Genomic DNA, 174747 nt, shown 5'->3' with positions numbered 1-174747 from the left:
AGCCAACCGGCCTCTACGGCACCGGCCTCGCCGCCGACGAAGGACTCTGGCAACGCGCAGGCTGGGCCGGACACTCATGACACACCCGAACGCATCCACACGTTTTGGCCAATAACCCGCGATCTCGCGCGGAAACGGAAAAAGCCCCGCTTCCGCGGGGCTCCGAACGCTGGGGTACCTGGACTCGAACCAAGAACAAAGGTACCAGAAACCTCCGTGTTGCCAATTACACCATACCCCAATGGCCGCGCGCCGAAGCTCTGCGAACCAAGAGTCGAGCATAGCAACTCACGGCCTCGAGCGCGAATCCCGGCCCGCCGCATCCGGCCTGCCGAGCCCTTGGGGTCAGTCGCCGACGGACTGCCCCGACACATCGACCGAGTAGCTCACGACGCACAGGCCCTCGCCCGAGCAGCTGACGGCTCCGCTGATGGGGACGCCCATGAGCCCCGCGGCGCCGATCTCCCACGAGATGGGCTCGCCCTGCCGCACGGACTCCGCCGTGCGCGTCGTGAACGCGTCGATGTCGGCCTGGTCGACGTCCCACCCGAAGGCGTCCGAGCCGACCTCGATCGCGTTCATCGCATTCGGGAACTCCGCCCAGCCGACGGGTGCGCGCTGCATGTCGATGCGCGTGACGGTGCCGCGCTCGGTCGTCGCGGTGACGGACGACATCATCTCGGAGAAGTAGCCCTGGCCGTTGAGCCCGCCGCCCTCACCGACGTACATCGTCGTGTCGAGGAAGCCGTAGCCCGGTGCGATGACCGCTTGCGCGTCGTCGGCCATCGAGAGGTCGGCCGCGTCGATCGGACGATCGCTGAGGTTGAGCGTCACGACCTGGTACTGCACGGCGTAGGAGGTGCCCGCCTCGCCGAACTGGGTCGTGTTGTTCGCCGAGACCTCCTCGGGCAGCGCCTCGCGCGGCTGGCCGAGGCCGTTCGCGAGCAGGTGCTGCGTGAAGAGGAAGAGGGCGGCGATGAGGCCGATGCCGATCACGGGCAGCACCCACGAGAGGATGCGCTTGCGGCGCGCCTTCCGCTCGGGCGGCGAGAGCTTCGTCGACGACGAGGGTCGTTCCTCGGTGATCGTCATGGCGTGGCCTCCTTCGCGGCGGTGGCCGCGTGCTCATCAGGGTACAACCGGGGGCCTCGACTCGATACGGCCCTCCGCTTCGCTCGAGTCCCGCTAGAGCTCGCGCGCGATGAGGTCGCGGTTGATGACCGACGCGGCGATCGTGCCGGCGCCCGCGGCGACCGAGAGCTGGCGGAAGCCCGGCGTGACGTCGCCCGCCGCGTAGACGCCCTCGAGCGACGCGCGCTGCGCGCGGTCGACGACGACGAGGCCGTCCTCATCCGTCTCAAGGCCGAGCGGCTCGGCGAACTCGAGCTGCGGGTGCCACCACGGCCGCACGAAGCCGCCGGTGCGGGCGCTGCGCCGGCCGTCCTCGAGCACGATCTGGCGCATGCCGTCGCGATCGCCCTCGATCGCGACGATGGGCGTGCGCTCGAGGGCGACCCCGTGCGCGGCGAGCCTCGCCTCGCCCGCCTCGCTCACCGCATCCGACCCGTTCGTGAACACCGCGAGGTCGTCGGTGTGGCGGCGGATGACCATCGCGCGGTCGACGAGGTCGGGCGTCTCGCCGATGAGGGCGAGCGCCTGGCCGCGCTTGTCGTAGGCGTCGCAGTCCATGCACGAGTGCAGGCTCGTGCCGTACCAGGGGCGCACGTGCTGCGACGCGGGCAGCGTCTCGGACAGCCCCGTCGCGATGAGCACGGCCGACGCCCGCGTCTCGCTCTCGGCGCTCGCGCCGCGCTGCTCGGCCTGCACGGCGAAGCCGCCGTCGACGCGCGCGACCTGCCGCACCGTCGTGCGCTCGAACGACACCGTCGGGTAGCGCAGCACCTCCTCGCGACCCATGCCGCGCAGCTCGAGCGGCGAGATGCCGTCGCGCGTGATGAAGCCGTGCGACTGCAGCGTCGCGGCGTGCCGCGGCCGGTTGGAGTCGAGCAGCGCGACCGAGCGCTGCGCGCGCGCGAGGTTGAGCGTCGCGGCGAGCCCCGCGGGGCCCGCGCCGATGACGACGACGTCGACGTCGGGCTGCATCACGCGCTCGCGGCGAGCCGCTCGATGCGCCGCAGCGTCGACTCGCGGCCGAGCAGCTCGATCGACTCGAACAGCGGCGGCGAGATGCGACGGCCCGTGACGGCGACGCGCAGCGGCGTGAAGGCGAAGCGCGGCTTGATGCCGAGCCCGTCGATGAGCACCTCGCGGAGGACCGCCTCGATCGACGCGGTGTCGAACGACTCGAGCTCGGCGAGCGCGCGGCGCGAGGCCTCGAGCACGGCGAGCGCGTCGTCGCCGAGGCTCGCGACCGCGTCGGCGTCGTGGCGGATGTCCTCGTCGTCGAGGAAGAGGAAGCCGAGCATGTCCTCGGCCTGGCCGATGAGCTGCATGCGCTCCTGCACGAGCGGCGCGGCCTTCGCGAGCAGGGCGCGCTCCTCGTCGCTCGGGGCGCCGTCGAAGACGCGGCCGAGGTAGGGCTCCAGGCGCGCGGCGAAGTCGTCGGCCGCGAGCATGCGCACGTGGTCGCCGTTGATCGACTCGGCCTTCTTCGGGTCGAAGCGCGAGGGGTTGGGGTTGACGTCGGCGACGTCGAACGCGGCGATGAGCTCGTCGCGCGAGAACACGTCGCGGTCGGGGGCGATCGACCAGCCGAGCAGGGCGAGGTAGTTCAGCAGCCCCTCTGGGATGAAGCCCGCCTCGCGCAGCAGGAAGAGGTTCGACTGCGGGTCGCGCTTCGAGAGCTTCTTGTTGCCCTCGCCCATGACGTACGGGAGGTGGCCGAAGCGCGGGATCGCGGTCGCGAGGCCGATGTCGGCGAGCGCGCGGTAGAGCGCGATCTGGCGCGGCGTCGACGAGAGGAGGTCCTCGCCGCGGAGGACGTGCGTGACGCCCATGAGCGCGTCGTCGACGGGATTGACGAACGTGTAGAGCGGCGCGCCGTTCGGCCGCACGACGACGAAGTCCGAGAAGGAGCCGGCCGGGAAGGTGATCTCGCCGCGCACGAGGTCGTCGAACGAGAGGTCCTCGTCGGGCACGCGCAGCCGCAGGCTCGGCTGCCGCCCCTCGGCGCGGAGCGCTGCGCGCTCGGCGTCGGAGAGGTCGCGCTCGAAGTTGTCGTAGCCCTGGCGCGGGTCGCGGCCGCGCTCGACGTTGCGCGCCTCGATCTCCTCAGGCGTCGCGAACGACTCGTAGAGGTGCCCGGCGGCCGTGAGCCGCTCGATGAGCTCGGCGTAGATCTCGCCGCGCTGCGACTGCCGGTAGGGCTCGTGCGGGCCGCCGGTCTCGACACCCTCGTCCCAGTCGATGCCGAGCCAGCGCATCGCCTCGAGCAGCTGCTCGTACGACTCCTGGCTGTCGCGCGCCGTGTCGGTGTCCTCGATGCGGAACACCATCTTCCCGCCGTGGTGGCGCGCGTACGCCCAGTTGAACAGCGCGGTGCGGATGAGTCCGACGTGCGGCGTACCCGTGGGCGAAGGGCAGAAGCGGACGACGACGTCGCCGCCCGTGGCGGTCGAGAAGGGGACGCTCATGATGCCTTCCATCCTAGGCGTGGGAGGATCGATCGATGCCCCGCTCCCGCCCGGACGCCCCTGCCGCGGCCGACCCCGTCGGCGAGCTCGTCGACCGCCTCGAGCGAGCCGTGGTCGCGTCGCCGCGCCGGCGCGCGGAGATCGCGCGCGAGGTCGAAGGCGATCTGCGGGAGGCGGTCGCGGCTCGCGTCGCCGGCGGCTCGGCCGCGCCGGTCGCAGCGGCCGCCGTCGTCGCCGAGTTCGGCGACCCGCGTGCGATCGCGGCCGAGCTCTCGCGCGAGCTGCTCGCGGGGCACGGGCGCCGATTCTCACCGCTCGCCGCGCTCGGTGCCATCGTGCTGCTCGTGGCGTGGTTCGCGGGCATGACGTCGCTCGCGGCGGTGCCGGGCTTCGGCGTGCCCCTCGAGGCAGGGTGGATGCTGCAGGTCTCGCGGGCGCTCGACGTCGCGGGACCGTTCGTGGCGGCTGCCGCGCTCGCCGGCTGGTTCGCGCTGCGCCGCGCCGACTCGCTCGCGGCGCTCGTCGCGGTCGCGGGGCTGCAGCTCGGCTTCACGGTCGCGCTCGTCGCCGGTGCGATCGCGATGGTCGGCGCCGCCGCGGTGCCGCCCGCGGGCATGGGCGTGCTCGTCGCGCTCGTCGCGGTCACGCTGCTCGTCGGCAGCGCGATCGCGGCCGCCGCAGCGGCGCTGCTCGTGCGGTGGGGCGCCGTCAGGCTCGCGCCGCGCCGAGCACTCGCGAGATGACGCTCGAGGTCGCGGCCCAGTCGCTGCGCTCCTCGGCGAGCGCGCGCGAGCCCGCGGGCGTCAGCCGGTAGACGCGCTTCGAGCGGCCGCTCGACGCCCACTCCCCCTCGATGAGCCCGCGGCCCTCGAGCCGCTTGAGCGCCGGGTAGACGGTGCCGCTCGGGAAGTCGAGCGCGCCGCCGGAGCGCTCGCGGATGCGCTCGATCGCGCCGTAGCCGTGCACGGGCCCGTCGGCGAGCACCGACAGCAGCATCGCGTCGACGTGGCCGCGAAGGGCATCAGGGGAAGCCATGCGGGCAGTCTAACCGTGGCCTGCCTGCATATGGAGACAGCCTGCAGCCGGTCAGCCGGTGACGGCCTGCGCGACCACGGGGTTCCGCAGCGTGCCGACGCCCGGCACCTCGACCTCGACCGTCTCGCCCGCGCGCAGCGGCCCGACGCCCTCCGGCGTGCCCATGAGGACGACGTCACCGGGCAGCAGCGTCATCGACGCGGTGATCCACTCGAGCACCGTCGGCGCGTCGAAGATCCAGTCGCTCGAGACGCCGTCCTGGCGGACGTCGCCGTCGACGCGCGTGATGAGCCGCAGCGCGTCGTAGTCGGGCTCCGTCTCGATCGCGGGACCGAGCGGGCAGAAGGTGTCGAAGCCCTTCGCGCGCGCCCACTGCTGCTCCCGCCGCTGCAGGTCGCGCGCCGTGACGTCGTTCGCGACCGTGACGCCGAAGACGGCGTGCATCGCGTTCGCGCGCGTGAGCCGGCGCGCGACCCTGCCGATCACGAGCGCGATCTCGCCCTCGAAGTGGACGTCGGTCGACTCGGGCGGCAGCACGATCGCGTCGTTCGGCCCGATGACGGACGTGTTCGGCTTGAGGAACACGAGCGGCTCGCTCGGCACCTCGTTGCCGAGCTCCGCGGCGTGCTTCGCGTAGTTGCGGCCCACCGCGACGACCTTCGAGCGCGGGATGACGGGCGCGAGCAGCCGCGCGTCGGCGAGCGGCACGCGCTCCCCCGTCGTGTCGAAGCCGGCGACGATCGGGTCGCCGACGAGCACGACGAGCGCGTCGTCGTCGACGACGCCGTAGCCGATGCGCTCCCCGTGCGCGAAGCGGGCGACGCGCATCAGCGGGCCTCGACCATCTGCACCATCCAGCCGTGCGGATCCTCCGCGCGGCCGTACTGGATGTCGGTGAGCTGCTTGCGCAGGGCGAGCGCGACGGGGCCCGCGGGCGCATCCGGGTCGCCGATCGTCTCGGTCGGGCTCTTGAGCGCCGCGATCGGCGTGAGCACCGCCGCGGTGCCGCACGCGAAGGCCTCGGTGATCGAGCCGTCGGCGATGCCCTCGCGCCACTCCGAGAGCGTCACGGCGCGGCGCTCGACGGCGTGGCCGGCGTCGGCGGCGAGCTGCAGCAGCGAGTTGCGCGTGATGCCGTCGAGGATCGAGTCGGACTCGGGCGTCACGAGCGTGCCGTCGGCCTTCACGAGCACGACGTTCATGCCGCCGAGCTCCTCGAGGTCGCTGCCGGACTCGTCGAGGAACAGCACTTGCGCGCAGCCGTGCTCGGCCGCCTGCTGCGTCGGCAGCAGGCTCGCGGCGTAGTTGCCGCCGCACTTCGCCGCCCCCGTGCCGCCCTTGCCGGCGCGGTTGTACTCGGTCGAGAGCCAGATCGAGACGGGCTTCACGCCGCTCGCGAAGTACGGGCCCGCGGGGCTCGCGATGACCATGAAGCGCACCGTCTGCGCGGCGCGCACGCCGAGGAACACCTCGTTCGCGATCATGAAGGGCCGCAGGTAGAGCGAGTTCTCGCCGCCCGCGGGCACCCACGCCTCGTCGACCTCGACGAGCCGGCGGACGGCCTCGACGAAGAGCTCGACGGGCAGCTCGGGCAGCGCGAGCCGCGCGGCGGAGCGCTGCATGCGCTTCGCGTTCTCCTCCGGGCGGAACGCCCACACCGAGCCGTCGGCGCGGCGGTAGGCCTTCATCCCCTCGAAGATCTCCTGGCCGTAGTGCAGCACGGCCGAGGCCGGGTCGATCTGCAGCGGCCCGTAGGGCTCGACGCGCGCGTCGCTCCAGCCGCCCTCGAGCGTCCAGTCGATCGAGACCATGTGGTCGGTGAAGTGGCGGCCGAAGCCGGGCTCGGCGAGCACCGCCTCGCGGGCCTCGGCGGAGGCGGGGCTGGGGTTGCGCGTGAGGGCGAACTCGAGGGTCATGCGTGCTCCTTCGCGGTGGCGCGGCCGGCCTCGGCTCGCGCGCGGATGCGGTCGGCGATCGCGTCGCCGACCTCGCTCGTGGTGCGGCGAGTGCCGTCGCGCTCGTCGATGTCGGCGTCGACGGCGTCCCGGATGCGTCGGGCCGCGTCGGGCAGGCCCGAGTGCTCGAGCAGCAGGCCGGCCGAGAGGATCGCTGCGGTGGGGTCGGCGATCCCGCGCCCCGCGATGTCGGGCGCCGAGCCGTGCACGGGCTCGAACATGCTCGGGAACGTGCCGGCCGGGTTGAGGTTGCCCGAGGCGGCGAGGCCGATCCCGCCGCCGACCGCGCCCGCGAGGTCGGTGAGGATGTCGCCGAACAGGTTGTCGGTGACGATGACGTCGAAGCGGCTCGGGTCGTCGACGAGGAAGATCGTGGCGGCGTCGACGTGGAGGTAGTCGACCGACACCTCGGGGTGCTCGAGCGCGACCTCGTCGACGATGCGCTGCCAGAGCGCGCCGGCGTGCACGAGCACGTTCTTCTTGTGCACGAGCGTGAGGTGCCTGCGGCGCTGCTCGGCGAGCTCGAACGCGAAGCGCACCACGCGCTCGACCCCGAACGCGGTGTTGACGCTCGTCTCGTTCGCGATCTCGTGCGCCGTGCCGACGCGGAGCGCGCCGCCGTTGCCGACGTAGGGCCCCTCGGTGCCCTCGCGGACGACGACGAAGTCGATGTCGCCCGGCTCGCGCAAGGGGCTGCCGATCTTCGGGTGCAGCCGGGTCGGGCGGAGGTTGACGTGGTGGTCGAAGGCGAAGCGCAGCCGCAGCAGCAGGCCGCGCTCGATGATGCCGCCCGCGAGCCGCGGGTCGGCCGGGTCGCCGCCGACCGCGCCGAGCAGGATCGCGTCGTGCTGGGCGAGCGACGCGAGCGTCGCGTCGTCGAGCACCTCGCCGGTCTCGAGGTAGTGCGCCGCCCCGAGGTCGTACTCGGTCTCGACGAGCTCGACCCCGTCGAGCGCGGCGCGCATCGCCTTCCGCGCCTCGAGCGTGACCTCCCGCCCGATGCCGTCTCCTCCGATGACCGCGAGCCGCAGCTGCTGCACAGTTCCTCCCAGGCGCACGCGAGGTGCGCGTCGACCGGCTCCGCACCCGCGCGGAATCGTGCCACCAGCCTACTGTCGGGCCCGGATCCCCCACGACGCTCGCAGGTTCGGCGGATACATTCCGCGCAGGCGCGCTGGTCCCGGGGCGCCCGGACGAATGGAGAGCACCTTGAGCATCGGCTTCGGCATCTTCCTCATGGCCGTCGGCGCGATCGTCGCGTGGGCGGTGCCCGGTCTGTGGCAGCTGGAGGGCGCCAACTGGACCCTCATCGGCTACATCCTGCTGGGCGCAGGCGCCCTCGTGACGCTGTTCGGCATCATCATGGCGGCGCGCTCGGGCCGCTCGAGCCAGGTCTCGCGCTCGCGCGTCGACCCCGACACCGGCATGCGCGTCGAGCGCACCGAGCGCCGCGACGACGTCATCTGAGCCGCCGAGCGCCGACCGGGGCGCGGTTCGCACCGCGCCCCGGCGCGCTCGCGCGGCGGCATCCGCCAGCATGGAGCCGACCGGGCGAGGGCTCGGAAGACGGCGTGCCGCACGCCCAGGATGTCGTCCGCGCGGCCGCCATCGCCGACTACGGCGTGCTCGACGAAGCCTCCGGCGCCGACCTGCGTGGGCTGACGGAGCTCGCCGCCGCGCTCGTGGGCGTGCCGAACGCCGTCATCGACATCATCGACGACCGGCAGCAGCACCAGATCGCCGCGGTCGGCTTCGAGGCGGCCGTGTGCTCGCGCGAGGACTCGATGTGCAGCCGAGTCTTCGAGGGCCCGGACCAGACGATCGTCGCCGACGCGAGCGCGGACGCGCGGTTCGCGCAGGACCCCTTCGTCACGGGTGAGATCGCGGACGTGCGCTTCTACGCATCCAGCCCCCTCCGCACCCCGGGCGGCCTGCCGATCGGGAGCCTGTGCGTCTTCGACGTCGAGGCGCGCGAGCTCGGCGAGGATGGCGCGCGGAGTCGGCGGCCGAGCGCATGGCGTCGCTCGTCGAGGACCTGCTCGACTTCGCCCGCATCGGCGGCAGCGCCCGGCGGCGGCCCGTCGCGCTCGGCGACCTGATGCACGCCGCGGTCGCCGACCTCGACGCGCAGATCGCCGCGGCGGGCGCGACCGTCGACGTCGACGAGCTGCCGGTCGTGCAGGGCGGCGCGACGCTGCTCGGTGCCCTCGCCCAGAACCTGCTCGCGAACGCGGTGACGTTCGCCTCCGCCGACGGCGCGCGGCCGCGCGTCGAGGTGCGGGCAGAGCGCATCTCGGGCGGCTGGCGCGTCACGGTCGACGGCGATGGCCCCGGCGTGCCGGTCGAGGAGCGGGAGCGCGTGTTCGGGCTCATGCAGCGAGCGCGGCGACCGGGCCGACGTCGAGGCGAGTGTCGACGGGCTCGGCAGCGGGCTCTCGACGTGCCGTCGCATCGTGCAGGCGCACGGCGGCCGCATCGGCATCGAGGACTCCGCGTTCGGCGGCGCGAGCGTCTGGGTGCTGCTGCCCGCGGGCGACTGACGGGCCGGCGCCGCAGCCGCCTCAAGCGCGCTCGGCGACCTCGGCGATGCGCTCGGCGAGCGCGCGCGGCTCCGACCACATCGGCCAGTGGCCCGTCGGGAGGTCGACGAGCTCGAGCGCGCGGTGCTCGAGCACGCCGGCGAGGAACGGCACGCCCTGCTCGGCGTATGAGCGGTAGTCGGCCGCGGAGAACGCGGCGCAGATGATCGTGGCGGGCACGTCGAGCCGGCGGTCGTCGCGCAGCGCGGCCGCGTCGCGCACGGCGCCCGCGGGCTCGGGCACGGCGCGCTCGCGGAACTCGTCGAGCTGCTCGTCCGAGAGCCCCTGCATCGAACCCTGCTCGAGCTCATCCTCCCACGCTGCCTCGAGCGGCATCTCGTCGCCCTCGAACGACGCGTCCATCGCGTGGCCGTCGACGACCGGCGCGGTGTCGACCCACACCGAGCGGGCGATGCGGTCGACGTTGCGGTCGATCGCGACGGTCGCGGGCGACGCGGCGCCGCTGTGGGCGACGAGCACGACGGGCTCCTCCCCCGCGATGATCGCCGCCTCGATCGCGGCGACGTGGTCGTCGAGTCGCACGCTCCCGCGATCGGCGCGATCGGGCTCGAGTCCCGGCAGGGTCAGCGCGGTGACGTCGTGGCCGCGCTCGCGCAGCAGCGCGGCGACCTCGTCCCACGCCCAGGCGCCCAGCCAGAAGCCGGGGACGAGCACGATGCGGGCGCGCGCGGCGCCTCCGGTGGTGTCCATGGCGAGACGCTAGCCCGGCCGGCCCACTCGCGCCAGGCGCGCGAGCGGCAGCTCAGTGCTCGGGGTGCCGCAGGGTGCGGAAGGCCACGACCATCGCGACGAGCATGAGGCCGGCCCCGAGGGCGCTCGTGGCGACCACGCCGTGGTCGAACGCCGTCCTCGCGGCCTGGATCACCGCATCCGCCGCCTCGCCCGCGCGCGGAGCCGCCGCGATCGCGCCGCCGAGCGTCTCGCGCGCTGCCGCGGCGACGCCCGCGTCGATGCCCGCCGGGAGCGCGAGGGTCGAGCGGTAGACCGCCGTGACGAGGCCGCCGAGCAGCGTCGTGCCGAGCACCGCGCCGAACTCGTACGCCGTCTCGGAGAGGGCGGATGCGGCACCCGCCTTCGCGGGTGGGACGGCGCTGAGCACGAGGTCGTTCGAGACCGTCTCAGCGGCGCCGATGCCGATGCCGAGCAGCGCGAAGGCGCCGACGATGCCGGCGATGCTGACGTCCTCGCCGAGCACCGCGAGGATGCCGTAGGCGGTGGCGGAGCCGCCGAGCGCGACGACGACCGCGATGCCCGGGTCGAGCGCGCGGACGACGCGCACGACACCGAGCCCGGAGACGATCATCGCGACGACGCCCGGCACGAGCACGAGCGCGGCATCGAGCACCGGGAGCCCCTCGACGAGCTGCAGGTGCTGGGTGACGAAGAAGAGGAAGCCCGTGAGCGCGACGACGCTCAGCAGGTTGACGACGAGCGCGCCGCTGAACTGCGGCACGCGGAAGAGCGCGACGTCGAGCATCGGGTTCGCGCGCCGGCGCATGCGGCGCACGAAGAGCCAGCCCGCGAGCGCCGCGACGGCGACGAGCGCGATGCCCACCGGGTCGAGGCCCGCGACCGCGAGCTCCTTCACGCCCGCCGCGAGGCCGCCGAGCGCGAGCATCGACAGGGCGATGCCGAGCGGGTCGATCGGGCCCGGCGCGGGATCGCGCGACTCGGTGATGAGCAGCGGCGCGAGCACGAGCAGCGGCAGCAGGAACGGCACGGCCATGAGGAAGATCGAGCCCCACGCGAAGTGCGCGAGCAGCAGCCCGCCGACGACCGGCCCGGCGGCGGCGCCGACCGAGAACGCGGTCGCCCACACCGCGACCGCGAGGCGGCGCTGGCCGCGATCGAGGAACGTCGTGCGCAGCAGCGCGAGCGTCGCGGGCATGAGGGTCGCGCCGAACAGACCCAGCGCGGCGCGAGCGGCGATGAGCAGCTCGGCCGTCGGCGCGAACGCCGCGAGCACCGAGACGATCGCGAAGCCCGTCGCGCCGATCAGCAGCAGGCGCCGGCGGCCGACGCGGTCGCCGAGGTTGCCCATCGCCACGAGCAGGGTCGCGAGCACGAGCGAGTAGGCGTCGACGATCCACAGCTGCTGCGCGGCGGTCGGCTGCAGCGCCACCGCAATCTCGGGGAGCGCGAACGAGAGCGCGGTCGTGTCGATCGAGATGAGCAGCACCGGGAGCATGAGCACCGCGAGCGCGCCCCACTCGCGCGCTCCGGCTCGGGTGGGCGCGGCGATGGCGGAGGCAGTCGATCGGGTCACCGGATCACTGTACCGTCCGGACGGTTTGCTGGCAAGGTATGGTGTGGTCGTGAGCAAGGCAACCGACACTCGCGACCGCATCCTCGACGCGTTCGAGCAGCTCGTGATCGAGCGCGGCGAGCGCGCCGGCACCCTCGCCGCGACGGCCGAGGCCGCCGGCGTCTCGAAGGGCGGGCTGCTCTACCACTTCGGGTCGAAGGCCGCGCTCGTCGCGGGGCTCGCCGAGCGCCTCGACCGCTTCGGCGAGGCGGAGGAGGTGCGGCTCGGCGCGCTCGACGACGCGGTCGCCGTCTTCCTCCGAGAGTCGGTGATCGCCGACCAGCCCGTCGACCGCACGCTGCTCGCGCTGCTGCAGCTCGGCCAGCTCGAGGAGCACGCCGCCGCCCGCGACGCCCTCACGCGGCTCGACGACCACTACCTCGCGGCGCTCGAGGCGAGCATCGGCGACCGCGACCTCGCGCTCGTCATCGTGCGCTTGAGCGACGGCATCTACCTCCGCTCGGCGCTCGGCGGCAGCGAGTCGATCCCCGCCGACTCGGTCGACCGGGTGATCGCGCGGCTCGACGGGCTCATCCGCGGCGCGTGAGCGGCTCGCTCAGAGCTCGCGGATCTCGATCTGCCGGATCGTCGTCGCCTGGATCGTCGCGCCGAGCTGCTCGACGAGCGCGTCGGGCGCGGCCTGGTCGATCGTGATGATCGAGAGGGCCTCGCCGCCCGCGCGCGTGCGGGCGATCTGCATGCCGGCGATGTTGATGCTCGCCTCGCCGAACGCCGAGCCGTAGGCCGCGACGATGCCGGGCCGGTCCTCGTACTCCATCACGACGAAGTGGTCGGCCATCGGCACCTCGACCGACTGGCCGTTGACGCCGACGATCTTCTCGACCTGCTTCGGGCCCGTGAGGGTGCCCTCGACGCTCACCCGGCGGCCGTCGCTGCGCGCGACGATCACCTCGACGACGTTGCGGTACTCGTCGCTGCGCTCGTCGGACGTGAGCTCGCTCGTCACGCCACGCGACTCGGCGATGACGGGCGCGTTCACGAACGTCACCTGCTCGCTCACGATCGACGAGAAGAAGCCCTTGAGCGCCGCGAGCCGCAGCACCTTGACGTCGTAGGCGGCGAGCTCGCCGTGCACCGCGACGTCGACCGCCTCGACGGGACCGGCGGCGAGGCCGGCCGCGAACTGCCCGAGCCGCTCGGCGAGCGCGATGCCGGGTCGCACGTACTCGTCGATGACGCCGCCGGCGACGTTCACCGCATCCGGCACGAGGTCGCCCGAGAGCGCGAGCCGCACCGAGCGCGCGACGGCGATGCCGGCCTTCTCCTGCGCCTCGTCGGTGGATGCGCCGAGGTGCGGCGTGACCTGGATGTTCGGCGCGCTCGTGAGGGCGTCGTCGGTCGGCGGCTCGGTGACGAAGACGTCGATGCCCGCGCCGGCGATCGTGCCGCTGCGGAGCGCCTCGGCGAGCGCCGCCTCGTCGATGATGCCGCCGCGGGAGGCGTTCACGATGCGGAGCGTCGGCTTCGCGAGCGCGAGCTCGGCCGCGCCGATGAGGCCGACGGTCTCGGGCGTGCGCGGGATGTGGATCGTGATGAAGTCGCTCTCGGCCATGAGCTCCTCGAGCGAGCGGAGCTCGACGCCGAGCTGCGCGGCGCGCGCCGGGCTCACGAACGGGTCGTAGGCGACGAGCTTCGTGCCGAAGGCCGCGAGCCGCTCGGCGACGAGCACGCCGATGCGGCCGAGGCCGACGATGCCGACGGTCTTCTCGTAGAGCTCGACGCCCGTGAACGCCGACCGCTTCCACTCGCCTCGCTTGAGGGACGCATCCGCCGCCGGGATGTGGCGCGCGAGGCCGAGGAGGTGCGCGATCGCGAGCTCGGCGGCCGAGACGATGTTGGAGGTCGGCGCGTTGACGACCATGACGCCCGCCTTCGTCGCGGCGGGGATCTCGACGTTGTCGAGGCCGACGCCGGCACGGGCGACGACCTTGAGGCGCGGCGCGTGCGAGAGCGCTTCGGCGTCGATGCGCGTCGCGCTGCGCACGAGCACGGCGGATGCGTCGGCGAGGGCTGCGAAGAGCGCGTCGCGGTCGGTGCCGTCGACGTGGCGCACGTCGAAGTCGGGCCCGAGGGCGTCGACGGTGGCGGCCGAGAGCTCCTCGGCGATCAGGACGACGGGCTTGGTCATGCTGGGCTCCTTGCACGGATGGAGGGTTCGCGATCGCGGACAGCACCTCGTCGTGCCGAGCACAGCCTACTGAGGGGCGGGTGCCGCGCCGAGCGCGCCGCTCCGAGCCGGCGGCCGCGCCCTGCGCGAGCGGTCACTTCCGCGTGTGAGCGGTCACTTCCGCGTGTGAGCGGTCACTTCCACGAGTGAGCGGGGCTCGGACTTGACCGGTCACGCGCCGAGATGACCGGTCACGCGCCGAGTTGACCGCTCGCGCGCGGAGTTGACCGCTCAGCGCGGTGCGGCGCAGCGGACGCGGTTCGAGAGGCACCACTCACCTGCAGGAGGCGCCACTCGGCCGCGGCGGCCGGCCGGGGCGGGCGGGATCGCGGCGCGGGGTGCGGGATGATGGAGGCGATGGACGCCTTCGCTCTCGCGCAGCTCGTGCTGCGCATCATCCTCGCCCTGGTCTTCGTCGGCATGGGCATCACCCACTTCGTGCCGCGCGTGCGCCGGGCGATGCAGGCGATGATCCCCGCTGGCCTCGCTGGCCCCGACCGGCGCTGGGCGCCCGCGCTCGTCGCGGTCTCCGGGGTCGCCGAGATCGTCGGCGGCGCGGCGCTGCTCGCTCCGTGGTGGGGCGTGCGCTTCGCGGCCGGCATCGCGCTCATCGCGCTGCTCATCGCGGTGTTCCCCGCGAACGTGCAGGCCGCGCGCGAGCCCGAGCGCTTCGGCGCCGCCGCGGTGCCGATCGCGCCGCGCGCGATCGGGCAGGTCGTGCTCGGCGTGCTCGTGCTCGTGTCGGTGATCTGAGCGAGCCGAGCCTGCTCAGCCGCCGAGCGCGGCGACCGCGATCTGGCGCGCGAGCTGCTCGGCGAGCAGGCTCGCCTGCGCGCTCACCGCGAGCGCGACGAGCATGATGCCCGCCTTCGCGACCAGCCGCATCCGCCGCCCGATCCAGAGCGCGAGGGCGAACAGCACGACGGGCAGCGCGACGCTCGCCACGAGCAGCCACCACGGGGTCGACGCCTCGATGCCGGCGCTCGCATAGAGGAGCGGCAGCTGCTGCAGGTTCGTGACCGCCTCGACCGTGTCGTAGCCGAACGCGAGCGCGAACAGCAGGGCGACGATCCACGCGTCGCCGGGCCGCTCCTCGTGGGGCTGCCGGGCGCTCACGCGAGCACCCCCGCGACGAGCGGCCACGGCGCGGTGATGACGAGGCCGGCGAGCCACCACGGCGCGCGGCGGGCGAGCGGCGCGAGCCGGTCGACGCACCACCACCACAGCAGCGGCGCGATGAGGGCGAGCAGCTCACCGAGCTGGTACATCACGAGGCCGAGCAGGCTCGGCTGCTGCACGGGGTTCGCGACGACGATCACGATCCAGCCGGCGGTCGCGGCGAGCGCGAGCACGAGGGCGATCCACCCGAGCGGGCCGCGGTGTCGCGCCTCGCGGACGACGGGGGCGGATGCGCGGGGTCGCGCGCCGTCGTCGTCGGCGGAGGACTCGAGGTCGAGGTCTTCGTCACCGTCCCAGCGGAGGGCGTCGTCGTCGCGGCTCATCCCTCCCAGCCTATCGGGGCGCCGCGACGCGCCCGCGGGGCGGAGTCACGGCGCGAGGTCGAGCAGGCTCGCGCCGATGCGACCGACGCCGGAGTCCTGGTTCGAGAGCACGATCGCTGCCGTGCCGTGCATGACGTCCACGAGCAGCACGCTCGAGAAGCTCCCCGTCCTGCCGTCGTGTGACAGGACGCGCGCGTCAGGGTCCTCGTCGATGCGCCAGAAGTAGCCGATCGCCACGCCTCCGCCGATGTCGATCGCGTCGATCTGGGCGGCACTGCCGGTGAGCTCGCCGTCGATGACCGCCTCGCCGAAGCGGATGAGGTCCTCGAGGGTCGCGTGGAGTCCGCCCACCGGCGCATAGGCGCCGAGCGATGTCGGCTCCACCGCGACGCCGGCGCGATCGAACCCGCCCGCGTGCGCGGTCGAGACATCCGCATCGTCGAGCGGGAGCGACGCGCCATCGAGGCCGAGCGGCTCGAGCAGGCGATCGGCGAGGAGCGTCGGGTAGTCGACGCCCGCGGCCGCGGCGAGCGCCTGCCCGAGGAGGGCAGCACCGATGTTGCTGTAGAGGTAGCCCGGCTCCGACTGGATCTCGAGGCCGCGCGCATGCGCGAGGAGGTCGTCGAGCGTCGCGTCGATCCCATCGCCACCCGCCTCGATGTCGGCCATCGCCGCGTCGACGATGGCCGGATCGGTCGGGAAGCGCGGCAGTCCCCCGGTGTGCGCTGCGAGCGCGCGGAGGCTCACGGCCCCGACGGGAGCGTCGCCGATCTCGAGGTGGTCGCCGAGCGCGTCGCCGAGCCGCACCTCGCCGCGCTCGACCGCCTCGGCGAGCAGCTCGCCCGTGAACACCTTCGTGATCGACCCGACCTCGAACACGGTCGACGCATCCGCGCGGATGTACGCCGTGCGCACGCCGCTCGCGTCGATGAGCGCGGCGGCGGCACGCTCCGTCGGGCCGGCGAACGAGCGCCGGACGAGCTCGAGGAGCTCCTCGTCGCCGAGCTCGGTCGAGTCGCTGGCCGACGGAGTCGCAGCAGCGGGGCGCTCCGACGGCTCGGCACTCGTGCCGCTGCATCCGCCGACGGCGACGATCGCGACGATGGCGAGACTCGCGATCGAGGTGAAGGGCGCTGGCTCGACGGCCACCCTCCAAGCGTAGGAGCCGATGCGCGCGCCGTCACTCCCCCATCGCGCGGGCGCCGCCTCACGTCGCCAGGTCGCTGAGCCACGTGATCGAGGCGCCGTGCGGGCCGACGGCGGCGATCGGCTCGGCGTCGCGGCGCAGCACGAAGTCGCCCGCTCCCGCCCACGGCGCGGGCGGGCCGATCTCGAGCGAGGCGCCCTCGTTCGCGACCCACGTGACCTGCAGGTCCGCCATCAGGTCGGCGAAGGATGCGCGCTCGAACGCCGAGACGTAGGCGAGCACCGCGGAGTGCCAGACGACGACCGTCGGGGCGTGCCGGCCGGCCTCCTCGACGATCGCGCGCGTGTCGACCGTGAGGTCGCCGCGCCGCACGTCCGCCGGCTCCCGCCGCGCGATCGCGAGCGCGGTGCGCAGCCGGTCGACGCGCGCCCCGTCGAGCCCGCCCGACGCATCCGGCCACACGAGCGCCTCGAGCCACGCCCTCGTCGCCGGATCGGCCGGGTCGAGCGGCTGCAGGTCGATGCCGCCGCGCCACGCGACGACGGGCGGCCTCGCGGGCAGCGGCGTCGAGGGCGACGCGTCGGTCTCGAGCAGCGGCAGCGCGGCATCGCCGACGTACCGGCCGGCACCGAAGCGGTAGCGCCAGCGATCGGGGTAGAGGCACAGCCCCGCCGACGCGCCGACCTCGACGAGCGCGATCGGCCCCTCGAGGTGCGCGATCGCGGGCAGCAGCGTCGCCATGCGCCTCGCCTCGTTCGTCTGCGTCAAGCGGGCGAGCATCGTCGATCGGATGCGCTCCCACGCCCCGGCGATCATCTCGCGCGCGTCGCTCCACGGCACGAGCGGGACGCCCTCGAAGCGCGCGGCGGCGAAGAGCAGGTTGGGCTGGCGCTTGATGGGCTCGAGCTGCGCGAGCGCCGCGCACAGCGGCTCGTCGTCGGCCACGCCGCGCGCCCACTCGGCGTAGAGGGGCGAGCGGCCGTCCGCCTCGACCGCCGCCCAGCGGCGGTACGACGCGGCCACGGATCCCGGCTGGGTGACGTCGTCCACGGCGACCACCTTGCCACGGCCGCCGCGACCGCTCAGCCGGCGACGGGCTCGCTCGCTCGCGGGGCGCGGCGGAGCGAGCGCAGCGGGCAGTCCGCGGGGCCCTCGAGGCGCGAGCCGTCGGGCGCGAAGCGCGAGCCGTGCGCGACGCAGTCCCAGCTGCGATCCTGCGTGTTCCAGGCGACGAGGGCGCCCACGTGCGGACAGTGGGCGGAGACCCGCCGGGTCTCGCCGTCGACGGTCGACGTCGCGACGAGCCGGAGACCCTCGCGGCCGAGCTCGCCCTCGCCCTCCGCGGGCGTGCTCGCGGGCTGCAGGGCCGACGCCGTCGCGCGCGCATCGGCGGCGACGACCGCGCCGAAGGCGCCCGCGGCCTTGCCGAGCGCGGCGACCGTCGTGCCGCGCCGGCGGAGCGTGCGGGCCCAGTCGGGCTCCTCGCCCGCGATGCGGCCCGCGAGGGCGATCGCGCTCATGGCGCCGCTCGACATGCCCCACTTGTCGAAGCCGGTCGCGAGCAGCACGCGGCCGCGCGAGCCGGGGCGCGCGCCGATCCACGGCAGCAGGTCGGGCGTCGCGTAGTCCTGCGCGCTCCACACGTGCGTGCGCTCGGCGTCGGGCCAGTGCGACCGCACCCAGGCGTCGAGCTCGGCGACGAGCCGCCGCGGGTCGGCGTGCCTCCCGACGGCGTGGCCGGGGCCACCGGCGACGAGCACGTCGCCGCCGGGTCCGGCGGCGGTACGGATGGAGCGGCTCGGCGAGTCGACGCTGATGGCCATGGGCTCGGGCAGCGGCGCGGCCGTGCGGTACGCGGCGGCGTAGGAGCGGCTCGCGGTGAGCAGCGCCGAGGTGGCGCGCGCCGGCACCGGCGAGCCGGTCGCGAGCACCGCGGTGCCTGCGCGCCAGGATCCGACGTCGGTCTCGAGCTCGACGCCGCGGCCGACGGCGCGCACCGAGCGCACCTGGGCGCGCACGATCTGCCCGCCATGCGCGCGCAGCTCCGCGGCGAGCGCCGAGAGCATCGCGACGGGCTGCACCTGCGCCTGCTCGACGAGCTGGATGGCGCCGGCCACGCGGAACGGCAGCGCCTCGGCGCCGCTCGACTCGACCGGGATGCCGAGCCCGCGCGCGGCCTCGACCTCGCGCTCGAGCGACGCGACGCCCTCTGGCGTGAAGGCGAACGAGATCGCGGTGCGCTCCTCGGCGGGCGCGCCGCGGGCGGCGAGCAGGCTGCCCAGCCGCAGCTGCCCCGCGAGCGAGCCCTCGACGAAGGCCTCGACCGCCTCGCGCCGAGCGAGCCCGAGCGCGCGGTGCAGCCGGTCGCCCTGCAGGAGGCTCACCTTCGCGGTCGTGTTGCCGGTCGCGACCGCGCCGACGGCCTCGCGCGCCTCGAGCACGACGACCCGCGCGCCCCGGCCCGCGAGCAGCGCCGCGGTCATGAGCCCCGTGATGCCGGCGCCCACGACGGCGACGTCGGCGTCGCGCCGCCCCGCCTCGTCGAAGCCGATCGAGGGCGTGGTGTCGAGCCAGAGCGAAGCCATGGCGCTCACTCAAGCGCCCGCGCCTGGGTGCCCGCAGTGAGCGGCCGGAAGGCTGCGCTCAACCTGCCCGGCTCGCCCGCTGCGCCGCCTTCGCGGCCTCCTTCGCCGTGTCGCGCGCCTTCCGGAGCGTCTGCTCGCGACGCTCGAGCTCACGCAGGCGCTGCTGCGTCTGCTTGCGCAGCGCGATGCCCGCACGCAGCTCGGCCTCGGCGCGCTCAAGCGCAGCGGCGGCATCCGCCGGCGGATCCGGGGGCGCGACCTCGCGACCCTCGCCTCGCTCGAACGTCGCCGCCACGCCCTCGAGCCAGATGGCGAGGCCGAGGGCGAGGTCGTCCTGGGCCGGATCCACCGGGATCGGCATGCCCTCGGGCACCTCGAACAGGTATGTGCCGCTCGCGACGAGCGGCGCGAGGTCAGGGAAGCGACCGGGCGTCGCGGCCTCGCGCACCACGGCGCGCGTGCCCTCCCCGAGCGCGTTCGCGGGGTCGAGCACCTCTCGCATGACGGCCGCGTGCCCGCGCACGAACGTCGACAGCGAGGTCAGGAGCATGAGCCGCTCCTCCGGCGTCGCCGGCAGGCTGCGCATCGCGCGCAGCGCCGCGTCTGCCACCCGCATCTGCTCGGGCATGAGGAGCGCCTCCGTCGACACGGGGATGTCGAGGGCCCACGGATGCGCGCGGTAGACGTCGAGGAGCCAGCGGCACCACTGCTCGAGACCGGCGCGCCAGTCCTCGTCGTCGACCGCGACGACGTCGCGCGCGATCGCGTCGATCATGAGCACGTGCAGGTCGTCCTTCGAGGCGACGTAGCGGTACATCGCCATCGTGGTGTAGCCGAAGGCCTGCGCGACGCGCTGCATCGTGACGGCCGCGAGCCCCTCGGCGTCGGCGATGCTGATCGCGACCTCGACGATGCGCTCGAGGCTCAGCTCGCGCTTCGGCCCGCGTTGCGGGAGCTCCTCCGCGCCCCACGCGAGCGCCACCACTCGCGCCACGTCATCCGCCACGCCGCTCCCTCCGACGACTCGAGGCTAGCGCGGCGACTGCGTGCGTGGCACACTGCGTGTCACGCATACTGTTTATTTAATACACAGAAGGGGATGCGATGGGTGCAGTCATCGAGGTCGAGGGCCTCACGAAGTCCTACGGGAGGAATCCGGTGCTGCGCGCCGTGGACCTCCGCGTCGACGGCGGCGTCGTCGCGCTGCTCGGCGCGAACGGCGCTGGCAAGTCGACGCTGCTGTCGATCCTCACGACGCTCGAGCGCGCCGACGGCGGGGTCGCCCGAGTGCTCGGCATCGACGTCGCCCGGCATCCTTCGCTCGTGCGGCGACGCATCCGCGTCACGAGCCAGGCCGCGTCGATCGACGACCTGCTCACGGGTCGCGAGAACCTCGTCATGCTCGCGCGACTGCTGGGCCTGCCCTCCCGAGCGGCTCGGGCTCGCGCGTGCGAGCTGCTCGAGCGCCTCGACCTCGAGGACGCCGCCGACCGGCGCGTCGGCCGCTACTCGGGCGGCATGCGCCGACGGCTCGACCTCGCCGCATCGCTCGTCGACCGGCCCGAGGTGCTCTTCCTCGACGAGCCGACGACGGGCCTCGACCCCGTGAGCCGCGCCCGGCTGTGGGACGACGTCCGGGCGCTCGCGGCCGAAGGCACGACCGTGCTGCTCACGACGCAGATGCTCGACGAGGCCGAGGCGCTCGCCGATCGGATCGCGGTGCTGCGCGACGGCCGGATCTTCGCGGAGGGGACCGCGCGGGAGCTCGCGGCGCGCGTCGGCGGGGTGACCGTGGTGCTCGTCGATGCGGCTGGCCGCGTCGTGCGCGCGCTCGAGACGGATTCGAGCGCCGGATCGCTCGGCAGCGCCCTCGCGGCGCTCGCGCCAGCGGAGCACGGGCTGCGGGTCGAGCTGCGCTCGCCGACCCTCGACGACGCCTTCGCGGCGATCGTCCGGCGCGAGGAGGCGGCGGCGTGAGCGCCGTGGCGCTCGAGCGCCGAGCCGGCGCCGCTCCCCTCGCCGCGGCGAGCGTCTTCGTCGGCCGGAGCCTCCGGCACAGCCTCCGCGACGGCGAGGGCCTCGTGATGGCGATCGCGCTCCCGGTACTCGTCATGCTCATGTTCACGCTCATCTTCGGCGGCGCGATCGAGACCGACGGCTCCTACATCGACTACGTCGTGCCGGGCATCGTGCTGCTGTGCTCGGGCTTCGGCGCCGCCTCGGTCGCGGTCTCGGTGAGCCGCGACATGACGGCCGGCGCGATGCGCCGCTTCCGCAGCCTGCCGATCGTCGCCGCGACCGCGCTCGCGGGGCACGTCGTCGCGAGCCTGCTGCGCAACCTCGTCGCGACCGGCGTCGTGATCGGCGTCGCGCTCGCGATCGGGTTCCGCCCCTCGGCGAGCGCGATCGAGTGGCTCATCGCCTTCGCGCTCGTGTCGCTCTGGATCCTCGCGATCACGACGCTCTTCGCGTTCGTGGGCCTCGTCTCGGGCAGCCCCGAGGCGGCGAACGGCTACGGCTTCGGGCTGCTGTTCCTGCCCTACCTCTCGAGCGCGTTCGTGCCTGTCTCGACGATGCCCGAGTGGCTGCAGCCCGTCGCGACGCACCAGCCGATCACGCCGCTCACCGAGTCGCTGCGTGCGCTCCTCATGGGCGGCGATCCGGGCGCTCAGCCGCTCTCGGCGCTCGCGTGGTGCGTCGGGATCGTGCTGGCCGGTGCGCTGCTGATCGCGTGGCGCTTCCCCCGCACCGCGGCGCGCTGAGCCCAGGACGCGAGGAGGGGACCCCGCTGGGGGTCCCCTCCTCGGATCAGGCGTGGGTCAGCGGGCTGCCGAGCCGTCCGTGTAGTCGGCGTCGGGCTGCTCCCAGGCGAAGAGCGCACGCAGCTTCTTGCCGGTCTCCTCGATCGGGTGGCCCTGCTGCTGCTCGCGCAGCTGCTTGAACTCCGGTGCGCCCGCGTCCTGGTCCTCGATGAAGCGCTTCGCGAACGCGCCCGACTGGATGTCGGCGAGCACGGCCTGCATGTTCTGCTTCACGTCGGGGCTGATGACGCGGGGGCCCGAGACGTAGTCGCCGTACTCGGCGGTGTCGGAGATCGACCAGCGCTGCTTCGCGATGCCGCCCTCCCACATGAGGTCGACGATGAGCTTGAGCTCGTGGAGCACCTCGAAGTAGGCGATCTCGGGCTGGTAGCCGGCCTCGATGAGCGTCTCGAAGCCGTACTGCACCAGCTGCGAGGTGCCGCCGCACAGCACGGCCTGCTCGCCGAACAGGTCGGTCTCGGTCTCCTCCGTGAAGGTCGTCGTGATGCCGCCGGCGCGGAGGCCGCCGATCGCCTTCGCGTACGACCACGCCGTCTGCCACGCCGAACCCGACGCATCCTTCTCGACGGCGACGATCACGGGCACGCCGCGGCCGGCCTGGAACTCGCGGCGCACGGTGTGGCCCGGGCCCTTCGGCGCGACGAGCACGACGTCGACGCCCTCGGGCGCCTCGATGTAGCCGAAGCGGATGTTGAAGCCGTGGCTGAACAGGAGCGTCTTGCCCTCGCCCATGTGCTGCGCGACCTCGTCGCTGTAGATGTGGCGCTGGTGCTGGTCGGGAGCGAGCAGCACGACGACGTCGGCCCACTCGGCGACCTCGGCGGGCGTGCCGACCTCGAAGCCCTGCTCGGTCGCCTTCTGGCGGCTCTTCGACTCCGGCTGGAGGCCGACGCGCACCTCGACGCCCGAGTCGCGCAGGTTCTGCGCATGCGCGTGGCCCTGCGAGCCGTAGCCGATGATGGCGACCTTCTTGCCCTGGATGATGCCGAGGTCGGCACCGTCGTCATAGATGACCTCAGTCATGCTGTCTCCTTCGTCTGGTTCTGGGGGTCAGGAGCTCTGCTTGAGCGCGCGCTCGCTGATGGACTTGCTGCCGCGGCCGATCGCCAGCAGGCCCGACTGTGCGATCTCCTTGATGCCGTAGGGCTCGAGGAGCCGCAGCAGCGCCTGGCACTTCGGCGAGTCGCCCGTGACCTCGATCACGAGCGCGTCGGTCGTGACATCGACGACTCGCGCGCGGAACAGCGTCGCGGCCTCGAGGATCTGCGACCTCGTCGAGTTGTCGACCCGCACCTTGATGAGCATGTGCTCGCGCTGCACCGACTGGGCGGGCTCGAGCTCGACGATCTTCACGACGTTGATGAGCTTGTTGAGCTGCTTCGTGACCTGCTCGAGCGGCAGGTCCTCGACGTCGACGACCACGGTGATGCGGGACAGACCCGGCACCTCCGTCTTGCCGACCGCGAGCGACTCGATGTTGAAGCCGCGGCGGGCGAAGAGGCCCGCGACGCGGGTCAGGAGGCCCGGCTTGTCCTCCACGAGGAGCGACAGGACGTGCGTGCTCATCACTCCTCCTCCCACACCGGGCTGTGCTCCTTGGCGTACTGCACGAAGGAGTTCGAGACGCCCTGCGGCACCATCGGCCACACCATCGCGTCCTTCGAGACGATGAAGTCGATCACGACCGGGCGGTCGTTCGTCTCGAGCGCGAGCTTGATGGCAGGATCGATCTCCTCCGGCTTCGTCACGCGGATCGCGAGGCAGCCGTATGCCTCGCCGAGCTTGATGAAGTCGGGGATCATCTTCGCGTCGTCGCCGGTCTCGAGGTCGGTGAACGAGTGCCGGCCCTCGTAGAAGAGGCTCTGCCACTGCCGCACCATGCCGAGCGACGAGTTGTTGATGATCGCGACCTTGATCGGGATGTCGTTGAGCGTGCAGGTCGCGAGCTCCTGATTGGTCATCTGGAAGCATCCGTCGCCGTCGATCGCCCAGACGACGCGCTCGGGCTCGGCGACCTTCGCGCCCATCGCGGCAGGCACGGCGTAGCCCATCGTGCCGGCACCGCCGGAGTTGAGCCACGCGTTCGGCCGCTCGTACTCGATGAACTGCGCCGCCCACATCTGGTGCTGGCCGACGCCCGACGCGTAGATCGCCTCGGGGCCGGTGAGCTGGCCGATGCGCTGGATGACGTGCTGCGGCGACAGCTTGCCGTCGCTCGGCTCGGGGAAGCCGAGCGGGAAGCGCTCCTGCAGTCCATGCAGCCGCTCCCACCAGTCGGTGAGGTCGGGCCGCTCGCTCGCGACGAGCTCCTGGAACGCGATCGAGAGGTCGCTCAGCACCTCGCGCACGTCGCCGACGATCGGCACGTCCGCTGGGCGGATCTTCGAGATCTCCGCCGGGTCGACGTCGACGTGGATGACCTTCGCGTTCGGCGCGAACTCGGCGACCTTGCCCGTCACCCGGTCGTCGAAGCGGGCGCCGAGCGCGACGATGAGGTCGCACTCCTGGAACGCGAGCACCGCGGGCACCGTGCCGTGCATCCCGGGCATGCCGAGCTGCTGCGGGTGCGAGTCGGGGAACGCGCCGCGCGCCATGAGCGTCGTCACGACGGGTGCACCGGTCGACTCCGCGAACTCGAGCAGCTCGGCCGACGCCTTCGCGCGGATGACGCCGCCGCCGACGTAGAGCAGCGGTCGCTCGGAGCTCGCGAGCAGCTGCGCCGCGGCGGTGATCTGCTTGCCGTGCGCCTTGACGACCGGGCGGTAGCCGGGCAGGTCGACGCGGTCGGGCCACACGAACGGCGCCGAGTCCTGCTGCGCGTCCTTCGTGATGTCGACGAGCACGGGACCGGGGCGACCGGTGGATGCGATGTGGAACGCCGCGCGCAGCGCGCCCGGCACGTCCTCGGGGCGCGTCACCTGGAAGGTGTGCTTCGTGATGGGCATCACGATGCCGGTGATGTCGGCCTCCTGGAACGCATCCGTGCCGATCAGGTGGCTGAAGACCTGCCCGGTGATCGCGACCATCGGGACCGAGTCCATGTAGGCGTCGGCGAGCGCGGTGACGAGGTTCGTGGCACCGGGGCCGCTCGTCGCGAGGCACACGCCGACCCGGCCGGTCGCGGCCGCGTAGCCCTCGGCGGCGTGGCCGCCGCCCTGCTCGTGGCGCACGAGGATGTGGCGGATCGCCGACTGCTGCATGAGCTCGTCGTAGAAGGGGATGATCGCGCCGCCGGGGATGCCGAAGACGTCGGTGACGCCGAGCAGCTCGAGCGACTTGAGGACGGCTCCCGAGCCGGTGAGGGTCGGGGGCTCGGCGCTGCGCGGCGGGGCAGGCCTTGCGGTGATGGGCATTGCTCTCCTGTGCTGCTGACGGTCGAGATGCGTCAGCCCGTGACGGCGCCGCGAGCGGCGGACTGCACGAGACGGGCGTACTTGGCGAGGACTCCGCGCGTGTAGCGCGGGGGCAGCGGCTCCCAGCCCTCACGCCGGGAGGCGAGCTCTGCCTCGTCGACGATCAGGTCAAGCGAGCGAGCGGCGATGTCGACCCTGATGCGGTCTCCGTCGCGCACGAAGGCGATCGGACCGGAGTCGACCGCCTCAGGGGCGATGTGGCCGATGCACAGGCCGGTTGTGCCGCCTGAGAATCTGCCGTCCGTCAACAGTAGTACATCGCGGCCGAGCCCCGCGCCCTTGATGGCGGCGGTGATCGCGAGCATCTCGCGCATCCCCGGCCCGCCCTTCGGCCCCTCGTAGCGGATGACGACCACGTCTCCCGCTCGGATCTCGCCGTTGGTGAGGGCGTCCATCGCGGCCCGCTCCCGGTCGAACACGCGCGCGGGGCCCTCGAAGACCTCCGCGTCGAAGCCGGCCGTCTTGACGACCGCGCCGTCGGGCGCGAGCGTGCCGTCGAGCACCGTGAGGCCGCCGGTCGCGTGGATGGGGTCCTCGAGCGCGCGCACGACCGTCCCGTCGAGCGGCGCGGGGGCGAGCTCCGCGAGGTTCTCCGCGAGCGTCCGGCCGGTGACGGTGAGCACGTCGCCGTGCAGGAGGCCCGCGTCGAGGAGCGCCTGCATGACGACCGGCATGCCGCCGACGCGGTCGAAGTCCTGCGCGACGTAGGCGCCGAAGGGCTTGACGTCCGCGAGGTGCGGCGAGCGGGCGCCGATGCGGCGGAAGTCCTCGAGGTCGAGCTCGACCTCCGCCTCGTGCGCGATCGCGAGCAGGTGCAGGACGGCGTTCGTCGAGCCGCCGAGCACCATCGCGACGGTGATGGCGTTCTCGAACGCCTCCTTCGTGAGGATGTCGCGGGCGGTGATGCCGCGGCGCAGCAGCTCGACGACGGCCTCGCCCGAGCGGCGCGCGTAGTAGTCGCGGCGGCGGTCGGCCGAGAGCGGCGTCGACGAGCCGGGCAGGCTCATGCCGAGCGCCTCGGCGATGCACGCCATGGTGTTGGCGGTGTACATGCCGCCGCACGCGCCCTCGCCGGGCGCGAAGCCGCACTCGATGCGGTGCAGGTCCTCGGCGGACATCTTGCCCGCCTTGAAGGCGCCGACCGCCTCGAAGGAGTCGATGATCGTGAGCGACTCGGGCACGGTGCCGTCCGAGAGCTTCACGAAGCCGGGCGCGATCGAGCCCGCGTAGACGAACACGCTCGCGAGGTCGAGCCGTGCGGCCGCCATGAGCATGCCGGGCAGCGACTTGTCGCAGCCCGCGAGCAGCACGGTGCCGTCGAGCCGCTCTGCCATCACGACCGTCTCGACGCTGTCGGCGATGACCTCGCGGCTCACGAGCGAGAAGTGCATGCCCTCGTGGCCCATCGAGATGCCGTCGGAGACCGAGACGGTGCCGAACTGCAGCGGGTAGCCGCCGCCGGCGTGCACGCCCTCCTTCGACGAGCGCGCGAGGCGGTCGAGCGAGAGGTTGCACGGCGTGATCTCGTTCCACGAGCTCGCGATGCCGATCTGGGGCTTCTCCCAGTCGCCGTCGCCCATGCCGACGGCCCGCAGCATCCCTCGGCTCGTCGTGGCCTCCACGCCGTCCGTGACGGCGCGCGAGCGCGGCTTGATGTCGATCTCAGGCATGGCCCGATCCTACGCCGCGGGGGATGTCAGATCCGCGCCGCGGAGCGTCGAGTGCCGCTCCTGGACCGCGGCACTCACCCGGAGGGTCTACCGTCGTGTGCATGATCAAGGTCGGGCTGAGCACGATCTCCGTCTTCCCGAAGGGCGTCGAGGAGGGCTTCCGCCTCTCGGCCGAAGCAGGCTACGACGGCGTCGAGGTGATGGTGACGACCGACGCGAAGACGCGCAGCCCCGAGCGCCTGCTCGAGCTCTCGGCGCAGTACGAGCAGCCGATCATGGCGATCCACGCGCCCGTCGTGCTGCTGACGACGTTCGTGTGGGGCCGCGACCCGTTCGTGAAGCTCGACCGCTCTGCCGAGCTCGCCGTCGCGGTCGGCGCGCCGGCGGTCGTCGTGCACCCGCCCTTCCGCTGGCAGGGCAAGTACGCGCGCACCTTCGAGGATGCCGTGCGGCAGACCGAGCGGAAGCACGGCGTCGAGGTCGCGGTCGAGAACATGTTCCCGTGGGCGGCCGGCGGCATCGACCGGCAGGCGTACCTGCCAGGCATCGATCCGAGCGAGATGGACGTCGACCACGCGACGCTCGACTTCTCGCACTGCGCGCTCGCCAAGCGCGACTCGATGGAGCTCGCCCTCGACCTCGGCGATCGGCTGCGGCACGTGCACCTCACCGACGGCGTCGCCGCCGAGGGCGGGCGCATCTTCGACGAGCACCTGCTGCCGGGCCGGGGCAACGAGCCGGTCGCGGAGGTGCTGCGCATGCTCGCCGAGCGGCGCTGGACCGGCCAGGTCGTCGCCGAGATCAAGACCCGCTACGCGCGGAACGAGCGCGAGCGGCTCGCGATGCTGACCGAGACGCTCGAGTTCGCGCGCGAGCACCTGGGGCTGGGTGAGGCGGCGCAGGATGCGGCGCGCGCCGCCGACCGGTAAGCATCGACACCAGGATCGATCGTTCGATCCACGGCGGCGCCTCTCTCCCTCGCCCTGCAGCGCCGCCGTCGGGCTGGCATCCGCGGCGCCGAGCCGCAGCGCTGCGCAGAACGCGACGATGTGCTCACGCGCTCGCGGGCGCCAGGCTATCGAACGCCTTGATGCGCTCCGTCGTGTCCCGCCTGCGCATCGACCGCACGGCGAGCAGCGAGGCGAGCAGCACGATCGCGGCGAAGAGCACGAGCATCCCGATGGCGCCGCCCGACCAGCCGGAGCCCGCCGCGGCAGCGACGAGCGCGTCGACGGCGTGGGTCATCGGCAGCGCCGGAGCGATCGACGCGAACGCGGAGCCGAGCACGTCGCGCGGCAGCACGCCGCCCGCGGCGACGGCCTGCAGCGCGAGCAGCACGAGCGAGACGATCGCCCCGACCGGCCCGAGCCACGCGGTGAGCGCGAGGTTCGCGAGCGCCGCGACCGCGCCGAAGAGCAGCGAGACCGTGAGCGTGATGGGCAGCGCAGACCAGGCCACGCCGCCGATCGCGTGCAGCACGAGCGCGGCGAGCACCGCTTGCAGGGCGATGATCCACGCGGAGCGCACGAGCAGCGCGGTGAGCACGCGGCCGTCGGTCTCGGCCGACGCGGCGACCCGGCGGGCGGAGCGCGCCATGACGAGCACGAGCGCGAGCGCCCCGAGCCACAGGCCGACCGGCACGGCGAGCGAGCCGATGCGCGCCTCCCCGCTCGGCAGCGCGCGGCGCTCCTCGAGGTCGAAGCCGACGGGGTTCGTCGCGACGTCGGCGAGGTCGTCGAGCTCGCCCTCGCTCAGCTGCGGGAGCGCGTCGACGCCCTGCCGGAGCCCGTCGCCGAGCTCACGGGCGCCGTCGCCGAGCTCGCCCGCGCCGGACGCTGCGGAGCGCGCCCCGTCGGCGAGCTGGCCGACGCCGGAGCCGAGATCGCCGAGCCCGGCCGCGAGCTCGTCGGCGCCGCCGGCGAGCTGCGAGGCGCCCGAGACCGACGCGCCGAAGCCGCCGTCGAGCTGCGAGAGCCCGCTCGCGAGCTGCGAGGCGCCGGATCGGAGCGCCGGCGACCCGGCAGAGGCCTGTGCGGCGCCGTCGGCGAGCTGCGCGGCGCCGTCGCGGAGCGGCGCTCCGCCCGCGACGAGCCGGTCGGCCGCGGTGTCGAGCGCGGAGAGGTCGGCCGTCGCCGCGAGCAGTCCCGCGGTGAGGTCGCCGCTGATGTCCTGCTGCGAGAGCTGCCCGAGCGCGCCCGCGAGCTGCTGCGCTTGCGCGAGCGCGGCGGGGTCGGTCGCCGGATCGGCTCGCAGCGCGGCGAGGAGCGATGCGGCGAGCGCGGCCTGGCCGTCGAGCGCGTCCTCGAGATCGCCGATGCCGCCCGCCTCCGCGGCGCCGCCGAGACCCGCGCGCAGCTCGTCACCCGCTTGCTGCACGCCGCGGGCGAAGCGCTCGGTGCCATCGGTGTAGGCGTCGACGCCGCCTGCGAGCGAGCTCGCGCCGCCGGCGAGCGCGTCGACGCCGTCGGTGTAGGCGCCGAGGACGTCGCGCAGCTGCGCCGCGCCGCCGGAGAGCTGCCCGATCCCGGCGTCGGCGCCGCCGAGCCCCGTCGCGAGCTGTCCCGCACCCTCGGCGAGCTGGTCGGCACCGTCCTGCGCGGATCCCGCGCCGGCGCCGAGCTGGTCGAGGCCGTCGGCGAGGTCGCCGAGCCCCGACTCGAGCTCCCCGCCGCCGGAGCCGAGCGCATCCGCCCCGTCCGCCGCGGTGCCGAGCTGCTCGCCGAGCGTGCCGAGGCCGCTGTAGAGCCCCGAGATGAAGCCGGTCGTGACGACGTCGCCGAAGGTGGCGACGATCGACTCCCCCGTCTCGGTCGCGAGGCTCGACGCGAGTCCGCTCGAGGCGGCGTCGGTGACGATCTCGATGCCGGCCTGCCGCGGGTCGTCGCCCTGCAGGCTCAGCACCCGCTCCGAGAAGTCGTCGGGGATCGTGACGACGGCGCGCACCGCGCCCTCCGCGAGCGCCTCCTCGGCGTCCTCCGCGTTCAGGATGCGGAACGCGAACCCGTCGTCCTCGTCGCCGACGAGGTCGGTGACGACCTGCCGGCCGGCGAACATGACCGACTCGGTGCCGTCCTCGGCGGTCGTCGCGAGCATGCGGTCGCTGTTGACGACCGCGGCGGGCACGTCGCGGTCGCCGTCGAGCGCCGGGCCGATCGACCAGGCCGCGAGCGCCGCGACGGCGAACGGGGTGACGGCGGCCGTCGTGAGGGCGACGGCCTTCTTGAGCGAGCTGGTCATCGGTCTGCTCCCGTGGTCGCGAGCGCCTCGGTGCGCGGGTCGGTCGGCGCTGCGCCGGCATCTGCGGCGGACGCGGCGGATGCGGCTTCGGCCGCGAGGCGGTCCTCCTCGGCCGCGTCGGCGGGCTGGGCGTCGACCGCTGCGCGGCCGTGCGCCTCGGGCGCCGCCTCGCTCGAGACGATCGTGGCGTCGGGGCCCGCGAGGCGAGCCGCGAGGCGCGCGGCGCCCGTCGGTGCGCCCGCCGCGGCGTCGATCCAGATGAGGCTCGGGCCGCGCAGGGTCGCGGTCGCGAGCAGCACGGCGGCCCGCTCGAGGGGCGCGAGGCGCGAGAGCGGTGCGGCGGCGTCGATCGGGGCGCCGAGCGCCTCGGCGGCGCGGGCGACGAGCGCTTCCGCGCGGTGGTCGAGCACGGGGCCGGGCGCGAAGGGGCTCCGGAGCGCGAGCGCGGCGCGCGCCGCCTGGTGCGCCGACTCGACGTGGCCGTCGAGATCGACGATCGCGACGCGGCGCCGGAGGGTCGCGACGTCGCCCGGCAGCGCGGCGCCGCCGAGCTGCGCGCGGCCGGCCGCGTCGACGTCGCCGACGAGGGCGTGTGCGAGCCGCTGGCGGTCGGCGAAGCTGCCACCGAGGCGCACGACGGCGCCGCGAGGCGCCGTGAGCGTCCACGACGCGTAGCCCGGCTGCCGCCAGTCCACCTCGGGACGGAAGCGCTCGAGCGCGAGGTGGCCTCCCGCATCCGCCACCCACGCGAGCGCGTCGCGGTGCCGGCCGAGGGTCTCGCCCTCGACGTCCATCTCGGGCATCGCGCGGTCGAGCCAGCGCGGCAGCCACCACGCCCGCTCCCCCATGAGCGTCATGAGGGCGGGGATGAGCGTCATGCGCACGAGGAAGGCGTCGACGGCGACGCCGACGGCGAGGCCGAGCGCGATCGCCTTGATCATCGCCATGCCCTCGGGCACGAACGCGAAGAAGACGAAGAACATGATGAGCGCGGCGGCGGTGACGACGCGTGCGTTCGCCGCGAAGCCGTGGCGGACGGCGCTCACGGCGCCGTGGCCGTGGGCGTGCGCCTCGCGCATGCCGGAGACGAGGAACATCTGGTAGTCCATCGCGAGGCCGAAGAGCACGGCCATGAGCAGCACAGGCATGAACGAGAGGATCGGGCCCGGCTCAGCGTGCAGCAGCTCGATGCCCCAGCCCCACTGCATGACCGCGACGACGACGCCGAAGGCGGCGAGCACCGAGCCGATGAAGCCGAGCGCGGCGGTGACCGGCACGAGGATCGAGCGGAACACGAGCATGAGCAGCACGATCGCGAGCGAGACGACGACGATGCCGAAGGGCAGCAGCGCGTCCTGCAGGCGCTGGGAGACGTCGATCTGCACCGCGGTCGCGCCCGTGACGGCGATCGCGGTGCCGTGCTCCTCCTCGAGCGCCGGGGCGGCGTCGCGGATCGCGCGCACGACGTCGGCCGTCGCGGGGTCGGCGGGGCCGGTCTCGGCGATCACCTGCACGATCGCGGTGTCGACCGTCTCGTCGGGGAAGGCGCTGCCGATGCGCTCGACGCCGGGGATCTCGGCGAGGTCGTCGGCGAGCGCCTCGAGCACGGGCAGCACGTCGGTGATCTGCGTGATGTCAGCCATCACGACGAGCGGGCCCGTGACGCCTTCGCCGAAGCCCTCCTGCAGGGTGTCGTAGGCGATGCGCTGCGTCGAGCCCTGCGCCTCACGGCCGTTGTCGGGGAGCGCGAGCTCGAGGCTCGCGGCGGGGATCGCGGCGACCCCCATGACGGCGAGCACGCCGACGACCGCGACCCACGGGCGCTTGGTGATGCCCGTGACCCAGCGCATGCCGAGCGTCCGGCGCTCGTCGACATCGCGCTCGGCGAGCCGCGCGGCGCGGCTGCCGGGCTTCGGCCGCAAGCGCTCGCCGAGGAGCGCCATGATCGCGGGCAGGAGCGTGACCGCGGCCGCGACGGCGATGATGACCGAGATCGCGGCACCGATGCCCATGATCGAGAGGAAGGGGATGCCGACGATGAGCAGGCCCGCGAGCGCGACGACGACCGTGAGGCCCGCGAAGAGCACGGCGGTGCCGGCCGTGCCGACCGCGAGCGAGCCCGACTCGATCACGCCCATGCCGCGGGCGAGCTGCGAGCGGTGCTTCGAGAGGATGAAGAGCGCGTAGTCGATGCCGACGGCGAGGCCGATCATGAGCGCCATGAGCGGCGCGGAGTTCGAGACCGTCACGAGCGCCGACGCGCCCAGCACCCCGCCCATCGTGATCGCGACGCCGACGATCGCGGTGATGAGCGGCAGCCCCGCGGTCAGGAGCGACCAGAAGGTGACGAACAGCACGATGCCGGCGAAGAGCACGCCGACGCCCTCGACCCAGGAGATGGGCACGTTCGAGGCCTGGAAGACCTGGCCGCCGAACTCGACGGTCAGTCCCGTCGCGCGCGGCGCATCCGCCGTCGCGACGAGCTCGTCGAGGCCCGCGAGGGTGCCGCTCGTCTCGCGCGGCTCGAACTGCACCTGCGCGTAGGCGATGCGGCCGTCGTCGGAGATCTGGTCGGCAGCGAACTCGTCCCACGGGGTGACCGCGGCCGCGATGCCGTCGATCGCGGTGATCTCGTCGACCTGCCGCTCGATCGCGTCGCGGTGCTGCTCGATCGAGTCGCCCTCGGGCGCCTCGTAGACGACCTGCACCGCGGCGCCCGCGACCTGCGGGAAGACGCTGCCCAGGCGGTCAAGCGCCTCCTGGGACTCGGTGCCGGGGATGTCGAACGACTCCTGCATGTCGGGGCCGAGTGCGAAGGCGCCGCCGAGCGCGGCGGCGACGGCGAGCAGCCATGCGGCGATGACGAGGCGGGCGCGACGCATCGATCCGGCGCCGATGCGGGAGAGCCAGGTGGCCATCAGCAGGTCCCCTCGAGGGACTGGGGCTGCGCGAGGCACAGCTCGAGCAGCGTGTCGATGAAGATCTCGCGCATCTCGGCGGGGTCGACGTACTCGCGCTCGTCGTCGAGCGCGTCGCCGAGGATGAAGGCGACGCCCGCGAGGCCGATCGAGACGCGCGTGAGCACGCGGGCGCTCGGCGCCTCCTGGACGAGGGTGCTCGCGATCGCGTCGACGAGCGCGTTCGCGCGGCCGATGACCGGCACGTCGCGGAGCGCGCCGCGCTGGGTGACGAAGACCGAGACGGCGGCGCTGTGGGCCATGAGCACGTCGACGAAGCCGGTCGCGAGCGCCGGGACCGCCTCGAGCTTGTCGGGGCCGGCCTGCGGGAGCGCGGCGACGAGCGCCGACATCGCGTCGATCGCAGGCTGCATCGCGGCCTCGAGGAGCGCTTCCTTCGACTCGAAGTGGTAGAGCACGGACGACTTGGACGTGCCCACGTCGTCGGCGATCTGCTGGATCGAGCTGCCGAGGTACCCGGTGCGGGCGAAGCGCTCGAGCGCCGCCTGCAGGATCGTGTCGCGAGTGGTCACGATCGACCATCGTACTGACCGATCGGTCAGAGTTCGACCGATCGGTCAGCCGCATCGCCCGGCCGGTGCCTCGACCCGGTCAGAACGGCAGCGGTGGAGCGTTCGGGCCGCCCTGCGCGGTCGATTCGAGCGACGGCCCGTACCACTCGCGGAGCGCGGCGGGATCGGGCTCGGGCCAGGTCGTCGGGTCGTCCCAGCGGCCGAGGCGATCGAGTGCCGCGCGCTGATCGGCACGCCGCTGCGCGCGAGTGCGCTTCGGCGGCCTCGGCCGCGACCGGGGCATGTCGGTGAAGACCGGCCCGACCGGTTCCGGCAGGTCGTCGATCACCTGCCCCAGCGGCGAGGTCCAGCGCAGCACTCCGCCGGGAAGCTGCTCGACGGCCCAGCGCGAGTCGTGCTTGAGGCAATGATCCCGGCGGCAGATGTGGGCGAGGTTCGACAGGCTCGTCCCGCCGCCTTCCGACCACGGCTTCGTGTGGTCGAGGTCGGCGAGGCGCGCCGGGCGGTCGCAACCGGGCGCGCGACAGCGCAGGTCGCGGCCGAGGAGCGCGTGCCGCTGCGCTGCGCTCGGCGTATACGAGTCGACCGTGACCGCGACGCCGGTGACCGGGTGCGTGAACAGCCGCAGCCACGTGGGCGCCTCCCCCGCCAGCCGCCTGGCGGTGTCGAGATCGACGATCACCTTCCCGTCGAGCATCGCCGGGAAGTCGTGCCCGGCCGCTTCGGCCTCGGCGGCAGTGCCGTCGAAGCAGAGCGCATCCGCGGGCATCACGATCATCGGCTTGACCTGGATGCCGGAGGCGCCGTGAAGGTCCTCCGGCACCACCCCGCCGAGCAGCAGCTCCTCGAGCGCATCCGCGCGGAACTGGTCGATCGTGCGCGGATCGTCCTTCGACCTGGCTCGGGCGGCCTGCGTCAGCCGGTCCATTGCGGCGTGCGCCTTCACCGTCGACATGAGGGCGTAGAAGTGCACCATCCCGTCGCCCGCATCGCTCACCTCGACCCTCCGCCGCTGCCTCGCGGTCTCGTGCCGGATCTGCAGCGGCGTCGTGAGCGCGTCGTTGACGAGCTGCTTCGCGCGCGAGCGCAGCCGGCTCACGCTCGAGCGCTCCGCCGCGTCGACGAGCACCGCCACGACGCGCTCGCGATCAGCGGCCGTGAGCTGCTCGTCCTCGCGCAGCGGCCGCGTCTCGGCCTCGATCACCCGCAGGTGGCTCGTCGTGATCCGCCCCTCCGCCGCTGCCTCGTGCGCCGCGGGCAGGGTCGTCACGATCGCCCACGCGTCGCTCATGCGCCGCTCGACGGTCGTCGAAGCGAGCCCGACCTCGACCGCCGCGAACGACGCGAGCTCGCGCAGCATCGCGCCGGTGTCGCCGGGCTGGTCGATCATCCGCTGCAGGTGCTCGGCCATGAGCGCCCGCCGCTCACCTTCGATGCGCGAGGTCTCAGCCTCGAGCGCCGCGAACCGCTCCACGAACTCCGCATCGAGCCGCAGCCGCCGCCCGGCCGCCGACTCCGGCGGGCTCGGCAGCGGCGGGATCGGCGCGCCGCGCTCCGCCGCGGCCGTCACCTGCTCCTCGGACATCGCGACCACCTGCGCCGACAGCTCGAGCCAGAACGCGTCGAGCTCCGCATCCGCCGCGATCTCTGCAGCCGAGCGCGGTTCGAGCCACGGCGCGTCCAGCGCTCCCGCCCCCTCGCCCGGTCCCGTCGTCATGCCCCGATTCTCCTCGGCACCACCCACACGCGCGCGGCGCGGACCGGCACTTGTGGAGAGCGTTCGCGAGCGCGCTCCAGGCATCCGTGCACGCTCGCGCGCTAGGTTTGCTCGGACGAGGAGGCGGCATGCGCAAGTACCTGTTCAACCCGGGCGTCGTGACATCGGTCGCGAGCGGCATCGGCATCGCGAAGGCGACCCAGAAGGGCCCGCGCGACTGGCGGCTCGCCCTGCTGTGGGTCAGCTGGGGCATCGGCGTCGCGCTCGCGATCGGCGCCGTGAACCAGCGCGACGAGGGCACGCGGCAGCAGGAGCTCGAGCGCGAGCTCGAGAAGGCCGCCAAGAAGCGCCGCTGACCCGATGGCGGCGTCTCCGGCCGATGCGCGCGTCGTGGTCATCGGCGACGCGCTCGTCGACGCGATCGACGGCGCCTCGCACCCCGGCGGTGCCGCGCTCAACGTCGCGATCGGCCTGACCCGGCTCGGCGTGCCCGCGCGGCTCATCGCGATGGTGGGCGACGACGAACCCGGCCGAGTGCTGCGCGAGCACTGCGGGCGCCACGGCGTCGAGCTCGTCGCGACACCCGCGCCGCTCGGCACCGCTGTCGCGACCGCCGTGCGCGACGGCGACACGATGCGCTACGAGTTCAACGCCGCGGGCGTCGAGCGCTTCGTCGACCTCGAGGGGCTCGAACCGCTGCTCGCAGAGGCTCCGCTCGTCGTCGTCTCCTGCCTCGCCCTCGAGCACGAGCGGCAGGTCGCGCCGCTCCTCGCGCTCGATCGCTCCGCCGAGCGGCTCCTCATCGACCCGAACGCCCGCCCCGCCTACCTGCGCGAGACCGGCGCGGTCGCGCGCTTCGCGCAGGGCCTCGACGCCCTCGCCGCCTGCGCGCTGCTCGTGAAGCTCTCCGACGAGGACGCCGAGCTCGTCTACGGCGAGGACGCCGACGAGACCGCCTCGCGGCTCGTCGCGGCCGGCGCCCGGGCGGTCGCCGTCACGCGCGGTCCCGGCGGCGCGACGATCCTCACCGCCGACGGCGCGGTCGACGCGGCGGTGCCCGCGCTTGCGGCGCCCATCGTCGACACGATCGGGGCCGGTGACAGCGTGCTCGCGTCACTCACCGCATCCGTCGTCTCCGGCGCCCGCGGCTGGGCCGGCCCGCTCGAGCGCGCGATGGCCGTCGCGGCCGCCACGACGCGCTCCGCTGGAGGGCTGCTGCAGCTGCCGGGCTGACGGGTGCGGCACGGGAGCGCGCCTAGCATGGGGCAATGGCTCTCAAGTCGCTCGACCAGTCGTCGAAGCTCAAGCACGTGCTCTACGAGATCCGCGGCCCGGTGGCCGCCGAGGCGGCGCGGCTCGAGGCGGAGGGCCACCGGATCCTGAAGCTCAACATCGGCAACCCCGCGCCGTTCGGGTTCGAGACGCCCGACACGATCGTGCAGGACATGATCGCCAACCTGCACGCCGCGCAGGGCTACTCCGACTCGAAGGGCGTGCTGCCCGCCCGCCGCGCGGTCGTCGCGCGCTACGAGGACGTGCCGGGCTTCCCGCAGCTCACGGTCGACGACGTCTACCTCGGCAACGGCGTCTCGGAGCTCATCACGATGACGATGCAGGCGCTGCTCGACGCGGGCGACGAGGTGCTGATCCCGGCGCCCGACTACCCGCTCTGGACGGCGATGACGTCGCTCGGCGGCGGCACGCCGATCCACTACCTGACGGATGAGTCGGCGGGCTGGGCGCCGGACCTCGCCGACGTCGAGGCCAAGATCACCCCGCGCACGAAGGCGATCGTCGTCATCAACCCGAACAACCCGACGGGCGCCGTGTACTCGCGCGAGGTGCTGCAGGGCATCGTCGACCTCGCGCGGCGGCACTCGCTGCTCATCCTCGCCGACGAGATCTACGACCGGATCCTCTACGACGACGCCGAGCACGTCTCGATCGCGACGCTCGCACCAGACCTGCTGACGCTCACCTACAACGGCCTGTCGAAGACGTACCGCGCGGCAGGCTTCCGTGCCGCGTGGCTCGCGATCACCGGGCCGAAGGACCATGCGCAGGGCTTCCTCGAGGGGCTCACGCTGCTCGCCTCGACGCGGCTGTGCCCGAACGTGCCGGCGCAGTACGGCATCCAGGTCGCGCTCGGCGGCCACCAGTCGATCGAGGACCTCATCCTGCCCGGCGGGCGTCTGCTCGAGCAGCGCGACGCTGCCGTGCAGGGGCTCAACGCGATCCCCGGCGTGAGCGTCGTGAACCCGAAGGGCGCGCTCTACGCCTTCCCACGGCTCGATCCCGAGGTGCACGAGATCCACGACGACGCGCGGCTCGCGCTCGACCTGCTGCGGCAGGAGAAGATCCTCGTCACGCATGGCACGGGCTTCAACTGGCCCGCGCCCGACCACTTCCGGATCGTGACGCTGCCGTGGAAGCGCGACCTCGTCACCGCGGTCGAGCGGATCGGCAACTTCCTGGCGTCGTACCGGCAGTAGCCGGGCCACGGCCGGACCAGCGCCGACCGCGCATGGGCGGCTAGCCCTGGCCGGGCCCGCCGAACGCCTCGCCCGGCGCGGGGGTCGGGCACACGGTCGACTCGCCGAACGCGCCGACCTCAGCGCGGACGGCGACGCCGTCGGTCGCCCTCGCGACCGTGAAGGCGATGCCCTCGAGCGATCCCGCCGTCGGCACGTTCCCAACCGTCGCGCCGTCGACGCTCCCGTCCTCGGCCTGCGTGATCCGCACCGGCACGATGAGGTCGGCGGTCGGATGCTGCGTGAGCCAGTTCGCGGTCTCGATGACGCCCATGTCGGGAATCGTCCAGTACCCAGTCGCGAGGCCCATCGGCTCACACCACCAGCCTTGGGACGAGCCCTCGAGCACGATCGCGCCGTCCGGCATCGTCGGCGAGCTCACCGCGCTCGGAGGCAGCACTGCGGCCGCGAGCCACGCATCGGCGCGCTGCTGCGCGGAGGCACCGGCCGCAGGGGCCGCCGACGCCTCCGACGACACGTTGACCGGCGCAGCGCTCGCGTCGGGGCTCGGCGTCGATGGCGCGGAACCGACCGAACCCACGCCATCCGTGGCGCAGCCCGAGAGCCCGGCGGTCAGCATCAACGATCCGAGCAGGAGCAGGCGGCGCTGGCGCATAGGGCCACCATAGCCGCGGCTCGATCGGATGCAGGTCGCGACAGAAGAGCAGAGCCCCTGACCGGTGATCGCTCACCAGCCAGGGGCTCTTCGTCTCGTACACCCCCCGGGACTCGAACCCGGAACCAATTGATTAAGAGTCAACTGCTCTGCCAATTGAGCTAGAGGTGCATGGTCTCTCGACCGAGGAACAACGATAGCACAGCCGCCGGGCCCCCTCCACCGGGCCGCCCTGCCCGGGCCCGGCCGACGCATCCGCTCTGCTTGGATGGAGGGGATGACCCACCTCCAGCCCGGCATGCCCGCACCCGACTTCACCCTCCCCGACCAGGACGGCTCGAGCGTCTCGCTCGCCGACCTCCGCGGCCGGAAGGTGATCGTCTACTTCTACCCCGAGGCGCTCACCGTCGCGTGCAAGCAGCAGGCGTGCGACTTCCGCGACGCGCTGCCCGACCTCGGCGAGCACGGCTACGCCGTCGTCGGCATCTCGAAGGACCCCGTAGAGAAGCTCGCGAGGGCGCGCGACAAGGACGACATCACCTTCCCGCTGCTGAGCGACGAGAGCCTCGACGTGCACCGCGCGTGGGGCACGTTCGGCGAGAAGAACAGCTACGGCCGCATCGCCCTGGGCGTGCGCCGCTCGACCTTCGTGCTCGACGAGCAGGGCGTCATCACGCACGCCTTCTACAACACGAAGGCGAAGGGCCACCTCGACATGCTCGACAAGCGGCTCGCCTTCCGCGGCTGAGCCGGCCGGCTCACTCCTCCCGGCGCAGCCAGCCGGTGACGCTCGCGCGCAGCGCGGGGATGAAGATCGCGGCCGAGAGGCCGGCGAGGATGAGCGCGAGCCACACCGGGCCCTCGCCGCCGTCGAACGTGCCGAGGGCGACGCCGAGCTGCAGCACCGACCACACGACGGCGGCCGAGCGCGACCACGCACGGCCGTCGAGCATCGCCTTGCCGGCGAGCGCGAGGAAGAGCGCCGCACCCGCTGCGAGCACCGCGAGGAAGAGGCCGCCGGCGATGTGCTCGGCGGCGCTCCCGAGCGCTCCGAACGCCAGCCAGACGGCCAGAGCGATCATGCCGAGGCCCTCGACGAGCAGCAGCAGACCGACGGTCGTCGCGGTCTTCGGGCGCACCCTCGCGTCATCGCTCACAGCAGAAAACCCTTGCCTCTCCGGAGTGCCTGTGGAAGCATGGAACGTCGGGCGGCAGTGCTGCAGCGCCCAAAGACTTCTGCGCTGCGGCTGTTCCGCGAGCGCGCTCTCCCCCTCCAATGTACAAGGAGCACATGTATGGACTGGCGTGATGACGCTGCCTGCCTGACGGTAGACCCCGAGCTGTTCTTCCCGGTGGGCAACACCGGCCCGGCTCTCGAGCAGATCGAGAAGGCCAAGGCCGTGTGCGCGACGTGCCCGGTGACCGAGATGTGCCTGCAGTACGCGCTCGAGACGAGCCAGGACTCCGGTGTGTGGGGCGGCCTCTCCGAGGACGAGCGCCGCGCCCTCAAGCGCCGCGCCGCGCGCGCCCGTCGCGCCGGCTGACGCAGCAGCAACGTCGAGAGCGGGGTCGCCTGAGGGCGGCCCCGCTTCTTCGTGGGCGGATGCGTCGGGCTCAGTCCTCGTCGTGCTCGCGGATGTAGGCGAGCGGCACCCGCACCGTGACCTCGGTGCCCTCGACCGCGCGAGCTCCCCAGTCGATCGTCCCCGAGAGCTCGCCGGTGACGAGCGTCTTCACGATCTGCGTGCCGAGCCCCGAGCCGACGCGGCCCGCGGGCAGCCCCACGCCGTTGTCGCAGACCTGCACGGTGAGCCAGCCGTCCGCGCGTCGCGCGGTGATCCGCACGAGCCCGTCCTGCTTGCCCGCGAGCCCGTGCTCGACCGCGTTGGTCACGAGCTCGGTGAGCGCGAGCGCGAGCGGCGTCGCGTAGCCGCTCGGCAGCACGCCGAACGACCCGATGCGCTCCGTGCGCACCCGCGCCGAGTGCAGCGACGCCAGCTCGCTCGTCAGCTTCATCGCGCGGTCGAAGACCGCGTCGAAGTCGACCGATTGGCTGAGCCCCTCCGAGAGCGTGTCGTGCACGACCGCGATCGACGAGACCCGGCGCTCTGCGTCCTGCAGCGAGGTGCGCGCCTCCTCGCTCTTCGTGCGCCGCGACTGGATGCGCAGCAGTGCCGCGACGGTCTGCAGGTTGTTCTTCACCCGGTGGTGGATCTCGCGGATCGTCGCATCCTTGGTGATGAGCGTCTGCTCCTGCACGCGCAGGTCGGTGACGTCGCGCACGAGCACGATCGCCCCGAGGCGCTGGGAACCGGTGCGCAGCGGCACGGCGCGGAGCGAGAGCGTCACGTGGCGCGTCTCGATGTCGGTGCGCCACGGCGCACGGCCGGTGACGACGAGCGGCAGCGCCTCCTCGACCTCGTGGGAGTCGTCGAGCAGGTCGGTCGTGATCTCGGCTAGCGACTCGCCCTCGAGCTCGCCGTCGAAGCCGAGCCGCGTGAACGCCGAGAGCGCGTTCGGGCTCGCGAACGTGACGACGCCCGCCTGGTCGAGCCGCATGAGACCGTCGGATGCGCGCACGGCACCGCGCCGAGGCTCGGTGGGTGCGGCCTGGTCGGGGAAGTCGGCGCTCGCGATCATGCGGAAGAGCTCGTCGGCGCACTCCTTGAAGGTGCGCTCGAGCCGACCGGCGCTGCGCGTGTCGGCGTAGTTCGAGTGCCGCGTGATGACGGCGAGCGGTCGCTCGACCACTCGGGTCGACGGCTCGACCTCGCGCCGCCGCACGGGGATGGCGCGCACCTTCGCGTCGCCCTCGGCGCTCCACACGGGCGAGTCGCCCGTGAGCGCGACGCCCTCCTCGAACGCGCGCGACACCTGCTCGCGCCACGCATTGCGCACCGGCTGCCCCACGATGTCGCGGTAGAAGAGCGTCGCGGCGCCGGCCGGGCGCGCGTGCTGCGCGGCGATGAAGCCGTCGTCGTCGCCGGTCGGCAGCCACAGGACGATGTCGCCGATCGCGAGATCGGCGAGCAGCTGGAAGTCGGAGACGAGCCGGTGCAGCCAGCGCAGATCGTCGTCGCTGACGGTCCCGTACCGCTGGGCGATCGACGTGAGGCTCGTCACCCGATCAGCGTAGCGCGGCCCTCCACGCACGCCGCGGCCGCTCGGCGGCGCGCAGCGATGCCCGGCTCGGCTGCACCTCGAGCGGCTGCAGTGCGAGCGCCAGCTCCTGGACGCGTCGCCGCAGCCGGGAGCGGCCCGCGACGTCGACGAGCGGGCGCCCCTCGAGCAGCGCCGCGTCGGCGGCGCGGCCGTCGAAGGGCCAGCACGCCGCGGGGCTGACCTGCGCGAGCCGCCGCAGCGTCTCCTGCACCGCCCGCTCGGGCGCGACGCCGATCGCCGACGGGCGCACCTTGTTGACGACCACGCGGAGGCGCGCGCTCGGCACGATCGCCCGCAGCTCGGGCAGCGCTCGCACGAGCCGAGCGATCCCGACCGCATCACCGCCTGCGACGACCACGACCTCGTCGGCGGCTTCGAGCGCGGCGAGCGTCGCCGCGTGCCGCCGCGGCGCGAACATGTCGCTCGAGATCTCCTCATCCTGCTCGAGGCTCGAGGCGACGTCGACGACGGTCGCGTCGACCCAATCGCGACAGCGCTCGAGCACCTCCGCGACGCGATCGGCACCGAGCTCGGGCCAGCGGCTCGCGCGCCCGATGCCGGTGAGCACCCGCAGCACGCCACCCATCGTGGGCACCTGCTGGGCGATGCGGTCGAGCTCGTCGACGGTGAGGCTGCCCGCGCGGGCGAGCCGGGCAGCCGCCGCGAAGCCGGGCGACTCGTCGAGCAGCCCGAGCGCGGGCGCGATCGAGGCGCTCGTCGTGTCGGCGTCGACGAGCGCGGTCCTGCGGCCGAGCAGCGCGAGCTCGGCCGCGAGCGCGATCGCCGCGGTCGAGCGGCCCGGCGCGCCGGCCGGGCCCCAGACGGTGATGACCCTGCCGCGCGACCGGGATCGCGCGGGCTGCGCGCCGGCCGACGGCGTCGCGGCCGCCTCGATCGCCGCGAACCCGTCGGCCCAGCCGACGGCGTCGATCCCGAGCGTGTGCGCCCTGGCTCGCTCCGCGGCGTCGTCGGCGAGCGCGATGAGCCGGAGGCCCCGCACGTCGCACGCCTCGACGAGCGCGCGGCTCACGTGGTGCTCATCGGCGACGACGAGCACGAGGTCGATCGGGGGCTCGGCATCGGCCGGCCTGGCGGCGAGTCGATCGACGAGGTCGGCGGCGGTCGCGGCGCGGATCTCCACGCGATGGCCGTGCCGCGCGGCCTCGCGCACGATCGCGTCCTCCCGCTCGAGCGGCGCCGAGACGGCGAGGACGCTCACGGCGCCGCCTCGACCGGCTGCGCGAGCGGCACGACGCTCAGCGCGTGCTCGTCGGCGATCGCCTCGAGCAGCGGCGCTGTCGCATCGCTCGGCACGAGCAGCTCGAGCTGCGCCGCGGCCGACGCGAGGATGCCGTCGTCCTCGACGAGGCCGACGACGATCGCCTCGTCGACGAGCACTGCCGGCGCGTCGAAGCCGTCGTCGGACGGCGCCGCCGTCCACACGTCGACGAGCGCGCCCGCGCGCACCGCCGTCGGGAGCGCGCCGTCGACCTCGATCACGACGGCCGATCGCGACACTGCCCCGGCCTCGCCCACCGCGCGCACGGGCAGCACCTCCCCCTCGCCCACCGTCGAGGCGACGAGCATGCCGATCGGCTCGACGCTCGAGTCGAGGTAGAGCTCGTGCGACTGCGGCAGCCGCACGTCGACCGGCTCGACATCGCCGGCCGCGATCGTGTCGCCGGGCAGGAGCGTGCGCGTCGCCGCCCACGCGCGATCGCTGCTCGAGGACTGCTGCACCACGAGCCAGACGCCTGCGAGCGAGGCGAGCACGAGGGCGACGCCGATCACGAGCCTCGGATCCAGCCACGCGCGGCGAGCGGACACGGCGTCCTCCCCTCTCGGATCGCTCGAGCGTCGCAGAGCCGCGCAGGACTTCGCTGAAGTTCTCCACAGGCTCGGGGCGCTCCCGCCGCGACTGGCTCACAATGGGGCCATGTCGATCCCACCGCGGCGATTCCTCGCCGTCGCAGACGTCGCCGAGGTGCTCGGCACGTCGCCGACCGCGGTCGTCGAGCTGCTCGAGGCCGGCGACCTCGTCGGGGTGCGCGTGCGCGGCGCGTGGCGCATCGCCGACGACGAGGTGCAGGCGTGGATCGACCGGGAGCTCGAGCTCGAGCGCCGCCGCGGCCTGTGGCGGCAGGCGCAGTCGGCGAGCGTCGCCGACCTCTTCGGGCAGCACTAGCCGGGCTCAGGGCAGCCGCACCCAGTCGAAGGCCGAGAACGGCACGAGCCGCCACGCGCGCACGCTCGAGCGACGCGGCCGCTCCCCCGGCTCGTGGACCGCGAGGTCGAGGTGATCGCGCCCGACGCGGTCGATCGTGCCCGCGAGCGGGGCGCTGCCCTCGAGGATGACGGTCGCGCGGCGGCGGGCGAGGTCGCGCAGGGCGAAGCCGAAGCTCAGCCGCGCCTGCAGGTCGCCGGGCTCGCGGACGGCGCGAGCGGACGCGACCGCGCCGTCGTGATCGAGCTCGACGCCGACGATCGCGTGCAGCGGCACGATCGCGCCGCTCTCGGCCGGCGCGCCCTCGAGCACGATGCCGTTGAGCCAGTCGCGGCCGAGCGCCATCCGCCGCAGCCGCAGCCTCCCGCCGGCCCGGAGCGCGAGGTCGAGCGTGCGCGGAGCGGCGGCGATGCGGTCGCGCAGCTCGAGCCGGCCGATGCGGAAGCGCTCCTCCTCGGCCTCGAGGTCGCGCCGCTCGGCGCCCAGCTCGGCCTCGAGCTGGCTCTCGAGATCGTCGAAGAGGTCCTCGAACCGCACGCGGGCGAATCTAACCGCCGTCGCGCGAGGCGCGCCCGGCGTTCTCCACAGGGCAGAACTCCCCATCACGCGCGGAACGCCCTTACGGCTATCTTCACCCCACGACGGTGCCTGCTCGGACCGCCGCTGGGGGACGGCGGATGCGAGGGGGCGGCGCGTGGAGACCCACAGGAGGCGGATGACCTCGGTCGACGCCGAGGAGTTCTTCGACTTCCAGCCGTGCTCGTCGGCCGAGCTGCCCGATCCGGTGCCGCTGCTCGAGAACCTCACGGCATGCGTCGTCGAGATCCTGCTCGGGGTGCGCGACGTGCAGCAGATCGCGCGCTGGGTGACCGAGGCGACCTACGACCAGCTGACCCAGCGGGCGCTCGCCGCACGCCGCCGTCGCGGCCGCCAGCTGAGCCGCACGGTGCCCGGCTTCGAGGTCAGCAGCGTGCGGGCGTGCCATCCGGCCGACGGCGTGGTCGAGGGCGCCGCGGTCGTGCGGTCGGCCGGGCGCACGCGCGCTGTCGCGATCCGGCTCGAGGGGCTCGACGGCAAGTGGCGCGCGACGTCCGTGAACGTCCTGTGATGCAGTTCAGGCACCGGTGCGGCCGGAGTCCGCCTGCGCTTGGCCGGCGTCGGCGGCGCGGTCCTGCTCAGGATCGCTCCTACCCTCGTCGAGCGCGTCCGCGCCCTCCGCAGCGTCGGCGGCTTCGGCATCGCGCGCCGCGAGCTCCGCCTCGATGCGCTCCTTCGCCTCGGCGCGGTTGTTGATGCGGCGCACGCGGCGGTTGAAGTCGAACATGAGCAGGATGATGACCAGGCCGACGAGCGCGGTCGCGGTGAAGCCGATCCAGCCCGGCGTGACCTGGTTGGGGTCGAAGCCGAGCTCGTCGGGCGTGCGCAGCAGCATCAGTCCTCCTCGACGCCCGCGAACAGGTCGTCCTCATCGTCCGCCGCGGCGACGCGCGACCGCACCAGCTCGTAGTCGTCGGTCGGCCACGTCGAGCGCAGCAGCTCGTTGGGCCAGAAGAAGAAGCGCGACTCGGGGTCGACCTGGCTCGCATGCGCCCGCAGCGCCGTGTCGCGCGCCTCGAAGTGGTCGCCCACGTGCACGCGGGTCGTCATCGTGGCGGGGCGCTCCGCGAGCCGCGCGGCCCACTCGCGCACGAACGGCAGCCGCTCGTCGTCGGGGGTCGCCCCCTCGAGCGCGGCGAGCAGCGCCTGCAGGCGCACGCCCGTCATCGAGCGGTCGAAGTAGACCTTCTGCACCTCCCACGGCTCGCCGAGCTCCGGCAGCCCGGCGGCCGCGTGCTCGACGGCCCACATCGTCACCTCGTGGCAGCGGATGTGGTCCGGGTGGGGGTAGCCGCCGGTCTCGTCATAGGTCACGACGACCTGCGGCTTCAGGCGGCGGATGAGCCGCACGAGCGGGCGGCCGGAGATCTCGACCGGGATGGTCGCGAACGAGAGCGCGCGCAGCGGCTCGCCCTCGTCGGGCAGCCCGGAGTCGACGTAGCCGAGCCAGACGTGATCGATGCCGAGCGCGTCCTGGGCCGCGCGCATCTCGAGCCGGCGGAGACCCGCCATGTCGCGGGCCGCGCGAGCGCGGTCCTCGAAGCGCTCGTTGAGCACGCTCCCGCTCTCACCGCCCGTGCAGGAGACGACCGTGACCTCGGCGCCCTCCGCGGCATATCGGGCGAGCGTGGCCGCGCCCTTGCTCGACTCGTCGTCAGGGTGCGCGTGCACCGCGAGCAGCCGTCGCACGGCCTCTCCCTTCCCCACAGCCCCGCAGCGCCGATCGGCGCGGCGAGTAGGCTGGATCCACCGTCCATCCTCCCACGACAGGCCCCGATGACCCATCTCGAAGCCCGGTACGGGCGCACGCGCGCCTGGTCGCGTCGCGAGCGGCTGCTCGGCATCGTCGCGGGGCTCGCGGTGCTGCTCACCGCGACGCTCTGGGTGTGGTGGGTGGGCACCGATCCCTCCCGCACGACCATCCAGTCGCGCGACATCGGCTTCGAGATCGTCGACGACTCGACCATCGAGGTGATCTTCGAGGTGACGGTCGAGCCGGGCACGCCGGTCACGTGCGCCCTCGAGGCGCTCAACAGCTCCTACACGATCGTGGGGTGGCGCGAGGCCGACCTCCCGGCCGTCGATGCCCGCACCTCCGCCCACGTGCTCGAGGTGCGCACGACCGAGCGACCGACCACAGGATTGGTCTCGGAGTGCTGGCTGTCATAGAGTGAGTGACGGACCGGCCCACTCGGGGCCGGTTCTGTGCATATCAGGAGACGACATGAACGGCACCACGGAGACCTGGCTCTCGCAGGAGGCGTACGACCGCCTGCAGGCTGAGCTCGAGCACCTCCAGGGCCCCGTGCGCGCCGAGATCGCCAAGCGCATCGAAGAGGCTCGCGACGAGGGCGATCTCAAGGAGAACGGCGGCTACCACGCTGCCAAGGACGACCAGGCGCAGGTCGAGGCCCGCATCGCGCAGGTCGTGCAGCTGCTGCGCACCGCCAAGGTCGGCAAGGCGCCCGAGGCCGACGGCGTCGTCGAGCCCGGCACCGTCGTGACCGCGACGATCGCGGGCGACGAGGCCACGTTCCTCGTCGGCAACCGCGAGATCGCCGAGGCCGGCGACGACCTCGACGTCTACAGCGAGGCGAGCCCCCTCGGCCGCGCGATCATCGGCAAGCGCATCGGCGAGACCGCGAGCTACGAGACGCCCACGGGCGCGACCATCGAGGTCGAGATCAAGGACGTCCAGACGTACCGCGGCTAGGCCCGCACCCGCTCGAGCAGAGAGGCGCAGTCCCCGCGGGGCTGCGCCTCTCTCGCATCCGGGTTGCGGCTCAGAGCACCTGCGGCTCGTAGCCCGCGCGCCGCAGCGCCTCGAGCACGCGCTCGGCGTGCTCCGGCCCGCGCGTCGTGACGGAGATGTCGATCGAGACGTCGCTGATCGAGGTCCAGGCGTTGTGCTGCGAGTGGAGCACCTCGACGACGTTCGCCTGCTCGTCGGAGACGATCTGCGCGATGATCGCGAGCTGGCCGGGTCGGTCGGGCAGCGCGATGCGCACCTTGAGGTAGCGCTGCGATGCCGCGAGCCCGCGCGAGATGACGCGCTCCATGAACAGCGGATCGATGTTGCCGCCCGAGAGCACCGCGACCGTCGGACCGTCGGATGCCACGAGCCCCGTCATGATCGCGGCCGTCGCGACCGCTCCCGACGGCTCGACGACGAGCTTCGCCCGCTCGAGCAGCATGATCATCGCGCGCGCGATGTCGTCGTCGGTCACGGTGACGACCTCGTCGACCGCGTCCCGGATCATCGCGAACGGCAGCGCGCCGGGCCTGGCGACCGCGATGCCGTCGGCGATCGTCGGGAGCGCGTCGATCGTGGTCGGCTCCCCCGCCGCGAGCGACGGCACGTAGCTCGCGGCTCGCTCGGCCTGCACGCCGACGATGCGCACCGAGCGGCCCTCCACGGCCGCGCGGAGCCGGATGGCGGATGCCACGCCGGCCGCGAGCCCGCCGCCGCCGATCGGCACGACGACCGTGGACGCATCCGGCACCTGGTCGAGGATCTCGAGGCCGACGGTGCCCTGCCCCTCGATGACGTCGCGGTGGTCGTAGGGCGGCACGAACGTCGCACCGGTGCGCTCGACGTGCTCGAGCGCCGCGGTGAGCGCGCTCTGGAAGTCGAGGCCGCGCAGCTCGACCGCCGCGCCGTAGTCGCGCGTCGCCTGCAGCTTGGGAAGGGCGACCCCGACGGGCATGAAGATCGTCGCGGGCATGCCGAGCGCGGTCGCGGCGAACGCGACGCCCTGCGCGTGGTTGCCCGCAGAAGCAGCGACGACGCCGAGCTCGCGCGCCTCCGGGGGCAGCTTCGCGAGCATGTTGTAGGCGCCGCGGATCTTGTAGGCGCCGGTGCGCTGCAGGTTCTCGCACTTGAGGAAGACCTCGGCGCCGTGCATGCCGCTCAGGTAGCGCGAGCGCTCCATCGGTGTCTCCTGCGCGATGCCGACGAGGCGCTCCCGGGCCGCCTCGAAGTCGGCAAGCGCGAGCGCCGGCTCAGCGCTGCACATCGACGACGTCCTCCAGGGTCGGGCGAGGGTTCGTGCGCCACGAGCCCGAGGCGATCGTGGCGATGAACACGTTGAGGAACGCGACGACCGGCACCGCGAAGAAGGCGCCCGGGATGCCCGCGATCGTCGAGCCCGCGGCCACCGCGAGCACGACGGCGAGCGGGTGCACCTTGACGGCCGTGCCCATCACGATGGGCTGCAGCACGTTGCCCTCGATCTGCTGCACGAGGAGCACGATGCCGAGCATGATGACCGCCGGCCAGATGCCGAAGGAGATGAGCACGACGAGCACGGCGATCGCGCCCGTGACGACCGCGCCGATGATCGGGATGAACGAGCCGAGGAAGACGAGGATCGCGATCGGCAGGACGAGCGGCATGCCGTCGAAGAAGAGGCCGAGGATCCAGGCGCCGAGACCGATGCCGACCGCGTCGATGAACGCGACGAGCACCTGCACGCGCACGAAGTTGCCGAGCGTCACCCAGCCGGCGTGGCCGGCGCCGTCGGTCGCGGGACGCGCGGCGCGGGGCAGCACGCCGATGATCCAGCGCCAGATCGGCCGCCCGTCCTTGAGCGTGAAGATGAGCGCGAAGATCGTCAGCACGGCGCCGGCGAGCACCTGCCCGACCGTGGAGCCGACCGAGAGCGCTTGCGAGACGATCGACGAGACGTCGTCGCGCAGCGTGCCGAGGATGTTGGTGCCGAAGTCGGCGAGGTCCTGCTGCGTGATGCCGAACGGGAGCGAGAGCAACCAGTCCTGCGTGTCGGCCCAGAAGTCGACAGCCTTCTCCTGCAGCTCCGGGTACTCGCCGCGGATCTGCGACACCGCGAGCCAGCCGAGCCCGACGACCGCGACGAGCAGGCCCACGATCGTGACCGCGACCGCGAGCCCGCGGGGCCAGCGGGCGCGATGCAGCCGGTCGACGATCGGCATGAGCGCGGTCGTCAGGAGCGCCGCGATCACGAGCGGGATCACGACGATGCGGAAGATCACGACGAGCCACAGCACGATCGCCGTCGCGGCCGCGATCGCGACGATGCGCCACGCCCAGCTGCCGGCGATCCGCATCCCGTTCGGCACGCCGAGCGGAGCCGGGGTCACGATCGGCTGGGGCTGCGCCTCGCGCGGGCGTCCGAAGATCATTGGTCGATCCTACGGTCGGGGAGCCTCACGCGACCGGCATGCGTCGGCGGCGCTTGCTAGGTTGCCTCGCATGACGCGACCGACGAGGATCTCCGCGGCGCAGGCGCGACGCATCGCGATCGCTGCGAGCGGCCTCGACGGCGCGATGCCCGGGGAGCGCGGCCGCGTCGGCCCGCGCACGCTCGATCGCGCGATCGCGCGGCTCGGGCTGCTGCAGCTCGACTCGGTCAACGTCTTCGAGCGCAGTCACTACCTGCCGCTGCTCGCGCGCCTGGGCCCCTACGAGCGCTCGGCGCTCGACCGCCTGCTCCACCACGACCACGGGCGCTCGCTCGGCGCCTACACCGAGTACGTCGCGCACGAGGCGGCGGTCGTCCCCGTCGCCGACTGGCCGCTCTGGGCGTGGAAGCGGCGGGAGTCGATGCGCGGCAGCACCGAGCGGTGGGCGGCCGAGCACGCGACCCTCATCGACGACGTGCGCGCCGAGTTCGCCGAGCGCGGCCCCATGCGCCCGAGCGACATGGAGCACCCGGCGCACGAGCGGCTGCCCGGCGGGTGGTGGAACAAGTCGGATGCGTACTGGGCGACCGCGATCCTGTTCCGTCGGGGAGACCTCGTCACCGTCGGCCGCTCTCGCTTCGAGCGCCGGTACGCCGTCGCCGAAGCGGTGCTGCCGGAGGCGGCTCGCGTCGAGCTCGACGCGGTCGACGCCCACCGCACCCTCGTCCGCCGCGCCGCGATCGCGCTCGGCATCGCGACCGTCGACGACCTCGCCGACTACCACCGGCTGCCGATCGCCGACACGAAGGTCGCCATCGCGGCGCTCGTCGACGCGGGCGAGCTCGAGCCCGTCGAGGTCGAGGGCTGGGGCCGCCCCGCATACCGGAGCGCCGGCGCGCGGAATCCGAGGGCCGTGCGCGCGACCGCGCTCCTGTCGCCCTTCGACCCGCTCGTCTGGCACCGACCTCGCGCCGAGCGGCTCTTCGACTTCGCCTACCGCATCTCGATCTACACGCCCGCGGCGCAGCGGGAGCACGGCTACTACGTGCTGCCCGTGCTCGTCGACGAGCACCTCGTCGGCCGCGTCGACCTCAAGAGCGACCGCCGCGCGGGCGTGCTGCGCGTGCAGCACGCGCACGTCGAGCCGGCGCACGCGGAGCGGGCGGGCGAGCTCGCCGAGCGGATCGCGCCGGTGCTGCGGGAGGCGGCGCGGTGGCAGGGGCTCGAGCGGGTGGAGGTCGCGGGGGCCGGGACGTGGGCGCGGGAGGTGGCGGGGGCGGCGAGCGGGGCTGTGTGATCGAGCGGCGGGGCTTCGGTACGCGCGCCTGCGGCGCGCTACTCAGCCTTGACGACTTCGGGCTCGACGCCGCTGCGCGGCATTGAGCGCTCCGTCGTCAAAACTGGATCCTCGGCGGTTCAGCGACCGCTCCGGACTGGTCGACCTCGAAGAAGTCGCGACGCCCGCCCGCGGAGCCCGCGAAGAGCGACGTCGGGAACCGGCGGGCCTTCGCGTTGAGCTCGCGCGCGCCCGTGTTGTAGTCGCGCCGCCTGGCCTGCGCGTCGTCGTCGAGCGCCGCGAGCGCCGTCCGCGCGTCCGCCGCCGACGACCCGACCGGCTGCGATGCGGCCGCCTGCACGAGCGGGCGCAGCGACCGCTGCAGCTCCGCCTCCGCCGCGGCCTTCTCCCCCGGGCTGGTCGCGCGCTCGAGCGCCGCGAACGCATCCGTCACCTGAGCCCGCTGCGGTTCGCTCGCCACCTCGAGCAGCGGCGCGGCCACCGAGCGCCGGCGCTCGAGCGTCTCGGCGAGCGCCGTCCAGCGCTCGTCGACGCTCGCGCCGAGCCGCCGCATCGAGACAGACGCCGAGACGATCCAGACGATCGCGATGACGGCGACGACGACGACGGCGCCGACGACGATCCAGGTGATGAGCTGGGGATCCATGCGATCCACCTTAAGCGGGTCAGTCGCCGAGCACGCGTCGCGTCCAGGCGCTCGAGAAGAGCCGCTCGGGGTCGAGCTCGTCGCGCGCGGCGAGGAACGCGGCGAAGCCCGGCACTCGCTCCGCGAGCTGCGCGGCGCGCAGCGAGTGCAGCTTGCCCCAGTGCGGGCGCCCGTCGTGCGCGAGCAGGATGGGCTCGACGAGCTCGAACAGCGGGCGCGGATCCTCGCGCCACCAGCGGTGCGCGGCGATGTAGCCCGTGGCCCTGCCGTTCGCCGTCGACAGGTGCGCGTCGTCGGCCGCCATCGCGCGCAGCTCGAAGGGGAAGGTCGGCACGAGGTCGACGCGGCGCAGCGCCCGATCGATCTCGCGCAGCGCCTCGGGCACCGCCTCGACCGGCAGCCCGTACTCGAGCTCGCGGAAGCGCACGCGGCGGGGCGCGCTGAACACGTCGTGGCTCGGCTCGACGAAGCGCCCGCGCGGCATGAGCCGCGCGGCGAGGTCGTTGAGCGCCGGCGCGGTGCGCGGCACGGCGTGACCGATCGAGAGGAGCGCGCGGTGGCCGTAGTCGGTCAGCACGCGCTCGTCGAGGAAGCGGGCGAACGACGGGCGCGGCGAGAGCGGGCCCGCGACGCGCGTGTTCGACTTCGTCGCCGCGAGCCGCGTCGCCGCGAACCAGAAGAGCTCGAAGTGGTCGGTGCGCTCGTTGAGGCTCATCCACTCGTCGAGCACGACGTCGAGCCGCACGGTCGACTCGATCGCCTCGAGCGCGAAGGCCGGCACGGCCTGCACCGTCACGTCGACGAGCACGCCGAGCACGCCGAGGCCGAGTCGCACGGCCGGCAGCAGCTCGGGGCGCTCCACTTCGCTCACGCGCAGCAGCTCGCCGTCGGCCGTCACGAGCGTCGCGGCGACGACGGATGCGCCGATCGAGCGGTGCCGCAACCCCGTGCCGTGCGTGCCGGTCGAGATCGCGCCCGCGATCGTCTGCGCGTCGATGTCGCCGAGGCTGTCCATCGCGAGGCCGTGCTCGTCGAGGATGACCGAGAGCTCGCGCACGGTCGTGCCCGCGAGCACGGTCGCGCGGCGCGCCTCGACGTCGACCGACACGGGGCCGCGGAGCCCGTCGATGCGGAGCTGGGCGTCGTCAGGGCGGGCGACGGCGGAGAAGGAGTGGCCGCTGCCGACCGGCCGGACCGTGCCGCCGCGCTCGCGCACCCGCTCGAGCGATCGACGCACGTCGTCGACGCGATCGGCGACGTGCACCTCGCTCGGCTCAGCGCGCTGCGAGCGGCCCCAGTTCCTCCACGTCACGCACGGCCTCCCAGCTCAGAGCAGCTTCCTGCCCTCGCCACGATACGTGGGGACGCTGGCGATGACCTCCGCGCCCGAGACGACGTGCAGCTCGTCGGTGCGCTCGCACAGCTCGCCCGCCTTCGCGTGCCGCATCCAGACCCGGTCCCCGATCGCGAGCCCGTCGGCAGCGCGGCCGCGCACCGGCGTGTGGATCTCCCCCACGCCCTCCTCGCGGTCGAGGCGCAGCCCCTCCGGCCACGTCGCGATGGGCTCCTTGTCGTGCCCCGCCGGGCCCGAGGCGACCCAGCCGCCGCCGAGGAGCGTCACCCATCCCGGCCCAGGCCGCCGCACGACCGGGAGCGCGAAGGCGAGCGCCGGGGCGACGGAGAAGGCGCGATAGCCGTCGAAGAGGTGCGCCCCGAAGAGCCCGCTGCCGGCGGCGATCTCGGTCACCGCCTCCTCTCGAGCGGTCGTGTCGATCGATCCCGTGCCGCCGCCGTTGACGAACTCGAGCTCCGCGATCTCGCGCACGGCGGCGACCGCCGCGCCGCGGCGCTCGAGCAGCTCGCGCGCCGAGAGCCGTTGCATGAGGCGGAGCGCAGCGGGCGGCACGAGCCCCCGCGGCACGGTGTTCTGCACGCCCGAGATCTGCGCCTCGTACGCCATGATCCCGACGAGCCGGAAGCCGGGCCGATCGACGACCTCGCGAGCGAGGGCGAGCAGCTGGGCGGGTGTGCGCTGCGGTGACCGGCGCACACCGGCGTAGATCGGCCCGAGGTGCAGCGACGCATCGAGCTCGATCGAGACACGCACGTCCGGATGGCCCGGGACGACGCGGTCGATGAGGTCGAGGTGGTCGACGCTGTCGACCATGAGCGTGACGCGCTCGAGCGCTCGCTCGTCGCGGACGAGCGAGCGGAGTCCGCCGCGATCGGTCGTCGGGTAGCCGACGACCACGTCGTCGACCGTCTCCGCGAGCCAGAGCGCCTCCGGCAGCGTCCCCGTCAGCACGCCGCGCCACCCCGGCGTCGCGAGCACCGCCTCGATCACCGGCCGGCTGCGCACCGACTTCGTGGCGACGCGCAAGGGCGTGCCGCCGGCGCGCCGGACCATGTCGCTCGCGTTCCGCGCGAGGGCGTCGAGCGAGACGGCCGCGAGGGGGCCGTCGAGGTGCTCGGTGGCCGCGTCCATGCGCAGCCAGTGGCCCTCGGAGCCCCAGGGGCGGGCGTCCGAGAGCCGGAGGGTGCTCATCGCTCGTCGCCGACGGCCGCGGCGAGCATCGGCACGACGCCGTCGATCCAGCGCAGCGCCGCCGCCGAGTCTCGAGTGCGGAGCCACGCGTACGTGAGTCCGTCCGTGGCATGCAGGACGAGGCTCGCGGCATCCCTCGTCGGCATCGCGGGCGCCGTGACGCCGAGCTGGCCGCGCACGTGCTCGAGGAGCTCGCTGACTGCCGCGAGGTAGTGCTCCTGCACCTTGCCGGGCAGGTGCGCGAGCGAGGGCGTCCGGCTGCAGTACGCCATGATCTCCATGATCGCGAGCTCGTACTCGGGATGCTCGAGGAACCGCTCGAACCAGCGCTGGAACGAGGCGCGCACGACGTCCTCGACGGTCGAGCCCTCCGGGAGCGCGGCGCCGGTGCCGGGCACCTCCGCGAGGTAGGCGTAGGCCTCGCCGATCATCTCGTCGCGCGAGGCGAAGACGTAGTGGAAGGTCGCGAGCGGCACGCCCGCCTCGGCGACGATCGCGCGCACGGTCGCCCCGTGCATCCCCTCGCGAGCGATGACGCGCAACCCCGCCTCGACGAGGTCCTGGCGGCGGACGCTGGCCGGCTTGCGGGTCACTCGCGCTCCGATCTCGGCCGTCCTGGACAGGCGTCCGAGATGCAGTGTACGACAGCGCCGCGCCCCGTGGGGCGCGGCGCTGCGGCTGGTTCAGACGATCAGGCGTCGACCTTGGGCTTCGGCCGGGAGGCGAAGGTCTCGAAGGCCTCGCGCGGCCGCTCGCGCTGCGAGATCTCGGCGATGTCGCGGCCGAGCAGGAAGCCGCCGATCCAGTCGCCGAAGACGCGCAGCTTGCGCTCCCACATCGGCATCGCGAGGCCGTGGTAGCCGCGGTGCGCGAGCCACGCGAGCGGTCCCTTGATGGCGATCTTGCCCTTCTGGAACACGCCGTTCCAGAGGCCGAGGCCCGCGACGGCGCCCTCGTTGTCGTGGATGTACTCGCGAGGGGCGTCGCCGCGGAGCACCGCGGCGATGTTCTTCGCGAGGAGCTTCGCCTGGCGCACGGCGTGCTGCGCGTTGGGCACGCAGAAGCCGCCGGGGCCCGGGGTCTTGGAGATGTCGGGCACGGCAGAGACGTCGCCGGCCGTCCACGCATCCGGGACGACCACGCCGTCGCGCGCGACCTGCAGGGTCGGGAGCGCGGTGATGCGGCCGCGGTCGTCGAGCGGCAGGTCGGTCGTGCGCACGACGGGGTTCGCCATGACGCCCGCGGTCCAGATGATGAGGTCGGAGCCGAAGCGCTCGCCGGTCGAGAGCTCGACGACGCCCTCGAGCGCGCTCTGCAGCTGGGTGTCGAGGTGCACGTCGACGCCCCGCTTGCGGAGGTCGTCGACGACCCAGAGCGCGGTCTTCTCGGAGACCTCGGGCATGATGCGGCCCATCGCCTCGACGAGGTGGAACTTGACGTCCTCGAACGCGATCTCGCGGAAGCGCGAGAGCAGGTGGGTGGCGAGGTCGCGGAGCTCGGCGATCGTCTCGATGCCGGCGAAGCCGCCGCCGACCACGACGGTCGTGAGCAGGCGGTCGCGCTCGGGGCCCGCGGGCAGCTGCGCAGCCTTCGCGAAGTTCGAGATCAGGCGGTCGCGCACCGCGACGGCCTCCTCGATCGTCTTCATGCCGATCGCCTCGTCGGCGACGCCCGGGATGGGGAACGTGCGCGAGACGGAGCCGGCGGTCATGACGAGCACGTCGTACTGGATCGTCGACGCCTCCCCGACCTCGGGCTGGATCGTGGCGACCTTGTGCGCGTGGTCGACGCCCGTGACCTTCGCCTGCACGACGCGCGTGCGGCTGAGGTGGCGGCGCAGCGGCACGATCGCGTGGCGCGGCTCGATCGAGCCCGCGGCGACCTCCGGCAGGAACGGCAGGTACTGCATGTAGGGCAGCGGGTCGACGATCGTGATCTCAGCCTCGGACTCGCCCAGCAGTCGCTCGAGCCCCCGAGCGGTGTACAGGCCGGCGTAGCCGCCTCCGACGATCAGGATCTTGTTCACGGACACACACTTCTTCCCGGTATCAGATGAGGGGTCACGTCATCCTACCGCCCCCTGAGAATCCGCTATCCCTCCGCGGTGCCTCGAGCGTCGGGCGCGCATGCGCACACCTCGGGCGACCAGTCGGCGAGCTCGAGGGTGAGGTCGCCGATGGGATTGACGCCAGGGCCGGCGACGAGCGAGTGCGCGAGCACGGCGTGGAGGCACTTCACGCGCGTCGGCATGCCGCCGGCGCTGACGCCGGCGATCTCGTCGACGACGCCGTGCGCCTCGCGGTCGGCGAGGTATGCGAGGTGCGCGGCGGCGTAGCCCTCGGCGAGCACCGGCTCTGCGAGGCGCTCCTGCAGCCGCGCCATCGTGCCGTCGGCCTCGAGCCGCGAGGCGGCAGCGGTCGCCGCGGGGTGCGTCAAGTAGTAGAAGGTCGGGAAGGGCGAGCCGTCGGGCAGGCGCGGGCTCGTCACGACGACCGTCGGCGCCCCGCACGCGCAGCGCGCGCCGATGCCGAGCACCCCGCGCATCGTGCGGCCGAGCTGCGCCGCCATGATCTCGAGGTCCCGCTCGCTCGCGGGATCGATCGCGGGGAGCGACGCGGTCACTGCGGCTCACCGATCTCGGCGGGCTCGCCGAAGCTCGACGGGCCGGCCGTCGTGAGCCCGGCGATGAGGAACGACGATGCCGCCGCGGCCGCCCAGTCGTCCTCGGGCTCCTCGAGCGTCGCGGAGGGCACCTCGGCGGATGCCGTCTCGAGCGTCGTGCGGTCGTCGAGCACGACGAAGCTCGTCTCGCCCGGGTAGACGAAGAACAGCCGGTCCCTCGCTTGCGCCTCGATGTAGGCCGGGTCGTCCCAGCGCGCTTGCTGCTGCTCGAGCGACTCGACGTTCGCCTGCTGGGCGGCGACCTGCTCCTCGAGCGCGGCGATGTCGCGGCGCTGCTCGATCAGCAGGCCGACGGAGGGCGCGAGCACGACGAAGCCCGCGACCACGAGGCCGACGACCACGAGCAGCAGCCACGAGACGCGCAGCTGCGGGGCGGGACGGGCGGAGGGCACCCGCCGAGGATATCGGTGGGTGCCCTCTGCCGCGGTCAGGCCCGCGGCCGGTCGAGCTGCGTCAGCCCTCGAAGCGCGGGTAGGCGCCGGCGCCGGCGTACTCCGCCGCCTCGCCGAGCTCCTCCTCGATGCGCAGCAGCTGGTTGTACTTCGCGACGCGCTCGCTGCGAGCGGGCGCGCCGGTCTTGATCTGGCCGGCGTTGACGGCGACGGCGATGTCGGCGATCGTCGTGTCCTCCGTCTCGCCCGAGCGGTGCGAGAGCACCGAGCCGTAGCCCGCCTGCGTCGCGATGCGGATCGCGTCGAGCGTCTCGGAGAGCGTGCCGATCTGGTTGACCTTCACGAGCAGCGCGTTGGCGGCGCCGCGCTCGATGCCGTCGATGAGCCGCTCGGGGTTCGTCACGAAGAGGTCGTCGCCGACGAGCTGCACGCGGTCGTCGAGGCGCTCGGTGATGGCGGTCCAGCCCTCCCAGTCCTCCTCGTTCATCGGGTCCTCGATCGTGACGAGCGGGTAGGCGTCGACGAGCTCGGCGAAGTAGTCGGCCATGTCGGACGACGAGCGGTCCTGGCCCTCGAAGCGGTAGACGCCGTTGTCGAAGAACTCCGAGGCGGCGACGTCGAGGCCGAGCGCGATGTCGGTGCCGGGGGTGAAGCCGGCCTTCTCGATCGCCTGCACGAGCAGGTCGAGCGCCGTGCGGTTGCTCGGCAGGTCGGGGGCGAAGCCGCCCTCGTCGCCGAGGCCCGTCGAGAGGCCCTGCTCCTTGAGGATGCCCTTGAGCACGTGGTACGTCTCGGTGCCCCAGCGGAGCCCCTCGCGGAACGTCTCGGCGCCGATCGGCAGGATCATGAACTCCTGGATGTCGACGCCCGTGTCGGCGTGGGCGCCGCCGTTGATGACGTTCATCATCGGCACGGGCAGCAGGAACGCGTTCGGGCCGCCGAGGTAGCGGAACAGCGGCAGGCCGGCGGAGTCGGCGGCGGCCTTCGCCACCGCGAGCGAGACGCCGAGGATCGCGTTGGCGCCGAGGTTCTTCTTGTTGCCCGAGCCGTCGAGCTCGATGAGCGTCGTGTCGATGATGCGCTGGTCGTCGGCCGAGAGGCCCTCGATCGCGTCGGCGATCTCCTCGTTCACCGCGTCGACCGCCTGCTCGACGCCCTTGCCCGCGTAGCGGGCGGCGTCGCCGTCGCGCAGCTCGAAGGCCTCGAACGCGCCGGTGGACGCGCCGCTCGGCACGGCCGCTCGCCCGACGGTGCCGTCGGAGAGCAGCACCTCGACCTCGACGGTCGGGTTGCCACGGGAGTCGAGGATCTCGCGAGCCTGCAGGGTGTCGATGAGTGCCACGGGTGCTCCTTGGTGTCGGTGTCGGCGCGTCGAGGTCGGCCGCCCCCGAGCCTACTCAGCCGAGGGGCCCGCTGGGCCGATGGGCTTGATCTCGAGGGTCGCCGCCGAGTCGCCCGACCGCACGAAGGCGAACCGGTCGGCGCCGGATGCGGCGAGCTGGGTGAGCAGGCCGGTCACGTTCTTGGGGCGCCGCTGCATGCGCACCGTCTCCCCCGCCGCGACGAGGTCGCGCTTGATCGCGATCGCGGCGGCGGGCTCGACCTGCTTGTCGACGAGCAGCGCGAGCGCGGCGCGGCTGGCGCCGCCGGGCAGCTCGACGAGGTCGACGAGCCGCTCGAAGCCGAGCGAGATGCCGACGGCCGGCATCGACTGGCCGAGGAAGCGGCCGATCATGCCGTCGTAGCGGCCGCCGCCGCCGATCGAGAACGGCAGCTCGGGGTGCGCGACCTCGAAGATCGGTCCCGTGTAGTAGCCCATGCCGCGCACGAGCGTCGGGTCGAACTCGAGCCGGATGCCGACGCTCGCGTCGAGCAGGGAGCGCACGTCGTCGAGCACGGCGCCGTCGAAGCCGTCGGGCAGCTCGCCGGCGCGGATCGCCCCGAGCGTCGCCATGAGCCGCTCGCCGTCGATGCCGCGCTCCGCGAGCTCGGCGGTCACGCCGTCGGTGCCGATCTTGTCGAGCTTGTCGACCGTGATGAGCGCGCCCTCGCGGAGCGACTCGGCGACACCCGCGTGCTCGAGCGCGGCCGAGAGGATGCGCCGGTCGTTGATGCGCACGAACGCGTCGGGGATGCCCAGCCGGGTGAGCGCATCCGCCGTCGCCGCGAGCAGCTCGAGCTCGGCCGTCACGCCCGGCTCGCCGGCGATGTCGATGTCGCACTGCATGAACTGGCGGTACCGGCCGCGCTGCGGCCGCTCGGCGCGCCACACGGGGGCGATCTGGATCGCGCGGAAGACGGGCGGCAGCGCCGCGCGGTTCGTCGCGATGAAGCGCGCGAGCGGCACCGTGAGGTCGAAGCGCAGCCCGAGGTCGGCGAGCTCGAGCGGTGCGCTCGCGCCGCGCAGGTCGTCGACGCCGAGGCCGCGGCGCATGATCGCGAACGCGAGCTTCTCGTTGTCGCCGCCGAGTCCGGCGTGGAGCCGCTCGGCGTCCTCGACGACGGGCGTCTCGATCTCCTCGAAGCCGTGGTCCTCGTAGGCGTCCCGGATGACGCGCAGCACGCGCTCGCGGCGGCGCTTCTCGACGGGCAGGAAGTCGCGCATGCCGCGCGGCGGGTGCACCTGGGTTGCCATGCCGCCATTCTCCCGCACCGGGAGCGCGCCCTCGCGCGGCAGCGCATCCGCGGGTGGCACGATGACGGCGTGCGACGACCCCGACCCCTCACCGACCGCGCCGTGCCCGTCGTGGCGTGGCGCATCCTCATCCTGCTCACGGCGGTGTTCGCCGAGGCGTGGAACATCAAGAACATGCTGCAGTCGGGCGAGCCGCCCACCGAGCACTTCGCCTACTTCACGGTGCAGTCGAACATCTTCGTCATCGCGCTCATGGCGTGGATGCTGCTCGTGCCGAGCGAGCGGAGGCCGCGGTGGTTCGACCACGTGCGCGGCGCGATCACGGCGTACATCGTGCTCACCGGGCTCGTCTACGCGGTGCTGCTCGCGGAGCCCGACGAGGTGTGGGCGTGGTCGATCGAGTTCACGAACGCCGCGCAGCACCGCTTCATCCCGTGGATGGTCGGGCTCGACTGGCTGCTCGTGCCGACCGCGCGGCGCATCTCGCTCGGCGCGGCGGCGTGGTGGATGGCGTACCCGGTGGGGTACCTCGTCGCGGCGTGGCTGCGCGGCGGGCTCGTCGACGGCTGGTTCCCGTACCCCTTCCTCGACCCCTCGGAGCACGGTGGCTGGGCCGGCCTCGTCTGGCCGACCGGGCAGGTGCTGCTCGCCTTCATCGTCGGGATCTTCGCCGTCGCGGCGATCGGGCGGCTGCGCTACCGCGAGTCGGGCAGCCCCGCGCCGCCCGCCGCCGGGCCCGCCTCGGCGAGCCTCGCCTCGAGCCCGTCGAGCACGAGCTCGAGCCCGTAGGAGAACTCGTCGCCGTAGTCGTACGAGCGGCCGACGATCGCGTGCTCGATGAGCGCGGTCATGCGCGGGTACGCGTCCGCCGGCAGCGCGAGCTCGATCGCGAGGTCGTCGACGCCGCCGCCCGGCTCGAAGGGGAGGCTCTGCTCGGTGAGGACGAAGCCGTAGACGTAGGCGTCGAGCACCGAGAACGCGTGCGCGGCGAGCCGCACCGGGAAGCCGCCCCGGTGCAGGCACTCGAGCACCGATTCCAGGTGGCCGAGCAGGGCCGCTCCCGGGGAGCGGCGTGACTCGACGAGCGTCGGCCCCCACGCGTGGTCGCGCATCACGGCGCGCAGCGAGTGGCAGCGGGCGCGGATCCCCTCGCGCCACGGCACGTCGGCGGACGGCCGCTCGACCTGCACCATGAGCCAGTCGCCGAGCGCGTCGAGCAGCGCGCGCTTGCTCGCGATGTGGTGGTAGAGCGACATCGCCTCGACGCCGAGCTCTCGGCCCACGCTGCGCATGCTGACGCCGGCGAGCCCGGCACGGTCGGCGACCGCGACGGCCGCCTCCACGACGCGCTCGCGCGAGAGTCCCTTCGCCGTGCTCGCCATGTGCTCCCCCCTTGCGTGCTTACGGGTGTAAGGATACGCTCTCGCCACACAGGCTTACAGGCGTAAGGAGAACCGGATGCGTGCAGTCGTCGTCGAGCGGTACGGACCGCCGAGCGTCGCTCGAGTCGTCGAGGTCGCCGATCCGGTCGCTCGCGCCGGAGAGGTCGTGGTGCGCGTCGCCGCGGCTGCGGTGACGTCGGGCGATGCTCGCATGCGCGCCGCTCGCTTCCCGCGCGGCTTCGCCCTCCCCGCTCGGCTCGGGATCGGCATCCGCCGCCCGCGTCGGCCCGTGCTCGGGGTGGCCCTCTCGGGCACCGTCGCGTCGATCGGGGCGGGCGTCACGGGCCTCGCGGTCGGGGACGAGGTCGCCGGCATGACCGGCGCGCGTCTCGGCGCGCACGCGGAGCTCGTCGCCGTGCGCGTCGAGCGCCTCGTGCGCAAGCCCGCGGGCGTGACGCACGACGAGGCCGCCGCCGTGCTCTTCGGCGGCTGCACCGCGCTCCACTACCTCGAGGACGTCGTGCCGGTGCGGGCCGGGCGATCGGTGCTCGTGCTCGGCGCCTCCGGCGCTGTGGGCTCGAGCGCGGTGCAGCTCGCCAGGATGGCCGGCGCCCGGGTGACGGGCGTGACGAGCGGTCGGAACGCCGAGCTCGTGCGCCGGCTCGGCGCCGAGCGGGTCATCGACTACACCGTGACCCCGGTGGCGCAGATCAGCGGACCCTTCGACGTCGTCGTCGACACCGTCGGCGCGGTCTCGACCCCGGCCGGCCGAGCGCTGCTCTCCGACGACGGCTCGCTCGTCCTCGTGCTCGCCTCGCTGTGGCAGGTCATCACCGCCCGCGGCCGGGTCAAGGCGGGCGTCTCGGGCTCGCGCCCCGAGCACATGGCGCGGCTGCTCGCGCTCGTGGCGAGCGGCGAGCTCCACCCCGTGATCCAGGAGTCGATGCCGCTCGACGAGATCGCCCGCGCCTACGCGATCGTCGACTCCGGCCGGAAGGTCGGCAACGTCGTGGTCCGCCCCTAGCTCCCTGCCGAGAGCTCGATCGCAGAGTTCCGGCACTCTGCGGATCCGAGCCCGCGAGATCGCACAGTTCCGGCACTCTGCGCATCCGGTGCGTGCGGATCGCAGAGTGCCGGAACTCTGCTCGGGGTCAGGCGCGGCGGCGGAAGGCGGCGAAGGCCGCGAGCGCCGCTGCCGCGAGCGCCACGACGAGCGCGGCGATCGCGATCGGCATCGCGGCGCTCGACGCATCGTCCGCCGACGCGGCCGTCGCCTCGGTGCCGGCGTGCTCGCCGCCGGCATCGGCGTCGTGCTCGGCCTCCGCGCCCTCGGCGGCCCCGCCGTGCGCGTGCTCAGCCGCGCCGCCGATCGTGACGATGGGCGCCGGGGTGTCAGACGACTGGTCGGCGTCGGTCCACGCCGACTCCCCCACCTCGCACAGCTGCCGCGTCGGGAAGGCGAGCACCGTCCCGTCCTCGGCGTCGTCGGGCAGCGTCGCGCTCAGCTCGAGCGTGTCGCGCACCCCGTCGGGCAGCGGCTCGTCGGCCGTGAAGACGACGGCGCGGAGGCCGTCCGCGGTGTCGATCGCGACGTCCCAGCCGGGGTTCGCGATGAGGCTGACCGCCGCGATCTCAGCCGGCACGTCGATCTCGACGGCCGTCGTGGGCGAGCCGTCGCAGCCGTGGCCGATCGCGAAGGCGATGTTGGCGCGCGCGCCGGGCTCGGTGCTCGTCGGCTCGGCGTGCACGTGCGCGCTCGCCGCGATGGGAGCGGCGAGCACGAGGGCGGCCGCGATCGCGGTGCCCGTCAGCGTGGGCAGGGGTCGGATGCGCCGCTCGGCTCGGATGCGTCGGCGGGCTCGGTCGGTGGACGTGGACATGGGTGCTCCTTGCTGCGCGCGCGGGGCGCGCTCGACTGCGGGCGGCCGCGGGTGCGGTCGCCGGGGTCGCGCGCCGTCGGGCGCGCGACGGGATCGCGCGCCTCGCGGCGCGCGGAGGGGTCGCGTCAGGCGGTCGCGAGCGGCGGCCCGCGCCGCTCGAGCGAGCCGCGGAGCACGTCGAGCGCGCGGCGGCTCGCGCGGCGCTCGGTCGAGATGGATGCGGTCGGCCGCGGCCGCGGGACCGTCCACGCGAGCACCGCGAGCGCGACGCGCAGCGAGACGGCCTCGAGCAGGGCGTCGACGAGCCGCGGCGCGAGGCGCAGCAGCCCGAGCGACAGCGCACCGGCGACGACGTGCGCGAGCGGCATCGCGGCGTGCTCGTGCGGGACGGCACCCGCGAGGCTCGCACCGTGCGGGTGAGCCGCGTGCGCCGCTGCGGCGAGGGGCGCGCTCGCCTCGGGCAGGGCGTAGAGCACGTGCTGCAGCAGCTGCGCGGCGGCGACGGCGAGCGCTTGCCTCGGCAGCGTCGCGGCGAGGCCGCGCGCGCCGAGGACGGGCGCGAGCACGACGAGCGTCAGCACTCCGGCGGTCCCGAGCAGCAGCGCGTCGGGCGGCGAGCCGCCGCCGAGCGCGTGGGCGCTGCCCGTGAGCGCGGTCGTGACGACCGTGACGACGAGCGCCGCGAGGATCGCGCGACGGCGCCGCTCGAGGCGCTCGTCTCGCGGGGCGGGGGTCACGCCCCATCATCCCGCATCGGCGCCGTGCCTCCGGGCGTCAGCCCTCCGCGGCGCGCAGCCGCTGCTCGAGCTCGCGCGTCGCGGTGCGCAGCGCCCGCTCGGCATCGAGCCCGCGCTCGGCCGCGCCGCGCGCGAGCGCGAGGAGCGCACGACCGAGCTCCTCCTCGCTCTCGGGCGCCGACGCATCCGCCGTCTCCACGGGAAGCGCGAGCCCGGCCCTGCCCGCGCGGCGGATCACCTTCTCGGCCCGCGCGAGCGCCGGGAGGCTCGCGGGGATGCCGTCGAGCGCGCTGCCGCGCTCGAGCTTCTCGGCGCGCTTGATGGCGTCCCAGTTGGCGACGACGTCGCCGATTCCGTCGACCGCGACATCGGCGAAGACGTGCGGGTGGCGGCGGCGCAGCTTCTCGGTGAGCACCCGTGCGACGCCGTCGAGGTCGAAGCGGCCCTCGGCGCGCGCGATGTCGGCGTGGAAGACGACCTGCAGCAGCACGTCGCCGAGCTCCTCGCGGAGGTGCTCGTCGTCGCCCGCCTCGATCGCCTCGACGAGCTCGTGCGCCTCCTCGATCGCGTAGGGCGCGAGCGAGGCGTGCGTCTGCTCGCCGTCCCACGGGCAGCCGCCCGGGCCGCGCAAGCGCGCCATGACGGCGACGAGCTCGTCGAGCGCGCTCATGCGGATGCCGTGCCGTCGTCGGCGGGCGGGCTCGACGGCTCCTTCGGCGGCGGGAAGATCGCCGTCAGGAGCGCATCGACCCACGCGATGAGCTCGGCGTCGGGCAGCGGCTCGGCCTGCGTGCCGGCGAGCCGGCCGCCGCCCGCGGTCGGGATCGGCACGACGAGCGAGACCGCCTGCGCGTTGAGCTTCGCCCCCGGGTACATGCGGCGCAGCCGCAGCTGCGTCGACTCCGCGAGCTCGGCGGGCGAGACGCGCAGGTTCGGTCCGACGGTGATGACCTCCGAGAGCTTCGCGCGCTGCGCCTTGCGCCGCAGCCGCGCGATCGCGATGAGCGACGTGACCTGCGCGGGCGGCTCGCCGTAGCGGTCGCGCAGCTCGTCGAGCACCTGGTCGATCGCGCCGTCGTCGCGCGCCGAGGCCGCGGCAGAGATCTTCTGGTACGCCTCGAGCCGCAGCCGCTCGGAGTCGACGTAGTCCTCGGGGATCACGGCGTCGACGGGCAGCTCGAGCCGCAGCTCGCGCGGGCCCTCGTCCTCCTCGCCGCGGAAGACCGCGACGGCCTCCCCCACCATCCGCAGGTAGAGGTCGAAGCCGACGCCCGCGATGTGCCCCGACTGCTCGCCGCCGAGCAGGTTGCCCGCGCCGCGGATCTCGAGGTCCTTCATCGCGACCTGCATGCCCGCGCCGAGCTCGTTGTGCACCGCGATCGTCTCGAGCCGGTCGTGCGCCGTCTCGGAGAGGGGCTTGTCGGCGTCGTAGAGGAAGTAGGCGTAGGCGCGCTCACGGCCGCGGCCGACGCGCCCGCGCAGCTGGTGCAGCTGGCTGAGGCCGTAGCGCTCGGCGCGATCGACGATGAGCGTGTTCGCGTTCGGGATGTCGAGCCCCGTCTCGACGATCGTGGTGGAGACGAGCACGTCGTACTCCTTCTCCCAGAAGTCGACGATGACGCGCTCGAGCTGCGACTCGGCCATCTTGCCGTGGGCGACGCCGATGCGCGCCTCGGGCACGAGCTCCGCGAGCTGCGCCGCGACACGGTTGATCGTCGAGACGCGGTTGTGCACGAAGAAGACCTGGCCCTCGCGCAGCAGCTCGCGGCGGATCGCCGCGGCGACCTGCTGCTCGTTGTAGGCGCCGACGAAGGTCAGCACGGGGTGGCGCGCCTCGGGCGGCGTCGCGAGCGTCGACATCTCGCGGATGCCCGTGACCGCCATCTCGAGCGTGCGCGGGATGGGCGTCGCCGACATCGCGAGCACGTCGACGTTGGCCTTGAGCGCCTTGAGCTTCTCCTTGTGCTCGACGCCGAAGCGCTGCTCCTCGTCGATGATGACGAGCCCGAGCTCCTTGAAGTGCACGGACTCCCCGAGGATGCGGTGGGTGCCGATGACGACGTCGACGGTGCCGTCGGCGATGCCCTTCATCGTCTCGCGCACCTCCTTGTCGGTCTGGAAGCGGCTGAGCGCGCGCACCTGCACCGGGAAGCCGGCGAACCGGGCGGCGAAGGTCTCGAAGTGCTGCCGCACGAGCAGCGTCGTCGGCACGAGCACGGCGACCTGCGTGCCGTCCTGCACGGCCTTGAACGCGGCGCGCACGGCGACCTCGGTCTTGCCGTAGCCGACGTCGCCCGAGAGCAGCCGGTCCATCGGCACGGGCCGCTCCATGTCGCGCTTGACCTCCTCGATCGTCGTGAGCTGATCGGGCGTCTCGGCATAGGGGAAGGCGTCCTCGAGCTCGCGCTGCCACGGGGAGTCGGGGCCGAACGCGCGGCCCTTCGATGCCATGCGCTTCGAGTAGAGCTGCACGAGCTCGACCGCGATGTCGCGCACGGCCCGCCGCGCCTTCGACTTCGCCTGCTGCCAGTCGCTGCCGCCCATCTTCGACAGCTGCGGCGCCTCGCCGCCGACGTAGCGGTTCAGCTGGTCGAGCTGGTCGGTCGGCACCGAGAGCCGGTCGCCCGGCTGGCCGCGCTTCGACGGCGCGTACTCGATCACGAGGTACTCGCGCGTCGTCCTCACCGGGTTCCGCCCGCCGCTCGAGACGGTGCGCTGCGTGAGCTCGACGAAGCGCCCGACGCCGTGCGTCTCGTGCACGACGTAGTCGCCGGCCTTGAGCTGCAGCGGGTCGACGACCGAGCGCCGACGGCCGGCGAGCTTGTGCGGCTGGCGGCTGTCGACGCCGACCGCGCGGCCGAAGAACTCGGCCTCGCTCACGAGCTCGACGCGCTCCTCGGGCAGCGAGAAGCCGTGCTCGATCGCGGCCCGCGTGACGTGCACGATGCCCGGCTCGAGCTCGGCCGGCAGCGCCTCGACCTCGCGTGCGGCGACGCCGTGCTCGCCGAGCACCTGCACGGCGCGCTCGACCATGCCGTGGCCGGCCGCGGTGACGACGACGCGCCAGCCCTCGCGCGTGCGCTCGCGGAGGTGCTCGACCGCGCCGTCGGCGCGGCCGGCGAAGCTCGGCACCGCTTGTGCGCCGATGGCGTCGACCGACTCGTCGGCCTGCAGGGTCGAGAGCGTCCACCACGGGCCGTCGACCGCGTCATGCAGCTCGTCGAGGCTCAGGAAGCCGCTGCTGAGGTCGACGGGCGCCTCGCCGCCGGCGGTCGCGGCGCTCCACGCGGCCTGCAGGAACTCCTGGTTGGTCTCGTTGAGGCTCGCGACGCGATCCCGGATGCGCTCGGGCCCGAGCACGACGACGCCCGCGTCGGGCAGGTAGTGGGTGATGGGCACGAGCCGCGGCAGCAGCGCGGGCGCGAGCGACTCCATGCCCTCGACCGGGATGCCCTCCGCGATCTTCTCGAGCATCTGCTGGATGCCGGGGAACTCGGGGGCGAGCTCGCGCGCCCGTGCGCGCACCGCATCCGTCAGCAGCAGCTCGCGGCTCGGGGGCAGCACGACCCGCTCGAGCGGCGTCGGGTCGCTGCGCTGGTCGGCGACGTGGAACCAGCGCATCTGCTCGACCTCGTCGCCGAAGAGCTCGATGCGCACGGGGTGGTCGGCGGCGGGGCTGAAGACGTCGACGATGCCGCCGCGCACGGCGAACTCGCCGCGGCGGGTGACCATGTCGACGCGCAGGTAGGCGAGGTCGACGAGCCGGCGCGAGAGCTCGGCGAGGTCGACGCCGCGAGCGCCCGCGACGAGCTCGACCGGCTCGATGTCGAGCAGGTTGTCGGCGACCGGCTGCAGCGCGGCGCGCACCGAGGCGATGACGATGGTCGGCGTCGCGGGGTCGCGCTCGGCGACCGCGCGGAGCGCTGCGCCGCGCTGGCCGACCGTCTCGACCGAGGGGCTCAGCCGCTCGTGCGGGAGCGTCTCCCACGCGGGGAGCGTGAGCACCTGCGCGCTCGGCAGCCACGCCTCGAGGTCGTCGCGCACGGCATCGGCCTCGCGCCGGGTCGCCGTGACGACGAGCAGCGGGCGGGAGGCGCCGCTCGCGAGCGAGGCGACGACCGGTGCGCGCATCGACTCGATGCCGCTGAGCGCTCCACCCCGTCGGGCCTCGACGGCCGGGGCGAGCGCACCGCGCTCGAGCAGCTCGAGGAGGGGCTCGAGGCTCACTGGCCCACCCTCACTGGCCCACCCTCACTGGCCCACCGTCACTGGCTCGCTGTCACTGGCTCATCACGACGGCGCCCGCGCCGTCGAAGACCTGCAGGGAGTAGCCGCCCTCGGCCTGCGCGGGCGGCATGACGCCGACGAAGACGGGCGGCGCGTCCTCGGGGACGTTCTCGCCGCGGGCGAGCTCGATCTCCTGGCCGTACCACGTCATGACGGCGCGCTCGGCGCCCACGGGCGCGATGACGAGCGCGCCCTTCGCCGTCTCCGGGCCCGCGACGCACAGCAGCGGCCCCGTACCGAGGCACGACGCGAGGAAGCGCCCGTCGGGGTCCTCGAGGATGAGGTCGGTCAGGCCCGACTCGGGCGAGCGGTCCCACCACAGCAGCGATCCGTCGGGGCTGCGCGCGGAGAGCGTGTAGCCGTGCGGGCCCTGCACCTGCTCCTCGCCGCTGTCGCCGCTCGCGCAGCCGGTGAGCGCGACGGACGCCGCGACGACGATGGTCGCGAGCATGGCGGTTCGGCGCACTGGCAGGGTCCCTTCGGATCGGCATCCCATGCTAGCGGCGGGTCGCCGAGCGTCAGGACGAGTGACCGAGGCCCGAGACGGGCCTCGGCGCTGGCGTCGCGGCGAAGGCCCGAAAGGGCCTTCGCTCCCAGCTTCAGCGCGCATGGATGCGCTGCTGCGCCGCGAGGAAGCCCTCGGCGATGATGCGCTCGACCGCGTCCGCGCCGAGCTGGACGAGCAGATCGGCCTCCGCCTGCTCCGCCTTCGCGAACGGCTTGAGCACGTAGTCGGCCGGGTCCTGGCGACCGGGCGGCCGGCCGATGCCGAGCCGCACGCGCAGCACGTCGCCGCCGCGCGCGGCGATGATGTCGCGCATGCCGTTGTGGCCGCCGTGGCCGCCGCCCTGCTTGAGCCGGATCTCGCCGAGCGGCAGGTCGAGCTCGTCATGCAGCACGATGACGTGCTCGGGGTCGACCCCGTACCAGTCCATCAGCTGCGCGACCGGTCCGCCGGAGCGGTTCATGAAGGTGGTCGGGAACGCCGTGACGACCTTCGGCCCGCCGACGACGCGCGACTCGGCGACGAGCGCGGCGGCGCGGCCGTGCCGCTTGGGCGTGGCGCCCGCTCGCCGCTCGACCTCGGCGAGCGCCATCTGCCCGATGTTGTGGCGCGTGCGCGCGTAGTCGGGCCCGGGATTCCCGAGCCCGACCACGAGCCACGACTCCGTCACGGCGCGCGCGCGGGAGACTACGCGTCCGTCTGCTGCGAGGCCTCGCCGCTCGGCACGACGTCGCCCTCGGCGGACTCGTCGTCGAGCGTCGGCGCGGCCGGCACCATGATGCCGACGACGAGGGTGTCGGGCTCGGTGACGAGCGTCGCGCCAGCGGGCAGCTGGATGTCGCCGGCGAGCACGTGCGCGCCCTCGTCGAGGCCCTCGATCGAGACGACGATCGAGTCGGGGATGCTGAGCGCGTCGACCTCGACCGAGATCGCGGTCTCCTCGAGGTTGTTGATGGTGCCGGGGGCCGACTCGCCCTCGAGGTGCACGGGCACGTCGACGATGACCTTCTCGCCGCGCTTGACGATCAGGAGGTCGAGGTGCTCGATGGCGTCGCGGCCCTGCAGCACGGGGTTGCGCTGCACGTCCTTCACGAGCGCGAGCTGCGACTCGCCCTCGACCTGGAGGTCGAGGATGGCGTTCGAGCGGCGCACGAGCAGGAAGACCTGGTGGGCGTCGAGCGTGAGGTGCTTGGGCTCGGTGCCGTGGCCGTACAGGACCGCGGGGACCTTGCCTGCGGCGCGGATCTTGCGGGCCGCGCCCTTGCCGAAGGACGTGCGGGGCTCGGTCTCGAGCTTGTTGTCGCTCATGGAGGTGCTCCTTGGTGGGCCGCAGCCCGTCGTAGGTCGACTCGAACGCGCCAAGCGTGAGGACTGTGCCTGCTGCTGCCACCGCGTCGATCACGGATGCGTCCGCATCCCTCGCCGAAGTTCAGCCTCCGAGCCTAGCGCATCCGCCGGGCGCCGACCGGATCGGCCGACGCCCGCGCTCCCGGATCACCCGAAGGCGCCCGCGATGAGGTAGATCGCGAAGCTCAGGACGAAGCCGACGATCGCCATGAGGCCCTGCGCGACCGTCCAGGTCTTGAGGGTCGTCTTGACGTCGAGGCCGAAGAACTTGCTCACGAGCCAGAAGCCCGAGTCGTTCACGTGGCTGAAGCCGACGGAGCCCGCGGCGGTCGCGAGCACGATCGCGGCGACCTCGACGGGGTTGAAGCCGCCGTCGACGACGACGCCCGCCATGAGCGACGCGGCCGTCGTGAGCGCGACGGTCGCCGAGCCCTGCGCGATGCGCACGATGAGCGAGATCAGGAAGGCGGCGACGATGACCGGCATGCCGATCGAGTTGAGCGAGTCGGCGATCGCATCGCCGATGCCCGTGACGCGCAGCACGCCGCCGAACATGCCGCCCGCGCCCGTGACGAGCACGACCGAGGCGATCGGGCCGAGCGCGCTGTCGGCGACCTTCTCGACGAGCGTGCCGGCCTTGCCCATCCCCCAGCCGAGCAGCCACATCGACACGAGCACGGTGATGAGCAGCGCGACCGGGGTCTCGCCGAGGGTGCGCAGGAGGGCGACGACGGGCTCGGCCTTGAACGCATCCGGGTCGTCGGTCGTGGCGGCGTACATGTTGAGCCCGGTGTTGAGCAGGATGAGGAAGAGCGGCAGCACGAGCAGGAAGACGATCTTGCCGAACCCGGGGTTCGACTCCATCGCCTCGTGCTCCTCCTGCGTGCCGTCGAGGATCGGCGGCACGCCGACGTCGTAGCGGCGGCCGACCCAGCCGCCGAAGAGCACGCCCACGAGGTACCAGACGGGGAGCGCGACGACGAGGCCGAGGATGAGCACGAGGCCGACGTCGGCGCCGAGGATCGCGGATGCCGACACGGGACCCGGGTGCGGCGGCACGAAGATGTGCATGGAGCTGAAGGCGAGCGCGGCGGGGAACGCGACGGTGAGGAGCGATCCGCCGAGCCGGCGGGAGACGGCGTAGATGATCGGCATCATCACGACGAGGCCCGCGTCGAAGAAGATCGGGAAGCCCATCAGCAGGCTCGCGACACCGACGGCCATGGCCGCGCGCCGCTCGCCGAACCAGCCGATGAGCTTGTCGGTGAGCACCCTCGCGCCGCCGGAGGTCTCGATCATGCGGCCGAGCATCGCGCCGAGCGCGACGAGCAGCATGACGCTGCCGAGCGTCGGGTTGAAGCCGAACGACAGCGCCGGCATGAGCCGGTCGAAGGGGATGCCGGCGGCGAACGCCGTGAGCAGGCTCGTGATCATCAGGGCGAGGAAGGCGTGGATCTTGAACGCCATGATGAGGACGAGCAGCAGCGCGATGGACGCGGCCGCGAGCAGCAGCAGGCCTCCCATGCCGAGGTCCCAGTTGAGGACGAGGTCGTCCATCGTGCGTCTCCTTCGTGTGCTGTGCGGTGGGTGGATGCCGGCGGTCAGCGCCCGGGCAGGTGGATCGTGCCGGTGATCGTGGTCTCGGGGCCGGGCTCGACGGTGCGGCCGGCCGCTCGGCCGATCAGGATGCGCGTGACCTCGTCGACGATCGCCGCGGGGGTCTGGTCGATCGAGATGGCGATGCCGTGCTCCCACTCGGCGAGCGGCTCGAGCGTCTCGATCTGGCTGTCGAGCAGCGTCGAGGGCATGTACTCGTGGTCGCGGTGCGCGATGCGGTCGGCGAGCAGGCCCTTGTCGCCCTCGAGGTGCACGAAGACGAGCTGCGGGTCGCTCGCGCGCAGCAGCTCGCGGTACCAGCGCTTGAGCGCCGAGCACGCGACGATCGTGATGCGTCCCTCGGCGCGCCCCGTCGCGATCGCGTCGCCGATCGCCTTGAGCCACGGCACGCGATCCTCGTCGGTCAGCGGCGTGCCGCCGGCCATCTTCTGCTTGTTCGCCGCCGGGTGCAGGTCGTCCCCGTCGATGAACTGGATGTTGAGGCGGTCGGCGAGCGCTTGCCCGATCGTCGTCTTGCCCGAGCCCTGCACGCCCATGATGACCATGGACGGGTATCGCGTCTCGCTCATGCATCCACTCCCTCGTGCTCGCCGAACGTCAGCAGCACCTTCGAGGATACGGATGCGTCGCGCGCGAGCTCGAGCGCGTCGAGGCCGCGCTCGATCGGCAGCTCGTGGCTGATGATCGGTGCCGCGTCGAGCGAGCCGTCGGCGAGCGCCTCGAGGACCTCGTCGATCTCGTCGTTGAAGCGGAAGGACCCGACGAGCGTGAGCTCGCGCGTGATGGCGCTCGCCATCGGCACGGCGATGTCGCCCGCGCGCTGGAGCCCGAGCATGACGACGGTGCCGCCGCGACGGGCGCCGCTGATGGCGGCGGCGAGCCCCGGCACGGTGCCGGAGGACTCGATGACGACGTCGGCGTGGAGGACGGCGATGCCGTCGGCGTCGCGCGCGTCCATCGCGCGCGCGCCGAGCCGCTCGGCGAGCGCGCGCGGGTGCTCGTGCAGGTCGGTCGCGACGACCTCGGCCGCGCCGTGGTGCCGCGCGACCGCGATCGCGAGCGCGCCGATCGGGCCGGTGCCGATCACGAGCACGCGCTTCCCCGCGACGTCGCCGGCCTGGCCGAGGCCGTGCCACGCGACGGCCGCGGGCTCGGCGAGCGCGGCGAGCCGGAGGTCGAGGCCGCCCGGGAGCGGGCGGAGCATGCGAGCCGGCAGCGCGACGCGGCGCGCGAAGGCGCCCGCCGTGTGGGGCATGCGCGCGGCCGAGCCGAGGTACGTGCCGGCGGGGCTCAGGTTCGGCCGATCGGCCGGGAACGGCGCGGAGCCGTCGTCGATCGGCGTCGCCGGGTGCACGGCGACGCGCGTGCCCGCGGCCGGGCCGGTGCCGTCGGCGGCCTGCTCGAGCACGGTGCCGACGATCTCGTGGCCGAGCAGCATCGGCTCGCGCAGGATCGACTGCCCTGCTGCGCCATGCAGCCAGTAGTGGAGGTCGGAGCCGCAGATGCCGCCGAAGGCGATCTCGACGACCGCCTCGTCGGCCGCGGGCGCCGGCTCCGGCAGCGCGTCGACGCGCACGTCCTCCTTCGCGTGGGCCACGAGGCCGAGGTTGTCCGTCTTCCGGTCGTCGCTCATCCGCTTGCTCCTCTCACGCCCCGGTCACACGACGGCGGTCATGCCGCCGTCGACGAAGATCGTCTGCCCGTTCACGAAGGCGCTCGCGTCGCTCGAGAGGAACACGAGGGTGCCGACGAGGTCCTCGACCCGGCCCCAGCGGCCCGCCGGGGTGCGCCCCGCGACCCACGCGGAGAACTCCGGGTCGTCGACGAGCGGCTGCGTCAGCTCGGTCGCGAAGTAGCCGGGGGCGAGCGCGTTGACGCCGATGCCGTGCGGCGCGAGGTCGGCGCACAGGCCCTTCGTGAGCATGACGATCGCACCCTTCGTCGCGCTGTACGGCGCGATCGACGGGCGCGCGAGCTGCGACTGCACGCTGCCGATCGAGACGATGCGGCCCGAGCCGCGCTCGACCATGCCGCGCGCGACGCGACGCGAGAGCAGGAACGCGCTCGTGAGGTTCGTCGCCACGAGGTCGTGCCAGTCCTCGTCGGTGAACTCCGCGATCGGGTTGCGCCGCTGGATGCCGGCGTTGTTGACGAGGATGTCCGGGGTGCCGAGCCGCGCCTCGACGTCGGCGATCCCGGCGTCGACCGCAGCCGCATCCGTCACGTCGAAGAGCGCGACGTGCGTCTCGCGGCCGGTCGACTCGGCGATCTCGGCGGCGGCGCGCTCGGCCTTCGCGGCGTCTCGACCGTGCACGACGACCGTCGCTCCCGCCTCGGCGAGGCCCTGCGCGAGCGCGCGGCCGATGCCCTGGCTCGAGCCCGTGACGAGCGCGGTGCGGCCGGCGAGGTCGAACAGCGGGGTGCCGGTGCGGGGCTCGGGCATCAGTAGAACTCCTTCGTGCTCATGACGTTCTCGAGCGGCTCGCCGTCGAGCAGGCGCGTCGCGTTGCGGGCGAAGAGCTCGGCGATGCGGCGCGGCTCCTGCACCGAGAGCGCCGCGGTGTGGGGGCTCAGCAGCACGCTCGGGTGCTCCCACAGCCGCGACTGCGCGGGGAGCGGCTCGACGGCCGTGACGTCGAGGGCCGCGAAGCCCACCCGGCCCGCGTCGAGGGCGTCGAGCAGCGCATCCTCGTCGACGACCGTGCCGCGGCCGACGTTGACGAAGACGGTGTCGTCGCGGAGCGCGCCGAAGACGTCGGCGCCGAGGAGCCCGGTCGTGCGCTCGGTGCCGGGCAGCGTCGACACGATCGCGTCGGCGTGCGCGGCCGCCTCGACGAGCTCGTCGATCGGCACGAGCCGGTCGACGTGCGCGACGGGCTCGCCCGAGCGGGTCGTGCCCCACACGGTCGCGCCGAGCGCCGCGAAGCGCTCGGCGACGACCTTGCCGATGCCGCCGAGCCCGACGACGAGCACCGTCATCTCGCTCACGTGGCGCATGAGGCGCCGGCCGTCGCCCCACGTGCGGGCGGCCTGGTCGGCCTCGAGCCGCCGCAGCCCCTTCGCCCCGGCGAGCACGCCGAAGAGCGCCCACTCGGCGAGCGTCGACGCGTGCATGCCGGCGCTCGTCGTGACGACGACGCGCTCGAGCTCCTGCTCGGTGAGCTGCGCGGCCCGCACCTGGCCGCCGCCGCCCGCGGCGGTCGTGTGCACCCAGCGCAGCCGCTCGTTCGCGCGCACGGTGCGGGCGAGCGCGGCGGGTGAGACGTCCGGGAGGCCGAAGAGCGCATCCGCCTCGTCGAGCATCGCCTCGAACCTCGACTGCTGCTCGGGCGTGCGCTGCCAGTCGGGGTCGCCCTCCCAGTCGCCCTGCCAGCGCCACGGGCGCGTGAGCGCAGGGTCGCGCACCAGCTCGACCCGCGGCTCGAGCTCGCGGATGCGATCAGCGGATGCGTCGTCGAGGCTGACCGCGACGGCGACCTTCAGGGTGTGCTCGGGCATGGCGACTCCTTCTCGGTTCAGGCTAGTGATGGGGCGCGCTCAGCGCAGGGGCGTCTCGAGCCGCAGGTCGCCGACGACGACCGTCGCCGTCTGGCCTGGATGCGCCGCGTGGTTCGAGAGCGGGGCGCCGGCCATCACGACGTCGCCCGGACCGAGTCGCACCCAGCGCGCGACGTACGCGAGCGACTCGCGCACCGGCACGGGCATCGCGCTCGCGCTCGAGTCGCGCACGCGCTCGCCGTCGAGCTCGAGCGCGAGCGGGAGGTGGTCGATCGAGGCGTCGGTGTCGATCCAGGGGCCGAGCGGGGTCGATCCGTCGCCGCCCTTCGACTCGAAGTTGCGCTCGTCGAGCTCGACGCGATCGGGGTAGGAGATGTCGTCGACGGCCGTCACCCCGAGCACGAACTCGTGCGCGTTCCGCTCGTCGAGCAGGGGCGAGGCCGGATCGCCCGTGTCTGCGCCGATCACGATGGCGATCTCGGCCTCGACGACGAGCCGGCCCGCGTCGCGCCGGACGCGCACGGGCTCGCCGTGCGCGACGACGGAGCGCGGGCTCTTGAGCCACGCCTGCACGGGCAGCGGGCGATCGGTCGAGCCGCGGTTCTGGGCGATGCCGACGAGCACCGTCGGCACTGCAGGCGGCAGGAGCCGCGCCTCGGCGCTCGGGATCGGCGCGCCGATGTCCGCCGGGAGCCGGCCCTCGCCGCGCGCCAGGTACGGATCCTCGATCGGCACCCAGGCGACGACCGCGGCCGCAACGCCGTCGGCGCGCACATGGAGCACGGCGTCGCCGACGGCGACCCTCGCGATGCGCATCAGGCGCGCTGCGTCGCGGCCTCGAGGTCGGCGGCGCTGCGCGACTCGTCCTCGGAGATGCGCACCGCGTCGTCGAGCCGCAGCAGGTCTCGGCCGCGCGTCTCGGGCACGAGGAACGTCGAGGCGGTCGTGATGAGGGCGAGCGTCGCCATGTAGATGCCCGGCAGCAGCCAGTCGCCGCCGGAGACCGCGAGCAGGTAGGCGCCGAGCACACCGGCGAGTCCGCCCGCGAGCACCGCCGAGATCTCGCGCGCCATCGCGACGCCGAGGTAGCGGTGGCGGTTGCCGAACAGCTCGGGCAGCATCGCGCACTGCGGGCCGAGCATGGTGTTGACGGCGATGCCGACGCCGAGCGCGATGACGACCACGACGGTCACCGGGTCGCCGAGCGAGAGCAGCCACCACGCCGGGAAGGCGTAGACGAGCATGAAGACGGCGCCCGCGCGGTAGATGATGCGGCGACCGAAGCGGTCGGAGAGGTGACCGGTGAGCGGCAGCACGAAGATCGCGATGAGCGCGCCGAGCGTGACGCCCCAGGCCGCGACGCCGCGGTCGACGGGGTTGGCGAGGAAGCTGCCGGCGACGAACGCGAGCGCGAGCGTCTGGAACATGTAGGAGCCGCCGTTCTCCGCCATGCGCAGGCCGACGCCGACGGTGACGCCCGGCAGTCCCTTCGTGAAGATCTCGCGGATCGGGCGCTGCGAGATCTGGTCGTGCTTCTCGAGCTCGACGAACGTCGGCGTCTCGCGCAGCCGCAGGCGGATGAAGAGCGCGACGAGGATGAGCACGAACGAGGCGAGGAACGGGATGCGCCACGCCCAGCCGAAGAAGACCTCGTCGGGCAGCAGCGACATGAGCGAGAACACGAGGCCCGCGAGCAGCGTGCCGAGCTGGATGCCGATGAACGGCAGGGCCGAGAAGAAGCCGCGCCGCCGGACGGGCGCGTACTCGGCCATGAGCACGGTCGCGCCCGCTTGTTCGGCGCCGGCGCCGAAGCCCTGCGCGAGCCGCAGGACGGTGAGCAGGATCGGCGCCCAGATGCCGATCTGGTCGTAGGTCGGGAGGGCGCCGATGAGCGTCGTCGCGCCGCCCATGAGCCCGATCGTGACGACGAGCACCCACTTGCGGCCGAGGCGGTCGCCGAGCGTGCCGAAGAAGAGGCCGCCGAGCGGGCGCGCGAGGAAGCCCACGCCGAAGGAGGCGAGCGAGGCGACGACGGCGAACTCCGGCGGCAGGTTCGAGAAGAACAGCTGCCCGAAGATGAGCGCCGAGAAGAGGCCGTAGAGCGCGAAGTCGAAGTACTCGAGCGCGCTGCCGACGCTCGAGGCGAGCGTCGCCCTGCGCAGGTTCGCCGCGTACTCGGGGTCGTCGGTGTGCGCGGGGTGCTGCGGGGTGGTGTCGGACACGGTCCATCTCCTTCGACAGTCGTGCAAGTGCGTCGTTGCTTCCGGCGACTGTACCAGCCGAGTGAACGCCGTTCAACCGTTTGAACAGCAACGAGGGGCGGTCAGGACCCGGGGCCGCGGAGCGGGTTGGTGAGCACCGCGACCGCCGCGAGGAGGCCCTCGCCGACCGCGTCGATCCGCTCGTCATCGGCGAGCTCCGCGGGCAGCGCGGCCCCCATCGCGAGCGGCGGGTCGGCGGGCGCCCACGGCTCGAGCGCGACGGCGACCCCCGTGATGCCCCCGAACGAGCCGCCGCGGTCGATGGCGTAGCCGCGCTCGCGCACCTCGCGCAGCTGCGGCAGCAGCTCGTCGACGGTCGTGATGCTGCCGGGCGTCAGGCGCGGGAACGGCTCCGTCGGCGTGAGCAGCGCACGCACCGCGTCGTCGTCGAGCTCGGCGAGGAGCGCGACCCCGGTGGCGCTGAGCGCCGCGGGCAGCTTCGAGCCGAGCGGCGTGCCGAGCCGGTAGGGCGAGCGGCCCTCGTGGCGCGCGAGGTAGAGCGCGTCGGTGCCGTCGAGCATCGCGATCTGCACGACCTCGCGGTGCAGCACGGGCGAGGCCGCCACGACGCGGTAGAACTCGCGCACCTGGTTGAACTGCTGCGCGAACGCGCCGCCGAGCTCGGCGGTGCGGCGCCCGAGCCGGTAGCCGCCCGCCTCCCGCTCGAGCATGCCGCCGTCCTCGAGCGCGGCGCACAGGTTCGCGGTCGACGACTTCGCGATGCCGAGCGCGCGCGCGATGTCGCTCAGCGTCATCGGCGCGCCGTCGGCGTCGGCGAGAACGGTCAGGATGCGGAGGGCGCGCGAGACCGCGGGCGCCGGGTCGCGATCGCGCTCGGTCGGGACGTCGGGCTGGGGCATGGCTTCCGCTCCTTCGCGGTCGAGTCGTCGCCGCCACCCTACGGCCGTGCCAGAGGATTGGACATCGTTCGCCAAGCTGGTCAGCGCAGTCGCTCGCCCGTAGCCTCGAGCCATGGAGACGGCAGCCACCCCCTCGCCGCGGGACGAGACCCTCGGCGTCATCGGCATCGGCGCGATGGGCGAGCCCATGGTGCGACGACTGCTGGCCGCGGGCCGCAGCACCGTCGTCTCGAGCCGGTCGCCGCGCCCCGCGCTCGTCGAGGCGGGCGCCGCGTGGGCAGCGAGCCCGCGCGAGCTCGCGGAGCGGGCGGCGACGGTGCTGTCGATGCTGCCGGACCTGCCCGAGCTCGACGCGGCGCTCGCGGGCCCCGACGGCCTGCTCGCGGGGCTCGGCGACGACCGCGAGCTGCTCGTGCTCGTCGGCTCGACCTCGTCGCCCACGGGCGTGCGCGAGATCGCCGCCCGGCTCGCGGCGGCAACGGGCGGCAGGGCCCGGGTCGTGGACTCCCCCGTCTCGGGCGGCGTCGACGGCGCGGAGGCCGGCTCGCTCTCGATCATGCTCGGCGGCGAGCCCGCAGACGCCGCGCGCGCCGCGGCGATGCTCGCGCCATGCGGGCGGGCCGTGCACCTCGGGCCGCTCGGCGCCGGCGAGGTGGCGAAGGCGTGCAACCAGCTCGTCGTCGCCGCGACGATCAGCGCGCTCGGCGAGGCGACGGTGCTGGCCGAGCGCTCCGGCCTCGACCTCGACGCGCTGTGGGAGCTGCTCGGCGGTGGCTACGCCGGCTCGAACCTGCTCGAGAGCCGTCGCGACCGGCTCGTGCGCGGCGACGACTCGCCCTCCGGCATCGCGCGCTACCTCGTCAAGGACCTCGGGTTCGCGGCCGATGTCGCGGAGGCGACCGGCACGAACCCGGCGCTGCTGCCGGCGCTCCGCGCCTTCTTCGACGAGATCGTCGAGCGCGGACACGGCGACCGCGATATGTCGGTCGCCCGCCGCGTGATCGCGGAGCGCTGAGGGCGCTATCCGCGCAGGCGCGGCCCGAGCTCGTCGGCGAAGAACGCGAGGAAGGCGTCGGGGTCCGGCCCGCCGTCCATGAGCGCGATGTGGTCGAAGCCCGCCTCGCGGTAGGGCTCGATCACCTCGAGGTGCCGCTCGACGTCGGGCCCGCACGCGAAGGCCTCCTCCATCGCGTCGACGTCGATCGCGGCGTTCGCGGCGGCCCGCGCGATGATCGCCGGGTGGTGCGGATCGACGGAAGACGTCCTCGGCGAAGAGCTTGTACCCGATCTGCATGCGCGGCACGGCAGCCCCGCAGGCCGGGAGCGGCCCGGGCCGCGCCGCTCACCCGCGCGGGATCCGCCACTCGCGTGCCTCGCGCATCCGCCCCTCGCTAGCCTGGCCATACCCCGAGCCTCCAGGAGGACCTGCTGTGACCACCGCCAACATCGCCGTCGTCGGCCTCGCCGTGATGGGCTCGAACCTCGCCCGCAACCTCGCCTCGCGCGAGGGCAACACGGTCGCGGTCTACAACCGCACGACGTCGAAGACCGACGACCTCATCGCGGCGCACCCCGAGGCCGGCTTCGTGAAGGCGGCGACGATGGAGGAGCTCGCCGCCTCGCTCCAGCGGCCGCGCACCGCGATCGTGATGGTGAAGGCGGGACGGGCGACCGACGCGGTCATCGACGAGCTCGTGCGGGTCTTCGAGCCGGGCGACATCATCGTCGACGGCGGCAACGCGCTGTTCACCGACACGATCCGCCGTGAGGCCGCGGTGCGCGCGACGGGCATCCACTTCGTCGGCTGCGGCATCTCCGGCGGCGAGGAGGGCGCCCTCAACGGTCCGTCGCTCATGCCCGGCGGCACGGTCGAGTCGTACGAGACGCTCGGCCCGATCCTGCGCTCGATCGCGGCGGTCGCCGACGGCGAGCCGTGCGTGACGCACATCGGGGCCGACGGCGCGGGCCACTTCGTCAAGATGGTGCACAACGGCATCGAGTACGCCGACATGCAGCTCATCGCCGAGGCCTACGACCTCATCCGCCGCGGCACGGGCAAGAGCCCGGCCGAGATCGCCGACGTCTTCGACGAGTGGAACCGGGGCGAGCTCGAGTCGTACCTCATCGAGATCACGGCGGAGGTGCTGCGCCAGGTCGACGCCGCGACGGGGCAGCCGCTCGTCGACGTCATCCTCGACGCGGCCGGCGCGAAGGGCACTGGCGCCTGGACCGTGCAGACGGCGCTCGACCTCGGCGTGCCGGTCTCGGGCATCGCCGAGGCGGTCTTCGCGCGCTCGCTCTCGTCGCGGCTCGACCAGCGGGCGGCGGCGCGCGACCTGCCGGGGCCCTCGGGCTCGTGGCAGGTCGACGATGCGGATGCGTTCATCGAGGACGTGCGCCAGGCCCTGTTCGCGTCGAAGATCGTCGCCTACTCGCAGGGCTTCGACGAGATCGTCGCGGCCGCCGAGCAGTACGGCTGGGACATCCGGAAGGGCGAGGTCGCCCGCATCTGGCGCGCGGGCTGCATCATCCGCGCGCGCTTCCTGAACGACATCACCGACGCGTACGCCGCCGACCCCGCGCTGCCGGCGCTCATCGTCGCGCCCTACTTCCGCGACGCGATCGCCCGCACCCAGGAGGCGTGGCGACGCGTGGTCGTCGCGGCCGCGCAGGCCGGCATCCCCTCCCCCGCGTTCTCGTCGAGCCTCGCCTACTACGACGGCCTGCGCGCCGAGCGGCTCCCCGCAGCGCTCGTGCAGGGGCAGCGCGACTTCTTCGGCGCGCACACCTACCGCCGCGTCGACCGCGAGGGCACCTTCCACACGCAGTGGTCGGGCGACCGCACGGAGATCGCCGCGGTCGACACGCACTGACGCGGCGCCCCGCCGCAGAGTGCCGGAACTCTGCGCTTTCGAAGACTCTGAAGCGCAGAGTGCCGACACTCTGCGCGGCGGACGCGCGCGCCGCGACGACGGCTGTGGAGAGCGGCGGCGGCAGCAGGCAGGACGCTGGCACGATCCGCGCGTGGATCGATCCTTGCCGCCCGGCCTCGACGCGCGGGGCTTCCTCGTGGCAGACGCGGTGCGCGCGGGCATGACGCCCGCGCGGCTCAGGAGCGCGCGGCTCGCGGTGCCGCACTTCGGGGTGCGCTCGATCGCGCAGCCGGAGTCGCTGCTCGAGCGAGCCGCCGCCTTCGCCCCGCTGCTGCAGCCGTGGCAGAGCATCGGAGGTGTCGTGGCGCTCGCCGTGCTCGGGCTGCCGGTGCCCTGGCGCCTGCGGGGCTCGCTCGGCGTCGACGTCGTCGCCCCGAAAGGCCGAGGCACGCCCGATCGGCCCGGCGTCCGGGTGCGCCGCGTCTCGGACGCCACGCTCGACGCATGGGAGATCGAGGGCGTGCGGGTCGTCGCACCGCCGCTCGCCTGGGCGCTGCTCGCGGCGACGTGCATCGAGCGCGAGCTCGTCGTGCTCGGTGATGCGATCGTCTCTGACGCGGAGCACTACCCGGATCGCCGGGTGCCCGGCCCGCTCGCGACCCTCGACGAGCTGCGCGCGACCGTCGGTCGGTGGACGGGTCGGCCGGGCGCCGCCCGCCTGCGTGCGGCGCTGCCGCGCATTCGGCTCGGCGTCGAGTCGCCCCGCGAGAGCGACATGCGGCTCTTCATCGTCGATGCGGGGATGCCCGAACCCGAGGTGCAGGCGAGCGTCCACGATCCCGAGACCGGCCGGCTCCTCGGCAGGGCCGACCTGATGCATCGGGACGCTCGCGTCGTCGAGGAGTACGAGGGCAAGGGGCACCGCTCGAAGGAGCAGTGGGAGCGCGACATCCAGAAGTACCGTGACTTCGAGCGCATCGGCCTGCATGTCATCCGGGCGACGAACCGCGACTTCGTGCCGAGCCCGGACGCCTGGCTGAGAGACCTCGCCGCGGTCCTCCGCGACCGCACCGCCTGATTCGCCGGAGCAGCAGAGTTCCGGCACTCTGCGCTCTCGCGGCCTCAGAGCAGCAGAGTTCCGGCACTCTGCGGCGAGCGGTCAGCGGCGGTGGAGGAGGGCGCGGGCCGCGAGGCCGAGCGCGAGCCACACTGCGGCCGCGACGACGCCCGGCCACGGCAGGGTGACGACGAGCAGGGCGCACAGCGCGAGGCCGGCGGCCGGCACCCAGCGCGGCAGCCACCAGCGCACCCGCCGCCCGGTCGCATCCGCCGTCCGGCCGCGGATCGCGCTCACGTGCGCGATCGCGTAGTACGTCAGCACGCACGTCGACGAGAACGCCACGAGCTGCGCGACCGGCAGCAGCAGCACCCCGGCGATCGCGGCCGCGGCCGTCACCGCCTCGGCGACGACCGGTGCCCTCGAGCGCGCCGACACGAACGACAGCGGGCCGGGCAGCTCGCGGTCGCGCGCCATCGCGAGGCCCGTGCGCGAGAGCCCGGCGAGGATGCTCGCCAGGCTCCCGACGCTCGCGAGCGCCGCCGCGCCGAGCAGGGCGACGTGCAGCCATCCCGCGCCGACGAGGTCGGCCACGGGCGCGGCCGACGCGCGGAGCGCATCCGCGAGCCTCGTCGTCGTCGCCCACGCGACGAGGCCGTAGAGCACGAGCACGATCGCGAGCCCCGCGCCGATCGCGCGCGGCAGCGTGCGCTCCGGTTGGCGCACCTCCTCGCCGAGCGTCGCCATGCGCGCGTAGCCCGCGAAGGCGAAGAAGAGCACGCCCGCGGCGGTGAGCACGCCGAGCGGCCCCTCCGGCGCGCCCTCGACGCGGTTGGCGGCCACGGGCGCGAGTGTCTCGAGGCCGGCGGCGGATGCGGTCGGCAGGCCGAGCGCGGACCACACGAGCGCGGCGGCCACGAGGGCGAGCACGATCGCGACGATCGCCGTCGTGACGCGCGCGGTCGAGCGGATGCCCGCCATGTTGACGAGCGCGAGCACCGCGATGAGACCGGCCGCGAGCCACGGCGCCTGCTCGGGCCAGAGGTGCCGGGCCGCGATGAGCGCGATCGCGCCCGCGGAGGCGGTCTTGCCGGTGAGGAACATCCAGCCGGCGGCGAAGCCGACCGCGGGCGACACCTCGGCGCGGCCGTAGGCGTAGGCGCCGCCCGACACGGGGTGCCGCATCGCGAGCTGCGCGGTCGACATCGCGTTGAGCGTCGCGACCGCCCCCGCGAGCAGCAGCGCGACCCACAGCCAGCTGCCCGCGAGCTGCGACGCGGGCGCCCAGACGAAGAAGAGCCCGGCGCCGATCATCGACCCGAGGCCGATCGCGATCGCGCCCGGGACGCCGATGCGCCGCTCGAGGGTGCTCACGACGCGACCGTAGCCCGGCTCGGTGAACGCGGGGTGCCGGTGCCGCATGGCACCTAGTTCGAGCGCGCGAGCTCGACGAGCACCTCGGCGTGCCCCGTGTGCGGGAACATGTCGAAGACGCGCCCGCGCACGGGGCGGAAGCCGGGCATCGCCGCGAGGTCGCGCGCGAGCGAAGCCGGGTTGCAGCTCGAGTAGAGCACGCGGTCGACGGCGGATGCGTCCAGTCGCGCAGCGAGATCCCCGATGCCCCTGCGCGGCGGGTTCACCACGACGACCTCGGGCGCCCGGGCGCCCTCGAGGTCGACCGCGGTCGCGTCGCCGACCGCGAACGACGCATCCGCCCCGAGCTCTGCGGCGCTCTCGCGCGCCGCGTCGATCGCCTCGGCCGTCACCTCGACGCCCGAGACCCGGCGGCCGGGGCGGGCGGCGTGGAGCGCGAAGCCGCCGACGCCGCAGTAGAGGTCGAGCAGGCTCGCGGGATCCGCCTCGTCGATCCAGGCGGTCGCCTCGCGATAGAGCGCAGCCGCGACGGCGGTGTTCGTCTGGAAGAAGCTGCGCGGCCGCAGCCGGAGCCCGATGCCGTTCACGCGCATCGGCAGCACGCCCACGCCCGCGAGCAGCAGCTCCTCCTCGCCCTCGAGCACCGCCTTGTGCTCGGGCTGCAGGTTGACCGAGAGCGATGCGATCGGCAGCGCGTCGAGCGCATCGAGGTGCTTGCGGAGGCGCGGGAGCGACTCCGTCGATCGCAGGACGAGCCGCACGGCGAGCTCGCCGTCGGGCGACGCGGTGACGATGAGCAGCTTGAGCTCGCCGCGCCGGCTCGGCACGTCGTAGGGCGTGAGCCGAGCCTCGCGCACGAGCCGCTCGAGCACGGGCATCGCCGCGACGATCGGCTCCTCGTGCAGCGGGCACGCCTGCAGGTCGATGCCCGAGCCGTCGGTCGCGAGGATGCCGATCGTCGGTTCCTCGACGGTGCCGGCGACCGCCATCTTGGCCTTGTTCCGGAACCCGCCGACGGCGCTGGCGCGCGGCGCATCCCATGCCATGTCCGGGAGCGACGCCGCGACCGCCGCCTGCTTCTCGGCGAGCTGCCGCTCGTAGGGCGTCGGCAGCAGCGTGCAGGAGTGGCACCGGTCGGTGTCGAAGTAGGCGCAGTCGAGCGCGATCGACTTGCCCAGCTGCATCCCGCCAGCCTATGCCGAGGGGGCGCCGTCGCCGACGGCGCTCCGGCGTCAGTTGTGCCCGCGCTCGAGCGGTGCGGGTCCGCCGGCGTCCTCGATCTGCTCGGCGAGGAACGCGCCGAGGATCTCGCCCCGCAGCTGGTCGATGCTCGCGCGGAGCCGCTTGAGGTCGGTCTTCGAGGCTCCGCCGCTCAGCATCTTCACCGCGTGCTCGAGGCGGGTGAGCGATGCCGCCCAGGTCTTGGCGCGGACGCGCTCGGGGCCGTCGTCGGCGCTGTCGCGCAAGTACTCGACCTGCTCGCGCATCGACTCGAGCGTCTTCCGCATCGCCTCGGGGCTCTGGGCATCCGAGCGTCGGAGCTTGCTGACCTGCTCCTGGATGCGGTCGGCGACGTCGGGGTTCCGCTGCAGCCACGCGAGCGCGAGCGGGCCGTACCGCACCGCGTTCCCGCCGATGAACTTGAGCGCGGGACCGAGCCATGTCGCCATCAGGACCTCCGTGCGGCAGACCCTACCGGGCGCGCCTCAGAGGATCGTGCCGCCGGCGTTGAGCGCGATGTCGCGCACGGCATCCGCGCTGCGGTCGGCGCGCTCGGAGGGCGTCGGCGGAGCGGGTCGCGGGTCGCGCAGCAGCACGGCCTGGATGCGCGCGCGACGAGTGCGCAGACGCGCGGCGCCGATCGCGCCGAGCAGCCATCCGACCGCGACGGACGCGAGCCCGGGGAGGGCGAGCGCCGTGACCTGCTGGATGTCTGCGACCTCCTCGGCCGACTCGGCCGCCCCGATGAAGGTCGGCGCCCAACCGTAGGACGCGATGAGCCAGCCGACGACCCCGAGCACCATCGCGACGCGCTCGAGCGGGGCGGCGTCGAGCAGCACGGCGTCGACGTGCTCGAGGCGCACGCGATCGCCGCGCTCGAGCGCGCGCACGGTGCGGCCGTCGCGCGCCCCTGTCCAGACGAGCAGCCCGGCCTGGATGAGCAGCACGACTGCAAGGGCGGCACCCATGACCGTCGCGCCGGTGAGCAGGAGCCCGTCGATCGCCTGCTCCCCGCGCTCGTCCCACGAGACCGGATCGGCCCAGCGGCCGGGCTGGCGCATGGAGATGCCGGCGACGAAGATCATCCCGCCGACGCCCGTCAGGCCGCTCGCGAGGTTGAGGATGCGGTGGCGGCGCTGCTCGTGCGCGCGCGGCACGGGCAGCGCCGCGCGTCCCCACCGCGCCGAGAGCGCCTCGTAGCGAGCCGACCACCGCCGTCGCGCGGGCCCCGTGCGACGGTGCTGCTTGACGAGCGCGATGCCGCCGGCGAGCAGCACCGAGCCGACGGTCGGCACGAGCACGCGCGCCCCGAGCGCCTCCCGGTCGTCGGTCGCGAGCAGGAGCCCGATCGGGAGCAGGATGGCGCCGACGATGATCGCGGCCGTCCCGGCGCCCATGAAGGCGCCGTGCGGACCGGCGTGCAGACCCGCGCGCTCGACCGCGGGCGGCGTCGCACCCCGCGGGAGGCGAGCGACGTCGCGCGCGAGCAGGATCCGTGCGACGCCCCGTCGGAGCGGCTCGCCGATCACCCCGATCAGCACGAGGATCCCGAGGCTCGCGAGCGCGCCCCGGGCCACGAGGTCGACACCGCGGTCGGGCGCGAGCTCCTCGACGAGGATCGCCACGACGATCGTGATGACCAGGAGGATCGCCGCTGCGACCCCGGCGGCGAGCGTGACGGCCGCCGCGCCGGCCCCGATCGCCCGCGCGAGGCCGATCGGGCTCGGGGTGACCGGCTCGCGCGGCGCGGCGCCGGGCCCGTCATCGGTCGGCTGACCGCCTCCGGCGCGGTGCCAGGTCACGATCGCGCGACCGTCAGGCGGCGCCGTCGAACAGGCTCGTGACCGAGCCGTCCTCGAAGACCTCGGTGATCGCGCGCGCGAGCAGCGGCGCGATCGACAGCACGCGCAGCTTGTCGAACTGCTGGTCGTCGCGCAGCGGCAGCGTGTCGGTGACGACGACCTCGTCGATGAAGTCGGAGTTCAGGATGTGCGGCGCCGGCTCCGAGAAGATCGCGTGCGTCGCCGCGACGACGACGTTCGTGGCCCCGTTGGCCTTGAGCGCCTCCGCCGCCTTCACGATCGTGCGGCCGGTGTCGATCATGTCGTCGACGAGCAGGCACGTGCGGCCCTCGACCGTGCCGACGATCTCGTGCACCGACACCTGATTGGGCACGAGCGGGTCGCGGCGCTTGTGGATGATCGCGAGCGGCGCGCCGAGCTTGTCGCTCCACACGTCGGCGACGCGCACGCGGCCCATGTCGGGCGAGACGACCGTGAGGTTGTCGGAGGCGATCGTGTCCTGGAAGTGCTTGAGCAGCACCGGCATCGCGAACAGGTGGTCGAAGGGCCCGTCGAAGAAGCCCTGGATCTGCGACGCGTGGATGTCGATCGACATGATGCGGTCGGCGCCGGCGGTCTTGAAGAGGTCGGCGATGAGGCGCGCCGAGATCGGCTCGCGGCCGCGGCCCTTCTTGTCCTGCCGCGAGTAGGGGTAGTACGGCATGACCACGGTGATGCGCTTCGCGCTCGCGCGCTTGAGCGCATCCACCATGATGAGCTGCTCCATGAGCCACTCGTTCACGGGGCGGCCGTACGACTGCAGGATGAACGCGTCGGAGCCGCGCACCGAGCCCGTGTAGCGGGCGTAGATCTCGCCGTTCGCGAAGGTGCGGCTGTCGACCTCCATGAGGTCGGTGCCGATCTCCGCAGCCACCGCCCGCGCGAGCGCCGGGTGCGACCTGCCGGTCGCGAGCACGAGGTGCTTGCGGTTCTTCGCGACGATCGATCCCACTCGGGTGCCTCCTAGGCGTTCGGTGCTTGCGTGCCCGCCGCTGCTGCCGCGTCGGCTGCCTTCGTGCCCGGCCTGTTCGACTCGACCCAGCCCGACATGGTGCGCTGCGGTGCGACCGAGATCGCCAGCGCGCCCGGCTCGACGTCCTTGCGGACGATCGTGCCGGCTCCAGTGTAGGCGCCGTCGCCGATCGTCACCGGGGCGACGAAGACGTTGTCGCTCCCCGTGCGCACGTGCGAGCCGACCGTCGTGCGGTGCTTCTCGACCCCGTCGTAGTTCGCGGTGATCGTGCCCGCACCGATGTTCGAGCCCTCGCCGATCGTCGCGTCGCCGATGTACGACAGGTGCGGCACCTTGCTGCCCGCGCCGAGCTGCGTGTTCTTCGTCTCGACGAAGGTGCCGATCTTGCCGTCCTCGCCGACGACCGAGTTCGGGCGGAGGTAGGCCCACGGGCCGATGGATGCGCGCGCACCGATGACCGAGAGGGTCGCGTCCGTGCGCTTCACGACCGCGTCCTCCCCCACCTCGGTGTCGACGAGCGTCGTGTCGGGGCCGATCGTCGCTCCCGCGGCGATCGCGGTCGCGCCGTGCAGCTGCGTGCCGGGCAGGATCGTGACGTCCTCGGCGAGCGTGACGTCGACGTCGATCCAGGTCGAGGCGGGGTCGACGATCGTGACACCGCCCCGCTGCCAGCGGCGGATGATGCGGTCGTTGAGCACGTGCGCGGCGGTGGCGAGCTGCACGCGGTCGTTGACGCCCCAGATCGCCCACTCGTCGGGCGCTGGCACCGCCTGGATGCGGCCGCCGGTCGCCTGGATGCGCACGGCCGCGTCGGTGAGGTACATCTCGCCTTGCGCGTTCGCGCGGTCGATCGTGCGGAGCGCCTGGCGGAGCGCGGTCGCGTCGAAGACGTAGATGCCGCCGTTCACCTCGTCGATGGCGCGCTCGGCGTCGCTCGCGTCCTTCTGCTCGACGATGCGGACGAAGGCGCCCGCCTCGTCGCGGACGATGCGGCCGAGTCCGCTCGGGTCGCGCAAGTGGGCCGAGAGCAGGGTCAGCTGGTTGCCCTCCCGCTCGTGCCGCTCGATGAGGGCGCGGAGCGTGTCGGCGTCGATGAGCGGCACGTCGCCCGAGAGCACGACGACGTGCCCGTCGAAGTCGGCGAGCGCGTCGAGGCCCTGCTCGACGGCACGGCCCGTGCCGGGCACCTCGTCCTGGTCGGCGATGACGACGTGCGGCGCGAACTCGAGCACCGCCTCCGCCATCCGGTCTCGCTCGTGGCGCACGACGGCGACGATGCGGTCGGGGTGCAGCTCGCCCGCGGCGCTCAGCACATGGGCGATGAGCGGCTTGCCCGCGAGCGGGTGGAGCGGCTTCGGCGTGCGGCTCTTCATGCGCGTGCCGGCGCCAGCGGCGAGCACGATGACGGCGATCGAGGGCACAGCGGTCTCCCATCGTTGGCGGTGGTCGTCCGCTCAGGCTATCGGCCGCCAGTACCCTGGATCGTGCCTTCCGCCATGGTGTAACGGCAGCACAGCGGCCTTTGGAGCCGTTTGTCCAGGTTCGAATCCTGGTGGCGGAGCAGACGACCCGGTGGGTCGTCTGCGACGCCACCAGTCGCGAGCGTCAGCGAGCGAGGGCGGAGCGCACGGCGAACCGCCGCGCGCAGCGCGAACAGCGTGTCGAAGCCCGTCGCCTCCGCCGTGCGAGACTGACCCCATGACCGAGCTCCGCGGCGACGACGTCGATCGCATCATCGAGCAGTGGATGCGCGTGCGGCCTGACGCGGACGTCACCCCGCTCGACGTGCTGAGCCGCATGACCCGCATCTCTCGCCAGCTCGCGCGCATCCGCGCAGAGGCGTTCCAGCTCGCCGGCCTCGAGCCGTGGGAGTGGGATGTGCTCGCGGCGCTCCGCCGCGCCGACGGGCCGCTGAGCCCGAAGGACCTCATCGCGCAGACGATGGTGACGAGCGGCACGATGACGAACCGCATCGACAACCTCGTCGCATCCGGCCTCGTCGAGCGCGTCGAGAGCGCGAGCGATCGGCGCGTGCGGCTCGTCACGCTCACCGACGAGGGCATCGACCGGGTCGACGTCGCGCTCGACGCCCTGCTCGACGCCGAGCGTCGGCTGCTGCGCGGCATCCCCGCCGACGATCAGGCACGGCTCGCGGAGCTGCTGCGAGTGCTCTCCGACGCGATGGTCTGATCTGGTCTCGACACGCCGGCTGCGCCGGCTACTCGACCGACGGGAGGTCGGAGCCTCAGTAGCGGTAGTGCTCGGGCTTGAACGGGCCCTCGACCGGGACGCCGATGTAGGCGGCCTGCTCGGGGCGGAGGGTCGTGAGCTTCGCGCCGAGCGCCTCGAGGTGGAGCCTCGCGACCTCCTCGTCGAGCACCTTCGGCAGCCGGTGCACGCCGAGCTCGTACGACTTCGTCGCGAGCTCGATCTGCGCGAGCACCTGGTTCGAGAACGAGTTCGACATCACGAACGACGGGTGGCCGGTCGCGTTGCCGAGGTTCATGAGGCGCCCCTCGGAGAGCACGAGGATCGAGCGGCCCGACGGCATGCGCCACTCGTGCACCTGCGGCTTGATCTCGATGCGCTCGGCGCCGGAGCGCTCGAGGGCCGCGATGTCGATCTCGTTGTCGAAGTGCCCGACGTTCGCGACGATCGCGAGGTGCTTCATGCCCTGCAGGTGCTCGAGCGTGATGACGTGCTCGTTGCCGGTCGTCGTGACCCAGATGTCGGCCTCGGAGAGCGCGTCCTCGACCCGAGCGACGCGGAAGCCGTCCATCGCGGCCTGCAGCGCGCAGATCGGGTCGACCTCGCTCACGATGACGCGCGCCCCCTGACCGCGGAGCGCCTCTGCGGCGCCCTTGCCGACGTCGCCGTAGCCGACCACGAACGCGGTCTTGCCGCCGATGAGCACATCGGTCGCGCGGTTGAGGCCGTCGGGCAGCGAGTGCCGGATGCCGTACCGGTTGTCGAACTTCGACTTCGTCACCGAGTCGTTGACGTTGATCGCCGGGAAGAGCAGCCGGCCCTCGGCGAAGAGCTGCTCGAGGCGGTGGACGCCGGTCGTGGTCTCCTCCGTCACGCCCTGCAGCTGCTCGGCGATGCGCGTCCAGCGCTGCGGGTCCTCGGCGAGAGTGCGGCCGATGAGCGCGTCGAAGACGCGCAGCTCGTCCGAGGCGCCCTCGGGCGTGACGGGCGCAGCGCCCGCGACCTCGGCATCGCGTCCCCGATGCACGAGCATCGTGGCGTCGCCGCCGTCGTCGAGGATGAGCGTCGGCCCCTCCTCGAAGTCGAAGATGCGGTTGGTGCAGTCCCAGTACTCCTCGAGCGTCTCGCCCTTCCAGGCGAACACCGGCACGCCCGCGGGCGCATCGGGGGTGCCCGAGCCGACGACGATGGCCGCAGCGGCCTCGTCCTGGGTCGAGAAGATGTTGCAGCTCGCCCAGCGCACCTCGGCGCCGAGCGCGACGAGCGTCTCGATGAGCACCGCCGTCTGCACCGTCATGTGGAGGCTGCCGGCGATGCGCTGGCCGGCGAGCGGCTGGGCGTCGGCGTAGCGGCGGCGCAGCTCCATGAGCCCGGGCATCTCGTGCTCGGCGAGGCGGATCTGGTGGCGGCCGGCCTCGGCGAGGCCGAGGTCGCGCACCCGGTGCTCGATCGTGCCGTGCTCGAGGGTGCGGGATGCGGTGTCGGTCATGGGGACCATCCTCCCACGCGGGCCGGACGGTAGACTCGAGCCTCATGCCCAGCGCGATCCGTGGTCGAGACGGCTCGCTCGCGACCCCCGCGCTCGTGCAGCCCGGGGCCGGTCGCGAGCCGTGGCCCGATCTCGCCCGCGGCGTGACGGTGCTGCTCGTGGTCGCGATGCACCTGATGTACCTGCACCTCGTGCCACACCTGTGGGGCACCGCCGCGACCTCGCTGCACCAGCGAGCCATCGACTGGACGACGCCGCTGCGGATGCCGCTCTTCTTCGTCATCTCCGGCTACCTCTCGGCACGCATGCTCACGCGCTCGTGGCGCTCCGGCTTCTCGGGCCGCATCGCCCCGCGCGTGTACCTCTACGTCGTGTGGCTCGCGGTGACCACGATCTCGCTATGGGGGCTGCGCGGATGGAGCGCGGACTGGGATCCGCTCGGCTACTTCCTGCCCGAGCTGCTCTACCCCTCCGGCGTGCTGTGGTACCTATGGGCGCTGCCGGTCTACTTCGCCGTCGCGCGGGCGACGCGCGCTCTGCCCGTGTGGCTCGTCATCGCGCTCGCGGCGGCGGCGAGCATCGGCGTGGAGATCGCGGGCGACACCGCCTTCCTGCTCGAGCTCGTCGACTTCGCCGGTTGGGTCTCGATCGTCTCCGGCTTCCTGCCCTTCGTCGTGGGCGCTCGCCTGCCCGACGCGATCCGCGCACTCGCGCGGTCGGGTCGGGCGTGGCAGACGGCCAGAGTCGTCGCGCTCGCGATCGCCGCTGTGGCCGTGCGGCGGGAGTCACCGGTGCCGATCGTCACAGAGCTGCTCGTGAGCGCCGTCTGCGTCGGCGCCGCGCTCATGGTCATGTCGCATGTCGCGCACTGGCGCATGTGGCGGCCGATCCGCTACATCGGGCGCAACACGCTCACGATCTTCGCGCTCCACCCGCTGCTCATCATCGCCCTGAACAAGCTCTTCTCGGACCACCCGGCGATCCCGGCCGCCATCCGCGACCAGCACGCCCTCGCGGTGCTGCTGCCCACCGCCGAGCTGCTGCTGATCGTCGGCTTCTCGCTGCTCTTCGAACGGCTGCTCCGGCGCGTCGGACTGCGGCACCTCTTCGAGATGCCGCGCTTCCGGGCGCAGCGCCGCCGCGTGCGCGGCCGCCTCGAGGCGCGTCAGAGCGAGCGCACGAACTCGTCGAGCATCTCCAGCTGATCGCGCGGCTCGAAGCCGGTCGACTCGAGCCTCGCGAGGCTCAGCGTGCTCTGCAGCGGCCGGGGCGCGATGCCCTCCTTGCCGGCGTAGTACTCCTCGGTCGAGACCGGGGTGACTCTGGATGCGTCATGGCCGGTGCGCTCGAAGACGCGCGCGGCGATGTCGGCCCACGAGGCGGGCTCCCCGCCGTTCGAGACGTTGTAGGTGCCGAACGGCGCGCGGCTCGACAGCAGGTGGTCGATCGCACGGGCGAGCTCGGAGGCGAACGTGAGCCGCCCCACCTGGTCGCCGACGACCGACGGGTCGACGCCGCGCTCGGCGAGCGAGGCCATCGTGGCGATGAAGTTCTTGCCCTCGCCGACGACCCACGACGTGCGGAGGATGTAGTGGCGCGGGGCGACCGACACCGCGAGGTCGCCCGCGGCCTTCGACTGCCCGTAGACGCCGAGCGGCGCCAGCCGCTCCCCCTCGTCGTGCTCGGGCGCCGTGCCGTCGAAGACGTAGTCGCTCGAGACGTGCACGAGCGTGAGGCGGTGCTCGGCCGCGATCGCGGCGAGGCGGGCGGGACCGCTCGCGTTCGCCGCCCACGCGTCGCGGCGGCCCTCGTCGGTCTCGGCGTCGTCGACGGCGGTGTGGGCGGCTGCATTCACGACGAAGTCGTAGTGCGCCCAGGGGACGGCGTCGAGCGTCGACGGATCGGCGAGGTCGACGGTGTCGCGCCCGACGTAGTCGACGTCGGCGCGGTTCGCCCACTGCTGCCGCAAGGCGCGGCCGAGCTGGCCGCTCGCGCCCAGTACGAGGGTGCGCCGCGGGGGCATCGGCGCGACCTCGTCGAGCATGGGGTGCGCGCGATCCTTGTCGCTCAGCTCCGCCCGCTCGAGCGGAATGGGCCAGTCGATCGCGGCGGTCGGGTCGGCGAGGTTGAGGAACGTGTATTCGTCCTGCGCGTCGGCCGACCAGTGCTCGTTCACGAGGTAGGTGTAGGCCGTGTCGACCTCGAGCGCCTGGAACGCGTTGCCCACGCCGCGCGGCACGAAGACCGCGATCGACGGGTCGATCTCGATCGTGAAGGTCGCGCCGAACGACTCGCCCTCGCGCAGGTCGACCCACGCGCCGAACACTCGGCCGGAGGCGACCGAGATGTACTTGTCCCACGGCTCGGCGTGGATGCCGCGCGTGACGCCGGGCGCGGCGTTGAACGAGATGTTGTTCTGCACCGGCCCGAAGTCGGGGAGGCCGAGCGCGAGCATCTTCTCGCGCTGCCAGTTCTCCTTGAACCAGCCGCGGTTGTCCCCGTGGACGGGCAGGTCGACGACGAGGAAGCCCGGGATGGGCGTCTCGCGGATCTGCAGCTGCTTGCCGGTCGCGACGTCAGCCATCGTCAGTGGCCCACCGCGGCGTACTTCGCCTCCGCGGCGGCCTTCTGCGGTCGCCACCACGACTCGTGCTCGCGGTACCACTCGATCGTCGCGGCGAGGCCGGCCTCGAAGTCGGTGTACGCCGGTTCCCAGCCGAGCTCCTCGCGCAGCTTCGTCGCGTCGATCGCGTACCGCAGGTCGTGGCCCGCGCGGTCCTTCACGTGGTCGAACGCATCCGCCTCCTGGCCCATGAGGCGGAGGATCGCCTGCACGACCTCGAGGTTGTTGCGCTCGCCGTCGGCGCCGATGAGGTAGGTCTCGCCGATGCGGCCGCGCTCGAGGATGCGCAGCACCGCGCTCGAGTGGTCGTCGGCGTGGATCCAGTCGCGCACGTTCTCGCCCGCGCCGTAGAGGCGCGGCCGCACGCCGTCGATGACGTTCGTGATCTGGCGCGGGATGAACTTCTCGACGTGCTGGCGCGGGCCGTAGTTGTTCGAGCAGTTCGAGATCGTCGCCTCGAGCCCGAACGAGCGCACCCACGCGCGCACGAGCAGGTCGGAGCCGGCCTTCGTCGACGAGTAGGGGCTCGAGGGGTTGTAGGGCGTCTCGGGCGTGAACTTCGCGGGGTCGTCGAGCTCGAGGTCGCCGTAGACCTCGTCGGTCGAGATGTGGTGGAAGCGCGTGCCGTGCTCGCGGGCCGCCTCGAGCAGCGTGAACGTGCCGATGAGGTTGGTCTGCACGAACGGCGACGGGTCGGAGAGCGAGTTGTCGTTGTGCGACTCGGCCGCGAAGTGCACGACCGCGTCGGTCTCGGCGACGAGCGGGTCGACGGCCTCCGGGTCGGCGATGTCGCCGACCACGAGCTGCACGCGGTCCTCCGGGAGTCCCTCGAGCGTCGCCGGGTCACCCGCGTAGGTGAGCTTGTCGAGCACGACGACGTCGTGGTCGCTGTTCGCGACGACGTGGTGCACGAAGTTCGAGCCGATGAAGCCGGCGCCGCCGGTCACGAGGAGCTTGCTCATGGGCTCCAGCGTACTGTCCGTCGGCGGGAGGCTCGGCCCGAGCGGGCCTCAGGCGCGGATGAGCGCGAGCACCTCGTCGCGGATCGCGACCATGTCGGCCTCGGTCTCGGCCTCGGCGTTGAGCCGCAGGAGCGGCTCGGTGTTCGACGGCCGCACCGAGAACCACCACGCGCCATCGGGTGCCGTGATGGTGAGCCCGTCGAGCTCGTCGAGGTCGCCGCGACCGGCGAACGCCTCGACGATGCGCGTGTAGGCGGCCGGCACGTCGGCGACGGTCGAGTTGATCTCGCCGGAGGCCGCGTAGGGCGAGTAGCGCGCGGCCAGCGCGGACATCGGCTCGTCGTGCGCGCCGAGCGTCGCGAGCACGTGCATCGCGGCGAGCATGCCGTTGTCGGCGCCCCAGAAGTCGCGGAAGTAGTAGTGCGCGGAGTGCTCGCCGCCGAAGACCGCGCCGGTCTCGGCCATCCGGTCCTTGATGAGCGAGTGCCCGACGCGCGTGCGCACGGGCGTCGCACCCGCGGCGGCGATCACCTCGGGCACGACGCGGCTCGTGATGAGGTTGTGGATGACGACGACGTCCTCCTCGCCCTCCGCCCGCACGCGCGCGATCTCGCGCTCCGCGACGATCGCGGCGACCGCGGACGGGGAGACCGCTCCCCCGCGCTCGTCGATGACGAAGCAGCGGTCGGCGTCGCCGTCGAACGCGAGGCCGAGGTCTGCGCCGTGCTCGAGCACCGCGGCCTGCAGGTCGACGAGGTTCTTCGGGTCGAGCGGGTTCGCCTCGTGATTGGGGAAGGTGCCGTCGAGCTCGAAGTACATCGGCACGACCTCGATCGGCAGCGCGCCGAGCCCCGCGGCCTCGCCGAGCACCGCAGGCACGGTGAGCCCGCCCATGCCGTTGGCGGCATCCACCACGACCTTGAGCGGCCGGATGCGCGAGAGGTCGACGAGCGAGCGGAGGTGGGCGGCGTAGTCCGTGAGGATGTCGCGCTCGCTGCGCGAGCCGCGGCGAGCGGCTGCCGGGATGCCGTGCTCGAGGTAGCGCTGGGCGCCGTCGTGGATCGCCGCGAGGCCGGTGTCGAGGCTCACGCCGCGCGCGCCGGCGCGCGAGAACTTGATGCCGTTGTAGGCGGCGGGATTGTGGGATGCCGTGAACATCATCGCGGGCGCGTCGAGGCTGCCGGAGGCGAAGTAGGAGCCGTCGGTCGAGCACAGCCCGAGGGAGACGACGTCGGCGCCGCGCGCCATCGCGCCCTCGGCGGCGGCCGCGGCGAGCGCGGGCGAGGAGGGGCGCATGTCGTGGCCGATCGCGATGGGCGCGTCGGTGCCGACCTCGTCGGCGAAGGCGGCGCCGAGGGCGCGCACGACCTCCTCGGTCAGCTGGCCGTCGACGAGGCCGCGCACGTCGTACGCCTTGACGATCTCGGACAGCGCCATGGTTCTCCTTCGTTCGTGGATGCGCGGGCTACCAGGCCGCGCGGCCCGGCTCGTGCCGGGCGACCTGCCACCCGGCGGGGCCGGTCGCGCGCTCGGCGTGGGGCTCGCACAGGTCGTAGCTGCCCTCGATCGCGCCCCGCCGGCTCGCGGGCTGGAGCGGGCCGACGACGAGCAGCTGCGCGCCGTAGTCGACGGTGACGGTGCGGTCGGCGTACCGGCGGCAGCCGGGCCTCGAGCACATCCGTTCGTCCATCCGCCTCAGCGTAGTGCCGCCGCTCGGCGACGTAGGATGGCGGCATGCCCGCGCGCCAGCATTCTCGCGGCTCCCGCCACGGTCGTGAGGCGCGGTCGTCGCTCGCCGGGCCGGTGCTGCCGTTCCTGTCGTCGCGCGAGACGCGCTTCGAGGACATCGCCGCCGATGCCGCCGACTACGTGCAGGCGCTGTGGCCCGCAGAGCTCGGCGACGTGCGCTTCCAGTGGGCCGACATGCCGCCGCGAGCGCTCGCCGAGCGCGTCGACGAGGTGCCGGAGTGGGCGGTCGATCCGTCGCGCCGCACGATCACGGTCTACCGGCTGCCGCTCCAGCGGCTGCCGCGCGTGCACATCGACGACGAGTGGCACCGGCAGATCGCGATCGAGGCCGCGGTCTTCCGGGCCGCCGCGGAGCTCATCGGCCGCGACCCGTGGGAGGTCGCGCCGGATCGCTGGCGCCAGCATTGAGCCCGCAGCGCGCAATGCGGCGAAGCCGCGTTGAGCGCGGAGGGCTCAAGGTCGAGTAGGCGGCCGCAGGCCGCCGTGTCGAGACCCTTGCGCAGCGCGCAATGCGGCGAAGCCGCGTTGAGCGCGGAGGGCTCAAGGTCGAGCAGCCGGCCGCAGGCCGCCGTACCGAGACCCTTCCGGCGCTCAGTGCACGACGGTGACGCCTCCCGCCGTCGGCCCCTGCGGGCTCGCCGTGAAGCCCGCGACCCGACTGCCGTCGCGGTACCCCACGCTCACGACGAGCGCCTCGCCCGCCACGACGACGGAGCCCGGCTCGACCGGCTGCCGGTGGACGCCGAGCGCGCCCAGCTCGACCGCTCGCCCATCGACGGTGATCTCCTGCGGCTCCTCCGACGCGCTCACGACGTGGAGCGTCGCGCCGGGACCGGGCGGCACCGCGATCGCCGCGCTGCCCGAGCGGGGCTGCCCGCCCGCGACCCAGTCGAAGTCGTTCCCGTCCGCCGCGATCGCGACCTGCCGCGCGCCGGCGACGATCGGGCTGTCGGCCGAGACGCGGATGGTGGTGATGCCAGCTGGGATCTCCTCGAGCGGGAAGTCGGTGACCCGGCCTGCTTCGAGCTCGCCCTCGGACTCGATGACCGACCCGTCCTCCGCCTCGAACACGACCCGCACCTGTCCGCCCTCGAGCGAGAGCAGGCGCAGCGTCGGGACGGCGTCGTCGAAGCCCGACTGGGTCTCGATGCCCGTCGCCTCGGTCACGGCGACGCCGGGGAGCAGCGCGGTCGTGAGCGCCGAGACGGGATCGACCGTCTCGAAGCCGCCGCGCTCGAGCCCGCGAGTCGTCGACTGCTGCAGGTGCGCGGAGACGGGCGCGCCCGTCGAGACGACGTGCACGACGACGTCGCCGACGCCCGGGGCGATCGCGGCGAGGTCGAGCACGACTTGCGAGGCGGGCAGCACGCTGATGCCGGTGGAGCCGACGGACTCGACCGGGCCCTCGGGGCCGTGGACCGTCACGTCGACGCTCGCGCTCACTTGGGATGCGTTGGCGATCGTGAGCGTGGACTGCCTGCCCGTGCGGGTCGAGCCGCCGACGAGCCACTGGTCGAGCCGCGTCTCGCCGCACTCGCTCACCGCGAGGCCGCGCACGTCGTCGACGTCGACGGGGAGCGACTGCGCGGCCGAGAGCGTCGTCGCCTCGCCGCGCTGGGCGATCGCGGTGCCGCCCGAGGCACCGTCGAGGCTCGGCACCGGGAGCCGCTGCTCCGAGATCTCGCCACCGAGGCTGCCGATCGCGACCTCCGGCTCGGCGATCGCCGAGAGCGCGAGCGCGTCGCTTCCGTCGCTCGTGCCGATGCGCAGCGCCGGTCCCGCGCACACGCGCGACTGGAGCGGCGACGAGGGCTGCACGAGCGTGACGGGAGCCTCGGTCGCCTCGAGGGGCTCGGGCGGCAGCGCTCGCGCGCCGAGCACCGCGCCGGTCATGAGCAGCGCCGCGCCGAGCCCCGCCGCGGCCCTGCCACCCCAGCGCAGCACGTCGCGGCGCTCGACGCGACGGATCCGGTCGGCCGCGTCGTTCGCGGCGGCCTCCCGGTCGGTGAGCGCGACGTCGGTCGCGATGTCGCCGGCCGCGGCCGGCGCGCCGGCCTCGACCGCGAGCTCCTCGGGCGAGGGCGCGCGATGGCGCGGCTCCTCCTCGTCGCCGATGGGCGAGTCGTCGTCGAACTCCTGCGAGTCGTCGATCGCGCCGGGCCCGTCGCGGTCGCTCACTGCCATGCCCCCGTTCCCTCGAGCCGCTTCGTCCGCACGCGCGCACCGCGCCGCAGCGACGGCAGCGCGGCGACGATCGCGCCCGCGATCGCCGCGAGCTGGGCGGCGAGCAGCCAGCCTGCCCATGTGGGCACCGGCGCCGGCGTCGATGCCGGCGCCTCCGTGCGCTGCCAGAGCAGGCCTGCCCCCGTCTCGCCGATCGCCTGCAGGTCGCCGCGGGCGTCGAGCGAGCGCTGGGCGCGGTCGTGCAGCCCCGCCGCTCCCTCGCGCTCCTGCTCGATGAGCACGAAGCGGATCGCGTGCTCGTCGAGCAGCGCCGACACGTCGACGTCGGCGCCGGAGGCGAGGTCGACTGCCGCTTGTGCGAGCTCCGCCTCGACCTCGTCGGCGCGCTCGCGCGTGCGCTCGGCGGTCGAGACCCGGTCGAGCGTCTCGCCCGGCCCGCGCTCGACGTGCACCCGCAGGACGTCCTCCGCGAGCGGGCGCAGCACGAGCGTGCCGACGCCCGGATCCTCGGCGGCCGCCGCGCCGACGAACGCGGGCATGCGGCGCTCGGGTGCCGGCACGACCGTCGCCGGCGCGAGGAACGAGCTCGCCACGACGGGCAGCGCGGCGGCGACGGCCGCGAGCGCGACGATGCCGCCCGGCACGGTGCCGACGCGGTCGTCGACGTCGACCGCGATCGCGGCGAGCACGACGAGGGCGAGCAGCATGAGCGACGCGCCGGGACCTGCCCACACCGCGACGCTCTCGCCCTCGAGCGTCGCGACCGCGAGCCGGGAGGAGAGCACGGCGGTGCCGTAGCCCGCGAGGAGCAGCACCGCGGCCGGCCACGCGCGCGCCGGCCGCAGCACGACGCCCGCGAGCGCCGCGAGCGCGAGCGGCGCGAGCAGGACGAGCGCGATCCAGCCGGCGTCGACGCCGGGAGCGAGGCCCGAGACGGCCGTCTCGAGCCTCGCGAGCGTGCCGTCCGGGGCGGCGAGCGCCGCCTCGACCGCCGTCGGCGGCTCGCTCCGGAACGGCACGCCGGGGTCGGCGAGCGCCGCGAGCGGGACGCCGGCCCGCCAGCGCTCTATGACGATCGGGGCGATGAGCGCGACCGCGGGCAGCGCCGCGACGAGCGGTCGCAGCGGCGAGCGCCAGCCGGTCGACGCGGCGAGCACGACGAGCAGCAGCAGCGCCGGCGCGAGCACCGGCGCGCTCGCGACGACGAGCGCGAGCGGGATGGCGGCGGCGCCAGCGGCGCGCCACGAGCGGTGTGCGCGCAGCATCCCGGTGACGGCGAGCGGCAGCGCGAGGTGGGCGACGACCGCGCCGAGCCTGCCCTCGGTGATGGCGAGCAGGAGCGTCGGCGAGAGCGCCCACACGGCGGCGGCGACCGCGGGCGCCCAGCGCGAGAGCGTCAGCCGGCGCGCGGCGAAGAAGCCGACGACCGAGGCGATCGCCGGGGCGAGCAGCAGCAGGAGGACGATGGCGGTCGACGGGCGCCACGGGGTCAGCGAGCCGAGCAGCGCGAGCACGAGCGCGAACGGGTCGGCCGCGCCCTGGACGGCGCCGAGCCCATCGCGCTGCCCGCCGAGCGCGCTCCCCCAGAGCTCGCCGAGCGAGCTCGAGAGCGGCAGGAGCGCCCCGCCGGTCGCGGCACCCGCGGTCACGAGCTGCGGCGAGAGCACGATGCCGACGACGACGGCGAGCGCGGTGACCCAGAGCCCCGCACCCTCGACGAAGCCGACGCGCTCGTCGGGCACCGCGCGCATCCGCTCGGGATCGCCGACCGCCCGCCGCTGGAGGCGCATCGCGCGCCAGGGCACGCGCAGCCCGCGCAGCGCGCTCCAGCGCTCGGTGCGCGACCGCGCGATGCGGCGCCGCGCCCGGGCGACGGGCGCGATCGAGACGAGCGCCGCGAGCGTCGCGCGCCACTCCGAGAGCACCGCGGCGGGCCGCTTCGCGAGCAGGTGGCCGATCGTGCGCAGCACCGCGAGCGGCAGGAGCAGCAGCCAGTGCACGACGAGCGCGAGCGGGTTCGCGTAGGCGAGCCTCCGGTGCAGCTGTGCGCGCCGCGCCGTGCCGACGCGCTGCGCGTCGCTCACCGCGCGCGCCGCGAAGTGCTCGGGGCCGCCCGCGCGCCGCACGCGCGCCCGCGGCTCGAGCGCGACGCGATGGCCGGCGAGCCGCGCGCGCACGCCGAGGTCGAGCCCCGCATCGATCGAGCGGAGCACCGGGTCGAACCCGCCGAGCGCGTCGAAGACGTCGCGCCGCACGAGCATGCCGGTCTCGGCGACGCCGAGCGTGTCGGAGTCGTCGTCGCGCTGCCCTTGGTCGAGCTCGCCCTCCCGCAGCAGCAGGCTCCGGCCGAAGCGCGTCATCGACTCGCCGAACTCGGCGAAGCGGTCCGGGGCGTCGGCGCGCATGACCTTCGGCCCGACGAGCGCGACGCTCTCGTGCACCTCGACGTGGCTCAGGAGCGCGTGCAGCGCCCGCGGATGCGGCGCCGCGTCGTGCGCGAGCAGCCACAGCCAGTCGCCGTCCTCCGCGGGCGGGAGGGCCCCGACGCCGCGCGCGACGAGCTGCCCGAAGGGCAGCCTCGGTGCGATGACGACGCTGCTCGCGCTCGAAGCCTCGAGCAGCCGCCGCGAGGCGTCCTTCGATCCGCCGTCGACGGCGATGAGGGCGTCGGGCGCGACGCGCTGCGCCGCGATCGCATCGAGGGTCGCCGGCAGGTACTCGGCGCCATTGCTGGTCGCGAGCACGACGAAGACCCTCGGATGCACCCGGCAAGGCTAGGCGCGCGGCTCCCCGTGCCGACGGGTTGGGGTCGGTGTGCCGCGCGATCGGTCAGCCGATGGTGCTGATCGCGATCGTCTTCGGCGCGCGCGGCACGATCTCGCGCCGACGTCGCCCGATCGTGAGGATGAGGAGCAGGATCATGCCGTACTCGAGCCACGGGCGGGATTCCGCGAGGCCCTGCACGAAGAACGCGACCCACAGCAGCAGCGGCGCCGCGTTCATCGCGTACTCCTCGGGGCGCGAGCGGTACATCGCACCGAGGCAGTTGACCATCGCGCGCCACTGCATCGCCGCCCACACGATGACGCCGACGATGCCGAGCTGCAGGAAGACGTCGAGCCACACGTTGTGCGCCTGCAGGTAGGCGACGTCGCCCACGCGACCCAGCACGTCGAACGGCGGCACCCACGGCTGCCAGTAGCCGAGGTAGCCGACGCCGACGACGGGGCTCGAGAGGGCGAGGTCGACGACGCGCCCCCAGATGTCGAAGCGGCCGGTGAGGTCGGCGTCGCGGTTGAGGAAGTCGGCGACGTGCGCCCAGTTCGCGATGATGAGCCCGAGCGCGACGAGCCCTGCCGCGATGACGATCGCGAAGATCCGGTAGAACACGGCGCCCCGCCAGCGCACCCACGCGGCGATGAGGCCGCCGATGATCGCGACCGCGAGGAGCGCGAACGTCACGGTCGCGCTGCGCGCGAGCACGAGCACGAGCGTCGGCAGCAGCACCCAGACGGGCCACCGCCGATCGAGGCGGGCGATCGCCCGGCAGACCGCCACGATGAGCGCGACGAGCGCGACCATCGCGAGCAGGTTGGCGTTCCCCATGAGGCCTTGGATGCGCTCGCCCCGCAGCAGCAGGCCGCCCGACCACGCGAACTCGAGCGTCGTGCCCGGCGGGTAGTCGGACCAGAGCGGGAAGAGCGGCCCGCGCAGGACGACGGCGACGAACAGCTCGAACAGGAGCGACCCGATGAGCAGCCCCTGGAGGCTCCAGTGGAAGACCGCGAGGATGAGCCGGTACGGGAGCGCGGCGATGAAGATGGCGCTCGCGACCATGCCGATGAGCCCGATCGAGCCGAGCAGGCTCGCCCCGGGCGAGATCGCCCAGCTCGCCGAGACGACGGCGAGCACCGTGAACATCGCGATCGACCTCGGCAGCCGCGAGAGCCGCACGCGCAGCAGCACGAGCTCGACGATGACCCAGCCGATCGTCGCGACGATGATGGCGCCCCAAGCTGGGTACCCGATGAGGTTCCGCACCGCGTCGCCTGCCGCCACGTGCACCACCACCCAGGTGGCGAGGACGGCGCGGCGGCGCTGGTGGAGCACCGACCCATCGTGCCATGCGGGGCTCGCGCGCTCGCCCGCGATGGCGTGCTCCAGGGCGATCAGGCGAGCTTGCGGAGCTTCCGGCGCTCGCGCTCGGAGAGCCCGCCCCAGATGCCGAAGCGCTCGTCGTTCTCGAGCGCGTACTCGAGGCACTCGGCGCGCACCTCGCACGACTCGCAGATGCGCTTCGCGTCGCGCGTCGAGCCGCCCTTCTCCGGGAAGAACGCCTCCGGGTCGGTCTCGGCGCACAGGGCGTCGGCCTGCCACGCGAGCGCGCTGTCGACCTCGGCGCGACGCACTCCGGGCACGCCCAGCTCGACGGGATCGACGAACCAGTCGGTCGGGATCGGACGGTGCAGCGCACCGTTCGTGATCGAGTGCTGTCGGTGCGTCGGCGCGTCGTTGCGCTGCTGTCCCTCTCGCATGGCGTCCCCCGGTTCTGCGGCCCCCGGCCGGGCCCGCTGAGGACAATTACATCGGTGTAGTTCGCACCGCGTCAAGTCGGCGATCATAGGCGTGGCGTGTCGCCGAGAGCCCTCGCGCCGCGGCGTGTCGCCGTGCTAGGAGCGCCGCGGCAGCGCCTGGCGCACTCGCCGCGCGGCCCGCACGAGGCCGTGCTGCTCGAAGCGGTCGAGCTGCGCCCGCACGGCGGCGAGCTCGACGCGGACGCGATCGAGCTCCTCCGCCTGCGCGCGGGCGAGGGCTTGCGCCGCGACGCTCTCCTCCGCTCGACGCCGCGCCTCCTCGTCGCGCTCCGCAGTGATCTCGTCCCGAGCGCGCTCGAGGCCGTCGGCGTGCATCCGGAGGCCCGTGAGCTCCCGGTAGAGCGGCTCCTCCGCGTCGCGGATCGCACGGGCGAGCGCGCGCTTCGCCTCGACCTCCTCGTCGGAGAGCACGCCGTCGGCGGCGTCGTCGAGGCTCGTGCGCAGCAGCTCGGGCCGCACCGCCGAGTCGACGCGGCGGTCGAGCCGCTCGACGAGGCCGTCGTCGACGACGAAGCCGCCCGCCGCGAGCTCGGCTCCCGTGGGGCTGCGCAGCGCGAGGAAGTCGTCGAGCACCCCCGCCTGCAGCCGCCGCCAGTCGCGCATGCCGTGGTGACGCGGCGAGGGGCGCAAGCTCGGGCTCGACTCGTAGCCGCGGCCCATGTTCTCGGTCTTCCGCTCGAGCTGCGCGATCGATCGCCACGGCAAGTGCAGCACCTCGAGCGCGAGCGCCTCGGGCACCTCGCCCCGCTGCTCGATCGAGGTGAAGTGATTGCCCTGCGCGACCTCGACGTCGGGCGAGCCGACGTGGATCGCGTTCGGGGTCGGGTGCGCGAGCACCCCCGCGGCGAGCAGCTGCTCGTCCGAGCGCTCGTCGCGGTAGCGCAGCCGCCGGATGCCGCTGCCCCGGCGCGCCATGGGCCCCACGAGGTTCACGACCGGCACGTCGAAGGCGCCGAGCTCTCGCGGCATGCGCTCGAACGCCTCGCGGAGCGACAGCGACGCGTCGCGCGCGACGAGGAACTCGTCGGCGTCGCCGTTGACGACCCAGTCGGCGCCGAACTGCGTGTGCGCGAGCCGCGCCATCCGGGTGACGACCTCGCCCTGCTGCTTGCGGTGCTCGGGGTCGTCGAAGACCGTCACGGGCGCGACCGCCTCGTACTCGCGCAGGATCTCGCGCGTGCCGTCGACGGATGCGTTGTCGGTGACGAGGATGCGGTCGACGCCCTCGGCGAGGTGGTGCTCGAGCGTCGCGGCAATGATGTCTGCCTCGTCGCGCACCATCATCGTCAGCACCAGGGTCATGCGGCGATCCTAGGGGTGGGCTCGGCCGCGCCCGAGAGCGCCGCCCACGCGTCGTCGCCCTCGAGCTCGAGGTCGCCCGCCACCGAGACGAACGCGGCCTCGCCGCGCGCGAGCTCGAGCCGCTCACCGCCCGCGGCGATCGAGAGCGGCGCGACCGCGAGCACGATCGCCTGCGCCGCGGACGCGCGGTGCCGGCCGTGCACGTGCCGCAGCTCGAACGGCGCGGCGGGCTGCCAGCCGGTCGCGCCAGGCAGCTCGACGCGAGCGAGCCGCGGGTCGTCGAGCGGGGTGAAGTCGAGGATGCGCAGCAGCTCGTCGCGATCGACGTGCTTCGGGGTCAGGCCGCCGCGCAGCACGTTGTCGCTCGGCCCCATGAGCTCGATGCCGAGGCCCTCGAGGTAGGCGTGCAGGTTGCCCGCGGCGAGGAAGAGCGCCTCCCCGGGCTCGAGCGAGAGGCGGTGCAGCAGCAGCGCGATCGCGATCGCGGGATCCCCGGGCGAGGCGTCCTCGAGCCGACGCACCGTGTCGCGCTCGGGCTCGAGGGCCGCGGGCAGCCGCTCCGCAGCCGCGACGATCGCCCGCACGACCGAGCGCGGCTCGTCGCCGCCGGCGAGCATCCACCCCACCGCGTCCTCGAGCGATGCCCGCACGCGGTCGGCGAACGGCGCGACCCGCTCGTCGATCGCGGTGAGCGCGTCGAGCACCGGCAGCGAGCGCTCGAGCGGGCGGAACCCGCTGAGCGCCTCGAAGCGCGTCACCGCCACGAGGAGCTCGGGCTTCGCGTGCGGGTCGCGGTAGGTGCGCATCGGGGCGTCGCGGGCGAGCCCCGCCGCGTCCTCGCGCGCGAAGCCCTCAGCGGCCTGCGCCGCGTCGGGATGCGCCTGGAGCGAGAGCGGCGACGCCGCGGCGAGCACCTTCAAGAGCATGCCGGGCTGCGGAGCGCCCGCGTCGTCGAGCACCTCGTCGAGCGGCCGGCCGTCGACGCGCGAGGGGCAGCCGGGGTGCGCGCCGAGCCACAGCTCCGCTTGCGGCCGCCCCGTCGTCGGCGTGCCCAGGTAGTCGGGGATCGCCGACGCGCTGCCCCACGCGTAGTCGCGGGGCTCGTTGGTGATGCGCACAAGCACGGGGGCGGCTCCTTCGGGCACAGTTGGGTCGAGGCTACCAACGGCCGACCGGACGGCCGCCGCTCGCCTAGCGTGCGGAGCGACCGCTGATCCTGACGGGAGCACCATGACCTTCACGCCGCTCGAGAGCGACTTCTACGGCTTCGCCAACGACCTCACCGACGCCGAGCAGGCCTCCCTCGCCGAGATCCGCGAGTTCATGGAGACGCGCGTGCGGCCCGAGATCGACGAGCACTGGCACGCCGACGCGTTCCCGATGCACCTCATCCCCGGCATCGCCGCGCTCGGCGTGATCGGCCCCGCGTGGGCCGAATCGGCGCGGTTCGAGAACTCCGCCGTCTACCGCGGCTGGATCGCGCTCGAGATGAGCCGCGTCGACGCATCCGTCTCGACCTTCGCCGCCGTGCAGAACGGCCTCGTCGCCGGCTCGATCGGCGTCGCCGGATCCCCCGAGCAGCGCGCCGAGTGGCTCCCGCGGCTCGCCGACTGCTCGGTCATCGGCGCGTTCGGGCTCACCGAGCCGCTCTCCGGGTCGGATGCGTCGAAGGGCCTCGCGACGACCGCGCGCCGGGAGGGCGACGAGTGGGTGCTCGACGGCGAGAAGCGATGGATCGGCAACGCGACGCACGCCGATGTCGTCGTCGTCTGGGCACGCGACGTCGCCGACGGCGAGGTGAAGGGCTTCATCGTGCCCACGTCGAGCGAGGGCTACTCGGTCTCGAAGATCGAGCGGAAGATCGCACTGCGCATGGTGCAGAACGGCCACATCGTGCTCGACGGCGTGCGCGTGCCGGAGTCGATGCGGCTGCAGGGCGCCGCGAGCTTCCGCGACACCGCGCGCGTGCTGCGCCTCACGCGCGCCGAGGTCGCGTGGAGCGCCGTCGGGGTCATGATCGGCGCCTACGAGGCGGCGGTGCGCTACACGACCGAGCGCACGCAGTTCGGCAAGCCGATCGCCGCGCACCAGCTCGTGCAGGATCTGCTCGCGAAGTCGCTCGGGCACATCACCGCGTCGATCGCGCTGTGCGTGCAGGTCTCGCGCATGCTCGACGAGGGCAGGCAGGGCGACGCGCACTCGGCGCTCGCGAAGGCCTTCACGACGGCACGGATGCGCGAGGTCGTCGCGTGGTGCCGCGAGGTGTGCGGCGGCAACGGCATCGTCACCGACTACGACGTCGCCCGCTTCTTCGTCGACGCCGAGGCGATCTACACCTACGAGGGCACGGCGCAGATGAACTCGCTCATCGTCGGGAAGGCGATCACCGGAGCGTCGGCGTTCGCCTGACCGCCTCAGCGCTCGAGCGCAGCTGGCCGAAGCGCCGGCCGATCCCCCACGCGGTCGTGCGCACGAGCGCCTCGGCGATGATGCCGCTCGACATCTTCGAGCGGCCGAGCTCGCGCTCGCGGAAGGTGATCGGCACCTCCTCGATGCGCGCGCCGAGGTCGGCCGCGCGCCGTGTCATGTCGATCTGGAAGCAGTAGCCCTGGCTCGAGATCTCGCACGCGAGCATCTCGCGCAGCAGCTCGGCGCGGTAGACGCGGTAGCCCGCGGTCATGTCGGCGACGTCGATGCCGAGCGCGAGCTGCGCGTAGCGCGTGCCGGCGCGGCTGATGAGCTGCCGGTGGACGGGCCAGTCGACGATCCTGCCGCCGGGCACCCAGCGCGAGCCGATCACGAGGTCGGCGCGCTCGGCGGCCGCGAGCATCGCGGGCAGGGCGTCCGCGGGATGCGAGCCGTCCGCATCCATCTCGACGACGAGGTCGAAGCCCTCGTCGATCGCGAGCCGCATGCCCGCGAGGTACGCGGCGCCGAGCCCCTGCTTGCTCGAGCGGTGCAGCACGCGCACCCGCGCGTCAGCGGTCGCCATCGCATCCGCCACGTCGCCCGTGCCGTCTGGGCTGCCGTCGTCGATGACGAGCAGCGTGACGTCGGGGACGGCCGCGAGCAGCCGACCGGCCGTGACCGGCAGCGCTTCGCGCTCGTCGTACGTCGGCATGAGCACGATGGTTCTCGGCATGGATCTCCGTCCAGTGGCAGGAAGCCGATCGTAGTGGGCGCGGATGGGCGGTTCCTGCCCCCGCGCCGCGGCGCTCAGCGCTCCTCGACGCCCGTCGAGCTCGGTGCCGGCGGCCGTGCCTCAGCGATCGCGAGCTCTCTCGTGAGCTCCGAGATCTGCCGGTCGACCCTGCGCAGGTGTGCCGAGGTCGAGAGTCCGTAGCCGATGAAGACGATGATGAGGCCGTACAGCAGCAGGTCGGCGCCGCGGCCGACGCCGACGGCGTTCGCGACCGCGTTCGCGAGCGACGGGAAGATCACGGCGATGATGCCGACGACGAGCGCCGCGAGCATCGTGAGCCGCCGGATCGCGAGTCCGCGCGCGCCCTTCGTCGGCAGCACCAGGATGATCGCGGGCACCGCGAGCCCGATGATGAGGATGATCTGGATGACGATCTTGCCGGTGTCCATGCTCCCGCCCTACTTGAAGATGAGCTCGCTGAGGATGTTCACCGAGTTCCAGAGGGACTGGCCCTTCGAGCGCGAGTAGTCGGTGTAGATGACGTGCACGGGCTCCTCGGCGTAGCGCAGCTCGAGCTCGCCGAGCTGGTCGACGATCTCGGAGGCGTGCGCCATGCGGTTCTGGGTGATGCGGATGCGTCCGGCCGCGTCGCGCGTCATCGCACGGAGGCCGTTGTGGGCGTCGGTGAGCCGCACGCCGCTCGTGAGGCGCTGGAAGATCACCGCAGCCCGGAGGACGACCCGCTTGGCGAGCCCCGGCTTCGTGCGCCCGTCGAGGAACCGCGAGCCGATCACGATGTCGAGCGGCTCGACCCGCAGCCGCTCGACCATGCGCAGCGCATCCTCCGTGCGGTGCTGGCCGTCGGCGTCGAAGGTCACGATCCAGCGCGCGCCGGGGTCCTGGAGCGCGTAGCGGATGCCCGTCTGCAGCGCGGCGCCCTGCCCGAGGTTGATGGCGTGCTGCACGACGTGCGCCCCGCCCGCCCGCGCCTCGTCGGCGGAGCCGTCGGACGAGCCGTCGTCGACGCACACGACGTTGGGGAACGTCCGGCGCGTGTGCTCGATCACCTCGCGGATGACGGGCGCCTCGTTGTACAGCGGGACGACGAGCCACGTGCCGCGAGCGATCTCGGGGGTCGCGAGCGGCGCACCGTCGAAGTCGCCTCCTGCTGCCACCCGGGCAGTCTACCGGCGGACGGGCGGCGAGCGCCGCGCCGCTCCGGCGCGGTCGCGACGTAGGCTGGCACGCATGGGACCGCGCCTCGCCTCCGCTCGCTCGCGCGGCGCCGACCGCGCATGACGACCGCCGCGAGGTCCGGCCTCTCGGGCGTCGCGGGCGCGACGGTGTTCTCGGCCGCGTCCGGCTACCTCGTCCTCTTCATCGCGGCCAGGAGCCTCGGCGCGGAGCGGTACGACGTCTTCGCCGTCTACTGGTCGGCCTTCTTCGCGCTCACCGGCATCGTCAACGGCCTCATGCACGAGTCGACCCGCGCCGTGCACGCGGCGCTCGGATCCGGGCGGCCGGGCGGCGCGCGACCCGCGATCGTCGCGACGGTCGTCGGCGCCGCCGTCGCGCTCGCCGTGCTCCTCTCGGCTCCCGCGTGGGCAGAGCGGCTCGTGCCGGAGCACACCGGCATCGGCGTCGGCCTGCTCGCGGCCGCGATCGCGAGCTTCACGCTCCAGGCCGCGCTGAGCGGCGCGCTCTCCGGCGCCGGGCGATGGGGGCTCTACGGATCGCTCCTCACGATCGACGCCGCGCTCCGGCTCGTCGTCGCGCTCGCCGCGGCGCTGCTCGGCCTGCCCGAGATCGGCCTGCTCGTCGCGACGGTGTGCGGATCGATCACATGGCTGCTGCTCGTCGCCCTCTCCCCAGCGTGCCGCGACGCGCTGCGCCTGCGCGCCGACGTAGCGCTCCGCCCCTTCCTCGCGCGGGTGCTCCAGGCGATGGTCGCGGCGTCGGCGACCGCGGCGCTCGTCGTCGGCTTCCCGGTGCTGCTCAAGGCGACCGCGGCGGCCGAGGATCCCCAGGTGCTCGGGGGGCTCATCCTCGCGGTCACGCTCACGCGCGCGCCGCTGCTGGTGCCGCTGACCTCCTTCCAGAACGCGATCGTCGTGTACTTCGCCGACCGGCGCGAGGCCCGGTCGCGCGCGCTCGCGCTCCCCATCGCCGCGGTGCTCGGCATCGCGGTGGTCGGGGCTGCCGCCGCCTGGCTCGTCGGCCCGCCGATCCTCGCGTTCATGGGCGAGGGCTTCGACGTGCCCGGCGTGCACCTCGCCGGCCTCACGCTCGCCTCCGGCACCACCGCGGCGCTATTCCTCTCGGGCGCGGCGGCCCTCGCGCACGACCGCCACGGCGCGTACGTGCTCGGCTGGTGGGCGGCCACGATCGCGACGCTCGCCCTGCTCCTGCTGCCGCTCGACCTCTCGACGCGCACGATCGTCGCCCTGCTGACCGGACCGCTCGTCGGGATAGGCTGGCACGCCGTGGCGATCGCGCGCACGGGGAAGGCTCGCTGAATGGACGACTGGCGCACCTCCGTCCTCATGACGGTGTACCACCGCGTGGAGCCCGACCACTTCGAGCGAGCACTCGAGAGCATGTTCTCCCAGTCGCTCCCGCCCGACGAGATCATCGTCGTCGAGGACGGGCCGCTCGGCGCGGGGCTCCTCGACGTGCTCGCCGGGTTCGAGGGCCGCGGCATCCCGCTCGTGCGCGTCGCGCTGCCCGAGAACCGGGGTTCGGCGATCGCGTCCCAAGCGGGGCTCGAGGTCGCCCGCCACCCGTGGATCGTGCGGATGGACGCCGACGACATCTCGCTGCCGCACCGGCTCGAGACGCAGATGGGCGAGCTGCGCCGCGGCGGCTGCGACGTGATCGGCTCCGCGATGAGCGAGTTCGACGGCGAGGAGGACCGGCTCGTGGGCACGCGCACGCTGCCGCTCGAGCACGACGCGATCGCCCGCTACGCGAGGATCAACAGCCCGGTGAACAATCCGAGCGCCGTCATCCGTCGAGCGCACCTCGAGGCCGTGGGCGGCTACCGCCACGTGCCGCTCATGGAGGACTACGACGTCTACGCGCGGCTGCTCGCGCACGGCTCGGTCTTCCGGAACCTCGCGGAGCCGCTCGTGCTGTTCCGCGCAGGCGAGGCGATGTTCAACCGCCGCGCAGCCCGCGGCATGCTCGCCGCGGAGCGCGCGATGCAGCGCAACCTCGTCGACTACGGCCTCGTCTCGCGCCCCAGGTCGTGGTTCAACCTCGGGGCCCGCTCGGTCTTCCGAGCGCTGCCTCGACAGGCGCTGCGTCGCACGTACCGCGTGCTCTTCTACCGCTCGCGCGACGCTCGCTGAGCGGCCGCCGTCGACGCGGCAGGCGGCCCGAGAGGGCGCTGGATAGACTCGCACGGTGACGGAACCGACGAACGAGACCTCGTCCGAGCGCAACCAGATCGTCGAGCTGCAGCAGGAGCTCGCGCGCGCTCGGCGGGAGCTGCAGGACGCCGAGCAGCTCGCCGCGAGGCCCGACCCGTGGGACCCGAAGGTGTGGGTCGGCCGCGCGCGGCGCATCGGCGGCATGGGGCGGCGGTTCGCCGCGCGCACGATCCGTCGGCGGGCCTCGCCGAAGGTGATCGAGGCTTCGCCCTCGACCGCGCCGTCGTCGTTCGACTCGTGGCAGCGGCGGATGCAGGGCTCGCGCTTCGTCGGCTTCCCCTCGTACTGGCGCTACTCGCGGCGCGGACCGGCCGAGCCCGCGCCCATCGCGGTGGTGCTGCACTGCCACTTCATCGACCTGCTCGACGACCTCGTGCAGAGCCTCGCCGCGATCGGCGAGCCGTTCGACCTCTACGTCACGAACTCCTCCGGCGAGGCGATCGCCGCGGACCGCCTCGTCGTCGAGGGCGCGCAGCACGTCGAGGTGCTCACGGTCGAGAACCACGGCCGCGACATCTGGCCGCTCGTGCAGGTCGTCAACGCCGGCATCCTCGACCCCTACGACGTCGTGCTCAAGGTCCACACCAAGAAGAGCGCGTGGCGCGAGGAGCACCCCGAGCTCGCCGGCGACGGCGCGGCGTGGCGCTCGAGCCTCACGAGCGCGCTGCTCGGCTCGGCCGAGAACGTCGGCGAGATCCTCGGCGCGATGCGGGCCGATCGCGACATCGCGGCGGTCACGGCCGACGGCAGCGTGGTGGGGACCGAGCACTGGGGCGGCGACCTCGACCTCGTCCGCGGCATCTACCGGCGGCTCTCGATGCCCCTCGACCCCGATTCGCTCCGCTTCCCCGCCGGCTCGATGTACTGGATCCGCGGCTTCGTGCTGCAGGGCCTGCGCGCGTTCCGCTTCGACCGCGAGGACTTCGAGCCCGAGGCCGGCCAGATCGACGGCACGTGCGCGCACGCGATCGAGCGGATGATCGGGCTGCTGAGCACCGAGGCGGGGATGCGGGTGCTGGAGCGCCGCGACGTGCCGCGCGGCGCCGCGCCCGTCGAAGGGCCCGCGGCGCGCATCGTGCCCTTCTACCTCCCGCAGTTCCACCGCGTCGCCGAGAACGACCGCTGGTGGGGCAAGGGCTTCACCGAGTGGTACAACGTCGTCAAGGCCGAGCCGATCTACCCGGGCCACGTCGTGCCGCTGCGGCCGACCGAGCTCGGCTACTACTCCCTCGAGCTCGACTCGGTGCGCGAGGAGCAGCGCGACCTCGCGCGCTCGCACGGCATCGAGGCCTTCATGTACTACTACTACTGGTTCGCGGGGCACAAGCTGCTCGAGCGGCCCATCGAGGCGCTGCTCGCGAGCGACCTCGATCAGCCCTTCTGCATCATGTGGGCGAACGAGAACTGGACGCGCACGTGGGACGGCGGCAATGCCGACGTGCTCATCGCGCAGGAGTACGACTCCGTGCCCGCCGAGCGGTTCATCGACGACGTCATGCCGCTGCTGCGGGACCCCCGCTACCTCCGCGCCGGCGGCGCCGTCGTGCTCGCCGTCTACAAGCTCGCGCAGCTCCCCGACCCCGCCGCGACCGTCCGCCACTGGCGCGCGCGCTGCCGCGAGGAGGGCGTCGGCGAGCTGCTGCTGCTGCAGGTCGACGTCGGCGAGGCGATGGGCGGGCTCGAGCGCGCCGGCGCCGCCGGCGTCGTCGACGGCTCGCTCGGCTTCGCCCCCCACAACTTCCCGTGGATGCTCTCCGAGGTCGCCGCCGCGCCGAAGGACGAGCGCTTCACCGGCAACATGATGAGCTATCGCGGCACCGCGGACGCGGCGATCGAGGCGCTGCCCAGCACGCCCGCCGGGCACCACCCCGGCATGATGGTGACGTTCGACAACACCGCCCGCCGCCAGTGGAACCCGGACGTCTTCACCGGTTCGAACCCCTACACGTTCCGCCGCTGGCTCGCGGCGTGCGTCGACGCTGTCGCCGATCGGCCCGCCGACGAGCGACTCGTGTTCGTCAACGCGTGGAACGAGTGGGCGGAGTCGGCCGTGCTCGAGCCGACGGAGCAGTTCGGCCGCAGCTACCTGCTGGCGATCCGATCGGTGAACGGCGGCTGACGTGCGGCTCGACAGCCCGCGCCGCGCGCTCGTCTTCGCGTTCCACGACGTCGACGGCATCGTCGACGACGCCTACCTGGCCTACGTGGGCGCGCTCGTCGCGGTGGCCGGCCGCTCGATCGTGGTCGTCAACGGCGAGCTCGGCGACGAGGGCCGCGCGCGGCTCGAGGCGCTCGGCACGACCGTCCTGCAGCGCTCGAACGAGGGCTACGACATCTGGGCGTTCAAGACCGGCATCGACGCGCTCGGCGAGCACCTCGGCGAGGTCGACGAGCTGCTCGTCGCCAACTCCTCCGTCTTCGGGCCGGTGAGCTCGCTCTCCGACGCGCTCGCGACGATGGATGCCCGGGACGTCGACTTCTGGGGGATGACGCGCCACGCCCCGATCGGCGGCGCCTCGAGCGGCCGTGGCCGCGCGCCGCGTGCCGAGCGCGCCCACGTCCAGTCCTACTTCACCGCCTTCCGCAGCTCGGTGCTCCGCTCCGAGGCGTTCCGCGCCTACTGGCGCGACCTCCCACCCATCCGCGACTACGCCGACGCGGTGCAGGCGCACGAGATGGTCATGACGGGCTACTTCGAAGACGCAGGCTTCTCGTGGGACACGCTCGTCGACACGCGCGACCTCGAGCCGTTCGCCGAGAACCCGCTCATCGCGATGGCCCCGACGCTGCTCGACCGCGGCTGCCCCGTCTTCAAGCGGCGGCTGCTCTACGTCGGCGCCGGCGGACTGCTGGCCCACACCTCCGGATCCGTCACGAAGCAGCTGTGGCAGCGGCTCCGCGAGGTGCCCGGCGTCGACATCGACGCGCTCGAGCGCCACGCCGCGCGCACGATGCGCTCGGCCGACCTCGATCTCGCGCTGCAGGACTTCGTCTCGATCGACACCGGTCCCGCCGACCCCCCGTCGACCGTCGCGGCCGTCGTGCTGCCCGGCCCGCTCGCGCAGCAGCAGGCGGCGGGCATGGTCGCCGCGGGGGTGCGCACGGTGCTGCTCGCGCGCGACGGCGACGCGCTGCCGAGCGTCGAGGGCGCCGAGGTCGTGCGCACCGGCAGCCGAGCACCCCGGCTCGCGCTGCCTCGCGTCGACGCCGAGCTGCTGTACGTGCTGCCCTCGATCGACGCGCCCCGCCACGAGGCGGATGCCCGCATCGCCTTCGAACACACCAGGCAGGCGCTCGGCTGGGATCGCGAGGAGCTCGGCCGCGTCGCGCGGGCGTTCCGCGAGTCGGCGCTGCTCGGCATGGTGCTCGCCCCGCCCTCCCCTGCCCGCAACTTCTACGGCGGCATCGGCGGCGCCAAGCCCGAGCGGCGGCTCGCGGAGCTCGAGGCGGCGTGCGCCGCGCTCGGCGTGGACGCGCGCGCGCTCGCGGATGCCGTGCCGGGTGCCGGCCTCTGGATCCGGCGTGCGGCAGCCGAGCAGTGGGTCGCGGCGGTCGAGGCGATCCCCGCCGCGGAGCGCGAGCGCGCCGAGCGACGCCTGGAGCCGCACGACTGGCTCGCGATCATGACGGCGGTGCTCCCGAGGCTCGGCTGGCGCGTGCGCCGCGGCATCTCGCGCGACCTCGCCGAGACGCTCGCCGCCGTCTCCGGCGCTGCCTACGCCGGCATCAATCGCGCCGCGGGCGCCGTGGACGGCGAGGGGCTCGAGGCCACGCTCGCTCGCGTCGACCAGCGCGCGATCACCGCGACGGTGTTCTTCGACGTCGGCCCGGGCTTCGCGCACGCGACGTCGAGGTCGTTCGAGCGCCGCTCCGGCGGCGCGCTCGAGGTGCGGGTCCGTGTCCCCGAGGATGCGCTCGGCGTGCGCTTCGACCCGCTCGAGGGCGCCGGCGCGCTCGTCGAGGGCCTCGCCATCGAGCCGGCCGAGCTGCGCATCGTGCCGCTGAACGGCACCCGATCGCGCGGCGTCGACCTCTTCGCGAGCCACGACCCCGCCTACGTGATCTCCGGGCCGGCCGCCGGGCGGGAGATCGTCATCCGCGCCGAGCGGGTCGAGCGGATCACGGTCGACGCATCCGCCCTCGAGCTCATCGAGCGCCGCTACGGCGCCGGCGGGCCCGTCGCGCGGGCGCGGCACCTCGCGATGCGCGCGGGTTCGAAGGCGGTCAGGCGGCTGCGCCGCCGCGGCTGAGCCTCAGCTCCAGGAGAGGCCGATCAGCACCGCCGAGAGCGCGACGACCGCCCATCCGATCGCGCGGCTGCGAGCGAGCAGCATGCCGGCGCTCACGAGCAGGAAGGGCAGCAGCGCGGCGCCGTAGCGCAGCGGCGGCTCGAAGTAGCTGCCGTCGAGCACCCACGTCATGAGCATGAGCACCGGGATCATGAGCACGGCGAGCGCACCGGTGCCGATCGCCCAGCTGCGCGCCGTGCTCGCGCCCTTGGGGGTCGGCTGCCGGGAGAGCCCGATGACGCCGGCGACGATGCCCGCGCACGCGAGCGCCGTGGCGACCGCGACCGCGATCTCCATGGACGCCTGTGCCTCGACCGGCTGCACGGCGCCGACGTTGAGCAACACGTTGTCGAGCAGGCGGATGATGCTGTCGGGCGGCAGGTGCTCGGAGCCGACGCCCAGGTTCGCACCCGGCCCGACGGCCGTCGCCGAACGGATGCGCCCCCAGACGAGCTGCGCGGCGAGCGCGACGACCGCCGCGACCGCGGCCGGCAGCACGGCACCGCGCCACGCGCTCGCCTCTCGCCATCGGCCCTGCGTGACGAGCGCGTGGACGACGACGATGAGGAGCGCGGCGCCGAGCGCCCCGATCGCCTGCGGCTTCGCGAGCACGCCGAGGAGCCCGACCGGCACGAGCCACCACGCGCTCGAGGCGCCGGTGATCACGCGCGCGGTCAGCAGGGCGAGCGCGGCACCGGCGGTGATCGCCGCGGCGTCCGTCGAGATGAAGGCGAACGACGACTGCGCGACGGGCGTCGTCATGCCGAGGAGCACGAGCCCCGCGGCGGGGACGAGGCCGACGCGGAAGCGGCGCAGCGCCAGGAACGTCATCGACGCCGCCGCGGCGAGCCACAGGCCGCCCACCATCCGGCCCGCGTCGAGCAGGCCCATCCCGAACCACGTGAGCGGCTGCGCGAGCACCCGGGTGATCGCGAAGTAGACGGGGGTGTAGAGGTCGGCGCCCGTGAGCCCGTGGTACGGGAAGAGGGCGTCGTCCTCGACGTCGCCGATCCCGCATCCGTCGCCGTACGAGCCGTAGGAGGCGACACCGCGGCACTCGAGTTCGGCACGTGCGAACTCGCCCACCTCCTCGCCCGTGCGGACGAACCCCTGCGACGAGACCTTCGTCAGGTAGTCGAAGTAGACGTACTCGTCGTAGGGGCTGAAGGGCGCCTGCCGCTGCACCGACGTCGCGACGAGCGCGATCGCGAGCACGACGATGCCTGCGAGCACCCAGCGGACGGCCCGGCGGACCCGCTCGCCCGGGTCCGCCGCGACCTCCGTCGTCATCGGGTGACGACCGGGCAGCCGAGCAGGACGCTCGATCCCGCTCCCTCGTTCACCGCCCACGCGCACACCCGGTGCGAGCCGGGCGGCACGGTCGTGGTGAGCGAACCGAGCCCGCGCTGCGCGCCGTAGAGGGGGTAGACCCGCGCGACGTCTGGGCGGGATGCGGTCGCCCGCTCCTGGGCGACGAGCTCGCCACCGAGGTAGAGGTTGATGAGCGGCGACGCGGCCGTGTCGGGGTCGATGGCCCAGCCGTTGAGCTGGAGCGCTCCGGTCGCGGCATCGACGCTCGCCGAGTCGATCCTGCCGAAGGGCGAGCCGGTGATGTTGGCGGTCTTGCAGCCCAACAGCTTCGGGTCGCCGGCACCGACGTTGAGCGCCCAGAGGCAGATGCTGTTCACGCCCGGCGCGAGCGTCACCTGGGCCGACTGCAGGCCGCGCTGCGCGCCGTACGCCGGGTAGTGGCGAGCGACATCGGGCCGGCTGCCGTTCGCGACGTACTCCGAGCGCACTGCGCCGTTCACGTACATGCGCACGGTCACCGGTGCTGTCGAGTCGGGGTCGATCGCCCAGCCGTTCACCGTGAGCGCGCCGGTCGCCCGGTCGACCACGAGCGAGTCGATGTTGCCGAACGGCGAGCCGGAGGGCGTCTCGACGACGCGGCAGCCGAGCTGCACGTCGTTGCCGGAGCGCACGTTTAGCGCGCGGACGCACACGGTGTTCGAGCCGCCGCCGACGCTCGCGGTCATCGCGTAGCCGTGGTTGTTGCCGTAGCCGGGGAAGGCGCGGCCGACGTCGGGCCGGCTCTGGTCGGCGCGCGCGGTCGCGACCACTCGGCCGTTGACGAGCATCTGCACGTCGATCGACGCGGCGGTGTCAGGGTCGAGCGCCCAGCCGGAGACACCCACGGAGCCGGGGCCGGCCGACGTCCCGTCGAGCTGGCCGCGCGGCGGACCCGACGCGTTCGAGACCTCGCGGCAGCCGAGCATGGGGTTGTCGCCCATGGGCACCGCGATCGCGTAGACGCACACCTCGCTCGTGCCGACCGGGATCGGCAGCTGGAAGGCGAAACCGTGCCGGTCGCCGTAGTCGCGGTAGACACGGCCGACGTCCGGCCTCGACGTGTTCGCAGTGAAGGCCCCGGCGTAGCGGCCGTCGAGGTAGGCGTGCACGTTGATCGACGCGGTGGTGTCTGGGTCGAGGGCCCAGCCGCTGATGTTCGCGGTGCGACCCGACGCGGACGCGTGGTCGATGCGCCCGACGGGCGGGCCCGACGGCGGCGCGACGGTGCGGCAGCCGATCCACTGGTCCTTGCCGGCGCCGACGTTGAGCGCCGCGATGCACATCTCGACCGGCACGCCGCGCATGGCGAACTCGATCGAGAAGCCGTGGTTGCTGCCGGCGCCCGCGAGCGCCTGGCCGGCGGCCGCGTTGGGCTGATCAGCGCGGTAGGTGCGCTGCCACACGCCGTTGAGGTACAGGTTGACGGAGATCGCCTGCGCGGGCGACGAGGGGTCGATCGCGAAGCCCTGGGCGATCGCGCGCGCGGGTGTGGTGGAGACCGACTGGATGCTGCCGAAGGGATCGACGCCGTTGCTCGAGCGCGGGTCGCCGAACCAGTCGGTCCAGATGCGCCAGAAGTTGCGGTTGCCGTAGGCCGAGCAGGCATCGCCCGTGCCGTAGAGGTTCGCGAGCGCCGCAGCGTTCGGCTGGTACGGCGTGTAGTTGTAGAGGCCCGCCGTCGCCTGGTTGCGGATGAGCACGGGGCTCGAGCCGCACGCGGCGTTGGGGTGGTACAGGACGTTGTTGACGCGACCGGCGATGTGGTTGTAGTTCTGCGGGAAGGTCTTGTAGACCTGGAACTGCCGGGCCGCGTAGTAGACCTGGTAGAAGAAGCCGCCGAAGCTGCTGTCGCACGGCGCGGTGTCCGGGCACGCGAAGCCCGTCGCCTTCGCGTAGCGCGTCGCGTTCGGCGAGCGGTGCGTGACGAGCGACTGCTCCTTCTCGAGCAGCACGAGCAGCACGCGCGGGTTGACGCCGCACGCCGCGCCGACGCGGGCGATGATGCTCGCGGACGACTCGTTCGCCACCCCGTTCATCGCCGTGCAGTAGCGGTTGGCCGGCATCGAGGGCGTCGCCTGCTTGTAGTCGACGAGGCACGTGTAGCCGCTCACGCACTGCGGGCGTCGCTCCTCGAGGAACCGCTGCACGGCGCCGGCATCCATCGAGCCGCCCGCGTAGAAGTTCTCGTCGCTGATGAGCTCACCGGGGTCGAAGTCCGACGCGCTCGCCGCCTCGGCGGCCGGCGGAGCCGACACGAGGCCCGAGACGAGCACCCCCAGGACCGCGACGGAAGCCACGAGGGCCCGGCTCCAACTCCGCTTCTTCACGCGACAACCCCTCAACAGTTCCGTGACAGCACCGCTGGCAAGTCTACAAGCGCGCTATGCCGGAGCCGAGAGCCCCGTCGGAGCGTCGCCGGACGGACGGAGGCGATCGATGCGGCGACGGTAAGATGGGTCGTTCTGATCCGCTCCCCAGGAAGGTCTCCATGACCGACATCGCGCGCGATCGCGCGGCACGGCTGGCCGCTGAGCCCTGGATCGACGCCGGCGTCTCCGGGCGCGGCCTGCAGGGCTTCATCACGACCATCCGGGAGCTCTGGCGCTACCGGGAGCTCTTCGGCCGACTCACGAAGCGAGAGCTGAAGGCGAGGTACAAGGACTCCCGGCTGGGGTTCGTCTGGAGCCTCGTGCGGCCACTCACGATGCTCTTCGTCTACGCCCTCGTGGTGGGCGAGTTCCTCGGAGCCGCGCGCACCATCGACGACTTCGGCATCTACATCTTCGCGGGCCTCGCGATCTACACACTCTTCTCCGAGACGGTCGGCGCCGGCACGAGCTCGATCGTGACCAACTCGGGCCTCATCAAGAAGGTGTACCTGCCGCGCGAGATCTTCCCGCTCGCGACGATCGGTCCGGCGCTCTTCACGCTCGGCATCCAGCTCGCCATCCTCATCGTCGCCTCAGCCGTCGTGGGGAGCCTCGAGATGGGGCCCCATCTCCTCTACGCCGTGCTGTCGATCGTGCTCATCGTGGTGCTGAGCGCAGCGCTCGCGCTCGTGCTCGCCGCGACGAACGTCTACCTCCGCGACGTCTCGTACCTCGTCGACGTCGCGCTCGTGCTGCTCATGTGGGGCTCGCCGATCCTCTACTCGATCGCGATGGTGCGCGATCGGCTCGCCGGCGGCGCCTTCGAGTGGCTCACGCAGCTCTACATCAACAACCCGCTCACGCTCGCCGTGCTCGGGTTCCAGGAGGCCTTCTGGCAAGCGGGCGCGAGCGCCGACTTCGTGCCGCACCTGTGGGTCAACATGCTCATCGCGACCGGCGTGAGCGCGGTGCTCGTCATCGTCGCCCAGCGCGTCTTCGCCCGACTGCAGGGCGACTTCGCCCAGGAGCTGTGATGGAAGCCGTCCCCATCGTCCAAGTCGAGCACGTCTCGAAGCACTTCACCGTCCGCAAGGACAAGAGCCTCAAGGAGCGCGTCGTCAACGCAGCGCTCGGCAAGCGGCACGCCGAAACGTTCGAGGCCCTGCACGACATCTCGCTCGACATCCACTCCGGCAATACCGTCGGGCTCATCGGGCCCAACGGCTCGGGGAAGTCGACGCTGCTGAAGACGATCGGCGGCATCATCCAGCCGAGCAGCGGCCGGGTCGTGCGCCGCGGTCGCATGGCGGCGCTGCTCGAGCTCGGCGCGGGCTTCCACCCCGACCTCTCGGGCCGCGAGAACGTCTACCTCAACGCCTCGATCCTCGGGCTCACCGAGCGCCAGATCGACAAGTACTTCGACGCGATCGTCGACTTCTCCGGCATCGAGGACTTCATCGACACGCAGGTGAAGTTCTACTCCTCGGGCATGTACGTGCGGCTCGCATTCGCCGTCGCCGTGCACGTCGACCCCGACCTGCTGCTCGTCGACGAGGTGCTCGCGGTGGGCGACGAGGCGTTCCAGGAGAAGTGCCTCGACAAGATCAAGTCGTTCCAGCTCGAGGGACGCACGATCGTGCTCGTCACCCATACGCTGAGCCAGATCACCGACCTCTGCACGCGCGGCATCGTGCTCTCACACGGCAACGTCGTCTTCGACGGAGCGCCGATCGACGCGGTCGGCATGCTGCGCGGCGGCTTCCAGTCGCAGCGCGATGCCGATGCGGCGCAGCGCCTCGAGCGGGAGAACGCGATCAACGCCCCGGCGCGCGCGCGGGTAGCGATCCCCCGCGTGCGGCTCGTCGACGCGCAAGGAGCGCCGACGACGGGCGTAGAGATCGGGCAGGACGTGCAGCTCGAGGTCGAGGTGGATGCGACGGACTCCGTGCGCGACTGGCGGCTCGGCATCGCGATCGCCAACACCTTCGGGCAGGTCGCGCTCTACTCGTCGACCGAGCGGCTCGGGCTCGACCCGATGACGGAGCTGTCGGGCAGCTCGACCCTCCGCTTCTCGATGCCGTCGCTCTCGATCGGCCCGGGCGCCTACACCGTCTCGGCGGCGCTCGAGCACCGCGACGGCACGGAGCTCGCGCGCGCCCAGGAGGCGACCGCGTTCCGCGTCGCCGACAACGGCATCAGCACGGGGCTCGCATCGACGCCGCTGTCGGTGGCGCTGCAGCCAGGGCGGTGAGCGAGCGCGCGGCGGCCGCCGCGGGTCTCCCCGCGGTCACCGTCCTGATGGCCACGCACGACGGCGCGCGCTTCCTGCGCGAGCAGGTCGCCTCGATCCTCGCGCAACGGGGGGTCGAGGTGCGGATCGTCGTCTCGGACGACGGCTCGACCGACGGCACGCGCGAGCTGCTGCGCTCGCTCGCCGCCGACGAGCCGAGGGTCGTGCTCCTCGAGCCGGTCGAGCTCGGCTCGGCGCACGCGAACTTCATGCGGCTCATCGCCGAGGCGCCGTGGGACGGCGCGTCGGCCGTCGCCTTCTCGGACCAGGACGACGTCTGGCATGCCGAGCGCCTGGCAGCGCAGCTCGAGCAGCTCCGCGACGCAGACGCGGTGAGCGCGAACGTCGTCGCCGACTACGGCGACCGGCGCACGCTCATCGACAAGGCACAAGCGCAGCGGTCGCTCGACTTCGTGCTCGAGAGCGCGGGCCCGGGCTGCACGTTCGTGCTCGCGCCGCGCGCGTTCGACCTCGTCCGGCGCACCGTGCTCCGCGATCCCGAGGCCGCGGACGCGCCCATCCACGACTGGCTCGTCTACGCGATCGTGCGCGCCGCGGGAATGCGGTGGCACATCGACCCTGCCCCCGTGATCGACTACCGCCAGCACGACGCGAACGTCGCCGGCGCCAACCTCGGGTGGCGGCAAGCAGGCCGCCGGCTCCGCCGACTGCGGTCCGGCGAGTTCCGGCGGGAGTCCGCGGTCGTGGCTCGCATCGCGGCGCGCGTCGCCGACGAGCCTGACCGCTCGCAGCTCTCGGCGATCGCTGCGCTGCTCGAGCGCGACGACCTCCGCGCCCGGCTCGCGCTGCTGCGCGGCGTCGGCAGCCTCCGCCGCCGCGGTACGGACCGAGCGGCCCTCGCCGGGATCCTACTGCTCGGCCTGTGGTGACGCCGGCTCAGTCGCGCGCGGCGCGCTCGAGCAACGTCAGCAGGTAGCGGCCGTAGCCGCTCTTCACGAGCGGCTGGGCGAGGGCGCGGAGCTGCTCGTCGTCGATCCAGCCGGCCCGCCAGGCGATCTCTTCGATGCAGCCGATCTTGAAGCCCTGACGGTCCTCGATCACGCGCACGTACTCGCTCGCCTGCATCATCGACTCGAAGGTGCCGGTGTCGAGCCACGCGACGCCGCGGTCGAGCACCTGCACGCTCAGCGCGCCCCGCTCGAGGTATCGCTCGTTGACCGTCGAGATCTCGAGCTCGCCGCGTGCGCTCGGCTCGATCGTCTTCGCGATCTCGACCACCGAGTTGTCGTAGAAGTAGAGCCCCGGCACCGCGTAGTGGCTCTTGGGCTGCTTCGGCTTCTCCTCGATCGAGATGGCCCGCATCTCGTCGTCGAACTCCACGACACCGTAGGCGGCGGGATCGGCGACCTGGTAGGCGAAGATGAGCCCGCCGTCGATGTCGCCGTGCTGCCGCAGGCTCGAGCCGAGGCCCGTGCCGTGGAAGATGTTGTCGCCGAGCACGAGTGCGACCGACTCCTCGCCGATGAACTCCTCGCCGATGATGAAGGCCTGCGCGAGGCCGTCGGGGCTCGGCTGCACCGCGTACTCGATCTGCATGCCGAGCTCGGAGCCGTCGCCGAGCAGCGCGCGGAACTGCTCGTTGTACTCGGGCGTCGTGATCACGAGCACCTCTCGGATGTCGGCCATCATGAGCGTCGACAGCGGGTAGTAGACCATCGGCTTGTCGTAGATCGGCATGAGCTGCTTCGAGATGCCCTTGGTGATCGGCCACAGCCGAGTACCGGACCCGCCCGCCAGGATGATGCCGCGCAACGCGCCTCCGTTCGTCGTCGGGCCAGTGGCCCCCGGTGAGTCTAGTCGTTGCCCGCGGGCCGCCGGCGGGCGAGCCGCTCAGCGCCGCGGAGCGCACCGTTGCGAGTTCCCCGCGCGGCAGTCGCGCGGTGCCGCGCGCGAGCCGCTCCATCCGACGCGCCTGACCGGGCGAGGAGCTCCTCGTGGTACGCGGGTGCGGTGCGCGCCCAGCGGAGGAGCCCGCGGAGCCCCAGGTGCCGTGCGGCGAAGAGCATCCGATTGCGAGCGTTGTAGTAGGTGTAGCCGAGCGACTTGCCCGATCCCCCCTGCGTCGCGCCGACCTCGTGCACGACCTGCAGGTCGCGCTCGACGACGAGCCGTCCGTGCGAGAGCCAGCGGTGCGTGAAGTCCACGTCCTCCCAGTAGAGGAAGTAGTCGTCGTCGAGTCCGCCCAGCCGATCCCACGCGTGGGCCGGCACGAGCAGGCAGGCGCCGGTCAGCCAATCGAGCTGCCGCTCCGCTTCGTCGTGTCGACGGTGGCGCGCGATGCCGCGGTCCCAATCGATGACGCCGCCGTCGAACCACAGTCGGCCGTCTGGCGTGCGGATGCGAGGGGCGATCATGGCGTCGGGTTCGGCTTCGGAGCGCTCGAGCAAGCGCTCGACCGTCGCAGCGTCCGTGCGCACGTCGGGGTTGAGCAGCAGCACGTGCCGAGCGCCCAGCTCGAGCGCGCGCTGCACGCCGGCTCGCACTGCCGCGCCGAAGCCCACGTTGTGCGTCATCTCGATGAGGTCGGCGCGGAGCCGCTCCGCGACGGCCCTGAGCCGCTCGTGCTCAGCATCGTCGGTCGGATTCTCGACGATGACCGTGCGCATCCTGCGGAGGAGCGGCATCAGCCCGTCCTCGATGAGGGTCGCCGAGCCGAAGCTCACGATCACGGCGACTGCCGTCGGATCGATCGGCCTGGAGCGGCTCGTGATCGCGTCGAGGACGACGTGCGCGAATGCCTCGCCGGTCGTCTCGGGCGCGCGCGCAGTCGCCGCGGCGGATGCCCGGCGACGAGCATCCGACGGCAGCGCGGCCAGCCCGTCGAGCAGCCACTCGGGGCGGGCGGGGTCGACGACCACCGCCCACCCTTCGTCGCGCGCTTGCTCGACTGCCATGCAGGGAAAGGCCACGACCGGGAGGCCGAAGGTCGCCGCGAGCTGCAGCGCACCCGAGTTCAGCCCAGCTCGGTAGGGCATGGCCAGGACGTCGGCGGCCCGATGCCAGAGCTGCACCTCGTCGACGGGCACATGGTCGGCATGCACCGTCACGTCGTCACGGCCCTCGAACCGCCGCTGGAACGCCACCGCGTCGAAGCCGGCTCCGGGACGCCCTGCGACGAGCAGGTGCAGGTCGGCGCCGAGCTCCTGAGCGGCGAGGAACCCGTCGACGAGCGCATCGAGCCCCTTGTACTCCCGCAGCGCACCGTGCAGGAGCACGACGGTCCTGCTCTCCGGGATGCCGAGTGCCGCTCGGGCACCCGACCGGTCGACGGCATCCGGATACACGCCGAGGTAGCTGGGATGCGGGATGTTGACCTGCCGCTCGAGCCGGATCCCCCATGCCTCGTCGATCGCCTCGGCGGTCCGCGGGTGCATGGTGTGCACGACGTCGGCTCGCTCCGCCAGCCCCTCCAGGAGGCGGCGCTCGGCGCGCGGGTGGATGGGCTCGTGCGACGCCGCGTTGTGCACCGTCCAGATGAGCACCCCTCCGGAGCGGTGCAGCGCGTCCACCTCCGCGAGGGCGCGATCGACGCCCGCGCACGCGTCGTCCTCGGTCGCCGCGCGCTGGGTGATGGGTGCGGTCCAGTTGAGGTGCACCGCGAGCCCCTCGACTGCGCGGTCGAGCACGCTCGTGAGCGGGGCGCCGTGGTCGAGGTCGATCGTCGAGAATCCGGCGGATCGCACCCCCGCGTCGATGATGTCCTGCCAGGGATTGTCAGTGAAGCGCCCCCACGAGACGAACGTCGGCGTGGCTCGCGTGCGGGGCTCAGCGGGGCGCGAGCCCGCGCAGATGCGCTCGCGCTCCGGCTGCCCGAGCGTTCGCTCGAGCTGCGTGTCGTTCAGGCCGCCTGCGACGTTCGACCGATACAGCCCCGTGGCCTGCGTCGCGGGGACGAACGCGAAGTTGCGGCTCTGCGCCTCGACCTGCGCCGTCTGGATGCCGCTCCTGACGGCGACAGCATGGATCCAGACGTCATCGGCGGTCGGCGCCCGCTCGAGGAACCGCTCCCCCTCGTCTCGCAGCCGTTCGAGCAGGGCCGCCGGCAGCAGCTGGCCCGAGACGCCTGTCCCGAAGTGCGCGAAGCTCGGCGCCGTGCCCGAAGCCGGGCGCCACTCGCGATACGGTCGCAGCGCTCCGTCGGCGCACGGGATCTCGTGCGCTCGGAACGCTTGCACGAGATCCGGCCGTGCACGATGCGCCTCGACGAGCACCCGCAGCCACCGGGTCGGGTAGACCATGTCGTCGTCGCTCACGACGAGCGGCAGCTCGTGGTGGAGCATCGAGGAGACGTAGGGCCAGTACTTCGCGTGCACCCCGAGACCGGGCGCTGCCGGCAGGATCTCGAGCCCGCGCCGCTGCAGCCGCCGCAAGGGCGAGGGCAGGGCGCGAGCGAGATCGGGCTCGTCGAGGAAGAGGACGAGGCGGCGCGGCAGGATGTCGCCGCGCGCGATCGACTCGAGCGCGACCCAGACGAGACGGAGGCGCTCGCCGTGCGTCGTCATCGTCACCACGGCCTCACCGCTGGGGTCGACGACCGATGCGTTCGAGCGCAGGTTCTGCAGGCGCAGGCCGGCGATCTCGCGCAGGAGCCGAGACGACGGGCGATCGTCCTGAGCCGCGGTCGCCTGCTCGTGGAGCGGCACCCCCACGGCTCTCGACAGGAGCCTCCGGCCGGTGGATCGGGCTCGGGTGATCGAGCGCTGCAGGGCTGGAACCGGCATGCGATCACCCTAGCCGTCGCTCGCCGGACCTTGACAGCTGCGGAACTTTGCTGGCAAGGTAACCATCTTGTACCCCATCCTCCTCTCTCGGAATGAGATCCATGCGCCGTATTGCGCTCACCTCCCTCGCTCTTGCCGCGGTCCTCGGCGCTGCCGTGCTCAGCCCCGCCCCCGCGGCGGAGGCCGCCGACAGCCGAATCGACGGGGCGGATCGCTTCGAGACGAGCGTGCTCGCATCGCGACAGCTGCCGGCCGGCGACGCGGTCTTCCTCGCCTCAGGAGTCTCGTTCCCCGACGCGCTCGCAGCGGCACCCGTTGCGGCGGCCGAGGGCGCGCACCTGCTGCTCGTGCGCCCCGACGGCATCCCCGCGTCAGTGCAGGCGGAGATCAGCCGACTCGCGCCGACCGAGGTGGTCGTCCTCGGCTCGGAGGCGACGCTCTCCAGCGCGGTCGCCGCGCAGGCCTCGCAAGCGGCGCCCCGCGCCGACATCACGCGCATCGGCGGGTCCGACCGAGTCGAGACGTCGATGCTCCTGCTCGACCGGATGCGGCAGCACACGCCGGTGCGCGACGTCTGGGTCGCGAGCGGCGCGAGCTTCCCCGACGCGCTCGCCGCGGGCGCCGTCGCCGCGCGCGACGGCCACGGGCTCGTGCTCACGACCGGCGCTGACGCTGCGTTCCGCCAGCACCTTGCCGCGCGCATGAGCGGCGTCGAGCGCTTCCACATCCCCGGCAGCGTCGCGAGCGTCGGCAACGACGTGCAGTCGCTGCTCTCGAGCACGGGCCGATCGGTCACGCGCTTCCCCGGTGCCGACCGCTACGAGACGGCGGTGCAGATCAACCAGCGCTTCACGCCCGCGCGCAGCGGCGGCCAGCTCGTGCTCGCGAGCGGCACCGACTTCCCCGACGGCCTCGTCGGCGCGGTGTACGCGGGGCTCCGCGGCGAGCCGCTCTACCTCACGACGCCCGGCTGCGCATCGAGCGGCTCGGTCGCCGCCGAGCGCGACCGCGTCGGCAGCCGCGGCATCACCGTGCTCGGTGGCGTGACGACGGTCTCTCCCGTCGCAGCGGCGCTCGTCCCGTGCGGCGCGCTCAACGCCTCGACGAGCGACCTGCTCGACCGCATCAACCGCGAGCGAGCGGCAGCCGGGGTGCGCCCGCTCGCCGCCGACGGCTGCCTCACCCGCATGGCGGCCGGCTGGGCCAGCGAGATGGCGGCGGGGAACCTCGCCGGTTCCGCGCACAACCCGTCGCTCACGGCCGACGCGCGCGCGTGCTCGCTCCGCGGCTGGGGCGAGAACGTCGGCCGCACGAGCGGCGGGGGCCCGGATGCCGCGCGCATCATGAGCGCGTGGATGGCGTCGGAGGGACACCGGAACAACATCCTCCGCGCGAGCTTCACCCACATCGGCATCGGCGTCGACCGCGGCTCGAACGGCTCCTGGTACTACGTGCTCGACTTCGGGACCCGCTGAGCCCGGCGGCCCCGCCGGATAGGATGGAGGTTCCGACCGAGACGGGAGCGGGAGCGCCATGACCACCAGGTTGACGGTCGTACTCGACGAGGTCGGGGATCGCACCTCGACGATGGTCGGCCGCTACTCGACCGAGATGGCGCGCGCGCTCACCGCGACGGCACCCGCCGGCATCGAGGTCGCTGCGATCGCCGCGAAGCTGAGCGACGGCCGGGCCGCGCGCGCCGAGGCGCAGCTGCCCGGCCTCGCGGAGCTCCGCCGCACGGCGGTGCCGGCTCGCGAGCTGCGCGAGGCGTGGCTGCACTCGCTCACGACGCTCCCCGTGCGCGGCCTCGTGCACGCGACGAGCCTCATGGCGCCGCTGCGGCGCGAGCCCGCGCCCGGGGATCAGGTCACCGTCACGGTGCACGGCCTGCAGCCCTTCTCCGACCGCTCGAAGCGCAAGCAGCAGTGGTTCGACCGGGCGCTGCGACGGGCGCTGCAGCTCGCCGACGGCATCGTCGTGCCATCGACCGCCATCGCCGAGGACCTCTCGCTGATGCACGAGACCGGCGACCGCGTGCGCGTCGTGCATCCCGCCCCGTCGTCCGCACTGCTGCGCGCGGCCGGGTCCGACGCCCCGCTGTCGCTGCCGGACGAGTTCGTGCTCGCCATCACGAACCCGGGCGCGCTCGGTCAGGCGCGCCGGCTCATCGAGACGATCGCGAGCCCGAGGATGCCGGATGTGCGGGTCGTCGTCGCCGGCCCGGTGCAGTGGGGCGAGTCGAGGCTCGCGGGCCTCGCGGTCGAGGCGGGCATCCCCGCCGGCCGGCTCGTGATGCTCGGCCAGCTCGACGACGCCGAGCTCGCGCTCGCCCACCGTCGGGCGCTCGCCCACCTGCACGTCGCCGAGCAGGATGCGCTCGGGCTCTCGCTCCTCGACGCCTCCGCGCTCGGCACGCCGACGGTCCACCCCGCGACACGCTCCCTCGTCGAGATCGCGAGCGGTGCGAGCGTCGCGGTCGAGGGCGGCCCGCACGAGCTCGCCGGGGCCCTCTCCGATCTGCTCGCCGACGACGCCGAGCGCACGCGGCTCGGGCTGCTCGCCCAGGACCGCGCGAGCGCGTTCACGTGGGAGACGGCTGCCCGCCAGGTGTGGCAGCTGCACGCCGAGCTGTGAGCGAGCGCGTCAGCGTCGCCCTCTGCACCCACCAGGGCGAGCTGTGGATCGAGCAGCAGCTGCGCAGCATCCTCGGCCAGTCGCGACCGGTGAGCGAGATCGTCATCGGCGACGACGCCTCGACCGATGGCACGCTCGACGTCGTGCGGCGCGTGGCGAGCGAGACCGACGTGCCCATCCGCATCCGTCGCCATGACGCGCCGCTCGGCGTCGCCGCGAACTTCGCCGACGCGATCGCGGCGACGAGCGGCGATGTCGTCGCGCTGAGCGACCAGGACGACGTGTGGCACCCCGACCGGCTCGAGCGGCTGCTGCCCCACCTTGAGGGCGTCGCGCTCGTGCACTCCGACGCGCGGCTCGTCGGCGCCGACGGCGCGCCGCTCGGCTCGACGCTCGAGGCGTCGCTCGAGATGTCGGCGTGGGAGCGCGCCGCGCTCGAGGAGGGGCGCGCGATCGATGCGCTGCTGCGGCGGAATCTCGTGACGGGCGCGACGGTGGTCGTGCGGCGCGAGGCCGCGGTCGCGGCGCTTCCCGTCCCGCCCGCGTGGATCCACGACGAGTGGCTCGCCGTGTGCGCCGCGCTCGGCGACGGCGTCCGCTACGTGCCCGAGCCGACGATCGACTACCGCCAGCACGGCGGGAACGCGATCGGGGTGCAGCGGCTGAGCCTCGCCGGCAAGCTGCGCCGGGTGCTCGAGCCCGACTCCGGCAAGCACGCGCAGAAGGCCGCTCGGGCGGAGCAGCTCGCGACCGAGGCGGCGCGTAGGGGCCTCGCGAGCGGCGCAGAGCTCGAGCGGCTCGTCGAGAAGGCGCGCCACGAGCGCTCGCGAGCCGCGCTGCCCGACGCCCGGGCGCTGCGCCTCCCCGGCGTGCTCCGCGGCATCGCCGCCGGCCGGTACCGGCGCTTCTCGCGCGGCGCCTACGACGTCGCGAGAGACCTGCTCGAGCGCCACTGACGCGCCGAGCCGCTGCCCCTACGGCTGCGGCGGCTCCGCCGGCTCGCCCGTCGGCGGCGCGAGCGCGTCGGCCTCGGCGAGCGCCGCCTGCACCATCGCGTGGATCGCGTCGTAGTCCGGGTCGCCCGTGTTCACCTGCGGTGGCACGAGCTCGAGGTTCGTGATCGGCAGCGCCCGCGTCTCGAGCGCGAGCTCGGAGAGGCCGCCGATCATCGCCTGCGGGATGTCGGTCTGCACCATGTCCTGGCCCGCGGCGGAGAGCTCGGTGTACTTCGTCAGCAGCGTCTGCGGCGTGAACTCGCGGATGAGCGCCTCCTGCACCTGCCGCTGCCGCTCCATGCGCGCGTAGTCGGAGGAGCCGGCGCGGCTCCGGGCGTACCAGAGCGCGTGGTAGCCGTCCATGCGCTGCGTGCCCGGTTCGATCCACTCCTCGACCGGCCCGCCCTCGATCGCGATGGGCACGCGCTCGCCCACCTCGAGCTCGAGGCCGCCGAGCGCGTCGACGAGCTGCTCGAAGCCCGACATGTCGACGAGCACGAAGAACTGGATCGGGATGCCCGTCACGCCCTCGACCGCGTCGCGAGTCGCCTCGATGCCGGGGCTCGAGCCGCGCGCCTCCGCGTCGGGGTAGAGCTCCGGATGCGCCTCGCCGTAGGTGTACGTGCCGTTGAGCAAGCAGTCGCTCGACGTGCAGTCGAAGCCGTCGGGCCACGGTCCCCACATCGGCGAGTCGGCCGAGAAGGGTGCGTTCCGCAGGTTGCGGGGCACCCCGATCATCGTCGCGGCGCCCGTCTCGGCGTTGACGGTCACGACGGTCATCGAGTCGGCGCGCCTGCCCTCGCGGTCGTCGCCCGCGTCGCCGCCGAGCAGCAGGAACGAGTAGCGGCCGTCGATGGGCTCGACCGCCGGGCGAGCGAAGTCGAAGAGGTTCGTGACGAGGCCCCGGGATGCGTCGACGATGCTCGCGCCGTAGCCCGCGAGCGCCGCGGGCGCGACCGTCGCGAGCATCGCGACAGCGGCGATCGCGGCGCGCGCTCTCCCGCGGACCTTGCCGAGCCGGGCGAGGCGCAGCGTGTCGAAGCCGAGCACGAGCCAGAGCACGGCGTAGGCGATGAGCAGCACCTCGACGACGAGCAGGCCGATCGAGTTGCCGACGAGCGTCAGCAGCGCCGAGCGCCAGGTGAACCACAGGATCGCGGCGAGTGCGCCGAGCGCGAGGAGCGCGATCGTCGCGCCGATCCCGATGCGGCCGAGCCGGCGGCTGCCCGCGAGTACCTGGGCGCTGCCGGGGAGCACGAATCCGAGCAGCACGAGCCACCAGCCACGTCGCTCCATGACCTCCGGGCGACGCGCGTCGGGCTCGCGGATCGGGTTGGCTGCCTGCAGCAGCGTCATGCGCTCGCGTCCACGCGTCCGCGGAGCGCCTCGGCCTTCTCGCCGACCTGTCGCTCGAGGTCGGCGGCGAAGGCGTCGAGGCGTGCGGCGAGCGCGTCGTCGGTCGTGCCGAGGATGCGCGCGGCGAGGATGCCGGCATTCCGGGCACCGCCGATCGAGACGGTCGCGACGGGGATGCCCGCGGGCATCTGCACGATCGAGAGCAGGCTGTCGAGACCGTCGAGCCGCTCGAGCGGCACCGGCACGCCGATGACGGGCAGTCGCGTCATCGAGGCGACCATGCCGGGCAGGTGCGCCGCCCCGCCGGCGCCGGCGATGATGACGCGCACGCCGCGGTCGGCGGCGCCGCGCGCGAACTCGACCATCTTGTCGGGGGTGCGGTGCGCCGAGACGACATCGACCTCGGAGGGCACGCCGAGCTCGTCGAGCACGGCCTTCGCCGCCTCCATGACCCGCCAGTCGGAGTCCGATCCCATGATGATGCTGACCTGCGCACGCATGGACTCCAGGGTACGCACGCTCCCCATGGACGGCCTATCGCCTCGCCGCCGCGACGCATCCGCCGCGCGCAGCGCTCGGAGCCGACGCCTCGGAGCCGACGCCGCAGAGCCGACGCCGCAGAGCCGATGCCTCAGGCGTCGAAGTGCGCGGCCGCCGCGCGCGCCCGGTAGGCGACCTCGTCGAGGTCGTCGCCGATCGCGGTGACGTGGCCGACCTTGCGCCCCGGCCTCGCGCTCTTCGCGTAGGAGTGCACCTTGACATCCGGATGCGCGTGCAGCGCGGCGCGGTAGCGATCGGTCATGGAGCCCGAGGCGGGCCCGCCGATGACGTTGATCATGACGCTCGCGGGCGCGAGCAGCGCCGTCGAGCCGAGCGGCAGGTCGAGCACCGCCCGGAGGTGCTGCTCGAACTGGCTCGTGATCGAGCCGTCGATCGTCCAGTGGCCCGAGTTGTGCGGCCGCATCGCGAGCTCGTTGACGAGCACGCGACCGTCGCTCGTCTCGAACAGCTCGACCGCGAGCACGCCCGTCACGCCGAGCCCCTGCGCGATGCCGCGCGCGATGTCGTCGACGACCGGCTGGATGCGTGCCGCGTGCCGGGCGGGAGCGAGCACCTCGGCGCAGATCGAGTCGCGCTGCACCGTCTGCACGAGCGGCCACACGACCGTCTCCCCGGAGGGGCGCCTCGCGACGAGCTGCGCGAGCTCGCGCGAGAACGGCACGAGCTCCTCGACGAGCAGCCGTGGCCCGCCCGCGGCTGCGCCCTCGAGCCAGTCGTCGGCCTCGTCGGCGGCGCGCACGACGCGCACGCCCTTGCCGTCGTAGCCGCCGGTCGCGGTCTTCACGACGCCGACGCCGCCGTGATCCGCGAGGAATCCCTCGAGATCGGCCCGGGAGTCGACGGGGGCCCAGTCGGGCTGCGGCGCGCCGAGCTCGGCCATGCGCTCACGCATGTGGCGCTTGTCCTGCGCGAAGCGCAGCGCGTCGGGGCCGGGGTGCACGCGGTGGCCCGCGTCGACGAGCGCGCGCAGCACCTCCTGCGGCACGTGCTCGTGGTCGAAGGTGACGACGTCGACGCCCTTGGCGAAGGCGAGCACCGCCTCGGCGTCGCGGTAGTCGCCGACCGCGGTCGCCGCGAGCGAGGCCGACATGCCCTCCGCCTCAGCGAGCACGCGCAGCTCGATGCCGAGCTCGACGGCCGCCGGGATCATCATGCGGGCCAGCTGCCCGCCGCCCACCACACCTACGCTCATGCTGGCGATCATGCTGGTTGCACCTCCGGCTTGCCGAGCCCGACGACGCGGAAGCCGGCGGCGGACCACCGGGCGGCGTCGAGCGTGTTGCGGCCGTCGACGACGACGCGCGCTTGTGTCCACTGGGCGACCTCGACGGGGTCGAGCTCGCGGAACTCACGCCACTCGGTGCCGAGCGCGAGCACGTCCGCCTCCCGCACCGCCTCGGCGACGGAGCCGGCGATCTCGAGCGAGGGCAGCATGCGGCCGGCCGTCTCGCGGGCCTGCGGATCGAAGCCCACGACGGAGCGGCCCGCGCGCTGCAGCCGGCGGCAGACCTCGAGCGCCGGCGAGTCGCGCACGTCGTCGCTGTCGGGCTTGAACGCGAGCCCGAGCATCGCGACGCGGTCGCCGCCGAGCGCGTCGAGCTCTCGCTCGACGAGCGCCGCCATGCGATCGCGGCGGCGCAGGTTGATGCGGTCGACCTCGCCGAGGAACGCGAGCGCGTCGGCGTGCCCGAGCTCGCCCGCCCGGGCTTGGAAGGCCCGGATGTCCTTGGGCAGGCAGCCCCCGCCGAACCCGAGGCCCGCGTTGAGGAAGCGGCGGCCGATGCGCGCATCGAGCCCGATCGCGTCGGCGAGCTGCGTCACGTCGGCGCCGACCGTCTCGGCGAGCTCTGCCATCGCGTTGATGAAGGAGATCTTTGTCGCGAGGAAGGCGTTCGCGCTCACCTTCACGAGCTCCGCGGTCGCGAAGTCGAGGACGAGCCGCTCGGTGCCGCGCTCGAGCACCGAGGCGTACACCGCGTCGAGCCGCTCGACCGCCGCGTCGTCACCGGGCTCGACGCCGTAGACGAGCCGATCGGGCGAGAGCGTGTCCTGCACGGCGAAGCCCTCGCGCAGGAACTCGGGGTTCCAGGCGAGGCTCGCGCCCGTCGACCGCACCGCCTCGGCGAGTCGCGCCGCGGTGCCGACCGGCACGGTCGACTTCCCCACCACGAGCGTGCCGGCGCCGAGGTGCGGCTCGAGCGACGCGATCGCCGCGTCGACGAACGCGAGGTCGGCGGCGTCGGAGCCGGGCAGCTGCGGGGTGCCGACCGCGATGAAGACGACATCGCTGCCCGCCGTCTCGGCGACGTCGGTCGTGAAGCGCAAGCGACCGGCCTCGACGCCCGCGCGCAGCAGCTCGGGGAGCCCCGGCTCGAAGAACGGCGGCTCGCCGCGGCCCAGCCGCTCGACCTTCGACGCGTCGACGTCGACGCCGATCGTCTCGAAGCCGAGCGAGGCCATCGAGGCGGCGTGCACGGCGCCCAGGTAGCCGCATCCGATCACGGCGATCTGCATGGAGCTCATCGTCCTCCCTCGAGCGCGGCGCGCGTCACGCCGCGTCGACCCTGTCGGGCTCGGCGAGCCCGCGCGCGCCCAGCAGCTCCGAGAGCGTGCGCTGCACGAGCGACGCGCTCGGCACGTCGGCGAGCACGACCGCGCGGTCGCCCCCCGTCGAGAGCAGCACGTCGCCGGCGCCGAAGAGCGCCTGCAGGCCGCGTCGCCGCACCGTGACGTCGTGCACGCGCGAGAGCATCGTCTCGCGACGGGTGCCGCCGAAGCCGCTGCGGGTGATGACGCGCTCGGTCGTGAACACGAAGCCGCGCGAGAGCCACGCGAGCGTCGGCACGATCGTGAGCAGCGCGACCACGATGCCCGCGACGGAGAGCACCGCGACGTTCCAGAGCGGCCAGTCCACGCGATCGAGCAGCAGCGCCGAGAGCCCGACGCACGCCCACAGCACGAGCACGGGCACGACGAGCACGCGACCATGCGGTCGCATGCGCGCGATCACTCGCTCGTCGCCGGCTTGCACGCGACGATTCTCCCCCATCACCGCACGTGCACCACGTCGCCGGCCCGCACGTCGACGATCCCGTCGCCCGCGTCGACCTGCAGCTCGCCGCCCGGACCGAGGCCGACGGCGCGGCCGCGCAGCTCACCGGAGGGCAGCGCGACCCGCACGTCGCGCCCGATCGTCGCGAGCTCAGCGGCGACCGCGGCGCGCAGCCGCTCGGTGCCGAGCGCCGGGAGCAGCCCGTCGAACGAGCGCAGCACGTGGCACAGGATCGCGTCGGCGAGCACGGGCGCGGTGCCCTCCGCCCCCTCGAGCGTCAGCGACGTCGCGTGCTCGGTCGGCAGCTCGTCACGCGAGAGCGTGAGGTTGACGCCGAAGCCGACCGCGACGCCCGTCCGCCGCCGCTCGCACAGGATGCCCGCGACCTTGCGGCCCTCGATCAGCACGTCGTTCGGCCACTTGATCGATGCGCGGTCGGCGACGAGCACGTCGAGCGCGTCGGCGAGCGCAAGACCGGCGGCGAGCGGCAGCCAGCCGATCTGCTGCTCGTGCATGCGCTTCGTGCGCACGAGCACCGTCGCCGCGAGGCACTTGCCGGCGGGCGAGACCCACTCGCGACCGAGGCGCCCGCGACCGGCGCGCTGGTCGAGCGTCGCCCACGTCGTGAGGTGCTCGGCGCGATCGTCGACGGCGTCGAAGGTCGAGCCGACCGTGCCGAGCTCGATCACGCTCGCGGCCCTCGCTGCACCGGGGAAGAGCATGACCCCAGCCTATGCGCGCGAGCGGGCGAGCATGGAGAGGAGCACCACCGATCTGCGGCGCAGCGCTGTGGGATTCCACAAACGTCTGGCATGCGGGCCCGTCTAGAGTGGCATCCGTGACCCACGAGACGCCGGCTTCGAACGCCATGACGACGACCGCCGCACGGATCGAGGACCTCCGCCGCCGCCACGGCGAGGCGGTGGTCGCCAAGGAGGCCAGGGCCAAGGATCGCCAGGGGGCGAAGGGCAAGAAGACCGCTCGCGAGCGCATCGAGCAGTTCGTCGACCCCGGCTCGTTCGTCGAGTTCGACGCCTACGTGCGGCACCGCACGACCGCGTTCGGCATGGACGGCAACCGGCCCTACGGCGACGCGGTCGTGACCGGCATCGGCACCGTCCACGGTCGCCGGGTCGCGGTCTACTCGCAGGACTTCACGACGTTCGGCGGTTCGCTCGGCGAGGTCGCGGGCGAGAAGATCATCAAGATCCAGGACTACGCGATGAAGGTCGGCGTGCCGATCGTGGGCATGCTCGACTCGGGCGGCGCGCGCATCCAGGAGGGCGTCGTCGCCCTCGGCAAGTACGGCGAGATCTTCAAGCGCAACACCGCCGCATCCGGGGTCATCCCGCAGATCTCGATCGTGATGGGCCCCGCGGCCGGCGGTGCCGTCTACTCCCCCGCGCTCACCGACTTCGTCGTCATGGTCGACAAGTCGAGCCACATGTTCGTCACCGGACCCGACGTCATCAAGACCGTCACGGGCGAGGAGGTCGGGTTCGAGGAGCTCGGCGGCGGCCGCACCCACAACACCGTCTCGGGCGTGAGCCACTACCTCGCCGCCGACGAGGACGACGCGCTCGACTACGTGCGCGCGCTGCTCGCCTACCTGCCCGACAACAACCAGTCGGAGGTGCCCGCCTACGACCACACCGCCGAGCGGGTCGTGAACGACTCCGACCGCCGCCTCGACACCATCATCCCCGACTCCCCGAACCAGCCCTACGACGTGCTCGGGATCATCGAGACGATCATGGACGACCGCGAGTTCCTCGAGGTGCAGCCGCTCTACGCGCCGAACATCGTCATCGGCTTCGGCCGGCTCGAGGGCCGCACGATCGGCGTGATCGCCAACCAGCCGAACCAGATGGCCGGCACCCTCAACATCGAGGCGGGCGAGAAGGCCGCGCGCTTCGTGCGCTTCTGCGACTCGTTCTCCATCCCGATCCTCACGGTCGTCGACGTGCCGGGCTACTTGCCCGGCACCGACCAGGAGTGGTCGGGCGTCATCCGCCGCGGCGCGAAGCTGCTCTACGCCTATGCCGAGGCGACCGTGCCGATGGTGACGGTCATCACCCGCAAGGCCTACGGCGGCGCGTACATCGTCATGGGCTCGAAGCAGCTCGGCGCCGACGTCAACATCGCCTGGCCGTCGGCCGAGATCGCGGTGATGGGCGGCCAGGGCGCCGTCAACATCCTCTACCGCAACGAGATCAAGCAGGCTGAGGCCGACGGGCACGACGTCGCCGAGGTGCGGTCGCGGCTCGCGAGCGAGTACACCTACAACGTCGCGTCGCCGTTCCTCGCGGCCGAGCGCGGAGAGCTCGACGGCATCATCGAGCCGGCCGAGACCCGCGTCATGGTGACGCGCGCCTTCCGGGCGCTGCGCACGAAGCGCGTGCACCGACCCGAGAAGAAGCACGGGAACATCCCGCTGTGAGCGACGCATCCGAGCCCGTCATGGCCATCGTCGCGGGCTCGCCGACGCCCGAGGAGCAAGCCGCCGTCGAGGCGGCGCTCACCGGGATGGCGGCGGAGTGGGCAGAGACGAAGCACCGCCGCGTGCTCGACAGCGAGAGCGAGTGGCAGTCGAAGTCGCGGCTCGCCGACGGCCGGCGCTGGCAGCAGGACTGACGCGGGCTCAGCCGCCGGGCGCCGCGTCGGGCGCGCTCGCCTCGGCGACCGGCGCGTCGCGATCCGCCTGCTCCGCGCGGAGCCGCGGCAGCAGCGCGTCCTCGAGCAGCGCGACGCGCTGCATCGCGCCGGGCGCGCTGATGTGGTGCGGGTCGGCCCACGTGTAGACGCCGCCCGCGATGAGCGGGCACGCGCGGCGCTCGACGTCGCAGTACCAGCCCAGCGTGTCGACGAGGTCGCCGCCGCCGGCCGAGATCGTCTCGACCATGCGCTCGTGGCGCCGCAGCTCCTCGTCGTCGAGCGGCGCGATGCACGTCGCGAGGTCGCCGTCGGTCGCGACGGCGTCGATGCACGCCTGCATCTCGGCGAAGGGCGGCGCGCTGTCGAGCCACACGGAGCGCACGCCGATCGCGTCGAGCTGCCGCATGAGGTCGATCGTGCCCTCGGCGAGGCGCCGCCCGACGTCGGCGCCGAGGTGGCGGTAGCCGTCGCCGACCCACCACGCGCCGTAGGTGATCACGACGAGGTCGGGCTTGCGCTCGGCGGCGAGCCCGAGCACGAGCGCGATGTGCTCGTCGCACGCCGCCGCATCCTCGCCGAGCTCGCGCGCGACCACCGGAGCGCTCGAGAACGGGCACAGCTCGCGGCCGAGCAGCTGCACGTCGGCGTGCCCCGCGAGCGCGGCGCGCACGCCGGGGGCGAGCGCGACCGCTTGCGAGTCGCCGACGAGCCACGCCTCGCGGCCGTGCGTCGCGGGCGGCGCCGGGTAGCGGCACGCGTCGAGCTCGGGCTCCTCGACCGTCGAGCACTCGTCGACGAGCCACTCGGACGACTGGCCCGCCTCCCCCGAGACCGCGCCGCGCATCGGCGCGGTCGGCGTCGACACCGATTGCGCGACCCACTCCTGCAGCTGCTCGGGCGACTCGGGCTGCGGAGCCGCGGCCGCCTGCGTCGCGATCGCGCGCTCCTGGATGCCTGGCGCGATCGCGATGGCGACGGCCGCCGCGGTCGCGACCGCGGGCAGCAGCGGCACGAGCCGTGGCACCGATCGTGACTCGCGCTGCCGCGGCCGGCTCGCGAGCGCGATGAGCCTCGTCGAGCCCCAAGCGAGTGCGATCGACAGCGCGAGCACGAGGGCGCCCGGCACGAGCCCGACGCCATCGCCCTGCGCCGGGTCGAGGGCCACGAGCCCCTTGAGCACCGGCCAGTGCCATAGGTAGAGCCCGTAGGAGATGCCGCCGAGCCAGACGAGCGGCCGCCAGGAGAGCGCCCGGCCGACCAGCCCCGACTCGGCGCCGTGCCCGGCGAGCAGCACGAGCAGCGCACCGGTGACGGGCCACAGCGTCACGGCGCCGGGCTGCGCGAGGTGCTGCGGCAGCATGCCCGCGGTGAGCACGAGCGCGATGCCGACGACACCCATGACGGCGCGCGCGACGGCCGAGAGCGGGATGCGCGTGAGCACGAGGGCGGCGAAGCCGCCGAGCGCGAGCTCCCACGATCGCGCGAGCGTGTCGTAGTAGGCGGGCACGGGATCGATCGCGATCTGGTGGTTGGCATAGACGAACGACGCGACGGCGGCCACGCCGAGCAGCGCCCCCGCGATCGTGCGCGCCCGCCGGGCCGCCCCGTCGCCGAGCGCGAAGGCGAGCATCCCGACGAGCACGATGCACAGCGCCGTCCACTGCCCCTGCACGCTCATCGCCCAGAAGTGCTGGAACTCCGACTTCGCGAGGCCGGCGCCGAGGTAGTCGGTCGCGGTCGACGCGAGCCGCTCGTTCATGCGGTACGTCGCAGCCGCCGAGATGTCGTGCGCGACCCGGTTGAGCAGCAGCGGGCCGGAAGCGACGAGGGCGATGGAGCCGGCGACGACGAGCACGATGCCCGCCATCGGGAAGAGCCGCTTCCCCTGCCGCCACAGCGCCGCGATCACGCCCATCCGGCCGCTGCGCTCGATCTCGCCGATGAGGCTCGACGCGAGCAGGAAGCCGCCGATGGCGAAGAAGACGTCGACGCCGCCCGAGACGTTGCCGAACCAGATGTGCGAGGTCGCCACGAGCAGCGACGCGAGCGCGCGCAGACCCTGGAGGTCGTGGCGTCGGGGGCTCGAGTGCGCAGTCATGGTCGGTGGGGATCCCTCGCGGCTCGCCGGGGCATCCGACCGGCCATCGTACCGTCGAGGCTTGCCGAGACCCCGGGCCGCGGGCGGATTCCCAGGTAGCCCGTCGCTACCATCCCGCTATGGCGAGGCTCCGCAGGGCGAAGCCCGGCACGGATGCGGGCATCCGGCGCCGTCGATCGGGGCGCGGCTGGGCGTACGTGCACGACGACGGCCGGCGAGTCTCGGCCGAGGACCGCGAGCGGGCCGAGTCGCTCGCGGTGCCACCGGCCTGGACGGACGTGTGGATCGCTGCCGACCCGAGAGCGCACATCCAGGCGATCGGCGTCGACGACGCGAGCCGCACGCAGTACCGCTACCACCCGGAGTGGCGCGAGCGCCGCGATCGGGTCAAGCACGAGCGCGCGCTCGACCTCGCCGAGTCGCTGCCCGCGATGCGGCGCCGGGTCACGCGCGACCTCGCGCTCGAGGGGCTGCCGCGCGAGCGCGTGCTCGCCGCCGCCCTCCGCATGCTCGACGCCGTCGCGATCCGCGCGGGCGGCGACACCTACGCCGAGGAGCGCGGCACGCGCGGGCTCATGACCCTGCTGTGCCGGCACGCGAAGGTCACCGGCGACGCGGTGCGGCTGCGGTTCCCCGCGAAGTCCGGCCAGCGCTTCGACGTGACGATCGAGGATGCGGCGCTCGCGCGCTGCGTCGAGCAGCTGCTGACGCGCCGCTCCGGCCGCTCGCGGCTGCTCGCGTGGCGCGACGACGAGGGGGCGCACGCCCTCCGCGACGCCGACCTCAACGCGGCCGTGCGGGAGGCGACGGGCGGCGAGTTCACGGCGAAGGACTTCCGCACGCTGCACGGCACCCTCGTCGCGGCCGAGTCGCTCGCGCAAGCGCGCGACGTCGCGACGAAGACGGCGCGGAACCGCGCGGTCCGCGAGGCGATCAAGGCGGTCTCGGAAGCGCTCGGCAACACCCCATCGGTCGCGAAGTCGAGCTACATCGACCCCGAGGTCTTCGCCCGCTTCGAGCAGGGCGCGACGATGGGGCTCAAGGGCTCGCGCGAGCGCGCGCTGCTCGACCTGCTGCGCTGAGCTCGCTGAGACAGCTGAGCCGGCTCACCGCCGCAGGCGGTACCGTCTGCAGATGCACGCGATCGTCTCCGGAGCCGGCGTCGCCGGGCTGGCCCTCGCGGGCCGGCTCGCGCTCGACGGCTGGAGCGTCGACGTGCTCGAGCGCGCGCCCGCGCCCCGCCGCGCCGGCTACCTCGTCGACTTCTTCGGCCTGGGCTTCGACGCCGCCGATCGCCTCGGCCTGCTGCCGGCGCTGCGCGAGCGCGCGGAGTGCTACCCCGAGGTGCGTGCGGTCGACTCGACAGGCCGAGTGCGCGCGCGGCTGCCGATCTCGGTCGTCGAGCAAGCGGCGGGCGGCCGCTACCTGACCATCCTGCGGCCGCAGATCGTCGAGGCGCTGCTCGCGGCGCTCCCCGACGGCGTGCGGATGCGCTGGGGCGCGCAGGTCGAGACGGTCCGCGACGAGGGCGGCCGGGTGAGCGTGCTGCTCTCGAGCGGCGAGCGGCTCGAGGGCGACCTGCTCGTCGGCGCCGACGGGGTCGGCTCGCGCGTGCGGCAGCTCGCGTGGGGGCCGCACGAGCGCTTCGTGCGGCCGGTCGGCGACCTCATCGCTGCGGCGTGGACGGGCGACGATCCCGAGCTCGCGGCCGATCTGGGCGGCCGCGTCGCGATGCAGGTCGAGCTCGACCGGCAGCTCGTCGTCGCGCCGCTCGGCACGACGGACGTCACCGGCTTCGCGGTGCTGCGTGGCGTGGCGGAGCGCGATGCGCGCGCCGCGGTGATCGGCATGGGCGTGCTCGGCCGCCGCGCGGTGCGGAGCGCCACCGAGCCGTACCTCGACCGGGTGGCGCAGACCGTCGTCGAGCCGTGGGTGCGCGGCCGCGTCGTGCTGCTGGGCGATGCTGCCGGCGCCGTCTCGCTGCTCGCCGGTCAAGGGGCGTCGATGGCGATCGCGGGCGCCGAGCGGCTCGCGGAGGAGCTCGCGTTCGCGCGGCACGCGACGGACGTCGCGCACGGGCTCGCCGCCTTCGAGCGCGAGTGGCGGCCGGTCGTCGAGCGCGAGCAGGCGCGCGGCCGACGGCTGGCCGCGGCCTTCGCACCGCACTCGCGCATCGAGCTCGAGACGCAGAAGGCGATGTGGCGCGCGACGGCGATCCCGGGCGTCGCGCACGTCGTGGCGCGGGCGGCCGGCGGCGTCGCGAAGGGCGGCTGACGACGTGTCGTCGTGGTCGAGCGCGCACTGCCGCTGCCACGACTCCGGCCGAGGGATGCCGAGCCCGAAGAGGCAGCCGACGAGCTGCCCGTGGTGCTGCGCCTCGTGCTCGAGGAGCGCCCGCCACCCCGTGCACAACGCAAGCCGCTCGGACCGATCCGGCGGCGGATGCCGGCTCGGCGCCGGATCAGACGCGGATCAGCGTTCCGGGGCTTGCGTTGTGCACGGGCAGCGGCGCGAGGCGCCGCTCGTCGGTCAGCGGCGGAAGGAGGCCACCGCCTCGACGTGGTGGGTGTGCGGGAACAGGTCGAACGCCTCGAGCGAGTCGACGCTCCAGCCGCGCTCCGCGAGCAGCTTCGCGTCGCGCGCGAGCGCGACCGGGTCGCACGCGACGTAGACGATCTGCGCCGGCTCGAGCGCGACGAGCTGCTCGACGACCTCGCGGCCCGCGCCGGCGCGCGGCGGGTCGAGCACGACGACGCCGCGCGAGAGCCGCTCGCGCTCGGTCTTGCTCGCCCTCTTCGCGAGCTCGCGCAGCCAGCGGTCGACGCGGCCCGTCTCGGCGCTCGCGCCGAGCCACTCGGCGAGGTTCTCGCTCGCGTGGTCGGTCGCGATCTCGTCGGCCTCGACGCTCGTCACACGCGTCCGCTCCCCCAGCACCTCGGCGATCGTCGCCGCGAACAGGCCGACGCCGCCGTAGAGGTCGAGCGACCAGCCCGCCGCGTCGACCGCGTCGGCGTCGATCGCGCGACGCACCGCATCCGTCAGCACGCCGGGCGCCTCGCGGTGCACCTGCCAGAAGCCCGAGCGGTCGAGCGCGAACTCGCGCCCGCCGACCGTCTCGACGATCGTGTCGGTGCGGCCTCGCTCGGGCGCGCCCTCCATCGCGATGACGTCGACCTCGTCGCCGTGCTGCACGTAGTCGACGGCGGTGACGTGCGGCAGTCGCTGGTCGAGCTGGGCGGAGAGGCGGATGCCCTCGGTCGCGAGCGGCAGGTCGGCCACCGGCACGACCTCGTGGCTGCGGGGCGCGAACGGGCCCTGGCGGCCGCGGTCGTCGACGTGGAGCCGCACGCGCGTGCGCCAACCGAGGCCGCCGCGCTCGTCGTCGCCGGGCGCCGCCGCGACCGGCACCTCGCGCGCCATGCCTCCGGTGCGCTCGAGCGCGTCCTCGATGACGCGCTGCTTGAGCTCTCGCTGCCGCGGGAGCGCGATGTGGCCGAACTCGGCGCCGCCGGCCCGCTCGAGCGGGGCGCGCTCGATGGATGCCTCGTCCCACACGTGCGGGACGCGGTCGGGCGACGCCGACACGACCTCGAGCGCGACCGCGGTCGCGAACGACTTCTTCACCTCGACGACCTGCGCGCGCACCGTCTCGCCGGGCATCGTGTCGGGCACGAAGACGACCCGCCCGCGCTCATCGGAGTCGGTGCGGTGGCGGCCGACGAAGCGGCCTCCGTGCGCGACGTTGTCGATCGTCAGCTCGACGATCCGGCCCTCTGCGATGTCCTGCGGCATGGCTCCATCCTCCCGCATCCTCGCGGCCGGACGGCTCAGCCGAGCGAGCGCAGCGTGCTCGCGATCGCCTCGGCGCTGCGCTCGAGCGCCGCGCGCTCCGCATCCTCCATCGGCACCTCGAGCACGCGCTCGACCCCGCCGCGGCCGAGCACCGACGGCAGCGAGAGCGCGACATCGCGAAGCCCGAGCTCACCCCGCAGCACGCTCGAGACGGGCAGCACCGCGCGCTCGTCGCGCAGGATGGCCTCGACGATGCGGGCGGTCGAGACGCCGATCGCGCTCGAGGTCGCGCCCTTGCCCTCGATGATGCGGTACGCGGCGTGCATGACCTCGTCGGCGATGCGGTCGAGCTCTGGCAGCGGGAAGCGCAGCTCGCCGCCCTCGCGCCACTCGCGCACGAGCACCGGGCCGATCTTCGCGCGCGACCAGAGCGGGAACTCGCTGTCGCCGTGCTCGCCGACGATGAGCGCGTGCACGCTGCGCGGGTGCACCCCGACGAGCTCCGAGAGGCGCCAGCGCAGCCGCGACGTGTCGAGGACCGTCCCCGACGAGAGCACTCGCGCGCCGTCGAGGCCGCTCTCGCGCTGGGCGACGACGGTGAGCACGTCGCACGGGTTCGTCACGATGAGCAGGATGGCGTCGGGCGCGTGCTCGCGGATGCCCGGCACGAGCGCGCGCACGATGTCGGCGTTGCGGGCGGCGAGCGCGAGCCTCGGCTCGCCGGGCTGCTGCTTGGCGCCCGCGGTGATGACGACGACGTCGCTGCCGGCGATGACGCGGAGGTCGCTGCCGCCCTCGACGCGCCTGGCGGCGAGGAACGGCATCGCGTGGGCGAGGTCGAGCACCTCTGCCTCGACCTTCGCCGCGGCGAGGTCGTGCAGCGCCACGACGTCGGCCGAGCCGCGGATGAGCGCGGCGTAGGCGATCGCGACGCCCACGCCGCCCGCGCCGATGATGGACAGCTTCGTCGGTCGGCTCTGCTCCATGGCTCGACGCTAGGGGAGCCGCCCGCTCGCGCGCCACTGCCGCAGCGCCGATCGCCCGGCGCCGAGGCTCAGCCGCCGATGCGAGGATCGACGCGTGCAGCTCATCCTCGCCTCCGCCTCCCCCGCCCGGCTCGCGCTCCTGCGGCAAGCGGGGATCGAGCCGATCGTGCGGCCGACCGACCTCGACGAGGAGCTGCTCATCGCTGCGCACGAGGCGGCGCACGGGCCGCTCTCGCCCGAGCGGTACGTGCTCGTGCTCGCGCGCGCGAAGGCCGAGGCGCTCCTCGACGAGGACCCGCTCGACGACTTCGACGGGCTCGTGCTCGGCGGCGACTCGTCGCTCGAGCTCGACGGCGCGATGCTCGGCAAGCCGCACTCGCCCGAGCGCGCGCGGGAGCGGTGGCTCGCCCAGCGCGGCCGATCGGCGACGCTCCACTCCGGGCACTGGCTGCTGCGCGTGCGGTTCGGCGAGGTGATCCGCTCTGCGGGCCGGGCGACGGCGACGAGCCTCGACTTCGCCGCCGACATCGACGAGGCCGAGATCGACGCCTACGTCGCGACGGGCGAGCCGCTCGAGGTCGCGGGCGCGTTCACGATCGACGGCCGGGGCGCCGCGTTCATCGACCGCATCGACGGCGACCCCTCGACGGTCGTCGGCATGAGCATCCCGGCGCTGCGGCGCCTCGCGCGCGAGCTGGGCGTCGCCTGGCCGGCGCTCACGGGCGGCTGAGATGCCGCCGGGACGCGCGATGTGGGTGTGGATGCACGAGGCCGCGCCGCCCGACCCGGCCGCCGTCGCAGCCTTCGCCGTGCAGCAGCGCGTCACCGAGGCATTCGTCAGCGTGCCGTGGGGCGGGCCGACGCCGACGACCCAGCAGCAGGTCGCGGCGCTCCGCGGCGAGGGCGTGCGCGTCTCGGCCCTCGGCGGCGACCCGTCGTGGACGACGGGCGACGACGCGGTCACGTGGATGCGGCGAGCGACCGCGGCGCTCCTCTTCCAAGGCGTGCACCTCGACATCGAGCCGTGGACGCGGCGCGACTGGCCCAGCCGGGAGCGCGCGCTGCTCGAGGGGCTCGCGCGCACCGTGCGGGACGTCGCCGCGCGGACGAGCCTGCCCGTCGAGATCGACCTCGCGCCGTGGCTCGCACAGGCGCATCCGCGCCAGTTCCGCGACGTCGTCGCCCGCGCCGACGCCGTCACGCTCATGGCGTACCGCGACCGCGCATCCGACATCCTCGCGTCGAGCGCGTGGGCGCGGCGCGCGATCGCCGGTACCCGCCGGCCCTACCGGATCGGCGTCGAGACCGGCGCCGTGGCCGAGCCCGAGCCGACCGCCGCCCAGACCTTCGCCGACGACGGCCGCGCCGTGCTGGAGCGCGAGCTCGCGGAGGTGGCCGCGCGCCTCGCCGGCGACGACCGCTTCGCGGGCATCGCCGTGCACGACGTCGAGAGCTGGCTCGCGCTGCGCCCGTGACCGGTCAGGTGCTCTGCTGCGTCGGCACCACGCCGGTCTCGGCGAGCCCGGCATCGGCCTCGAGGTCGACCGCCGCCTCCTCGAACTGCGAGTTGAGCAGCCGCCAGTAGGCGCCGCGGGCGGCGACGAGCTCGTCGTGCGTGCCCTGCTCGACGATCGAGCCCTGCTCCATCACGAGGATGAGGTCGGCGTCGCGGATCGTCGAGAGCCGGTGCGCGATCACGAACGACGTGCGGTCGGTGCGCAGCGCCGCCATCGCGTGCTGCAGCAGCAGCTCGGTGCGCGTGTCGACCGAGGACGTCGCCTCGTCGAGGATGAGGACGCTCGGCTGCGCGAGGAATGCGCGCGCGATCGTCACGAGCTGCTTCTCGCCCGCCGAGAGGTTCGTCGCGTCCTCGTCGATCACGGTGTCGTAGCCCTCGGGCAGCGCGTGCACGAAGCGGTCGACGTACGTCGCGCGAGCAGCCTCGAGGATCTGCTCCTCCGTCGCGTCGGGCCGCCCGTAGGCGATGTTGTCGCGGATCGTGCCGCCGAAGAGCCACGTGTCCTGCAGCACCATCCCCGTCTGCGACCGGAGCGCATCCCTCGTCATCGTGCGCGTGTCGACGCCGTCGAGCAGGATGCGGCCGCCGTCGACCTCGTAGAAGCGCATGAGCAGGTTGACGAGCGTCGTCTTGCCGGCGCCGGTCGGGCCGACGATCGCGACCGTCTGGCCCGGCTCGACCTCGAGCGAGAGGTCGTCGATGAGCGGCTTGTCGGGCGAGTACGAGAAGCGCACGCGCTCGAACGAGACGCGGCCCGAGCCGGGCGCCGGGGTCGCGCCGCCCTCGTCGGGCTCCTCCTCCTCGGCGTCGAGCAGCTCGAAGACCCGCTCGGCGCTCGCGACGCCCGACTGCACCATCGTGACCGTCTGGCCGATCTGGCCGAGGTTCTGCGAGAACTGCTGCGAGTACTGGATGAACGCCTGCACGTCGCCGACGAGGATCTGCCCGGCGGCGACGAAGAGCCCGCCCGCGACGGCGACGAGCACGTAGCCGATGTTGCCGACGAAGGTCATGAGCGGGAAGACGAGCCCCGAGATGAACTGCGCCTTGAACGCCGCGTCGAAGACGCCGTCGTTCTCCTCCTCGAAGCGCGCACGCACCGCTTGCTCGCGGCCGAAGACCTTGACGAGCGCGTGGCCCGTGAAGGCCTCCTCGACGATCGCGTTCATGCGGCCCGTGCGGCGCCACTGCTCCTTGAACAGGCCCTGCGCCGGGCCCATCACGGCGCCGAGGATGATGCCCGTGAGCGGCACCGCGATGAGCGCGATGAGCGCGAGCCAGACGTTGATCGTCAGCATCATGACGAGCACGCCGACGACGCTCAGGATGCCCGTGACGATCTGCGACATCGTCTGCGAGACCGTCTGCGACACGTTGTCGAGGTCGTTCGTCACGCGCGAGAGGAGCTCGCCGCGCTGCGTGCGGTCGTAGTACGCGAGCGGGAGGCGGTGCACCTTCTCCTCGACGTCGCGCCGCAGCCCCTGCACGGTGCGCTGCACGACCCGGTTGACGACGAAGCCCTGCAGCCACTGGAAGAGGCTGCCGGCGAGGTAGACGCCGAGCACGACGAGCAGGATGCCGCCGAGCCGCTCGAAGTCGATGCCCGCACCGGGCACGAGGTCGGGCATGCGCTCGATCATGTTGGCGAAGTCGTCCTGGCCGTCGGCGCGGAGCCCCTCGACGACCTGCGCCTGGGTCGCGCCCGGCGGCATCTGCCGCTGCACGAGCCCCTGCACGATGACGTTCGTCGCCTCGCCGAGGATGCGCGGGCCGAGCACGACGAGCACGACGCCGATCGAGCCGAGCGCGAACACGAGCGCGAGCAGCCAGCGGTAGGGGTGCATGAGCCGCAGCAGCCGCAGCGCCGAGGCGCCGAACGACTTGGCCTTGCCGGGCGGCGGCTCCCAATCGCCGGCGCCGATGCGCGCGGCCTCGGCCTGCTCGGCCTCGAGCCGCTCCTCCTCGGTGAGCTCGGGCTCCGGCCTCGCCGGTCGCTCCTTCTTCACGCGCGCCATCTCAGGCCTCCACTGCCATCTGCGACTCGACGATCTCGCGGTAGGTGTCATTGCCCGCGAGCAGCTCCTCGTGCGTGCCGGATCCCACCACCCGACCGCGCTCGAGCACGACGATCCGGTCGGCGTCGACGATCGTCGAGACCCGCTGGGCGACGACGATCTGGGTGGTCTCGCCCACCGCGTCCCGCAGCGCCGCCCGCAGGCGCGCATCCGTCGTGAGGTCGAGCGCCGAGAACGAGTCGTCGAAGACGAGCACGTCGGGCTCGGCGACGAGCGCGCGGGCGATCGAGAGCCGCTGCCGCTGACCGCCCGAGACGTTCGTGCCGCCCTGCGCGATGCGCGACTCGAGCTGCTTCGGCATCTGCTGCACGAAGCCCGCCGCCTGCGCGATCTCGAGCGCGCGCCACAGCTGCTCGTCGGTCGCGGCCTCGTTGCCGTAGCGGAGGTTCGAGGCGACCGTGCCGGCGAAGAGGTAGGGGCGCTGCGGCACGAGCGCGATGCCGCGCCAGAGCGCCTCGGCGTCGAGCTCGCGCACGTCGACGCCGCCGACGAGCACCGCGCCGCCCGTCGCGTCGAAGAGCCGCGGGATGAGGTTCACGAGCGTCGTCTTGCCCGCGCCGGTCGAGCCGATGATCGCGAGGGTCTCGCCGGGCTCGGCGCGCAGGCTCACGCCGTCGATGACGGGGTGGTCTGCACCCGGGTAGCGGAAGACGACATCGCGCAGCTCGACGGTGCCGGGCGAGACCTGCTCGCGGCCGTCGACGACGCGCTCGATCGTCGGCTCGGTCTCGAGCACCTCGCCGATGCGCCGGGCCGAGACCGCGGCCCTCGGGATCATGATCGTCATGAAGGTGGCCATGAGCACGCCCATGAGGATCTGCATGAGGTACTGCAGGAAGGCCATCATCGTGCCGATCTCGAGCTCGCCCCGATCGACGAGCCCCGCGCCGAACCAGATGACGGCGACGCTCGAGACCTCGACGATGAGCATGATGACCGGGAACATCAGCACGAAGAGGTTGCCGGTGCGGATCATGGCGTCGGTGACGTCGTCGTTCGCGACCGCGAAGCGCGCCTTCTCCCGCCGCTCCTGCACGAACGCGCGGATGACGCGGATGCCCGTGAGCTGCTCGCGCAGCACCTTGTTGATGCGGTCGATGCGCTCCTGCAGCTGCCGGAAGATCGGCACGAGGCGCGAGACGAGGAAGCCGAGCACGACGAGCATGAGCGGCACCGAGACCGCGATGAGCCACGAGAGGGTCGCATCCGCCCGGATCGCCATGATGACGCCGCCGATCGCCATCATCGGCGCCGACAGCAGCATCGTGCACGACATGAGGATGAGCATCTGCACCTGCTGCACGTCGTTCGTGTTGCGGGTGATGAGGCTCGCGGCGCCGAAGCGCTGCACGTCCTGCTCGCTGAAGTCGCCGACCTTGCCGAAGAGGTCGGCGCGCAGGTCGCGGCCCGCGCGCATCGCGAGCCGCGCGCCGAAGAGGATCGCGAGCACGTTGGCGGCGACCTGCCCGAGGCTCAGCGCGAGCATGAGCACGCCGAGCCGCCAGACGGTGTCGGTGTCGCCGCGCAGCACGCCCTCGTCGATGATGTCGGCGTTGATCGTCGGCAGCATGAGCGTGAGCACCGACTGCACGAACTGGAACAGCACGACGAGCAGGAGCGACAGCATCGAGGGCCGCACGTAGCGGACGATGAGCTTCCACAGCATGGGTCAGGCCTCCACGGGCTCGAGGGCGGATGCGTCGGGTCGGCGCCCCGGCGCGGGCTCGGCACCGGACTCGGCACCCGGGGCGGCGACGATGCCGTGCAGGAGCACCTGCATGATGTCGTCGACCGATGACACGGGCTCGTCCTCGCCCCAGCTCGCGGCCGCGGCCCACGCGAGCGCGCGCAGCACCTCGGCCGCGACGAGCGGCGTGACGCGCAGGTCGTGCGCGAACGGCTCGAAGCGCGCGGCGATCCAGCGCTTCGAGCGCTCGAAGTCGTCGCGGCGCTCTGCCGCGACCCGCTGGGCGATGGGGCCGAGCGCCATCACGAGCCCGAACATGAACCGCATCCGCTCGACGAGCACGGGCACGAGGGTCGCCACGAGCTCGGCGACCGAGTCGGCGCGCAGGTCGAGATCGGGCTCGGCGTCGGTCATGTGGTGCTCGACGAGCGCGGCGAGCAGCGACTCCTTGTCGCCGAACGCCTTGAAGAGCGTGCCCTCGGCGACGCCCGCCGCGTCGGCGAGCTGCCGCGACGTGATCGCGGCACCGAGCTCGAGCACGGCGGGCGTGACGGCGTCGATGATCTGCGCGCGCCGGTCGTCAGCGCTCAAGCGAGGTGGGGGCGACACGACGATCAGCGTAGATGAGTGAGCACTCACTCACAAGCGGCACCCAGCGGGCGCTTCAGATGCCGGGGCGCCGCCTCCGGTCGCGCTGCCACGCCTCCGCGGAGCGGGCGATCGCGCCTTGCGCGGTCTCGAGCAGCTCGTGCGCGAGCGCGCTCCAATCGGTGCTGCCGACGGTGCTCGGGGGTCGCTCCCCGACCCCGCGCCGCGCGTCATGCTCCGCTGCGTCGAACGCGTGCGTCGCGCGCCGCACGGCGTCGCGGTAGGCGGCGAACTCGCCGGGCGCCATGCGGGTCCCGAGGCTCGCGGGCCGCAGCTCGAGCGCGCGCCGCTGCTCGCGCAGGAACTCCTGCAGCGCCGGGCTCGACGCGTCGGTCATGGTCGGGTAGTCGATCGCCTTGGCCGGGTCGGTCTCGTACGCGATCCAGCGCGCCGTCAGGCGATCGTGCTCGTCTCGCAGCCGCGCGAGCGGCATCGCCTCGAGCGGCGCCCGGCTCGCGGGCAGGGTCGCGCGCGCCGCGTGCACCGACGCCCGCCTGGCCTTGAGGTCGGCGACCGCGACCTTCACCGCGCGCTCAGCGGCTTGCGCGCGCCGCTTCGACTCGAGCACCGCGCCGAGGCCCACGCGGCCGGCGGACTGCTCCGCCTGCGTCCGCAGCAGCTCGGCGCGCGCGACCTTGAGGTCTGCGCGCGAGCGCGTCACGGCATCCGTCGCCTGTCGCACGTCGTGCATCGCGGCGTCGAGCTCGAGCCGACGGCCGGCCGGGCGGCCGCGCCGCACGCCGACGACGCCGAGGGCGCCCGCACCCGCGCCGGCGGGAGCGATCCACCACCACTCGGCCACGAGCGCCAGCACGACGGGATCCACGGCTCCATGCTAGGTGCGCCGGGCGGTCGGGCACAGGGCTTGGGGGCAGAGATGCAGCGCCGCGCTCGAGCGCGGCGCGCGGCTCGACAGCCCCCGCGCGACTCGACCCCGTGCGGGCGACTCGACCGCTTGCGCGCGACTCGACCCCTCCGCGCAGCACGCGGGTCCCGCGGCCCGACTGTGGGAATCCGCAACCGAACCCGGCATTCCTGTGTGGCGTGCGCACGCATCCGCCATGTCCTCCCGCTTAGGCTCTAGAACCATGCGCCGCATCACCAAGGTCCTCATCGCCAATCGCGGCGAGATCGCCGTCCGCATCATCCGGGCGGCGCGCGACGCCGGCATCGGCTCGGTCGCGGTCTACGCCGAGCCCGACCGCGATGCGCAGCACGCGCAGCTCGCCGACGAGGCCTTCGCGCTGCACGGCTCGACGAGCGCCGAGAGCTACCTCGTGATCGACAAGCTGCTCTCGGTCGCGCGCCGCTCGGGCGCCGACGCCGTGCACCCCGGCTACGGCTTCCTCGCCGAGAACGCCGACTTCGCACGCGCCGTCATCGATGCCGGGCTCATCTGGATCGGCCCGAGCCCCGACGCGATCGAGCAGCTCGGCGACAAGGTCTCCGCCCGCCACATCGCCGAGTCGGTCGGCGCGCCGCTCGCGCCCGGCACGATCAACCCCGTCGCCGGCGCTGCCGAGGTGCTCGAGTTCGTCGACGTGCACGGGCTGCCGGTCGCGATCAAGGCGGCCTTCGGCGGCGGCGGCCGCGGCCTCAAGGTCGCCCGCACCCGCGAGGAGGTCGAGGAGCAGTTCGACTCGGCGACGCGCGAGGCGGTCGCGGCGTTCGGCCGCGGCGAGTGCTTCGTCGAGAAGTACCTCGACAAGCCCCGCCACGTCGAGACGCAGTGCCTCGCCGACGCGCACGGCGACGTCGTCGTCGTCTCGACGCGCGACTGCTCGCTGCAGCGCCGCCACCAGAAGCTCGTCGAGGAGGCGCCCGCGCCGTTCATCACCGCCGAGCAGGATGCCGAGCTGCGCCGCGCGTCGAAGGCGATCCTCCGCGCCGCCGGCTATGTCGGGGCCGGCACGTGCGAGTTCCTCATCGGCGCCGACGGCACGATCTCGTTCCTCGAGGTCAACACGCGCCTCCAGGTGGAGCACCCCGTCTCGGAGGAGGTCACCGGCATCGACCTCGTGCGCGAGCAGTTCCGCATCGCCGAGGGCGAGGCGCTCGGCTACGACGACCCCGAGGTGCGCGGCCACTCGATCGAGTTCCGCATCAACGGCGAGGACGCCGGCAGCGGCTTCATCCCCCAGCCCGGCCCCGTGCGGGTGTTCCGCGCCCCGAGCGGCCCCGGCATCCGCATCGACTCCGGCGTCGTCGCCGGCGACGTCATCGGCGGCAACTTCGACTCGATGCTCGCGAAGCTCATCGTCACCGGCCGCGACCGCGCCGAGGCCCTCTCCCGCGCTCGCCGCGCGCTCGCGGAGTTCGAGGTCGAGGGGCTCCCGACGGTGCTGCCCTTCCACCGCCGCATCGTCGACCACCCGGCGTTCGCGCCCGAGGGCGACGCGCCCTTCTCGATCTACACGTCGTGGATCGAGACGGAGTTCGAGAACGACATCCCCGCGTGGGGCGGCGAGCCGTCGGAGCTCGGCGGCCCGGAGCCGCGCCGCACGGTCGTCGTCGAGGCGGACGGCAAGCGCATCGCGGTGTCGATGCCGAAGCGCCTCTTCTCCGACACGAAGGACGCGAAGGGCCCCGCGCCCCGGCGGATGCGGACGGTGCTCGCGGGCGGCGTCGGCTCCGGCATCATCGTCTCGCCCATGCAGGCGACGGTCGTGAAGGCGGCCGTCGCCGAGGGCGACCGCGTCGTCGCGGGCGACCTGCTCGTCGTGCTCGAGGCGATGAAGATGGAGCAGCCGCTCTCCTCCCCCGTCGACGGCGTCGTGACGGCGATCGACGCGCCGGTGGGCGCGACCGTCCCCTCGGGCCACCGCCTCGTGTCGATCACGCCCAACGACGCCTGACCCGCGGAACCCGCGCGCACCCGAGCAGTCGACGCGTTCTGCAGGTGATCCGGGCCGACGGAGGGACGATTCCCCTCGAGTCGGTCAGATCGCCTGCGAAGCGCTTCATGCCGCTGCTGCAGCGGCGTCGTCGCCGCCGTCGCTGCGGCCGGGGCGGCGGCGATGGCGGTCGCGTCGCACGACGTCGAGCAGCGTCGCCTCCGTGCGCGGCCACTCGTGGATGACGTCCTCGTAGGCGAAGCGCAGCACGGTGCCGCCGCGCAGCTGCAGCTCGCGGTCTATCCGCCGGTCGCGCGGGAAGTCGTCGACCCGCGTGTGGTGCTCGCGGCCGTCGAGCTCGACCCACAGCGCGTCGCCGAGCAGGAAGTCGCGGGGCCCGAGGCCGGGCACCTCGACCTGCGTCCGCACGCGCAGCCCGATCGAGCGGCAGCGGTAGCGGAAGATGCTCTCGAGTCCCGAGCCCGCGCCGGCATCGAGGAGCGACGCGAGCAGCCGGCCTCGCTCGCTCCCCTCCAGCAGCCGCCGCAACCACGGCAGGGTGCAGCGTCGCTCGTGGAGGCACGCGTCGAGCACGGCGAGCGCGAGCTCGGTCGGCTGGCACTCGACGACATGCAGCAGCACGTCCGCGAGCGGCTGCCGCGCGAGCTCCGGGGCCCGGGTGCGCCCGCGCCAGTGCAGCGCGACCTCCGGATCATCGATCGCGGCCGGCGCTCCGCGCTCCCTGGGGTTCAGTCGCGAGCCGTTGCCCGGCACCGCGACGTGCAGGCGGCCGTCCTCGAGGGTCCAGATGCCCATCGCGCTCGTCGCCGAGATGCACGTGAGCTGCCCGCGCATGCGTACGGCCTGCACGAGCCGGGGGTCGGCATCCGGGACCGCGACCCACGCCCGACGCACGGCGACGAGCGTGCCGGCACGGCGAGCGTCGAGCACAGCCGGCCGGCCGAAGCCGCGAGCGCGCAGCTGCGCGAGCGACGCCACGCCGCCCAGCGCGCGCACCGCATCCTGGATCGCCACGTGCGCGATCGTGCCGCCTCACCCGGTGCGTCGTCGGCGCCTCGTCCAGCGTCTGGGGAGAAGGGCATCCCCACCCGCAGCCTCCCGCCGTCGTTTCGCAGGCGATCGAGGCGGTCCGAGGGGAATGCTCCCTCGCCCTGGCGGGATCGCCTGCGAAACGGTGAGCGGCGCGGCGCGGCGCGCGGGGCCCGGCTCAGGGCTCGAGCTGCTCCTGCGCGACGTGCATCGAGCGGGCGACGTCGGTGACCGAGCCCGAGAGCGACGGGTAGACGGCCCATGCGCGCGCGAACTGGTCGACCGTGAGGCGCTGCTCGATCGCGAGCGAGAGCGGCAGGATGAGCTCGGATGCGCGGGGCGCGACGACCACGCCGCCCACGATCGTGCCGAGGTCGGTGCCGGCGATGAGCTTGACGAAGCCGTCCTGCACGCCCTGCATCTTCGCCCGCGGGTTGTGGCTGAGCGGGAGCTTCACGATGCGCGCCTCGCGCTCACCCGCGTCGATCGACGCCTGCTGCCAGCCGACGGTCGCGATCTCGGGGTAGGTGAAGATGTTGGACGCGACGTTGCGGAGCGTGATGGGACGCACCTCGTCGCCGAGCGCGTGGAAGATCGCCGTGCGCCCCTGCACCGAGGCGACCGACGCGAGCGGGAAGAACGCGGTGCAGTCGCCGGCGGCGTAGATGTGCGGCACGGAGGTGCGCGCGACGCGGTTGACGCGGATGTGGCCCGACTCGGTCGTCTGCACGCCCGCGGCGTCGAGGCCGATCCGCTCGGTGTTCGGCACCGCGCCGACGGCCATGAGGCAGTGGCTGCCGCGGATCTCGCGACCGTCGGAGAGCGTCACGACGACCTCGTCGCCGTCGCGCACGACGCTCGTCGCGCGCTGCTTGTTGAGCACGTGCATGCCGCCGCGACGGAAGACCTCCTCGATGACGTCGGCCGCGTCGGTGTCCTCGCCCGGCAGCACGCGCTCGCGGCTCGAGACGAGCGTCACCTCGGAGCCGAGCAGCCGGTAGGCGGAGGCGAACTCGGCACCCGTGACGCCCGAGCCGACGACGATGAGGTGGGAGGGCATCTCCTTGAGGTCGTAGAGCTCGGTCCACGTGAGGATGCGCTCGCCGTCGGGCTGGGCGCTCGGCAGCACGCGCGGGCGCGCGCCCACCGAGACGACCGCGGTGTCGAGCTCGAACGAGTCGAAGTCCTTCGCGTTCGCGCCCCCGGTCGAGACGGCCACGGTCGTCGGGCTCGTGAAGCGGCCCTCGCCCTCGACGACCTGCACGCCGAGGCTCTCGAGCGTCTGGCGCATGTCGTCGGACTGGCTGTGCGCGAGCTTCCGGATGCGCTTGTTGAGCTTCGTGAAGTTGACCGCGACCTCGGGGCGCAGCGGGCGGCCGCGATCGCCGCGCGCGAAGAACTGCACGCCGAGCTCGTCGGCCTGCTCGATCGCGGCGGCCGACTCGGCCGAGGCGATGAGCGTCTTCGAGGGCACGACGTCGGTGAGCACCGCGCTGCCGCCGACGCCGGCGCGCTCGATGAGCGTCACCTCCGCGCCGAGCTGGGCTCCCGCGAGCGCCGCCTCGTAGCCGCCCGGTCCGCCGCCGATGATCACCACGCGCTGCTTGCGCTCGAATGCACTCACGTGCTCCATCATCCCGCATCCGCGCGCGGTGGAGCTCAAAGCCGAGGGCCTTTCGGCCCTCGGCCGCGACCCCAGCGCCGGGCGCCGTCCCCGGGGCCCGGAAAGTGGCCGAAGCGCTCAGCCCGCCCGGCGCTCATGGATCGCCGTCGACAGCGCGCGGCCGTTGACCTCGGCGTACAGCACGCCCTCGGTCACCGAGATCGTCATCGACGTGCGGCGCGCGACAGCGTCGGCGACCGCGTCGACGAATCCGGGGTCGAACGAGACGAGCCGCACGTCCTCGGGTCGGTGGATGCGCTTCCCGGCCCAGCGGGCGGCGACCCTCTCGGGGTCGCGATGCGTGTAGACCGCGCAGCGATCCGCCGCCATGCTGCCGCGGTGCACGCGCTCGGCCTCGGGGGCGCCGATCTCGATCCAGGCGACGAGCGCGCCGGTGCGGTCGCGCACGAGCACCGCCGGCTCGTCGCCGCCCGAGAGCCCGTCGCCGAACCCGATCCCCTCCTCGTGCTCGAGGCACAGCGCGAGCACGCGCGTCACCATGAACGCCGCGGTCTCGGAGGGGTGCTGCGCGACCTTGAGCGAGAGCTCCTCGTAGACGCCGCGGTCGACGTCGGAGAGCTGCACCTCGAAGGTGTGGACGGTCGCGCCGATGGCCATGGTGACCCAGCCTACGGGCGGGCCGCGAGCGAGCGCGCCGACGTGCGCGGGCCTCCGTCGCCCCTAGAGTGGGCGCCATGACGCACCCGCTCGATGCCCCCGCAGACCCGCGCGAGGTCGCGCGCCAGGCCGCCGACGACATCCGCCGCATCACCGGCGTCGAGTCGCACGACATCGCCCTCACGCTCGGCTCCGGCTGGGCTCGCGCGGCCGACCTGCTCGGCGAGACGACCCACACGATCGCCGCGACCGAGATGACCGGCTTCTCGAAGCCCGCGCTCGAGGGGCACGTCGGCACGATCCGCTCCGTGCTGACCGACGACGGCCGCCGCGCGCTCGTCATCGGCGCCCGCACGCACTACTACGAGGGTCACGGCGTGCGCCGCGTCGTCCACTCCGTCCGCACCGCCGCCGCGGCAGGCGCATCCGTCATGGTGCTCACGAACGGCGCGGGCGGCATCAAGCCGAGCTGGACGCCGGGCCAGCCCGTGCTCATCAGCGACCACATCAACCTCACGGCCGACTCGCCGCTCGAGGGCGCGACGTTCGTCGACCTCACCGACCTCTACTCGCCGCGCCTGCGCGACATCGCGCGCGAGGTCGACGGCAGCCTCGACGAGGGCGTCTACGTGCAGTTCCGCGGCCCGCACTACGAGACGCCCGCCGAGGTGCAGATGGCGAAGGCGATCGGCGGCCACGTCTGCGGCATGTCGACGGCGCTCGAGGCGATCGCCGCGCGCGAGGCCGGCATGGAGGTGCTCGGGCTCAGCCTCATCACCAACCTCGCGGCGGGCATCCAGACGACGCCCCTCTCGCACGAGGAGGTCATCGAGGCCGGCCGCGAGGCCGAGGGCCGCATCTCGCGCCTGCTCGCCGACGTCGTCGCCGCGATCGGCGCCCGAGCATGAGCCTCGACGCCGCGCGCGCGTGGGCCGCCGCCGATCCCGACCCCGAGATGCGGGCAGAGCTCGAGGCGACGATCGCCGCCGCCGAGGCGGGCGACGCCGCCGCGATGACCGAGGTGACGGATGCGTTCCGCGGGCGCCTGCAGTTCGGCACGGCGGGCCTGCGTGGCCGGATCGCCCCGGGGCCGAACCGCATGAACACCGTCGTCGTGCAGCAGGCCTCCGCGGGGCTCGCCCGCTACCTCGTCGACCGAGAGCCCTACCCCTCGGTCGTGATCGGCTGGGACGGGCGGCGCGGCTCGGAGCGCTTCGCGCGGGACGCCGCCGAGGTCTTCGCCGGTGCCGGCGTGCGGGCGATCCTGCTGCCGCGGCTGCTGCCCACGCCCGTGACGGCCTTCGCGGTGCGCCACCTCGGCGCGAGCGCCGGCGTCATGGTGACCGCGAGCCACAACCCGCCCGCCGACAACGGCTACAAGGTCTACCTCGGCGGCGCCGACGAGGGCAGCCAGATCGTGCCGCCCGCCGACGCCGAGATCGCCGCCCGCATCGTCGAGGCGGCCGCGGTGCCGGTGACCGAGTACCCGCGGGGCGAGCCGGAGGTCGCGGGCGAGGGCGTCTGGGAGTCGTACGTCACGGCGACGGCGGCGATCGGCCAGCCCGATCAGGGCATGCCGGGCGCCGGCGGCCCGAAGGTCGTCTACACGCCGCTCCACGGCGTCGGTCTCGAGACGGTGCGCGCGGTGCTCGACGCCGCGGGCTTCCCGCCCGTGACGGTCGTGCCCGAGCAGGCCGAGCCCGACGGCGCGTTCCCGACCGTCGACTTCCCGAATCCCGAGGAGCCGGGCGCGCTCGACCTCGCGATGGCGCTCGCCACCGCGGAGGGGGCCGAGCTGATCGTCGCGAACGACCCCGACGCCGACCGGCTCGCGGTCGCGGTGCCGGATGCGTCGGCGCCGGCCGGCTGGCGGATGCTCACGGGCAACGAGGTGGGCCTGCTGCTCGGCTGGGACGCGGCCCGCGCCGCGCGCGGACACGGCGCGCTCGCCGCCTCGATCGTCTCCTCCCCCGGGCTCGGCGTCATCGCGGCGGCGCACGGGCTCGAGTTCGTGCAGACGCTCACGGGCTTCAAGTGGGTCTCGCGCGTGCCGGGCCTCGTCTACGGCTACGAGGAGGCGCTCGGCTACCTCGTCAACCCCGGCACCGTGCGCGACAAGGACGGCATCTCGGCGCTCGTGCGCATCCTCACGCTCGCGAGCGAGCTGCACGAGCGCGGTTCGTCGCTCGCCGAGGAGCTGCTCGCGCTCGCCGCGGAGTTCGGCGCGTTCGAGTCCGGTCAGGTGAGCGTGCGCGTCACCGACCTCGCGCGCATCCCCGCGCTCATGGCGGCGCTGCGCGCGGCGCCGCCGACCGAGCTCGCGGGCGCGGCAGTCGTCGCGGCCGATGACCTCGCGCTGCCCGAGCACGGCGGGATCGGCGACATCCTGCGCTTCACGCTCGACGACGGGTCTCGCGTCATGGTGCGCCCGAGCGGCACCGAGCCGAAGCTCAAGGTCTACATCGACGCGACCTCGACCGCCGGGCCGCCCGCGGCGCGCGTGCGCGCGGCGCGGGTGCGGGTCGCGGCGATCGCCGACGCCGTGCGGCCGCTGCTGGCGCGCTGGAGCTGAAGCCGGAGACCCTTTCGGGTCTCCGGCGCGACGCCAGCGCCCCGGCCCGTCCCGGGCCGGGGTTCCCTACCGGCGCAGCGCCGCGATCGCGTCGTCGCGCGTCGCCGCGCGCGCGATCGCCTCGGCGACGCCCTCGCCGTCGAGCGCGTTCGCGAGCTCCGCGAGCATCCGCAAGTGGCGCTTGGGGCTCGTCGCCGCCAGCCCGATGACGACCCGCACCGGATCGTGGTGCGGGTGGCCGAACGCGACGGGCTCGTCGAGCACGACGATCGCGAGCGCGTCGCGGCGCACGACCGCGCTCGGCCGCGCGTGCGGCACGGCCACGCCCGGCGCGACGACGCAGTAGGGGCCGGCCTGCTCGATCTGCTGCACGAGCTCCTCGACGTACGCGCGACCGACCGCTCGCGCGGTCACGAGGTCGACCCCCGCGGCGCGCACGGCGGCGCGCCAGTCGGCGGCGTGCACCCCGGGAGAGAAGGTCGCCTCGTCGAGCGGCAGCGTCATCGGAGGTCGTCGAAGCCGTCGGCGATCTCGTCGGCGAGCTCCTCCCGCTCCTCGAGCGAGCAGAAGGCGCCGGCGACGGCGTTCTGCGTGACCTCCTCGAGGTCGTCGAGATCCCAGTCGAACGCCTCGACGAGCAGGCCCATCTCGCGCGTGAGCGTCGTGCCCGACTGCAGGCGGTTGTCGGGGTTGACGGTGACGGCGAAGCCGAGCTGCAGCAGCAGGTCGATCGGGTGGTCCTCGAGCGAGTCGCCCCACTGCGCGATCGTGCCGGTCTGCAGGTTGGAGCTCGGGCTCAGCTCGAGCGGGATCCGGCGGTCCTTCACCCACTCCGCGAGCTCGCCGAGCCGCACGACGATCGCGTCATCGCGCTCCTGCTCGACCTCGATGTCCTCGGCGATGCGCGTGCCGTGCCCGAGCCGCAGCGCGCGGCCGGCGAAGAGCGCGTCCTCGATGCTCGCGAGGCCGTCGCCCTCGCCCGCGTGCACCGTCGCGGGGAAGTGCGCCTTCGCGAGCCGGTCGAACGCCGACGCGAGCCGCGACGGCGGGAAGCCCGCCTCGGGGCCGGCGATGTCGAAGCCGACGGCGCCCTTGTCGCGGTGCCGGAGCGCGAGCTCGGCGATCTCGTCCGCGCGGTCGAGGTGCCGCATGGCGCTGATGAGCTGGCCGATGCGGATGCCGCGGCCGTGCGTCTCGACGAGGTCGATCGCCTCCTCGATGCCCGCCTGCACAGCCTCGACCGCCTGGTCGAGCGAGAGGCCGCGCTGCAGGTGCTGCTCGGGTGCCCAGCGGATCTCGCCGTAGACGACGCCGTCCTCCGCGAGGTCGAGCACGAACTCCTTCGCGACGCGGTGCAGCCCGTGCTCGGTCTGCATGACGGCGGTCGTGATGTCGAAGGTCTTGAGGTACTCCGGGAGCGAGCCGGAGTTCGACTGCGCGGCGAACCACTCGGCGAGCGCGTCGGCGTCGCTCGCCGGCAGCTCGAGGCCGATCTCGTCGGCGAGCTCGAGCACCGTCTGCGGCCGGAGCCCCCCGTCGAGGTGGTCGTGCAGGCTGACCTTGGGCAGCGTCTGGATGTCGACGCCGTCGACCTCGTACCGGCTCATTCCGCCTCCGTCATCGGGGTGCATTGAGCCTCGATCGTATCGGCCGCGAGCGCGCCGCGGCATGCCGCCGCGATCGGAGCCCGCAGGCACGTCAGGCGCCGGAGGCGGCAAGCCCGATCGCGGCGAGGATGAGGCCGCCCGCGACGATCCACAGCAGCGCCCACAGCGCGAGCATCGCGACGCTCAGCCAGATGCCCCACAGCGCCATCGTGCGTCCCGCGGGCTCGCGCTTACGCGCCATGACGCCGACGATGATGCCCGCGATGGGCACGAGGATCGAGCCGCCGATGAAGATGGATGCGAGGCCGAGCACGAGCGCGACGACGCTGAGCGTCTTCGGCTCCGCCGCGCCGTAGGCGGCACCCGCGGGCTGCGTGGCATCGCCGACGTACGCGCTGCTCGGGCGGTTCAGCTGGGGATCGGTCACGACTGGCTCCTCAGGGCTTGAGTGGTGCGGATGCGTCGAGCCAACCAGGGCGCGCGGCGCGCGGCCTGGACGGCGGCTGGGTGCCGCCTCGGCGCCAGTCTCCCCGCGCGCTGCAAGCGGCGCAAGAGCCTCCGCTCGGCAGCGCTCACGACCCCGGCCGAGCGTGCGGTCTCAGGCGATGCGCTCGCGCACGATCGGCGGCACGTCGACGGCCGTGCCGGGCGCCGCGAGCTCCCACGCGCCCTCGAGCGCCTCGAGCGCCCGCGGGATGCGGCTCTCATCGTCGGCGGAGATCGTCCAGAGCGGGTCGCCCGCCCGCACGGCGTCGCCGGGCTTGACGTGCAGGTCGATGCCCGCGGCGTGCACGACCGGGTCGCTCGCCCGGGCGCGGCCCGCGCCGAGCCGCCACGCGGCGATCCCGAACGGCAGCGCCTCCTGCCGCGCGAGCACGCCGTCGCGCTCCGCGACGACCGTGTGCGTCTCGTTCGCGACCGGCAGCGGCGCGTCGGGGTCGCCGTCCTGCGCGGTCACGAAGCGGCGCCAGACGTCCATCGCTCGGCCGTCGGCGAGCGCGGCCTCGACGTCCGCGTCGGGCTGGCCCACCGCATCCAGCATCTCGCGCGCGAGCGCGACCGTGAGCTCGACGACGTCGGCGGGACCGCCGCCCGCGAGCACCTCGATCGACTCGCGCACCTCGTTCGCGTTGCCGATCGCGAGGCCGAGCGGCACGTCCATCGTCGTGAGCAGCGCGCGCGTCTCGACGCCCGCGTCGCGGCCGAGCGCGACCATCGTCTCGGCGAGCTCCTTCGCGCGCTCGAACTCCTGCATGAACGCGCCGGAGCCGAACTTCACGTCGAGCACGAGCGCGCCCGTGCCCTCGGCGATCTTCTTCGACATGATCGAGGATGCGATGAGCGGGATGGCCTCGACGGTGCCGGTGATGTCGCGGAGCGCGTAGAGCCGCTTGTCGGCGGGCGCGAGGCCCGAGCCGGCCGCGCACACGACGCCGCCGACCGTGCGGAGCTGCGCGAGCATCTCGTCGTTCGTCAGGTCGGCACGCCAGCCGGGGATCGACTCGAGCTTGTCGAGCGTGCCGCCCGTGTGGCCGAGGCCGCGGCCCGAGAGCTGCGGCACCGCGATGCCGAAGGCGGCGACGAGCGGCATGAGCGGGAGCGTGATCTTGTCGCCGACGCCACCGGTGGAGTGCTTGTCGACCGTCGGCTTGTCGAGCGACGAGAAGTCCATGCGCTCGCCGGAGGCGATCATCGCGGTCGTGAGGTCGTGGATCTCGCGGCGCTCCATGCCGTTGAGCAGGATCGCCATCGCGAGCGCCGCCATCTGCGGGTCCTCGACGTAGCCGCGCGTGTACGCGTCGATGAGCCAGTCGATCTGCGCGGTCGACAGCGCTCCGCCGTCGCGCTTCGTGCGGATGATGTCGACCGCGTCGAAGTCCTCAGCCACGGTGCTCCCTCTCCTCGTGCTCGGCGTACTCGTCGAGCTGTGCCGGGCCGAACGCATCCGGCAGCACCTCGGCCATCGTGCGGATGCCGCTCACGGTGTCGAGCAGCATGCCCGGCGCCGCGTGCTCGACGAGCAGCTGGCGGCAGCGGCCGCACGGCATGAGCCGCTCCCCCGCGCCGTTGACGCACGCGAAGGCGACGATCCGGCCGCCGCCGCCCATGACCATCGCGCTCACGAGCGAGCACTCGGCGCACAGCGTGACGCCGTAGGCGGCGTTCTCGATGTTGGCGCCCGCGACGATGCGGCCGTCGTCGACGAGCGCCGCGGCGCCCACCGGGAACCTCGAGTAGGGCACGTAGGCCCGCTCGGTCGCCGCGACCGCCGCGTCGTGCAGCGCTTGCCAGTCGATCTCAGCCATGGCCGCCTATTGCTTGATGTAGGGCTTGCCGCTCGCCGCCGGCGCCCGCGACTGGCCGATGAAGCCGGCGACCGCGAGCAGGGTGATGACGTACGGGAGCATGAGCATGAACTCGCTCGGCACCGGCGAGCCGATCGCGCCGAGCGTCTGCTGCAGCGCCGACGCGAAGCCGAACAGCAGCGCAGCGGCCGTCGCCTTCAGCGGGTGCCACTGGCCGAAGATGACCGCGGCGAGGGCGATGTAGCCGAGGCCCGCCGTCATCTCGCGGTTGAACGCGCCGGTCGTGTCGAGCGTGAAGTACGCGCCGCCGAGGCCCGCGACCGCGCCGGCGAGCGCGACGTTCCAGAAGCGCAGGCGGTTGACCTTGATGCCGACGGTGTCGGCCGCGAGCGGGTGCTCGCCGATCGCGCGCAGCCGCAGGCCCCAGGTGGTCTTGAACAGGCCCCAGGCGATGACCGGCACGATGATGAACATCGCGTAGACGATGACGGTGTGCTCGAACAGCGCCGGGCCGATGATCGGGATCGTCTCGATGCCCGGGATGGGGATGCGCGGGAGCCGGTCGGGCGAGTTGAGCCCCGGGTTCGCGGTGAGGACCGACGAGTAGAGGAAGTTCGTCAGCCCCACGACGAGCACGTTGAGCACGACGCCGACGATGACCTGCTCGACGAAGTAGCGGATCGCGAAGACCGCGAGCACCATCGAGACGAGCACGCCGGCGGCCATCGCCGCGACGATGCCGAGCACGGCGCTGCCGGTCGACGAGGCGACGACCGCGCCGCTGAACGCGCCCGAGAGCAGCTGCGCCTCGATCGCGATGTTCACGACGCCCGCGCGCTCGGAGATGACGCCGCCCATCGCGCCGAAGATGAGCGGCACCGAGAGGCCCACGGTCGCGAACAGCAGGCCCGGGATCGGGATCATCTTGTCGGCGCCGGCCCAGACGAGGAAGGCGACGACGAAGAGCACGCCGAACACGAGCGGCAGCCAGATGCCCTGCTTCCGCACGGTCGCGACGAGCCAGGACGAGACCGCCGTGAGGGCGGCGAGGAGGACGACGACGACGATCCCCGTCGCGCGCACCGGGAGCACCGCATCCGGGAGCGCGAGGAAGTCGCCGACCGAGGCGAGCCGCAGCGTCGTCGAGCCGTCGCGCGCGGCGACGACGAAGAGCACGAGCGCGACCAGGGTGAGCACCGCGTACGAGACCGGGGCCTTCCAGTGCTTGACGACCGCGCGCTCGAGCTCGATCGTCTCGGCCGACGGCTGCGCGGCGGTGGACTGCGTCGTCACGACTGCGCTCCCTTCTGCTCAGTCATCGCGGCGAGCGCGGCCTCGTCGCGGCGCTGGCGGCGCGACTTCTTGCCGCGCTGCGGCAGGCCGAACATGGCGCGCACGAGCGGCGGCGCGGCGATGAACAGCACGATGAACGACTGCACGACGAGGATGATGTCGACCGGCACCCCCTCGGCGGCCTGCATGCGGAAGCCGCCGGCCTTGAACGCGCCGAACAGCAGGCCGGCGAAGAACGTGCCCCACGGCGTCGAGCCGCCGAGCAGCGCGACCGTGATGGCGTCGAAGCCGATGCCGGCGTCGATGCCGGCGGTGAAGCCGGTCGTGACGGCGCCCGTCACCTGCTGCGCGCCCGCGAGGCCCATGAAGGCGCCCGAGAGCAGCATCGCGTAGACCGTGAGGCGCTTGACGTTCATGCCCGCGTTGAGGGCGGCGGATGCGTTGTAGCCGACCGCGCGGAACTGGAAGCCGAGGTTCGAGCGGTTGATGAGCCACGCGCACGCGATGACGGCGAGCACCGAGAGCAGGAAGCCCCAGTGCAGCACGAACGGCGGGCCGAAGATCGACGGCAGGATGGCCGTCTCGGGCATGGGCGGCGAGATGGGGTTGTTGCCGCCGGGGTTCTGCAGCAGGCCGGGCGTGCGGAGCATCCAGGTGATGAACCAGAACGCGACGAAGTTGAGCATGATCGTCGAGATCACCTCGTGCGCGCCCGTGTAGGCCTTGAGCGCGCCGGCGATGCCCGCCCAGATCGCGCCGGCGGCGATGCCGACGAGGATCGCGACGATGACGTGCAGGATCGGCGGCATCTGGAACGCGAAGCCGACCCACGCGGAGGCCGCCGCGGCCCACAGCATCTGGCCGCGGCCACCGATGTTGAACAGGCCGACGCGGAACGCGAGCGCGACGCCGAGGCCGGCCGCGATGAGCGGGGTGGCGAAGTTCAGCGTGTCGGTGAGCGGCTTGATGAGGTAGATGAAGCCGCGGTCGGCGGCCGCGAAGTTGAGCACCGCGCCCTGGAAGAGGGCGATGTAGGCGCCCGAGACCGCGGTCCAGATGGCGGAGAGCATGTCGCCGGGGCGGGCGAAGAAGTAGCCGGCCGTCTCCTGCACGCGCTCGTCGGTCGCGGCGATGAGGATGCCGCCCACGATGAGGGACGTGAGGATCGCGAGCAGCGCCATCACGAGGTTGCCGCCCATGATGCGGCGGAAGGCGCTGCCCCACGGGTCGTCGATGTCGGCGGTGCGGTCATCGGTCGGGGCGACGGGCGCCGCGACCTGCACCTCCGCCTCGGCGGGCGCGTGGACGACCGTGGGGGCGGCGCCCGAGTCGGGCGAGCCGCCGGGACGCTGGGGGGCGGCGGGCTCGATCGGGTCGTCGGCGTCGCGCGGCGTCTCGTTCACGCTGCGGCTCCCTTCGAGGGCTCGGGGTCGTGGGTGCCGGCGACGCGCTCGCCGGCCATCATGAGGCCGAGCGTGTCTCGGCTCGTGTCGGCCGGCACGATGCCGACGATCCCGCCGCGGTACATCACCGCGATGCGGTCGGCGAGGCCGACGACCTCGTCGAGCTCGGTCGAGACGACGATGACGGGGATGCCCGCGTCGCGCGTCGCGATGATCTGGCTGTGCACGAACTCGATCGAGCCCACGTCGAGGCCGCGCGTGGGCTGCGATGCGACGAAGAGCGCGAGCGGCCGGCCGAGCTCGCGCGCGAGCACGACCTTCTGCTGGTTGCCGCCCGAGAGCGTGCCGACGGGCGTCTCGATGCCCTGCGCGCGGATGTCGAAGGCCGAGAGCTTCTCGGTCGCGAAGCGGTCGCGCTCCTCGCGGTCGACGGTCGCGGCACGCACGAAGGGGGCGCCGCTGTAGCGGTCGAGCATGAGGTTCTCGGCGATCGAGAAGTCGCCGACGAGCCCGTCGACCTTGCGGTCCTCGGGCACGAAGCCGACGCCCGCGTCGAGCACTTCGCGCACGGAGTCGCCGAGCAGCTCGTTGCCGTTGAGGTCGATCGAGCCGCTCACGCGGTGCTGCAGCCCGAGGATGGCCTCGGTGAGCTCGGTCTGGCCGTTGCCCTGGACGCCCGCGATGCACAGCACCTCGCCGCCGCGCACCGTGAACGAGACGTCGTTGACGACCTTCTGGCCCACCGCATCCAGCACCGTCAGGCCGGAGACGACGAGCGCGTTGTCGGTCAGCACTGGCGGGTTCTTCTGCACCGTCAGCTCGACGGCGCGGCCGACCATCATCGAGGCGAGCTCGGTCGTCGACGACTCGGGGCTCGCTTGGCCTACGACCTTGCCGAGCCGGATGACGGTGATGCGGTCGGCGATCGCGCGCACCTCGCGCAGCTTGTGGGTGATGAAGACGATCGCGGTGCCCTCGTCGCGCAGCTGCTGCATGATCGCCATGAGCTCGTCGGTCTCCTGCGGCGTCAGCACGGCGGTCGGCTCGTCGAACACGAGCACCTTCGCGTCCTGCGAGAGCGCCTTGATGATCTCGACCCGCTGCTGCACGCCGACGGGGAGGTCCTCGATCCTGGCGTCGGGGTCGACGTGGAAGCCGAAGCGCTGCGAGATCTCGCGCACCTTCTGGCGCGCGCCGCTCAGGCCGCCGAGCTCGCGCTCGTGGCCGAGCAGCACGTTCTCGGCGACGGTGAAGACGGGGATGAGCATGAAGTGCTGGTGCACCATGCCGATGCCGGCGCGCATCGCGTCGCCGGGGCCGGCGAAGGCCTGCGGCTCGCCGTCGAGGAGGATCTCGCCCTCCTCGGCGCGGTAGAGGCCGTACAGGACGTTCATGAGCGTCGACTTGCCGGCGCCGTTCTCGCCGAGCAGGCAGTGGATCTCGCCGGATCGGACCTCGAGGTCGATGTGGTCGTTCGCGGTCAGCGCGCCGAAGCGCTTGGTGATGCCGCGCAGCTCGAGGGTGGGAGCCGCGAGGGCAGTTGGCTCGACGGTCATGGGCCTTCCTTCGACGACGACGGCGACGACTGATGAATGTATCGGTGGCTCGCGGTCCGCGGAGCCGCGCACGCGCGTGGGGGCCGGCTTGCGCCGACCCCCACGCGCGCGGTGCCTGGTTACTCCGGGCTCGAGGGCGAGCCGACCTCGATCTCGCCGGCGATGATCGCCGCCTCGATCTCGTCGAGCTCCGCCTGCAGCCCGGGGTCGACCGAGCCCTCGAAGTCGTGGAACGGCGCGATGCTCACGCCCTCGTTCTCGAGCGTGCCGACGTACGGCTCGTTGTCGAAGTTGCCCGCGGCGGCCTCCTCGACGACCGTCTGGACGCCCTCCGACATGCCCTTCATGATCGACGTCAGGAAGAGGTCGGCGTAGTCGGGCGAGGTCTCGTACAGGTCGGCGTCGACGCCGACGAGCGCGATGCCCGAGTCGGCGCCCGCGTCGCGGATCGCCTCGGCGGCCGAGAGGAAGATCGGGCCACCGACGGGCAGGAGCACGTCAGCGCCCTGCTGGATGAAGGTGTCGGCCATCTGCTGTGCCGTCGGGCCGGCCTCGAAGCCACCCGTGAACGAGCCGGTCTGCGCCTCGACGTCCCAGCCGAGCACCTGGACGTCCTCGCCCTTCTGCTCGTTGTAGTACTCGACACCGGCGACGAAGCCGTCCATGAAGATCGTCACGGTCGGGAACTGCATGCCGCCCCACGTGGCGACGATGCCCGACTCCGAGTACGACGCGGCCGCGTAGCCGGCGAGGAACGCCGCCTGCGCCGTGTCGTAGATGATCGGCTTGACGTTCGGCAGGTCGATCGCGTTGTCGTCGATGATCGTGAAGCTGAGGTCGGGGTTCGCCTCGGCGGCCGCGGCGGTCGCCTCGGAGAGCGCGAAGCCGACGGAGACGACCATGTTGCAGCCCTCGTCGATGACGCTCGTGAGGTTGGCGGCGTAGTCGGCGTCGGACTGCGACTCGACCTCGATCGGCTCGACGCCGATCGTCTCGGAAGCGGCGCGGAGGCCCTCGGCGCCGAGCTGGTTGAAGGAGCGGTCGTCGAAGCCGCCCGCATCCGAGATGATGCAGGGCTGGATGTCGGTCGTGGCGGCGGGGTCTGCCGACGCGTCCGTCGTGCTCGACGGGGCGTCAGGTGCTGCGGCGCAGCCGGCGAGCAGGAGCGCCGCGCCGAGGGCGATGGCGCCGCCGCGCGCGGCGGAACGGGTGAACTTCAAGGGATCCTCCAGTGCAAAGGATGCTCGCCGCGACGCGGCTGAGCGCATGATGGTCGAGCATACGTCCGCGACGACGCCCGCAACCGCCGCTGCGGGCCACCGAAACGCAATCGTTGCAAACCCTGAGCCTCCGTCAAGGGCTCGAGGGCGACTCCACGACGATCTCGCCCGCGATGATCTGCTCGCGGAGCGCCTCGAGCTCGGCCTTCGTCTCGTCGCTCACGCGCGCGTCGAGGTCGTGGAACGGGGCGATGTCGACCCCGCCGTTCTCGAGCGTGCCAATGATGGGCTCGTCGGAGATCGTGCCGTCGGCGGCGTCCCCGACCGCCGTGACCACCGCATCCTCGGTGTTCTTCATGATGCTCGTGAGCAGGATGCCGCGGAACTGCTCCGGCAGCGTCTCGAAGCCGTCGTTGTCGACCCAGATGACGAGCGCGGCGCTGCCCGCGTCGAGCGACGCGGTGAGCGCGCCCTCGCCGACCTGGCCCGCGACGGGGAGGATGACGTCGGCGCCCTGCGCGATGAAGGCCTCGGAGAGCGAGCGGCCGTTCGCGACGTTCTCGAAGTCGCCCGTGAAGGTGCCGTCCTGGGTCTCGGGGTCCCAGCCGAGCAGCTGCACCTCGGTGCCCTTCGCCTCGTTGTAGGCGTCGATGCCGGCGGCGAAGCCGTCCATGAAGAGCGTCACGGGCGGCTGGTTGCCGCCGCCGAAGGTCGCGACGGTGCCCGTCTCGCTCACCGATGCGGCGGCGTAGCCCGCGAGGAACGCGGCCTGCGCGGTGTCGAAGACGATCGAGCGCACGTTCGGCGCCTCGACGATCTCGTCGACGATCGCGAACTGCACGTCGGGGTTGGTCTCGGCCTGCTCGGCGGTCGCGGCCGCGAGCTCGAAGCCGACGGTGAGCACGAAGCCGCAGCCCGTCTCGACCGCGGCCTGCACGTTGGGCGCGAGGTCGCTCTCGGTCGTCGAGACGAGCACGTTGGCCTCGACGCCGAGCTCGGCCTCGGCGCGCTCCATGCCCGCCCAGCTCGTCTCGTTGAAGGAGCGATCGTTGAGGCCGCCGGAGTTCGTGACCATCTGCGCGCACTCGAGCGATTGCTCGGCGTCGCCCGAGGCGCCCGGCCCCTCGGTCTCGGCGGGCGGCGGTGCGGCGCAGCCGGCGAGCAGCAGCAGTGCGGCGAGCGCGGGGATGGCGAGCGAGCGGGCCACGGTGTCTCCTTCGAGCGGGTCGGCGCCATCGTAACCGGCGCGCGAGGCGCGCGGTGCCGCCCGGTCACGCGACCTCGCTCGACGCGCACGGCGCCGAGCGGGGCGGATGCGCCCAGGCGGGTCCGGCGCGCCGGCCCCGGTCGGGCGCGGCCGCCCCGGTCGAGCGCGAGCGCGAGGCCGCCGCTCAGAGCACGTCGGTGTTGCCCGAGAGCCGCACGGCGTCGACGACCTTCTTCACGCGCTGCGCGTTCGCGGTCGTCGTGACGAGGAGCGCATCCGGGGTGTCGACGACCACGACGTCCTTGATGCCGACGACCGACACGATGCGGTTGGACTGCGACACGACGATCCCGCTCGCCGAGTCGGCGAGCACGGTGCCGGCGGTGCCGAGGATCGCGAGCCGGCCGCGGCGGCCGCCGTTGTGGAGCTTCGCGACGGCCGAGAAGTCGCCCACGTCGTCCCAGTCGAAGTGGCCGGGGACGACGACCATGGTGCCGCGCGCCGCGGCGGGCTCGGCGACCGAGTAGTCGATCGCGATCTTCTTGAGCTGCGGCCAGAGCCGGTCGACCGCGGGGCCGCGCTTCGAGGGCTCGTCCCACACCTCGGCGAGCTCGTCGATGTGCCCCGCGAGCTCGGGCTCCTCACGGGCGAGCTCCTCGAGCAGCACGTCGGCGCGCGCGATGAACATGCCGGCGTTCCAGAGATACTCGCCGCTCTCGACGTAGCGCCGCGCCCGGTCGGCGGAGGGCTTCTCGACGAACTCGCGCACGATCGCGGCGCTCGGGGCGCCCTCGATCTCGGCGGGCCCGTTCGTGCGGATGTAGCCGAAGCCGATCGCCGGCTCCGTGGGGGTGATGCCGATCGTCGCGATGCGGCCCGATCGCGCGGCCGCGACGCCCTCGGCGACCGCGCGCCGGAACGAGCGCTCGTCGTCGATGACGTGGTCGGCGGCGAACGAGCCGACGATGACGTCGGGCTCCCGCCGGCGCAGGATCGCCGCGGCCAGCGCGACCGCGACGGTCGAGTCGCGCGGCTCGGCCTCGAGCACGATGCTCGCGTCGTCGAGCTCGGGGATCTGCGCTTCGACCGCCGCGCGATGCGCGCGCCCGGTGACGACGATCGTGCGGCCGGGGCCGGCGAGCGGCTGGAGCCGGTCGAACGTCGCGCGCAGCAGCGTCTTGCCGCTGCCGGTGAGGTCGTGGAGGAACTTCGGGGCGTCCGCGCGGGAGAGCGGCCACAGCCGCGATCCGACGCCGCCGGCGGGGATGATGCTGCAGAAGTCGTCGAGAGCGGGCATGCCGACGACTCTAGGGGCCATGCGTGCTGCCGGGAGTTCACCCACCGTTCACCGCGCCCGCGTGACGCGGCCACGCATCCGCCCTACCGTTGGCGTCGTGCGCATCGAGCGGGTGGCCATCGTGACGGAGAGCTTCCTCCCCACGGTCAACGGCGTCACGACGTCGGTGTGCCGCGTGCTCGACCACCTCGTCGACACCGGGCGGGAGGCGATCGTCATCGCCCCGCGCTGCGGCGCGCCGGCGCACTACCGCGGCGTGCCGGTGCACGAGGTGCCGTCGGTCGCGTATCGCCAGTTCCCCGTCGGGCTCCCGAGCCCGCAGGTCGCGGCGCTGCTCGCGCGCTTCCAGCCCGACGTGCTGCACGCGGCGAGCCCCTTCATGCTCGGCGGCCAGGCGATCGCCGAGGCCGCCCGCGTCGGCCTGCCGAGCGTCGCGATCTACCAGACCGATGTCGCGGGGTTCGCGCGCCGCAACCGGCTCGGCGCGGGCGCCGCCTTCGCGTGGCACGTCATCCGCCTCATCCACAACGGCGCCGACCGCACGCTCGCCCCCTCGAGCGCCGCGATCGCCGACCTCCGTGACGCCGGCGTCAAGCGCGTCCACCCGTGGGTGCGCGGCGTCGACCTCGCCGGCTTCCACCCCGACAACCGGCAGGGCCCCGCCGCGGCGAGGCTGCGGCGCCGGATCGCGCCGGGCGGCGAGACGATCGTCGGCTACGTCGGCCGCGTCGCTCGCGAGAAGGGGCTCGACCGCTTGCGCGCCCTCGAGGGGCTCGGCGGGATCCGGCTCGCGATCGTCGGCGACGGGCCCGGCATGGCCGAGACGCGGCGCCAGCTCGCCCCGCTCTCGCCCGTCTTCCTCGGCCAGCTGCAGGGCGCGTCGCTGCGCGCGGCGTACGCGGCGATGGATGTGTTCGTCCACACGGGCGCGGAGGAGACGTTCGGGCAGACTCTGCAGGAGGCCGCCGCGAGCGGCCTGCCGGTCGTCGCACCCCGCGCCGGCGGCCCGATCGACCTCGTGGAGCACGCCACGACCGGCTTCCTCTTCGAGCCCGACGACGCATCCGACCTCCGGAGCGCGATCGGGGCGCTCGTCGACGACGCGGCGATGCGGTCGCGGATGGGCGAGGCCGGCCGGCGGCGCGTGCTCGGCCGGTCGTGGTCGGCGGTGTGCGACCAGCTGCTCGGCCACTACGAGGCGGCGGCCCAGCGCGCGCTGCGCGGCGCCGGCGGCCTCGTCGACGCGTAGTCCGCACGGCGTGTCGCGGCCGTTCCCCGAGGGCGTGCCGAGGCGGCACGCGATCGCGCGCGAACCGGAGCAGTGCTCCCCGCGGGCATAGGATGGAGGCACTAGCCCGGTCAATCCTTGGAGGGAACGCGCGTGTCTGAGACATCGAGCAGCCTCACCCTCCCCGACCCCGCGCCCCGGAAGACCTCGTTCAGCGGCACGCTGTATCGCGGCAACGAGGGCATGTGGTCGTGGGTGCTGCACCGAATCACCGGTGTGGCGATCTACTTCTTCCTGCTGGTGCACGTGCTCGACACGGCACTCATCCGGGTCAGCCCCGAGGCGTACAACGCCGTCATGGCGACCTACAAGAACCCCATCATGGGGCTCGGCGAGACGGTGCTCGTCGGCGCCGTGGTGTTCCACGCCCTCAACGGCCTGCGCATCATCCTGGTCGACGTGTGGCCGTGGGCGACGCGCAACCAGCGCCCGCTCTTCTGGATCGTGATGGGCTTCGCGGTCGTGCTGATGGCCTACTTCGTGCCGAACCACCTCATCAACGTCTTCTCGCCGATGGAGGGTGGCCACTGATGACCGCCACGATCGAGACCCCGAACTACGCCTACCCCGCGCGCTCGAAGCGCGGACCGAGCTTCGAGAAGGCCGGCTGGATCTTCATGCGCGCCTCCGGCGTCGTGCTGGTCGTGCTCATCTTCGGCCACCTCGCCTACAACCTCATCTGGACGCCGGGCGGCATCCACGCCATCGACTTCGGCTTCGTGGGCGGCAAGCTCGCCGACCCGTTCTGGCAGTGGTGGGACGTCACGATGCTCTGGCTCGCGATCCTGCACGGCTCGAACGGCATGCGCACGATCGTGAACGACTACGTGCACAAGCCCCGCATCCGCCAGATCGCGCTCGGCGCGATCGCGGTCGCCGCAGCGATCCTCATCCTGCTCGGCACGCTCATCACGTTCACGTTCGACCCCTGCCCGCCGACCGCAGACCTCTCGCTGCTGCCGTCGTTCTGCGCAGACCTCTAAGCACGAGATCCGGAGATCACCAGGTACATGGCTGAGACGAGTTCCGTCACCGACGGCATCCACTACCACCAGCACGACGTGCTCATCATCGGCGGCGGCGGCGCGGGCATGCGCGCCGCGATCGAAGCAGCCCCGAAGGCGTCGACGGCCGTCATCACGAAGCTCTACCCGACCCGCTCCCACACGGGCGCGGCGCAGGGCGGCATGGCCGCCGCGCTCGCGAACGTCGAGGAGGACAGCAACGAGTGGCACACGTACGACACGATCAAGGGCGGTGACTACCTCACCGACCAGGACTCGGCCGAGATCCTCACGCGCGAGGCCATCGACGCGGTCTACGACCTCGAGAACATGGGCCTGCCGTTCAACCGCACCCCGGACGGCAAGATCGACCAGCGCCGCTTCGGCGGGCACACGCGCGACCACGGCAAGGCCCCCGTGCGCCGCGCGTGCTACGCCGCGGACCGCACCGGCCACATGATCCTGCAGACGCTGTACCAGAACTGCGTGAAGCACGGCGTCGAGTTCTTCAACGAGTTCTACGCGCTCGACCTCATCATGACCGAGACGCCCCAGGGCAAGCGCGTCGCGGGTGTCGTCTCCTACGAGCTCGCGACGGGCGAGATCCACGTCTTCCAGGGCAAGGCGGTCATCTTCGCGACCGGCGGCTTCGGCAAGATCTACAAGACCACCTCGAACGCGCACACGCTCACGGGCGACGGCGTCGGCATCATCTGGCGCAAGGGCCTGCCGCTCGAGGACATGGAGTTCTACCAGTTCCACCCGACGGGCCTCGCGGGCCTCGGCATCCTGCTCACCGAGGGTGCGCGCGGCGAGGGCGCGATCCTCCGCAACGCCTCGGGCGAGCGCTTCATGGAGCGCTACGCGCCGACCATCAAGGACCTCGCGCCGCGCGACATCGTCGCCCGCTCGATGGTGCAGGAGGTGCTCGACGGCCGCGGTGCCGGCCCGAACAAGGACTACGTCTACCTCGACTGCACCCACCTGGGCGCCGAGGTGCTCGAGACGAAGCTGCCCGACATCACCGAGTTCGCCCGCACCTACCTGGGCGTCGACCCGGTCGTCGAGCGCGTGCCGGTCTACCCGACCGCGCACTACGCGATGGGCGGCATCCCGACGAACAACGACGCCGAGGTGCTCGCCGACAACGACACCGTCATCCCGGGCCTCTACGCGGCCGGCGAGTGCGCGTGCGTCTCGGTGCACGGCGCGAACCGCCTCGGCACGAACTCGCTGCTCGACATCAACGTGTTCGGCAAGCGCGCCGGCAACAACGCCGTCGACTACGCGCAGCGGGCCGATTTCGTCGACCTGCCCGCGGATGCCGCGGACGGCGTCGTGAAGATGCTCGCCCAGCTGCGCGAGGGCACGGGCACCGAGTCGGTCGCTGAGATCCGCAAGGCGCTGCAGGAGACGATGGACCGCAACGCCCAGGTGTTCCGCACCGAGGAGACGCTGCAGACCGCGCTCGCCGACATCGCGAAGCTCCGCTCCCGCTACCCGAACGTGCGCATCCACGACCGCGGCCGGCGCTTCAACACCGACCTGCTCGAGGCCGTCGAGCTCGGCTTCCTGCTCGACCTCGCG

The 174747-nt window shown here is 73.3% G+C and carries 162 protein-coding genes, 3 tRNA genes and 1 pseudogene (1 of these 166 running past the window's edge); 53 read left to right on the top strand and 113 right to left on the bottom strand.

Annotation, left to right across the window (positions count from 1 at the left end; all coding sequences use genetic code 11):
* Positions 1 to 169: 169 nt before the first annotated feature.
* The 4 genes from ACP7BI_RS02535 to gltX all read right to left on the bottom strand — a co-directional run bounded on the left by ACP7BI_RS02535 (position 170) and on the right by gltX (position 3593).
* Positions 170 to 241 (bottom strand) — tRNA-Gln (locus tag ACP7BI_RS02535).
* 104 nt (positions 242 to 345) lie between these two features.
* Positions 346 to 1092: a hypothetical protein gene (locus ACP7BI_RS02530; RefSeq protein WP_425843533.1), complete on the bottom strand. Its 747-nt coding sequence runs from the start codon at positions 1090 to 1092 to the stop codon at positions 346 to 348.
* Between the two features lie 93 nt (positions 1093 to 1185).
* The gene (locus ACP7BI_RS02525; protein ID WP_425843532.1) at positions 1186 to 2103 is read right to left on the bottom strand and encodes an NAD(P)/FAD-dependent oxidoreductase; all 918 of its coding nucleotides are present in this window, start codon (positions 2101 to 2103) and stop codon (positions 1186 to 1188) included.
* On the bottom strand, positions 2103 to 3593 hold the full coding sequence (gene gltX / locus ACP7BI_RS02520; protein ID WP_425843531.1) for a glutamate--tRNA ligase: 1491 nt from the start codon (positions 3591 to 3593) through the stop codon (positions 2103 to 2105). Before gltX ends, ACP7BI_RS02525 begins: the two co-directional genes overlap by 1 nt.
* 35 nt (positions 3594 to 3628) lie before the next feature.
* Between gltX and ACP7BI_RS02515 the strand changes: the two genes are divergently transcribed.
* Positions 3629 to 4336, top strand: a complete 708-nt coding sequence (locus ACP7BI_RS02515; RefSeq protein ID WP_425843530.1) for a permease prefix domain 1-containing protein — start codon at positions 3629 to 3631, stop codon at positions 4334 to 4336.
* Here the strand turns inward: ACP7BI_RS02515 and ACP7BI_RS02510 are convergent.
* The 4 genes from ACP7BI_RS02510 to ACP7BI_RS02495 are packed head-to-tail and all read right to left on the bottom strand — an operon-like array spanning position 4302 to position 7623.
* Complete coding sequence (locus tag ACP7BI_RS02510; RefSeq protein WP_425843529.1) at positions 4302 to 4628, bottom strand: helix-turn-helix transcriptional regulator; 327 nt, start codon at positions 4626 to 4628, stop codon at positions 4302 to 4304. The two genes, ACP7BI_RS02515 and ACP7BI_RS02510, sit on opposite strands and share 35 nt — an antisense overlap.
* Before the next feature lie 51 nt (positions 4629 to 4679).
* Positions 4680 to 5456, bottom strand: coding sequence for a fumarylacetoacetate hydrolase family protein (locus ACP7BI_RS02505; protein ID WP_425843528.1), 777 nt, complete (start codon positions 5454 to 5456; stop codon positions 4680 to 4682).
* A complete protein-coding gene (locus ACP7BI_RS02500; protein ID WP_425843527.1) occupies positions 5456 to 6544 on the bottom strand; it encodes a branched-chain amino acid aminotransferase in 1089 nt (362 codons plus the stop codon). The genes ACP7BI_RS02505 and ACP7BI_RS02500 overlap by 1 nt, the downstream gene beginning before the upstream one ends.
* Positions 6541 to 7623 carry a 3-isopropylmalate dehydrogenase gene (locus ACP7BI_RS02495; protein WP_425843526.1) on the bottom strand — a complete coding sequence of 361 codons (1083 nt, stop codon included), beginning with the start codon at positions 7621 to 7623 and terminating at the stop codon, positions 6541 to 6543. The genes ACP7BI_RS02500 and ACP7BI_RS02495 overlap by 4 nt, the downstream gene beginning before the upstream one ends.
* A gap of 169 nt (positions 7624 to 7792) precedes the next feature.
* Between ACP7BI_RS02495 and ACP7BI_RS02490 the strand changes: the two genes are divergently transcribed.
* From ACP7BI_RS02490 to ACP7BI_RS02475, 4 genes and pseudogenes are all read left to right on the top strand, one after another.
* Entirely contained in the window at positions 7793 to 8050 is a 258-nt protein-coding gene (locus ACP7BI_RS02490) for a DUF6458 family protein (protein WP_425843525.1), read from the top strand.
* 104 nt (positions 8051 to 8154) lie between these two features.
* A complete protein-coding gene (locus ACP7BI_RS02485; protein ID WP_425843524.1) occupies positions 8155 to 8682 on the top strand; it encodes a hypothetical protein in 528 nt (175 codons plus the stop codon).
* Positions 8598 to 8903: pseudogene (locus tag ACP7BI_RS02480) on the top strand (sensor histidine kinase); the annotation flags it as partial. The gene ACP7BI_RS02485 and the pseudogene ACP7BI_RS02480, both read left to right, overlap by 85 nt.
* Positions 8904 to 8907: 4 nt before the next feature.
* Positions 8908 to 9123 (top strand): ATP-binding protein, encoded by a 216-nt coding sequence (locus ACP7BI_RS02475; protein ID WP_425843551.1) that lies wholly within the window; start codon positions 8908 to 8910, stop codon positions 9121 to 9123.
* Positions 9124 to 9144: 21 nt separating this feature from the next.
* Here ACP7BI_RS02475 and ACP7BI_RS02470 read toward each other — a convergent pair whose 3' ends face one another.
* Both ACP7BI_RS02470 and ACP7BI_RS02465 read right to left on the bottom strand, forming a co-directional pair.
* Positions 9145 to 9873 (bottom strand): esterase/lipase family protein, encoded by a 729-nt coding sequence (locus ACP7BI_RS02470; protein WP_425843523.1) that lies wholly within the window; start codon positions 9871 to 9873, stop codon positions 9145 to 9147.
* A gap of 52 nt (positions 9874 to 9925) precedes the next feature.
* The gene (locus ACP7BI_RS02465) at positions 9926 to 11530 is read right to left on the bottom strand and encodes an MFS transporter (RefSeq protein ID WP_425843522.1); all 1605 of its coding nucleotides are present in this window, start codon (positions 11528 to 11530) and stop codon (positions 9926 to 9928) included.
* On the opposite strand from ACP7BI_RS02465, the gene ACP7BI_RS02460 reads away from it, so the two are divergent.
* Positions 11499 to 12035, top strand: coding sequence for a TetR/AcrR family transcriptional regulator (locus tag ACP7BI_RS02460; protein ID WP_425843521.1), 537 nt, complete (start codon positions 11499 to 11501; stop codon positions 12033 to 12035). The genes ACP7BI_RS02465 and ACP7BI_RS02460 overlap by 32 nt on opposite strands.
* 9 nt (positions 12036 to 12044) lie before the next feature.
* On the opposite strand, the gene serA is transcribed toward ACP7BI_RS02460, so the two are convergent.
* Positions 12045 to 13637: a phosphoglycerate dehydrogenase gene (gene serA / locus ACP7BI_RS02455; protein WP_425843520.1), complete on the bottom strand. Its 1593-nt coding sequence runs from the start codon at positions 13635 to 13637 to the stop codon at positions 12045 to 12047.
* Positions 13638 to 14033: 396 nt separating this feature from the next.
* Between serA and ACP7BI_RS02450 the strand changes: the two genes are divergently transcribed.
* Entirely contained in the window at positions 14034 to 14429 is a 396-nt protein-coding gene (locus tag ACP7BI_RS02450) for a DoxX family protein (protein WP_425843519.1), read from the top strand.
* A gap of 15 nt (positions 14430 to 14444) precedes the next feature.
* Here ACP7BI_RS02450 and ACP7BI_RS02445 read toward each other — a convergent pair whose 3' ends face one another.
* The 6 genes from ACP7BI_RS02445 to ACP7BI_RS02420 are packed head-to-tail and all read right to left on the bottom strand — an operon-like array spanning position 14445 to position 19916.
* Positions 14445 to 14792 carry a hypothetical protein gene (locus ACP7BI_RS02445; protein WP_425843518.1) on the bottom strand — a complete coding sequence of 116 codons (348 nt, stop codon included), beginning with the start codon at positions 14790 to 14792 and terminating at the stop codon, positions 14445 to 14447.
* Entirely contained in the window at positions 14789 to 15178 is a 390-nt protein-coding gene (locus ACP7BI_RS02440; protein WP_425843517.1) for a hypothetical protein, read from the bottom strand. Before ACP7BI_RS02440 ends, ACP7BI_RS02445 begins: the two co-directional genes overlap by 4 nt.
* A 45-nt stretch (positions 15179 to 15223) precedes the next feature.
* Positions 15224 to 16327 (bottom strand): serine hydrolase domain-containing protein, encoded by a 1104-nt coding sequence (locus ACP7BI_RS02435; protein WP_425843516.1) that lies wholly within the window; start codon positions 16325 to 16327, stop codon positions 15224 to 15226.
* Between the two features lie 58 nt (positions 16328 to 16385).
* Positions 16386 to 17375: a DUF2332 domain-containing protein gene (locus tag ACP7BI_RS02430; protein WP_425843515.1), complete on the bottom strand. Its 990-nt coding sequence runs from the start codon at positions 17373 to 17375 to the stop codon at positions 16386 to 16388.
* Positions 17376 to 17407: 32 nt separating this feature from the next.
* Positions 17408 to 18910: an FAD-dependent oxidoreductase gene (locus ACP7BI_RS02425; protein ID WP_425843514.1), complete on the bottom strand. Its 1503-nt coding sequence runs from the start codon at positions 18908 to 18910 to the stop codon at positions 17408 to 17410.
* A gap of 58 nt (positions 18911 to 18968) precedes the next feature.
* On the bottom strand, positions 18969 to 19916 hold the full coding sequence (locus tag ACP7BI_RS02420; protein ID WP_425843513.1) for a TetR/AcrR family transcriptional regulator: 948 nt from the start codon (positions 19914 to 19916) through the stop codon (positions 18969 to 18971).
* 98 nt (positions 19917 to 20014) lie between these two features.
* Here ACP7BI_RS02420 and ACP7BI_RS02415 point away from each other — a divergent pair, with 98 nt between their 5' ends.
* A complete protein-coding gene (locus ACP7BI_RS02415; RefSeq protein ID WP_425843512.1) occupies positions 20015 to 20887 on the top strand; it encodes an ABC transporter ATP-binding protein in 873 nt (290 codons plus the stop codon).
* Positions 20884 to 21672 carry an ABC transporter permease gene (locus ACP7BI_RS02410; RefSeq protein ID WP_425843511.1) on the top strand — a complete coding sequence of 263 codons (789 nt, stop codon included), beginning with the start codon at positions 20884 to 20886 and terminating at the stop codon, positions 21670 to 21672. Before ACP7BI_RS02415 ends, ACP7BI_RS02410 begins: the two co-directional genes overlap by 4 nt.
* Before the next feature lie 57 nt (positions 21673 to 21729).
* On the opposite strand, the gene ilvC is transcribed toward ACP7BI_RS02410, so the two are convergent.
* From ilvC to ilvD, 4 genes are read right to left on the bottom strand one after another with little or no spacing between them, the layout of a single operon-like run.
* Entirely contained in the window at positions 21730 to 22755 is a 1026-nt protein-coding gene (gene ilvC, locus ACP7BI_RS02405; RefSeq protein ID WP_425843510.1) for a ketol-acid reductoisomerase, read from the bottom strand.
* A 27-nt stretch (positions 22756 to 22782) separates the two neighbouring features.
* A complete protein-coding gene (gene ilvN / locus ACP7BI_RS02400) occupies positions 22783 to 23298 on the bottom strand; it encodes an acetolactate synthase small subunit (protein WP_425843509.1) in 516 nt (171 codons plus the stop codon).
* Positions 23298 to 25121, bottom strand: coding sequence for an acetolactate synthase large subunit (locus tag ACP7BI_RS02395; protein ID WP_425843550.1), 1824 nt, complete (start codon positions 25119 to 25121; stop codon positions 23298 to 23300). The genes ilvN and ACP7BI_RS02395 overlap by 1 nt, the downstream gene beginning before the upstream one ends.
* On the bottom strand, positions 25118 to 26815 hold the full coding sequence (gene ilvD, locus ACP7BI_RS02390) for a dihydroxy-acid dehydratase (RefSeq protein WP_425843508.1): 1698 nt from the start codon (positions 26813 to 26815) through the stop codon (positions 25118 to 25120). Before ilvD ends, ACP7BI_RS02395 begins: the two co-directional genes overlap by 4 nt.
* A gap of 101 nt (positions 26816 to 26916) precedes the next feature.
* On the opposite strand from ilvD, the gene ACP7BI_RS02385 reads away from it, so the two are divergent.
* Positions 26917 to 27744 (top strand): sugar phosphate isomerase/epimerase family protein, encoded by an 828-nt coding sequence (locus ACP7BI_RS02385; protein ID WP_425843507.1) that lies wholly within the window; start codon positions 26917 to 26919, stop codon positions 27742 to 27744.
* A gap of 124 nt (positions 27745 to 27868) precedes the next feature.
* Here the strand turns inward: ACP7BI_RS02385 and ACP7BI_RS02380 are convergent, their stop codons facing one another.
* From ACP7BI_RS02380 to ACP7BI_RS02365, 4 genes are all read right to left on the bottom strand, one after another.
* Positions 27869 to 30052: a hypothetical protein gene (locus ACP7BI_RS02380; RefSeq protein WP_425843506.1), complete on the bottom strand. Its 2184-nt coding sequence runs from the start codon at positions 30050 to 30052 to the stop codon at positions 27869 to 27871.
* On the bottom strand, positions 30049 to 32970 hold the full coding sequence (locus tag ACP7BI_RS02375; protein WP_425843505.1) for an MMPL family transporter: 2922 nt from the start codon (positions 32968 to 32970) through the stop codon (positions 30049 to 30051). The genes ACP7BI_RS02380 and ACP7BI_RS02375 overlap by 4 nt, the downstream gene beginning before the upstream one ends.
* Positions 32970 to 33542, bottom strand: coding sequence for a TetR/AcrR family transcriptional regulator (locus ACP7BI_RS02370; protein WP_425843504.1), 573 nt, complete (start codon positions 33540 to 33542; stop codon positions 32970 to 32972). Before ACP7BI_RS02370 ends, ACP7BI_RS02375 begins: the two co-directional genes overlap by 1 nt.
* Before the next feature lie 79 nt (positions 33543 to 33621).
* Entirely contained in the window at positions 33622 to 35259 is a 1638-nt protein-coding gene (locus ACP7BI_RS02365; RefSeq protein WP_425843503.1) for a DUF222 domain-containing protein, read from the bottom strand.
* Positions 35260 to 35387: 128 nt separating this feature from the next.
* On the opposite strand from ACP7BI_RS02365, the gene ACP7BI_RS02360 reads away from it, so the two are divergent.
* From ACP7BI_RS02360 to ACP7BI_RS02350, 3 genes are read left to right on the top strand one after another with little or no spacing between them, the layout of a single operon-like run.
* Positions 35388 to 35615, top strand: coding sequence for a hypothetical protein (locus ACP7BI_RS02360; protein WP_211448122.1), 228 nt, complete (start codon positions 35388 to 35390; stop codon positions 35613 to 35615).
* A gap of 4 nt (positions 35616 to 35619) precedes the next feature.
* Positions 35620 to 36492, top strand: coding sequence for a PfkB family carbohydrate kinase (locus ACP7BI_RS02355; RefSeq protein ID WP_425843502.1), 873 nt, complete (start codon positions 35620 to 35622; stop codon positions 36490 to 36492).
* Positions 36493 to 36527: 35 nt separating this feature from the next.
* Positions 36528 to 37751 (top strand): pyridoxal phosphate-dependent aminotransferase, encoded by a 1224-nt coding sequence (locus tag ACP7BI_RS02350; RefSeq protein ID WP_425843501.1) that lies wholly within the window; start codon positions 36528 to 36530, stop codon positions 37749 to 37751.
* Positions 37752 to 37791: 40 nt separating this feature from the next.
* Here the strand turns inward: ACP7BI_RS02350 and ACP7BI_RS02345 are convergent, their stop codons facing one another.
* Together ACP7BI_RS02345 and ACP7BI_RS02340 are read right to left on the bottom strand one after the other, a co-directional pair.
* On the bottom strand, positions 37792 to 38406 hold the full coding sequence (locus ACP7BI_RS02345) for a hypothetical protein (RefSeq protein ID WP_425843500.1): 615 nt from the start codon (positions 38404 to 38406) through the stop codon (positions 37792 to 37794).
* Positions 38407 to 38504: 98 nt separating this feature from the next.
* A tRNA-Lys gene (locus ACP7BI_RS02340) sits at positions 38505 to 38577 on the bottom strand.
* Between the two features lie 106 nt (positions 38578 to 38683).
* Here ACP7BI_RS02340 and bcp point away from each other — a divergent pair.
* The gene (bcp, locus tag ACP7BI_RS02335; RefSeq protein ID WP_425843499.1) at positions 38684 to 39154 is read left to right on the top strand and encodes a thioredoxin-dependent thiol peroxidase; all 471 of its coding nucleotides are present in this window, start codon (positions 38684 to 38686) and stop codon (positions 39152 to 39154) included.
* A gap of 10 nt (positions 39155 to 39164) precedes the next feature.
* Here the strand turns inward: bcp and ACP7BI_RS02330 are convergent, their stop codons facing one another.
* Entirely contained in the window at positions 39165 to 39563 is a 399-nt protein-coding gene (locus ACP7BI_RS02330; RefSeq protein WP_425843498.1) for a hypothetical protein, read from the bottom strand.
* Between the two features lie 138 nt (positions 39564 to 39701).
* Between ACP7BI_RS02330 and ACP7BI_RS02325 the strand changes: the two genes are divergently transcribed.
* Positions 39702 to 39950 (top strand): WhiB family transcriptional regulator, encoded by a 249-nt coding sequence (locus ACP7BI_RS02325; RefSeq protein ID WP_021010012.1) that lies wholly within the window; start codon positions 39702 to 39704, stop codon positions 39948 to 39950.
* 70 nt (positions 39951 to 40020) lie between these two features.
* Here the strand turns inward: ACP7BI_RS02325 and ACP7BI_RS02320 are convergent, their stop codons facing one another.
* Genes ACP7BI_RS02320 through ACP7BI_RS02310 form a run of 3 tightly spaced genes read right to left on the bottom strand, consistent with a single transcriptional unit; the run spans position 40021 to position 43395 of the window.
* On the bottom strand, positions 40021 to 41529 hold the full coding sequence (locus tag ACP7BI_RS02320; protein WP_425843497.1) for a sensor histidine kinase: 1509 nt from the start codon (positions 41527 to 41529) through the stop codon (positions 40021 to 40023).
* 4 nt (positions 41530 to 41533) lie between these two features.
* Positions 41534 to 42787 (bottom strand): AAA family ATPase, encoded by a 1254-nt coding sequence (locus ACP7BI_RS02315; protein WP_425843496.1) that lies wholly within the window; start codon positions 42785 to 42787, stop codon positions 41534 to 41536.
* Positions 42784 to 43395 (bottom strand): hypothetical protein, encoded by a 612-nt coding sequence (locus ACP7BI_RS02310; protein ID WP_425843495.1) that lies wholly within the window; start codon positions 43393 to 43395, stop codon positions 42784 to 42786. The genes ACP7BI_RS02315 and ACP7BI_RS02310 overlap by 4 nt, the downstream gene beginning before the upstream one ends.
* Before the next feature lie 109 nt (positions 43396 to 43504).
* Here ACP7BI_RS02310 and ACP7BI_RS02305 point away from each other — a divergent pair, with 109 nt between their 5' ends.
* Positions 43505 to 43753, top strand: a complete 249-nt coding sequence (locus ACP7BI_RS02305) for a helix-turn-helix domain-containing protein (RefSeq protein WP_035254233.1) — start codon at positions 43505 to 43507, stop codon at positions 43751 to 43753.
* A gap of 6 nt (positions 43754 to 43759) precedes the next feature.
* Here ACP7BI_RS02305 and ACP7BI_RS02300 read toward each other — a convergent pair whose 3' ends face one another.
* On the bottom strand, positions 43760 to 44329 hold the full coding sequence (locus ACP7BI_RS02300; protein ID WP_211448063.1) for a hypothetical protein: 570 nt from the start codon (positions 44327 to 44329) through the stop codon (positions 43760 to 43762).
* Positions 44330 to 44507: 178 nt separating this feature from the next.
* Between ACP7BI_RS02300 and ACP7BI_RS02295 the strand changes: the two genes are divergently transcribed.
* Positions 44508 to 44900 (top strand): Rv3235 family protein, encoded by a 393-nt coding sequence (locus tag ACP7BI_RS02295; RefSeq protein ID WP_425843494.1) that lies wholly within the window; start codon positions 44508 to 44510, stop codon positions 44898 to 44900.
* Between the two features lie 6 nt (positions 44901 to 44906).
* Here ACP7BI_RS02295 and ACP7BI_RS02290 read toward each other — a convergent pair whose 3' ends face one another.
* Positions 44907 to 45224 (bottom strand): hypothetical protein, encoded by a 318-nt coding sequence (locus tag ACP7BI_RS02290; protein WP_425843493.1) that lies wholly within the window; start codon positions 45222 to 45224, stop codon positions 44907 to 44909.
* Entirely contained in the window at positions 45224 to 46078 is an 855-nt protein-coding gene (gene mca / locus ACP7BI_RS02285) for a mycothiol conjugate amidase Mca (RefSeq protein WP_425843492.1), read from the bottom strand. The genes ACP7BI_RS02290 and mca overlap by 1 nt, the downstream gene beginning before the upstream one ends.
* Positions 46079 to 46165: 87 nt before the next feature.
* Between mca and ACP7BI_RS02280 the strand changes: the two genes are divergently transcribed.
* Both ACP7BI_RS02280 and greA read left to right on the top strand, forming a co-directional pair.
* Entirely contained in the window at positions 46166 to 46558 is a 393-nt protein-coding gene (locus ACP7BI_RS02280; protein WP_425843487.1) for a DUF4307 domain-containing protein, read from the top strand.
* Positions 46559 to 46613: 55 nt separating this feature from the next.
* The gene (gene greA / locus ACP7BI_RS02275; RefSeq protein WP_211448054.1) at positions 46614 to 47102 is read left to right on the top strand and encodes a transcription elongation factor GreA; all 489 of its coding nucleotides are present in this window, start codon (positions 46614 to 46616) and stop codon (positions 47100 to 47102) included.
* 70 nt (positions 47103 to 47172) lie between these two features.
* On the opposite strand, the gene ilvA is transcribed toward greA, so the two are convergent.
* The gene (gene ilvA / locus ACP7BI_RS02270; protein ID WP_425843485.1) at positions 47173 to 48405 is read right to left on the bottom strand and encodes a threonine ammonia-lyase; all 1233 of its coding nucleotides are present in this window, start codon (positions 48403 to 48405) and stop codon (positions 47173 to 47175) included.
* Complete coding sequence (locus tag ACP7BI_RS02265) at positions 48392 to 49549, bottom strand: AI-2E family transporter (RefSeq protein WP_425843483.1); 1158 nt, start codon at positions 49547 to 49549, stop codon at positions 48392 to 48394. The genes ilvA and ACP7BI_RS02265 overlap by 14 nt, the downstream gene beginning before the upstream one ends.
* Before the next feature lie 70 nt (positions 49550 to 49619).
* On the opposite strand from ACP7BI_RS02265, the gene ACP7BI_RS02260 reads away from it, so the two are divergent.
* Positions 49620 to 50846, top strand: coding sequence for a winged helix-turn-helix domain-containing protein (locus ACP7BI_RS02260; protein ID WP_425843481.1), 1227 nt, complete (start codon positions 49620 to 49622; stop codon positions 50844 to 50846).
* A 97-nt stretch (positions 50847 to 50943) separates the two neighbouring features.
* Here ACP7BI_RS02260 and ACP7BI_RS02255 read toward each other — a convergent pair whose 3' ends face one another.
* The 9 genes from ACP7BI_RS02255 to hisS form a co-directional block, all read right to left on the bottom strand.
* Positions 50944 to 51492 (bottom strand): LemA family protein, encoded by a 549-nt coding sequence (locus tag ACP7BI_RS02255; protein ID WP_425843479.1) that lies wholly within the window; start codon positions 51490 to 51492, stop codon positions 50944 to 50946.
* A 19-nt stretch (positions 51493 to 51511) separates the two neighbouring features.
* A complete protein-coding gene (locus ACP7BI_RS02250; RefSeq protein ID WP_425843477.1) occupies positions 51512 to 52804 on the bottom strand; it encodes a D-arabinono-1,4-lactone oxidase in 1293 nt (430 codons plus the stop codon).
* A gap of 15 nt (positions 52805 to 52819) precedes the next feature.
* Positions 52820 to 54037: an amino acid deaminase/aldolase gene (locus ACP7BI_RS02245; RefSeq protein WP_425843475.1), complete on the bottom strand. Its 1218-nt coding sequence runs from the start codon at positions 54035 to 54037 to the stop codon at positions 52820 to 52822.
* Positions 54034 to 54630, bottom strand: a complete 597-nt coding sequence (locus ACP7BI_RS02240; RefSeq protein WP_425843473.1) for a TetR/AcrR family transcriptional regulator — start codon at positions 54628 to 54630, stop codon at positions 54034 to 54036. The genes ACP7BI_RS02245 and ACP7BI_RS02240 overlap by 4 nt, the downstream gene beginning before the upstream one ends.
* 98 nt (positions 54631 to 54728) lie before the next feature.
* Positions 54729 to 56063 carry an NAD(P)/FAD-dependent oxidoreductase gene (locus ACP7BI_RS02235; RefSeq protein ID WP_425843471.1) on the bottom strand — a complete coding sequence of 445 codons (1335 nt, stop codon included), beginning with the start codon at positions 56061 to 56063 and terminating at the stop codon, positions 54729 to 54731.
* Positions 56064 to 56128: 65 nt separating this feature from the next.
* Complete coding sequence (locus ACP7BI_RS02230; protein ID WP_425843549.1) at positions 56129 to 56605, bottom strand: DUF501 domain-containing protein; 477 nt, start codon at positions 56603 to 56605, stop codon at positions 56129 to 56131.
* Between the two features lie 50 nt (positions 56606 to 56655).
* Complete coding sequence (locus ACP7BI_RS02225; RefSeq protein ID WP_425843469.1) at positions 56656 to 57111, bottom strand: FtsB family cell division protein; 456 nt, start codon at positions 57109 to 57111, stop codon at positions 56656 to 56658.
* Between the two features lie 61 nt (positions 57112 to 57172).
* A complete protein-coding gene (gene eno / locus ACP7BI_RS02220) occupies positions 57173 to 58453 on the bottom strand; it encodes a phosphopyruvate hydratase (RefSeq protein WP_425843467.1) in 1281 nt (426 codons plus the stop codon).
* A 51-nt stretch (positions 58454 to 58504) separates the two neighbouring features.
* Complete coding sequence (gene hisS / locus ACP7BI_RS02215) at positions 58505 to 59746, bottom strand: histidine--tRNA ligase (RefSeq protein WP_425843465.1); 1242 nt, start codon at positions 59744 to 59746, stop codon at positions 58505 to 58507.
* Positions 59747 to 59815: 69 nt separating this feature from the next.
* On the opposite strand from hisS, the gene ACP7BI_RS02210 reads away from it, so the two are divergent.
* Positions 59816 to 60535: a Pr6Pr family membrane protein gene (locus tag ACP7BI_RS02210; RefSeq protein WP_425843463.1), complete on the top strand. Its 720-nt coding sequence runs from the start codon at positions 59816 to 59818 to the stop codon at positions 60533 to 60535.
* On the opposite strand, the gene ACP7BI_RS02205 is transcribed toward ACP7BI_RS02210, so the two are convergent.
* Complete coding sequence (locus ACP7BI_RS02205; protein WP_425843461.1) at positions 60442 to 61128, bottom strand: TetR/AcrR family transcriptional regulator; 687 nt, start codon at positions 61126 to 61128, stop codon at positions 60442 to 60444. The two genes, ACP7BI_RS02210 and ACP7BI_RS02205, sit on opposite strands and share 94 nt — an antisense overlap.
* 76 nt (positions 61129 to 61204) lie before the next feature.
* Here ACP7BI_RS02205 and ACP7BI_RS02200 point away from each other — a divergent pair, with 76 nt between their 5' ends.
* Positions 61205 to 62152 (top strand): NAD(P)-dependent alcohol dehydrogenase, encoded by a 948-nt coding sequence (locus ACP7BI_RS02200; protein WP_425843459.1) that lies wholly within the window; start codon positions 61205 to 61207, stop codon positions 62150 to 62152.
* Positions 62153 to 62279: 127 nt separating this feature from the next.
* Here the strand turns inward: ACP7BI_RS02200 and ACP7BI_RS02195 are convergent, their stop codons facing one another.
* The 15 genes from ACP7BI_RS02195 to ACP7BI_RS02125 form a co-directional block, all read right to left on the bottom strand.
* Entirely contained in the window at positions 62280 to 63008 is a 729-nt protein-coding gene (locus ACP7BI_RS02195) for a YcnI family protein (RefSeq protein WP_425843457.1), read from the bottom strand.
* A gap of 125 nt (positions 63009 to 63133) precedes the next feature.
* Positions 63134 to 63745, bottom strand: a complete 612-nt coding sequence (locus ACP7BI_RS02190; protein WP_425843455.1) for a hypothetical protein — start codon at positions 63743 to 63745, stop codon at positions 63134 to 63136.
* 37 nt (positions 63746 to 63782) lie between these two features.
* Positions 63783 to 64415, bottom strand: coding sequence for a nucleoside triphosphate pyrophosphohydrolase (gene mazG, locus ACP7BI_RS02185; protein WP_425843453.1), 633 nt, complete (start codon positions 64413 to 64415; stop codon positions 63783 to 63785).
* Positions 64412 to 67972 (bottom strand): transcription-repair coupling factor, encoded by a 3561-nt coding sequence (gene mfd / locus ACP7BI_RS02180; protein WP_425843451.1) that lies wholly within the window; start codon positions 67970 to 67972, stop codon positions 64412 to 64414. The genes mazG and mfd overlap by 4 nt, the downstream gene beginning before the upstream one ends.
* A 52-nt stretch (positions 67973 to 68024) precedes the next feature.
* Positions 68025 to 68498: a hypothetical protein gene (locus ACP7BI_RS02175; protein ID WP_425843449.1), complete on the bottom strand. Its 474-nt coding sequence runs from the start codon at positions 68496 to 68498 to the stop codon at positions 68025 to 68027.
* A 133-nt stretch (positions 68499 to 68631) separates the two neighbouring features.
* Positions 68632 to 69207, bottom strand: a complete 576-nt coding sequence (gene pth / locus ACP7BI_RS02170; protein ID WP_425843447.1) for an aminoacyl-tRNA hydrolase — start codon at positions 69205 to 69207, stop codon at positions 68632 to 68634.
* 17 nt (positions 69208 to 69224) lie between these two features.
* Positions 69225 to 69845, bottom strand: a complete 621-nt coding sequence (locus tag ACP7BI_RS02165; protein WP_425843445.1) for a 50S ribosomal protein L25/general stress protein Ctc — start codon at positions 69843 to 69845, stop codon at positions 69225 to 69227.
* A 186-nt stretch (positions 69846 to 70031) separates the two neighbouring features.
* A complete protein-coding gene (locus tag ACP7BI_RS02160; RefSeq protein WP_425843443.1) occupies positions 70032 to 71441 on the bottom strand; it encodes a GntP family permease in 1410 nt (469 codons plus the stop codon).
* Between the two features lie 44 nt (positions 71442 to 71485).
* Complete coding sequence (locus tag ACP7BI_RS02155; RefSeq protein WP_425843441.1) at positions 71486 to 72070, bottom strand: gluconokinase; 585 nt, start codon at positions 72068 to 72070, stop codon at positions 71486 to 71488.
* The gene (locus ACP7BI_RS02150; RefSeq protein WP_425843439.1) at positions 72067 to 73134 is read right to left on the bottom strand and encodes an L-idonate 5-dehydrogenase; all 1068 of its coding nucleotides are present in this window, start codon (positions 73132 to 73134) and stop codon (positions 72067 to 72069) included. The genes ACP7BI_RS02155 and ACP7BI_RS02150 overlap by 4 nt, the downstream gene beginning before the upstream one ends.
* 24 nt (positions 73135 to 73158) lie before the next feature.
* On the bottom strand, positions 73159 to 73944 hold the full coding sequence (locus tag ACP7BI_RS02145) for an SDR family oxidoreductase (protein ID WP_425843437.1): 786 nt from the start codon (positions 73942 to 73944) through the stop codon (positions 73159 to 73161).
* Complete coding sequence (locus ACP7BI_RS02140; RefSeq protein ID WP_425843435.1) at positions 73944 to 74999, bottom strand: D-2-hydroxyacid dehydrogenase; 1056 nt, start codon at positions 74997 to 74999, stop codon at positions 73944 to 73946. The genes ACP7BI_RS02145 and ACP7BI_RS02140 overlap by 1 nt, the downstream gene beginning before the upstream one ends.
* A gap of 39 nt (positions 75000 to 75038) precedes the next feature.
* Complete coding sequence (locus ACP7BI_RS02135) at positions 75039 to 75815, bottom strand: fumarylacetoacetate hydrolase family protein (protein WP_425843433.1); 777 nt, start codon at positions 75813 to 75815, stop codon at positions 75039 to 75041.
* Positions 75815 to 77221 carry an MFS transporter gene (locus tag ACP7BI_RS02130; RefSeq protein ID WP_425843431.1) on the bottom strand — a complete coding sequence of 469 codons (1407 nt, stop codon included), beginning with the start codon at positions 77219 to 77221 and terminating at the stop codon, positions 75815 to 75817. Before ACP7BI_RS02130 ends, ACP7BI_RS02135 begins: the two co-directional genes overlap by 1 nt.
* Before the next feature lie 101 nt (positions 77222 to 77322).
* Positions 77323 to 78120, bottom strand: a complete 798-nt coding sequence (locus ACP7BI_RS02125; protein ID WP_425843429.1) for an IclR family transcriptional regulator — start codon at positions 78118 to 78120, stop codon at positions 77323 to 77325.
* Positions 78121 to 78232: 112 nt separating this feature from the next.
* Here ACP7BI_RS02125 and ACP7BI_RS02120 point away from each other — a divergent pair, with 112 nt between their 5' ends.
* Entirely contained in the window at positions 78233 to 79135 is a 903-nt protein-coding gene (locus ACP7BI_RS02120) for an NAD(P)-dependent oxidoreductase (protein ID WP_425843427.1), read from the top strand.
* 5 nt (positions 79136 to 79140) lie between these two features.
* Here the strand turns inward: ACP7BI_RS02120 and ACP7BI_RS02115 are convergent, their stop codons facing one another.
* Positions 79141 to 79308 (bottom strand): hypothetical protein, encoded by a 168-nt coding sequence (locus ACP7BI_RS02115; protein WP_425843425.1) that lies wholly within the window; start codon positions 79306 to 79308, stop codon positions 79141 to 79143.
* A gap of 242 nt (positions 79309 to 79550) precedes the next feature.
* Here ACP7BI_RS02115 and gndA point away from each other — a divergent pair, with 242 nt between their 5' ends.
* Both gndA and ACP7BI_RS02105 read left to right on the top strand, forming a co-directional pair.
* Positions 79551 to 80993 (top strand): NADP-dependent phosphogluconate dehydrogenase, encoded by a 1443-nt coding sequence (gene gndA, locus ACP7BI_RS02110; protein ID WP_425843423.1) that lies wholly within the window; start codon positions 79551 to 79553, stop codon positions 80991 to 80993.
* A gap of 151 nt (positions 80994 to 81144) precedes the next feature.
* Positions 81145 to 82071, top strand: a complete 927-nt coding sequence (locus ACP7BI_RS02105; RefSeq protein WP_425843421.1) for a hypothetical protein — start codon at positions 81145 to 81147, stop codon at positions 82069 to 82071.
* Between the two features lie 81 nt (positions 82072 to 82152).
* Here ACP7BI_RS02105 and ACP7BI_RS02100 read toward each other — a convergent pair whose 3' ends face one another.
* The 6 genes from ACP7BI_RS02100 to glmU are packed head-to-tail and all read right to left on the bottom strand — an operon-like array spanning position 82153 to position 88880.
* Complete coding sequence (locus ACP7BI_RS02100; RefSeq protein ID WP_425843419.1) at positions 82153 to 83424, bottom strand: APC family permease; 1272 nt, start codon at positions 83422 to 83424, stop codon at positions 82153 to 82155.
* A gap of 53 nt (positions 83425 to 83477) precedes the next feature.
* Positions 83478 to 84608 (bottom strand): methyltransferase domain-containing protein, encoded by a 1131-nt coding sequence (locus tag ACP7BI_RS02095; RefSeq protein ID WP_425843417.1) that lies wholly within the window; start codon positions 84606 to 84608, stop codon positions 83478 to 83480.
* A 48-nt stretch (positions 84609 to 84656) separates the two neighbouring features.
* The gene (locus tag ACP7BI_RS02090; RefSeq protein WP_425843415.1) at positions 84657 to 85094 is read right to left on the bottom strand and encodes a hypothetical protein; all 438 of its coding nucleotides are present in this window, start codon (positions 85092 to 85094) and stop codon (positions 84657 to 84659) included.
* Between the two features lie 36 nt (positions 85095 to 85130).
* Positions 85131 to 86447 (bottom strand): hypothetical protein, encoded by a 1317-nt coding sequence (locus tag ACP7BI_RS02085; protein WP_425843413.1) that lies wholly within the window; start codon positions 86445 to 86447, stop codon positions 85131 to 85133.
* Positions 86448 to 86460: 13 nt separating this feature from the next.
* Complete coding sequence (locus ACP7BI_RS02080; RefSeq protein WP_425843411.1) at positions 86461 to 87438, bottom strand: ribose-phosphate diphosphokinase; 978 nt, start codon at positions 87436 to 87438, stop codon at positions 86461 to 86463.
* 11 nt (positions 87439 to 87449) lie between these two features.
* Positions 87450 to 88880: a bifunctional UDP-N-acetylglucosamine diphosphorylase/glucosamine-1-phosphate N-acetyltransferase GlmU gene (glmU, locus tag ACP7BI_RS02075; RefSeq protein WP_425843409.1), complete on the bottom strand. Its 1431-nt coding sequence runs from the start codon at positions 88878 to 88880 to the stop codon at positions 87450 to 87452.
* 69 nt (positions 88881 to 88949) lie between these two features.
* Here glmU and ACP7BI_RS02070 point away from each other — a divergent pair.
* Positions 88950 to 89020 (top strand) — tRNA-Gln (locus ACP7BI_RS02070).
* A gap of 137 nt (positions 89021 to 89157) precedes the next feature.
* Positions 89158 to 89649, top strand: coding sequence for a MarR family winged helix-turn-helix transcriptional regulator (locus tag ACP7BI_RS02065; RefSeq protein WP_026373583.1), 492 nt, complete (start codon positions 89158 to 89160; stop codon positions 89647 to 89649).
* A gap of 55 nt (positions 89650 to 89704) precedes the next feature.
* Here the strand turns inward: ACP7BI_RS02065 and ahcY are convergent, their stop codons facing one another.
* Positions 89705 to 91156, bottom strand: coding sequence for an adenosylhomocysteinase (ahcY, locus tag ACP7BI_RS02060; protein ID WP_425843406.1), 1452 nt, complete (start codon positions 91154 to 91156; stop codon positions 89705 to 89707).
* A 44-nt stretch (positions 91157 to 91200) separates the two neighbouring features.
* Here ahcY and ACP7BI_RS02055 point away from each other — a divergent pair, with 44 nt between their 5' ends.
* Positions 91201 to 92361 carry an acyltransferase family protein gene (locus ACP7BI_RS02055; RefSeq protein ID WP_425843404.1) on the top strand — a complete coding sequence of 387 codons (1161 nt, stop codon included), beginning with the start codon at positions 91201 to 91203 and terminating at the stop codon, positions 92359 to 92361.
* Here ACP7BI_RS02055 and ACP7BI_RS02050 read toward each other — a convergent pair.
* Genes ACP7BI_RS02050 through ACP7BI_RS02035 form a run of 4 tightly spaced genes read right to left on the bottom strand, consistent with a single transcriptional unit; the run spans position 92322 to position 96431 of the window.
* Positions 92322 to 93740, bottom strand: coding sequence for a sugar nucleotide-binding protein (locus ACP7BI_RS02050; RefSeq protein WP_425843402.1), 1419 nt, complete (start codon positions 93738 to 93740; stop codon positions 92322 to 92324). The genes ACP7BI_RS02055 and ACP7BI_RS02050 overlap by 40 nt on opposite strands.
* A 2-nt stretch (positions 93741 to 93742) precedes the next feature.
* Entirely contained in the window at positions 93743 to 94741 is a 999-nt protein-coding gene (rfbB, locus tag ACP7BI_RS02045) for a dTDP-glucose 4,6-dehydratase (RefSeq protein ID WP_425843400.1), read from the bottom strand.
* A gap of 48 nt (positions 94742 to 94789) precedes the next feature.
* Positions 94790 to 96178 carry a phosphomannomutase/phosphoglucomutase gene (locus tag ACP7BI_RS02040; protein ID WP_425843398.1) on the bottom strand — a complete coding sequence of 463 codons (1389 nt, stop codon included), beginning with the start codon at positions 96176 to 96178 and terminating at the stop codon, positions 94790 to 94792.
* A 28-nt stretch (positions 96179 to 96206) separates the two neighbouring features.
* The gene (locus tag ACP7BI_RS02035; RefSeq protein WP_021064928.1) at positions 96207 to 96431 is read right to left on the bottom strand and encodes a DUF3499 family protein; all 225 of its coding nucleotides are present in this window, start codon (positions 96429 to 96431) and stop codon (positions 96207 to 96209) included.
* 44 nt (positions 96432 to 96475) lie between these two features.
* On the opposite strand from ACP7BI_RS02035, the gene ACP7BI_RS02030 reads away from it, so the two are divergent.
* The gene (locus tag ACP7BI_RS02030; RefSeq protein WP_425843396.1) at positions 96476 to 96898 is read left to right on the top strand and encodes a hypothetical protein; all 423 of its coding nucleotides are present in this window, start codon (positions 96476 to 96478) and stop codon (positions 96896 to 96898) included.
* A 183-nt stretch (positions 96899 to 97081) separates the two neighbouring features.
* Here ACP7BI_RS02030 and ACP7BI_RS02025 read toward each other — a convergent pair whose 3' ends face one another.
* The 6 genes from ACP7BI_RS02025 to manA all read right to left on the bottom strand — a co-directional run bounded on the left by ACP7BI_RS02025 (position 97082) and on the right by manA (position 105695).
* Positions 97082 to 98674, bottom strand: coding sequence for a DUF5719 family protein (locus ACP7BI_RS02025; protein ID WP_425843394.1), 1593 nt, complete (start codon positions 98672 to 98674; stop codon positions 97082 to 97084).
* Positions 98665 to 101439: a glycosyltransferase family 2 protein gene (locus ACP7BI_RS02020; protein ID WP_425843392.1), complete on the bottom strand. Its 2775-nt coding sequence runs from the start codon at positions 101437 to 101439 to the stop codon at positions 98665 to 98667. The genes ACP7BI_RS02025 and ACP7BI_RS02020 overlap by 10 nt, the downstream gene beginning before the upstream one ends.
* Before the next feature lie 64 nt (positions 101440 to 101503).
* Positions 101504 to 102784, bottom strand: a complete 1281-nt coding sequence (locus ACP7BI_RS02015; protein WP_425843390.1) for an O-antigen ligase family protein — start codon at positions 102782 to 102784, stop codon at positions 101504 to 101506.
* 59 nt (positions 102785 to 102843) lie between these two features.
* On the bottom strand, positions 102844 to 103209 hold the full coding sequence (locus ACP7BI_RS02010) for a WhiB family transcriptional regulator (protein ID WP_425843388.1): 366 nt from the start codon (positions 103207 to 103209) through the stop codon (positions 102844 to 102846).
* Between the two features lie 135 nt (positions 103210 to 103344).
* Positions 103345 to 104571, bottom strand: a complete 1227-nt coding sequence (locus ACP7BI_RS02005) for a glycosyltransferase family 2 protein (RefSeq protein ID WP_425843386.1) — start codon at positions 104569 to 104571, stop codon at positions 103345 to 103347.
* Positions 104568 to 105695, bottom strand: coding sequence for a mannose-6-phosphate isomerase, class I (gene manA, locus ACP7BI_RS02000; RefSeq protein WP_425843385.1), 1128 nt, complete (start codon positions 105693 to 105695; stop codon positions 104568 to 104570). Before manA ends, ACP7BI_RS02005 begins: the two co-directional genes overlap by 4 nt.
* Before the next feature lie 106 nt (positions 105696 to 105801).
* Here manA and ACP7BI_RS01995 point away from each other — a divergent pair, with 106 nt between their 5' ends.
* On the top strand, positions 105802 to 106980 hold the full coding sequence (locus ACP7BI_RS01995; RefSeq protein WP_425843383.1) for an acyl-CoA dehydrogenase family protein: 1179 nt from the start codon (positions 105802 to 105804) through the stop codon (positions 106978 to 106980).
* Here the strand turns inward: ACP7BI_RS01995 and ACP7BI_RS01990 are convergent.
* The 3 genes from ACP7BI_RS01990 to ACP7BI_RS01980 all read right to left on the bottom strand — a co-directional run bounded on the left by ACP7BI_RS01990 (position 106955) and on the right by ACP7BI_RS01980 (position 108888).
* Positions 106955 to 107713 carry a polyprenol monophosphomannose synthase gene (locus ACP7BI_RS01990; protein WP_425843381.1) on the bottom strand — a complete coding sequence of 253 codons (759 nt, stop codon included), beginning with the start codon at positions 107711 to 107713 and terminating at the stop codon, positions 106955 to 106957. The genes ACP7BI_RS01995 and ACP7BI_RS01990 overlap by 26 nt on opposite strands.
* Before the next feature lie 74 nt (positions 107714 to 107787).
* Positions 107788 to 108162, bottom strand: a complete 375-nt coding sequence (locus ACP7BI_RS01985) for a DUF2304 domain-containing protein (RefSeq protein ID WP_425843379.1) — start codon at positions 108160 to 108162, stop codon at positions 107788 to 107790.
* A gap of 9 nt (positions 108163 to 108171) precedes the next feature.
* On the bottom strand, positions 108172 to 108888 hold the full coding sequence (locus ACP7BI_RS01980) for a glycosyltransferase family 2 protein (RefSeq protein WP_425843377.1): 717 nt from the start codon (positions 108886 to 108888) through the stop codon (positions 108172 to 108174).
* Between the two features lie 120 nt (positions 108889 to 109008).
* Here ACP7BI_RS01980 and ACP7BI_RS01975 point away from each other — a divergent pair, with 120 nt between their 5' ends.
* From ACP7BI_RS01975 to ACP7BI_RS01960, 4 genes are read left to right on the top strand one after another with little or no spacing between them, the layout of a single operon-like run.
* A complete protein-coding gene (locus ACP7BI_RS01975; RefSeq protein ID WP_425843375.1) occupies positions 109009 to 110229 on the top strand; it encodes a hypothetical protein in 1221 nt (406 codons plus the stop codon).
* A complete protein-coding gene (locus ACP7BI_RS01970; RefSeq protein ID WP_425843373.1) occupies positions 110230 to 111063 on the top strand; it encodes a glycosyltransferase in 834 nt (277 codons plus the stop codon).
* A 55-nt stretch (positions 111064 to 111118) separates the two neighbouring features.
* Positions 111119 to 113263 (top strand): glycoside hydrolase family 99-like domain-containing protein, encoded by a 2145-nt coding sequence (locus tag ACP7BI_RS01965; RefSeq protein WP_425843371.1) that lies wholly within the window; start codon positions 111119 to 111121, stop codon positions 113261 to 113263.
* 1 nt (position 113264) lies between these two features.
* Positions 113265 to 115394, top strand: coding sequence for a rhamnan synthesis F family protein (locus ACP7BI_RS01960; RefSeq protein WP_425843369.1), 2130 nt, complete (start codon positions 113265 to 113267; stop codon positions 115392 to 115394).
* 3 nt (positions 115395 to 115397) lie between these two features.
* Here the strand turns inward: ACP7BI_RS01960 and ACP7BI_RS01955 are convergent, their stop codons facing one another.
* Positions 115398 to 116723, bottom strand: a complete 1326-nt coding sequence (locus ACP7BI_RS01955; RefSeq protein WP_425843367.1) for a hypothetical protein — start codon at positions 116721 to 116723, stop codon at positions 115398 to 115400.
* Complete coding sequence (locus tag ACP7BI_RS01950) at positions 116720 to 119080, bottom strand: hypothetical protein (RefSeq protein WP_425843365.1); 2361 nt, start codon at positions 119078 to 119080, stop codon at positions 116720 to 116722. Before ACP7BI_RS01950 ends, ACP7BI_RS01955 begins: the two co-directional genes overlap by 4 nt.
* Before the next feature lie 191 nt (positions 119081 to 119271).
* Between ACP7BI_RS01950 and ACP7BI_RS01945 the strand changes: the two genes are divergently transcribed.
* The 3 genes from ACP7BI_RS01945 to ACP7BI_RS01935 are packed head-to-tail and all read left to right on the top strand — an operon-like array spanning position 119272 to position 122332.
* Positions 119272 to 120186 carry an ABC transporter permease gene (locus tag ACP7BI_RS01945; protein ID WP_425843363.1) on the top strand — a complete coding sequence of 305 codons (915 nt, stop codon included), beginning with the start codon at positions 119272 to 119274 and terminating at the stop codon, positions 120184 to 120186.
* The gene (locus ACP7BI_RS01940) at positions 120186 to 121403 is read left to right on the top strand and encodes an ABC transporter ATP-binding protein (protein ID WP_425843361.1); all 1218 of its coding nucleotides are present in this window, start codon (positions 120186 to 120188) and stop codon (positions 121401 to 121403) included. The genes ACP7BI_RS01945 and ACP7BI_RS01940 overlap by 1 nt, the downstream gene beginning before the upstream one ends.
* Positions 121400 to 122332: a glycosyltransferase gene (locus ACP7BI_RS01935; RefSeq protein WP_425843359.1), complete on the top strand. Its 933-nt coding sequence runs from the start codon at positions 121400 to 121402 to the stop codon at positions 122330 to 122332. The genes ACP7BI_RS01940 and ACP7BI_RS01935 overlap by 4 nt, the downstream gene beginning before the upstream one ends.
* A 7-nt stretch (positions 122333 to 122339) precedes the next feature.
* Here ACP7BI_RS01935 and rfbA read toward each other — a convergent pair whose 3' ends face one another.
* Positions 122340 to 123215, bottom strand: a complete 876-nt coding sequence (gene rfbA, locus ACP7BI_RS01930; RefSeq protein ID WP_425843357.1) for a glucose-1-phosphate thymidylyltransferase RfbA — start codon at positions 123213 to 123215, stop codon at positions 122340 to 122342.
* Positions 123216 to 123256: 41 nt separating this feature from the next.
* On the bottom strand, positions 123257 to 126184 hold the full coding sequence (locus ACP7BI_RS01925; RefSeq protein WP_425843355.1) for a glycosyltransferase: 2928 nt from the start codon (positions 126182 to 126184) through the stop codon (positions 123257 to 123259).
* Positions 126185 to 126339: 155 nt separating this feature from the next.
* On the opposite strand from ACP7BI_RS01925, the gene ACP7BI_RS01920 reads away from it, so the two are divergent.
* From ACP7BI_RS01920 to ACP7BI_RS01910, 3 genes are read left to right on the top strand one after another with little or no spacing between them, the layout of a single operon-like run.
* A complete protein-coding gene (locus ACP7BI_RS01920) occupies positions 126340 to 127659 on the top strand; it encodes a cell wall-binding repeat-containing protein (protein WP_425843353.1) in 1320 nt (439 codons plus the stop codon).
* 58 nt (positions 127660 to 127717) lie between these two features.
* Complete coding sequence (locus ACP7BI_RS01915) at positions 127718 to 128818, top strand: glycosyltransferase (protein WP_425843351.1); 1101 nt, start codon at positions 127718 to 127720, stop codon at positions 128816 to 128818.
* The gene (locus ACP7BI_RS01910; protein WP_425843349.1) at positions 128815 to 129774 is read left to right on the top strand and encodes a glycosyltransferase family 2 protein; all 960 of its coding nucleotides are present in this window, start codon (positions 128815 to 128817) and stop codon (positions 129772 to 129774) included. Before ACP7BI_RS01915 ends, ACP7BI_RS01910 begins: the two co-directional genes overlap by 4 nt.
* An 18-nt stretch (positions 129775 to 129792) precedes the next feature.
* On the opposite strand, the gene ACP7BI_RS01905 is transcribed toward ACP7BI_RS01910, so the two are convergent.
* From ACP7BI_RS01905 to ACP7BI_RS01880, 6 genes are all read right to left on the bottom strand, one after another.
* Complete coding sequence (locus tag ACP7BI_RS01905) at positions 129793 to 131169, bottom strand: LCP family protein (protein WP_425843347.1); 1377 nt, start codon at positions 131167 to 131169, stop codon at positions 129793 to 129795.
* Entirely contained in the window at positions 131166 to 131696 is a 531-nt protein-coding gene (gene purE / locus ACP7BI_RS01900) for a 5-(carboxyamino)imidazole ribonucleotide mutase (protein WP_425843345.1), read from the bottom strand. Before purE ends, ACP7BI_RS01905 begins: the two co-directional genes overlap by 4 nt.
* Positions 131697 to 131800: 104 nt before the next feature.
* Entirely contained in the window at positions 131801 to 132922 is a 1122-nt protein-coding gene (locus ACP7BI_RS01895; RefSeq protein WP_425843343.1) for a 5-(carboxyamino)imidazole ribonucleotide synthase, read from the bottom strand.
* Between the two features lie 8 nt (positions 132923 to 132930).
* Complete coding sequence (locus tag ACP7BI_RS01890; protein WP_425843548.1) at positions 132931 to 134244, bottom strand: UDP-glucose dehydrogenase family protein; 1314 nt, start codon at positions 134242 to 134244, stop codon at positions 132931 to 132933.
* 34 nt (positions 134245 to 134278) lie between these two features.
* Positions 134279 to 134761, bottom strand: a complete 483-nt coding sequence (locus ACP7BI_RS01885; protein ID WP_425843341.1) for a PH domain-containing protein — start codon at positions 134759 to 134761, stop codon at positions 134279 to 134281.
* 17 nt (positions 134762 to 134778) lie between these two features.
* Positions 134779 to 135504, bottom strand: coding sequence for a biotin--[acetyl-CoA-carboxylase] ligase (locus ACP7BI_RS01880; RefSeq protein WP_425843339.1), 726 nt, complete (start codon positions 135502 to 135504; stop codon positions 134779 to 134781).
* Positions 135505 to 135650: 146 nt separating this feature from the next.
* Here ACP7BI_RS01880 and ACP7BI_RS01875 point away from each other — a divergent pair, with 146 nt between their 5' ends.
* The gene (locus ACP7BI_RS01875; RefSeq protein WP_425843547.1) at positions 135651 to 137222 is read left to right on the top strand and encodes an acyl-CoA carboxylase subunit beta; all 1572 of its coding nucleotides are present in this window, start codon (positions 135651 to 135653) and stop codon (positions 137220 to 137222) included.
* The gene (locus ACP7BI_RS01870; RefSeq protein ID WP_425843337.1) at positions 137219 to 137416 is read left to right on the top strand and encodes an acyl-CoA carboxylase epsilon subunit; all 198 of its coding nucleotides are present in this window, start codon (positions 137219 to 137221) and stop codon (positions 137414 to 137416) included. Before ACP7BI_RS01875 ends, ACP7BI_RS01870 begins: the two co-directional genes overlap by 4 nt.
* A 7-nt stretch (positions 137417 to 137423) precedes the next feature.
* Here ACP7BI_RS01870 and ACP7BI_RS01865 read toward each other — a convergent pair whose 3' ends face one another.
* On the bottom strand, positions 137424 to 139535 hold the full coding sequence (locus ACP7BI_RS01865) for an acyltransferase family protein (protein ID WP_425843335.1): 2112 nt from the start codon (positions 139533 to 139535) through the stop codon (positions 137424 to 137426).
* Between the two features lie 119 nt (positions 139536 to 139654).
* Between ACP7BI_RS01865 and ACP7BI_RS01860 the strand changes: the two genes are divergently transcribed.
* Both ACP7BI_RS01860 and ACP7BI_RS01855 read left to right on the top strand, forming a co-directional pair.
* Positions 139655 to 140617 (top strand): DNA topoisomerase IB, encoded by a 963-nt coding sequence (locus tag ACP7BI_RS01860; protein ID WP_425843333.1) that lies wholly within the window; start codon positions 139655 to 139657, stop codon positions 140615 to 140617.
* Positions 140618 to 140669: 52 nt separating this feature from the next.
* Positions 140670 to 141809: an FAD-dependent monooxygenase gene (locus ACP7BI_RS01855; protein WP_425843331.1), complete on the top strand. Its 1140-nt coding sequence runs from the start codon at positions 140670 to 140672 to the stop codon at positions 141807 to 141809.
* Between the two features lie 255 nt (positions 141810 to 142064).
* Here the strand turns inward: ACP7BI_RS01855 and ACP7BI_RS01850 are convergent, their stop codons facing one another.
* A complete protein-coding gene (locus ACP7BI_RS01850; RefSeq protein WP_425843329.1) occupies positions 142065 to 143327 on the bottom strand; it encodes a class I SAM-dependent RNA methyltransferase in 1263 nt (420 codons plus the stop codon).
* 35 nt (positions 143328 to 143362) lie between these two features.
* Positions 143363 to 144313, bottom strand: coding sequence for an L-lactate dehydrogenase (locus tag ACP7BI_RS01845; RefSeq protein ID WP_425843327.1), 951 nt, complete (start codon positions 144311 to 144313; stop codon positions 143363 to 143365).
* Between the two features lie 94 nt (positions 144314 to 144407).
* Here ACP7BI_RS01845 and ACP7BI_RS01840 point away from each other — a divergent pair, with 94 nt between their 5' ends.
* Together ACP7BI_RS01840 and ACP7BI_RS01835 are read left to right on the top strand one after the other, a co-directional pair.
* A complete protein-coding gene (locus ACP7BI_RS01840) occupies positions 144408 to 145043 on the top strand; it encodes a Maf family protein (protein ID WP_425843325.1) in 636 nt (211 codons plus the stop codon).
* Between the two features lies 1 nt (position 145044).
* Entirely contained in the window at positions 145045 to 145788 is a 744-nt protein-coding gene (locus ACP7BI_RS01835) for a hypothetical protein (protein WP_425843323.1), read from the top strand.
* Positions 145789 to 145792: 4 nt separating this feature from the next.
* Here the strand turns inward: ACP7BI_RS01835 and ACP7BI_RS01830 are convergent, their stop codons facing one another.
* The 4 genes from ACP7BI_RS01830 to ACP7BI_RS01815 are packed head-to-tail and all read right to left on the bottom strand — an operon-like array spanning position 145793 to position 151068.
* The gene (locus tag ACP7BI_RS01830) at positions 145793 to 147847 is read right to left on the bottom strand and encodes an ABC transporter ATP-binding protein (protein WP_425843321.1); all 2055 of its coding nucleotides are present in this window, start codon (positions 147845 to 147847) and stop codon (positions 145793 to 145795) included.
* 1 nt (position 147848) lies between these two features.
* Complete coding sequence (locus ACP7BI_RS01825) at positions 147849 to 149573, bottom strand: ABC transporter ATP-binding protein (protein WP_425843319.1); 1725 nt, start codon at positions 149571 to 149573, stop codon at positions 147849 to 147851.
* Positions 149574 to 149576: 3 nt separating this feature from the next.
* Positions 149577 to 150203: a TetR/AcrR family transcriptional regulator gene (locus ACP7BI_RS01820; protein WP_425843317.1), complete on the bottom strand. Its 627-nt coding sequence runs from the start codon at positions 150201 to 150203 to the stop codon at positions 149577 to 149579.
* Positions 150204 to 150258: 55 nt separating this feature from the next.
* Positions 150259 to 151068 (bottom strand): hypothetical protein, encoded by an 810-nt coding sequence (locus ACP7BI_RS01815; RefSeq protein ID WP_425843315.1) that lies wholly within the window; start codon positions 151066 to 151068, stop codon positions 150259 to 150261.
* A 262-nt stretch (positions 151069 to 151330) separates the two neighbouring features.
* On the opposite strand from ACP7BI_RS01815, the gene ACP7BI_RS01810 reads away from it, so the two are divergent.
* Positions 151331 to 153097 (top strand): acetyl/propionyl/methylcrotonyl-CoA carboxylase subunit alpha, encoded by a 1767-nt coding sequence (locus ACP7BI_RS01810; RefSeq protein WP_425843313.1) that lies wholly within the window; start codon positions 151331 to 151333, stop codon positions 153095 to 153097.
* A gap of 105 nt (positions 153098 to 153202) precedes the next feature.
* On the opposite strand, the gene ACP7BI_RS01805 is transcribed toward ACP7BI_RS01810, so the two are convergent.
* The 3 genes from ACP7BI_RS01805 to ACP7BI_RS01795 form a co-directional block, all read right to left on the bottom strand.
* Positions 153203 to 154111, bottom strand: a complete 909-nt coding sequence (locus ACP7BI_RS01805; RefSeq protein ID WP_425843311.1) for a hypothetical protein — start codon at positions 154109 to 154111, stop codon at positions 153203 to 153205.
* 193 nt (positions 154112 to 154304) lie between these two features.
* Positions 154305 to 155759, bottom strand: a complete 1455-nt coding sequence (locus ACP7BI_RS01800; RefSeq protein WP_425843546.1) for an NAD(P)H-quinone dehydrogenase — start codon at positions 155757 to 155759, stop codon at positions 154305 to 154307.
* Between the two features lie 108 nt (positions 155760 to 155867).
* A complete protein-coding gene (locus ACP7BI_RS01795) occupies positions 155868 to 156407 on the bottom strand; it encodes a YaeQ family protein (protein ID WP_425843309.1) in 540 nt (179 codons plus the stop codon).
* Between the two features lie 77 nt (positions 156408 to 156484).
* Between ACP7BI_RS01795 and ACP7BI_RS01790 the strand changes: the two genes are divergently transcribed.
* The gene (locus ACP7BI_RS01790; protein ID WP_425843307.1) at positions 156485 to 157315 is read left to right on the top strand and encodes a purine-nucleoside phosphorylase; all 831 of its coding nucleotides are present in this window, start codon (positions 156485 to 156487) and stop codon (positions 157313 to 157315) included.
* Entirely contained in the window at positions 157312 to 158979 is a 1668-nt protein-coding gene (locus ACP7BI_RS01785; protein WP_425843305.1) for a phospho-sugar mutase, read from the top strand. The genes ACP7BI_RS01790 and ACP7BI_RS01785 overlap by 4 nt, the downstream gene beginning before the upstream one ends.
* 66 nt (positions 158980 to 159045) lie before the next feature.
* On the opposite strand, the gene ACP7BI_RS01780 is transcribed toward ACP7BI_RS01785, so the two are convergent.
* From ACP7BI_RS01780 to ACP7BI_RS01730, 11 genes are all read right to left on the bottom strand, one after another.
* The gene (locus ACP7BI_RS01780; RefSeq protein WP_425843303.1) at positions 159046 to 159483 is read right to left on the bottom strand and encodes a PTS sugar transporter subunit IIA; all 438 of its coding nucleotides are present in this window, start codon (positions 159481 to 159483) and stop codon (positions 159046 to 159048) included.
* Positions 159480 to 160586 carry an adenosine deaminase gene (locus ACP7BI_RS01775; RefSeq protein WP_425843301.1) on the bottom strand — a complete coding sequence of 369 codons (1107 nt, stop codon included), beginning with the start codon at positions 160584 to 160586 and terminating at the stop codon, positions 159480 to 159482. Before ACP7BI_RS01775 ends, ACP7BI_RS01780 begins: the two co-directional genes overlap by 4 nt.
* Positions 160587 to 160677: 91 nt before the next feature.
* Positions 160678 to 161013, bottom strand: a complete 336-nt coding sequence (locus ACP7BI_RS01770) for a DUF4190 domain-containing protein (RefSeq protein WP_425843299.1) — start codon at positions 161011 to 161013, stop codon at positions 160678 to 160680.
* Between the two features lie 171 nt (positions 161014 to 161184).
* Positions 161185 to 162531, bottom strand: coding sequence for a thymidine phosphorylase (locus tag ACP7BI_RS01765; RefSeq protein ID WP_425843297.1), 1347 nt, complete (start codon positions 162529 to 162531; stop codon positions 161185 to 161187).
* A complete protein-coding gene (locus ACP7BI_RS01760; RefSeq protein WP_425843295.1) occupies positions 162467 to 162892 on the bottom strand; it encodes a cytidine deaminase in 426 nt (141 codons plus the stop codon). Before ACP7BI_RS01760 ends, ACP7BI_RS01765 begins: the two co-directional genes overlap by 65 nt.
* Before the next feature lie 6 nt (positions 162893 to 162898).
* On the bottom strand, positions 162899 to 164185 hold the full coding sequence (locus ACP7BI_RS01755) for an ABC transporter permease subunit (RefSeq protein ID WP_425843293.1): 1287 nt from the start codon (positions 164183 to 164185) through the stop codon (positions 162899 to 162901).
* Positions 164182 to 165588 carry an ABC transporter permease gene (locus ACP7BI_RS01750; RefSeq protein ID WP_425843291.1) on the bottom strand — a complete coding sequence of 469 codons (1407 nt, stop codon included), beginning with the start codon at positions 165586 to 165588 and terminating at the stop codon, positions 164182 to 164184. The genes ACP7BI_RS01755 and ACP7BI_RS01750 overlap by 4 nt, the downstream gene beginning before the upstream one ends.
* Positions 165585 to 167144: an ABC transporter ATP-binding protein gene (locus ACP7BI_RS01745; RefSeq protein WP_425843289.1), complete on the bottom strand. Its 1560-nt coding sequence runs from the start codon at positions 167142 to 167144 to the stop codon at positions 165585 to 165587. The genes ACP7BI_RS01750 and ACP7BI_RS01745 overlap by 4 nt, the downstream gene beginning before the upstream one ends.
* Before the next feature lie 119 nt (positions 167145 to 167263).
* Positions 167264 to 168412 carry a BMP family lipoprotein gene (locus ACP7BI_RS01740; protein WP_425843287.1) on the bottom strand — a complete coding sequence of 383 codons (1149 nt, stop codon included), beginning with the start codon at positions 168410 to 168412 and terminating at the stop codon, positions 167264 to 167266.
* Between the two features lie 85 nt (positions 168413 to 168497).
* Positions 168498 to 169571 (bottom strand): BMP family lipoprotein, encoded by a 1074-nt coding sequence (locus tag ACP7BI_RS01735; protein WP_425843285.1) that lies wholly within the window; start codon positions 169569 to 169571, stop codon positions 168498 to 168500.
* A gap of 184 nt (positions 169572 to 169755) precedes the next feature.
* Positions 169756 to 170868: a mannose-1-phosphate guanylyltransferase gene (locus ACP7BI_RS01730; RefSeq protein ID WP_425843283.1), complete on the bottom strand. Its 1113-nt coding sequence runs from the start codon at positions 170866 to 170868 to the stop codon at positions 169756 to 169758.
* Between the two features lie 97 nt (positions 170869 to 170965).
* Between ACP7BI_RS01730 and ACP7BI_RS01725 the strand changes: the two genes are divergently transcribed.
* The 4 genes from ACP7BI_RS01725 to sdhA form a co-directional block, all read left to right on the top strand.
* Entirely contained in the window at positions 170966 to 172117 is a 1152-nt protein-coding gene (locus tag ACP7BI_RS01725) for a glycosyltransferase family 4 protein (protein WP_425843281.1), read from the top strand.
* A 132-nt stretch (positions 172118 to 172249) separates the two neighbouring features.
* Positions 172250 to 172687, top strand: coding sequence for a succinate dehydrogenase, cytochrome b556 subunit (gene sdhC / locus ACP7BI_RS01720; protein ID WP_425843279.1), 438 nt, complete (start codon positions 172250 to 172252; stop codon positions 172685 to 172687).
* Entirely contained in the window at positions 172687 to 173139 is a 453-nt protein-coding gene (locus ACP7BI_RS01715) for a succinate dehydrogenase hydrophobic membrane anchor subunit (protein ID WP_425843277.1), read from the top strand. Before sdhC ends, ACP7BI_RS01715 begins: the two co-directional genes overlap by 1 nt.
* Before the next feature lie 27 nt (positions 173140 to 173166).
* Positions 173167 to 174747 carry the 5' portion of a succinate dehydrogenase flavoprotein subunit gene (gene sdhA, locus ACP7BI_RS01710; RefSeq protein WP_425843275.1) on the top strand. It continues 207 nt past the right edge of the window, so 1581 of the gene's 1788 nt are visible here — the first part of the coding sequence; its start codon is at positions 173167 to 173169; the stop codon falls past the right edge of the window.

This window comes from Agrococcus sp. TSP3-2-1 (genome assembly GCF_049897585.1).
Classification (GTDB): Bacteria; Actinomycetota; Actinomycetes; order Actinomycetales; family Microbacteriaceae; genus Agrococcus.
This window is presented reverse-complemented; position numbering and strand designations above follow the sequence as displayed.

Bases quoted from the DNA above. Each gene is read 5' to 3' on its own strand.
- ACP7BI_RS02530 (WP_425843533.1), bottom strand. From the start codon at position 1,092: ATGACGATCACCGAGGAACGACCCTCGTCGTCGACGAAGCTCTCGCCG.
- ACP7BI_RS02525 (WP_425843532.1), bottom strand. From the start codon at position 2,103: ATGCAGCCCGACGTCGACGTCGTCGTCATCGGCGCGGGCCCCGCGGGG.
- gltX (WP_425843531.1), bottom strand. From the start codon at position 3,593: ATGAGCGTCCCCTTCTCGACCGCCACGGGCGGCGACGTCGTCGTCCGC.
- ACP7BI_RS02515 (WP_425843530.1), top strand. From the start codon at position 3,629: ATGCCCCGCTCCCGCCCGGACGCCCCTGCCGCGGCCGACCCCGTCGGC.
- ACP7BI_RS02510 (WP_425843529.1), bottom strand. From the start codon at position 4,628: ATGGCTTCCCCTGATGCCCTTCGCGGCCACGTCGACGCGATGCTGCTG.
- ACP7BI_RS02505 (WP_425843528.1), bottom strand. From the start codon at position 5,456: ATGCGCGTCGCCCGCTTCGCGCACGGGGAGCGCATCGGCTACGGCGTC.
- ACP7BI_RS02500 (WP_425843527.1), bottom strand. From the start codon at position 6,544: ATGACCCTCGAGTTCGCCCTCACGCGCAACCCCAGCCCCGCCTCCGCC.
- ACP7BI_RS02475 (WP_425843551.1), top strand. From the start codon at position 8,908: ATGGCCCCGGCGTGCCGGTCGAGGAGCGGGAGCGCGTGTTCGGGCTCA.
- ACP7BI_RS02470 (WP_425843523.1), bottom strand. From the start codon at position 9,873: ATGGACACCACCGGAGGCGCCGCGCGCGCCCGCATCGTGCTCGTCCCC.
- ACP7BI_RS02465 (WP_425843522.1), bottom strand. From the start codon at position 11,530: ATGCGGTCGCGAGTGTCGGTTGCCTTGCTCACGACCACACCATACCTT.
- serA (WP_425843520.1), bottom strand. From the start codon at position 13,637: ATGACCAAGCCCGTCGTCCTGATCGCCGAGGAGCTCTCGGCCGCCACC.
- ACP7BI_RS02450 (WP_425843519.1), top strand. From the start codon at position 14,034: ATGGACGCCTTCGCTCTCGCGCAGCTCGTGCTGCGCATCATCCTCGCC.
- ACP7BI_RS02440 (WP_425843517.1), bottom strand. From the start codon at position 15,178: ATGAGCCGCGACGACGACGCCCTCCGCTGGGACGGTGACGAAGACCTC.
- ACP7BI_RS02425 (WP_425843514.1), bottom strand. From the start codon at position 18,910: ATGGCTTCGCTCTGGCTCGACACCACGCCCTCGATCGGCTTCGACGAG.
- ACP7BI_RS02415 (WP_425843512.1), top strand. From the start codon at position 20,015: ATGGGTGCAGTCATCGAGGTCGAGGGCCTCACGAAGTCCTACGGGAGG.
- ilvC (WP_425843510.1), bottom strand. From the start codon at position 22,755: ATGACTGAGGTCATCTATGACGACGGTGCCGACCTCGGCATCATCCAG.
- ilvN (WP_425843509.1), bottom strand. From the start codon at position 23,298: ATGAGCACGCACGTCCTGTCGCTCCTCGTGGAGGACAAGCCGGGCCTC.
- ilvD (WP_425843508.1), bottom strand. From the start codon at position 26,815: ATGCCTGAGATCGACATCAAGCCGCGCTCGCGCGCCGTCACGGACGGC.
- ACP7BI_RS02385 (WP_425843507.1), top strand. From the start codon at position 26,917: ATGATCAAGGTCGGGCTGAGCACGATCTCCGTCTTCCCGAAGGGCGTC.
- ACP7BI_RS02380 (WP_425843506.1), bottom strand. From the start codon at position 30,052: ATGACCAGCTCGCTCAAGAAGGCCGTCGCCCTCACGACGGCCGCCGTC.
- ACP7BI_RS02375 (WP_425843505.1), bottom strand. From the start codon at position 32,970: ATGGCCACCTGGCTCTCCCGCATCGGCGCCGGATCGATGCGTCGCGCC.
- ACP7BI_RS02365 (WP_425843503.1), bottom strand. From the start codon at position 35,259: ATGACGACGGGACCGGGCGAGGGGGCGGGAGCGCTGGACGCGCCGTGG.
- ACP7BI_RS02360 (WP_211448122.1), top strand. From the start codon at position 35,388: ATGCGCAAGTACCTGTTCAACCCGGGCGTCGTGACATCGGTCGCGAGC.
- ACP7BI_RS02355 (WP_425843502.1), top strand. From the start codon at position 35,620: ATGGCGGCGTCTCCGGCCGATGCGCGCGTCGTGGTCATCGGCGACGCG.
- ACP7BI_RS02350 (WP_425843501.1), top strand. From the start codon at position 36,528: ATGGCTCTCAAGTCGCTCGACCAGTCGTCGAAGCTCAAGCACGTGCTC.
- ACP7BI_RS02345 (WP_425843500.1), bottom strand. From the start codon at position 38,406: ATGCGCCAGCGCCGCCTGCTCCTGCTCGGATCGTTGATGCTGACCGCC.
- bcp (WP_425843499.1), top strand. From the start codon at position 38,684: ATGACCCACCTCCAGCCCGGCATGCCCGCACCCGACTTCACCCTCCCC.
- ACP7BI_RS02325 (WP_021010012.1), top strand. From the start codon at position 39,702: ATGGACTGGCGTGATGACGCTGCCTGCCTGACGGTAGACCCCGAGCTG.
- ACP7BI_RS02305 (WP_035254233.1), top strand. From the start codon at position 43,505: ATGTCGATCCCACCGCGGCGATTCCTCGCCGTCGCAGACGTCGCCGAG.
- ACP7BI_RS02295 (WP_425843494.1), top strand. From the start codon at position 44,508: ATGACCTCGGTCGACGCCGAGGAGTTCTTCGACTTCCAGCCGTGCTCG.
- ACP7BI_RS02290 (WP_425843493.1), bottom strand. From the start codon at position 45,224: ATGCTGCTGCGCACGCCCGACGAGCTCGGCTTCGACCCCAACCAGGTC.
- ACP7BI_RS02280 (WP_425843487.1), top strand. From the start codon at position 46,166: ATGACCCATCTCGAAGCCCGGTACGGGCGCACGCGCGCCTGGTCGCGT.
- greA (WP_211448054.1), top strand. From the start codon at position 46,614: ATGAACGGCACCACGGAGACCTGGCTCTCGCAGGAGGCGTACGACCGC.
- ilvA (WP_425843485.1), bottom strand. From the start codon at position 48,405: ATGTGCAGCGCTGAGCCGGCGCTCGCGCTTGCCGACTTCGAGGCGGCC.
- ACP7BI_RS02265 (WP_425843483.1), bottom strand. From the start codon at position 49,549: ATGATCTTCGGACGCCCGCGCGAGGCGCAGCCCCAGCCGATCGTGACC.
- ACP7BI_RS02260 (WP_425843481.1), top strand. From the start codon at position 49,620: ATGACGCGACCGACGAGGATCTCCGCGGCGCAGGCGCGACGCATCGCG.
- ACP7BI_RS02255 (WP_425843479.1), bottom strand. From the start codon at position 51,492: ATGGATCCCCAGCTCATCACCTGGATCGTCGTCGGCGCCGTCGTCGTC.
- ACP7BI_RS02245 (WP_425843475.1), bottom strand. From the start codon at position 54,037: ATGAGCACCCTCCGGCTCTCGGACGCCCGCCCCTGGGGCTCCGAGGGC.
- ACP7BI_RS02230 (WP_425843549.1), bottom strand. From the start codon at position 56,605: ATGGCGGCGCAGCTCGGCCGCACGATGCGCGGGGTGCTCGGCATCGGC.
- hisS (WP_425843465.1), bottom strand. From the start codon at position 59,746: ATGGCAACCCAGGTGCACCCGCCGCGCGGCATGCGCGACTTCCTGCCC.
- ACP7BI_RS02205 (WP_425843461.1), bottom strand. From the start codon at position 61,128: ATGGCGAGCACGGCGAAGGGACTCTCGCGCGAGCGCGTCGTGGAGGCG.
- ACP7BI_RS02200 (WP_425843459.1), top strand. From the start codon at position 61,205: ATGCGTGCAGTCGTCGTCGAGCGGTACGGACCGCCGAGCGTCGCTCGA.
- ACP7BI_RS02195 (WP_425843457.1), bottom strand. From the start codon at position 63,008: ATGTCCACGTCCACCGACCGAGCCCGCCGACGCATCCGAGCCGAGCGG.
- mazG (WP_425843453.1), bottom strand. From the start codon at position 64,415: ATGAGCGCGCTCGACGAGCTCGTCGCCGTCATGGCGCGCTTGCGCGGC.
- ACP7BI_RS02165 (WP_425843445.1), bottom strand. From the start codon at position 69,845: ATGAGCGACAACAAGCTCGAGACCGAGCCCCGCACGTCCTTCGGCAAG.
- ACP7BI_RS02160 (WP_425843443.1), bottom strand. From the start codon at position 71,441: ATGGACGACCTCGTCCTCAACTGGGACCTCGGCATGGGAGGCCTGCTG.
- ACP7BI_RS02155 (WP_425843441.1), bottom strand. From the start codon at position 72,070: ATGAGCGAGACGCGATACCCGTCCATGGTCATCATGGGCGTGCAGGGC.
- ACP7BI_RS02150 (WP_425843439.1), bottom strand. From the start codon at position 73,134: ATGAGCGACGACCGGAAGACGGACAACCTCGGCCTCGTGGCCCACGCG.
- ACP7BI_RS02145 (WP_425843437.1), bottom strand. From the start codon at position 73,944: ATGCCCGAGCCCCGCACCGGCACCCCGCTGTTCGACCTCGCCGGCCGC.
- ACP7BI_RS02140 (WP_425843435.1), bottom strand. From the start codon at position 74,999: ATGCCCGAGCACACCCTGAAGGTCGCCGTCGCGGTCAGCCTCGACGAC.
- ACP7BI_RS02135 (WP_425843433.1), bottom strand. From the start codon at position 75,815: ATGCGCATCGCGAGGGTCGCCGTCGGCGACGCCGTGCTCCATGTGCGC.
- ACP7BI_RS02125 (WP_425843429.1), bottom strand. From the start codon at position 78,120: ATGCCCCAGCCCGACGTCCCGACCGAGCGCGATCGCGACCCGGCGCCC.
- ACP7BI_RS02120 (WP_425843427.1), top strand. From the start codon at position 78,233: ATGGAGACGGCAGCCACCCCCTCGCCGCGGGACGAGACCCTCGGCGTC.
- ACP7BI_RS02115 (WP_425843425.1), bottom strand. From the start codon at position 79,308: ATGGAGGAGGCCTTCGCGTGCGGGCCCGACGTCGAGCGGCACCTCGAG.
- ACP7BI_RS02095 (WP_425843417.1), bottom strand. From the start codon at position 84,608: ATGCAGCTGGGCAAGTCGATCGCGCTCGACTGCGCCTACTTCGACACC.
- ACP7BI_RS02090 (WP_425843415.1), bottom strand. From the start codon at position 85,094: ATGGCGACATGGCTCGGTCCCGCGCTCAAGTTCATCGGCGGGAACGCG.
- ACP7BI_RS02065 (WP_026373583.1), top strand. From the start codon at position 89,158: ATGACCGAGCTCCGCGGCGACGACGTCGATCGCATCATCGAGCAGTGG.
- ahcY (WP_425843406.1), bottom strand. From the start codon at position 91,156: ATGACCGACACCGCATCCCGCACCCTCGAGCACGGCACGATCGAGCAC.
- ACP7BI_RS02055 (WP_425843404.1), top strand. From the start codon at position 91,201: ATGCCCAGCGCGATCCGTGGTCGAGACGGCTCGCTCGCGACCCCCGCG.
- ACP7BI_RS02050 (WP_425843402.1), bottom strand. From the start codon at position 93,740: ATGGCTGACGTCGCGACCGGCAAGCAGCTGCAGATCCGCGAGACGCCC.
- rfbB (WP_425843400.1), bottom strand. From the start codon at position 94,741: ATGAGCAAGCTCCTCGTGACCGGCGGCGCCGGCTTCATCGGCTCGAAC.
- ACP7BI_RS02040 (WP_425843398.1), bottom strand. From the start codon at position 96,178: ATGGCGCTGTCCGAGATCGTCAAGGCGTACGACGTGCGCGGCCTCGTC.
- ACP7BI_RS02035 (WP_021064928.1), bottom strand. From the start codon at position 96,431: ATGGACGAACGGATGTGCTCGAGGCCCGGCTGCCGCCGGTACGCCGAC.
- ACP7BI_RS02030 (WP_425843396.1), top strand. From the start codon at position 96,476: ATGCCCGCGCGCCAGCATTCTCGCGGCTCCCGCCACGGTCGTGAGGCG.
- ACP7BI_RS02025 (WP_425843394.1), bottom strand. From the start codon at position 98,674: ATGGCAGTGAGCGACCGCGACGGGCCCGGCGCGATCGACGACTCGCAG.
- ACP7BI_RS02010 (WP_425843388.1), bottom strand. From the start codon at position 103,209: ATGCGAGAGGGACAGCAGCGCAACGACGCGCCGACGCACCGACAGCAC.
- ACP7BI_RS02005 (WP_425843386.1), bottom strand. From the start codon at position 104,571: ATGACCCTGGTGCTGACGATGATGGTGCGCGACGAGGCAGACATCATT.
- ACP7BI_RS01995 (WP_425843383.1), top strand. From the start codon at position 105,802: ATGACCTTCACGCCGCTCGAGAGCGACTTCTACGGCTTCGCCAACGAC.
- ACP7BI_RS01990 (WP_425843381.1), bottom strand. From the start codon at position 107,713: ATGCCGAGAACCATCGTGCTCATGCCGACGTACGACGAGCGCGAAGCG.
- ACP7BI_RS01985 (WP_425843379.1), bottom strand. From the start codon at position 108,162: ATGGACACCGGCAAGATCGTCATCCAGATCATCCTCATCATCGGGCTC.
- ACP7BI_RS01975 (WP_425843375.1), top strand. From the start codon at position 109,009: ATGACGACCGCCGCGAGGTCCGGCCTCTCGGGCGTCGCGGGCGCGACG.
- ACP7BI_RS01970 (WP_425843373.1), top strand. From the start codon at position 110,230: ATGGACGACTGGCGCACCTCCGTCCTCATGACGGTGTACCACCGCGTG.
- ACP7BI_RS01955 (WP_425843367.1), bottom strand. From the start codon at position 116,723: ATGACGACGGAGGTCGCGGCGGACCCGGGCGAGCGGGTCCGCCGGGCC.
- ACP7BI_RS01945 (WP_425843363.1), top strand. From the start codon at position 119,272: ATGACCGACATCGCGCGCGATCGCGCGGCACGGCTGGCCGCTGAGCCC.
- ACP7BI_RS01940 (WP_425843361.1), top strand. From the start codon at position 120,186: ATGGAAGCCGTCCCCATCGTCCAAGTCGAGCACGTCTCGAAGCACTTC.
- ACP7BI_RS01925 (WP_425843355.1), bottom strand. From the start codon at position 126,184: ATGCCGGTTCCAGCCCTGCAGCGCTCGATCACCCGAGCCCGATCCACC.
- ACP7BI_RS01915 (WP_425843351.1), top strand. From the start codon at position 127,718: ATGACCACCAGGTTGACGGTCGTACTCGACGAGGTCGGGGATCGCACC.
- ACP7BI_RS01905 (WP_425843347.1), bottom strand. From the start codon at position 131,169: ATGACGCTGCTGCAGGCAGCCAACCCGATCCGCGAGCCCGACGCGCGT.
- purE (WP_425843345.1), bottom strand. From the start codon at position 131,696: ATGGGGAGCGTGCGTACCCTGGAGTCCATGCGTGCGCAGGTCAGCATC.
- ACP7BI_RS01895 (WP_425843343.1), bottom strand. From the start codon at position 132,922: ATGAGCGTAGGTGTGGTGGGCGGCGGGCAGCTGGCCCGCATGATGATC.
- ACP7BI_RS01890 (WP_425843548.1), bottom strand. From the start codon at position 134,244: ATGCAGATCGCCGTGATCGGATGCGGCTACCTGGGCGCCGTGCACGCC.
- ACP7BI_RS01880 (WP_425843339.1), bottom strand. From the start codon at position 135,504: ATGCTCTTCCCCGGTGCAGCGAGGGCCGCGAGCGTGATCGAGCTCGGC.
- ACP7BI_RS01875 (WP_425843547.1), top strand. From the start codon at position 135,651: ATGACGACGACCGCCGCACGGATCGAGGACCTCCGCCGCCGCCACGGC.
- ACP7BI_RS01865 (WP_425843335.1), bottom strand. From the start codon at position 139,535: ATGACTGCGCACTCGAGCCCCCGACGCCACGACCTCCAGGGTCTGCGC.
- ACP7BI_RS01860 (WP_425843333.1), top strand. From the start codon at position 139,655: ATGGCGAGGCTCCGCAGGGCGAAGCCCGGCACGGATGCGGGCATCCGG.
- ACP7BI_RS01855 (WP_425843331.1), top strand. From the start codon at position 140,670: ATGCACGCGATCGTCTCCGGAGCCGGCGTCGCCGGGCTGGCCCTCGCG.
- ACP7BI_RS01850 (WP_425843329.1), bottom strand. From the start codon at position 143,327: ATGCCGCAGGACATCGCAGAGGGCCGGATCGTCGAGCTGACGATCGAC.
- ACP7BI_RS01845 (WP_425843327.1), bottom strand. From the start codon at position 144,313: ATGGAGCAGAGCCGACCGACGAAGCTGTCCATCATCGGCGCGGGCGGC.
- ACP7BI_RS01835 (WP_425843323.1), top strand. From the start codon at position 145,045: ATGCCGCCGGGACGCGCGATGTGGGTGTGGATGCACGAGGCCGCGCCG.
- ACP7BI_RS01830 (WP_425843321.1), bottom strand. From the start codon at position 147,847: ATGGCGCGCGTGAAGAAGGAGCGACCGGCGAGGCCGGAGCCCGAGCTC.
- ACP7BI_RS01825 (WP_425843319.1), bottom strand. From the start codon at position 149,573: ATGCTGTGGAAGCTCATCGTCCGCTACGTGCGGCCCTCGATGCTGTCG.
- ACP7BI_RS01810 (WP_425843313.1), top strand. From the start codon at position 151,331: ATGCGCCGCATCACCAAGGTCCTCATCGCCAATCGCGGCGAGATCGCC.
- ACP7BI_RS01800 (WP_425843546.1), bottom strand. From the start codon at position 155,759: ATGGAGCACGTGAGTGCATTCGAGCGCAAGCAGCGCGTGGTGATCATC.
- ACP7BI_RS01795 (WP_425843309.1), bottom strand. From the start codon at position 156,407: ATGGCCATCGGCGCGACCGTCCACACCTTCGAGGTGCAGCTCTCCGAC.
- ACP7BI_RS01790 (WP_425843307.1), top strand. From the start codon at position 156,485: ATGACGCACCCGCTCGATGCCCCCGCAGACCCGCGCGAGGTCGCGCGC.
- ACP7BI_RS01785 (WP_425843305.1), top strand. From the start codon at position 157,312: ATGAGCCTCGACGCCGCGCGCGCGTGGGCCGCCGCCGATCCCGACCCC.
- ACP7BI_RS01780 (WP_425843303.1), bottom strand. From the start codon at position 159,483: ATGACGCTGCCGCTCGACGAGGCGACCTTCTCTCCCGGGGTGCACGCC.
- ACP7BI_RS01775 (WP_425843301.1), bottom strand. From the start codon at position 160,586: ATGAGCCGGTACGAGGTCGACGGCGTCGACATCCAGACGCTGCCCAAG.
- ACP7BI_RS01765 (WP_425843297.1), bottom strand. From the start codon at position 162,531: ATGCGTTCGGCCCGGCACAGCTCGACGAGTACGCCGAGCACGAGGAGA.
- ACP7BI_RS01760 (WP_425843295.1), bottom strand. From the start codon at position 162,892: ATGGCTGAGATCGACTGGCAAGCGCTGCACGACGCGGCGGTCGCGGCG.
- ACP7BI_RS01745 (WP_425843289.1), bottom strand. From the start codon at position 167,144: ATGACCGTCGAGCCAACTGCCCTCGCGGCTCCCACCCTCGAGCTGCGC.
- ACP7BI_RS01740 (WP_425843287.1), bottom strand. From the start codon at position 168,412: ATGCGCTCAGCCGCGTCGCGGCGAGCATCCTTTGCACTGGAGGATCCC.
- ACP7BI_RS01730 (WP_425843283.1), bottom strand. From the start codon at position 170,868: ATGCCCGCTCTCGACGACTTCTGCAGCATCATCCCCGCCGGCGGCGTC.
- ACP7BI_RS01715 (WP_425843277.1), top strand. From the start codon at position 172,687: ATGACCGCCACGATCGAGACCCCGAACTACGCCTACCCCGCGCGCTCG.